At 62.7% G+C, this 229304-nt stretch carries 206 protein-coding genes and 3 pseudogenes (2 of these 209 only partly in view); 121 read left to right on the forward strand and 88 right to left on the reverse strand.

Features of this window, described 5'->3' with window-relative positions; genetic code table 11:
* Together A3AC_RS0101265 and A3AC_RS0101270 are read left to right on the forward strand one after the other, a co-directional pair.
* On the forward strand, positions 1 to 426 hold the 3' portion of the coding sequence (locus A3AC_RS0101265) for an alpha/beta fold hydrolase (RefSeq protein WP_025596660.1). 705 nt of this gene lie to the left of the window's left edge; only the last 426 of its 1131 coding nucleotides appear in the window; its start codon lies off the left edge, out of view; its stop codon occupies positions 424 to 426.
* Positions 427 to 1172: 746 nt separating this feature from the next.
* Positions 1173 to 3044, forward strand: coding sequence for a serine hydrolase domain-containing protein (locus A3AC_RS0101270; RefSeq protein ID WP_025596661.1), 1872 nt, complete (start codon positions 1173 to 1175; stop codon positions 3042 to 3044).
* A gap of 174 nt (positions 3045 to 3218) precedes the next feature.
* Here A3AC_RS0101270 and A3AC_RS0101275 read toward each other — a convergent pair whose 3' ends face one another.
* Genes A3AC_RS0101275 through A3AC_RS0101285 form a run of 3 tightly spaced genes read right to left on the reverse strand, consistent with a single transcriptional unit; the run spans position 3219 to position 4952 of the window.
* On the reverse strand, positions 3219 to 3815 hold the full coding sequence (locus A3AC_RS0101275) for an NADPH-dependent F420 reductase (RefSeq protein ID WP_025596662.1): 597 nt from the start codon (positions 3813 to 3815) through the stop codon (positions 3219 to 3221).
* The gene (locus A3AC_RS0101280) at positions 3812 to 4204 is read right to left on the reverse strand and encodes an SDR family NAD(P)-dependent oxidoreductase (RefSeq protein WP_025596663.1); all 393 of its coding nucleotides are present in this window, start codon (positions 4202 to 4204) and stop codon (positions 3812 to 3814) included. Before A3AC_RS0101280 ends, A3AC_RS0101275 begins: the two co-directional genes overlap by 4 nt.
* 13 nt (positions 4205 to 4217) lie before the next feature.
* Positions 4218 to 4952 (reverse strand): SDR family NAD(P)-dependent oxidoreductase, encoded by a 735-nt coding sequence (locus A3AC_RS0101285; protein ID WP_025596664.1) that lies wholly within the window; start codon positions 4950 to 4952, stop codon positions 4218 to 4220.
* A gap of 105 nt (positions 4953 to 5057) precedes the next feature.
* On the opposite strand from A3AC_RS0101285, the gene A3AC_RS28940 reads away from it, so the two are divergent.
* The 3 genes from A3AC_RS28940 (at position 5058) to A3AC_RS0101300 (ending at position 8150) form a co-directional block, all read left to right on the forward strand.
* Positions 5058 to 5957: a LysR family transcriptional regulator gene (locus tag A3AC_RS28940; RefSeq protein ID WP_035474432.1), complete on the forward strand. Its 900-nt coding sequence runs from the start codon at positions 5058 to 5060 to the stop codon at positions 5955 to 5957.
* Between the two features lie 171 nt (positions 5958 to 6128).
* Positions 6129 to 6818: a type 1 glutamine amidotransferase domain-containing protein gene (locus A3AC_RS0101295; protein ID WP_025596665.1), complete on the forward strand. Its 690-nt coding sequence runs from the start codon at positions 6129 to 6131 to the stop codon at positions 6816 to 6818.
* 390 nt (positions 6819 to 7208) lie between these two features.
* Positions 7209 to 8150, forward strand: coding sequence for a helix-turn-helix domain-containing protein (locus tag A3AC_RS0101300; RefSeq protein WP_025596666.1), 942 nt, complete (start codon positions 7209 to 7211; stop codon positions 8148 to 8150).
* A 243-nt stretch (positions 8151 to 8393) separates the two neighbouring features.
* Here A3AC_RS0101300 and A3AC_RS30840 read toward each other — a convergent pair whose 3' ends face one another.
* From A3AC_RS30840 to A3AC_RS0101330, 6 genes are all read right to left on the reverse strand, one after another.
* Positions 8394 to 8579, reverse strand: a complete 186-nt coding sequence (locus A3AC_RS30840; RefSeq protein ID WP_035474435.1) for a hypothetical protein — start codon at positions 8577 to 8579, stop codon at positions 8394 to 8396.
* Positions 8580 to 8645: 66 nt separating this feature from the next.
* On the reverse strand, positions 8646 to 10277 hold the full coding sequence (locus A3AC_RS0101310; protein WP_025596667.1) for an LVIVD repeat-containing protein: 1632 nt from the start codon (positions 10275 to 10277) through the stop codon (positions 8646 to 8648).
* Positions 10278 to 10319: 42 nt separating this feature from the next.
* Complete coding sequence (locus A3AC_RS0101315) at positions 10320 to 11822, reverse strand: hypothetical protein (RefSeq protein ID WP_025596668.1); 1503 nt, start codon at positions 11820 to 11822, stop codon at positions 10320 to 10322.
* A gap of 13 nt (positions 11823 to 11835) precedes the next feature.
* Positions 11836 to 13134 carry an LVIVD repeat-containing protein gene (locus tag A3AC_RS0101320; RefSeq protein ID WP_025596669.1) on the reverse strand — a complete coding sequence of 433 codons (1299 nt, stop codon included), beginning with the start codon at positions 13132 to 13134 and terminating at the stop codon, positions 11836 to 11838.
* Positions 13135 to 13400: 266 nt separating this feature from the next.
* On the reverse strand, positions 13401 to 13823 hold the full coding sequence (locus A3AC_RS0101325) for a hypothetical protein (protein WP_025596670.1): 423 nt from the start codon (positions 13821 to 13823) through the stop codon (positions 13401 to 13403).
* A 273-nt stretch (positions 13824 to 14096) separates the two neighbouring features.
* Positions 14097 to 15020 carry a LysR family transcriptional regulator gene (locus A3AC_RS0101330; RefSeq protein WP_025596671.1) on the reverse strand — a complete coding sequence of 308 codons (924 nt, stop codon included), beginning with the start codon at positions 15018 to 15020 and terminating at the stop codon, positions 14097 to 14099.
* Between the two features lie 131 nt (positions 15021 to 15151).
* On the opposite strand from A3AC_RS0101330, the gene A3AC_RS0101335 reads away from it, so the two are divergent.
* The 6 genes from A3AC_RS0101335 (at position 15152) to A3AC_RS0101360 (ending at position 19963) form a co-directional block, all read left to right on the forward strand.
* Entirely contained in the window at positions 15152 to 16051 is a 900-nt protein-coding gene (locus tag A3AC_RS0101335; RefSeq protein WP_025596672.1) for a class I SAM-dependent methyltransferase, read from the forward strand.
* Positions 16051 to 16881 carry a hypothetical protein gene (locus A3AC_RS0101340; protein ID WP_025596673.1) on the forward strand — a complete coding sequence of 277 codons (831 nt, stop codon included), beginning with the start codon at positions 16051 to 16053 and terminating at the stop codon, positions 16879 to 16881. Before A3AC_RS0101335 ends, A3AC_RS0101340 begins: the two co-directional genes overlap by 1 nt.
* A 49-nt stretch (positions 16882 to 16930) precedes the next feature.
* A complete protein-coding gene (locus A3AC_RS0101345) occupies positions 16931 to 17452 on the forward strand; it encodes a hypothetical protein (protein WP_025596674.1) in 522 nt (173 codons plus the stop codon).
* Between the two features lie 122 nt (positions 17453 to 17574).
* Positions 17575 to 17976, forward strand: coding sequence for a hypothetical protein (locus tag A3AC_RS0101350; RefSeq protein ID WP_035474440.1), 402 nt, complete (start codon positions 17575 to 17577; stop codon positions 17974 to 17976).
* Between the two features lie 201 nt (positions 17977 to 18177).
* Positions 18178 to 19194: an alcohol dehydrogenase gene (locus A3AC_RS0101355; RefSeq protein ID WP_025596676.1), complete on the forward strand. Its 1017-nt coding sequence runs from the start codon at positions 18178 to 18180 to the stop codon at positions 19192 to 19194.
* A gap of 460 nt (positions 19195 to 19654) precedes the next feature.
* Positions 19655 to 19963, forward strand: coding sequence for a hypothetical protein (locus tag A3AC_RS0101360; RefSeq protein WP_025596677.1), 309 nt, complete (start codon positions 19655 to 19657; stop codon positions 19961 to 19963).
* On the opposite strand, the pseudogene A3AC_RS0101365 reads toward A3AC_RS0101360, so the two are convergent.
* Positions 19960 to 20872 (reverse strand): annotated as a pseudogene (locus A3AC_RS0101365) (endonuclease/exonuclease/phosphatase family protein). The gene A3AC_RS0101360 and the pseudogene A3AC_RS0101365 overlap by 4 nt on opposite strands.
* Positions 20873 to 21088: 216 nt before the next feature.
* Between A3AC_RS0101365 and A3AC_RS0101370 the strand changes: the two are divergent.
* The 3 genes from A3AC_RS0101370 to A3AC_RS0101380 all read left to right on the forward strand — a co-directional run bounded on the left by A3AC_RS0101370 (position 21089) and on the right by A3AC_RS0101380 (position 22948).
* Positions 21089 to 21535, forward strand: coding sequence for an SRPBCC family protein (locus A3AC_RS0101370; RefSeq protein WP_025596679.1), 447 nt, complete (start codon positions 21089 to 21091; stop codon positions 21533 to 21535).
* A gap of 179 nt (positions 21536 to 21714) precedes the next feature.
* Positions 21715 to 22554, forward strand: a complete 840-nt coding sequence (locus A3AC_RS0101375) for a protein-L-isoaspartate(D-aspartate) O-methyltransferase (protein ID WP_025596680.1) — start codon at positions 21715 to 21717, stop codon at positions 22552 to 22554.
* Between the two features lie 58 nt (positions 22555 to 22612).
* Positions 22613 to 22948: a DUF190 domain-containing protein gene (locus A3AC_RS0101380; protein ID WP_025596681.1), complete on the forward strand. Its 336-nt coding sequence runs from the start codon at positions 22613 to 22615 to the stop codon at positions 22946 to 22948.
* A 74-nt stretch (positions 22949 to 23022) separates the two neighbouring features.
* Here the strand turns inward: A3AC_RS0101380 and A3AC_RS0101385 are convergent, their stop codons facing one another.
* Positions 23023 to 23433, reverse strand: coding sequence for an organic hydroperoxide resistance protein (locus A3AC_RS0101385; protein ID WP_025596682.1), 411 nt, complete (start codon positions 23431 to 23433; stop codon positions 23023 to 23025).
* A 342-nt stretch (positions 23434 to 23775) separates the two neighbouring features.
* Here A3AC_RS0101385 and A3AC_RS0101390 point away from each other — a divergent pair, with 342 nt between their 5' ends.
* The 4 genes from A3AC_RS0101390 to A3AC_RS0101405 are packed head-to-tail and all read left to right on the forward strand — an operon-like array spanning position 23776 to position 26354.
* On the forward strand, positions 23776 to 24147 hold the full coding sequence (locus tag A3AC_RS0101390) for a GFA family protein (RefSeq protein WP_025596683.1): 372 nt from the start codon (positions 23776 to 23778) through the stop codon (positions 24145 to 24147).
* The gene (locus A3AC_RS31145) at positions 24144 to 24266 is read left to right on the forward strand and encodes a hypothetical protein (RefSeq protein ID WP_006049555.1); all 123 of its coding nucleotides are present in this window, start codon (positions 24144 to 24146) and stop codon (positions 24264 to 24266) included. The genes A3AC_RS0101390 and A3AC_RS31145 overlap by 4 nt, the downstream gene beginning before the upstream one ends.
* 7 nt (positions 24267 to 24273) lie before the next feature.
* Positions 24274 to 25014, forward strand: coding sequence for a response regulator (locus tag A3AC_RS0101400; RefSeq protein ID WP_025596684.1), 741 nt, complete (start codon positions 24274 to 24276; stop codon positions 25012 to 25014).
* Complete coding sequence (locus A3AC_RS0101405; RefSeq protein WP_025596685.1) at positions 25011 to 26354, forward strand: ATP-binding protein; 1344 nt, start codon at positions 25011 to 25013, stop codon at positions 26352 to 26354. The genes A3AC_RS0101400 and A3AC_RS0101405 overlap by 4 nt, the downstream gene beginning before the upstream one ends.
* A 114-nt stretch (positions 26355 to 26468) precedes the next feature.
* On the opposite strand, the gene A3AC_RS0101410 is transcribed toward A3AC_RS0101405, so the two are convergent.
* Complete coding sequence (locus tag A3AC_RS0101410; protein ID WP_025596686.1) at positions 26469 to 27407, reverse strand: YihY/virulence factor BrkB family protein; 939 nt, start codon at positions 27405 to 27407, stop codon at positions 26469 to 26471.
* A gap of 202 nt (positions 27408 to 27609) precedes the next feature.
* Between A3AC_RS0101410 and A3AC_RS30310 the strand changes: the two are divergent.
* A pseudogene (locus tag A3AC_RS30310) lies at positions 27610 to 27822 on the forward strand (SDR family oxidoreductase); the annotation flags it as partial.
* A 76-nt stretch (positions 27823 to 27898) separates the two neighbouring features.
* Here the strand turns inward: A3AC_RS30310 and A3AC_RS0101420 are convergent.
* Positions 27899 to 28450, reverse strand: coding sequence for a thioredoxin family protein (locus A3AC_RS0101420; RefSeq protein WP_025596688.1), 552 nt, complete (start codon positions 28448 to 28450; stop codon positions 27899 to 27901).
* A gap of 397 nt (positions 28451 to 28847) precedes the next feature.
* On the opposite strand from A3AC_RS0101420, the gene A3AC_RS0101425 reads away from it, so the two are divergent.
* Both A3AC_RS0101425 and A3AC_RS0101430 read left to right on the forward strand, forming a co-directional pair.
* Complete coding sequence (locus A3AC_RS0101425) at positions 28848 to 30764, forward strand: cytochrome c biogenesis protein DipZ (protein ID WP_025596689.1); 1917 nt, start codon at positions 28848 to 28850, stop codon at positions 30762 to 30764.
* Between the two features lie 151 nt (positions 30765 to 30915).
* Positions 30916 to 31308, forward strand: a complete 393-nt coding sequence (locus A3AC_RS0101430) for a response regulator (protein ID WP_025596690.1) — start codon at positions 30916 to 30918, stop codon at positions 31306 to 31308.
* 41 nt (positions 31309 to 31349) lie between these two features.
* On the opposite strand, the gene A3AC_RS0101435 is transcribed toward A3AC_RS0101430, so the two are convergent.
* Entirely contained in the window at positions 31350 to 32117 is a 768-nt protein-coding gene (locus tag A3AC_RS0101435; RefSeq protein ID WP_025596691.1) for a DUF4410 domain-containing protein, read from the reverse strand.
* A gap of 746 nt (positions 32118 to 32863) precedes the next feature.
* On the opposite strand from A3AC_RS0101435, the gene A3AC_RS0101450 reads away from it, so the two are divergent.
* Entirely contained in the window at positions 32864 to 33301 is a 438-nt protein-coding gene (locus A3AC_RS0101450; protein ID WP_025596693.1) for a phasin family protein, read from the forward strand.
* Between the two features lie 518 nt (positions 33302 to 33819).
* On the forward strand, positions 33820 to 34269 hold the full coding sequence (locus A3AC_RS0101460; protein WP_025596695.1) for a DUF2844 domain-containing protein: 450 nt from the start codon (positions 33820 to 33822) through the stop codon (positions 34267 to 34269).
* A gap of 15 nt (positions 34270 to 34284) precedes the next feature.
* Here A3AC_RS0101460 and A3AC_RS30845 read toward each other — a convergent pair whose 3' ends face one another.
* Entirely contained in the window at positions 34285 to 34527 is a 243-nt protein-coding gene (locus A3AC_RS30845) for a hypothetical protein (protein ID WP_232231876.1), read from the reverse strand.
* On the opposite strand from A3AC_RS30845, the gene A3AC_RS0101465 reads away from it, so the two are divergent.
* The gene (locus tag A3AC_RS0101465) at positions 34508 to 35548 is read left to right on the forward strand and encodes a DUF3443 domain-containing protein (RefSeq protein WP_232231877.1); all 1041 of its coding nucleotides are present in this window, start codon (positions 34508 to 34510) and stop codon (positions 35546 to 35548) included. The genes A3AC_RS30845 and A3AC_RS0101465 overlap by 20 nt on opposite strands.
* Positions 35549 to 35551: 3 nt before the next feature.
* Here the strand turns inward: A3AC_RS0101465 and A3AC_RS0101470 are convergent, their stop codons facing one another.
* Entirely contained in the window at positions 35552 to 36658 is a 1107-nt protein-coding gene (locus A3AC_RS0101470) for a zinc-binding metallopeptidase family protein (protein ID WP_025596697.1), read from the reverse strand.
* 246 nt (positions 36659 to 36904) lie between these two features.
* On the opposite strand from A3AC_RS0101470, the gene A3AC_RS0101480 reads away from it, so the two are divergent.
* The 9 genes from A3AC_RS0101480 to A3AC_RS0101520 all read left to right on the forward strand — a co-directional run bounded on the left by A3AC_RS0101480 (position 36905) and on the right by A3AC_RS0101520 (position 49928).
* Positions 36905 to 40387, forward strand: coding sequence for a transglutaminase family protein (locus A3AC_RS0101480; RefSeq protein WP_025596698.1), 3483 nt, complete (start codon positions 36905 to 36907; stop codon positions 40385 to 40387).
* A gap of 32 nt (positions 40388 to 40419) precedes the next feature.
* Positions 40420 to 43134 carry a circularly permuted type 2 ATP-grasp protein gene (locus A3AC_RS0101485; protein ID WP_025596699.1) on the forward strand — a complete coding sequence of 905 codons (2715 nt, stop codon included), beginning with the start codon at positions 40420 to 40422 and terminating at the stop codon, positions 43132 to 43134.
* Positions 43131 to 44021: a transglutaminase family protein gene (locus A3AC_RS0101490; RefSeq protein WP_025596700.1), complete on the forward strand. Its 891-nt coding sequence runs from the start codon at positions 43131 to 43133 to the stop codon at positions 44019 to 44021. The genes A3AC_RS0101485 and A3AC_RS0101490 overlap by 4 nt, the downstream gene beginning before the upstream one ends.
* Before the next feature lie 73 nt (positions 44022 to 44094).
* Positions 44095 to 44517: a MarR family winged helix-turn-helix transcriptional regulator gene (locus A3AC_RS0101495; protein WP_025596701.1), complete on the forward strand. Its 423-nt coding sequence runs from the start codon at positions 44095 to 44097 to the stop codon at positions 44515 to 44517.
* Between the two features lie 87 nt (positions 44518 to 44604).
* Positions 44605 to 45024 carry a MarR family winged helix-turn-helix transcriptional regulator gene (locus A3AC_RS0101500; RefSeq protein WP_025596702.1) on the forward strand — a complete coding sequence of 140 codons (420 nt, stop codon included), beginning with the start codon at positions 44605 to 44607 and terminating at the stop codon, positions 45022 to 45024.
* A 92-nt stretch (positions 45025 to 45116) separates the two neighbouring features.
* Positions 45117 to 46217 (forward strand): HlyD family secretion protein, encoded by a 1101-nt coding sequence (locus A3AC_RS0101505; RefSeq protein WP_025596703.1) that lies wholly within the window; start codon positions 45117 to 45119, stop codon positions 46215 to 46217.
* 6 nt (positions 46218 to 46223) lie between these two features.
* Complete coding sequence (locus tag A3AC_RS0101510) at positions 46224 to 47795, forward strand: DHA2 family efflux MFS transporter permease subunit (RefSeq protein WP_025596704.1); 1572 nt, start codon at positions 46224 to 46226, stop codon at positions 47793 to 47795.
* Between the two features lie 10 nt (positions 47796 to 47805).
* Positions 47806 to 49239, forward strand: coding sequence for an efflux transporter outer membrane subunit (locus A3AC_RS0101515; protein WP_025596705.1), 1434 nt, complete (start codon positions 47806 to 47808; stop codon positions 49237 to 49239).
* A gap of 143 nt (positions 49240 to 49382) precedes the next feature.
* Positions 49383 to 49928, forward strand: coding sequence for a DUF488 domain-containing protein (locus A3AC_RS0101520; protein WP_025596706.1), 546 nt, complete (start codon positions 49383 to 49385; stop codon positions 49926 to 49928).
* A gap of 21 nt (positions 49929 to 49949) precedes the next feature.
* Here the strand turns inward: A3AC_RS0101520 and A3AC_RS0101525 are convergent, their stop codons facing one another.
* The 3 genes from A3AC_RS0101525 to A3AC_RS0101535 form a co-directional block, all read right to left on the reverse strand.
* Positions 49950 to 51749, reverse strand: coding sequence for a chloride channel protein (locus A3AC_RS0101525; protein ID WP_025596707.1), 1800 nt, complete (start codon positions 51747 to 51749; stop codon positions 49950 to 49952).
* 2 nt (positions 51750 to 51751) lie between these two features.
* The gene (locus A3AC_RS0101530) at positions 51752 to 52168 is read right to left on the reverse strand and encodes a MarR family winged helix-turn-helix transcriptional regulator (RefSeq protein ID WP_013590738.1); all 417 of its coding nucleotides are present in this window, start codon (positions 52166 to 52168) and stop codon (positions 51752 to 51754) included.
* 130 nt (positions 52169 to 52298) lie between these two features.
* A complete protein-coding gene (locus tag A3AC_RS0101535; protein ID WP_025596708.1) occupies positions 52299 to 53465 on the reverse strand; it encodes an HPP family protein in 1167 nt (388 codons plus the stop codon).
* Between the two features lie 138 nt (positions 53466 to 53603).
* Between A3AC_RS0101535 and A3AC_RS0101540 the strand changes: the two are divergent.
* Both A3AC_RS0101540 and A3AC_RS0101545 read left to right on the forward strand, forming a co-directional pair.
* Positions 53604 to 53912 (forward strand): annotated as a pseudogene (locus A3AC_RS0101540) (DUF1840 domain-containing protein); the annotation flags it as partial.
* A gap of 136 nt (positions 53913 to 54048) precedes the next feature.
* A complete protein-coding gene (locus A3AC_RS0101545) occupies positions 54049 to 54567 on the forward strand; it encodes a universal stress protein (RefSeq protein ID WP_025596710.1) in 519 nt (172 codons plus the stop codon).
* Between the two features lie 44 nt (positions 54568 to 54611).
* Here A3AC_RS0101545 and A3AC_RS0101550 read toward each other — a convergent pair whose 3' ends face one another.
* Positions 54612 to 55958 carry a class I SAM-dependent methyltransferase gene (locus A3AC_RS0101550; RefSeq protein ID WP_025596711.1) on the reverse strand — a complete coding sequence of 449 codons (1347 nt, stop codon included), beginning with the start codon at positions 55956 to 55958 and terminating at the stop codon, positions 54612 to 54614.
* 668 nt (positions 55959 to 56626) lie between these two features.
* Here A3AC_RS0101550 and A3AC_RS0101560 point away from each other — a divergent pair.
* The 11 genes from A3AC_RS0101560 (at position 56627) to A3AC_RS0101610 (ending at position 66314) form a co-directional block, all read left to right on the forward strand.
* Positions 56627 to 56947, forward strand: a complete 321-nt coding sequence (locus A3AC_RS0101560; protein ID WP_025596713.1) for a hypothetical protein — start codon at positions 56627 to 56629, stop codon at positions 56945 to 56947.
* 154 nt (positions 56948 to 57101) lie between these two features.
* Positions 57102 to 59264 carry a hybrid sensor histidine kinase/response regulator gene (locus A3AC_RS0101565; protein WP_025596714.1) on the forward strand — a complete coding sequence of 721 codons (2163 nt, stop codon included), beginning with the start codon at positions 57102 to 57104 and terminating at the stop codon, positions 59262 to 59264.
* Positions 59261 to 60886, forward strand: a complete 1626-nt coding sequence (locus tag A3AC_RS0101570) for a hybrid sensor histidine kinase/response regulator (RefSeq protein ID WP_025596715.1) — start codon at positions 59261 to 59263, stop codon at positions 60884 to 60886. The genes A3AC_RS0101565 and A3AC_RS0101570 overlap by 4 nt, the downstream gene beginning before the upstream one ends.
* A gap of 2 nt (positions 60887 to 60888) precedes the next feature.
* Positions 60889 to 61521 (forward strand): response regulator, encoded by a 633-nt coding sequence (locus A3AC_RS0101575; RefSeq protein WP_025596716.1) that lies wholly within the window; start codon positions 60889 to 60891, stop codon positions 61519 to 61521.
* 127 nt (positions 61522 to 61648) lie between these two features.
* Complete coding sequence (locus A3AC_RS0101580; RefSeq protein ID WP_025596717.1) at positions 61649 to 61894, forward strand: hypothetical protein; 246 nt, start codon at positions 61649 to 61651, stop codon at positions 61892 to 61894.
* Between the two features lie 29 nt (positions 61895 to 61923).
* A complete protein-coding gene (locus A3AC_RS0101585) occupies positions 61924 to 62133 on the forward strand; it encodes a hypothetical protein (RefSeq protein ID WP_025596718.1) in 210 nt (69 codons plus the stop codon).
* Between the two features lie 76 nt (positions 62134 to 62209).
* The gene (locus A3AC_RS0101590; RefSeq protein WP_025596719.1) at positions 62210 to 63487 is read left to right on the forward strand and encodes a NupC/NupG family nucleoside CNT transporter; all 1278 of its coding nucleotides are present in this window, start codon (positions 62210 to 62212) and stop codon (positions 63485 to 63487) included.
* 15 nt (positions 63488 to 63502) lie between these two features.
* Entirely contained in the window at positions 63503 to 63892 is a 390-nt protein-coding gene (locus A3AC_RS0101595; RefSeq protein WP_025596720.1) for a cytidine deaminase, read from the forward strand.
* Positions 63889 to 64854, forward strand: a complete 966-nt coding sequence (locus A3AC_RS0101600) for a nucleoside hydrolase (RefSeq protein WP_025596721.1) — start codon at positions 63889 to 63891, stop codon at positions 64852 to 64854. The genes A3AC_RS0101595 and A3AC_RS0101600 overlap by 4 nt, the downstream gene beginning before the upstream one ends.
* A gap of 175 nt (positions 64855 to 65029) precedes the next feature.
* The gene (gene panE, locus A3AC_RS0101605) at positions 65030 to 65965 is read left to right on the forward strand and encodes a 2-dehydropantoate 2-reductase (protein ID WP_025596722.1); all 936 of its coding nucleotides are present in this window, start codon (positions 65030 to 65032) and stop codon (positions 65963 to 65965) included.
* Between the two features lie 49 nt (positions 65966 to 66014).
* Positions 66015 to 66314, forward strand: coding sequence for a hypothetical protein (locus A3AC_RS0101610; RefSeq protein ID WP_025596723.1), 300 nt, complete (start codon positions 66015 to 66017; stop codon positions 66312 to 66314).
* An 85-nt stretch (positions 66315 to 66399) separates the two neighbouring features.
* On the opposite strand, the gene A3AC_RS0101615 is transcribed toward A3AC_RS0101610, so the two are convergent.
* Genes A3AC_RS0101615 through A3AC_RS0101645 form a run of 7 tightly spaced genes read right to left on the reverse strand, consistent with a single transcriptional unit; the run spans position 66400 to position 73262 of the window.
* Positions 66400 to 67446, reverse strand: coding sequence for an ABC transporter substrate-binding protein (locus tag A3AC_RS0101615; RefSeq protein ID WP_025596724.1), 1047 nt, complete (start codon positions 67444 to 67446; stop codon positions 66400 to 66402).
* 32 nt (positions 67447 to 67478) lie between these two features.
* Complete coding sequence (locus A3AC_RS0101620) at positions 67479 to 68618, reverse strand: NAD(P)/FAD-dependent oxidoreductase (RefSeq protein ID WP_025596725.1); 1140 nt, start codon at positions 68616 to 68618, stop codon at positions 67479 to 67481.
* On the reverse strand, positions 68611 to 70044 hold the full coding sequence (locus tag A3AC_RS0101625) for an FAD/NAD(P)-dependent oxidoreductase (RefSeq protein ID WP_025596726.1): 1434 nt from the start codon (positions 70042 to 70044) through the stop codon (positions 68611 to 68613). Before A3AC_RS0101625 ends, A3AC_RS0101620 begins: the two co-directional genes overlap by 8 nt.
* The gene (locus A3AC_RS0101630; protein ID WP_025596727.1) at positions 70041 to 70421 is read right to left on the reverse strand and encodes a (2Fe-2S)-binding protein; all 381 of its coding nucleotides are present in this window, start codon (positions 70419 to 70421) and stop codon (positions 70041 to 70043) included. Before A3AC_RS0101630 ends, A3AC_RS0101625 begins: the two co-directional genes overlap by 4 nt.
* 23 nt (positions 70422 to 70444) lie before the next feature.
* On the reverse strand, positions 70445 to 71239 hold the full coding sequence (locus A3AC_RS0101635) for an ABC transporter permease (RefSeq protein WP_025596728.1): 795 nt from the start codon (positions 71237 to 71239) through the stop codon (positions 70445 to 70447).
* 24 nt (positions 71240 to 71263) lie between these two features.
* The gene (locus A3AC_RS0101640; protein ID WP_025596729.1) at positions 71264 to 72178 is read right to left on the reverse strand and encodes an ABC transporter permease; all 915 of its coding nucleotides are present in this window, start codon (positions 72176 to 72178) and stop codon (positions 71264 to 71266) included.
* Positions 72171 to 73262, reverse strand: a complete 1092-nt coding sequence (locus A3AC_RS0101645) for an ABC transporter ATP-binding protein (protein ID WP_025596730.1) — start codon at positions 73260 to 73262, stop codon at positions 72171 to 72173. Before A3AC_RS0101645 ends, A3AC_RS0101640 begins: the two co-directional genes overlap by 8 nt.
* 276 nt (positions 73263 to 73538) lie before the next feature.
* Here A3AC_RS0101645 and A3AC_RS0101650 point away from each other — a divergent pair, with 276 nt between their 5' ends.
* Entirely contained in the window at positions 73539 to 74429 is an 891-nt protein-coding gene (locus A3AC_RS0101650) for an IclR family transcriptional regulator (RefSeq protein ID WP_025596731.1), read from the forward strand.
* 86 nt (positions 74430 to 74515) lie between these two features.
* Here the strand turns inward: A3AC_RS0101650 and A3AC_RS0101655 are convergent, their stop codons facing one another.
* The 7 genes from A3AC_RS0101655 to A3AC_RS0101685 form a co-directional block, all read right to left on the reverse strand.
* On the reverse strand, positions 74516 to 76108 hold the full coding sequence (locus tag A3AC_RS0101655; protein ID WP_025596732.1) for an OprD family outer membrane porin: 1593 nt from the start codon (positions 76106 to 76108) through the stop codon (positions 74516 to 74518).
* A gap of 153 nt (positions 76109 to 76261) precedes the next feature.
* Entirely contained in the window at positions 76262 to 77302 is a 1041-nt protein-coding gene (locus tag A3AC_RS0101660; RefSeq protein ID WP_025596733.1) for an ABC transporter ATP-binding protein, read from the reverse strand.
* Positions 77299 to 78300 (reverse strand): ABC transporter ATP-binding protein, encoded by a 1002-nt coding sequence (locus A3AC_RS0101665; RefSeq protein WP_025596734.1) that lies wholly within the window; start codon positions 78298 to 78300, stop codon positions 77299 to 77301. The genes A3AC_RS0101660 and A3AC_RS0101665 overlap by 4 nt, the downstream gene beginning before the upstream one ends.
* Position 78301: 1 nt before the next feature.
* The gene (locus A3AC_RS0101670; protein ID WP_025596735.1) at positions 78302 to 79216 is read right to left on the reverse strand and encodes an ABC transporter permease; all 915 of its coding nucleotides are present in this window, start codon (positions 79214 to 79216) and stop codon (positions 78302 to 78304) included.
* A gap of 2 nt (positions 79217 to 79218) precedes the next feature.
* Positions 79219 to 80157 carry an ABC transporter permease subunit gene (locus A3AC_RS0101675; RefSeq protein ID WP_025596736.1) on the reverse strand — a complete coding sequence of 313 codons (939 nt, stop codon included), beginning with the start codon at positions 80155 to 80157 and terminating at the stop codon, positions 79219 to 79221.
* A gap of 15 nt (positions 80158 to 80172) precedes the next feature.
* Positions 80173 to 81801 (reverse strand): peptide ABC transporter substrate-binding protein, encoded by a 1629-nt coding sequence (locus A3AC_RS0101680; protein WP_025596737.1) that lies wholly within the window; start codon positions 81799 to 81801, stop codon positions 80173 to 80175.
* A 169-nt stretch (positions 81802 to 81970) separates the two neighbouring features.
* Positions 81971 to 82543: a cupin domain-containing protein gene (locus tag A3AC_RS0101685; protein WP_025596738.1), complete on the reverse strand. Its 573-nt coding sequence runs from the start codon at positions 82541 to 82543 to the stop codon at positions 81971 to 81973.
* 391 nt (positions 82544 to 82934) lie between these two features.
* On the opposite strand from A3AC_RS0101685, the gene A3AC_RS0101695 reads away from it, so the two are divergent.
* The 7 genes from A3AC_RS0101695 to A3AC_RS0101725 all read left to right on the forward strand — a co-directional run bounded on the left by A3AC_RS0101695 (position 82935) and on the right by A3AC_RS0101725 (position 91553).
* Positions 82935 to 84479 carry a peptide MFS transporter gene (locus tag A3AC_RS0101695; RefSeq protein WP_025596739.1) on the forward strand — a complete coding sequence of 515 codons (1545 nt, stop codon included), beginning with the start codon at positions 82935 to 82937 and terminating at the stop codon, positions 84477 to 84479.
* Between the two features lie 94 nt (positions 84480 to 84573).
* On the forward strand, positions 84574 to 86049 hold the full coding sequence (gene pdxR / locus A3AC_RS0101700) for a MocR-like pyridoxine biosynthesis transcription factor PdxR (RefSeq protein WP_025596740.1): 1476 nt from the start codon (positions 84574 to 84576) through the stop codon (positions 86047 to 86049).
* Positions 86050 to 86364: 315 nt separating this feature from the next.
* On the forward strand, positions 86365 to 86817 hold the full coding sequence (locus A3AC_RS0101705; protein WP_025596741.1) for an HU family DNA-binding protein: 453 nt from the start codon (positions 86365 to 86367) through the stop codon (positions 86815 to 86817).
* A 363-nt stretch (positions 86818 to 87180) separates the two neighbouring features.
* On the forward strand, positions 87181 to 88590 hold the full coding sequence (locus A3AC_RS0101710; RefSeq protein ID WP_025596742.1) for a circularly permuted type 2 ATP-grasp protein: 1410 nt from the start codon (positions 87181 to 87183) through the stop codon (positions 88588 to 88590).
* A 140-nt stretch (positions 88591 to 88730) separates the two neighbouring features.
* Positions 88731 to 89681 (forward strand): alpha-E domain-containing protein, encoded by a 951-nt coding sequence (locus A3AC_RS0101715; protein WP_025596743.1) that lies wholly within the window; start codon positions 88731 to 88733, stop codon positions 89679 to 89681.
* A gap of 10 nt (positions 89682 to 89691) precedes the next feature.
* Entirely contained in the window at positions 89692 to 90492 is an 801-nt protein-coding gene (locus tag A3AC_RS0101720; RefSeq protein ID WP_025596744.1) for a transglutaminase family protein, read from the forward strand.
* Between the two features lie 188 nt (positions 90493 to 90680).
* A complete protein-coding gene (locus A3AC_RS0101725) occupies positions 90681 to 91553 on the forward strand; it encodes a proteasome-type protease (RefSeq protein WP_025596745.1) in 873 nt (290 codons plus the stop codon).
* A gap of 119 nt (positions 91554 to 91672) precedes the next feature.
* On the opposite strand, the gene A3AC_RS0101730 is transcribed toward A3AC_RS0101725, so the two are convergent.
* Complete coding sequence (locus A3AC_RS0101730) at positions 91673 to 92860, reverse strand: porin (RefSeq protein ID WP_025596746.1); 1188 nt, start codon at positions 92858 to 92860, stop codon at positions 91673 to 91675.
* 397 nt (positions 92861 to 93257) lie between these two features.
* Entirely contained in the window at positions 93258 to 94589 is a 1332-nt protein-coding gene (locus A3AC_RS0101735) for a YihY/virulence factor BrkB family protein (RefSeq protein ID WP_025596747.1), read from the reverse strand.
* Positions 94590 to 94783: 194 nt separating this feature from the next.
* On the opposite strand from A3AC_RS0101735, the gene A3AC_RS0101740 reads away from it, so the two are divergent.
* On the forward strand, positions 94784 to 95323 hold the full coding sequence (locus A3AC_RS0101740) for a YbaK/EbsC family protein (RefSeq protein WP_025596748.1): 540 nt from the start codon (positions 94784 to 94786) through the stop codon (positions 95321 to 95323).
* An 86-nt stretch (positions 95324 to 95409) separates the two neighbouring features.
* Here A3AC_RS0101740 and A3AC_RS0101745 read toward each other — a convergent pair whose 3' ends face one another.
* From A3AC_RS0101745 to A3AC_RS0101760, 4 genes are all read right to left on the reverse strand, one after another.
* Positions 95410 to 96000 (reverse strand): BPSL1445 family SYLF domain-containing lipoprotein, encoded by a 591-nt coding sequence (locus A3AC_RS0101745; protein ID WP_025596749.1) that lies wholly within the window; start codon positions 95998 to 96000, stop codon positions 95410 to 95412.
* A 202-nt stretch (positions 96001 to 96202) separates the two neighbouring features.
* On the reverse strand, positions 96203 to 97591 hold the full coding sequence (locus A3AC_RS0101750) for an FAD-binding oxidoreductase (protein ID WP_025596750.1): 1389 nt from the start codon (positions 97589 to 97591) through the stop codon (positions 96203 to 96205).
* A 338-nt stretch (positions 97592 to 97929) separates the two neighbouring features.
* Entirely contained in the window at positions 97930 to 98592 is a 663-nt protein-coding gene (gene pdeM / locus A3AC_RS0101755; protein ID WP_025596751.1) for a ligase-associated DNA damage response endonuclease PdeM, read from the reverse strand.
* Positions 98589 to 101264, reverse strand: coding sequence for a ligase-associated DNA damage response DEXH box helicase (locus A3AC_RS0101760; RefSeq protein WP_025596752.1), 2676 nt, complete (start codon positions 101262 to 101264; stop codon positions 98589 to 98591). Before A3AC_RS0101760 ends, pdeM begins: the two co-directional genes overlap by 4 nt.
* 212 nt (positions 101265 to 101476) lie before the next feature.
* Between A3AC_RS0101760 and A3AC_RS0101765 the strand changes: the two genes are divergently transcribed.
* The 3 genes from A3AC_RS0101765 (at position 101477) to A3AC_RS0101775 (ending at position 104078) form a co-directional block, all read left to right on the forward strand.
* Complete coding sequence (locus tag A3AC_RS0101765; protein WP_025596753.1) at positions 101477 to 102331, forward strand: carbon-nitrogen hydrolase family protein; 855 nt, start codon at positions 101477 to 101479, stop codon at positions 102329 to 102331.
* A 108-nt stretch (positions 102332 to 102439) separates the two neighbouring features.
* Positions 102440 to 102790, forward strand: coding sequence for an FKBP-type peptidyl-prolyl cis-trans isomerase (locus A3AC_RS0101770; protein ID WP_232231902.1), 351 nt, complete (start codon positions 102440 to 102442; stop codon positions 102788 to 102790).
* Between the two features lie 214 nt (positions 102791 to 103004).
* The gene (locus tag A3AC_RS0101775) at positions 103005 to 104078 is read left to right on the forward strand and encodes a DUF6765 family protein (RefSeq protein ID WP_025596755.1); all 1074 of its coding nucleotides are present in this window, start codon (positions 103005 to 103007) and stop codon (positions 104076 to 104078) included.
* Positions 104079 to 104218: 140 nt separating this feature from the next.
* Here the strand turns inward: A3AC_RS0101775 and A3AC_RS0101780 are convergent, their stop codons facing one another.
* A complete protein-coding gene (locus A3AC_RS0101780; protein ID WP_025596756.1) occupies positions 104219 to 104527 on the reverse strand; it encodes a hypothetical protein in 309 nt (102 codons plus the stop codon).
* Positions 104528 to 104777: 250 nt separating this feature from the next.
* Between A3AC_RS0101780 and A3AC_RS0101785 the strand changes: the two genes are divergently transcribed.
* From A3AC_RS0101785 to A3AC_RS0101795, 3 genes are all read left to right on the forward strand, one after another.
* Positions 104778 to 105116 (forward strand): hypothetical protein, encoded by a 339-nt coding sequence (locus tag A3AC_RS0101785; protein ID WP_025596757.1) that lies wholly within the window; start codon positions 104778 to 104780, stop codon positions 105114 to 105116.
* A 261-nt stretch (positions 105117 to 105377) separates the two neighbouring features.
* Complete coding sequence (locus A3AC_RS0101790) at positions 105378 to 106214, forward strand: H-NS family nucleoid-associated regulatory protein (RefSeq protein WP_025596758.1); 837 nt, start codon at positions 105378 to 105380, stop codon at positions 106212 to 106214.
* A gap of 21 nt (positions 106215 to 106235) precedes the next feature.
* Positions 106236 to 106721 (forward strand): hypothetical protein, encoded by a 486-nt coding sequence (locus tag A3AC_RS0101795; RefSeq protein ID WP_025596759.1) that lies wholly within the window; start codon positions 106236 to 106238, stop codon positions 106719 to 106721.
* 33 nt (positions 106722 to 106754) lie between these two features.
* Here the strand turns inward: A3AC_RS0101795 and A3AC_RS0101800 are convergent, their stop codons facing one another.
* From A3AC_RS0101800 to A3AC_RS0101810, 3 genes are read right to left on the reverse strand one after another with little or no spacing between them, the layout of a single operon-like run.
* On the reverse strand, positions 106755 to 107312 hold the full coding sequence (locus A3AC_RS0101800; RefSeq protein WP_035474653.1) for a hypothetical protein: 558 nt from the start codon (positions 107310 to 107312) through the stop codon (positions 106755 to 106757).
* A 54-nt stretch (positions 107313 to 107366) separates the two neighbouring features.
* A complete protein-coding gene (locus A3AC_RS0101805) occupies positions 107367 to 108014 on the reverse strand; it encodes a response regulator (protein WP_025596761.1) in 648 nt (215 codons plus the stop codon).
* Complete coding sequence (locus tag A3AC_RS0101810) at positions 108011 to 109432, reverse strand: cache domain-containing protein (protein ID WP_025596762.1); 1422 nt, start codon at positions 109430 to 109432, stop codon at positions 108011 to 108013. The genes A3AC_RS0101805 and A3AC_RS0101810 overlap by 4 nt, the downstream gene beginning before the upstream one ends.
* Positions 109433 to 109776: 344 nt before the next feature.
* Between A3AC_RS0101810 and A3AC_RS0101815 the strand changes: the two genes are divergently transcribed.
* Positions 109777 to 109974 (forward strand): DUF3311 domain-containing protein, encoded by a 198-nt coding sequence (locus A3AC_RS0101815; protein ID WP_025596763.1) that lies wholly within the window; start codon positions 109777 to 109779, stop codon positions 109972 to 109974.
* A complete protein-coding gene (gene mctP, locus A3AC_RS0101820; protein WP_025596764.1) occupies positions 109971 to 111452 on the forward strand; it encodes a monocarboxylate uptake permease MctP in 1482 nt (493 codons plus the stop codon). The genes A3AC_RS0101815 and mctP overlap by 4 nt, the downstream gene beginning before the upstream one ends.
* Before the next feature lie 101 nt (positions 111453 to 111553).
* Here the strand turns inward: mctP and A3AC_RS0101825 are convergent, their stop codons facing one another.
* Entirely contained in the window at positions 111554 to 112504 is a 951-nt protein-coding gene (locus tag A3AC_RS0101825) for a LysR substrate-binding domain-containing protein (protein WP_025596765.1), read from the reverse strand.
* Between the two features lie 255 nt (positions 112505 to 112759).
* On the opposite strand from A3AC_RS0101825, the gene A3AC_RS0101830 reads away from it, so the two are divergent.
* Positions 112760 to 114187, forward strand: coding sequence for a putative bifunctional diguanylate cyclase/phosphodiesterase (locus tag A3AC_RS0101830; protein ID WP_025596766.1), 1428 nt, complete (start codon positions 112760 to 112762; stop codon positions 114185 to 114187).
* A gap of 66 nt (positions 114188 to 114253) precedes the next feature.
* Entirely contained in the window at positions 114254 to 114574 is a 321-nt protein-coding gene (locus tag A3AC_RS0101835; RefSeq protein ID WP_232231878.1) for a hypothetical protein, read from the forward strand.
* A 31-nt stretch (positions 114575 to 114605) separates the two neighbouring features.
* Here the strand turns inward: A3AC_RS0101835 and A3AC_RS0101840 are convergent, their stop codons facing one another.
* Genes A3AC_RS0101840 through A3AC_RS0101850 form a run of 3 tightly spaced genes read right to left on the reverse strand, consistent with a single transcriptional unit; the run spans position 114606 to position 118692 of the window.
* Positions 114606 to 115847: an NAD(P)/FAD-dependent oxidoreductase gene (locus A3AC_RS0101840; protein ID WP_025596768.1), complete on the reverse strand. Its 1242-nt coding sequence runs from the start codon at positions 115845 to 115847 to the stop codon at positions 114606 to 114608.
* A 3-nt stretch (positions 115848 to 115850) separates the two neighbouring features.
* Positions 115851 to 117392, reverse strand: a complete 1542-nt coding sequence (locus A3AC_RS0101845; protein WP_156924561.1) for an amidase — start codon at positions 117390 to 117392, stop codon at positions 115851 to 115853.
* Between the two features lie 13 nt (positions 117393 to 117405).
* Positions 117406 to 118692, reverse strand: a complete 1287-nt coding sequence (locus tag A3AC_RS0101850; RefSeq protein WP_025596770.1) for an MFS transporter — start codon at positions 118690 to 118692, stop codon at positions 117406 to 117408.
* A gap of 105 nt (positions 118693 to 118797) precedes the next feature.
* Here A3AC_RS0101850 and A3AC_RS0101855 point away from each other — a divergent pair, with 105 nt between their 5' ends.
* From A3AC_RS0101855 to A3AC_RS0101890, 8 genes are all read left to right on the forward strand, one after another.
* Positions 118798 to 119445 carry a helix-turn-helix domain-containing protein gene (locus A3AC_RS0101855; RefSeq protein ID WP_025596771.1) on the forward strand — a complete coding sequence of 216 codons (648 nt, stop codon included), beginning with the start codon at positions 118798 to 118800 and terminating at the stop codon, positions 119443 to 119445.
* Positions 119446 to 119614: 169 nt separating this feature from the next.
* Positions 119615 to 120334 carry a DUF3348 domain-containing protein gene (locus A3AC_RS0101860; RefSeq protein WP_025596772.1) on the forward strand — a complete coding sequence of 240 codons (720 nt, stop codon included), beginning with the start codon at positions 119615 to 119617 and terminating at the stop codon, positions 120332 to 120334.
* Between the two features lie 10 nt (positions 120335 to 120344).
* Positions 120345 to 122615, forward strand: a complete 2271-nt coding sequence (locus A3AC_RS0101865) for a DUF802 domain-containing protein (protein ID WP_025596773.1) — start codon at positions 120345 to 120347, stop codon at positions 122613 to 122615.
* A gap of 5 nt (positions 122616 to 122620) precedes the next feature.
* Positions 122621 to 123271 carry an OmpA family protein gene (locus tag A3AC_RS0101870; RefSeq protein ID WP_025596774.1) on the forward strand — a complete coding sequence of 217 codons (651 nt, stop codon included), beginning with the start codon at positions 122621 to 122623 and terminating at the stop codon, positions 123269 to 123271.
* On the forward strand, positions 123264 to 123929 hold the full coding sequence (locus tag A3AC_RS0101875; RefSeq protein WP_025596775.1) for a DUF2894 domain-containing protein: 666 nt from the start codon (positions 123264 to 123266) through the stop codon (positions 123927 to 123929). Before A3AC_RS0101870 ends, A3AC_RS0101875 begins: the two co-directional genes overlap by 8 nt.
* Positions 123930 to 123987: 58 nt before the next feature.
* The gene (locus tag A3AC_RS0101880) at positions 123988 to 124662 is read left to right on the forward strand and encodes an HAD family hydrolase (RefSeq protein ID WP_025596776.1); all 675 of its coding nucleotides are present in this window, start codon (positions 123988 to 123990) and stop codon (positions 124660 to 124662) included.
* Positions 124663 to 124952: 290 nt separating this feature from the next.
* Positions 124953 to 125924, forward strand: a complete 972-nt coding sequence (locus A3AC_RS0101885; RefSeq protein ID WP_025596777.1) for a response regulator — start codon at positions 124953 to 124955, stop codon at positions 125922 to 125924.
* A gap of 23 nt (positions 125925 to 125947) precedes the next feature.
* A complete protein-coding gene (locus tag A3AC_RS0101890; protein WP_025596778.1) occupies positions 125948 to 127378 on the forward strand; it encodes a sensor histidine kinase in 1431 nt (476 codons plus the stop codon).
* 22 nt (positions 127379 to 127400) lie between these two features.
* On the opposite strand, the gene A3AC_RS0101895 is transcribed toward A3AC_RS0101890, so the two are convergent.
* From A3AC_RS0101895 to A3AC_RS0101920, 6 genes are all read right to left on the reverse strand, one after another.
* The gene (locus tag A3AC_RS0101895; RefSeq protein ID WP_025596779.1) at positions 127401 to 127898 is read right to left on the reverse strand and encodes an acyl-CoA thioesterase; all 498 of its coding nucleotides are present in this window, start codon (positions 127896 to 127898) and stop codon (positions 127401 to 127403) included.
* A 360-nt stretch (positions 127899 to 128258) separates the two neighbouring features.
* On the reverse strand, positions 128259 to 129206 hold the full coding sequence (locus tag A3AC_RS0101900) for an alpha/beta hydrolase (protein WP_025596780.1): 948 nt from the start codon (positions 129204 to 129206) through the stop codon (positions 128259 to 128261).
* Positions 129199 to 129708, reverse strand: coding sequence for a thioesterase family protein (locus A3AC_RS0101905; protein WP_025596781.1), 510 nt, complete (start codon positions 129706 to 129708; stop codon positions 129199 to 129201). Before A3AC_RS0101905 ends, A3AC_RS0101900 begins: the two co-directional genes overlap by 8 nt.
* 103 nt (positions 129709 to 129811) lie before the next feature.
* Positions 129812 to 130777 (reverse strand): L-carnitine dehydrogenase, encoded by a 966-nt coding sequence (locus tag A3AC_RS0101910; protein ID WP_025596782.1) that lies wholly within the window; start codon positions 130775 to 130777, stop codon positions 129812 to 129814.
* Positions 130778 to 130820: 43 nt separating this feature from the next.
* On the reverse strand, positions 130821 to 131750 hold the full coding sequence (locus tag A3AC_RS0101915; RefSeq protein WP_025596783.1) for a 3-keto-5-aminohexanoate cleavage protein: 930 nt from the start codon (positions 131748 to 131750) through the stop codon (positions 130821 to 130823).
* A 43-nt stretch (positions 131751 to 131793) separates the two neighbouring features.
* Positions 131794 to 132822 carry a choline ABC transporter substrate-binding protein gene (locus tag A3AC_RS0101920; protein ID WP_025596784.1) on the reverse strand — a complete coding sequence of 343 codons (1029 nt, stop codon included), beginning with the start codon at positions 132820 to 132822 and terminating at the stop codon, positions 131794 to 131796.
* 407 nt (positions 132823 to 133229) lie between these two features.
* Between A3AC_RS0101920 and A3AC_RS0101925 the strand changes: the two genes are divergently transcribed.
* Both A3AC_RS0101925 and A3AC_RS0101930 read left to right on the forward strand, forming a co-directional pair.
* Positions 133230 to 134282 (forward strand): GlxA family transcriptional regulator, encoded by a 1053-nt coding sequence (locus A3AC_RS0101925; RefSeq protein ID WP_025596785.1) that lies wholly within the window; start codon positions 133230 to 133232, stop codon positions 134280 to 134282.
* A gap of 112 nt (positions 134283 to 134394) precedes the next feature.
* A complete protein-coding gene (locus A3AC_RS0101930) occupies positions 134395 to 134718 on the forward strand; it encodes a DUF4148 domain-containing protein (protein WP_025596786.1) in 324 nt (107 codons plus the stop codon).
* A 114-nt stretch (positions 134719 to 134832) separates the two neighbouring features.
* Here A3AC_RS0101930 and gabD read toward each other — a convergent pair whose 3' ends face one another.
* From gabD to A3AC_RS0101945, 3 genes are all read right to left on the reverse strand, one after another.
* Positions 134833 to 136293 carry an NADP-dependent succinate-semialdehyde dehydrogenase gene (gene gabD, locus A3AC_RS0101935; protein WP_025596787.1) on the reverse strand — a complete coding sequence of 487 codons (1461 nt, stop codon included), beginning with the start codon at positions 136291 to 136293 and terminating at the stop codon, positions 134833 to 134835.
* A gap of 12 nt (positions 136294 to 136305) precedes the next feature.
* Positions 136306 to 137595 (reverse strand): 4-aminobutyrate--2-oxoglutarate transaminase, encoded by a 1290-nt coding sequence (locus A3AC_RS0101940; RefSeq protein ID WP_035474460.1) that lies wholly within the window; start codon positions 137593 to 137595, stop codon positions 136306 to 136308.
* Positions 137596 to 137750: 155 nt separating this feature from the next.
* Positions 137751 to 138587 (reverse strand): DMT family transporter, encoded by an 837-nt coding sequence (locus A3AC_RS0101945; RefSeq protein ID WP_025596789.1) that lies wholly within the window; start codon positions 138585 to 138587, stop codon positions 137751 to 137753.
* A 276-nt stretch (positions 138588 to 138863) separates the two neighbouring features.
* On the opposite strand from A3AC_RS0101945, the gene A3AC_RS0101950 reads away from it, so the two are divergent.
* From A3AC_RS0101950 to A3AC_RS0101970, 5 genes are all read left to right on the forward strand, one after another.
* The gene (locus A3AC_RS0101950) at positions 138864 to 139898 is read left to right on the forward strand and encodes a M14 family zinc carboxypeptidase (protein WP_025596790.1); all 1035 of its coding nucleotides are present in this window, start codon (positions 138864 to 138866) and stop codon (positions 139896 to 139898) included.
* A complete protein-coding gene (locus tag A3AC_RS0101955; protein WP_025596791.1) occupies positions 139895 to 140722 on the forward strand; it encodes an alpha/beta fold hydrolase in 828 nt (275 codons plus the stop codon). The genes A3AC_RS0101950 and A3AC_RS0101955 overlap by 4 nt, the downstream gene beginning before the upstream one ends.
* A 156-nt stretch (positions 140723 to 140878) precedes the next feature.
* Positions 140879 to 145732, forward strand: coding sequence for an NAD-glutamate dehydrogenase (locus tag A3AC_RS0101960; RefSeq protein ID WP_025596792.1), 4854 nt, complete (start codon positions 140879 to 140881; stop codon positions 145730 to 145732).
* A 155-nt stretch (positions 145733 to 145887) separates the two neighbouring features.
* Positions 145888 to 146793, forward strand: coding sequence for a cation diffusion facilitator family transporter (locus A3AC_RS0101965; protein WP_025596793.1), 906 nt, complete (start codon positions 145888 to 145890; stop codon positions 146791 to 146793).
* Positions 146794 to 146948: 155 nt separating this feature from the next.
* On the forward strand, positions 146949 to 148022 hold the full coding sequence (locus tag A3AC_RS0101970) for a purine-nucleoside phosphorylase (protein WP_025596794.1): 1074 nt from the start codon (positions 146949 to 146951) through the stop codon (positions 148020 to 148022).
* A gap of 227 nt (positions 148023 to 148249) precedes the next feature.
* Here A3AC_RS0101970 and A3AC_RS0101975 read toward each other — a convergent pair whose 3' ends face one another.
* Together A3AC_RS0101975 and A3AC_RS0101980 are read right to left on the reverse strand one after the other, a co-directional pair.
* Positions 148250 to 148564: a DUF4148 domain-containing protein gene (locus A3AC_RS0101975; RefSeq protein WP_025596795.1), complete on the reverse strand. Its 315-nt coding sequence runs from the start codon at positions 148562 to 148564 to the stop codon at positions 148250 to 148252.
* Positions 148565 to 148787: 223 nt separating this feature from the next.
* The gene (locus tag A3AC_RS0101980; protein ID WP_025596796.1) at positions 148788 to 149792 is read right to left on the reverse strand and encodes a LysR family transcriptional regulator; all 1005 of its coding nucleotides are present in this window, start codon (positions 149790 to 149792) and stop codon (positions 148788 to 148790) included.
* A 172-nt stretch (positions 149793 to 149964) separates the two neighbouring features.
* On the opposite strand from A3AC_RS0101980, the gene A3AC_RS0101985 reads away from it, so the two are divergent.
* The 10 genes from A3AC_RS0101985 to A3AC_RS0102030 all read left to right on the forward strand — a co-directional run bounded on the left by A3AC_RS0101985 (position 149965) and on the right by A3AC_RS0102030 (position 164082).
* Positions 149965 to 150819 carry an alpha/beta hydrolase gene (locus tag A3AC_RS0101985; protein ID WP_025596797.1) on the forward strand — a complete coding sequence of 285 codons (855 nt, stop codon included), beginning with the start codon at positions 149965 to 149967 and terminating at the stop codon, positions 150817 to 150819.
* Between the two features lie 83 nt (positions 150820 to 150902).
* Positions 150903 to 152111 carry an efflux RND transporter periplasmic adaptor subunit gene (locus A3AC_RS0101990; protein ID WP_025596798.1) on the forward strand — a complete coding sequence of 403 codons (1209 nt, stop codon included), beginning with the start codon at positions 150903 to 150905 and terminating at the stop codon, positions 152109 to 152111.
* 70 nt (positions 152112 to 152181) lie between these two features.
* Complete coding sequence (locus A3AC_RS0101995) at positions 152182 to 155367, forward strand: efflux RND transporter permease subunit (RefSeq protein WP_025596799.1); 3186 nt, start codon at positions 152182 to 152184, stop codon at positions 155365 to 155367.
* Positions 155368 to 155381: 14 nt separating this feature from the next.
* On the forward strand, positions 155382 to 156959 hold the full coding sequence (locus A3AC_RS0102000; protein ID WP_025596800.1) for an efflux transporter outer membrane subunit: 1578 nt from the start codon (positions 155382 to 155384) through the stop codon (positions 156957 to 156959).
* Between the two features lie 223 nt (positions 156960 to 157182).
* On the forward strand, positions 157183 to 158022 hold the full coding sequence (locus tag A3AC_RS0102005; protein WP_025596801.1) for a MetQ/NlpA family ABC transporter substrate-binding protein: 840 nt from the start codon (positions 157183 to 157185) through the stop codon (positions 158020 to 158022).
* Between the two features lie 41 nt (positions 158023 to 158063).
* Positions 158064 to 159467 (forward strand): LLM class flavin-dependent oxidoreductase, encoded by a 1404-nt coding sequence (locus A3AC_RS0102010; RefSeq protein WP_025596802.1) that lies wholly within the window; start codon positions 158064 to 158066, stop codon positions 159465 to 159467.
* A gap of 14 nt (positions 159468 to 159481) precedes the next feature.
* Positions 159482 to 160642 (forward strand): methionine ABC transporter ATP-binding protein, encoded by a 1161-nt coding sequence (locus A3AC_RS0102015; RefSeq protein WP_025596803.1) that lies wholly within the window; start codon positions 159482 to 159484, stop codon positions 160640 to 160642.
* The gene (locus A3AC_RS0102020; RefSeq protein WP_025596804.1) at positions 160635 to 161291 is read left to right on the forward strand and encodes a methionine ABC transporter permease; all 657 of its coding nucleotides are present in this window, start codon (positions 160635 to 160637) and stop codon (positions 161289 to 161291) included. The genes A3AC_RS0102015 and A3AC_RS0102020 overlap by 8 nt, the downstream gene beginning before the upstream one ends.
* Before the next feature lie 201 nt (positions 161292 to 161492).
* Entirely contained in the window at positions 161493 to 162695 is a 1203-nt protein-coding gene (locus A3AC_RS0102025) for an acyl-CoA dehydrogenase family protein (RefSeq protein WP_025596805.1), read from the forward strand.
* A gap of 58 nt (positions 162696 to 162753) precedes the next feature.
* Complete coding sequence (locus tag A3AC_RS0102030) at positions 162754 to 164082, forward strand: Nramp family divalent metal transporter (RefSeq protein WP_025596806.1); 1329 nt, start codon at positions 162754 to 162756, stop codon at positions 164080 to 164082.
* A gap of 179 nt (positions 164083 to 164261) precedes the next feature.
* Here A3AC_RS0102030 and flhC read toward each other — a convergent pair whose 3' ends face one another.
* From flhC to A3AC_RS0102050, 4 genes are all read right to left on the reverse strand, one after another.
* Complete coding sequence (gene flhC, locus A3AC_RS0102035) at positions 164262 to 164831, reverse strand: flagellar transcriptional regulator FlhC (RefSeq protein WP_013342731.1); 570 nt, start codon at positions 164829 to 164831, stop codon at positions 164262 to 164264.
* 14 nt (positions 164832 to 164845) lie between these two features.
* Positions 164846 to 165166: a flagellar transcriptional regulator FlhD gene (flhD, locus tag A3AC_RS0102040; protein ID WP_006052742.1), complete on the reverse strand. Its 321-nt coding sequence runs from the start codon at positions 165164 to 165166 to the stop codon at positions 164846 to 164848.
* A 524-nt stretch (positions 165167 to 165690) separates the two neighbouring features.
* Positions 165691 to 166917: a YeeE/YedE family protein gene (locus A3AC_RS0102045; protein WP_025596809.1), complete on the reverse strand. Its 1227-nt coding sequence runs from the start codon at positions 166915 to 166917 to the stop codon at positions 165691 to 165693.
* Positions 166918 to 167136: 219 nt separating this feature from the next.
* Entirely contained in the window at positions 167137 to 168021 is an 885-nt protein-coding gene (locus A3AC_RS0102050) for a helix-turn-helix domain-containing protein (RefSeq protein ID WP_232231879.1), read from the reverse strand.
* Positions 168022 to 168169: 148 nt separating this feature from the next.
* Between A3AC_RS0102050 and A3AC_RS0102055 the strand changes: the two genes are divergently transcribed.
* From A3AC_RS0102055 to A3AC_RS0102075, 5 genes are all read left to right on the forward strand, one after another.
* Positions 168170 to 168538, forward strand: coding sequence for a nuclear transport factor 2 family protein (locus A3AC_RS0102055; protein ID WP_025596813.1), 369 nt, complete (start codon positions 168170 to 168172; stop codon positions 168536 to 168538).
* 49 nt (positions 168539 to 168587) lie between these two features.
* A complete protein-coding gene (locus A3AC_RS28950) occupies positions 168588 to 168854 on the forward strand; it encodes a hypothetical protein (protein WP_035474465.1) in 267 nt (88 codons plus the stop codon).
* Positions 168855 to 168954: 100 nt separating this feature from the next.
* Positions 168955 to 169419 carry an RbsD/FucU family protein gene (locus tag A3AC_RS0102065; protein ID WP_025596817.1) on the forward strand — a complete coding sequence of 155 codons (465 nt, stop codon included), beginning with the start codon at positions 168955 to 168957 and terminating at the stop codon, positions 169417 to 169419.
* A gap of 158 nt (positions 169420 to 169577) precedes the next feature.
* Complete coding sequence (locus A3AC_RS0102070) at positions 169578 to 170009, forward strand: DoxX family protein (protein ID WP_025596819.1); 432 nt, start codon at positions 169578 to 169580, stop codon at positions 170007 to 170009.
* Positions 170010 to 170079: 70 nt separating this feature from the next.
* On the forward strand, positions 170080 to 170352 hold the full coding sequence (locus A3AC_RS0102075) for a hypothetical protein (protein ID WP_025596821.1): 273 nt from the start codon (positions 170080 to 170082) through the stop codon (positions 170350 to 170352).
* Between the two features lie 340 nt (positions 170353 to 170692).
* On the opposite strand, the gene A3AC_RS0102080 is transcribed toward A3AC_RS0102075, so the two are convergent.
* Together A3AC_RS0102080 and A3AC_RS0102085 are read right to left on the reverse strand one after the other, a co-directional pair.
* A complete protein-coding gene (locus tag A3AC_RS0102080) occupies positions 170693 to 172159 on the reverse strand; it encodes an MFS transporter (RefSeq protein ID WP_025596823.1) in 1467 nt (488 codons plus the stop codon).
* Positions 172160 to 172320: 161 nt separating this feature from the next.
* A complete protein-coding gene (locus A3AC_RS0102085) occupies positions 172321 to 173622 on the reverse strand; it encodes an MFS transporter (protein ID WP_025596825.1) in 1302 nt (433 codons plus the stop codon).
* Positions 173623 to 174014: 392 nt separating this feature from the next.
* Here A3AC_RS0102085 and A3AC_RS0102090 point away from each other — a divergent pair, with 392 nt between their 5' ends.
* Positions 174015 to 174734, forward strand: a complete 720-nt coding sequence (locus A3AC_RS0102090) for a response regulator transcription factor (protein ID WP_025596827.1) — start codon at positions 174015 to 174017, stop codon at positions 174732 to 174734.
* 15 nt (positions 174735 to 174749) lie between these two features.
* Here the strand turns inward: A3AC_RS0102090 and A3AC_RS0102095 are convergent, their stop codons facing one another.
* Complete coding sequence (locus A3AC_RS0102095) at positions 174750 to 175655, reverse strand: dihydrodipicolinate synthase family protein (protein WP_025596829.1); 906 nt, start codon at positions 175653 to 175655, stop codon at positions 174750 to 174752.
* Between the two features lie 379 nt (positions 175656 to 176034).
* On the opposite strand from A3AC_RS0102095, the gene A3AC_RS0102105 reads away from it, so the two are divergent.
* The 6 genes from A3AC_RS0102105 to A3AC_RS0102135 all read left to right on the forward strand — a co-directional run bounded on the left by A3AC_RS0102105 (position 176035) and on the right by A3AC_RS0102135 (position 181359).
* The gene (locus tag A3AC_RS0102105; protein WP_025596831.1) at positions 176035 to 176991 is read left to right on the forward strand and encodes a 4-hydroxyproline epimerase; all 957 of its coding nucleotides are present in this window, start codon (positions 176035 to 176037) and stop codon (positions 176989 to 176991) included.
* Entirely contained in the window at positions 176988 to 178115 is a 1128-nt protein-coding gene (locus A3AC_RS0102110) for an NAD(P)/FAD-dependent oxidoreductase (RefSeq protein ID WP_025596833.1), read from the forward strand. Before A3AC_RS0102105 ends, A3AC_RS0102110 begins: the two co-directional genes overlap by 4 nt.
* Positions 178108 to 178383, forward strand: a complete 276-nt coding sequence (locus A3AC_RS0102115) for a 2Fe-2S iron-sulfur cluster-binding protein (protein WP_025596835.1) — start codon at positions 178108 to 178110, stop codon at positions 178381 to 178383. Before A3AC_RS0102110 ends, A3AC_RS0102115 begins: the two co-directional genes overlap by 8 nt.
* A gap of 426 nt (positions 178384 to 178809) precedes the next feature.
* Entirely contained in the window at positions 178810 to 180090 is a 1281-nt protein-coding gene (locus A3AC_RS0102125) for an FAD-dependent oxidoreductase (protein WP_025596839.1), read from the forward strand.
* A gap of 161 nt (positions 180091 to 180251) precedes the next feature.
* Positions 180252 to 181019: an AraC family transcriptional regulator gene (locus tag A3AC_RS0102130; protein WP_025596841.1), complete on the forward strand. Its 768-nt coding sequence runs from the start codon at positions 180252 to 180254 to the stop codon at positions 181017 to 181019.
* Positions 181020 to 181029: 10 nt separating this feature from the next.
* Positions 181030 to 181359 carry a hypothetical protein gene (locus A3AC_RS0102135; RefSeq protein WP_025596843.1) on the forward strand — a complete coding sequence of 110 codons (330 nt, stop codon included), beginning with the start codon at positions 181030 to 181032 and terminating at the stop codon, positions 181357 to 181359.
* A 7-nt stretch (positions 181360 to 181366) separates the two neighbouring features.
* On the opposite strand, the gene A3AC_RS0102140 is transcribed toward A3AC_RS0102135, so the two are convergent.
* From A3AC_RS0102140 to A3AC_RS0102150, 3 genes are all read right to left on the reverse strand, one after another.
* Complete coding sequence (locus A3AC_RS0102140) at positions 181367 to 181627, reverse strand: hypothetical protein (RefSeq protein WP_025596845.1); 261 nt, start codon at positions 181625 to 181627, stop codon at positions 181367 to 181369.
* A gap of 153 nt (positions 181628 to 181780) precedes the next feature.
* A complete protein-coding gene (locus tag A3AC_RS0102145; protein ID WP_025596847.1) occupies positions 181781 to 182113 on the reverse strand; it encodes a hypothetical protein in 333 nt (110 codons plus the stop codon).
* A 237-nt stretch (positions 182114 to 182350) separates the two neighbouring features.
* The gene (locus tag A3AC_RS0102150) at positions 182351 to 184234 is read right to left on the reverse strand and encodes a bifunctional sugar phosphate isomerase/epimerase/4-hydroxyphenylpyruvate dioxygenase family protein (RefSeq protein WP_025596849.1); all 1884 of its coding nucleotides are present in this window, start codon (positions 184232 to 184234) and stop codon (positions 182351 to 182353) included.
* A gap of 408 nt (positions 184235 to 184642) precedes the next feature.
* On the opposite strand from A3AC_RS0102150, the gene aroQ reads away from it, so the two are divergent.
* Genes aroQ through A3AC_RS0102165 form a run of 3 tightly spaced genes read left to right on the forward strand, consistent with a single transcriptional unit; the run spans position 184643 to position 187435 of the window.
* Positions 184643 to 185098, forward strand: coding sequence for a type II 3-dehydroquinate dehydratase (gene aroQ / locus A3AC_RS0102155; protein ID WP_025596850.1), 456 nt, complete (start codon positions 184643 to 184645; stop codon positions 185096 to 185098).
* An 8-nt stretch (positions 185099 to 185106) separates the two neighbouring features.
* A complete protein-coding gene (locus tag A3AC_RS0102160) occupies positions 185107 to 185997 on the forward strand; it encodes a shikimate dehydrogenase (protein WP_442856446.1) in 891 nt (296 codons plus the stop codon).
* A gap of 58 nt (positions 185998 to 186055) precedes the next feature.
* On the forward strand, positions 186056 to 187435 hold the full coding sequence (locus A3AC_RS0102165; RefSeq protein WP_025596854.1) for an MFS transporter: 1380 nt from the start codon (positions 186056 to 186058) through the stop codon (positions 187433 to 187435).
* Positions 187436 to 187534: 99 nt separating this feature from the next.
* Here A3AC_RS0102165 and A3AC_RS0102170 read toward each other — a convergent pair whose 3' ends face one another.
* The 3 genes from A3AC_RS0102170 to A3AC_RS0102180 form a co-directional block, all read right to left on the reverse strand.
* Entirely contained in the window at positions 187535 to 188260 is a 726-nt protein-coding gene (locus A3AC_RS0102170; RefSeq protein WP_025596856.1) for a TetR family transcriptional regulator, read from the reverse strand.
* 161 nt (positions 188261 to 188421) lie between these two features.
* A complete protein-coding gene (locus tag A3AC_RS0102175) occupies positions 188422 to 189711 on the reverse strand; it encodes an NAD(P)/FAD-dependent oxidoreductase (protein ID WP_025596858.1) in 1290 nt (429 codons plus the stop codon).
* Between the two features lie 58 nt (positions 189712 to 189769).
* The gene (locus A3AC_RS0102180) at positions 189770 to 190702 is read right to left on the reverse strand and encodes a dihydrodipicolinate synthase family protein (RefSeq protein WP_025596860.1); all 933 of its coding nucleotides are present in this window, start codon (positions 190700 to 190702) and stop codon (positions 189770 to 189772) included.
* A 129-nt stretch (positions 190703 to 190831) separates the two neighbouring features.
* Here A3AC_RS0102180 and A3AC_RS0102185 point away from each other — a divergent pair, with 129 nt between their 5' ends.
* The gene (locus A3AC_RS0102185) at positions 190832 to 191845 is read left to right on the forward strand and encodes a LysR family transcriptional regulator (RefSeq protein WP_025596862.1); all 1014 of its coding nucleotides are present in this window, start codon (positions 190832 to 190834) and stop codon (positions 191843 to 191845) included.
* Positions 191846 to 192036: 191 nt separating this feature from the next.
* The gene (locus tag A3AC_RS0102190; protein ID WP_025596864.1) at positions 192037 to 195123 is read left to right on the forward strand and encodes a transglycosylase domain-containing protein; all 3087 of its coding nucleotides are present in this window, start codon (positions 192037 to 192039) and stop codon (positions 195121 to 195123) included.
* Between the two features lie 16 nt (positions 195124 to 195139).
* Here A3AC_RS0102190 and A3AC_RS0102195 read toward each other — a convergent pair whose 3' ends face one another.
* The 5 genes from A3AC_RS0102195 to A3AC_RS0102215 all read right to left on the reverse strand — a co-directional run bounded on the left by A3AC_RS0102195 (position 195140) and on the right by A3AC_RS0102215 (position 200783).
* Entirely contained in the window at positions 195140 to 196366 is a 1227-nt protein-coding gene (locus A3AC_RS0102195) for an ROK family transcriptional regulator (protein ID WP_025596866.1), read from the reverse strand.
* Positions 196367 to 196395: 29 nt separating this feature from the next.
* Positions 196396 to 197193, reverse strand: coding sequence for an ATP-binding cassette domain-containing protein (locus tag A3AC_RS0102200; RefSeq protein ID WP_025596868.1), 798 nt, complete (start codon positions 197191 to 197193; stop codon positions 196396 to 196398).
* 90 nt (positions 197194 to 197283) lie between these two features.
* Complete coding sequence (locus A3AC_RS0102205; protein WP_025596870.1) at positions 197284 to 198270, reverse strand: ABC transporter permease; 987 nt, start codon at positions 198268 to 198270, stop codon at positions 197284 to 197286.
* A gap of 87 nt (positions 198271 to 198357) precedes the next feature.
* A complete protein-coding gene (locus A3AC_RS0102210) occupies positions 198358 to 199362 on the reverse strand; it encodes a sugar ABC transporter substrate-binding protein (protein ID WP_025596872.1) in 1005 nt (334 codons plus the stop codon).
* A 389-nt stretch (positions 199363 to 199751) separates the two neighbouring features.
* A complete protein-coding gene (locus A3AC_RS0102215; RefSeq protein ID WP_025596874.1) occupies positions 199752 to 200783 on the reverse strand; it encodes a LacI family DNA-binding transcriptional regulator in 1032 nt (343 codons plus the stop codon).
* A 190-nt stretch (positions 200784 to 200973) separates the two neighbouring features.
* On the opposite strand from A3AC_RS0102215, the gene A3AC_RS0102220 reads away from it, so the two are divergent.
* From A3AC_RS0102220 to A3AC_RS0102255, 8 genes are all read left to right on the forward strand, one after another.
* A complete protein-coding gene (locus A3AC_RS0102220) occupies positions 200974 to 202125 on the forward strand; it encodes an ABC transporter ATP-binding protein (RefSeq protein WP_025596876.1) in 1152 nt (383 codons plus the stop codon).
* A gap of 11 nt (positions 202126 to 202136) precedes the next feature.
* The gene (locus A3AC_RS0102225; RefSeq protein WP_025596878.1) at positions 202137 to 204134 is read left to right on the forward strand and encodes a beta-galactosidase; all 1998 of its coding nucleotides are present in this window, start codon (positions 202137 to 202139) and stop codon (positions 204132 to 204134) included.
* Positions 204135 to 204210: 76 nt separating this feature from the next.
* Entirely contained in the window at positions 204211 to 205464 is a 1254-nt protein-coding gene (locus tag A3AC_RS0102230; RefSeq protein ID WP_025596879.1) for an ABC transporter substrate-binding protein, read from the forward strand.
* A 141-nt stretch (positions 205465 to 205605) separates the two neighbouring features.
* Positions 205606 to 206586, forward strand: coding sequence for a carbohydrate ABC transporter permease (locus A3AC_RS0102235; RefSeq protein WP_025596880.1), 981 nt, complete (start codon positions 205606 to 205608; stop codon positions 206584 to 206586).
* Between the two features lie 9 nt (positions 206587 to 206595).
* A complete protein-coding gene (locus A3AC_RS0102240) occupies positions 206596 to 207447 on the forward strand; it encodes a carbohydrate ABC transporter permease (protein ID WP_025596882.1) in 852 nt (283 codons plus the stop codon).
* Between the two features lie 247 nt (positions 207448 to 207694).
* On the forward strand, positions 207695 to 208930 hold the full coding sequence (locus tag A3AC_RS0102245; protein WP_025596884.1) for a Crp/Fnr family transcriptional regulator: 1236 nt from the start codon (positions 207695 to 207697) through the stop codon (positions 208928 to 208930).
* 81 nt (positions 208931 to 209011) lie between these two features.
* Positions 209012 to 209776 (forward strand): flagellar motor protein, encoded by a 765-nt coding sequence (locus A3AC_RS0102250; protein ID WP_025596886.1) that lies wholly within the window; start codon positions 209012 to 209014, stop codon positions 209774 to 209776.
* A gap of 43 nt (positions 209777 to 209819) precedes the next feature.
* Positions 209820 to 210512 (forward strand): OmpA family protein, encoded by a 693-nt coding sequence (locus A3AC_RS0102255; RefSeq protein WP_025596888.1) that lies wholly within the window; start codon positions 209820 to 209822, stop codon positions 210510 to 210512.
* Positions 210513 to 210522: 10 nt separating this feature from the next.
* Here A3AC_RS0102255 and A3AC_RS0102260 read toward each other — a convergent pair whose 3' ends face one another.
* The 4 genes from A3AC_RS0102260 to A3AC_RS0102280 form a co-directional block, all read right to left on the reverse strand.
* Entirely contained in the window at positions 210523 to 212196 is a 1674-nt protein-coding gene (locus A3AC_RS0102260; RefSeq protein WP_025596890.1) for an FAD-dependent oxidoreductase, read from the reverse strand.
* 266 nt (positions 212197 to 212462) lie between these two features.
* A complete protein-coding gene (locus A3AC_RS0102270; RefSeq protein WP_025596892.1) occupies positions 212463 to 213050 on the reverse strand; it encodes a hypothetical protein in 588 nt (195 codons plus the stop codon).
* Between the two features lie 46 nt (positions 213051 to 213096).
* Positions 213097 to 213681 (reverse strand): glutathione binding-like protein, encoded by a 585-nt coding sequence (locus A3AC_RS0102275; RefSeq protein ID WP_025596894.1) that lies wholly within the window; start codon positions 213679 to 213681, stop codon positions 213097 to 213099.
* A 164-nt stretch (positions 213682 to 213845) separates the two neighbouring features.
* The gene (locus A3AC_RS0102280) at positions 213846 to 215681 is read right to left on the reverse strand and encodes a thiamine pyrophosphate-requiring protein (RefSeq protein ID WP_025596896.1); all 1836 of its coding nucleotides are present in this window, start codon (positions 215679 to 215681) and stop codon (positions 213846 to 213848) included.
* A 177-nt stretch (positions 215682 to 215858) separates the two neighbouring features.
* Here A3AC_RS0102280 and A3AC_RS0102285 point away from each other — a divergent pair, with 177 nt between their 5' ends.
* From A3AC_RS0102285 to A3AC_RS0102300, 4 genes are all read left to right on the forward strand, one after another.
* A complete protein-coding gene (locus A3AC_RS0102285) occupies positions 215859 to 216857 on the forward strand; it encodes an SDR family oxidoreductase (protein ID WP_025596898.1) in 999 nt (332 codons plus the stop codon).
* A 96-nt stretch (positions 216858 to 216953) separates the two neighbouring features.
* On the forward strand, positions 216954 to 217595 hold the full coding sequence (locus A3AC_RS0102290; RefSeq protein WP_025596900.1) for a DsbA family oxidoreductase: 642 nt from the start codon (positions 216954 to 216956) through the stop codon (positions 217593 to 217595).
* A gap of 80 nt (positions 217596 to 217675) precedes the next feature.
* The gene (locus tag A3AC_RS0102295) at positions 217676 to 219592 is read left to right on the forward strand and encodes an SMP-30/gluconolactonase/LRE family protein (RefSeq protein ID WP_025596902.1); all 1917 of its coding nucleotides are present in this window, start codon (positions 217676 to 217678) and stop codon (positions 219590 to 219592) included.
* Positions 219593 to 219672: 80 nt separating this feature from the next.
* The gene (locus A3AC_RS0102300) at positions 219673 to 220005 is read left to right on the forward strand and encodes a DUF2322 family protein (RefSeq protein ID WP_025596904.1); all 333 of its coding nucleotides are present in this window, start codon (positions 219673 to 219675) and stop codon (positions 220003 to 220005) included.
* Positions 220006 to 220114: 109 nt separating this feature from the next.
* Here the strand turns inward: A3AC_RS0102300 and A3AC_RS0102305 are convergent, their stop codons facing one another.
* From A3AC_RS0102305 to A3AC_RS0102315, 3 genes are all read right to left on the reverse strand, one after another.
* On the reverse strand, positions 220115 to 221626 hold the full coding sequence (locus tag A3AC_RS0102305; RefSeq protein ID WP_025596906.1) for a PepSY-associated TM helix domain-containing protein: 1512 nt from the start codon (positions 221624 to 221626) through the stop codon (positions 220115 to 220117).
* Positions 221627 to 221683: 57 nt separating this feature from the next.
* Positions 221684 to 223999, reverse strand: a complete 2316-nt coding sequence (locus A3AC_RS0102310; protein WP_025596909.1) for a TonB-dependent receptor — start codon at positions 223997 to 223999, stop codon at positions 221684 to 221686.
* Positions 224000 to 224102: 103 nt separating this feature from the next.
* A complete protein-coding gene (locus A3AC_RS0102315; protein ID WP_025596911.1) occupies positions 224103 to 224540 on the reverse strand; it encodes a DUF2946 domain-containing protein in 438 nt (145 codons plus the stop codon).
* A gap of 211 nt (positions 224541 to 224751) precedes the next feature.
* On the opposite strand from A3AC_RS0102315, the gene A3AC_RS0102320 reads away from it, so the two are divergent.
* Complete coding sequence (locus tag A3AC_RS0102320) at positions 224752 to 226902, forward strand: tetratricopeptide repeat protein (protein WP_025596913.1); 2151 nt, start codon at positions 224752 to 224754, stop codon at positions 226900 to 226902.
* 26 nt (positions 226903 to 226928) lie between these two features.
* Here the strand turns inward: A3AC_RS0102320 and A3AC_RS0102325 are convergent, their stop codons facing one another.
* The 4 genes from A3AC_RS0102325 to A3AC_RS0102340 form a co-directional block, all read right to left on the reverse strand.
* Positions 226929 to 227345, reverse strand: coding sequence for a DUF1801 domain-containing protein (locus A3AC_RS0102325; protein WP_025596915.1), 417 nt, complete (start codon positions 227343 to 227345; stop codon positions 226929 to 226931).
* Positions 227346 to 227368: 23 nt separating this feature from the next.
* Positions 227369 to 227896 (reverse strand): SRPBCC family protein, encoded by a 528-nt coding sequence (locus A3AC_RS0102330; protein ID WP_025596917.1) that lies wholly within the window; start codon positions 227894 to 227896, stop codon positions 227369 to 227371.
* Positions 227893 to 228228: an ArsR/SmtB family transcription factor gene (locus A3AC_RS0102335; RefSeq protein WP_025596919.1), complete on the reverse strand. Its 336-nt coding sequence runs from the start codon at positions 228226 to 228228 to the stop codon at positions 227893 to 227895. Before A3AC_RS0102335 ends, A3AC_RS0102330 begins: the two co-directional genes overlap by 4 nt.
* A gap of 81 nt (positions 228229 to 228309) precedes the next feature.
* Positions 228310 to 229209, reverse strand: coding sequence for a LysR family transcriptional regulator (locus A3AC_RS0102340; protein WP_025596921.1), 900 nt, complete (start codon positions 229207 to 229209; stop codon positions 228310 to 228312).
* Between the two features lie 93 nt (positions 229210 to 229302).
* Between A3AC_RS0102340 and A3AC_RS0102345 the strand changes: the two genes are divergently transcribed.
* Positions 229303 to 229304 carry a 2-nt sliver of a nitrilase-related carbon-nitrogen hydrolase gene (locus tag A3AC_RS0102345; protein ID WP_025596922.1) on the forward strand. It continues 1024 nt past the right edge of the window, so only 2 of the gene's 1026 nt are visible here; its start codon straddles the right edge of the window (only 2 of its three bases are visible, at positions 229303 to 229304); the stop codon falls past the right edge of the window.

Here is a 229304-nt window from a genome sequence, read left to right on the forward strand (position 1 = left end):
GGCAAGACGATGCCCGAGACCGTCGCTCCGTTCCAACCTTCCTCTGCCGAGGTTTTCGCCTGTAAATGGCTCACCGAGCAGGAACTTGGGGTGTACACGGAGGAGTATGGGCGAACGGGGTTTCAGGGCGCCCTGCAGGCCTATCGCGTCTTTTCCGATCCTGACCTGAACGCTGAGTTGCGCCTGTTTTCTGGCAAGACGATCGATGTCCCGTCGCTCTTTATCGGCGGCAAGAGCGATTGGGGCACCTATTCGGCGCCGGGCGCGCTCGATCTTATGAGGACGAAGGCGGCGACGCGAATGGGTGACATCGAGCTTATCGACGGCGCCGGTCACTGGATCCAACAGGAGCAGCCGGTTCGGCTCAGCGAACTCCTGCTCGCCTTCACCAGGGAGGCGGGTGGGGCCGACCACACCCGCGGTTAGTAGGGGAATGCCTGTCGTAGCTCCTGAATATGTTGCCCGGCTTCCAGATCACCGTTCCGTCAGGTCCGTCACGTTTCAGTGGTGCGCTCGGGTTGGGTGGTCCGGGTCTGGCGTTGATCTTCCAGGCGAGCTGTCCTCGATCGGAGAGTGACGCATCGTTCCCGATGTTCAACGACGTCTTGATGACGATGAGTTGAGCTAGATGACTCAACGACCGAGAGACGTTCTGAACCGGACACCTGTTTCGCTTCGGGCCCAAGGACCGCTCCGGGTCGCGTACGGCCGATTGCATCGGGCAGCGGCCGGGCCATGAAGCGCGGTTCGTCTGTCGCGTCGCTTAAACCTTCGATGATAACTCCGGCCCAGCAAACGGCTATTCGATTGCCAGACGGAACGGTGCTTTATCAGCCTTTCACGTAATCAGGGTAGACACAGGGCGCAGAAGTACTTCCAACCGCTTGCAGCGTTGGCAGATTCGCACAAGGCGGGTTGTTATCGGCGCTATTGCCGCTTGACGACCGCGTGTCTGGTTCTCGGTGTGCGCACTCTGGAGCCAAAGCTTCATGGCATCTCGACATGCCGCTACTCGCGCCCGCACCGCACAGCTATGATCTCGCACAGGGTAGCGCATTGAAATCGCCGTCCCACTGCGCCGGATCGCGACGATTATCTTTACCGCTTTGGCAGCGCCGTGTTGAAACCAAGCCGCTTCTTGCAGGTGTTGGAACTCAAGAGAGGAGAATGCCATGGCCAGGTGCAAACGCCAGCTCGAAGCTCTTTTCAGCGCAAGGCGGCGACAGTTTCTCGGCTATACCGGCGCCGGATTACTCGCGACAGTGCTGCCCGGTTGCGGCAACGACGACGTCCATTCGACGCCTTATCAGCAGACGATTGCGCTCGGTCAACAGATGATCCAGCAGGCAGTGAGTGATCCGTCGAGTCCGGTCGCGGCGATCTCGGTTGCGATGGTCAAGGGCAATACGGTGGTGTGGCAGGAGGCGTTCGGGCTGGCGTCGGTGCCGGGGCAGATCAAGGCAACGCCGCAGACGCGCTTTAACATCGGCTCGGTCAGTAAGCTGTTCCCGGCTCTGGCGGCGGCGATCCTCGTCGATCGCGGACTGATTGCGCTCGATACGCCGATCGTCAAATATCTACCGACATTCACGATGCTCTCGCCGGAATACGCGCAGATCACCACGCGTCATCTGCTGTCGCATGCGTCCGGTTTGCCCGGCACGAACGGGCGCAACCTGTTCACATTTGAGCCAGTCGCCGGCTACGCCGCCGACACGCAAGCCGAGCTCGCCAACTCGCACCTGAAGCATCTGCCCGGTGAATTGGCCGTCTATTGCAACGACGGCTTCACGATGGTCGAGCAGATCGTGCTTGCCGTGACGGGCCAAAGCTTCGTGGACTTTGTCCAGTCGCAGATTCTCGCGCCGCTCAAGATGACGCACTCCAGCTATCTGACGAGCGTGCCTTCCAGCGGATCGTTCTCGCTGCCGTACGTGAACGGCACGCAGCACCAGGAGTTCGTCAATGCGTACGCTACCGGCGGACTGAGTTCGACACCCGCTGACATGATGAATCTCGCGCAGATGATCTACGGCGGTGGCATGTTCGAAGGACAGCGCATCGTCTCGGCTGCGGGCATCGCGGAGATGGGCATAGACCAGACGAGAAGTCTGACGATCAACCCATCGCCCGAGTGGCGCTGGGGTCTCGGCTGGGACTCCGTGGTACAGCCGGCGCTGAACGCAGCGGGCGTGCCCGGCTGGGAGAAGGACGGCGGCACTGCGTTCTACTCGACCGAATTCTTCGTTGTGCCCAACTCGCAGCTAGCGCTGCTGATCACCGGCAATGCGGGATACAACGCTCGCGCGATTGCGGAAACGCTGGTGCTGTCCGCGTTGAAGGAAGACGGCACGATCTCGTCGCTGCCAGCGAAGATCAGTACCACGGCGCCGCCGGTTGCATCGGGACCGGGCATTGCAAACGGCGCGGGCGTCTACGGCAATTCCGATTCGCCGTATCAGGTGCTCGCCAACGCGGACGGTAGTTTACAGATCAACCAGTGGGACGCTCATACGCGAGGCTGGGCGCAGATTGGCGCATACCGGTATCGCAGCGACGGCTGGTGGTGGAGCGATACCGACACGGCAGCGTCATATCGCTTTGCAGTCGTATCGGGCAACGACAGCGAAGGAAATGCGTTCAACTATCGCTATCTGATGAAGCGTGTCGTGCCGGGCGCAGGCTACGCGTATCTGACGCTGCCGGTCGGTCAGCAACTCGCAGCGCTCGCGCCGCTCGACAGCGCGTGGCAGCAACGCCTCGGCACGCAATGGACATTGACGAACGATTCGCCGAGCGCCGTGCCGATTGCCGTTCTCGGCAATCCGCCGGCGTTTTTCGCGACACTCGCCGAACTTCCGGGCTACGTGCTGTACGGCAACGAAGATCTTCGCTATGAACTCTTCGTGCCGGTGAGCGATACGCTCGGCGGCATGTCGGTCAAGGTGCCGGGAAATTTTGGTCGCGACCTGTACGACATCCGTTTCGCGTCGGCGAGTGCGACGACACTGACCATCGGCAGTTCTATCTACGCGCGGACCTGACGGCGCTCAGTCCTCGATTAAGCCTTCCTCTAGCATTCGGGCGACGACGGCATCGTCGGTCGGGATACGGCGATGACGCCGCATTCCTCCACCTTGCCGTTCGGACGTTCAGATGTCGGTTGTGCCCGGCAATCGGCCATTCGACTCAGCGAAATGTCCGGAAACCGTTGCTCATCAGTCGAACCTGATCACGTCCTTGAAGATCAGTTGCCCCCAGCTTTTTCCGCGCGCGTGCACAAGCAATCCACCTTCCGGGAGCCCGCCAAGCTGGATCGGTGCGAAACCGAGCTTTTCCGCAAGCGCACCAATCTCCGCCGCGGCGTCGTCATCGTCGCTCGCCAGGAACACGACTCTCCTGCCACCGTGTGCGGCCGGGTCCCGGTCAAGGACGGCAGCGACCAGATGGTTGAAACCTTTCACCAGCCTGGCTCCGGTGAACGTCTTCGCGACGAAGGCTGAGGATGGGAGACCGTCCAGTTCCTCAAGCGGGGCCTGCGTGTTCATCGCATCGATGATGATCTTTCCCTTCCAGCCGGGCAGCGCCTTTGCGACCTCCGGGTGTGACTCGAAGCGGACAGCCAAAAAGATGATGTCCGCCTTGACAGCTTCCGCCAGGGTTTTGGGAATGATCGTGGGTCCGATCGCGGCCGCATCGGATGCAAAGCTCGCCGGGGCGCGAGTGGTTGCAACGGACACCTCAATGCCGCTGCGGGCAAAGGCCTTGGCCAGCGCCTGGCCGATTTTGCCGAAGCCGATGATTGCGTAGCTCATAAGATTCTCCTTGGCGCGCGGGCGTAGACCGCCATCAGGGTGTCCCAACTGTCGGGCGTCGCGTCCTTGAAGCCAACCCATCCGGAATTGCCGGCGTTGTTGACGAGAATGTCGAGGGCCCTGCTTCCGTTGCGCCGGATGAATTCGTCGTCGGGCTTGTCGAACAAAGCAGGAATGGTTGCGGGGTCAACGAGATCCGCATGGATCGCGAACGCGGTGCCTCCCGCTTTCCCGATGGCCGCGACCGCCTCGTCCGCGCTGGATTTTCTGGCGTTGTAGTTCGGCGCGACCGTCGCACCGTCCTTTGCAAGACGTTCGGCGATGGCGCTGCCAATGCCCCGCGATGCCCCGGTAACGAGAGCTGTTTTGCCCTTTAGTGATTGTGTCATTTGATTTTTCTCCTCAGAGTTGCGCCAGGCCGCCATCAACGGCGACTTCGCTGGCGGTCATGAAGCTGCTGTCTGACGACGCAAGAAAGGCGGCCACCGCTCCGATCTCCGCCGGATCGGCCATGCGCTGGAGCGGAGTCATCGCGGCGAAGGCCTTCTGGCCTTCCTCGCCCAGCGCTTCCTTGGCGAGTTCGGTCGCCGTCGCCCCGGGCGACAACACGTTGACGCGGATGCCAGTGCCCTTCAGGTCTTCCGCCCAGGTCCGGGCAAGGTTGCGTACTGCCGCCTTGCTCGCGCTATAGGCAGTGAATCCTGGGGCACCCGTGGTACCGGCGCTCGATCCGGTCAGGATGATCGAACCGCCCGGGCCCATCAGCGGCAGCGCTTTCTGGACCGTGAAGATCGTGCCCTTCACATTGGTGTCGAAGGTTTCGTCAATGTGCTCGGCGGTGATCTGGCCGAGCGGAAGCGGGCTTCCCGCCCCGGCGTTGGCGAAGACGATGTCGAGAGTTCCGCGCTCAGCTTTCACCGCCGCGTAAAGTCGGTCCAGGTCGGCTAGATCCGAGACCGAGCCGTTCACCGCGCGGACATTGGATCCGAGGGCGGCCACAGCGGCGTCGAGCGCTTCCTGCCGGCGGCCGAAGATAAAGACGAAAGCGCCTTCCTCGATAAAGCGCTTTGCCGCAGCGAGGCCAATGCCGGTAGCGCCACCGGTGATCACCGCGGTCTTCCCATTCAGTCTGTTCATGTCATGCATCCTTCGAAACAAAAGCGACAAACAGATTCTGAATCCCTTGATTGATGAAGCCAATTGACTGAATATCTATAAGTGCCATCTACTTTCTAGATATATATGCTCGACAACGTCACCATCAATCAACTTCGGGCGTTCGTCGCCGTGTGTGACCAGGGAAGCTTTTCAGGAGCGGCACGGGAGTTGAGGCGTGCACAGTCGGCGATCAGTCACGCAATCAACGCGCTGGAGAGTGCCTTCGATGTGGTGCTGTTCGAGCGCAATACTCGCAAAGCGACGCTTACGGCGGCGGGCCGCAGCCTCCTGCCTGATGCGCGTGGCGTAATCTCACGCACTGAGGAAATGAAGATGCGTGCGGTTGCGATTGCTGAGGCTGGCGTCCCACAGGTCTCGATTGCCGTGGATACCTATTTTCCGCGTGCGCATTTGATTGAATGCCTGCGCACTGTGCAGGCGGACTTTCCAACGGTTGCAATCAATCTGCGCATGACGACTATGCAGGGCGGCGAGCGTTTGGTTCTCGAAGGCGCGTGCGCATTGGCGGTGACGATCACGGACGTCCCAGAGCTGAGCCCAGGCACCATAGAAAGGCAGCATTTGTGTGAAGCGCAGATGGTGACCGTCTGTGCGCCATCGCATCCGCTGGCTGCAATCGCGGGGCCGATTCCGCGGGAGGAATTTGGCCGGCACATCCAGCTCGTCGTAACCGACAATCAGCCCGATGCAGAAAAGACACAACAGGGCGTCGCAAGTGAACGCCAGTGGCGCGTGAATGACCTCGGGGCGAAGCACGATCTGCTCAGGGGAAGCTTGTGCTGGGGGCACATGCCGCATCATATGGTTGCGGAAGACCTTGCGAATGGAACACTTGTCGAACTTCAACGGCGCGCATGGCACATGCGCCCCCTCACGTTCATGGTCTCGCATCGGCGCGGGTACTCGTTTTCCAGGTGCGAGACACGGCTGGTCGAGCTCCTCGGCAATCATATGCCTTCTTAAAAGGTGGGAAGACCAAGACCATCGTAACGCGCGATCGTTGATATCCGTCCGCTGCAGTCGCAGCATCCAGCCGCTCGATCAGAACAACCTTGACCCTCGAGTTCACCTGAAGGTTATCGTGCAGTCTGCACCGCGATTTTCCACGCGAAAAATATAGAGAGATGACCCATCATGACCAGACGGATACTCCTCGTCGTCAGTAATGTCGCGCATTACGCTGATCAGTCGGAACCGACCGGGCTGTGGCTGTCGGAGCTTAGTCATGCGTGGCATATCTTTGCGCAGAAGGGATATGTGCAGCAACTGGTGAGTCCGAAGGGCGGTCTGTCACCGCTTGAACCGAGGTCGCTCAAATGGCCGCTCGCCGACGCGTCCGTCGAGGAATGGCTCGAGGACAGTGGCCGTCAGCAGTTACTTGCAAACACCGCCGCGCCCGACGAAATCAATCCGGCCGATTTCGATGCCATCTATTACACCGGCGGCCACGCAGTGATGTGGGACTTTCCCGACGACGCAGCCTTGCAGCGGATTACGCGAGAAGTTTACGAGCGTGACGGAATCGTCTCGTCGGTCTGCCACGGCTACTGCGGATTGCTCAACACCAGGCTATCGGATGGCAATCTGCTGGTTGCGGGGCGTCGTTTGACGGGCTACTCATGGGTTGAGGAAGTGTTGGCTGGCGTCGCCAAAAAGGTACCGTACAACGCCGAGGAAGAAATGATCCGCCGCGGCGCGCTCTACGAGAAGGCGCTCATCCCGTTCGTTTCCAAAGTCGTGACCGATGGACGCCTCGTGACCGGCCAGAATCCGCAGTCAGCGAAGGCGACTGCCAGGCAGGTCGCGGCAATGCTCGGAGACTGAGGGAAGCGAGGTCTAGCGAAGCCCAGGGGCCTAAGGACCTTCTGGCGCAATGTGTCGCGCATCGGGCCGTGCTGCCAGTTCGCCATATCGGACCTGGCGATCCCGGTTCGCTCGGAAAGCTCGCCAATTTTCATTTCAGTAGATAGACGCTTTCGTCGTATCGTGTCCCAGTCTGCCAGCAGCAGCGCTCGATCGCGGCCTGGGCGAGCCGTGACTTCGGCGGCCCCGATGGTCAGTGTTGACTGTGACGTGCGGGAACGGTGGGATATCGATCGCCCATCGGCACGCGGGTAAGACTCGAGTAAGAATGGACGCCTAAAGTCGATCGATAACTGAAGCGGCAGACGCCGTTTTCCGGAGAACCCCTAACGAACAGACAGAGGAGGAGGCGTGACTAGCCAGCCGGCGATGAGCGACGTGTGCGCGATCACTCCCGACGGCAGCCGGGTGCGTTGGCAGCCGCCTGCGAAGTGGAGACGGCGCTTGATCGCGTCGTCGCTGTGCGCCGTTTCGGTGGAGCACTGTGTCGCCGGTGCATCGGAAGTCCCCGATCTGGAGGCAACCGGCACCATCCTGGCGATGTACCTGCGAGTGCCGACGGATCTGGAGCTTCGAATGGACGGCAGCGGCTGGGCGTCCAGGCGGCTTCGAACGCCGTTGATCTACGTTCCGGCTGGATTTTCATTTTCCAGCCGATGGGCCAATGAGGCCGAGTGGGTCACGGTCCACTTCGAATCATCCTGGCTGGCCCGATCCGGTGCGCTCACGGTGACGGGCGAGCAATGCGTCTCGATCGCCCCCCGGTTCGACGTGAGCGACGAACTGCTCACGCAGATTGTCAGAAGCCTCCATGAAGATGCGCTCGCCGGCATGCCGCTCGGGCCGATGTACGCGGAATCCCTGGGAGCCGCGGCCTTGCGTCGGATGGTGTACCTGGAATCGCGTCGGCGGCCGCGGGAATACGCGCACACGGTCATGATGCAAAAGGCTGCAGAGTACATTCAGGACAACTTCCAGGAGGAGTTGACGCTCCTGACAGTGGCCAATGCGGTGGACTATCCGGGTGACCTGTATTCGTTCATCCGAAGCTTCAAGAAGGCCCACGGGCTGACGCCGCACCAGTACATCATCGAGAGCCGCTTGCAGGCAGCGCGCAACCTGATCACCAGCGGGCAATGCGACATTACGGAAGCCGCGCTCAACTGCGGTTTTTCGACGGCGAGTCATTTCTCGGCGACGTTCCGCAAGCGTTGGGGCGTGTCGCCCTCCGAGTTCAGGCTCGAATCCACGGTCCTCATGCGAGAGGAAGCGAGAGAATCCACAGGCCGCTGATCGTCAGCGCAATCGTCAGAACGAGCAGTGGCAGTTGGTTGACGATGGCGCTTTCGGCGAGCTCCTGGCTCCTGATGGCAATCGCATGGGTGATATACCCGCTGAGGATCGCTCGACTGACCGGTCTTGCGCGTCAGCCGGAACCTTGCGCTGGCTCGGGTAGTGCCGAGCCTGAGCATCCATGGCATCGGGCGGGAAACGCGACAGACACGCGTACTGCAAAGGCGAGGTCATGTACTCGATCTACCCCGCATCGATGCGCTGATCGGCGAGCGCAATGGCCTCGGCTTCGCGTGCGGCGAATCCGGCTTGCTTTGCGAGCCAGAGCGTGAGTCCGAAGTGCACGTCGGACTCGTAACCGGAACATGTCACTGGGCTGGCGAGTGCGGCTAGCAATACCAGCGTGGTAATGCTCAAGCGTTGCTGCATGAAGGGTTCCGTGTCGACCTTGTGGGGTTGCCCTCGAGCGAGGCTCGAGGGAGTGGTTCCTGCATGTTAATTGCCCGTCTCGGTCGCCTTCGTGCTTTGCGGGAATGGCCAGGTGCCGTTCTCGAATGCGAGGACCAGCAGGCCGTTGTCCTGACACGCGGTGGTCAGCAGGTGCCGGTCAAAGTCGAAGTCGAGGCGCGAACTGCACCAGTCCGGGCCGCCTGCGCGGTACTGACCGAACATGAGATGCGCGGAACCCGCGCCGGGAGATTTCGCGGAAGCCGGGTTGTAGTACGCGATTTCCCTAGGCCTGGAGGGGTTGCGGATATCGAACACGCGCACGCCCGAATTGAAGTAGCTGCAAGCCAGTGCGGTGGCGTTCTCGCGGTTGTCCACGCTGCAGTAGTGAGAACCATACGTAAAGGTAGCCAGGCCGAGGATGTCGGGGATGACCTTGCTGCAGTTCCCGACCGCGTGCGTCTCCAGCCGCAGCTCTGATACGAGCGTGGGCGAAGCTTCGTTCGACATGTCATAGATATGAGCCAGAGGGAACGGCGTCATGCCCGCATTGCAGGCGGCCTTGACGCTGGTCGCTCCGGGGTCTTGCAGACCGCCGGATCCACCTTCATCCACTTCCACGAGATAGGGCTTGCCCGCTACCGAAAATGAGATCGCGTGTTGAGCGAAGCTGCCATCTCGAACCGGCACCGTCGAAATCCGACGCATCTGCGCATTGGGGCGCCGGCTTTGCACCTCACTCGTATCGACAACGAAGAATCCGTTGTCTCCGGTTGCGTTGGGATTGTTCAGCGGCGGCTCTCCCATCCCGCTCGCGGCGCCGCCGTTTCCGCCCCCGACGAAGTAAGCGCGGGTGCCGTCGCGGCTAACAGAGAGACCGTGGGAATAGGTGCCGAATCCGAGGTCGGCCATGCTGATCGCGGAAATCATCTTCGGTCGCGTCGGCACTGTGAGATCGACGGCGTAGTACGCTTTGGCAGCGCTACCGCCGATGTAGTACGTAAAGCCATCCGGCGAAAAACCACCTTCGTGGCCCAGTGCCTTGCTGGCGGGGACGATGCCGCCGTCTGCCCCCGTGCCGACCGGAACGCTGGCAAGCAGTTGTGGCGACGTGCAGTCCGAAGCAATGTCGTACAGATCGATCTCGGGGCCGCCGCCGCCATTCACACCGTTGTCTGCGGCCAGGATGCCCCGCGCGATGTTCACGCGCAGCGATTCCCATGGGTCCATCATCGACGTGGAGGTTAATGAGCTCGTCCGCACAGGCTGTGCAGGGTTGGTAATGTTGATCACCGGCACCCCCGGGTTCACGCGCGGCGGCGCCTCCGGATTGTTGAACATCGGGCTGCCCATCGTCGAGTGATAGAAGCAGGTCTGGCCTTTCTTATCGGTGTAGGTGGCAGAAGACCACGACGCGCCTTCCCCCTGAACCTGGCTGACGAGTTTCAGATTGCAACTGAAGCCGCCAAAACCGGACTGACGAAGCGCAGCGGGCACCTGACCTTGCAGCGCGGTCTCCGGCGTATCGCCCATGCTGCAGCTTTGAACCTTGGGAACAACGTAGTCCGAAACCGATACGCTCGGTGCGGCTGCGACCGTTTCATCTGACCCGCCGCCGCAACCGGCGAGTGCGAGCGAACTCAGCGATATGGCGATCGCCGCTCGATTCAATAGCCTCATCTTTGTCTCCGTTTATATTCAACAAGAACATGTAGAACTCTTTCATCGAACAACGGCCATTCCACCGCCCGCGAACGGTGCCGACAAAAGCCAGAGTCCGAACGTGGTGTAGAGCAGCATTACGACAAGTGTTGGGAATTGGCTGAAGGCCGCAGTCTTTCCAGTGCCGAAGAGTTGCAGGGCGATGCGGTGCGCGAAAAGAATGCCGACCACATGGCCGGCCAGGATCGCGGCAACCTGGATGTGCCAGACCACGTCCGCTGAGAGCATCCACGCCGAAGGGTGGTGATAAGCGGTTCCGAAGAGGTTCCAGCCGCTTCCGAGAGGGTCCGACAGAAGCCTCACGATATCCGGCCCTTGCGAGACGACCAACGTGAAGTAGTGCGCGACGTTGTATCCGACCGCAACGGGAATGAGCGCCGGAGAGAAGGCGTGCGACAGCACGGCCGATGAAATGTTCGTGCGCAGCATGGCCTTGCCGCATAGGCAAGCCAGCCAGAGCACCAATGCAAACGGCAATGGAGACAGTAGCAGCGCGATGTACTGCAACACGTGGTAGCCCGACTGCAGGAGCGGAAAGGACCTGGTGATGTCCGGGCCCACCCAGGGCGTGAGCAGCCGGTAGATGTGCACCCAGTAGATATCGACAAACACACGCGTGTCACGGAAGCCATCAAAGGCCGTTGACGACAGCAGAAACAGGATGCACAACATGAGCCCGGTCGGAGGGGCGCGCAGTACGCCGCCATGTGCGCGCGGCACCATGATCGGGTTGATGATTTTCAGCTCGCGCTTTGACGGGCGCAGCACGGAAAGCGACCCGACGATGTTGAAGAGGACCGCAAAAGCCTCAAAGCTTGCAAACCAGACGCGCGAGCCGAGGGCGAAGGCTCCAAGCAGATTGATCAGGGTGTAGGCAAGCAGCGCGATGCCGAGTTCGCGAGGGCTGCCTGTTCCAAACAGCTCGATACAGATCAGCCCATACAGGAAAGCGAACGCGACGTAGTAACCGCGTGAATCGGCGTGTCGCGTCGTCCGGTGGGAGACCTGCGGGATGCGCAGGATTTGCGCAGTGGTCCGCCACGGATTGATGACGGCATAGAGATCCCCGAAGCCTGCGCACAGGTACTGGAAGCCAGGCACGAACAGTATCCAGAACAGCGTCATGCTCACATTCGCGCTGGCGACCTGTGAGCCGACCACGCCACTCGCGGCGCAGACGAGCAGTGCTGCCACCCACGCGGCGCGAAGCCAATCAGGACCAGAGCGAGCAATTCGCTGATTGCCGGGCGCGCGATTGCCCGGCTGCCACTCGAACAGCACGCCGAGCCAACGTCCGTCCTGGCCGATGACGATGGCAACCGCAAATGACGCCACCAAGGCCGCGACGCAGGCGTACAAGTACAGCCAGAGCGGCAACGGCAGCGTATAAGTTGCGCCGAAGGCATGGGCATAGACCGCCGACGGCATAGCGCCGGCGAGGGCGACGAAGCTGTTCTTTTCGTAAGTACCCAGAAGGCGCCGCTGTGGATAGTGATGGGACATTGCCGCGACCGGATCAATGTACCGCCAACCCGTTTGGACCGGCAGACGCGGTGATATGCGCGACGTAAAACCCCCCGTTCACCCCTGCAAACCAGACGTTTCCGAAGCTCGTGTCGTAGTGCACATCGCTCATCAGATACTCGCTCTTCGTGGCGCACATCAGGCCGCAAAAGACGTTGTTGGGATGCGCCGGTGGGTTGTAGTAGGCAAACTCCCTAATGTGCAACGGATCGCGAATGTCGAGCAGACGCAAGCCGGAGCCGTACCACGTGACAAACAGGGTGGTGGCATCCGATACGTTGTCGACGCCGGTGTAGTGGCCCCAGTACGTGATGTTGTCATTGCTAACAGCGGCGGCGTTTTTCGGGTCGCTGGCCTCGGTCGTATAGGTGGCGGCGACCGTCATGTGCGCGGGGTCGCTCACGGGAATGACGTGGTACTGCACACCTTGGCATTCAGCGCCAGCGAAGATGTACGGCGTGGCCTTGATGTTCGCAAATTGAACCGTGTGGCCTTGCGAGTCGCCGCAGTCCGTCCAGTCCACTTTTCCGAGCAGCTTGAATGACGCGTTGGTCAAGCGGTTCTGGATTGCCGACACGTCGAACGCGCGGACTCCTGTGTGTTTGACCGGCTCGTTCGCGAAGCTGGCGACGGTGCCCCAGTAGAGCGTCTTGCCGTCCGCGCTGATGTCGCCATCGTGCCAGGCCTCGGCACCCGTGTTGTCCGGATCGTCGTTCCAGTTCCAGGTGGCGATGACCTTCGGGGCCGAGGGCACCGAGAGATCAACGGCCGCAAGCGTGGCTTGCGATGCTGATGCGGACGAAGCCTTGATCGTCGAAATGTACGCAGTTTTGCCGTCCGGAGAGATCTTCAGGCCGTGCATGCCGCCCGGAAATAAATCGCGCGTACTCAGCGTCGCAACGCGAACGGGGTTGCGGCAGTCTTGCGAGAGGTCGTAGACGTCCAGCGCGTCCGCGGCGACGGCTTCCACGCTCGGGTTGCTGGTGCCGAACAGGCTGGTGTACAGCGGCGCCGTGCGCGAGGTGGCAAACGCCACCATGACGCCGGTGGCCGCGCCGACTTCCAGTCCTTCCCAGCTATTGCGCCCCGTCGGGCTCGAGACGATCTTGACGAGGGACGGCTTCGCCGGATCGCTGACATCCAGCACTGCCAGACCTTCGAGCGGGTGGTCGCCCGCCGAGCCGTTGTCGACGTAGGCGCAGTCCCTGTACCAGGCCAGTTGCATGTTGGCGCCCCGGTCCATCAGCGTGGACTGGCCGACGAGCGTCATGCCTTTGCGATAGCCGACCATTGATCGGCCGCTGTTTTGATCGGCGAGGGGCACTTGGCCCTGGAGCCCGGTTTCCGGCAAATCGTTTGCAGCCAGGGTTGCGCGAGCAAAGTTGTCTCCGCCGCTGCAGGCCGCAAGGCTCGCAGCAATGGTGGAGGCCGCCAATAGGGCCGCGGCCAGCGCTCGATAACGTCGCATGGAATGTCTCCCAGGAGTCGTCGCTCCATTTATTTGTCGAAGGAAAAGCGCTTGTCTGTCTCTAATCTTCGCGGTGATTCGGTCCTTCGCTAGCGCGGATAGATCTCGAGCGTGGCGACTTCGAGTTGATCGCCGGATCCGCTGTGGAAATGCAGCGAGAAGCGACCCGTGATGCCAACCGGAACGATGTCGAGCGACTGTTGGGTGCCGGATGCGCATGCGGCGAAGGCACCTGGAATTTCATGCACCATCAGGACACCGGGCTCGTTCGATTGCACGCTGATATGGGCCGGTACACCTTCGCGAATCGCAATGACCGGTCGTTCCCACGGCGCCTGGCTTCGGTCTACGTAGACCGAGAATTGTTGCTGGTCCGGGACCGGTGAAGAGGCCCACGACAGATGTCGCACCACGCCGTAAGCGAGGGCCAGCGCAGTCGCGGTGGAGATCAACGCCAGGTATCGGTGCCGTTGCCTGGGCTTCTTTTGCTCGGGATGCGGGGCTAGTTCCATGCGTGCTTGCGCCACTCCTGTGGCTCTCTGATTCGACCCGCAACGGGGCGCGGGTATCGGCACGATGGATCTTAGTGAGCGCTGTCGCGCGGAGATATCTGCTTATTGCGCACTGTCGGGAAATTGCATACTGACTAACCCCGACTTGCGGCGCAGCCATGCACGCAACAGCGCTAACTGGTCTTGCGCCAGGGGGAAACCGTGGTTTCCTTCATGCCGTCACAGAGGGGATTTCCGCTGGTCTTTTCGAGCGGATGCCAGTGAAACAGGACTTCACAAACGAGGCTCTGCCTGGCGGCTCTTCACATGATCGATGAAGGCGCGCAGCTTCGGCATAATCTGCCGGCGGCCCGGATAGTAGAGGCACACGCCCGGTATCACCGGCGCGAACGGCTTGAGCACTTCTATCAGTTTTCCAGTTCTCAATCCCTCAGCGACCATCGGCTCAGGTAGCTGGGCGAGACCTATACCTTCGACTGCCGCGCCCAGCATGGTCAGAAAATCGTGGGCGATGAAAGGGCCGCTTACGGCGATCTCGATCGCAGCGCCCTCCTGGTTGAACGACCATAGCGCGAGCGCGCCGCTGGATTTGCGCCATCGCAAGCACGCGTGTTCGCGTAGATCGTCCGTTTGCTCGGGGCGCCTGCGCCCTGCAAAGTAGGCCGGGCTGCCGACAACGATCAGACGAAACGGCGGCGTCAACGGCACCGCGACCATGTCGACGTCGACGAACTGGCCTAGTCGGATACCGGCGTCGAACCCTTCAGTTGCAAGATCGACCAGTTCGTTGCTTGCGGCGATCTCCACTTCGACGTCGGGATAAGCCTGGCAGAACGATGCGATCAGGGGTTCCAGCAGGATTGGCACCACCGCGCGCGGCACCGAGAGACGCAACAACCCGGTGGGACGCTGGCCGAGGCCACGCGCGACCTCGCTGGCGGCGACCAGCTCCTCGAAGGCGGGCTTGGCGCGCGAAAGAAACTGTTCGCCGGCTTCGCTCAAGCCGACGCTACGCGTGGTGCGTATGAACAGCGCTGCGCCAACCCGCTCTTCCAGTACGCGCACTGCCTGGCTGATGGCCGACGGCGTCACGCCGAGTTCCGCGGCTGCCCGGCGAAAACTGCGATGCCGGGCAACGCTCAGGAACGCCTCCACGCCATCAAGTGCGCCTTGCCTGACTGTGAAGTTCTGCTTCATGGCCCGTCAACATTGTGATGAATAGTCGCTCGCGAAAGTCGATGGTACACCTATGCCTGTAGGCCAGGAGTCGCGCAGATGTCGACTCGCAAGTCCTGGACAGTCTGCTAGCACCGTGGAGGAACCCTGCAATGAACGATGCACTTGATGGCGTGCGCGATCACTATCGCGCGACCGGCCTGACCGAGCGGCTGAAGGTGGCGCTCGCTGTCCTCGGGCCCGAGGATCAGCCGCTCATACCCCAGCAACTAGGCGCCCTCGACCAGTTTCACACCCGTGGCCTGGCTGCCACCGGGGAGCTTGCCCGATTGGCTCAGATCACCGCGGAAATGTCGGTGCTGGACATCGGTTCGGGCGTTGGCGGGCCGGCCCGATTTCTGGCTTCGACCTATGGCTGCCGTGTGACGGGCATAGACCTCAGCGAGCCGTTCGTGGAAGCCGCACGCTATCTCACGCAGCGCACAGGGCAGAGCGAACGCGTGTCGTTCCGTACCGGAAGCGCGCTGGAGCTTGCTTTCGACGACGGCCATTTCGACGCCGTATTACTGCAGCACGTGGCGATGAACATCGCCGACCGCTCACGGCTGTACCGCGAGATCCGACGCGTGCTCAAGCCGGGCGGCAGATTCGCGACGTACGACGTCGTCGTGAGCGGCGCGAAAACCGGCGGTGCAAATGGCGGTGCAAGCGGCGGCGCAAACGGCGCCGAACCGCATTACCCCGTTCCCTGGGCGCGAACGCCGACAACAAGCTTTCTCCTGACGGCCGATGCAACGCGCGAGGCGATCGAACAGGCCGGTTTCGGCACGTTGGTATGGCAAGACGACACCGAGACCGCCAAGGCCTGGTTTGCCGAGTTGCGTGCGTCGGGGCCGCCGCCGTCGCCGAACCTCGGCGTGGTGATGGGGCCGGACTTCGTCCAGCTAACCACCAACCTTGGGCGAAATCTGCTGGAAGGCAGACTCGGCATTATTACAGCGGTGTTCGAGGCCGCATCCGCGAAGACTGCGAATCACGAGGAGAACCGCTGATGAGCGCCGTCCCCATCCCCATTGATAATGTCCCGCCAGGTGCCGCGTGGCGCAGCCTGCTTTGGATCACCCCGTTGGTGGCGCTGTGGATCGTGTTGATCTACTGGCAGCCGATCATCCAGACAAGCGGCGTTCCCACCACAGCGCATCAGTTGGCGGCCCATGGGCTGATCGCAGTTGGTTTGTGGCTCGGGCTCGAACGCGCGGACCTGACGCCGGGGCAACGCCGTATGACATGGCTGGCGGTCATGATCCCGGACACACTTTGGTTTGCTGTCGCCTGGAGCGCGGCGATCAATGGCGCCTTCCTGGCGGGCACTTCACTGTTGCCGCTGTTGCCGTTGACCATCTTCGTGCCGGTGATGACCGGCGCGCCGCTGCTGCTGTTGTCGAAGCGGGTGGGGCGGGTGCTGGATGCGATGCCGGTCAACTGGCTTATCGCTCTTCAGATTTACCGGGTGTTCGGCAGTTGGGCGCTCTCTGCCTGGCTGCACGGGTTACTGCCAGGCGCGTTCGCGTTGCCGGCGGGAATCGGCGATGTGTTGACAGGCGTGTTCGCCGTGCCGGTGGCAATCGCCGTGGCGAGCGGTGCGGCCTGGGGACGCAAGGCGGCGATTGCCTGGAACATCTTCGGCCTCGCCGACTTCGCCGTCGCTATTACCTTGGGGATGATCACCTCGCCTGGCCCGCTCCAGTTGATCGTTCCGAGCATGCCGAGCATCGGCGCCGGCACTTATCCAGAGGTGCTGACGCCGGCGTTCGTGGTGCCGGGCTCCATCCTGCTGCACGTGCTGTCGCTGCGTCAACTGATGCGGCGACGTGCCGGCTGACTACTATCACGGCCTTCAATGGGCCAGACAGCATCTGACAGGAGGCAACATGTCACCGGAGCTTCTCTTCCAATTGCAGCTCGTGCTGGGGTATGCCGCGTGGCTGCTTGTCTTTCGCGTGTATGTCTGGTCCAGGCTCAGGTCGATGGACCCATTTGAAGCGCAACGCGCCATCGCCGCTTTGCATAGCTTCCGTTTCTTCGGGCTGGTCTTTATTCTGCCGGGCGTCGTTAGTCCCGACCTGCCCGCGGGCTTTGCTGTGTTCGCCGCATACGGGGACCTAGCAACGGGCGTGCTGGCGATGCTGGCACTCCTCAGCGCACGGGTTCGCCCACTCTTCTGGTTGTTCGTCGTAGCCTTCAATCTTGTGGGGGTGATCGACCTCATCGTCGACTATTACCACGCTATCCAGTTCGATCTTCCTGCGCGCGCGGCAGCACTGGGCGCCATGTACGCGATTCCGATCCTCTACGTGCCCGTGCTGATGATCACGCATGTTGCCGCTTTCTTTTTCCTGCTGCGGCCTCAGTCAAAAGCGGCTCGAAGCTACTTGTCTTTGCGTAAGTCATGAGGGTGGGTGCGCCGCGGTCACTCGTTCACGCGACTATCGTTGACGCGGTCACGCTGACCGGCTATGCCACCAAACCGCCTAAAATAACACTACGACGCATTGAGCTTCCCCGGAGGCCAATCATGAAATCCCGCCGACGCTTCATGTTCGCAGCCTGTCTTTTCGCGACCCTCGAATTGCTCGCATACGGCTCGCCTGTAACGGACGCGAATCGCCCGATCGGGCCATCCGATCGTCCATCGAGCACCATCACCGTCGTGACAGCCACCTACGGCCGCAACTGCGGCCAGGAGGACGGCAACGCGACGCTCGATCTCGGGCGTCGATGCGATGGCCGCACCGCCTGCACGTACATGCTGACCGGCGACATTGCCAGTGCCGGCATCCGCTCGTGCCGTAGCGACCTCGTGGCGCAGTGGCGCTGCGGCGACGGCCAAACGCACGCCGCGGCGCTCAGCGCCGCAGCCGCGCCCGGCGATCAGCTGCTGCTCAGCTGCCGTGAATTTCCCGGCGCGGGTAAATGAGAAAAACGCTTCTGCCCACGCTATAAGCAGGTTGGATTCCACCTCGATTTCCACTATGGTCAATGAGTTCGCGCGCTCACGCCGGCGCAGGTGGCCACGCGTCGCGCGAGGAAAGCTCTGAACGTCGATCTGCCGCCGCATGCTGTCTGACACTCGCCGTCCCGGAGCGCGATCTCATCCACGAGTAGCGAGGTGAAATCCATGTCCAGAATGAAGGCCGTACAGGTTAATGCAGCAGGAGGGCCGTTGACGGTGGTCGAGCGGGAAATTCCGCAGCCGGGCGACGGCCACGTTCGCATCAAGGTGCAGGCGTGCGGAATCTGTCACAGCGATTCGCTGACCAAGGAGGGACTGTGGCCCGGTCTGCAATTTCCGCGAGTTCCGGGACACGAGATTGCCGGCGTGATCGATGCGCTCGGCGCGGGCATCGAGGGGTGGGCAGTCGGGCAGCGCGTGGGCGTCGGCTGGCATGGCGGCCATTGCGGGCGGTGCGCGCGTTGCCGTCAGGGCGACTTCGTCCTCTGCGAAAAGGCGCAAGTGCCGGGCATCAGCTACGACGGCGGCTATGCGGAGTTCGTCGTCGCGCCGGTCGAGGCGTTGGCCAGCATTCCCGACGATCTGTCGGACACCGATGCAGCGCCGCTACTGTGCGCGGGCATCACCACGTATAACGCGTTGCGCAACAGCGGCGCGCGCGCAGGCGATGTCGTAGCCATACTCGGTATTGGCGGGCTCGGGCACCTCGGCGTGCAGTTCGCGCGGCAAATGGGCTTCCGCACGGTTGCGATTGCCCGCGGGCAGGACAAAGCCTCGCTGGCGAAGGAGCTGGGCGCTCATCACTACATCGACAGCCGGGCACAGAATGTTGCCGAGGAACTGCAGAAGCTCGGCGGCGCGCGCGTCATTCTCGCGACAGTGACGAGCGGCAAGGCCATGAGCGCGGCGGTCGGCGGGCTCGGGTTGAACGGCAAGATGATCATGGTCGGCATTTCGGAAGAGCCTGTCGAGGTTCCGATTGCGCAGTTCATCATGGGACGCAATTCGATCCAGGGCTGGCCGTCGGGTACGTCCGCCGATTCGCAGGACACGCTAGCGTTCAGCGCGCTCTCCGGCGTCAAGCCGATGATCGAAGAGTTTCCACTGGATCGCGCGGCCGAAGCGTATGAACGGATGATGAGCGGCGACGCCCGGTTTCGCGTCGTGCTGAAAATGGGCTGACGAAGCTTCCCCAGAGCGCCGCCGCATCCACGCCTCATCCACGCCGCATCCGCGCTGAAATACGGAACAGATTCACGCGCCGGCGTGGTGATCTGACATTGGCATCGCGACCGAGGTGCTGCCAGACCCGAGCGTCAGAGCCTGGGAACAAAATCCTGGCGGCGCACGCCCCACGGCAATCGCGGGTTTGACGAGCGAGGCAACCACCCGGCATGCCACGAGCCGCCCGGCCAGCCGCGAAAAATTAAAGATCGCGCCGACGCTGCCGTAATCCCGGCTACCTGGTAGCTGATCCCTACCATGTGTGTTTGAATCAGTACTTGGCCAACACCGGTCCATCGGTGTTGGCTTTTTTATTGCGCCCGCGAAAGCCCCGGCAGGGCTGCCGCTTGCCCCGCTCGACGCCTTGGACGATCATGCTAGGATGGTCAGTCAGCGCCAGGCTGCTAGGGGAAATATCATGGCTACGTTTGGTATCGACGCTGTGCGCATCAACCCTTCGAACGACCGGATCACGCATGTGCGCTGGGCGGCTGTCGACCCGGCCACGCGCAACTGGTTGTCGCCGACTTCGATTGTCGAAGTCGCGCAGGTGGTGGCCGCGATCCGTCGCGGCGACGCGGTGTGGTCGCTTTTCACGCTCGGCGGCACGCGCTTTCTGGGGCCGAAAATCGTGGCGGTTTCCCACACCAACGGGCACGACGGAATCGACACCGACGTCCCCGACGGCCACATCGAAAAATGCATTGACGACCTGCCGCGCATCTAGCGCGCTGACTCTGCTTTCGTCGTACCTTGCCGCCGCCTAGCGCAGTTCGAGCCACATCGGCTGATGGTCCGACGACCGGCTGTGCGGGTCCACCTCGCAGCTCACCACGCGCGGCTCCAGGTCTTCGGTGACGAGGATAAAGTCGCACGCAAACGGCCCGTCGGGCCATTGCTCATGGTCGTACAAGCCGACGGTCGCGGCGCGCGCGCTGTTGCCGTGCGCGCGGCTCCAGGCGTCGGCGAACGCGGGTGCGCCCGCAATCGGTTCGAGCATCTTGCGATAGGCGGAGCTTTCGAACGCGCTGTTGAAGTCGCCGCAGACGATTGCGCTCATTGGACGCCCGGTGTCGGCAAACGGGCTGTCCTGCTTTTCCGCTGGCGCCGGGCGGCGCGCGTGGTCGCATGCCTCCTGGTGCAGTTCGCGCAGCCGCTCGACCTGCGCGAGCCGCTGCCTTTCCGAATAAAACTCCAGGTGCGTGCTGATGATGCGTAACGGCCCGACGTCCGTGTCGATCACGGCTTCGAGCGCGACGCGAAGCATCGACGGCTTGGCCGGATCGGCGGGCCAGGGCAGCGAGTGGCGCAGCACCTGCCTGACCGGCAGGCGCGTGACGATCGCGTTGCCGAACTGGCGCCGCCGGGTACCCGCGCCGATGGGCGGAAGGTCCGACCCGACCGCATCGATCACGGTCATGTCGGGCAGCAGGGCGGCGAGTTCGGCGAACTGGTCGGCGCCCGGACTGCCCGCGAGGCCTCCCGCCGCGCCAGGCTCATGAAAGCCGCGAGTGACTTCCTGCATGCACATGATGTCGAAATCGCACAGCGCACGCGCTTCGTGCACGATGCGGGCAAGATCGACGCGGCCATCCACGCCGCGTCCCCACTGAATGTTCCAGTCGACGAGCCGCATGAGATCCTCCTGCAAGTGCTGTCCTGCTAGTCTATCGCCGGGACGCGGCTCACGCCAAAAGCAGCCGGCGCCGGCCGCGAACGACTGCGGCGACCCGCAGCGCACAAGCGCCGGCACCCTCGGCACTGACAAATTCTCCCGTGCGGCGTGTCGATTTCGCACCCGTCGCATCGTCGTAGCAGTGTGTCCCACTTCTCAACCGAAAGGCGGCTTACCATGACTACTGGAACCATCAAACTCCACCGCGTTTTGCGCGCCCCTGCCGAGCGTGTCTACCGGGCGTTCCTCGAACCGGACGCGCTCGCGAAATGGCTGCCTCCGTATGGCTTCACTTGCCAGGTCCACCATTTCGAGGCCCGCGTGGGCGGCACTTACAAGATGTCGTTTCGCAACTTCGGCAGCGGCAACAGCCACTCGTTCGGAGGCGAATACGTCGAACTCGTGCCGTTCGAGAAAATCCGCTACACGGACCGCTTCGACGACCCGAACCTGCCCGGCGAAATGTCCGCGACCATCACGTTCCGCGAGGTGTCGTGCGGGACCGAGGTGTCGATTCTCCAGGAAGGCGTGCCCGAGGTGATTCCCGTGGAGATGTGCTACCTCGGCTGGCAGGAATCGCTGATGCAGCTGGCCAAGCTCGTCGAACCCGAGATTCCGGACTGAGCCGCTTCGAGGGCAGCGTCGGCGGTCCCGCGGCGCCTGCGGCTCCCCGTTTTGTCCGGCTCGATCTGGGCGTAGACTGAACGGAGCCCTCGCGTTCGCCGGCCATCGTGTCGATGCCTGCTGTCCGGCGCTCTGCTGCAACGCGGCACGCGGGCGCCGGCTGCAAGACGGAGGTGGCGATGACCGATTTCAACGAGGCCCGCGAGCGCATGGTGGAGCGGCAAATCGTCCGCCGCGGCATTTGCGATTCGAGGGTGCTGGCCGCGATGCGCAGCGTGCCCCGCGAGGCATTCGTGCCCGACTACCTTCGCGATCTCGCATACGAAGACAGGCCGCTGCCCATCGGCAACGAGCAGACCATCTCGCAGCCCGCCATCGTCGCGACGATGATCGAGGCTGCGGATCTTTCTCCCCACGACGTGGTGCTCGACGTCGGCACCGGCTCCGGCTATGCCGCCGCGGTCGCGGCCGCGCTTGCCGCGCATGTCCATTCGATCGAGCGCCACGCGGAACTGGTCGTCATGGCGCGGGAGATTCTCGCGCGGCTGGATATTCGCAATGTCACCGTCTATCTCGGCGACGGCACTGCGGGCCTCGCGGAACACGCGCCTTACGACGCGATCATCGCCGCGGCGGGTGGGCCGCATATTCCCGAAGTCTGGCGCAAACAGCTCGCCATCGGCGGGCGGATCGTGATGCCGGTCGGCCGTGACCGGCATTATCAGAGGCTTATCAAACTGGTTCGCTGCGGCGAAGACGAATATCAAAGCTGCTCGCTCGGCGAAGTGAGCTTCGTGCCGCTCGTCGGTGCGGACGCGTGGCCCGCGCCGGACGCGGCACGGCGCGGCGGTGGGAATGGTGGCGGCGGCGGTGGAGCCAGTGGAGGCAGTGGTGGTGGAGGCAGCGGAGATAGTGGCGGCAGCGGAAGCAATGGCGTTGGCGGCGCTGAACGCGGCGGTCCGCGCCCGATGAGCGCCGCTGAGGCTGCTAGCCGTCATTGCCTGCTGGCAGTGGCTTGAGTCGCGTCGCGGGCGCGACACTGACCGACAACATGCTCCGCTCCAAGGGGACATCGACATGAACGGCTACCAGATCACCTTCTTCACCCAGCACGATCGCCGCCATCGCGGCAAGCCGCTGGCCGACTGGCTCGTCCATCTGGCCGGCGAACTCGGGCTGCGCGGCGCGACTGTGATACCGGCGAGCGAAGGAATCGGTCACCACCACCGTGTGCATTCCGCGCATTTTTTCGAACTGGCGGATCAGCCGTTGTCGATTGTGATGGCGGTGACGAGCGAAGAAGCCCGCAGGCTATTCGAGCGCTTGCGCGCCGAGGGCGTGCACCTGTTTTACGTGAAGACGGCCGTGGAATTCGGCGTAATCGGCGATGACGACCCAAGCGTGGCGCAATAACGTGGCTCACGTGCAGCCGTGAGCCACGTCGCGCGATAAAGCCGCGGCGTGCGGCCGCCCCACCGCGGCGGGCTTCAGACCACCGTGATCGTCACGTCGATATTGCCGCGGGTCGCCTTCGAATACGGACATGTCTGGTGTGCCATCTCCGTCAGTTTCTGCGCAGTGTCCCGCTCGATGCCGGGCAGGCTGACGTTGAGCCGCGCGCGCAGGAAATAGCCGCTATCGTTCATCGCCAGATCGATTTCGGTGTCGACGGCCGTGTCGGCTGGCAGCGCGAGTCGCAGGTTCTTCGCGGCGATACCCATCGCGCCGATGAAGCACGCGGACCATCCCGCGGCGAGCATCTGCTCCGGATTCGTGCCGGTCGCCGATGCGCCCGGCGAGCCGAGCCTGACGTCGAGCCTGCCGTCGGAGCTGCGCGCGGCGCCGTCGCGTCCGCCGGTGGTGTGGGTCTTGCCGGTGTAAAGCACTTTGTCTGACATGTCGTTCTCCATAAGAGGGAAGCAGAAGCAATCCGTCCGGATGTGGCCTAGGCGCTGCCCCGAATCCGTCGTTGACGAGATTAGAAGCGCGGCGGGTATCTGGCTTGTGTCGGCGAAGCGGGGTATTGCAATGCTGTGTATCCCGCGAGGCCTCATATACAAGGCGATACAAATCCGCGCCGGGCGCCGCCGATTGGCGAACGTGTGCCGCGAAAGCGCGAGCGCGTGCCGCGACGCGCCGGTGCAATGTTTTGTGTCAGAAGGAGGTCCGGATACATTGCGACATAAATCCCGGTGGGCCGCGCGCTATAAAGCAGGCGTTGCCAGTCACCGGAGATCGAGATGCACACCGAAACGCTGAAGGGAAGCTGCCACTGCAAAGCCGTCAGATTTGAAGTCACGACGCCGGTTGCGCCCGCGGCGCGCTGCAATTGCAGCCTGTGCCGCCGCAAGGGCGCGCTGATGAGCCCGCCGTTCGAGAAAGACCAGTTGACGATCACGCAAGGCGAGGACGCGCTCACGCTTTATCAGTTCAACACACGCGTCGCGAAGCATTTCTTCTGCAAGCACTGCGGTATCTATCCGTTTCATCAAACGCGCAAGGACGCGAAGCTCTGGCGCGTCAATATCGGTTGCCTGGAAGGGATCGATCCGTATACGCTGGATGCCGGTCTTTCCGACGGCGCCACTCTTTCCGTCGTGGAGGACGCATGAAACGGCTGCTGGCAATCATCGCGTTTATCGCGGGAGGCGTTGCGGCGGAATGGGCGCATCCGGTCCAGTGTTCGATGCTGTGCGCGAGCCGGGTGCAGGTGAAACGTCAAAAGAGATGATCCATTCATGGACACGATCGATCACGTACTGATCGTCGACGACGATCGCGGCATTCGCGAGCTGATCGCCGGCTACCTGGAAAAGAACGGCATGCGCGTTTCGCTCGCGGCCAACGGGCGGCAAATGCGCGCCGCGCTGGAGCAGGGCGCGCCTGACCTGATCGTGCTCGATCTGATGATGCCCGGTGAAGACGGGCTCGTGCTGTGCCGCGAACTGCGCGCGGGCAAGTTCCGCACCGTGCCGGTGCTGATGCTGACCGCGCGCAACGAAGAAGCGGACCGCATTCTCGGCCTCGAAATGGGCGCCGACGACTATCTGCCCAAACCCTTTGCGGTGCGCGAACTGCTCGCGCGCATTCGCGCCGTGCTGCGCCGCGCGCGCATGCTGCCGCCCGGCATGCAGGTGACGGAGAGCGCGCAAATGCTCGGCTTCGGCGACTGGCGGCTCGACACCACGGCGCGCCATCTGCTCGACCCGGAAGGCACGATGGTTGCGCTTAGCGGCGCCGAATACCGCTTGCTGCGCGTGTTTCTCGACCATCCGCAGCGCGTGCTGACGCGCGATCAACTGCTCAATCTCACGCAAGGCCGTCAGGCGGATCCGTTCGACCGCTCGATCGACCTGATGGTGAGCCGGCTGCGTCAGCGTTTGCGCGACGTCGCGCGCGAACCGCGTTACATCAAGACACTGCGCAGCGAAGGCTATGTGTTTTCCGCCGCCGTGCAGGTAATCGAGGATCAGCAATGAAGCTGCTTTCGTCACTGCGCTGGCCGCGCACGCTGTTCGCCCGCTTGACGGTGATTCTGTTTGTCGGGCTCGCGTCCGCGCAGGCGTTGTCGTTCTGGCTCACCATGACCGAACGCGACCAGACCATGACGAACGTGATGATGGGATACATCGAGCGCGAGGTCGTGAGTTCGGTTGCGCTGCTCGATCACCTGCCGGCGAACGAACGCGCTCAGTGGCTGCCGCGTCTTGCGCGGCGCAGCTACGAGTTCGTGCTGGGACCCGGCGTGAGCGGCGGCCCCGTGGATGCGGATCTGTCGGCGCGCGTCGCGCGTTCCATTGCGGATGGCATCGGCACGAACTACCCGCTCACGGTCAATGCGGTGCCCGGCGACCGCGAACGCCTGCAGGTCCATCTGAACTTGCACGACGGCACGCCGCTCACCATCGACATGCGTCCGATGTCCGGCGCGCCGCTCTCGCAATGGCTGCCGCTCGTCCTGCTGGCGCAGCTTGTCGTGTTGCTGGGCTGCTGCTGGTTCGCAGTGCGCACGGCCACGCGCCCGCTGCATCAACTGGCGGTCGCCGCGGATGCGCTCGGCCCCGACCTCAAGGCCGGGCGCCTCAGCGAAAGCGGGCCTTCGGAAATCGCGCGCGCGGCCCGCGCGTTCAACGCGATGCAGGAACGCATTGCGATGTACGTGACCGAGCGCATGCAGATTCTCGCGGCCATTTCGCACGATCTGCAAACGCCGATCACGCGCATGCGTCTGCGCGTCGACATGATGGACGGCGACCCCGAAAGCGCGAAGCTGCGTCAGGACTTGCAGGAAATGGAAGCGCTCGTGAAAGAAGGCGTCACCTATGCGCGCACGTTGCACGGCGCGACTGAAACGCCGCGACGCATCGATCCGGATGCGCTGTTCGACAGTCTCGTGTGCGATTACGTGGATGCCGATCAGGCCGTGTCGTTGCAGGGCCGCTTCGGCACGCCGCTGATGACGCGTCCGCAGGCGCTGCGGCGCATCGTCGGCAATCTGGTGGATAACGCGCTGAAGTTCGGCGGCGCGGCGGAGATCGAGATCGCCGTGTCGTCGGACAGGCAGGCCACGATCTCGGTGCTGGACCGCGGCCCCGGCATTCCTCCCGATTCGCTCGAAGATGTGTTCCAGCCGTTCTACAGGCTCGAAGGTTCGCGCAACCGGCAAACCGGCGGGACAGGTCTTGGCCTTGCGATCGCGCGCCAACTCGCGCTTGCGATGGATGCAACGCTCGAACTGCGCAACCGTGCCGGCGGCGGGCTGGAGGCGAGGCTCACGCTGCGCAATCTGGTGCAGGCGGCGCCGGCTACGGTGGAGTAGAACACGGGTCGCAACATCGCCAATGCACGCCGCTGCGGTTCGGCGCGAGTTCCGGCCACGGCGGACCAGCCGGGTACATAAAACGCGTTATCCTCGCGCATGACGCTTGCGCACTCAACCGCGCGAGCGTGCCGTGCCTACGGATAACGGCCGGTCCTTCTGCTCGTCCTTCACCTCATTGCGTCCCGCGAGTTCGGCTGTCGTTTCTGCGCCGAACAGGAACACTGCCGCCGAAAAATACAGCCACATCATCAGCACGGCAAGTGAGCCGGCGGCGCCGAACGAACTGGCGGTTCCCGCATGCGTGAGGTAAAGCCCGAACAGGTGACGGCCCACGGAAAACAATATCGCCGCGGTCATTCCGCCAACCGCGGCATGCCCCAAACTTACTTTCGCATCGGACATCCATCTGAGAAGGGCCGTGAAGGCCGCGCCCAGCACGATCAATCCAAGTACCGTTTGCAGCACAGCCGTCACGATGACGAGCGGCGAATCGCCGAATATCGCGTGGCCCGCGTAGGTGATCGCGGTATCGAGCACGAGCGACACGACGAGCAGAAAGCCGAGGCCGAGCACCATGCCGAACGACACGAGCCGCGTGCGCACGAGCCATGTAATGCTGCTCTTGCTTTTGACGTTTTTCTCCGCTTGGAGCACCACGTCCAGCGCCGTGTTGAGCGACGTAAACGTCGCGGAAGCGCCGACGATCAACAGCACGACCGACACTACGGCGGCAATTCCGCTGCCGCTCGCGCGATGCGCGTGTTCAACGATGGCCTGCATGGCCTCGGCGGCCTCCTTGCCGAGAATGCCGCGCATCTGATCGAACAGGCGTCCGCGCGCCGCGTCTTCACCGAAAAACCAGCCCGCGACCGCGAGCACCATCAGGAGTGTCGGCGCAAGCGAGAAAGCCGAGTAGAAGCCGACACTCGCGGCCATCATCGGGCAGCGGTCCGACATGAAGCGCTTGCCCGCGTTGACGACCACTGCGAAAACGTTGCTCAACCGTGCGTGTTTCTTCGGCGCCCGTCCGGGCGATGAGACCTTGTTCATAACCGCCTCGCCATTGAACGTGATGATGCGCCGCGGCCCGTTCGGGCAGCCGATGGTCGAGCCGGCCGGCGTGGCCGCAGCGCTGGATTTGCTCTGCGCATGCCCCGTGCCTGGAAGGCGTGCGCCGCAGCAGAGGGCGTTCGGCGCGTGCGTCGCTACCGTTCGCGCGGATGTGTGGTCGCCGCTACTGCGGCCAGCGTGTTTCCACGCGACGTCACCCGCGATTGCCGAAATGGAGAAGCGCTCGAGCGGGCATATCGTCACGATTACCACGAGTCTCACCGATCATGCGTTCAGCGGCGTGCCTTCGGTGTTGGCCTCGCTGACCAAGGGCGGTCTGAATGCAGCGACGATGTCCATCGCGATCGAGTATGCCAAGGCCGGTATTCGCGCGAACGCGGTATCGCCCGGGCTCTACCACCTGGTTTGATCTGGATTGCCGCATGCTCGCCGGCGCGCATAGCGGCGTGAACACTTGATGCGGCGCTGCGTCAACCCGGTTGCGCGAGCAGTTCGCGAATCTTCGCTTCCGTTTGCGCGTAATCGCCTTCGCCGAAATGGCTGTACACGACGTGCCCTTGCTTGTCGAACAGATATACGGCGGGCCAGTACTGGTTGTTGAACGCGTTCCACGTCGCGTATTCATTGTCGAGCGCGACCGGATAGCGGATGTCGAACTTCCTGACTGCTGCGCTGACATTGCCGGCGTTGCGTTCGAACGGGTACTCCGGCGTGTGGACGCCGATAACTTGCAATCCCTGATTGCCGTACTGCTTGTACCAGTTCTTTACGTACGGCAGCGTGTTCACGCAGTTGATGCACGAATAAGTCCAGAAGTCGACCAGCACCACCTTGCCGCGCAGTTCAGGCAGCGCGAGCGGCGGGCTGTTGATCCATGAGTCGATGCCGGTTATCTGCGGCGCGGCCGGCGTATTGCGTTCGGCGGCGCTGATCGTGCCGCCGCGTGTGCCAACGAGGCTCGCGACCAACGCGAGCGCGACGAAGGAGCCGATGGTGGCGAGGGCTTTGAGTCGGTTGGGCATGATTGAATCGTCCTTTGGGTGAGACGCGTGGTGTGCGCGAAGGTGAATCGGCAGGCGTGACGTCATTGGACGCCGCCGACGTATCTGCCATGTGTCGTTTCGCGCCTGTCTATGCAACGTTGCGTGTCCGCGCCGCGCGCCGATACGTTGCGATACAAACCCATTCGCGCGGGCGTCGGCGCACGCCTCTTGCCGGACGACTCTTTCTTTTGTGTCGCACTGTATCTACGCAGCCGTCGATACATGAGCTTGCACAAGGCCGCCTTCGCCGACACAAGCCCGATACGTGCCGGCGGTTCAATGCAGTCATGCGATATCAGCAACCCGACCGACGCTGACCATGCAGTCCATGCAGCCGGTTCGGGCCGATCAGGTCATTGAACGAAAGGACATCGTTATGCTGCTCATACTCCTCGCCTTCGCCGGCGGCATGCTTACCATCCTCAGTCCGTGCATTCTTCCGGTCGTGCCGCTCGTGTTCGCGCGCGTCGATCAGTCGTTCGTGCGCCACGGTTTGCCGCTTCTTGCCGGCATGGCGCTGACGTTCGCCGCTGTCGCGAGCCTCGCCGTCGCCGGCGGCGCGTGGGTCGCGCATGTCAATGAATACGGCCGCTGGATCGCGCTCGTGTTTTTCGGCCTGTTCGGCGCGGCACTGCTGTTTCCGTCGATAGCAGAGCGGCTCACCCATCCGCTCGTGAGCGCCGGCAATCGTCTGGATGGCGCGGTGCGCCGCGACGGCGGCGAGCCCCGGGTGCTGTCGTCCGTCGGGCTGGGCGTCGCGACCGGCTTGCTGTGGGCGCCTTGCGCGGGCCCCATTCTCGGTCTGGTGATGACCGGCGTGATCCTGCATCGGCCGGGCGGCGCGAGCATATTGCCGTTGCTCGCGTTCGCGGCTGGCGCGGCGGTTTCGCTTGCAATCGTTCTTGCGATCGGCGGGCGGCTCGTCGCGGTACTGCGGCGCTCGTATGGCGTGAGCGAGCGCGTGCGTCAGGTGGTCGGCGCCGCGGTGGTGCTGTCGGCAGGCGCAATCGCGCTTGGCGTCGATACACGGGCGTTGGCCTTGTTGCCCTCGCTAAATACGTCGGGCATTGAAAATAAGCTGGTGCAGCGCTGGTCGCCGCATGGGGCGGCGCAGCGCGCGGAATCGCAGCGGGCGGATCCGGAACGCGCGGATTCACAGCGCGCCGATTTGCAGCGCGCAAATTCACAACGCACAGATTCGCAGCGCGTCGATCCCCAGCGCATCGAACCGCGCCCGCGGACCGCAAACCCGCTCCTGAAAGTCAGCGCGAGAGCAGAGCACCCTGGCGTGGCGAAACCGATCCCGATTGCCGCGCCACTCTCCCTGCCCGTGGAAGGCGCTCTGCCGTCGCTGTCGGGCGCCGTCGACTGGCTGAATTCGCCGCCCCTGAAAACCAGCGACCTGCGCGGCAAAGTCGTGATCGTCAATTTCTGGACTTACTCGTGCATCAACTGCCTGCGCACGCTGCCGTATCTGAAGGCGTGGTCGAGCCGGTATCGCGATCAGGGTCTCGTCGTGATAGGTGTCCACGCGCCGGAGTTCGCGTTCGAGCACAACATCGCCAACGTGAAGCGGGCGGCCGCCGATCTGCATATCGACTATCCGGTTGCCGTCGACAACAACCTCGCCGTGTGGCGGGCCTTCGACAATCAGTACTGGCCGGCGTTTTATATCGTCGATGCGCATGGCGACATCCGCTATCACCATTTCGGCGAAGGTGGATACGACAAGTCCGAAGAGGTCATCCGTCAATTGCTGGCTGACGCCGGTCACTCGACACTGCCCGCGACCGCGGGCGCCGCGAAGGCTTCGGGCATCGAAGCGGCCGCCGACCCGCGCGACTTGCGCTCAGGCGAGACTTACGTCGGCTATCGTCAGGCAGAGGGTTTCGCTTCGCCGCAAACGCTGGCGCCGGACGTGCTCCGCGCTTACAGCAGCCCCGCGCGACTGCGGACGGGAAGCTGGAGCCTCGACGGCGAGTGGAATGTGGCCGGCGAGCGCGCGCAATCGGGGCATAACGGCGCGAAGATCGCCTACCGCTTTCATGCGCGCGATCTGCATCTCGTGCTGGGACCGATGACGGACGGCAAGCCGGTGCGTTTCCGGGTGACGATCGACGGTAAAGCGCCGGGCGCGTCGCATGGCGCGGACACGGATGCGAACGGCGTGGGGGTGGTCGATAAAGAGCGGCTCTATCAGCTCGTGCGGCAAAGCGGCGCCGTGGAGGACCGCACGTTCGAAATCCAGTTTCTGGATGCGGGCGTGAGTGCGTACGCGTTCACATTTGGCTAGCCGAGAGCGGCGAACCCTGAGCGACCAGCGCAAATGTCGGCGCCTCACGCGCGGCGCCGTGGTATGTGACTTGCTACACCGCGGGAGTTTTTTCTCATGCAAATCGTCATACATGTCCCGAACAACGTGTCAAAGGTGGAGCGCTCGCCAGGTGAGGGTTTTGCACGAGGTGCCGCGTGTCCTCGTGGTCGATGACAACGAGGGTGCGGCAGAAGCGCTCGCTACCTATCTGTCGTACGAAGGTGTGGAAGCGCGCGCGGCCAACGGTTGTAACGAAGCACTCAACTGTGTAAAAGATTGGGTACCCGACGTGGTCGTGCTGGACATCATGATGCCGGGGCGCGATGGCTACGATACGGCAAGCGCGCTGCGCAGCTATTTGCCCACACCGAGTCTCGGCATCGTCGCCTTCACATCGCTCGACGAGCAGCACGTGCGCGAAACCGGCCGCGGCCGCCACAATTTCGACGGCTACTGCCAGAAGGGCACCGCGCCCAATATTCTGCTCGCGTTGATGCGCAATCTCTGGCGCGACACAAACTGAACTCGTGCGGGCCGCCTCGCGCGGCACCTGCACGCCGGCCATCATCCCTTGATGTGCTCGCTCGAGAGCCAGCCGCCGCTCACGCCGATCTGCGCGACCTGCTTCGCCACTGCGTCGGCGAGGCGCGTCGCGTCGGCGGAAACACCGGCATTTTTGCTTTCCGACGCCGCGTGCAAACCGCCGCCCACGGCCGCCGATGTCGCGATATGTCCCACCGCCGCGCCTACGCCGGCCGTCTCCGCCATGCCAGGCGTCTTGCCGCTGTCGCCGCTTGCGGTGAAGCTTTGCACGAGCCGCGGTGCGCCGCCTGCGGGCTTGTAGAAGATCTGCACCGAACTGCTGACCTCGCTCTTGCCGGCGCCGAGGCCGATCAGCACGCGACGGCGGCGGTTGCCCGCGTCGATCGTATCGAAGCTGCCTTGCACCATCAGCACGTTCTGGTCGGCAGGCGCGGGTATGTCCGTGCGGATCGCGCGCAGACCCATCGACTGCAATTCGTGGACGATCTCATTGGCCACCTGCTCGCGCACTTGTGCGGCGTCGTCGGCCTGCTTCTGCGCCGCTGACGAACCGTCCATCTGCGTCTTCAGTTTCTGCAGCATGCCGCCGTCGAGCTTCACCTCGCCGGCATGCGTGTCGAACGTGTACACGTAGATGTTGTCCGGACGCACGGTCGGCTGTGCGACAGCCGCGCTCGTGGTGGCGATGCTGCCGCCGGCGCAGCCGGTGAGCAACGCGGCTGCGCTGACCATCGCGATGCAGACAAAACGGGCGGAGTGGTTTTTGATGAGCTTGATCGAAGTGAGCATGATGCGTCCTGTAGCCGGCAGGCGGTGCCGTAGTGTTCGAGCCTGTCTTGCGATGACCGGCAACCGGAGGATCGTGGTCATCGGCGACAGGTGTCGCACGTGAAGCGTTCGTGATCTCATGCGTGCTGTTTCGCACGCACCGGCAGCGAAACGAAGTATGGGCGAGGCGACTCCCCGACTCCATCGAACAATTATTTCGAACCATGTCACGCGCCGAACGGGCGTTTCAGGACAACGGAAATGCTGACTGAAGAAGAGGGATCACGCGTGCGATCGCGTGTGGCGCGCCATGCTGGTGCGATCAGTGCAAAGCAAGCGTGATGATGCAGCAGAGCACCAACACGAGCAAAGCGGCGGCCACGGCCACGTCGACTGGATAGCGCATGCATCACCCGCACTGAGGTTTCAACAGTGATTATCGTAATCACCAGAAGGAAGACGAAAAAGCGGCCAGTAAGCGGCAATGTGGGAGACCCAACGCTGTGCGGCGAACGTCGGCACCGCACCGGTTTGCCGCATGTTTTTCATGAGTCCGCCAGCTTGCCGGGATTGCGCGGCGAGCGGGAACGGCGTGTGCGCTGGCGCATTGACGCCGGATGGCGCATGATGGGCGCACTGTGCCGTCCGACCGCAGCATCGCGTAAAGCGGCTGCGAGGCGCGGCGCAAAGGAAGCGCCGGTGCCTGCATCGCGTGAATCATGTGTCGCAGCGCCGCCCGCGTCGTTCAACCTAAAGGAGGATTTCGCATGGACCGACCTGATACCGCCAATCCGTTTGGCGATTTCACCAAAATGCTGGAGCAGTTCAAGCTGCCCGGCTTCGACGTGCCCGCCATCATGGAAGCGCGGCGCAAGGACGTTGAAGCACTGGTTCAGGCGAATCAGACCGCGTTCCAGGGCATGCAGTCGCTCGCGCAGAAGCAGGCCGAGATGTTGCGCGCCACGCTTGCCGAATTGCAGTCGCTGACTGGTCAGCTATCGGCGAGCGGCGCCGCGCCTTCGGCGAAAACGGCCGAGTTGATCCAGCAAAGCTTGCACAAGTCCCTCGCGGATATGCAGCAGCTCGCGCAGGCGGCGTATCAGACGCAAGCGGAGTCGTACGCGGTGATCGCAAAACGCGTCGAAGAAAACGTGCAGGAATTGCGCTCGCTTTTGCAGCAGCAACAACAGCAACAAAAGACGTAATCTCGTGTGGTCGTGAAATGCTTGCGTGCGTCTGATGCGGTACGCACGCCAGAGCCGCGAAGGGTCGTCGAGATTCGCCGATCCATTCGCGGCTTTTTCATGCGTCGCGCCGTTCAAGCGGCCTTCAAGTTCAGCGCGCGCTTACATCGCCCGCTTTAATGCGTGCGTCATGCGTTTTTCTCTTCGGTTCAATCCTGCTTTCGCGCAGCCGTTTGCTTCAAACGCGGCAGCGCTCCCCAACTCGCCGCCAGGCACTGCCGGTGGCGCGCCTTTGCGCCAGCGTCAAACGCCGGGAAACAGAGGCTTTTTGCCGACCCGTTCAAATCGCCGCGCAAACGACCGGCGCGCGACACCGCCGCCGCTAAAGTTTCGCGCCGCCACTCCGTAGATGCATTCACGCAACCGAGCGGCGTGAACGCAGCCTGCACCGCCTGCCCGACCTGCGCTTTTAGTTTCGCGTTCGTGACGGCTATAGCGTGTCGCGAGCGTTTCACCTCGAAGGAATTCTCTTGAAACCGATGCTCTTAATCGGCATTGCTTGCGCAATGCTCGGGGCCGGCTGCGCGCTGCCGCTGGCCGCTCATGCCGCGCTAGGCCAGAACGCAAACAGTGTCGACAGCGACGGCGCGCGCATGCATGCAGTTGCAAGAACCGCCTCCACGCAGAACGCGTATTCGGTGCATCTGATCACGCTGCCTTCTGGAACGCTCGTGCGGGAATACGTGGCGGCCAACGGAACGGTGTTCGGCGTCGCGTGGGAAGGGCCGACCTTGCCCGATCTCAAGAGCGTGCTGGGCGCGTGGTTCGATGCTTACCTTGCTGCCGGCGCAGCGAGGCGGAACACGCCGCTCGCCGTCCTGGGCGCCGACCTGGTGGTGTACTCGGGCGGACACCTGCGCGCCTTCTCCGGTTATGCGTATCTGCCGCAAGCGCTGCCCGCGGGCGTCAGCCCCGCTGTCATTCAATAGGGGAGCCGCCATGCGTCATACCTCCATGCTTGTTTCGATGTCGTGCGCCTTGCTCTTCGCGTTGCTCGTGAGCGCCTGCGGCGGCGGAGGCGGCGGCTCCGGTGGCACCACGGCCTCGAATGCGTCGACCAGTTCATCCGCCGGTCCGAGCGTGACGAATACGACGCCCACACCGCAAGCGCTCGCCGCCAATGCAGTGCGCGTGAGCGTCGACTCGGGCGTGAGCAACGTGCCGAACATGCCGTTCGTCAGTCTCACGATCTGCGCGCCGGGTACTGCGCAATGCCAGACCATCGACCACGTGCTCGTCGACACCGGCTCATGGGGCGTGCGCGTGTTCGCGTCGCAATTGCCCGCGTCCATGACGCTTCCCCAGCAGAAGGACGCGTCGGGCAATCTCGTCGCCGAATGCATGCAGTTTTTCAACGGCTTCACATGGGGCGCAGTGAAGCTCGCCGATCTGCAGATTGCCGGCGAAAAGGCCGCCTCGTTGCCGATCCAGGTGATCGATCCGAACTACGCTTCGGTGCCCTCCGATTGCGCGAGCGTCGGCGTTGCACGCAATACGCCGGCCATGCTTCAGGCCAACGGCATTCTCGGCATCGGCGTGTTCAAGCATGACTGTGGCGCGAACTGTGTGGCGCAGGCATTGCCCGGCACTTACTACGGTTGCAGCGGCACCGCCTGCACGTCAATCGCTTTGGCCGAAGCGCTTCAGGTGGCCAATCCGATTCCCTACTTCGCGACCGACAACAACGGCTCGCTGCTGAGCCTGCCCGCGGTGGCGGGCGGCGCGCAGTCGGTGAGCGGGCAGCTGGTGTTCGGCATCGGCACGCAGAGCAACAACACGCTCGGCAGCGCGCAGGTGATAGGCGTGAGTCCGTCGAACGGAACCTTCACGACCGTGCATGACGGCACCACGTATTCGCGCAGCATTCTGGACAGTGGCTCGACGGGTCTCTTCTTCCCGAGCAGTGCGCTGCCGGTTTGCGCGAGTCCCAACAATGCATACTACTGCCCGGCTTCGACCGCACAGTTGAGCGCGATGATAGAGGGCGTGAACGGCGCGACGAGCGCCGTGACATTCAGCGTGGCCAATGCGAATGTCGTCGCGCAGACCTATGCAAACGACTCCGCATTGCCTTTACTGGCTGGGCCCGCTTTCGTCACTTCGTCGATTTTCGATTGGGGCTTGCCGTTCTTCTACGGGCGCACCGTGTACGCCGCCATCGAGCAGCAGCCGACGCCGAGCGGCGCCGGCCCATACGTCGCGTATTGAAGCTCAGGCCGGCTTCGCAGCGCGCTTCGCGTCTTGCGATACCGGCGCTTTATTTCCTGCCTCCGCAATCACGCGATGCACGAAGCGCAGCTTGTCCACCACGGGCGCGGCCAATGTGAACGGATAGCCGTCCGGCATGCCGAGGCTGCGATTGAGGCTGTTCAATGCATACGTGAGCGGAAACCAGCGCTTCATCAGATTATCGAAGCTCGCGTCCTCGACGGGCGTGCGGTCGGTCAGCGTAGGTGCGTCCGGATCATCCGGCAGCAGGGCGACCCCGTACGAGGTCGACGTATCGAGCACGTCGACGATCAGCATGTAGTGCGCCCACGTCTCCGCCCAATCTTCCCAAGGGTGCATGGTTGCATATGCGCTGATGCAGGACGCCTGCCAGTCGGCGGGCGCGCCGTCGCGGTAGTAGGCCTCGAGCGCTTCGCCGTAGTCGGCGCGCTCGTCGCCGAACAGCTTGCGGAATGGCTCGAGCCAGCGCGGGTTCTTTTCCACCAGTCGGCTGAAGTAGTAGTGGCCGGTTTCGTGGCGGAAGTGGCCAAGCAACGTGCGGTACGGTTCGCCCATCGCAGTGCGGACTTTCTCGCGATGCGCGTCGTCGGCCTCCGCGATGTTGAGCGTGATGAGCCCGTTGTCGTGACCTGTCATCACACGCGAACCGTCGCCGCCGTCCTCGAGAAACTCGAATGCGAGACCGTGTTCAGGGTCTTCGATGCGCGATTTGACTTGGAGCCCCAACTCGCCCAGCGTATAAAGCAGGCGCCGCTTGGCCACTTCGAGGCGATACCAGTACAGCCGGTTATCCGGCGCGCTGAGATTCGGAATGGTGTGAGTCAGCTGGCAGGCGCGGCACAACGTATCCGGCGAATCGGCGGAAATCATCCAGTTGCAGACGTTTTCGACTGCGTAGTTGTGGCATTGCTTGTAGAGCGCGCCGTCGGCTTGTGGATGCAGGCTGCGCCAGCGCCCTTCGCCCGCGTCTTCAAAAGCGCTGATTTCACGCAGTTCCGGCAAGTAGCCGAGCAATGCCTCACAGCGTTCGCAGCGAACGTTTTCGAAGAACACGAGTTGCGAGCAGCGGTTGCAGTGGAACGTTTTCATGGACAGGGCCCGAGGCGGCGAGTGGCAGAAGGAAGCCTGGACCTGCGCAATGTTTATGCCGCAATTGCCAGACGTCACCGGTTTAACGCACAGTATGGGCATGATCGTGCATCGGGGTTGCCTCGCTTTGGTGCATCGCCTGCGCTGATGGCACACGCTTGCAGGACCGTGGCGGCATGCGGGGCTCAGATCAACGGCATAAACCTTGCTTTTTCGCGGGCTGCCAACTTAGACCAGGAGTCCGGTGTGTCCATCCGCGTCGCGTTGAACCACGTCACACATTACCGTTATGACAGGCTGGTCGCGCTGTCGCCCCAGGTGGTGCGGCTCAAGCCCGCGCCGCATTGCCGGACTCCGATTGTTTCATATTCGATGCGGGTGGAACCGGCTCAACACTTCATCAACTGGCAGCAGGATGCGTTCGCCAACTATCAGGCGCGCCTCGTGTTTCCTGAGAAGACGCGTGAGTTCAAGGTGACCGTCGATCTGGTCGCCGAGATGGCGGTCTACAACCCGTTCGACTTCTTTCTCGAGCCGTCCGCCGAACAGTTTCCGTTCGACTATGCGCCGGACCTGGCGCTCGAGCTCGCGCCTTATCGCGTGAAGCGTGCCATGGCGCCGCGCTTCGCGGAGTTCGTCAACAGCATTGACCGCACGCCCACGGGCACCGCGGACTTTCTCGTCGCGTTGAATCAGCGGTTGCAACGCGAGATCCGTTATCTGATCCGGATGGAGCCCGGCGTGCAGACGCCCGAACAAACGCTCGCGAGCGGCGCCGGGTCGTGTCGCGATTCGGGCTGGCTGCTGGTCGAGACGTTGCGCCAGCTTGGCCTCGCGGCGCGCTTCGTGTCGGGTTATCTGCTGCAGCTCGCACCCGACATCAAAGCGATCGACGGCCCGAGCGGCACCGAGGTCGACTTCACCGACCTGCACGCGTGGTGCGAAGTCTATCTGCCGGGCGCGGGCTGGATCGGTCTAGACCCGACCTCCGGCCTGCTTGCCGGCGAGGGCCACATTCCCGTTGCCTGCACGCCCGAACCAGGCAGCGCCGCGCCGATCTCAGGCGCCGTGGACGAGTCCGAAGTGGAGTTCAGCCACACCATGTCGATCACGCGCGTGCTGGAAACGCCGCGCGTCACGAAGCCATACAGTGAAAAGGTATGGAGCGATGTGCTCGCGATGGGCGCAGAGGTCGACCGGCAACTCGCGGAGATGGACGTGCGCCTGACGATGGGCGGCGAGCCGACCTTCGTGTCCGTGCGCGACCGCGACGCCGCCGAATGGAACACCGACGCGCTCGGCCCGACCAAACGCGGCTATGCCGTCGCGCTGATGGACAAGCTGCGTTCGCGCTACGGCGCGAATGGCTTCCTGCATATCGGTCAAGGCAAGTGGTATCCGGGCGAGCAGTTGCCGCGCTGGGCGATGTCGCTGTACTGGCGCGCCGACGGCGAGCCGTGCTGGCAGAACCCCGCGCTTTTCGCCGACGAGCGCGAACCCGGCACTTACACGGCCGCCGACGCCCAACGCTTCCTCCAACATCTGGCCGCGAAGCTCGCGCTCGACGAAGACTGCATCCAACCCGGTTTCGAAGACGTGTGGTACTACCTGTGGCGCGAGCGCCGTCTGCCGGTCAACGTCGATCCGTTCGACGCGCGTCTGGACGACGAACTCGAGCGCGTGCGTTTGCGCCGGGTGTTCGATGCAGGCCTTGGCGGCGTGACCGGCTATGTGCTGCCGCTCGCGCGCGAGCGCGACGTGCCGCATGAGTCGCCGCAATGGGTGACGGGCCGCTGGTTCTTCCGCGACGAACGCATGTACCTGATTCCCGGCGATTCGCCGATGGGTTACCGGCTGCCGCTCGACTCCCTGCCATGGGTGTCGAAGACAGACTATCCGTATCAGCACGCGCACGATCCGTTTGCGCCGCCGGTGCCTTTGCGCCCGGCCGCGCAGCTGCGCATGCAGTACGACGGCGAGCGGCGCGACATGACAGACGCCGATGCGCGGCGGGCGGCGGCGCTGTCGTCGTCGGCGGGGGATTTGTTGAGCGGCATGCCGGGCAGCGCGGTGCTCGCGTACGCGCCGCAGCGCGGTGAAGCACAGGCCGATGCGGCCCCGGCACGCGGCAAGTCCGCGAAGGAAACCTTGCGCACCGCCATCTGCGTCGAGGCGCGCGATCCGAAACGCGCGGCCGGTCCGAAAGCGGAAGCCGATGCATTGGGCAGCGGACGTGCGCTGCTGCACGTGTTCATGCCGCCGCTCACGGAGCTCGACGACTACCTCGACCTGCTTGCAGCCGTCGAAGCGACAGCCGCCGAACTGCGCATGCAGGTCGTGCTGGAAGGCTATCCGCCGCCGCGCGATGCGCGCCTGAAGATGCTGCAGGTCACACCCGACCCCGGCGTGATCGAGGTGAACATTCATCCGGCGGCGAGCTGGGATGAACTGGTCGATCACACCGGGTATCTGTACGAGTCGGCGGCGCAGAGCTATCTGAGCAGCGAAAAGTTCATGACCGACGGTCGCCATACCGGCACCGGCGGCGGAAATCACCTCGTGCTTGGCGGCGCGACGCCCGCCGACAGTCCGTTCCTGCGTCGGCCCGATCTGCTCGCGAGCCTGATCGCGTACTGGCATAACCATCCGTCGCTGTCGTATCTGTTTTCCGGGCTCTTTATTGGACCGACGAGCCAGGCGCCGCGCGTCGACGAAGCCCGCAACGATCAGGTCTACGAACTGGAAGTAGCGTTTCGTGAACTGCAGCGGCAGATCGATCTGCTCGGCGGCCGCGACAGCGCGAACCTGCCCGCGTGGATGATCGACCGCTCGCTGCGCAACATTCTGATCGACGTAACCGGCAATACGCACCGCGCCGAGTTTTGCATCGACAAGCTGTATTCGCCCGACGGCCCGACCGGGCGACTCGGCCTGCTCGAACTGCGCGGTTTCGAAATGCCGCCGCATGCGCGCATGAGCCTCGTGCAGCAGTTGCTGCTGCGAGCGCTGGTTGCGCGTTTTTGGCGCACGCCGTACACACAGCGGCTCACGCGCTGGGGCACGGAACTGCACGACCGCTTCCTGCTCAGCACCTTCGTCAAGATGGATTTCGACGACGTGCTCGGCGAACTGAACCGCGAAGGCTTTGCGTTCGACAGTGCGTGGTTTGCGCCGCACTTCGAATTCCGCTTCCCGCTGGTTGGCGAGACGACGGTGAGCGGCGTGTCGCTGAGCATCCGCAATGCGCTGGAACCGTGGCACGTAATGGGCGAGGAGGGCGCGGCGGGCGGCACTGTGCGTTATGTGGATTCGTCGGTCGAGCGGCTCGAAGTGCGCGCGCTCGGCCTGAACGAAAACCGTCATCTGCTGACGGTCAACGGCGTGCCTGTGCCGTTGCAGCCGACCGGCCGCGTCAGCGAATATGTCGCGGGCGTGCGCTTTCGCGCGTGGTCGCAGCCGTCGGCGCTGCATCCGACGATCGGCGTGGATGCGCCTCTGACTTTCGATCTGATCGATACATGGAACGGCCGCTCCATCGGCGGATGCCAGTATCATGTCGCACATCCAGGCGGGCGCAACTATCAAACGTTCCCGGTGAACGCTTACGAGGCGGAAAGCCGGCGGCGCGCGCGCTTCCTTGCGTCGGGCCATACGCCCGGGCCACTTGCGGTGCAAACGCCGCAGCGCAGCCTCGAATTTCCGTTCACACTCGACCTGCGCTACTGGTAACGCCGCCCATCTTTCCTGACAACGATACGACCTTGGCTTTTCAATCGACTTTTCCCTTCGAAACGTCCGCGGCCCATGCGGACGCTTCGTCCCTGTTGCGGCTCGTGCCCGCACACGAGGGACACTGGGACGAGTTGCGCGACGCGTCCGGCGCGTTGCGCGAGCCGTGGCGGCAGTTTTTCGAGCGGCTAGGCGAAGACGGCATCGCGCGGCTCGAAGGTCATCGTGCTTCGGTTGCGCAGCAGATCCGCGACAACGACATCAGCTACAACGTCTACGCGGACAACGGCGAGCCGCGCGCGTGGGCGCTCGATCTGCTGCCGTTCCTGATCAGCGAGGCGGAGTGGGCGCACATCGAGCGCGGCGTCACGCAGCGCGCGCATCTGCTTAATGCGATCGTCGCGGACATCTATGGGCCGCAGACGCTGCTGCAGCGCGGACAGTTGCCTCCCGCGCTGGTGTTCGGCCACCCCGGGTATCTGCGGTCCGTGACGGGCTACGCGGCGCCTGGCGGCCAGTTCCTGCAGGTGGTCGCGGTCGATCTCTCGCGCGCGCCCAACGGCGAATGGACGGTGATGGCGCATCGCACGGAAGCGCCCTCGGGCTTGGGCTATGCGCTTGAAAACCGGCTGATCGTGTCGTCGCTGTTTGCCGATCCGTTCCGCTCGATGCATGTGAGCCGTCTCGCGCCCAGCTATTCGCAACTTATCTCCACGCTCGTGCAGGCGGCGCGCGCGACCATGCGCGATGTCTCGCCGCGCACCGACGCTTCGCCGCACATCGCGTTGCTCACACCTGGGCCCTTCAGCGAGACCTATTTCGAGCACGTGTTTCTCGCGCGTTACCTGGGCGTGACGCTGGTCGAGGGCAAAGACCTCACGGTGCGCGGCGACATGCTTTATCTGAAGACGCTCGCCGGTCTGGAGCGCGTGCACGTCGTGCTGCGCCGCCTGGACGACGCGTTCTGCGATCCCGTCGAGTTGCGAGCCGATTCGACCATCGGCGTACCCGGCCTGTTGCAGGTGATGCGCGCGGGCAACGTGATCGTGTCGAATGTGCCGGGGGCCGGTTTCGTGGAATCGCCGGCGTTGCACGGTTTCCTGCCGGGCATTGCCGAAATGCTGTTCGACGAAGACCTCGTTCTGCCGAGCGTCGCGACCTGGTGGTGCGGCGAACGGGCCGCGCGCGAGCACGCTTTCGCGCATCTCGACGAAGCCTTTATCGTGCCGACGTGGCCGCTCGCCGCGCGCGACGCGGCAATCGGCATCGAGCAGGGCAGGCAGCGGCTCGACGTGTGGCGCGAGCGGATCGAGGCTGCGCCCGGCACGTACACGATCCAGCAGGCGCAGCGTTTCTCGTGCACGCCGCGTTACGAGGAGGGCACCATCGGCACGCGTCCGTCGGTCCTGCGCGCGTATGCAATCGCGGATGTCAACGGCGGCTGGCATGTCATGCCCGGCGGCTTCACGCGAATGGCGGCCGAACGGAAGGCGACGGTCTCCATGCAATACGGTGGTAGCAGTGTGGATACGTGGGTGCTGTCGAGTCAGCCGACTTCGACCTTCACGCTGCTGCCATCGCCGATGCAGCCCGCGGACCTCGCGCGCAAGCATCGCACGGTGTCGAGCCGCGCTGCGGAAAATCTTTTCTGGGCCGGACGTTATGGCGAACGCGCGGAAAACAATGTGCGGCTGTTGCGCTTCATACTTGGATCGCTTGAAGGCAACGATGCGGAAGCCATGTTCCCGACGCTCGTCGAACTTGCGTTGCATTGCGGGCTAGTGCAGCCCGGCGACATGTTCGCGCCGCATACGCCGCAAGCATTCGAGCGCGCGCTCGTCGCGAATCTCAGCGAAAGCACGGGCGCGGCGAGCATCGGGCAGAACCTGAGTTGCCAGGCGCGTTCGAACGGTGAGGTGCGCGGGCGGTTGTCGAACGATCATTGGCGCACCATTCTCGCCGCGCGCAATGACTTCCGCGATGCACTGCAGACGTTGATGCCGGTTATGGGTCCGAACGCTTATAGCGGTTCAGGCGGCGCGGCGCAGCAGGCGCAAGCGCAGACGCAGGGCCAGGGCGAGGGCCAGGGCCAGGGCCAGGCGCAGATGCAGATGCAGGCACAAACCAACGGCACCAGCTCCGGCGCAGGCCGTTACGACCGTGTCACGCTGATGAACGCGCTCGAACGGTTGTCGGTGCAGTTGTCGGCGATCAGCGGCGCGCAAGGCGACCGCATGACTCGCGACGAAGCATGGCGGCTGCTTTTCGCGGGGCGGCATATCGAACGCGTGTCCGCCATGTGCGCGTTTTTGCGCATCGTCGCCGACAAAGGCCAGCTCGCGACGCCCGCCGGTTTCGATCTGCTGCTGCAATTGTTCGACAGTACGCTCACGTATCGCGCGCTTTATCCGGGGCGTTTTGAAGTGCCGGCTCTGCTCGACCTGCTCGTGATCGAGCCGACCAACCCGCGCGGCATCTACGGCGTCTATGAGCGTTTGCGCAAGAAGCTCGACGAGATCGCGACGGCTGCGGGCAGCACGCGGCACCGGCCATTTGCGGAATTGATGCCGCCGGCTGCTTCGCTGCCCGCGCTCGCGTCGCTATGCGAGGTCGATTCGAATCGCGTCTACGCCGCTCTGATTGCTGTTTGCGATCAGGTTGGCGGTTTTGCCGGCGCCGCCGCGCATGAGATCAGCGCGCGCTATTTCAGTCACGCAAGCACGGTTGCATCGCAGGTGTGGTCATGAAAAATGCAAGCACCGTGCTGTCCGTTTCGCATCGCACTACGTATCATTACTCGACGTATGTGGAGACCGCGCAGCACCTCGCCACTATCCGGCCTATCGTCTGCGCCTGGCAGCGGGTTGTCTCGCACGACGAACGCATCGAGCCGCAGCCCTCGTATCTCAATAGCCGCATCGACGCATTCGGCAACGACGTCCTCTATTTCGCGCTCGACGCGCCGCACGAGCGTCTGCAACTGGTCAGCGAAACGACAGTGGCGCTGACGCCGCGTTGGACCGACCTCGATCCGCAGACAACGCCCGCCTGGGAAGAAGTGGCCTACGCGCTCGAATTCCGCGTGGGCGGGCAGTTCCGCGCCGAGGCGGAGTTCTGCTTTGCATCGCCGAATATCGCGCCGGGGCCGTCGCTGCGCGCCTATGCGTTGCCGAGCTTTCCTCCGGGCAAGCCCGTAGCCGCGGGCGCGATCGACCTGATGCACCGGATTCACGCGGACTTTGCGTACAAGCCGTCCGCGACGATGTTCGATACACCGGCGGAGCGCGCGTTCGAACTGAAGAGCGGCGTGTGCCAGGACTTCGCGCAGGTGATGATCGGCTGCTTGCGCTCGCTGGGTTTGCCGGCGCGCTATGTGAGCGGCTATCTCCGTAACGATCCGCCGCCGGGACAGCCGCGGCTGATCGGCGCGGATGCTTCGCATGCGTGGGTGTCCGTGCATTGCCCGGGCAGCGGCTGGATCGACCTCGATCCGACCAACGACGTACTCGCCGACACGGACCACGTCACGCTTGCAATCGGGCGCGATTACAGCGACGTGTCGCTGTTGCGGGGAATGATTCTGGGCGGCGGCGCGCATCGCGTGGAAGTCGGCGTGACAGTGCTGGCGCTGTAGCGCGGCGCGTGTCAGGATTTTTCGAAGCACAAAGTCCTTGACTCTGTGCGTATGCACATATAGACTGCGTAGCATGAACCGCCCACTCTCCTACGACGAATGCAATTGCTTTGCGCTGCGCCAGGCGGCGCGGCACATCACGCAGCTGTACGAGCGCCATCTTGGCGCGGTCGGGCTGACAGCGGCGCAGTTTACGATTCTCGCCAAGCTCGCTCGCACGCCTCATCTACCGATCCTGGACCTTGCAGAGTCCATGGTGATGGAGCGCACTACGCTTGTGCGTGCAATGAAGCCATTGCAGCGCGACGGCCTGGTGGTCGCCGAATCGGCGGAGCATGACAGCCGGACGTATCTGTTCAGCCTGACGAAGAAGGGCGAAAAAACCGTCGACAAGGCGGCAATTGCGTGGCGCGCGGCGCAAGAAGAGTTCGAAAAGAAGTTCGGTCATGGGCGCGCCAAGGCGCTGCGCGCCGAGCTGTTCAGCATTACTGGTTAGCGCACAAAAAGTTCGCTGGGTGCATTCGTCCCTGCGAGTTTTTTTGCGCGACATATGTGTATATACACTGAATGAGAAGACCTGACCATGGAAGATTCGTTCGACGACGACTGCTTTGCAATCCGCCAGGCCGCGCGCTACGTTTCGCAGATCTACGACCGCCATCTGGCAAACGTGGGTTTGACGATCACGCAGTTCTCCTTGCTGGGCCGGCTCCAGCGCATGGGCCCGATGACCATGAAGCAATTGGCTGAGCTCATGCACATGCAGCGCACCACGCTGGTCCGCATGATCCAGCCGCTGCGCCGCAATGGTCTGGTGTTAAGCGAGGCGCATCGCGCGGACGCGCGCGCGCTGTCCATCAGCCTCACAACCGAAGGCGCGGCTCGTCTCGAAGCAGGGTGGAAGCATTGGCGCGCCGCGCAAGCGGAGGTCGAGCACAGCTTCGGCGCGCAACGCGCGCGAGCGCTGCGCGGTGAACTCTTTGCGATGACGAGCCACATCTAACGCGGGCGGACAGCAGAAAAACCGAACTAACAGGCGCATCAGCAGGCGCTATTTTTTTTAACTCAATCAGTGCATAAGCACACATAGTCACCATGTCCACTACACCTTCGACTGTCGCGCCGGCAGGCGCCGCGCAGGCCGGCAAGCCGGCCACGCGCATTCCGTGGATGCTGCTCGCGATCATCACGGTGCTTGCCGTACTCGCGCTCGCCGCCTCGTACTGGTTTTTCGTGGGCCGCTTCGTCGAATCGACGGACGATGCGTACGTGGGTGGCGACGTCACCGTCATGGCTCCGAAAGTGAATGGCTTTGTAGCCGACGTGCTAGTGCAGGACAACCAGTTCGTGCACGCGGGCCAGGTACTGGTCAGGCTCGATGCACGCGACTACGAGGCGCGGCTCGCGCAGGCCAGTGCCGAAGTACGCAGCGCGCAGGCCGCCGTGACCGAGCTGGAGGCGAAGAAATCCCTGCAGCTTGCCACGATCAACGAACAGGCCGCGGAAGTCCGCGCGTCCGGTGCGGAACTCACGCGCAGCGCAGCGGATCAGGCGCGCTATCGCGAACTCGTGAAGGACGACGCGGTGTCCAATCAGGTTGTGGAGCGCGCCAACGCAGATCTGACCAAGGCGCACGCCGCCGTGGATCACAGCAGCGCCGCGTTGGTCGCCGCGCAGCGTCAGCTTGCCGTGCTGGATGCGCAGACCGGCGACGCGCAGGCGCGCGTCGCTACCGCACAGGCGGCGCAGCGCGTCGCGGCACTCAACGTTGAGTACGCCACGATTCGCTCTCCGATTGACGGCTATGTCGGCAACCGCACCGCCCGAGTCGGATTGCTCGCGAATACCGGCGTCTCGCTGCTGACGGTGATACCGGCGAGCGGCTTGTGGATCGACGCCAACTTCAAGGAAGACCAGTTGAAGAAGATGCGCGTGGGCGACACAGTGGACATAGACCTCGATGCATCCACTCAGCACCTGCACGGCGTGGTGGAGAGCCTTGCGCCCGCAACCGGCGCGACGTTCAGCGTGCTGCCTGCCGAGAACGCGACCGGCAACTTCACGAAGATCGTGCAGCGTGTGCCCGTGCGCGTACGGCTGAATGTGCCGAAGGACATGCAACGCGTGCTGCGCCCGGGCCTCTCCGCGACGGTGAAAGTGCACGTCGATGCGTCCGGTACACCGGCTCGCGGATAAACCATCATGACTGACGTTCACGCCAATCCCGCCGATCAGCCGACGCGCACCAAAGTCTTCGCATTTACGCTGATGTGCGTCGGCTTTTTCATGGCCACGCTCGATATCCAGATCGTCGCGTCGTCGCTGAAGGACATCGGCGGTGGTTTGTCCGCGAGTCAGGACGAGCTCTCGTGGGTGCAAACCTCGTATCTGATCGCCGAAATCCTCGTGATTCCAATGTCGGGCTGGCTCACGCGCGTGTTCTCCACGCGCTGGCTGTTCGCGTTCTCGGCGCTCGGCTTCACTGTGACCAGCATGTTGTGCGGCCTCGCATGGGACATCAATTCGATGATCCTGTTTCGCGGCCTCCAAGGCGCGCTTGGCGCCGCGATGATTCCGACGGTCTTTACCACCGCATTCGTGCTATTTCCGGGCAAGCAGCGCCTGATTGCGTCAACCACCATCGGCGCGCTGGCGTCGCTCGCGCCGACGGTAGGGCCGGTAATCGGCGGCTGGATCACATCGCAATGGTCGTGGCACTGGCTGTTCTATCTGAACCTCGCACCAGGGCTTGCCGTCGCACTGATGGTGCCGAAGTACGTGCACATCGATAAGGTCGATCTCTCGCTGCTTAAGAAAGGCGATTACATAGGTATCCTCTTGATGTCAGGCTTTCTCGGCTGCCTCGAATACGTACTGGAAGAAGGCCCGCGCAAGAACTGGTTCGGCGACGACGTCATCATTCTGTGCACCTGGATCTCGGCGATCTGCGGCTTTCTTTTCATCGTGCATGCGTTCACGGCGAAGGAGCCGATTGTCGATTTGCGCGCGCTCGCCATTCGCAACTTCGGCATTGGCAGTCTGCTTTCGTTTATCACCGGTATCGGAATTTTCTGCACGGTGTTCCTCACGCCGCTCTTTCTGTCGCGCGTACGGGGCTTCGACTCGTTGCAAATTGGCCTCGCGTTGTTGTCGGTGGGCTGTTTCCAGTTGCTCGCGCTTGTTGCGTATTCGACGCTTGCGCGCTTTATCGATATGCGCCTGCTGATGGTTTTCGGACTCGTGCTGTTCGGCGTGGGTTGTTATCTGTACGTGCCGCTCACTCACGAATGGGGCTGGCAGGAACTGCTGATTCCACAGGCGCTGCGCGGCATCGGCCAGCAGTTCTGCATTCCCCCTATCGTCACCATGGCGCTCGGTTCGTTGCCGCCGTCGCGGCTTCGCTCGGCAAGCGGCCTTTTTAACCTGATGCGCAATCTGGGCGGTGCGATTGGCATTGCAGTGAGCAGCACGATGCTCAACGACCGGCTCAATCTGCATTACGAGCGTCTCGACGAACATTTGACCGCGGGCCGCCCCGCAGTCGAAGCGCTTTTGCAACAGCAGGCCGCGCACTTCGCGGCGGTCGGGGGAAATGCGCTGGATGCTGCGAATGCGGGACTCGCCGCATTGCATGGCGTATTGATGCGCGAGGCGCTTGTGCTGACTTTCTCCGACACCTTGCTCGCCGTGTCGTTGTGCTTTGTCGTCGGCTTGTTGAGCGTGCTCTTCTCACGCCCGTTCGGCAATAGCGCGCCGCCGCCCGACGCCCATTGAGGACTTCAAGATGAAAACGATCGCTATCAGGTTGCTCGCAAGCGCTGCATGGTTGACGCTGGCCGCATGCGCGGTGCAGCCCGCTACGCATGCGGATTTACCGCAAACGGTCGGCGCGCTTGCGCCTGATGCATGGAGCGTGGATGCGCCGCAAGACAGCGTGAACGCGAACGCATGGTGGGATCAATTCGGCGATCCTGTGATGCATCGCCTGGTCGAGTCGGTGTTGACCGGCAATCTGGACGTGCAGGCCGCTGTGGAGCGCGTCAAGCAGGCGCAAGATCTCGTCACCCAGAATCGCGCAGCATTGCTGCCGGAACTGAATGCCGGCGCCAACGCATCGTATTCCCGCCAGAACACGCCGCCGCCGCTAGGCTATGTGCGTCAGGCCGGTGCTGGACTGACAGCAAGCTGGGCGCCGGATGTATTCGGTGGCGAACGTCTGGCCGTTCTGGCTGCGCAGGCGCAACTGTCGGGCAGGCAGTCCGCGTTGAACGAAGTGCGCCTCGCGCTTGCCACCAATGCAGCGGCCGCCTATATCGATCTACGCTGGGCACAGGCGCAATTGCAGATTCTTCACGACAACGAGCAGATTCGCGCCCGCGCGCTGAAGCTCACGCAACAGCGTCTGCATTACGGCCTCTCGTCGCAACTCGACGTGGCGCGCGCGCAGAACCAGTTGCAGGACTTGCGGGCGCAGATTCCACGCGTGCAGACCCTCGTTCAGCACGAACTCAGTTTGATCGCGGTGTACTCGGGACGCACGCCGGAAAGTGTGGACACTCTGCTGCTAGCGGATGCAAGCGACGTGCCGGTGCCCGCCCAGCGCGTGCCGCAAACGCTGCCCTCTGAAGCGCTGTTGCGGCGTCCCGATGTGCGCACAGCCTATGCGGCGGTCGAGCAGCGCGCGGCGGAAGTGGGAGTCTCAAAGGCTGAGCGCTATCCAAAGTTCAGGCTCAATCTTGCCGATGGCATTCTGGCGTCGTCGTACCTTGGCTTGCCCACGCTGACTGACAATCTGTTCAGCGCCGCATTGAGCGCGACGAGTCCGATCTTCAACGCAGGCCGCATCAGTGCAAATGTCGATGCAAGCGAGAGCCGCATGCGCGAATCGCAACTGGGCCTGCGGCAGACGATGTTGCAGGCGTTAAAGGAGATTGAAGACAGTCGCAGCGAACTCGTGAACGGCGCGACGCAAGTGCAGCGGCTTGGCGGGTCGCTGGATGCATCGGACCATGCTCTGCGCCTGTCGAGCGAACTGTACAAAGGCGGCGCATCGAGTTTTCTCGACGTGCTGGCCGCGCAGGAGGCCTACTTGCGCGACGCGGAATCGTTGAATCAGGCAAAGCGCCAGCATGCGCTGGCCGCCGTGGCGTTGTATCGCGCGCTCGGCGGCGGCTGGGACGTGCCCGAAGGCGTGACGGCGGTCTCCGCCAGCAACTGAGGCTCCGCGCGATGCAATGGAGCCGCGCGCGGGACTCTGTGCGGGTACGCGAAATGCGTGTGGAGAGTACAGCGAGCGAGGCGCTCAGTCACCCCTTGCTGGCGATAGAATCCGCTGCATACCCCGGAGTCGACGAGGTCACCATGGCGCGGCCATTTTTCACGATCGGGCATTCCACACGCACGCTTTCTGAATTCATCGATCTGCTAAAAAATTCGGATGTCGAATTATTAGCGGACGTACGCAGCATTCCGCGTTCGCGAACCAACCCTCAGTTCAACCGCGATACGCTGCCGGACTCGCTCGCGCCGGCACATATCGACTATATCCATCTGGCGGAACTCGGTGGGCGGCGCAGCCGCCGCAAAGACGAGGGGTCATCGGTGAACGGATACTGGACGCATCCCGCGTTCCGCAACTACGCCGATTACGCAATGACAGAGGATTTTCAGAAGGGGCTTGCGGAGCTGCGCGAACTGGGCCATCGCCGCCGTTGCGCGATCATGTGCTCGGAAGCCGTGTGGTGGCGTTGTCACCGGCGCATCATTACCGATTACCTGCTAACGCGCGGGGAAACGGTGTGTCACATCATGGACGCCCATCACGTCACTATGGCTACCGTCACGCCGGCTGCCAAGGCGCAGCCGGATGGCGTGGTGGTCTATCCCGCCGAATCCGCTTCGCCCTGAGGCGGATCCGGTTCAGTATGACTAGCCCGCTTTTCCGACGGGAGCGAACCGGCGCCTGCTGCGCGCCGGCGTCAGACGACGGAACCGCTCTTTCTTGTGTTCTTCTTCGAAGTAGCTGAGCGACGGCTTGACGAGATCGCTGCGCGAGACAATGCCGATAAGACGCATCGATCTGGTATCGGCGACAACGGGCAGGCGCTCGAGACCGTGCACCGCAAGTCTCGTTGCGACAAGGCGACATGTTTCGGATGGCAAAGCAAATGCCAGTGAGCGCTGCTCGAAGACCTTCGCCACGCTCATGGCAGGCTGCGATTCGGGGTTCTCGTCGCGGAACTGTTCGAGCAATGTGCGATCCGCCACGCCAATCACCACGCCTTCGCGCACGACAGGGTACGCGCGCCGCGTCTGCTTTGCGCCGAAGAATTGGTCGAGCGCCGCGCCGACTGTCATGTCGGCCTCTATCGAGTCGACCGAGGCGGTCATCACTTCATCCACGTGATGACGCTCCAGCGGATCCACACCATATTCGCGGTAGATGTGATAGCCGCGCCGGGCGATCTTTTCTGTCATGATCGAGCGGCGCATGGTCACCGTAGCAAAGCCGTGAGCGACCAGCGTGGCGGTGAGCAGCGGCAACAGCGCGTTGCTGTCATGCGTGAGGCCGAATGCGAACACGATTGCGGTCAACGGCGCGCCAAGCGTGGCTCCGAGCGTGGCGGCCATGCACACGAGCGGCCATAATGCGGGCTCATTGCCGGGCAGCCAGTGCGACAGCACCGTGCCGAGTCCCGCGCCGAGCATGAGCAACGGGGCGAGCACGCCTCCGGAAGTGCCGGACCCGAGTGCCACGACCCACATCACGGCTTTCACCGCGAGCAGCACGATCGCAATCTGCAATGCAATATGCTGATGCAGCAGATCGCCGATCACGTCATAGCCCACGCCGAGCGCGCGCGGTTCGAGCCATCCGCCGATTCCAACTACGACGCCACCGAGAGCGGGCCACCACATCCAGTGAACCGGCAGCTTGCCGAACAGATCTTCAGTCTTGTAGAGCGAAGCGGACAGTCCCGACGCAAGCACGCCGGACAAAAGCCCTGCAATCAGGCAGGAAAATAGCGACCAGACATCGGGCGCGGCTGTTTGGAGCGGAAACAGCGGACCAGTGCCGAAGAACGCCGCGCGAGCAAAGCCGGCTACCGCGCACGCCACCGCTACAGGCAGGAAACTGCGGGGCCGCCATTCGAACAGCAACAATTCGACCGCCAGCAGCACGGCCGCAAGAGGCGTGCCGAACACGGCCGTCATGCCCGCGGCGGCACCGGCCACGAGCAGCGTCTTGCGTTCCGCCGACGTGACCTTGAAGCACTGCGCGATCAGGGACCCGAGCGCGCCGCCTGTCATGATGATTGGCCCCTCTGCGCCGAACGGGCCGCCACTGCCGATCACGATGCCCGACGACAGCGGCTTGAGCACCGCCACTTTCGGCGACATCTTGCTCTTGCCGAAAAGAATCGCCTCGATGGCCTCGGGAATGCCGTGGCCGCGAATCTTTTCCGAGCCGAAGCGCGCCATCAATCCGACGATCAACCCGCCGACTATCGGCACACCGATTATCCACACGCCCAGGTTGTTATGCGCGGGCGAACGTTCCGCGAACGACAGCGAGCCGAAGAAGAACAGGTTCGTGAACAGATGAATCAGGTTCAGCAGCACGAACGCTGCGAGCGTACTGACCGCGCCGATGCATGCAGCCAGCGCGAAAATGCCCGGCAACCGTGCATTCGCGGAAAAGTCCCGCTTGTGGGAGTCCATGGTCATAGTTAGTCGAGATCGATCTGAGGAACCTGGAATGCGCCTTTCAGCGATTTGAGCTCGGCGCGATGCAGCTCCGCGAGTCTTGCGAGCACCCGTTCGCCGGCTTTTTCAATGTGTACTTCAACCTGGCGGCGGTCCGTTTCGCTGGTCTGGCGGCGTACGAGATTGAGCGCCTCGCAGCGCGATACGAGGGCGACCACGCCATGATGCTGAGCCTGGAGCCGCTCCGCCAGCTCGCCCACCGTGGCCCAGTCGCGCTCTGGATATCCCTTGATATGCAGCAGCAGCAGATATTGCAGCGGCGTGATGCCTTCGCTCTGTGCGGCCTGTTCAGAGAACCGTTCGAAGCGCCGCATCTGATAGCGGAACTCCGAAAGTTGCTCAAAATCGGCTTTGCGCAGCCCGCGAGCCCGTTCTTTCATTGTTCGTCAGCCAACGTGATAAACGAAAATTGTATCACAAAATGATGTAATTTGGCCGGTGCGCATTCAAATGCGGTGTCGACCGCTGCTGTCTGATTCTTCAGCGCTCACGCGCGAGGCACAGCGGCGCTCACGCGGCCTGCTGCGCCTTCGCCACAGTCTGCCGATAGAGCCCGGAAATCAGATCGACCTGCGTAATCATGCCGACTACATGCCCGGTTGTGTCCAGTACGGGAATATGGTGGTGGCCGTAGTTCGCGAACATCGGCACGAGGTCGGTGATCGGCGCGTTCGCCTTGACGGTGCACACGTCGGTGGTCATCACGTTGCTGACGGTGGGCGCGCGCGATGCGTCGCCGCGCAGCCAGCCGTCGAAATAAGTCATGAACGGTGCGAACTGGCCAAAGATTCTTTTATCGACCAGGTCGGCACGCGTCACGATGCCGACCAAAGTGCGGTTCGCGTCGATGACGGGCAGCGCCTTGACCTTGTTGCGCTTGAGAAGCGCCCACGCCGCGACTGCACGCGTAGTGGCCGATACCGACACGACATGCCGCGACATGATGTTCTCGCAGGTCAGCTCGTTGAAGCTGCGCGAGAACGCCTGTAGCTGCGTTTCGCGCAGCAGGGATTCGAGGTCGTCCGGATCGATGTCGAGCATTTCGCTGCGGCGCTTGAGCACCGCTTCCAGATCGGCGCGTGTGAAGCCGGCACGCGAGTCCGCTTCGGCCGCATTGCCCGCCGCGCCGCGCGCCGCGCGGGCCGAATGCGGATAGCGGTGGCCGGTCGCCGCGTGATAGACGATGGCGGCGGCAAGCAGCGCGGCGGACTGTACCGCGATCGGCTCGAGCACGAAGCGGTAGCCGAGAGCATGAATCGCGGGGCCGCCTAACACGGCAGTCAGCGCGACCGCGCCCGACGGCGGGTGCACACAGCGAAGCGCGAACATGCCGCAGATCGCGAGCGCAACCGCCATGGCGGCCGCAAGTGTCGGATCGGCAATCACATTGGCGCAGGTCACGCCGATGGTCGCGGAGACCAGATTCCCGCCGATGATCGACCAGGGCTGCGCGAGCGGACTTGCCGGTACTGCGAACAGCAACACGGCAGATGCGCCCATGGGTGCAACCAGCAGAGGAATGCTCGTGCCGGGCCCGAGCAGCACATACATCGAGCCGCCGGTGAAGGCAATGCCGAGCAGCGCCCCGAGACATGAACGCGCGCGCTCCTGCCATTGCACTGTGACTGGTACGGGAATAAAGCTGGACAACCAGCGCAGGACAAGGGAGCGGGACAAGGTTTGAAAAAGAGGGAGCGAGTGGATTGTGCTGGACTGCGACGATACCGGGGAACTCGAGCGAACGCGAATACTGTCTGGTCATAATTATATTTCAATATGATATAAAAGTCCGACACGCCGACGGCGCGGGGCCGTTCGTTTCAATCCACTGCATCACCGGATGTCGTGATGCTTCGCGATCTCGCCCAATATCTTCTGGGCCTCATTGGTAAGCGTCTTGGCGAGCGCGGCGTGATCATGCACGACGAACTGCCCGCTGCAATCGACCGCCTCGAATCGGCAATCACGGAAGACGCCAGCGCCGAACTCGCGCTCGAAGCCTTGCATTGTTCGCCGGGTAATCGACGCGAGCAGAGCAATGGCCTTTCGCAACGCGCTTGGCCGTTTCTGGACATGTTGCGCGAAGCAAGAAAGGGCGGCGCGGACATCATTTGGGGACTGTAGTCCGCGCAGCAGTTGCCGACCGGCGTACGTCACTTATCGCAAAGCGACATATACTGAATTGCGCGGAGCGGATTTATCTTCCTGCATGTCTGCATTGCACTTTGCGCACGACCGCGCAATAGATCGGGAGAGCGACATGTCGGCCTTCAACCGCATTCTTCTCTGTTATGACGGGACCCGCGAAGGACAGCACGCGCTTGCGGACGGTGCCCGTCTCGCGCAGCAACTGGCAGCGCAAGTGCATGTGCTTTCGGTCGTCAACAATTCCGCGTGGGTGCAAGGTGCGGATATCACGTCTGCAATACCGGTGGATATGATCAGCGACTCGGTCAAAAGCGTGCTCGACGAAGGGCTCAGAAAGCTTGCCGCTAAGGGCGTTCACGCGACAGGACACTTTGCGATTGGCGATCCGCTGGATCAGATCCCGCACTTCGCCAGGGAACTCAACGTCGATCTGATCGTGGTGGGGCATCATCGTGCAGGCAGGCTCGCGCGGTGGTGGGGTGGCAGGACCGATGGCCTGTTGCTAGACAGAGTCAGTTGCAGCGTGCTCGTCACGATGGGGCCGGAAATCGAATCGCAAGCGGAATCGGGCATAGGCGCAAGCGGGGCCGCGGATCCCGGCAAAACTGCACCACAAACCGGGCATTCATGACCCATGCACGCCAGCGTGCTCGAAAAGATAGAAGCGAACCCGTTTTAACTGATGTGCTGTCCGCCGTTCGCGTGTTCGACGTCGTTGACCTGATCGATCGCAGCATTGCGGGCGTACATGTAGGCGCGATTGTACGGATAGTCGCTCCGGGCCCATGGCGTGCGGCCTGTCGAACCGTCATCCGTCGTTACCGACTCTGCTGGGCGCGAAGCGAGAATCTGGAACAGCGAGGTCCACCCGTGCTCGAATCCCATTGCGGACCCGGCAAGATATAGCCGGTACGCGCGAATGACTTTTTCCGCGTCATTGCCGAGAATGCGGCGAGCTTCGTCCAGACGCGCCTCCAGCGCATCGACCCAATGCCATAGCGTGCGCGCGTAATGCGGGCGCAGGCATTCCGCGTCCACAGGTTCGAGATTGCCGCGTGTCATGGCATCCATCATCACGCTCACGTGCACGAGTTGACCACCTGGAAAAATGTATCTGTCGATGAACTCGCCCATGCCGCCGCCCACTTCCCCGTTTTCCACGCCGCCCGCCGTAATGCTGTGATTCATCATGAGACCGCCGGGTCTCAGCAGCCGCCGCATCTTCGCAAAGTAAGCCGGCAGGTTCGGTCGGCCGACATGCTCGCACATGCCGACCGAAGCGATCTTGTCGAAAGGCGCGGATTCGTCGACGTCGCGATAGTCCTGGAGCAGCATTCTGACGCGTCCCTGCAGTCCTTTTTCGTCGATGAGCCGGTTGACGTACGCGTGCTGGTTCCTCGACAACGTGATGCCGGTCGCGCTCACACCGTAGTGTTCGGCGGCCCACAGCAACAACGCGCCCCAGCCTGCTCCGACGTCGAGAAAGCGCTCGCCGGAGCGCAGCATCAACTTCTTGCAGATGTGATCCAGCTTTGCCTGCTGGGCTTCGGCGAGCGACATGTCCGGCGAAGAGAAGTAGGCGCACGAGTACACGCGCAACGGGTCGAGCCACAGCGCGTAGAAATCGTCGGAGATATCGTAATGATGCTGGATTTGCGCGGCGTCTTTCGCGCGGCTATGATGCGTGCGCTCCCAGATCGCGCGGCGCGTGCGGCTTACGCGGCCGAGCAGCCAGCCGTGCGATTCGTGAGTAGGATCGCCGCGCAGCAAAGCGGGTGCGGCCGCCATGAGATCGTGCAGATTGCCTTCGATTTCCAGCCGGCCTTCCACATAGTCTTCCGCGAGCCGCCCGATAGCGCCCTGCCGCAGATGCAGCAGCGCCCGCATGTCGCGGATCTCGAACGAGAGGCGCGGCTCTCGTGCGCCAATGCGCTGACCGTCGGGCAGGGCGACGGAGCACGGCACCGGCATGCCGGCGATCTGCTGTTCCGCGGGCGAACGCAAAAGGCTCCAGAGCGTCATGGCGTCGATTCCTTGCAAAAACGTCGGTGCTTCTGCTAAGCATCATTCATGCCGCAACAAACGATTGTTCGACGACTACGGCAACCAGGCCGCGTAGTTCAATCGTTAGGCGGTGCAACAACATTTAGCTATCCGGATCTTTACCGACGCTCGTCAGAGGCGTCGGGCAGGCATTGGAGTGAACAATGGACGAGCTTGCAATGCAGCCAGAACATGCTTTTCAGCCTGCCTTTTCCCCAATTGCAAAGCTTTCATTGCAGTGACACGATGCTTACATATGCCGGGCGCCAACGGGGACGTTCCGGCGCATTTCATCAGACGTCGATACATCATGCAGCGCAGGACATCCGTACATTCAGAACGCGCTGATGCAAGCCAGGTTGCGCGAGCGCACAGTGATCGAAGTGGATAACCGGTACCTGTCCGCGGCGGACCGAAAGATTCGGAAAGAGTACTGGATGCAGTGGCCGGTTGCGGCGCCGAGTCGTCAGAGCGGACAGGTTGAGATCGCAATGAGAAGCGTGCATGCGAGTGCGGTCGCCGGGGTCAGGATTTCCTTACCCTTGAATCGGGATACCCCTGGCGGAATCTCCGCGCTGCCTGACTGTTGCGCCTCGACCTTCGTTTTATGATGGGCGGGTCAAAATGGACTAACCGGATGAGCAGAAATGATTCCGTATCTGTCGCAGCGCGAAAACGAAGTGGAGCATATCAATTCGATCTGCTTCCGGCTATTCGATATCTGGTGCGAACGGCGCTGCGTGACGCCGCTGGGGTATCTGATGCATTGCTGGCCGCTAGTCGACAGCGGTCCGAAAGCGATCCGGCGGGTGGGCGAAACGCTGCGGGAATTGCGCAAGTCGCATCACACGGAACTGGATAGCGACGCCGAGGCAATGCTTCGGGAACTCGCCGATTGTGTGGACGACCTGCTGCTGCGCGTTGTGCCTGAACCGGCAGCGGTGGTGGGCATCCGGTTGTCGTTGTAACTCACATGCCCCACGTGGGGCACGCAAACTGGCAACGCTCTCGCATGGCGTCATAACCTGGCATCGGCCGTTTCTTTAGCGCGCGTGCCGAAAAACTGCAGTCGCCGCATGAGCTTGCAACCGGAACTGACATCACCATGCTTGCGGGGGCAATATGGCTGTCAACCTCAAGGGAGAGTGGCGGTATCCGCTCAGGCGGTTGCGGCACAGTGTCGTGCTCCGGCTTCTGGCAATCACGATTCTGTTTAGTTGCGTGCTCACCTTGTTGTTGACCGCGCTGCAGATAGAGCGCGACTATAGCGCGGGCATCGCGCTGATCGAGAATCGTCTCGCGGACATCGACAAAAGCTACCGCGATGGCCTCGGCGAAGCACTGTGGCGCCTCGACGATGCACAACTGCGGCTGGAACTCGGCCGCATTGTGCGCCTTGCGGATGTCAGCGCGGCTCGGGTGCGCCAGTCGGGCAGCGGCACCACATCTTTGATCGTGTCCGCCGGCAAGCCGGCAAGCGGCCCGGCCATAGCGCGCGAGTACCCGCTCGTGCATCGCGTGCTGGGCAAGGAGCAACGCATAGGCACGCTGTACGTGCAGGCGACGTTGACGGATCTCTACGACGATCTCACCCACACGGCGCTGCTGATTCTCGTCACTCAGGCCGCCAACATCTTCCTCGTTTCCCTTTTTATCTTCTACATTCTGACGCGGCTCGTCACGCGTCATCTGATGGTGCTCGCGCGTACTGTCGAAGACTACGACTTTCGCGAGCCGGCCGAACCGTTGAAGCTAAACCGGCGCGCGCCGCGCGAGCCCGACGAACTCGAGCGCGTGGTTACGGCTTTCAATTCGATGGCCGCGCGGCTGCATCGTGCGTACCTCGACGAGCGCGAAGCGGCTGCGGAGCGCGAAGCGCGCCGCTCGGCGGAAGCGGCGAACCGCGCGAAAGGCGAGTTCCTCGCGAACATGAGCCACGAATTGCGCACGCCCCTGAACGCCATTCTCGGTTATGCGCAGATCTTGCGGCGTGATACAAGCCTGAGCGAACACCATCGCGAAGGCGTCGGCGTGATTCAACGCAGCGGCGAACATCTGCTTGCACTGATTGGCGACGCACTGGATTTCGCGCGTATCGAAGCCGGCCGTTTGCGCATCGAAATGGACGATGTGCCGCTCGCCGGCATGCTCGACGCCATCCGCGAGATTATTGAAGTGAAGGTGGCGCAACAGCACGTCGAGTTTATCTGGCGTGTTGCGCCCGATGTACCCGACGCCGTGCGCGCGGACGAACGGCGCTTGCGTCAGGTGCTGCTCAATCTGCTTGTGAACGCATTCAACTTTACGGATCAGGGCAGCGTGAGCCTGCTGATCGAAATGAGCGCGGCAGGCAAGGTCTGTTTCGAAGTGCGCGATACCGGCATCGGCATGGATGCGGATAAACTTCAGACTATATTCGAGCCCTTCGAACAGATCACGCATACGGATCGAGGCACTGGCGGCACTGGGCTCGGCCTAACGATCAGTCAGCAGTTTCTTCGCGCAATGGGCAGCGAAATTCATTTGCAGAGCCAGCCTGGCCGCGGCAGTGTATTCTGGTTCGAGCTGGACGCCGCGGCGGGCGCGCCGCCTGCCGCGCCCGCGGCAGCCCCCGAGCCGCGCATGGCCACGGGCTACAAGGGAGCGCGCCGCAAGGTGCTCGTAATCGACGACGTCGCGATGAACCGCGCGGTGATGGTCGAGTTTCTGGGCCGGCTCGGCTTTGAGATTGCCGAGGCGACAGGCGGCCGGCAAGGGCTCGCCAAAATCCTGAGCGAGCGCCCGGCGTTGATCGTGACCGACATCGTGATGGCGGATATGGACGGACTCGAAGCAACTCGCAGATTGCGGCAGATTCCGGGCTTTGCGGAGGTGCCGGTGATTGCGACCTCCGCGAGCCCGTCGGGCGTCGACGAACAGCGCAGCCTGCAGGCCGGCGCCAATGCGTTTCTCCCCAAGCCGATCGACTTCGATAATCTGCTCTCGCAGCTCGCGCGTTTGCTGGACCTCGAATGGACCTACGCGCACGCGGACGATGCACAACACGCGCCGGAGCCGTCCAACGGACCGCTCATCACCGTGCCCGACAAGGAACTGCAGCAATTGCATCTGCTCGCGCGTCTAGGCGACATGCAGGAAATCGCGCTGTGGGCGGAGCGCGTCGCGAAGCACAATCCGCATTATCAGGCGTTCACCACGCGGATCCTTTCTCTCGCGAAAGGCTATCAGTCGAAGGCGCTGCTGCATCTCGTCGAGGAGCAACTCGAAGGCAGGACGGTCCGATGAACGAGATGTCCCTGCCCAACGACGAGTCGCCCACCGTATTGATCGCGGACGACAACCCCGCGAATCTCGCTGTCGTTGTGGAGAGCCTGGTGGCGCGCGGCTTCAGGGTGCTCGTCGCGCTCGACGGCCCCGAGGCGATCCAGCGCGCGCAATTCTCCCAGCCGGATCTGATTCTGCTCGACGTGAGAATGCCTGGCATCGACGGTTTCGAAACCTGCCGGCGCCTCAAATCCGATGAGCGTACCCGCAATATCGCGGTGATTTTCATGACCTCGCTCACCGGCAGCGAGGACATGGTGGAAGGTTTCTCGGCGGGCGGTGTCGATTATCTGACCAAGCCAGTTCATGTCGACGAAATGATGGCGCGCATCAGCACCCATCTTGCGTTAAGAGGCATGCACCAGAAGCTGATGGCGCAGAACCGCCAGTTGCAGGAGGAAGTACTGGTGCGTCAGCGGGCCGAAGCCGCATTGTCGCGCGTGCGCGATGGGCTCGAGGCAAGCGTCGCGCAGCGCACCGACGAACTCGCGCGGGCGAATGCGACGCTGCAGTCGCAGATCGAGGAACGCCGACGCGCGGAAGCGCGGCTTCTTGCCAGCGAGTTCCGCTTTCGCACGATCGTCGAGACGAGCCCGGTGCCGCTTTGCATCACGTCGATGCCGGAAGGGCAGGTTCTGTACACGAACAAGCCGTTGCGCGAACTGTTCGGTGTCGACTACGTGACCACGCATGTTGCCAATATCGGCGAATTGTATGCGGACCCCGCGGATCGCGACCGGCTTGTCGAGCAGTTGCGTCATGAGGGAAGTTTTCGCAACACCGAGGTGAAGTTCAGGCGCCCGGACGGCACGGTGTTCTGGGCCATTGCAACCGCGCGTGTCGCAACATACGACGATGCACCCGCGATCTTCGTCGGGCTGAACGACATTACGGAGCGCAAGCGCATCGAGCAGGAACTGGTGGAGTCGCGCGAGCAATTGCGGGAATTGTCGGCGTATATGGAAGCCATTCGCGAGGAGGAGAGAAAGCGCATCGCGATGGAAATCCACGACGAATTGGGCCAGCTTCTCACGGCATTGAAGATGGATGTGTCGCTGCTCAAAATGCGTCTTCCCGGCGATCAGGAGGTGGCAAAGCGGGCCGACGATATGCGCGAGCTGGTCGAAAAAACCATCTGGATGGTGCGCAATGTCGCGAGTCATTTGCGGCCCGCTGCGCTCAACTACGGTATCGTCTCGGCGCTCGAATGGCTCGTCGACGATTTCGGGCGGCGCAGCGGGCTTGCCTGCCAGTTCCGGCTGAACGGCAGCGAGCCGGTGCTTTCCGATGCACATGCAACCGCGATGTTCCGCATCGTGCAGGCTTCGCTGACCAATGTCGCGCGCCACGCCTGCGCGACGCGCGCGGACGTCACGCTGACGAGCACGCCGACGGCACTGGACCTGCATGTCAGCGACGACGGTTGCGGTTTCGATCAGGAAGCCGCGCGCAGGGACTATTCATACGGACTGCTGGGCATGAGCGAGCGGGCGCGTCTGATTGGCGGCACCTTGCTGATCGACAGCGCGCCTGGCACCGGCACCTCGGTTTCGATCCATATACCGCTTCAGGACGGGCTTTAAACATGATCAGACTTTTGATTGCCGACGATCACCCACTGGTGCGCGGAGGTCTGAAGCAGATAATCGAAACGACGCCCGACATCGTGGTGGCGGGCGAAGCAGCCCAAGGCTCGGAAGTCATGGAAAAACTGCGCACATGTCAGGTCGATCTGCTGTCGCTCGACATGACAATGCCGGGCATTAGCGGCGTGGATCTGATCCGGCGCGTGCGCGCCGAGCGTCCGTCGCTGCCGGTGCTCGTGCTGAGCATCCATAACGAGGCACAGGTCGTCTCGCGCGCGTTACGTGCGGGCGCGACCGGTTACGTGACGAAAGACAGCAACCCCGACGTGCTGCTTGCGGCGATTCGCAAGCTCGCGGAAGGCGGCCGCTTCATCGACCCGAAACTGGTCGAAGGAATCGTCTTCGAAACGTATTCAGGCGATGCACCGCCGCACGAAATTCTCTCGGACCGCGAGTTTCAGGTGCTGCAAATGCTCGCGCTCGGCAAAAGCCTGAATGAAATCGCCGACGCCTTTGCGCTCAGCGCCAAAACGATCAGCACGCACAAGATGCGGCTCATGCAGAAGCTCGGACTTGCCAATAATGCGGACCTGATTCGCTACGCGATCAGGCACGGACTCGTCGCCGAATAGGCAATGTTGACGCGTCAGGAAAACCTGAATCGCAAAACAGGCATTCCTGAACCTACATTCCGCCGCTGCCGATGGAGGCTTTGCCGCAGCCCTCCTACGATGCGTTATGGGAACCGGCGGAGGGTCTATGGCGGCGTCAGGGCGATCATTGCGCGAACTTGTCGAAAAGTGGCTCGACGCGACCGGCGCAGCGTCGGCACGCATCCAGTTGCAGGCGTCTGCGCGCCGAGGCATTGGGCGCTGTATCTGTGTCGAGGCGCAGCGCGAAACAGGTGTGCTCACGCTGTTTTTCTTCCGGCACGGCGACGGCTTCTGGCAGGTGTTTCCGCCGGACGAGCGGCCTGCCATGAGGGTAATCACAATGGCCGTCTAGGCGGCAAGCTGCGTGACGGAGACAGGATCATGACCCAGGAAGAATGGGGTTTGGTGTCGCCGGAAGTACTGGCGCTGCGCATGTGGATGAGCGTGTGGTACGACCATGCGGTGGTGTCCGGTTTCATTCGCGCGCCATTCGAATTGAAGGACGCCGACGCTGAGCGGCTCGAAGGCTATTTCAGTCTCGGACTGACGCCGCAGGAAGGTGCTGTCGTGTTTTTTTCCAAATCACACTAATTCGGTCTTCAAACCTTTCTTTCGCACGGCCGTTTGGTTTAGCATCGGTGCCACTTTCATATGAAGAACATGAGACATGGCACTTATCGCTCGCAACCTGCTCGGCATTGCCGTACTGCTTTTAATCGCCTTTATCTTTTCGACGAATCGGCGCGCCATTCGCTTACGGACTGTAAGTAGCGCACTGCTCGCGCAGATCTGTATTGGCGCTTTCATTCTGTTCGTGCCGCTTGGCAAGACGATTCTCGCAGCCGCGGCGGCCGGCGTGAACAATGTGCTCGGCTATGGGAATGCCGGCATTGAATTCCTGTTCGGCGGACTCGTGCAGGCGAAGATGTTTCAGGTCTTCGGCAATGGCGGCTTTGTCTTTGCGGTGCGCGTGCTGCCGGCCATTATCTTCGTCACCGCGCTGATTTCCGTGCTGTACTACCTCGGCGTGATGCGCTGGATCGTGATCGTGCTCGGCACGGTTTTCCAGAAGCTGCTCGGCGTGTCGAAGCTCGAATCGTTTTCCGCCGTCACGACCATCTTTCTCGGGCAAAGCGAAATGCCGGCGGTGGTCAAACCGTTTACACGCGACATGACGGGCGCCGAACTATTCGCGGTGATGTCGAGCGGCATGGCCGCAGTCGCGGGCTCGGTGCTTGCAGGTTATGCGGGCCTCGGCGTGCGAATCGAATATCTGCTCGCGGCGTCTTTCATGGCAGTGCCCGGCGGACTGCTGTTCGCAAAGATCATTCATCCGTCGACGGAAGCAAGCCGTGTCCATCTCGACAATCTCAACTTCGACGAAAAGCGTCCCGCAAATGTGATCGAAGCCGCGAGTTCGGGCGCCACCGTGGGGCTCAGAATCGCGGTGATGGTGGGCGCAATGCTGATCGCGTTCGTCGGGCTTATTGCGTTGCTCAACGGACTGGTGGCTGGAATAGGCGGCTGGTTCGGCCGCCCGGATCTGTCCATGCAAGCCATTCTCGGCATGGTGTTTGCGCCGCTGGCGTGGCTGATCGGCGTGCCATGGAGCGAGGCCGCGATTGCCGGTAATTTCCTTGGGCAAAAGATCATTCTCAACGAGTTCGTTGCATACGCATCGTTGTCGCCGTATCTGAAGGACGCCGCGAGCGTGAGCGCGGCGGGCCTGCAGGCGCTGGATCCGCGCACCCTTGCTATCCTTTCGTTTGCGTTATGCGGCTTTGCGAATTTCGCGTCGATTGCCGTACTAACGGGCGGCTTTAGCGCCGTCGCGCCGGAACGCCGCGCCGAAGTCGCGCGTTACGGCTTGCGTGTGGTGCTCGCGGCAACGCTCTCTAACCTGATGAGCGCGACTATCGCGGGCATGTTCATTACGCTCAATTGATTCGAGGATATCTGCATGAACATGGAACAACTGCTGCAGCGCGCGGGCGCTGCGCGAGAAAAAGCCTACGCGCCCTATTCGAAATTCAAGGTCGGCGCGGCTCTGCTCACTAAAGACGGACACGTGTTCGACGGTTGCAACGTCGAGAACGCGTCGTATGGTTTGTGCAATTGCGCCGAACGTACGGCGTTTTTCAGCGCGATCGCAGCGGGCTACCAGCGCGATCAGTTTGCCGCGCTGGCGGTGATCGGCGACACGGAAGGACCCATTGCGCCATGCGGCGCGTGCCGCCAGGTGATCATCGAACTGGGCGGCCCCGCATTGCCGGTCCGTCTTGGCAACCTGCGCGGCGCGGTGCGCGATACGACCGCGCGCGAACAACTGCCGGACGCGTTCTTTCTATGAGCATGCACAAGGTGATTTACGACACCGACCCCGGTGTCGACGATGCAATGGCGCTCGTGTTCCAGGCACGGCATCCGGATATCGAACTGCTCGGACTGACGAGTGTATTCGGCAACGCGACAATCGAAACGACCACGCATAATGCGCGCTTTCTCGCGGGCCGATTTGCGCCGGGCGTGCCGGTAGCGCGGGGCGCCGCCGCGCCGCTCAGGCGTGCCGCGCCGCAGCCGCTCGCATGGATTCATGGCGACAACGGGCTCGGCAACATGCTGCTGGACGATTCACCCGCTGCGCCGCTGGATTCCCGGCCCGCGCACCGGTTCATTATCGACACGGTGCACGCGCATCCCGGCGAAGTCACGTTGCTGGCAGTCGGCCCGTTGACCAATCTCGCGCTGGCGCTCGCCGACGATCCGCACATCGCGCCGCTCGTGAAGCAGGTGGTGATCATGGGCGGTGCGTTCGGCACCGACGGCGTACTCGGCAACGTCACGCCCGCAGCGGAGGCCAATATTCTCGGCGACCCCGATGCCGCAGACATCGTATTCGGCGCGCGCTGGCCGGTGGCTATCGTCGGGCTGGACGTTACGCAGCGCACCATCATGAGCCAGGATTACCTCGCGTCAATCCGCGATCGCGGCGGCGCGGCCGGCCAGTTCGTGTGGGACGTGTCGCGGCATTACGAGGCGTTCCATCAGAAAAGCGCGCAGCTGAAGGGCATTTACGTGCACGACTCGTCGGCAGTGGCGTATGTGCTGGCACCGCATCTGTACAACACGCGCAGCGGTCCTGTGCGTGTGTTGACCGAGGGGATCGCCGTCGGCCAGACCATACAGAAGCCCTCCACGATGCCCGTGCCCGCACCCGCCTGGGACGAGAGGCCCGCCTGCAAGGTATGTGTCGGCGTCGACGTGCCAGGCATGCTCGCGCTGTACGAAGAGACACTTTGCGCAAGGCCGTGAGCGCTGAGTGCCCAGGTGACCGAGTACCCAACGACGTCGCCGTCAAGCGCCACGCATCGCGAACTAGCCCAGCGTCATGCGGCAAGCCGGCACCCCGCTTGCATGCTTGTCCGATGCATTGCTCCAATCTTTGCTACATTGCTTCGAGCGACGACATTCACCCGAGAGGCCAAAGATGCGAATTCTGGTTGTAGGAGCGGGCGCCGTGGGCGGCTATTTCGGTGGACGGCTCGCGGCGGCGGGACAGGACGTGACCTTTCTCGTGCGTGCGGGCCGGGCCGACAAACTTCAGCGTGACGGACTGGTGATCAATAGCCCGCGCGGCGACCTCGCGCTGCGTGACGTCAAGACGATCCTGGCCGGCGTGAGCGCCGAGCCGTTCGACATCGTGCTGCTGAGCTGCAAGGCATACAGTCTTGACGACGCAATCGATTCATTTGCACCGCTCGTCGGCGAATCCACACTGATTCTGCCGATGCTCAACGGCATGCGTCATATCGACGTGCTCACGCAAAAGTTCGGCGAAACGCGCGTGCTCGGCGGCCAATGCGTGATAGCCGCGACGCTCAACGCCGGGCAGCAGATCGTGCATCTGAACGACATGCACACGGTAACGTTCGGCGAACTGGCAGGTGGCGTCTCCGAGCGCGTGCAGGCAATTGCCGACGCAATGGCCGGTGCGAATTTCGACGTGGTCGTCAGCGAGAACATCCTGTTGCGCATGTGGGAAAAGTGGGTGTTCCTCGCCACGCTCGCGGCCAGCACGTGTTTGATGCGCGGCTCCATCGGCGACATTCTTGCGGCGCCCGACGGCAAGCGCGTGATCGAAACCCTGTTGCGCGAAGCCCGCGCGGCTGCGGAAGAGAGCGGCTTCACAATGGCGCCGGATTTCGATGTGCGCGCTACGCAAACGCTGTTTACGCCGTCGCCGCTCACAGCGTCCATGTTGCGCGACGTGGAAAACCACTCGCACACCGAAGCGGATCACATTCTCGGCGATCTGATCTCACGCGGCGGCGAGGCGCAAAAGAGCGAGCAAGGTTTATCGTTATTGCGCATCGCCTATAGCCATCTGAAGACATATGAAGCGAGGCAAACGCGTACGTCCTGAAGTAACAGGCGATGAGTTGTGAGTCGTAGCTTCAAGACCGGAGGTCAACATGCCGGCTCCAATCGGATCAGTGCCCGCGCTCAGCGCCGCGTCGGCCACTATCTTTTCGATCGGTATCGCGTTTCTCGGCTATTGGGGAATGTATGAGCCGACGGGCTGGCGCGCGGTGGATGTCGTCGTGTTCATCCTTGCGCTGATAGGCTTCGGCTGCCTGGGGCTGGTGCCGTGGATGGCCACGACGCCCGTCGAGCCCGAAACCAGCGACGCGAAGATACGCCTGGCGCGGCACCTGTTTCTAGCGGGCGTAGCGTCCATCTGGCTGGCAGTGGCCGTATCGGTCATCTTCTGAGCAGCCACCGCCGCCCAAAAAACGCGCGTCTTGTTGCGACAACCAGGCGCGCGTTTTCGTTCTTATTCAGCGCGAAAGCCCGGGTTCAGCGTTCGATCTGCCGGTTCCAGCGCGTATCCCACTGCGCGCGATGTGCATTGATCGTATCCCAGTCGACCACCGTGACTTTGCGCACGAGGTCTTCCAGATTGCCGAGGCTTTGCTGCATTGCCGGCGTCATCTTCGCGAGACGGTTGGTCGGGATCTGCTTGCCGGCTTCGGCGGCTTTCGTCTGCGCCGGCGCCGACAGCAGGAACTGCGCGAGCTTCTGCGCGAGTTGCGGGTCGGGGCTGTTGTTGACCACGCACAGATCGACCAGCAGCAGCACCGGACCTTCTTTCGGATTCACATAGCCGACCGGAATGCCCTTGTCAGACAGATCGCCGACGGCAGTGGGCGTCAACGGAAAGAGACCCGCTTCGCCGGTCTGCACCATTTCCGAAATCTTCGCCGAGTTGGGCACGTATTCGACGACGTTCGGGCCGACCGTGCTCGCCCATTTCGTGAAGCCAGGTTCGACGTTCTGCTCGCTGCCGCCCATCAAACGGTTGATGGCGAGAAAGCCGTGCAGACCAAATGTGCTGCTCGACGCGGACTGGAACACGACCTTGCCCTTGTACCTGGGATCGGCGAAATCCATCCATGAAGTGGGCGGCGCCCAGCCTTTCTCCGCAAACAGCTTCTTGTTGTACGCAATGCCGGTCATGCCGAGCTGCACGCCTGCGCCCATGTCGTCTTTCATGCGCGCGAACGGGTAGAGCTCCTTGAGGACCGGCGAGTCGTCGAGCTTCTTGCATACGCCCATGCTCACAGCGCGCGCCATCACGCCGTCGTCGAGAAAGACCACATGAATTTGCGGGTTCGCCTTGTTCGCGAGCAGCTTCGCGAGAATATCCGACGACGTGCCCGGCACGACTACTACTTTGACATTGTTCGCTTTCTCGAAGTCGGGCAGGACCTGGCTCGTATAAGCCTTCTCCATCGGCCCGCCATTCATGCCAATGTAGATCGTCTTTGTCTGCGACCAAGCGGGTGCGGCGGCACCGAATGCACACAATGCGGCGAGTGCCGCGATCGTCCTGAACAGTTTCATTGTTGATCTCCTGCTTTGGTAAATGTGGGTTTTCAGGCGTGGTTCGAGGCGACAGATGAAGCAGCAAGCTGCGCGAAGCGGCCAATCGAAAAAGCGTCTAGAGGCGTGGCCGTGGCGCCGTCGATGACGAGATCGGCAAGCACTTCGCCGACACCGGGCGCGAGCAGAAAGCCCCCGCCCGAAAAACCGAATGCATGCAGAAGACGCGGCACCGCGCGGCTCGGCCCGATGACTGGATTGTTGTCGGGCGTCTCGCCCTCCACGCCGCTCCATGTGCGGATCAGCAGCGCCTCGCGCAACGGCGGCAGCAAAGCGCACGCGTCGCGCATCACGGCCCGCGTGGTTTCCGTCGACGGCCGGCCGTACTCGCCGTCGCCACTGCCGCGTCCGCCGCCGATCACGCAATTGCCGCGTGCAACTTGCCGCGCGTAGATGCCGCCGCCATACACGCCCAGGTTGTGCGTGATGAAAAGCGGTAGCGGCTCGGTGACCCATATGTTCGGATAGATCGGCTTCATCGGCACGGTTTCGCCGAAATAGCCTGCAACCGCATTCGCCCATGCACCGGCGCAATTGATGAGCCAGTCCGCGCTGACGTGCGTATCGCCGGCGCGCATCTGAAAGCGCCTTCCGTCGTGATGAATGTTGCCAAGTTCGGTTTGTTCGCGCACGTCCGCGCCGGCTGCACGCGCGGCGCGCGCAAACGCCGGCGAAACGAGACGCGGATTCGCGTGACCGTCGCTTGCACACAACGAGCCGCCGATAGCCGCCGTGCCAAGCCACGGATAGCGCCCGCGAAACGACTCGCCACTCAGCAACTGCGTTTGCAGTCCGTAATCGCGCGCCATGTCGGCCCATCGCTCCAGCGCGGCCAGATCGCTTTCGCTGCGCGCAAGGCGCAAATGTCCGGACACGGTGAATTCGCCGTCTATGCCGATCAACTCCGGCAAGCGGTCCCAGATGCGCCGAGCGCGCATGGCGAGCAGCATCTGCTCGACCGGGCGGCCCTGGCAACGCACGCCGCCGTAATTCACGCCGCTTGCCTGGGCGCCGCAAAAACGCCGCTCGAAAAGACCCACGCGCAAGCCGCGCTTCGCAAGCGCGAGCGCCGCCGAAGAACCGACGAGCCCGCCGCCTGCAATCGCCACGTCGTAGTGCACGGTGTCATTCATCGCGCGCCTCTTCGGGAATTTCCGCTACGTCGTCCGCATACAGCGCAGGCGAGAGCGGAATCGGCTTGACCGGCGGCTGGCTGCGCAAGCGGCCCACGGCTTCGAGGGGATGGCCCGTTTCCTCGGCAAGCAGTCGCAGCGCCGCTTCGCCGCACATGCGGCCCTGGCAGCGTCCCATGCCGACGCGAGTGAGTGCCTTCAGGCGATTGATTTCGTCTGCCTCGCCGTCGCGGATGCAGCGCCGTAGCGTACCCGCGTCGATCTCTTCGCAGCGGCATACGGTCATGTCGTCGGGCCATTGCGCGGCGCAGTTTTCGGGCGGCGCGAAAGCTGTTTCGATGCCTGCGCGAAACACGGCGATACGTTGCAACCCACTTTCGAGCGATGCCGCTTGAGGCATGCCGCGCCCGCGCGGATGGCGGATGCCGAGATCGTCCAGCAAGGCTAGCGCGGCGCGTCGTCCGGCGAGTTCGGCGGCGTCCGCGCCGGCGATACCGGCGCCGTCGCCGGCCAGATAGATGCCGCGCACGGAACTGCGTCCGCCTGAGTCCAGTTCGGGTAGCCAGCAACGGTTGAGCGCGTCGAAGCGGAAGCGGCAGCCCGCCAGATCGGCGAGCTGCGTTTCGGGCTTCAGGCCAAAACTGATTCCAACCGCGTCGCAAAGAATCATTTCGGATGTCGAACTATATGAAGATGCGCGCCACTGGATACTCTCGACGTTTTGCTCACCCTGAATGCCGACTAGCGTCACGCCACGCTCGATGCGTACGCCATGCGCCTTCAACCACCCGACGTAATAAAGCCCTTTTGCGAACGTCGACGGAATGCGCGCAAGCCTGGGCGCAGCCGCGACCTGCCGGGAGAAAGGGCTCGTGTCGAGTACTGCGGCCACCCGCGCGCCGGCTTTCGCATACTGATAGGCGACGAGATACAGCAGCGGCCCCGTGCCCGCGAACACGACCTGCCGGCCGATCGCACAGCCTTGCGCTTTCAGCGCAACCTGGGCGGCACCGAGGGTATAGACGCCGGGTAAAGTCCAGCCGGGCAACGGCAGCACGCGGTCGGTTGCGCCGCTCGCGATGACCAGACGCGAGAACGGCACGCTGATCTCCCGGCCCGCCGCAAGCGTATCGAGACGGCCCGCTTCGCAGGCCCATGCCAGCGTGTCGGGGCGATAGTCGATGTGCGGCAGCAGCGTTGCCATCGTCGTATGCAGTGCGTCGGCCTTGCGCGCTTCGAAACCGTACAGCGCTTTTTTGGAGCGCTCGAACCCGCCGTTGGCCGGTGGCTGCCGATAGATCTGGCCACCCCAGCGAGCGTTTTCGTCGATTACGATAGGGCGCACGCCTGCCGCGACGAGCGTTTCGGCGGCGCGCACGCCGGCCGGTCCCGCGCCGACAATCACTACGCGGCTAGCGTCACTCATTGCGTGTCTCCGCTGGCGGCGACCTTCACGCTCGCGGATTGAAGCGTCGCAACACGGCTGCGCGTGAGCACGCGCATTCCGTCGGTGACGGGCGTCGAACAGGCTCGCACACGCTTGCCGTCTTCGGTGCGCATCCAGCAGTCCTGGCACGCGCCGATCAGACAGAAGCCGGCGCGCGGCGCGCCGCTGAATTCGCTGTCGCGCACGCGGCGCTGATGCATCAATACGGCGGTCAGCAAGGTATCGCCCTGCAACGCGGAGACTTCATGGCCATCGATAAAAAAGCGCAGCGATTCGCGCCGCGTTTCGGCAATGCGCACGAATTGCGCCTCGCGCGCGGGCTGCGAAGCTTGAGACGACGGCAAGTTGGACGGCATGAGAACGTGGAAAGAAGAAGACATCAGTGCTGACCGATCAGAATGCGGTTGAGGCCGTACACGCGATCGAGCAGCAGCATCGCCCCCGCGGTAATGAAGATCACGAGTGCGGAGACTGAAGCCATCATCGGGTCGATGGATTCGGTTGCGTACATGTACATGCGCACCGGCAATGTGACCGTTTGCGGCGAGGTGACAAAGATCGACATCGTCAGTTCGTCGAAGCTATTGATGAACGCGAGCAGCCAGCCGCCGGTGATGCCGGGCAGAATCATCGGCAGCGTGATGCGGCGGAACGTGGTCCACGGGTCCGCGCCGAGCGAATGCGCCGCATGCTCGACGCTGCGATCCAGGCCGCTGACCGAGGCCAGCACGAGCCGCATCACGAATGGCGTGATGATGATCATGTGCGCGACGATCAGCCACGAGAATGAACCCGTTGCGCCGATCATTGCAAAGAAGCGCAGCAACGCGATGCCGAGCACGAGGCCGGGAATCACGAGCGGCGAGAGCAGCAGGCCGTTCAGAAAGGCGCGGCCCGGAAAGCGTGCGCGACCAATGGCAAGCGCGGCGGGCAGCGCGACGATCAGCGAGAGCGTGGCAGATGCAAACGCAAGCTTCAGGCTGTTGACGAACGCCGCAATGAAGTCGGGGTAATTGAGGATCGCCCGAAACCAGCGTAGCGATACGCCGTGTGTCGGCAACGTGAGCGTCTCGTCGGGCGTGAACGCAACCAGCACGACGATCACGAGCGGCGCGAGCACGAACGCAATGACGAGCGTGTGGAAGATCAGCGCAACAGGACCATTCTTTCTCATATGTTTTCGCGCCAAGCCGTTGTATCAGCCCAGGCTTCTGGTGTACCTGCGCTCCAGAACCCGGTAGTAAGTGAGCATCACGATCAGATTCGCGACCAGCAACAGCAGCGCGATGGTCGCGCCGAGCGGCCAGTTCAGCGAGCCGAGGAATTCGTCGTAGACGGCCGTCGCGGCAACTTTCAGGCGGCGCCCGCCGAGCAGCCCCGGAATCGCAAATGCGCTTGCCGAGAGGCCGAACACCATCAGGCTGCCGGACAGAATGCCCGGCGTGAGTTGCGGCAGGACGATGCGGCGCAGTGTTGTCGCGGGCGAAGCCATCAGCGACAGCGCGGCGTTTTCCGTTTGCGGATCGAGCTTCTGCAATGCGGTCCATACGGGAATCACCATGAACGGCAGCATCACGTGCACGAGGGCAATGACAATCGCGAAGGTGGTGTACTCGAGCTTGTACGGCCCGAGGCCGAACAGTGCGAACACCTGATTCACGAGCCCGTTACTGTTGAGCAGCATGCTCCAGCCAAACGCGCGGACCACGACGGAAACGAGCAGCGGCGCGAGGATCACCAGGAGAAACATCGACCGATACGGATCGCGCATACGCGACAACACGTACGCTTCGGGCGTGCCGATCACCACGCACAGCAGCGTGACGAGAAACGCAATGCCGAACGTGCGCAGAAAAATCGTGTGGAAGTACGAGGAGCCGAGCACTTCCGCGTAATTGCCGAACTGGAACGCGGCGAGCGGACCGCTTGCCGGATCGAAGCGATAGAAACTCAGCACCAGTGTCATCAAAAGCGGTACGAGCACCAGTGCGACGAACAGGAGGAACGCGGGCAGGCACATCAGCCACAGCGGCACGAATGCGCGCCACGGCGCACGCCGCGCGCCGGCCGATTCGGCCTTGCCGTTTTCCGTTGCGGGCAGCGTGCTATCCATGATGCGCGTCCCGTTGCATGAAGCGGATCGCTTCGCTGTTCCAGTCCACGCCGACGGCCGCGCCTTCGGGCAGCGGCTCGTTGCCTTCGTTCTGACAACACACGAGCACTTCGCCGAGCCGGCTATCGAGCCGATAGAGCCACTGGCTGCCGAGGAAGAAGCGGCTCGTCACGGTGGCGGGCACACGTCCCGCGTCGGGCGCGCACAGGCGCAGTTTTTCCGGGCGGATGCACAGCGTTACCGCATCGCCTATGCCGAGCATGCGCTCGCGCGTCGGCAGTTGCGCGGTGCGGCCGGTTTCGCACAGATCGTGTCCGAGGTCGACGCGGATCGCGTCGCCGTCGCGCGCTATCACCTTGCCGGGCAGCATGTTCGCCTTGCCGATGAACTGCGAGACGAAGCGATTCTCCGGCCGCTCGTAGGCTTCGTAGGGCGTATCGATCTGCGTGATGCGGCCCGCTTCCATTACGACCACGCGATCGCTGATGGAGAGCGCTTCAGACTGGTCGTGCGTGACCATGATGGTCGTCGTGCCGATCTTGCGTTGAATGCCGCGCAGCTCGAACTGCATGTCCTCGCGCAGCTTCGCGTCGAGATTCGACATCGGTTCATCGAGCAGCAGCACCGGCGGCGCAATCACGATGGCGCGAGCAATCGCGACGCGCTGCCGCTGACCGCCCGACAGTTCCCGTGGAAAACGATGAGCCAGCTGATCGAGCCGCACGAGGGACAGCGCCTCGCGCACGCGCTCCTTGCGCTCGGCCTTGTCGACGTTGCGCATTTCCAGCCCGAAGCCGACGTTGTCCGCCACGCTCATATGCGGGAACAGTGCATAGCTCTGGAACACCACGCCGAGGCCGCGCTTGTTCGGCTTCATGTGTGTGATGTCGCGGCCGTCGAGCGTGATGCGTCCGCGTGTCGTTTCGAGGAAGCCGGCGATCATCTGCAACGTCGTCGTCTTGCCGCAACCGGACGGCCCGAGCAGCGAGACGAACTCGCCTTTTTCCACCGACAGGTTGACGTCCGCCACGGCCTGAAGCTCGCCGAACGATTTGGCTACATCTGTGAGTGTGAGGAACGACATGGTGTGGCCTTGGGATGCCTCGATGGAGCCGACTCTAGCCAGCCAAATTAAGAGGCGTCAATTACGAATTCCGTTTGGCGGTATATCTTTCGGAAAAATTCCGTTTAATGGAATGAAGGCGCAGGGCTTGAGCGAAAGGCTTCCGTCGCATGACCTCCGGATAATCCCTTATTTTTTCCTTCACTGCCCTAGGCAGACCGAAAGTCGTGCATGATTCGACTGCCGGAGAAAGCTTTGAAGAACTTCCGCTCAGTGAAATAAATGCGAGCCTGAACGATGAATGCTGCCGCCAAACGAGATATCGACACTCATGCCGCCCAAGCGGACGCAGCGCCTGGCACCGGCATGCTGGAACGCGCATTTGCCGTGATTCGCGCGTTATCCGAAGCACAGCCCGAAGGGAGCCGCGTTACGCGGCTCGCGAAAGCGGTTGGTCTCACGCAGGGCACGGTGCATCGCATCCTGCATGCGTTGATCGCCGAGGGCATCGTCGAACAGGACGAGAACTCCAGGCTTTACCGGCTCAGCGTGAACTTCTTCGCGCTCGCGGCACAAGCGGGCAACCCGAGCGGCATGCGCACGTTGTGCCGTCCCGCGTTGCTGAGGCTTTGCGCGAGTCTTGGCGACACGATCTTTCTGCTCGTCAAAAGCAGTTTCGACGCAGTGTGCCTCGACATCTGCGAAGGGCCGTTTCCAATTCGCTCGTTCACCGGCGACATTGGCGGACGCGTCGCGCTCGGTGTGGGACAGGGGAGTCTCGCGATTCTCGCGTTCCTGCCCGAGGCGGAGCGGGAGGAAATCATCCGCTTTAACGTGCCGCGTATTCGCGGCTATGGCGTGCTGGATGAAGTGTATTTGCGCACGGAGATCGAACGCGTGCGGCAGCTGGGTTACGCGGGCCGCAATAGCGGCGTGCTCGACGGCATGGCGGGCGTAGCGGTGCCGATTCTCGACCGCACTGGCGTGGCGGTTGCCGCATTGAGCGTGGGGACGCTGGCCGCGCGTTTGAGCGACGACCGCTTGCCGATGGTGGTGGAGTTGCTGCGCCGTCAGGCAGAGGCGATCGGCCCGCAAACGAATCCGTTCGATGTCGCGTTGCGCCGGCCCATGCACGGCCTCTCGCGCGCAATGACTAGCGTGCGCATTGCGGGCGCGGAGCAGGAGTAAAGCATGCGCGCCGCGCCGGCGCGCCCGGCGTCACGTGCACACATGCGCAACGTGACGCCGTGCTTCGCATCGCAAATGCGCGGTGCTCAGAACACCTTTACAGGCACATTCACGACCAGACGGTACTCCATGTTGTTGCCGTCCGAGTAGTAATTGCTGCCGTTATGCCACATCGCGATGAACGTGATTTTCGTGTCCTTGAAGCGGCCGCTTTGCAGCGTATAGCTCGGAATGAAGCCGAACTCGTGATGATGGCCGTGCACCGGCTGACCGTTCTTCCAGTAGAGATCATGCAGCGCGGCGCTCGGCGACGCATTTTCCGCCGCTTCCGCCGATGCATCGGCACCCCAGCCATACGCGCCCCACAACATCGCTTTGAGTCCCGGCACGCCCGCGTATTTTCCGTCGAACGTATAGCGCAACTGCAGCGATTGCTCGTGCGGCGCGTTGTAATCGACGTCCATCGAGTTGGTCAGATAGATGCCGTTGGTCTCGTTCACGTAGTCGAAGAACTGGTCGCCGAGTATCTGCTGATAGCCGAGCAGCAGCGCATGCGGCCCGTGTTGCGCGGACACGGACAGGCTATACGCATTGCTGTTGATATGCCCTTGACGCGAGGCGCCGGTGTCGTGCGTCGAGTAGATGTTGGCGAGCCCGCTCCACTTGATGGTGGTCGGATCGCCGAACGACTGCGAGACGGAACCGTAGTACTGACGCCAGACGTCGTCGGCCTGATCGACATAGAGCGACATCTCGCCGTTCTTCGCATAGTGCCAGGTGCCGCCCAGATACGTCAGCCGGTCGATGCGCGTGCCGCCGTAGGAGGTGGTCAGATTGCTCAGGTTTGTATGACCGCGTGCGTCGACCTTGGTGAAGCTGCCGGCCTCGAGCGTGGTGTGAGCAAGATCGTTGCTGACGAGCGAGACGCCGAGAAAAGTAGGCGGCAGCGCGCGGTTGTCGTGCGGTTCGAGAAACGGATTCGTTACGTCCTGCAGACCATATTTGACGACCGTTTCCGATATGCGCCCCTTGATGTCGTACATGCCTGGGTACGCCCACGCGAGTTGCTGCGAGCCACCGCCGCTCTTGCCCACATGCACCATGTTGCCTGCGCCGTTGCCGCCGTCGAGCTTCAGCGCGCCGAACAGCGACGCATCCACGCCGAAGCCGACCAGCCCTTGCGTGAAGCCCGATTCATAGTTGACCTGTGCGCCTTGCACCCACGCATGACGATAAGTGGTGTTCGGCGCCTGAAAGTAGTCGGCGTAGTTGCGGAACTGCAGATTCAAATGGCTATCGGCGATAAAGCCCTTGCTCGCCGCCTGGCTGGACGGCGGCGTGGGCGGCGTGACGATTTGCGAGGCCTCGGCGTTGACGATGGCATTCGTCGTATCGGGCTGATCGTTGCGAATCTGCCCGCCCTGATCCGCACGGCGCTTGTTCGCGGGCTCAGCCTGCGTCACCTGTGCCTGGGATGCCTGGGGTGCCTGAGATGCTTGCGGCGGCGGCAACGTTTGCGCGGCGGGCGCAGCGTTGCTCACGCCGGGCGCGGGCTGCGTCGTACTGTCGTCGGCGTAGGCGCTCGCGGCGACAGCCAGCGCGGGGAGGGTGAAAGCACAGTAGATCGCGGTAGTGACTCCGGACTTTTTCGACCGGGTTCCTGTTGAGTTATTTTTCATTGAAGGTGTCTCGACAAATGTGATGAAACTTTGGCCGGCGCTTAGCCAGTCCACGCTAATCGCCCGTCATGCGGATCGCAGGACGAGCGAATCCAACGGCGCGGCGAGACCGCCGCGCCGGGAATGAGGTCGCTGTCTTACAGGCTGTTGGCGTTAGCCGTCGCCGACGCGAATGCACGCCACGCGCGTTGCACTAGCACCGTGCTTTGTCGGCTGCGGAATCTGCGCTGCGCACGCGTCGAGCGCATCGGGGCAGCGCGTGCGAAATGCGCAGCCGGAAGGCGGATTCAGCGGCGACGCAATCTCGCCGCGCAACAGCACATGGCGTCGCGCGCGCTCCACGGCCGGGTCGGGCACCGGCACGGCGGAAAGCAACGCGCGCGTGTACGGATGACGCGGCGTGCCATACACATCGCGCTTGTCGCCGAACTCCATCACGCGTCCGAGATACATGACGAGCACGCGGTGGCTGATGGCCTTGACCACCGCGAGGTCGTGCGCGACGAAAAGAAGCGACAGCGACAACTCGCGTTGCAGATCGCGCAGCAGATTGACGATCTGCGCCTGGATGGAAACGTCGAGCGCGGATACGGGTTCGTCGCAGATCACCAGTTGCGGCTCGCCGATCAACGCGCGCGCAATGCCGACGCGCTGACATTGGCCACCCGAAAACTCGTGCGGATAGCGGCGTAGATGCTGCGCGTTCAGGCCCACGCGTTCAAGCATGGTCAGCACGCGGCGTTGTACGTCCGCACGCGCGAGATTTTTGCCTTGTGCGACCAGCGGCTCGGCGACGATCTGTTCGATCGTCATGCGCGGATCGAGCGACGCGAGCGGGTCCTGGAAAATCATCTGCACGTCGCGGCGCAGGCGCGCCGTATCGCGTCGCGGCATCTTCGCGTCGCCTCGCGATGGTGCCAGCACCGTTTCATTGCCGAGCCAGCGGACGCTGCCGCTCGCCACCGGCGCGAGTCCGATGATCGCGCGCGCGAGCGTGGACTTGCCGCAGCCCGATTCGCCGACAAGGCCCACGGTCTCGCCGCGCCGCACGCTGAACGACACGCCGTCCACGGCACGCAGCATGTTGTTGCCCGACCACGGATAGCCGCCGCGCGGCACGGCGAATTGCACCTTGAGTTGCTCGACCGAAAGCAGCGTGCCGGCTTCGTCGCTTGCAAGGGAAGTCGTGTTCATACGTGTTGTGCCTCCAGAATTTCGCCCACCGGACGGTGGCAGGCCCGCCTCGCTTCCGGGTCGTTGGCGGTTGCGACGAGCGCCGGGCCCGACTCGCGGCATGCGTCGATGCAATACGCGCAGCGCGGCGCGAATGCGCAACCCGCGCCGACTTCGCCGGGCAGCGGCGGATTGCCGGGAATGGTTTGCAACGGACGGTCGTCGTCGCTGTCATCGGTCAGGCGCGGCAATGCATTGAGCAGCCCAAGCGTGTACGGATGCGTCGGCGCGGCAAAGAGCGTTGCGGCGCTTGCCTGTTCGACAGTCTGGCCGGCGTACATCACCATTACGTCGTCGCAGAGGCCGGCGACCACGCCCATGTCGTGCGTGATCAGGATGATCGCGGTGCCCCGCTCGCGATTCAGCTCGCGCAGCAACTCGATGATCTGGGCCTGCACGGTGACGTCGAGCGCGGTGGTGGGCTCGTCGGCGATCAGGATTTCGGGCCCGGAAAGCAGCGCCATTGCGATCATCACGCGTTGCCGCATGCCGCCGGAAAACTCGTGCGGATACATGCCGACGCGGCGCGCGGCGTCGGGAATGCGCACGGACTCGAGTGCTTCGATTGCGCGGCGGCGCGCTTCGCGGCGCGACATCTTGCGATGCAATTGCAGCGTCTCCGTCATCTGCCGCTCGATTGTCAGGAACGGATTCAGCGAGGTCATCGGGTCCTGGAAGATCATGCCGATGCGGTCGCCGCGGATTCTGTTGAGCGCAGCTTCGTTCATGGCGAGCAGGTTGTCGCCGCGATAGCGCGCTTCGCCCGACACCTTGCCGTTGCCCGCGAGCAGGCCGAGCAAAGCCATCACCGTCTGGCTCTTGCCCGAGCCCGATTCGCCGACAATGCCAAGCGTGCGGCCGGCTTCGAGCGAGAACGACACACGTTGCACCGCGTCGACGGGCTTACCTTCGCGGCGCGTGAAGCGCACGCTGAGATCTTTGACTTCTAGTAGCGGCATGTTAGCGGTCCTTAGGATCGAATGCGTCGCGCAGACCGTCGCCGACGAAATTCACGCAGTAGAGGGTCACGCACAGCATCACCGCCGGGCACAGCAAAAGCCAGGGCATGGACTCGAGCTTCTGCGCGCCGTCCTGGATCAACACGCCCCAGCTCGTCATCGGTTCCTGTACGCCGAGGCCGAGGAACGACAGCACCGACTCGGTAAGCACGATGTTCGGCACGGTCACGCTCGCGTACACGACCACCACGCCAAACAGGTTCGGCACGATATGTCGCGCGATGATCCAGCGCGAACTCACGCCGATTGCGCGCGCTGCGTCGATGAATTCGCGCGTGCGCAGCGACAGCGTCTGACCGCGCACCACGCGCGCCATGTCGAGCCACGAAAACGCGCTGATGGTGAGCACGACGAGATAGAATGCGCGACCGAACATCGTCATCATCAGAATGGCGATCAGCATGTAGGGGATCGCGTACATCATGTCGACGATGCGCGTCATCACCGCGTCGACGCGTCCGCCCAGATAACCGGCGGTTGCGCCATACGCGACACCGATCAGCCCCGACACCAGCGTGCCGAGCAGGCCGACTTCGAGGGACACACGCCCGCCTTGCAGCGTGCGCGCGAGCAGGTCGCGGCCGAGTTCGTCGGTGCCGAACCAGTGCATGTTTTGCAGGGTCGGCGGCAGACTGGTTGCGGACCAGTCGCTGTCTATCGGACCATTGGGCAGCAGCCACGGACCGGCGACACATGCCACGACGATCAGCAGCAGCACGACGCAGCCGGCGAAAGCCGCGCGGTTGCGCAGGAAACGCGCGGCGGCACTGGCGAGCGGACCGCGCGAACGCGGGGCGCCGGCAATGGCGGCAAGCGGGTCGCAAGGCGCGGTAGTCGATTGAAATGAGCGGGCCATGGTCAGTACCGGATGCGCGGGTCGAGCCACGCATACACGAGGTCGACCAGCAGATTGAAAAGCACGGCCACGGCGGTTGTCAGCACGACGAGGCCGAGCACGAGCGTGTAGTCGCGATTGATCGCGCCGTTGACCACGAGTTGCCCGAGGCCTGGCAACGCGAATACCGACTCTGTCACGACAGCGGCGGTAATCGACGAGATGCAGATCGAACCGAGCAGCGACACGACAGGCATGAGTGCAGGCTTGAGCGCATGACGCAACACGATGGTGCGGCCCGGCAGCCCCTTCGCGCGTGCTGTGCGGATGAAGTTGCCGGACAGCACTTCGATCATGCTGCCGCGCATGACGCGCGCAATCGCGGCAACGTTGATGAAGGTGAGCAGCACGATCGGCAGCACGCGGTACCGCCATTCGCCTTCGCCCCAGCCGCCGGCGGGTAGCCAGCCGTGTCCTTCGGATGTCTTGAGCAGGATCGCGAAGACCCACACGAGCACGGGCCCGAGCACGAAGGGCGGCACCACGTTGCCAATGTTTCCGAGCACCATCACCGCGTGATCGACGAAACGGTCGCGGCGCACTGCTGCGAGCGTGCCCAGCGTGACGCCGATCACGACAGCGATCGGCACCGACACGCCGCCCACACCCAGGCTGACCGGCAGCGCTTTCCAGACGAGGTCGTTGACCGACCAGTCGGCGTAGCGGAACGACGGCCCGAGATCGCCGCGCAGCAGCGAACCCAGGTAGTGGAGATACTGCAGCCACAACGGTTCGTCGAGGTGATACTTCGCGTTCAGGTTCGCGAGCACGGCCGCCGACAGTTGCTTCTCGGTGTCGAACGGCCCGCCCGGCGTGAGATGCAGCAGCAGATAGCAGGCGGTGATCACGGCGAGGATCGTCGGGACCGCCCACAGCGTGCGGCGCAGCGTATAGGCCAGCATGTCGATGCTCCGCGCTTAGTGCTTGATCAGATACATGTCCTGCGTGGCGCGCTGGTCGACATAGTTGGTCGACGTGTAGCCGCCTACATAGGGCTTGACGAGCCGCACCGCCGAGTACTGAAAGAGCGGCACCATCGGGTAGTCGTTCATCGCCAGGTCATGCGCCTTGGTCAGCAGCGCGGCGCGCTTCGCGTCGTCGAGCTGCTGGTTGGCTTCTTCGACGATCTTGTCCACTTGCGGATTGCAGTAGCGCTGATCGTTCTGCACGCTGTTGCAGCGGATCAGGTCGAAATACGACATCGCGTCGTTGTAGTCGACGAACCAGCCGTCGCGCGACGCCTGCACCTTGCCGTCGTGGCGCTGCTTGAGCAGCACTTTGTATTCGACGTTTTCGAGCTTCGTGTTGACGCCCAGCTTGGTGCGCCATTCCGACGTCGCGAAGAGCGCGACCTTCTTGTGCAGATCGTTCGTGTTGTAGGTGAGGGTGAACGTGAGCGGCTTCGCGTCGGAATAGCCGGCGCTTTTCAGCAGGTTGCGCGCATAGTCGACGCGTTTGGCCATCGGCCAGCTCGCCCAATCGGGCTTGAAGAGATCTGCGCCCTGCGTGCCTTTGGAAATCAGGCCGTACATAGGCAGCTCGCCGTCGGCGGTGAGGCGCTGCGTGAGCAGATCGCGGTCGAGCACCATCGAAAGCGCCTGGCGCACGCGCTTGTCCTTGAAGAGCGGATCTTCGTTGTTCAGGCTGTAGTAGTACGTAGCGATCTGCAGGCCGGTTTTCAGCTCGTTGCCGAACTGCTTGCTCACCTGCGCGTAGATGCCCGACGGAATCGAATACGTGTAGTCGAACTGTCCGGCCTGATACATGCGCATCGCGGTTTCGTCATTTTCGATCGGCAGATAGGTTACTTTCGTGATCACGACCTTGCTTGCGTTCCAGTACGTCTTGCTCTTCGTGCCGACGAGACGGTTGCCCGGCTGCCAGTCGGCCAGCATGTAAGGACCATTGCCGACGAAATTGCCGGGCCGCGTCCAGTCGCCGCCGAACTTCGTCACCACGTCGCGGTTGACCGGCACCATGGTCGGCATGGCCGCCAGTTGCGGGAAGAAGGCGGCGGGTACCTCGGTGGTGACTTCGAGCGTGTAGGGATCGGCGGCGCGAACGCCCAGGCTCGAGAGCGGCGCCTTGCCCGCGAGAATCGCCTTCACGTTCTTCACGAATTCCACCAGCACCGTGTATTTGGAGCCGGTCTTCGGATCGAGCACGCGCTGCCAGGCGTACACGAAATCGTTTGCGGTGACGGGCTGTCCGTTGCTCCACCGCGCGTCGTGGCGCAGCTTGAAGATCCACGTGTCGGGGCCGCTACGCGTCCACGACTGGGCGACGCCCGGCACCACGGCGCCGGCCGCGTCGATGCGCGTGAGGCCTTCGAACATATCGAGCGCAATGGTGTTGCCGGTCCACGATTCGATGTGCGCGGGATCGAGCGACTCGGTTTCCGCAGGCACTTGCCGGGTGATTTCCTGGCTCGCGGCGAGCGTGACGCCGGCCGGCACTGTGACGGCGAATGTCGACGTAGCAAGGGACGAGGTAAGGGTAAGGACGAGCGCACTCAGCGCCGTCGCGTAAGCAAACGGGGTTTTCATCGGTTCAGATCGCAGGAAAGGTCGAGAGAAGAACGCGCGGCGCCAAGGCGCCTTGCTATCTGCTTTATGTGGCCCTGGGCGGGCCTTGTTGTTTGTCAGACATGCAGGAATCCTTACATTTAGTAATGCAGGCTGTCCTGCCGGATGAACCGGAAAGTAGCCCGCTTCCTTAAAACAGTCTCGGTGTCCCCACCCAGACGACCACCGACTCCACGCGCGCGGTGTTCACCCAGCTGTGTGGCACCGTGGATTCGTAATGCGCGCTGTCTCCCGCACGCAGTACGAAGGTCTTGCCTTCCAGCGTCAACGACACTTCGCCGTCGATCACATACATAAACTCTTCACCGGCATGCGTCGTGACTTCCGAACGTTTTTGCCCCGGCGGCATCTTCACGAGGATCGCCTCGAGCTGACGGCCGCCCGTCACGTTCGTCAATCGCGCGAACAGGTTGGCCGAGTCCGCGAAACCGAAGAACTTCAACTGATCGCCGCGGCTCACCGAGCGTTCTTCGCTAGGTGTGTCCACGAAATACTGCACCGTTACTCCGAGCGCGTGAGCGATGCCGGCCAGCGACGTGATGGAGGGCGATGCCAGGCCTCGTTCCACCTGCGACAGAAACGGCTTGGAAATTCCCGCCGCGGTCGCCGTGTCGTCCAGCGTGCGCTTCAGGCGTTGCCGCAGCGCGCGGATCTTGCTGCCTACTTCGAGTGCCGTATTGCTCTTATGAGTTGTCGTGACCATAGCAGGAGGAAATTAGCCCGTCAAAATTTGTTTGATATAAGCAAATATGGTTTGATGACGCCTTGCCGGAGGCCGCGGGCCATGACCCCGGCTTCAAACCCACCGCACTTTTCGAGACAACTCGCTATGTTGCCAGAAGCTACAAGCCGCTCCGCCAATCCGACCGGCGGAGCGAAAACGCCCCGCCTCCATTCGGACAAGGGCGCAAAAAGATTAAGCGGCGTCCCAATCTATGCGCATTGAGTATCAGGGCGGCAAACGCATGACGCGCAAGGCGATGCCGCGCCCACGAGTCGCGCTGCTTACCGACGCCCGGCCCTTTTCGCGATCCGGTGGTTCGCGGCGCGCGGCAGTCTCGCCGTCGCTCAATTGATTGAACAAGAGGTAAATGATGGATTCATCGCAACGCACTGGCGTGCAGGTCTCGCAGACACGCTCCTTTTCAACCGTCTTCCTGATCGAAATGTGGGAGCGCTTCGGCTATTACGGGATGGCGGCGCTGCTGGTGCTGTTCATGATCGACAAGCTGCATTTCGCTGACAGCCACGCCACGCTCACATGGGGCGCGTTTACCGCGCTCGTGTATGCATCGCCGTCGATTGGCGGCTGGATCGGCGACAAGATTCTCGGCACGCGCCGTACGATGATCTTCGGCGCGATCGTGCTGGCCGCCGGCTATCTGATGCTCGCGCTGCCTGACGACCGGCTCGCGTTCATGTACGCGTCGCTCGGGGTGATCGTCGTCGGCAATGGTCTTTTCAAGGCGAACGCGGCCAATCTCGTGCGACGCATCTACGAAGGCGACGACGCGCGCATCGACAGCGCGTTCACGATCTACTACATGGCGGTCAATCTCGGCTCAACCGCTTCCATGCTGGCGACGCCGTGGATCAAGGACCATTGGGGCTGGCACACCGCCTTCGCCGTGTGCTGTGCGGGGATGCTGCTTTCGGTGGCGAATTACTTCGTGATGTTCCGCACGCTCGCGCATATCGGTTCGGCGCCGGACGCCGCGCCGGTGCACTGGCGGCGTGTTGGCGCGGTCGCGCTCGGCGGCATCGCGCTTGGCGCGGCCACCATGTTTGTGCTGCAACACAAGGCCATCGCGGTGGCCTGCGTGTATGCGGCGGGCGTCGCGATTCTGGGGATTTTCGGCTACATGCTCCTGAAGTGCGAACGCTCGGAGCGCGCAGGTCTCGTGGCCGCGTTGATTCTCACGGCTCAGGTGATCCTGTTTTTCGTGTTCTACGTGCAGATGTCGACCTCGCTCACGCTGTTCGCGCTGCGCAATGTCGATCCGCGCTTCACGCTGTTCGGCGAGACGCTCTTCACCTGGAGCGCGGCGCAATTTCAGGCGCTCAATCCGATCTGGATCATGCTGCTGAGCCCGCTGCTCGCGCTGCTTTATACGCGACTCGCGAAGACCGGCAACGACGTGCCGGTCGCGGTGAAATACGCGTTCGGCTTTGCGGTCGTGGCGGCAGGCTTTTTCGTCTACGCGGCGAGCGGCCGCCATGCGGTGAATGGGCGCGTGTCGTCATGGTTCATGGTCGGCGGCTATGGCTTGTATTCGCTCGGCGAACTGCTGGTGAGCGGCCTCGGCCTCGCGATGATCGCGCGCTACGTGCCCGTGCGCATGAGCGGCTTCATGATGGGCGCGTACTTCGTGGCAACCGGCGTGTCGCAGTATCTGGGCAGCGTGGTCGCGAATTTTGCGCAGATGCCGGCGGGCGACATGGATCCGCTCGAATCGTTGCCGCTTTATACAAAGCTCTTTACCGGGCTGGGTTGGCTCGCCGCCGCCGGTGCGGTGGTCGCCGTGCTGCTGTTGCCGTTGATGCGCAAGCTCTCGCGCGAGCATTCGCGATGCAACGTCGAGGCGCGTGATGCCGCGAACCACGCGGCCGCGCAACGCGGCGCGGTGGCACAGCAGTAGGCGGTAGTCCGGAACGCGGCGACGCGTCGACCTGGCGGTCGCGATTGGCCTCGCGGAAGTATCATGGCGTGGACATAACCGGTAGCCAGTCAGAATGGAAATTCACATCGCCGTCGAAGGTCATCACGACCTGTCCGGACAGATTTATCGGCAACTGCGAGCGGGCATACTCGAAGGTCGCCTTGCCGGCGGCACGCGCCTGCCGTCCACGCGCGATCTCGCGACGCAACTGGGCGTCTCGCGCAAGACCACGCTCGACGTTTTCGAGCGGCTTCTTTCCGAGGGATATCTCACCGCGCGGGCCGGTTCGGGCACATTCGTGGCCGACGGTCTCGAGCGCTTGCCGGCCGAGCGCTCGCCTCATGCGCGTGCGGCAGAGTCGTCGCACGAACGCGCGAAGGCGAGGAAAGACGCCGCGCGGGCGCAACCGCTATGGGAACAGATGCCTGACAGCTTGCCGTTGTCGCGGCCTTCGGTTGCGTCGCCATACGATTTCGTCGGCGGAGCAACCGACAAGACCCTGTTCCCGTTCGACGCCTGGCGCCGCTGCGTGAATCACGCGCTGCGCGCGCAGGCGCGCGGCAGCGGCACGTATCGCGACGCGGCAGGCGAGCAGGAACTGCGGCTCGCGATTTCGCGCTACCTGGCGTTCAATCGGGCAGTGTCCAGCAACTGGGAAGAGGTGATCGTCACACAAGGCGCGCAGCACGCGCTCGATCTGCTCGCACGCATCACGCTCGGTCCCGGTGAAGTCGCGGCTATCGAAGATCCCGGTTACCCGCCCGCGCATGCATGCTTTACGGCAACCGGCGCGCGGGTCGCGCATGTGCCGGTCGACCGCGAGGGTTTGATCGTCGGCAAGCTGCCGGACAACGCGCGGCTCGTTTACGTGACGCCGTCACATCAGTTTCCGCTCGGCATGCCGATGAGCCTCGAGCGCCGCGTCGAACTGCTGGAATGGGCGCAAAAGCGCGGCGCCGTGATCATAGAAGACGACTACGACTGCGAGTACCGTTTCGAAGGCCGGCCTATGGAGCCGCTGAAAAGCCTCGACCGCGCGGGACTCGTCGCTTACGTGGGCACATTTTCGAAGACCATTTTCCCCGAGCTGCGAGTCGGCTATGTGGTGCCGCCCGCCTCGCTATTCAGGCCGCTTTTCAAGGCGCGGCAGATTGCTGACTGGCACGGCTGCACGCTCACGCAAACCGCGCTTGCCTCGTTCATGCTGAACGGCGATTTCGCCAAGCACCTGCGGCGCATGCACAAGACGTACGCGGCACGGCGTGCGACGCTGCTCGCGCACCTGCAAGGCGACCTCGCGCCGTGGTTGGAGCCGATCGTGCCCACGGCCGGCATCCACCTCGCGGCGCGGTTGAGGGCGCCGCTGACGGAGCAGGCGGTGATGGCGGCCGCGCGCGAGGCGTCGATCGGTCTGTATGGGCTCGCGCCGTTCTATCAGCGCGTCAAACCGCAGGCCGGTCTGACCTTCGGCTACGGAAACATTGCCGAGCAACATATCGACGCCGCCTTGAAGAAGTTGGCGGACATCCTTCCGCGTGTCGCTTCATAGGCCCGCAAAAGCGTTAAAAATGTTCCGGCAATGTCGGCGTGCGCACTGACCGCCGCTCAGAATGTGCCGCTATACATGGGCTGAAACCGCTTGTAACGCACTTTACGGATTGGTCTCACAAGCTCCGCAGAAGCAGTTTAGCCCCTGAAACAAGGCTCAAAATGTGTTCGGCAGTCAGCGCCACGCAACAAACCTGCGCTGTTATACATAAAAGAGTCGCGCAAATCGCATTAGCGCTTGTAGAATCCGGCCTTGAAGCGTGCACATACGGTGTGCGCTTCGTGCAATTCACTGACCACAACAGGTAGGAGAAACATGCCGACTTCCGCAAAAAAGGTGGCCAAGAAGGCTGCTGCCCCGGTACCGACCAAGAAGGTTGCTGCAAAGAAAGTCCCTGCGAAGAAAGCTCCCGCAGCTAAGAAGGTCGCCGTGAAGGCGTCCAGCGCACCGTCGCCGATCAAGGACACCTTCACGAAGGCCTCGCTGGCTGCACACGTTGCTGAACGCGCTGCGGTCGAACCGAAGGCTGCCAAGGCTGTCCTGGCCGCGCTCGAAGACACGATCCTCGGCGCTGTGCATAAGAAGGGCGCTGGCGAATTCACGCTGTCGGGTCTTCTGAAGATCGTTGTGCAAGCCGTGCCGGCCAAGAAAAAGCGCTTCGGCAAAGACCCGTTCACGGGCGAAGAGCGCTGGTTCCCGGCCAAGCCGGCTAGCGTGCGCATCAAGGCACGCGCGCTGAAGAAGCTGAAGGACGCTGCAGCAGGCTAAGCGCGCTTCATGCGTCGCTCGAAGCGGTTGAGCTTCGAGCCTCGCTTTGCAAGTGGCCTGAGTCCCCGCGGATGCAAATCCGCGGGGATTTTTTTCGCCCGGTTTCTGCACTAGTCTCACGCGCCTTCCGCCCGAACATTCGAAGCGGTGCATCGCCCATGCAGCGCATGCACTGTACTAGCGCATCATGTGCCGCCGCAGTACGATGACAGCGAAGCGCCACGCTCCGTGATGCGCGCTTCACGTGCATGTCTGCCGGTTTGGCGCGCTAAAGCTCGATGGCATAGCGCTTGCTTGATCGAAGTCGAACACCGAATGCGCAGCGCATTCGCCTTCTATCCGACAACAAGAGCGGGGCGTGACATGCGATGCTATGACGAGATGCGTCATCATGACGATGCCGTGCGGCCACATTACGCGCGGTTCGAGCGGTGGCTCTCGAAGCAGGGTAACGAAGCGATCGCACGCAAGCGTGCGGAAGCGGACCTGCTGTTTCGCCGGGTCGGCATCACGTTCGCGGTGAACGGCGACCTCTCCGGCACCGAGCGGTTGATTCCCTTCGATCTGATTCCACGCATCATCCCCCGCGGCGAATGGCAGACGCTCGAAGCCGGCTTGCGCCAGCGCGTGCAGGCGCTCAATCTGTTTATCCACGACGTGTATCACGATCGCAAGATCGTGCGCGCCGGCATCGTGCCCGCCGAGCAGGTTTATACCAACGCGCAATACCGGCCGGAAATGCAGGGCGTGAATGTGCCGCTCGGTGTTTACGCGCATATTGCCGGCGTCGACGTGGTGCGCGCGGGCGACGACGGCCAGTTCTACGTGCTCGAAGACAACCTGCGGGTGCCCTCGGGTGTGTCCTATATGCTCGAAAACCGCAAGATGATGATGCGGCTATTCCCTGAGCTCTTCGTGCAGAACCGCATAGCGCCGGTCGCGCATTACCCCGATCTTCTGCTCGATACGTTGCGCTCGGTGGCGCCCGAAGGCGTCGACGATCCCGTGGTGGTCGTGCTGACGCCGGGCATGTACAACTCCGCGTATTTCGAGCACACGTTCCTTGCGCAGCAGATGGGCGTCGAACTGGTTGAAGGCAAGGACCTGTTCGTCGACGACAATTACGTCTTCATGCGCACGACGCAGGGACCCAAACGCGTGGATGTGATTTATCGCCGCGTCGACGACGATTTCCTCGATCCGCTCGCGTTTCGCAACGATTCGGCGCTGGGCGTGCCGGGGCTGCTTACCGCCTATCGCGCTGGACGTGTGGCGCTCGCGAACGCAATGGGCACAGGCATCGCCGACGACAAATCGATCTACCCGTATGTGCCCGACATGATCGAGTTCTACCTGGGCGAGAAGCCGATTCTCAACAATGTGCCCACGTTCCAGTGCCGCAAGCCGGACGATCTCGCCTACACGCTCGCGCATCTGCCGGAACTCGTCGTCAAGGAAGTGCATGGCGCGGGCGGCTACGGCATGCTCGTCGGGCCCGCTTCGACGAAGGCCGAAATCGAAGCCTTCCGCGAGCGTCTGATCGCGCGGCCTGCGGGCTATATCGCTCAACCGACGCTGGCGCTTTCCGCTTGTCCCACGTTCGTCGAAGCCGGCATCGCGCCGCGCCATATCGATCTGCGTCCGTTCGTGCTGTCGGGCAAAACCGTCACGATGGTCGCGGGCGGACTGACGCGCGTGGCGTTGCAGGAAGGCTCGCTCGTCGTCAATTCGTCTCAGGGAGGCGGGACCAAAGATACGTGGATGGTCGACTGACGCGGTTGCCGCGCGGCTGCTGATAGCCGCGCCTGCAACCCAGCGCGCCGGGGCAATCATTAAAGCCGCCGGCGCATACGGATAACCAGCGCGGGTTTCTTTTTCTACAGGTCTCGCGTCATCAGATACGGAATGCCGTCATGCTAAGCCGCACTGCCGATCACCTCTTCTGGATGGCCCGCTACATGGAGCGTGCGGAGAACACCGCGCGCATGCTCGATATCAACCTGAAGGCGCTTTTGCTGCCGCAGACGCCGGAGCAGGAGGCGCGCGCGCAACGTTCGGTGCTGCGCATCTCCGAACTCGAATCCACTTTCGCACAGCGCTATGACGAGCCCACACGCGAACACGTGCTCGACTTCATGGTGGCGGACGCGACCAATCCGTCGAGCATTCACTCGTGTCTGCATGCGGCGCGCGAAAACGCGCGTGCTGTTCGCGGCACATTGACGACCGAATGGTGGGAGACCATCAACGATACGTGGCTCGAGTTCAACGAGCGCATTTCGTCTGGCCAGGCGGCGGCCAATCCCGGCGCGCTGTTCGAATGGGTGAAGTTTCGCTCGCACCTGTCGCGCGGCGTGACGATCGGCACCGCGTTGCAGGACGACGCGTTTTTCTTCACGCAGCTCGGCACGTTTCTGGAGCGCGCCGACAACACGGCGCGCATTCTCGACGTGCGCTTTGCCGACGTGGAGCCGAATTCACGCGACGCCGCGCGTCAACTCGAGGACTTCTATTACTGGACGTCAATTCTGAGCTCGGTGTCGGCGCTCGAAATCTACCGCAAGGTGTACCGCGATGTCGTCACGCCGGCCCGCGTGGTCGAATTGATGATTCTGAACCAGCAGATGCCGCGCTCGCTTCTGGCTTCGCTCGAAGGCGTCTGCGCGAACCTGGCGATGCTGCGCACGTCGGGCTCGAATCAGTGCGAACGGTTCGCCGGCAAGCTGCGCGCCGAACTCCTGTATGCCGACATCCGGCAGATTTTCGAAGCCGGTCTGCACGCGTATCTGACGCAGTTCCTCGCTCGCGTGTTCGAGCTCGGCAATCTCGTCGCGCGTACCTATCTCATGCTGCCAGTCGCCTGACGGAGTTTTTATGTACCTGACGATCCGCCACGAGACGTCCTATCGTTATGAAGCGACTGTCCATTACTCGATCCAGCAACTGCGGCTCACTCCTGCAAGCGATGCCTCGCAGGTTGTGCGGCGCTGGAGCATCGACGCGCCGGGCAAGCTCGACGCGACCTTCGACGCCTACGGCAACGCGCTGCATACACTCGTCATCAACAAGCCGCACCGGGAAATCCGCCTCTACGTAGCCGGCGAAATCGACACGATTGCGCTGAAAGACGGCCGCCTTCCCGACGACGCCGGTCCGATTCCGCTAGAGCATTTCACCTGCGCGACCCGTCTGACCGAAGCGGATGCCGCGATCCGGGAACTGGCCGCATCGGTGCCCGAACTCGCCAGCGCGTCGAGTCTGATCGCGCTGTCCGAGCGCATCGTCGAGAAGGTCAGGTACAACCCCGGCATTACCGAAGTGACCAGCACGGCGGCGCAGGCGCTCGCGCTCGGCAATGGCGTGTGCCAGGACCATGCGCATCTGATGCTCGCCTGCTGCCGGGCGCGCGGCGTGCCGGCGCGCTACGTGAGCGGCTACATCGAACCGGGCGACGTGCCGCACGCGGCGAGCCACGCGTGGGTGGACGTGTGGCTCGACGGCACGGGCTGGGTCTCGGTCGACGTCACGCATGCCGCTTTCGCGAGCGAGATCTACTGCAGACTGGCCGTTGCGCGCGATTACGAGGCCGCGGCGCCGGTGCGCGGGCGGCGGATCGGCGGCATGGAAGAGCAGCTGAACGTGTCGGTCAGCGTCAGCGCGCAGATGGCGCAGTAGCTCGCGCAGCAGATAGCGCAAAGGTTGCAGCCGGCGGCGCGCTTGCGGCGCCCGCTGTGGCCTTGCGCTGGCGCATGCATGCGGCACCATCAAGAACTATCCCGCAGCGGCCGTAATACGGTAAAGAGGCGTATCCGCGCCGCATTACAATAGCGCCGTTCAGTTGTTTCTTGCGGGAACCCTTCCCTATGACTTACTGCGTAGCGATGACCGTCGACGAAGGTCTCGTGTTTCTGTCGGACACACGGACCAATGCGGGCGTCGATCACATCAGCACCGCGCGCAAGATGTCGGTGTTCGAGCAGCCGGGCGAGCGCATGCTCGTGCTGCTGGGCGCGGGCAACCTGTCGCTCACGCAAGCCGTGCTGCACGAACTGTCCGAGCCCGGCGATGCGTCGCAGCCCACGCTGTGGAGCGCGCCCACCATGGCGGACGCAGCCCGCGTGATCGGCAGCGCGGTCCGCTCGGTGCATCAGCGCGAGGCGGCGGCGCTGCAGGAATTCGGCGTCGACTTCAATTGCAGCTTCATTCTTGGCGGGCAGATTGCGGGCAACCGGCCGCGTCTGTTCATGATCTATGCGGCGGGCAACTTCATCGAGGCGTCGGCGGTCAACCCGTACTTCCAGATAGGCGAGGCCAAGTACGGCAAGCCGATTATCGACCGGGTGCTGACGCCGTCCACGCCGCTCGACGAAGCCGCAAAATGCGCGCTGATTTCAATGGACTCGACGCTGCGCTCGAATCTGTCGGTCGGGCTGCCGCTGGATCTGCTGGTCTACGAGAAGGACTCGTTGCGCGTCACACGTTTCGTTTCGATCGATCACGACAATGCTTACTTCGAGATGATTCATCGCACGTGGGGAGAGCGGCTGCGCCAGGTGTTCGGCGAGATCCCCGATCCCGACTGGCAGGAGTCGCCTCATGTGCCGACGCTGCACGGCGAGCGCGCGCTGGTGCTGCATCGCGCGCCGGTGGGCGCGGACGGCGTCGAACATGAAGTCGATGTCAAGCCGGCGCAGACTCTGGCGCAGGCGGAGAAGGGCAAGGCGCAGCGGCGGTAGGGTCTGCGCGTTTTCCGCTCTTCACGCTGCAAAAGCGAGGGACGAAAAAAAACCAGCCACCGGCTCGCGCCCGTGGCTGGTTTCGAACTGCTTGAGCTTCAGCAGTCCATCAAGTCCAATTAGAACTTGTGGCGGATACCCAGGCTGACCACTTCTTGCGAGCTGGAAGCCGAGTTGTAGCCGTACGAACCGACTGCTGCGCCTGCGCGGACGAGTGCGCCGCCCGAAGTGCGCTGATCGCCGCTCGCGTGCTGGTATGCACCGACCAGGTAGATGTCCGTGCGCTTCGACAGGTTGTAGTCGCCGCCCAGGGAAACCTGATGATACGTTGCGCTCGCGTCGCCGCTAGCCTTCGTGTAGATGTAGCCCACACCGACCAGCAGTGCCGGCGTTGCCTGGTAGCCCAGGTATGCGCCGCCGACGTGGTACTTCTCGGTCGATCCGAAGCCCGATTGCGCGTCCGGCTTGTATTGTGCGTTGCTGTAACGCAGGTTGGCCGTGAACGGGCCTGCCACGTATTGAACAGCAACCGAAGCAATGCCGATCGACTTTGCTGCGACGTATGCGCCGTTGATCTGGTTGTCGAACGTACCGTCCGACGTACTGCCGTTCCAGCCGGCCGTCGGCGGCGTGCCAGCTGTGCGGCTAGCCAGCGTGTTGCCGTTGGTCATGCGCAGGTAGCCGGCTGCGACACTGAACGGACCCGTTGCATATGTTGCCGCGCCCGACCACGTTTGGCCCGAACCGGTTGCACCTGCCACGCCGCCGAATGCATACATGCCTTCGAACTGCAGGCCGCCCCACACCGGCGAGGTGTACTTGATGGCGCTGTTCGTACGCGACGAGTTGTCGTTGTTGTCCACGTCGCCCGGCGTCGTGAACGTCGAACCGAAGTAGTTGTCTGCCGTCAGCGGCTGGACCAGGTCGACGACCGGGTCATACTGGCGACCCAACGTGACCGTACCCCACTGGTCGCCGGTCAGGCCGACATACGCCTGACGACCGAACATGCGGCCGCCCTGGTTCAGACGGCCGCTGTTCGGATCAAAGCCGTTTTCCAACTGGAAAATCGCCTTCAGACCGCCGCCCAGATCTTCCGTGCCCTTCAAGCCCCAACGGCTGCCTTGCAGGTTGCCAGCAACCAGGCCGACCTGGTTCTTGTTGGCGCCCGTCGCGTCCACGGTGTTGTGCGCGAACTGGATCGATTCATCGATCAAGCCATACAGGGTCACGCTGCTTTGAGCGTGTGCGACGCCGGTAGCGCCCAGAAGCGCCAGCGAGAGGGTAGACAGTGCGATTCGTTTCATCCATTTCTCCACGCAGATGATTGGTTTACTTGTTGCGGAAAGGAGAATAGCTCACGCGTCAATCGGTAAGAACTGGAAAAAAAAGAGTGTCGCCAAAAACCTACATTCGCCGCTAAGCCTTGTATTTAAAGCGGATTGAGGATTGTTTCCTTTTTTGCAATATTGATTCGTTGCATTCGCATTATTGTTGTTTTGTTGACTGTAAACGTTTCAGCTTACGCGAACTTGGCATTTATTTGTAATTGAACTGTAATGTAGTCGTCTAATGCAGGAGCCTTCAGCTGGCCGATATCTGAACGGCGCGATGACGATTGGCCGAAAAGCGGACTAGACAGGCATCGGCGATTGTGATCCATGCGCACCAAGAAGGTGCGGCGCTGTGCCGCGCGAGGCCGCGCTATTTCGGCGCGGCGTCGTGCTCGCGGGTATGCCGGGCGAGGCTGGCCGCCGCGAGGCCCGCAGCCGCCGCGAGCGCGACGGATTTCCATGGGTGCTCGCGCACGTAACGGTCGGCCGCCACCGCTTTGCGGCTTGCGCCCAGCAGCGTGACCGCAGCGAGATGGGTCGCCTGGGTTTCCGCCGCGATCATCGAGCGTCCAACTTTGGCCGCCGTCGCCGCTACGGATGCTTTTTTGCGTGCCGGTGTTCGCCGCAGCGCGAAGACGGGTAACACACCGCCGCGCTCTCTGGAAAACGCGGCGCCCATGCCGGAAGCTTGCGCGTCGTCGTCCGCCTGGACCCCTCTTTCGTCCGAATGCAATGCCACATTCGCCGGAACGGTAGACGCCGCCAGCACCGACGCAAGCTTCGCGCGGCTTCCGGGCGGCGAATCCGCCTGCATGCCCCAACCGCCGCGAGGATCGTTGAGCCGCCCGCGCGCCGCCGAAAATTCCGCGCCGAGCAACAGCACCGCGGCGGAGAAGTACAGCCACATCAGCAGCACCGCGAGCGAGCCCGCCGCGCCGAACGAACTCGCCATGCCGGCGTGTGCGAGATACAGCGCAAACAGTTTTTTGCCTGCCGAAAACAGCACGGCCGCGACCACCCCGCCGACCAGCGCATCGCGCCACCGCACCCTTGCGTCGGGCAGAAACTTGAGCAGCCCGGCAAATGCAAACGCGAGCACCAGCAAGCCGACGCCGAGCTGCAGCAGATTGCCGATCACCACATAAGGTGAGTCGCCCCACAGCCACTTGCCGATAAAGGTGATCACCGTATCGAGCACAAGCGAAACGATCAGCAGAAATGCGACGCCGAGCACGAGCCCGAACGAAATCAGCCGCACGCGCACGAGCGCGATGACGCTCGAGGTGCGCGGACCGGTGTACGGCCACACGACGTTGAGCGCGCTGTTGAGCGACGAGAAAGTGGCCGACGCGCCTATCGCCAGCATCGCGAACGAGATGATGGCCGCGACGCCGCCCGCGCTGCCGCTGTGATGCGCGTTCTCGACGATCGTCTGCACGCCTGCCGCGGCCTGGTCGCCGAGCAGTCCGTGGATGTGGTCGAACAGTTCGCCGCGCGCGGCCTCGGCGCCGAAGAACCAGCCGGCCACCGCGATCACCATGACGAGTGTCGGCGCGAGAGAAAAGGCAGCGTAGAACGCGATGCTGGCCGCCATCGCCGTGCAACGGTCTTCGGAAAACTGCTTGAGTGCTCCGATCGCCCAGTTCGCCTGCGTGCGCGCCACGTGCTGAAGGTTTTCGGCGGAAAGCGTGTCCATGTCCATGGTCGAAGTCTCGATGAGTATGGGCGCCGGTCGGCGTGCGCGAGCCGCTCGGCCGGCCACACGCAGCCTTCGTATTGCTGTCGTTCGCAAACCCTGTGCCTGTGACTATAGCAAGCGTGCCGCATGCCCGCCCGTGCGCCGACGCTTGTGTGCCGCTAGAATGCGATGGCCTTCCTCATCGTCTTATAACAGCCATGCATTCGCACGAAGCCTTGAAGCAGTTGGACGTGATTCCCGCCGAACAACTCGCCGCGTCTTTGCCGGCGCATGTGCTCGCGCAATTGCCGCAACAGGGCGTCACGGTGTTTTCCGTCGCCGACGACGCGTCGGACACCGCCGCCTTCAGCGCGCGCTATGGCTTCGGTCTCGAGGACTGCGCGAACACAATCGTGGTGCGCTACAGGAAGGACGGTGCCGAGCACTACGCGGCGCTCGTTTCGCTCGGTTCGTTGCGGCTCGACATCAACGGTGCGGTAAAGGCGGCGCTTGGCGCACAGCGGCTGTCGTTCGCGAAGCGTGAGCTCGCGGTCGAATTGAGCGCAATGGAGTTTGGTGGCATTACGGCTTTCGGCTTGCCGGATGACTGGCGCATTCTTGTCGACGCGGCGGTGATGGAGCGCGCGCAGATCGTTATGGGTGCCGGCATTCGTGCGGCCAAGCTGCTGCTTGCGCCGGATGTGTTGCGTCAGTGGCCGCGTTGCGAAGTCGCGCAGATGACGCTCGCGGTGGAATGACGAGCGCAATGCGCGTCCGCGGCTGAGGATGTGTGAGTCAAAGACACCACGCGGCCCGCGCAGCGGCCGCGTGGCTTACGCAACGATCAGATAATGAGGCGCGAAACCTTCGTGCCTTCCAGCGACACCCCGGCCATCAGCCCGCCGTTGGTCAGAACGAATGCTTCGACTGGGCTCGTTGCCGTGGACGTATCGATCGCGCCGTTTGCGCCGACCTTGAGCAGGGCGACGGTCGCGTCCGCGCCCGCTGCCCAGCCCTGGCTATTAAGGAATTTGTCGAGTGCTTCCTGCGTCATGAACAGGAAGATAAGCGCCTTCGACTGTGCGCCGATCTGCAAGCCGAACGAGCCTGCCACGGTGCTGTAGTAGCCGGTCGTGCGACCGCCCACGCGCAGCGCGCCTTCGCCGTACTGGCCGCCTACCCAGAAGCCCGCCGCAATCACTGACGGGAACACCAGCACGCCGCGCGCTTTGGCCACGAGTTCGCGCGAGCCGCCGACATTCGCGTACAGACGTGAAAGCGTAGAGTCGATCCCCGCGTTGATCGTATCGCGCTTGCTGGCGTTGGCTGACGCCGACGCGTTCGAAGACGGGGACGTGGTGGTGCAACCGGCGAGGCCCAGACCTGCGGTTGCGAAAGCCGCGCCGGCCGTCGTGATGAATTGTCGTCTGCGCATGATGATTGTCCTTTTACGTTATCGAGGCGGTTTTTCTTTATCGATTAAAGGTAATGCTGTGACGCCGGCCAATATGACCGGTGTCAATGATAAAGCAGCATGTGCCGTGCCTGCTCCCATGCCGCCCGCGCAGAGAGCGGCATGAATGCGTGGGCGAGGGAACCCTCGCGGGCGAGCCGCGCGAATTCCTCGCTGTGCTTGCTTACATTGATGGACGAATGTTCTGGTTATGACGGAACAGGTTCTGCGGATCGTAGCGGCTCTTCACCGCGACGAGCCGTTCGTAGTTCGGGCCGTAAGCATCGGCGACGCGGCCGCCTTCTTCCTGCGTCATGAAGTTCACGTAGACGCTGCCGAGCGAAAAGGGCGCTGCCGCGCCGAAAAATGCGCGAGCCCAGGCGATGCAGCGGTCGTCGTCGGCGGGATCGTCCCAGCGTCCGTGCACGTTCATCGCGTAGTGCGTATCGCGGCTCGAATAGGCGGTTGCATTCACAGGCACGCGCTGTGTTTGGCCGCCGATCTGCCCGAAGAAAATCTCGCACTGCGGAGAAGGCAGGTTTTCAATCGACTGAAGCAGCGCGTCGATCAGGCCATCGTCGATGTCGGCGAGGTTGTGCGACTTCCAGTAATTGCGCGATCCCGGCGCGAGCAGCGGGTCGAACGCCTGTTGCCACATCACGTAGGGCATTTCGCCGAGATGTTCGCCGACCGGCGTGCCGAACGTCTTCACTTGCGCCACCATCGAAGGACCGTTCGCGCTCGGCCCGGTATAGCAGCTCGCGAAGATGATCACCGGCTGGCCGTGCACGTCGGCGGGCAAAAACGGCAGCGGCGGCGCGAGCCGCAGAACCGCCCACACGCTCAGATCGTCCGGCATCTGAGCGGCCGCCGCCCGGTATTTGACGAGTGCGTCCCTTGCCTGAGCGAACGGAAAAACCACGAGCCCGCCATATACCATCGGCCCCACCGGATGCAGCGCGAATTCGAACGACGTCACCACGCCGAAGTTGCCGCCGCCGCCGCGAATCGCCCAGAACAGATCTTCATTCGCTTCGGCGCTGGCGCGAAGCAGTTCGCCTTCGGCGGTGACGACGTCCGCGGAAATCAGATTGTCTACCGTCATGCCGTATTTGCGGCTGAGCCAGCCGAAGCCGCCGCCCAGCGTCAGGCCCGCGACGCCGGTGGTCGAATTGATGCCGAGCGGCGTGGCGAGCCCGAAGGCTTGCGCTTCATGATCGAAGTCGGCCAGCGTCGCGCCGGGCTCGACGTACGCGCGTCTCGCCACGGGGTCGATCCGCACCGATTTCATCCGCGAAAAGTCCATCACGAGGCCGTCTTCGCACAATGCGCTGCCGGCAATGTTATGACCGCCGCCGCGCAGCGCGAGCGGCAGATTGTTAGCGCGCGCAAAGGCGACGCCGCGACGCACGTCGGCGACACCGGCGCAGCGCAGAATCATCGCCGGACGGCAGTCGATCATTGCATTCCAGATGCTGCGTGCTTCGTTGAAGCCCGCATCTTCGGGAAGCACGAGCTGTCCACGTATGGCGGTTTTGAGTTCGTCGATGGCGCTGCTCGACACTTGAGCCATGGCTTGTCTCCAAGGGTGTTATGAGGGCGCTGTTCGAGCGCCGTTGACTGACCGAAGCAGACCGGAAGGAAATTGACAGACTGATTCAGCGTCCAGTAAACGAAGCGGCTCGATGGAGTCAAACACACGTAAACCCGCGTGCGCCTCGCTGTTTCCTGCGGACCTTGCGCGGCGGGCTTTTGCGGGCGTGAGCCGCGCCGTTCGCGGCGTTGGCGGGGCGAATGGTGCATGTGCTTGCGGAAAAGTTCGTGTGCGAAAGTGTTGGCTAGTCGCCAATGCGGGCGTTTCGCCGCGACAGGTATGACAAAAGCTGTCCGACTGCACGCTGCATGTTTGCTCTAGTTCGGCACTTCGATGACCTTGTCGTGGGCCACGACGAAAACTCTTTCGCCACTTGCGCGGCCGTCGTCGCGCGCGCCGCCGGTAAAGCTACCGAATGCCGGCAGCACGCCACATTGCGCACCGAAACGAAAACACGGCACGCGTACAGAGTCGTTGCGCGTCGCTATTCGATAGACCGGATGCAGATGTCCGGCGAGTGCGTAGACACCCTGGACCGTCTGCGGGTGGTGACACAGCGCCCACGGTCCAATGCGCAATGGCTCCTGCACATAGTCGACGTTGAGGGTGCCGGGCAAAGCGCCAGCATGCCGGTCATGATTGCCCTCGACGAGCACGATCCGCAAACGCTCGTAGCGGGCGCGCCAGATGTGCAACGCGTTCAGCGTTTCATCGGCGTGCGCCTCGCGTGCATGCAGCAGATCGCCGAGAAAGACGAGCGTGTCCGGTTCGAACGTGGCCATCAGTATGTCCAGACGCATCAGATTGTCGGCAGTGGAACCGACAGGCACCGGCACGCCGCGTGCGCGGAATACCGCGTCCTTGCCGAAATGCGCATCCGCGACGAAAAGGCAGCGCAGCGTGGGATCGAAAGCCGCGCGCAAGCTCGACAGCACAAGAGGATGACCTGCGATTTCAACTGCCAATGAAGCGGGCTTCATGCGGGGGCCGCCTTTTCGAGTTCCGCGAGCATCCGCTCGACGCGATCGGCGAGCTTTTCCGTGCTGACTTTCTCGCGCAGGCGTCCGACGATGAGCGGAAACGCAAACGGCGTCGGCTTTTTCGGGTGCGTGAGAACAAGGCGGCTCGCGTTCATCCGTTCGAGCGCGGTACGAATGCGTTTGGCGTCCAGTTCCTGCAGCAGTACTTCCGCATCTGCCTGATCGAGTAACAGATTGCCGCTGTCGTGATTGCGGAATATCTCGTAGAAAAGGCCACTAGAAGCCTGCAATTGCCGCGCGCTTTTCTGCTGGCCTGGGTGTCCCTGAAACACGAGTCCCGATACGCGCGCAATTTCCCGGAAGCGGCGCCTTGACAGCTCTGACGAATTGAGGCTCGCAAGTATGTCGTGATCCAGTTCTTCCACGCGGAGTAAGCCGCTCTCCAGTTCCGCAGCCCAGTCAAATGGTTGCGCAGACAACAGCTCGAAACCATAGTCATTCATTGAAATGGAGAAAGTACCTGGCTTCTCCCGCGCGATTCTCCATGCAAGCAATGCGCCGAGACCGATATGCGCGGTGCGCCCCGCGAACGGATAACAGAAGAAGTGATGCCCTTCGCGCGATTTGAGTACTTCCGCGACCAGCACGCCGGGCTCGGGCAACGCCGACCATTTCTGCTGCAACTCGAGCAGCGGCCGGACCGCTCGCATTTCCGGCTCGTCATAAATTCCACCGGCGGCGCGCGCGAGCATGGTCAACGTTGCGTCCGCCAGTTCTGACGAGAGCGGCATGCGGCTGCCTGCCCATTGCGGCATCGCGCCGCGTGACGACGTCGCCCGTTTAACCCAGGCAGTCATGTCCTGCACGCGAATCAGTTCGAGCGCGCGTCCGCCGAATGTAAAGACATCGCCCGGTTTGAGCCGCGAAATAAACGACTCCTCGATTGCACCTATGCGGCCACCCGCCACATACGCGACATTCAGCGTGCCGTTTGCGACTATCGTGCCGACGTTGTTGCGATGCCGGCGCACCAGGTCTTCGCGCGGCACGCGGTACAGGCCGTCGTGTTCGCGCACCACGCGGTGATAGTCGGGATACGCGCGCAACGCGGCACCGCCGCCTTCCACAAAGCCCAATGCCCAGTCGAATTCACTTTGCGTCAGATACCGGTAGGCGTAGGCACTGCGAACTTCGTCGTACAGCTCGCGCGGCTCGAAGCCGCCGCCAATCGCTACGGTCACCAGATGCTGGACCAGAACGTCGAAGGGCTTCTCGGGCGTTTCGCGGCCTTCTATCTGGCGCTTTTCGACCGCCTCGCGCGCTGCCGCCGCTTCGACGAGTTCGAGCGCATGCGTCGGCACGATCGTCACGCGTGAAGGCCGGCCGGGCGCGTGGCCTGAGCGGCCCGCGCGCTGCATCAAACGCGCGACGCCTTTGGGCGAGCCGATCTGGAACACACGTTCAACTGGCAGGAAGTCGACCCCGAGATCCAGACTCGATGTGCACACAACGACCTTGAGCAGACCGTTCTTCAGGCCGCGCTCGACCCACTCGCGCACTTCCTGGTCGAGCGAACCGTGATGCAGGGCAATTGCTCCGGCCCATTCGGGCCGCGCTTCGAGCAGCGCCTGATACCAGACTTCGCATTGCGAGCGCGTGTTGGTGAATACGAGCGATGTTTGCGCCTCGCCGATTGCATCGGCCACTGCCTCGACCTGGCGCATGCCCATGTGACCGCCCCACGGAAAGCGCTCGATGGTTTCGGGAATAACCGTATCGACAATCAATGCTTTCGGCAGCTTGCCGTGCACGCTGACGCGCGGTGTCCTGACCGGTGCGAGCAGTACATCGGCCGCGAAAGGAAGATTGCCGAGCGTCGCCGACAAACCCCACACCTGCAAGTCGGGCCGCCAATGCGCGAGCCGCGCGAGCGCCAACTGCGTCTGCGTGCCGCGCTTGTTGCCGAGCAATTCGTGCCATTCGTCGACGACAACGAGCCTCACATGCGAGAGCACTTCACGTGCGTCCGGCCTTGTGAGGATGAGCGACAGACTTTCGGGCGTGGTGATCAGCGCAGACGGCATGCGCCGGTTTTGCCGCGCGCGTTCGGCAGTGGAGGTGTCGCCGGTTCGCAAGCCCACGGTCCATGGCACGGCCAGTTCGATGGCCGAGCTTTGCAATGCGCGTGCCGTGTCGGCCGCGAGCGCGCGCATCGGCGTGACCCAGAGAACGGTGAGCGGTTCTGGCTGCATGGGCGGGACGCGCTTGCGCGTGAGCGCCGATTTTGACGTGACCGTGGACGTGCCCGGCGCTCCTCGCGTGAACGCTGCAAGCGCGCCAAACCACACCGCCCACGTCTTGCCCGCGCCCGTAGTGGCATGCAACAAGCCACTCGCGCCTCTTTCCATTTCGCGCCACACTTCATGCTGAAAAGCGAACGGCTGCCAGCGGCGCGCTTGGAACCACTCGTCAAGCTTTGCAGCGAAAGGGCGGCGCGCCGCATTTTCGTCGATGGCAAAGGGCAGCGGCTCGAAAGCGGGCTCGCGGGCATCGAGCCGCGCCTGCTGCTCGCGGCTGCGCGGAATGCGTCGCGGCCGCGGGGCGTGGCGCCGCTGTTGCGCGGCCGACGGCAACGCAACGTCCCGTTCATCAGGGTCAAGCGGTTCGTTCATTGAAAGCGCTCGTTAGCATCGGGTTCGCGGACGGCAATTCTTCAGTACATCTTCTACATGGACTGCACTCCCGAAGCGTGGGTTCACCAGAATTGCACTGACACACCGCAGTAGGCCGTGTTCAAATGCCGAGCTTTGGGCGCGCCTTGGCCTGATGCCATCGGCTATCGCCTCGGCGCATAACCCGCGGTTCGATTCATAACGGAGTTTACGTGGATAACAAATTCGCAGCGTTGCCTCGAGTGCCCTTGCAAATCGCGACCGCGCAGGCGCAGCCGGTTTGCGGGGATACGGCGGCGAACATCGCGAAGACGGTCGAATTGACCGCTCTTGCCGCTGAGCGCGGCGCAAAACTGGTGGTTTTTCCCGAGAAATTCCTGAGCGGCTATGAACCCGGCCTGATTGCCGGCGACCCGGCGAGATACGCGTTCGAGCCTTTAGATGCCCGCCTCGATCCGCTTCGCGAGACGTGCCGCCGGCACGCCATTGCGGCAGTCGTCGGCGCGGCCACGCGCGGCGCGCAGGGCCTGCATATTTCGTCGCTCGTAGTTGACTGCCGCGGCGAGGACGCGGCGCCGTATCACAAGCAATACCTATATAGAAGCGAAGCGCAGATCTACCGGCCAGGCACGCAAGACTGCATGCTCGAACTGAACGGATGGCGGCTCGCGCTCGGCGTGTGCTACGACTCGGGCTTTCCCGAGCACGCACGCACTGCCGCAATGAACGGTGCGCACGCTTATCTGGTGAGCGGGCTCTTCAGCGTCAAGTCCGGCTATCACCAGTCGCGCATCTGGTTCCCCGCACGCGCGTTCGACAATACGCTGTATGTGTTGCTGTCGAATCACGTCGGGACGACCGGCGGCTGGGACACATGTGGCGCGAGCGCGATCTGGAGTCCGTATGGCGACGTGATCGCGCAAGCCAGCCGCGAACGCGAGGAAGTGATCACCGCGTCGCTCGACCCCGCGGCGCTCGCCGATGTCCGCGAACGGGAAACGGCGCTCGCAGATTTCGTCGCGCGTGGCGAGGCCGCGGCTGGCGTTTCCGTGCAGCGGCTCGATTGACGGCCCGCGACGAGCGGTGCGCTAGAATGAGCTGTCCTACCCATCTGGAGACTCGTTTTGAAATCTATCGTTGCTCTGCTGGCCGCTACTGTACTTTCCTCGACGGCAATGGCTGCCGCTTCCTCTACGGAGAAGCTGCCTTCGGGCGTGGTGGTCGAGCATCTAGTGCAAGGCACCGGCGCACAGCCGGCGGCCACGGATGTCGTCAAGGTCAACTATCGCGGCACGCTTGCGAACGGCACTGAATTCGACGCGTCCGCGAAACACGGCGGCCCGGCAACGTTTCCGCTTAACCGCGTGATTCCGTGCTGGACCCAGGGCGTGCAGACCATGAAAGTGGGCGGCAAGGCCAAACTGACCTGCCCGGCCGCCACCGCTTACGGCAGCCGCGCCGTGGGCACGATTCCGCCGAACAGCGACTTGACGTTCGAAGTCGAGCTGGTCGACATCGTCAAATAAGGCGCCCCGACATGCACTGAAAGCAACCCCGCTACGATGTAACGCAGCGGGGTTTTTTTATGGACATGGCGCCCTGCGCCAGCCGGATGGAAGATGGAATAAAACGGAAGAGCACAGCGTACGGCAATAAACAACGACGTCTTTTTCAACTCGCCGCCCACCCCGCTCGTTTACGAATGTTGTTGTCATTCATCGTGCATGAGGAGCGTCTGTCATGAATATCGACTTCCATTACGGCGTGATCTATATCGTCGCGCGGGTGGGCGGAATGACGGAGCGTGAGGCGCTGACCGTCGCCCACGCGTGCCAGTATGTCGACGACGCGACAACGCCGGGCATTCTGCGGTTCCAGGGCGGGGAAACGTTCGAACGCTTTGCCACTGCGCACAAGACGTTCGACTACGCGAATACCCAGAGCGACCAGAACCGGCTCGTGTGGGCGCCGTTTCATTTTCTGCCTGCGGGACAGGGCGCGACGCTCGAAGAAAAAGCCGTATGCCGGGCCAACAGCGCGGTCGCGCGCGAGGTGGTGCGGCGCGCCATCCGCGAGCGCGGCACGGATACAGGTTTGCACCGTCTCGGCGTGACGCTGCATACGTATGTGGATACCTGGGCGCACCAGGGGTTCGCTGGCATAGAAAGTCCGGGCAACCGCGTTCACTCTCTCGAGGCGCAAGACATCACGCGCACGGGCTGGCTCGCGAATCTCACACTCGCGATGCAGCACCTGATCCAGCACGTCGAGGAAGACGTGATCACGCTCGCACTGCCTGTGGGTCATGGGGCCGCCTTGCACTATCCGGATCAGCCGTGGGCAAAGTGGCATTACATCGACGGCAGGAATATGTTCATACAGAGACACAATCTGCCTGAATTCGTCGAGGCCGCAGACATGGCGTGCCGCGCAGTGCGCGGCTATGTGGCCGGCCGCGAAGATTTCGAAAACGAAGAGGGAATGCCGGAAAACGTGAAAGCGGCGCTCACCGACTTGCTCGATACCAACCGGATCATGGACGACAACGAGCGCTTGCGCGCGATTTGCGAGTTCGTCAGAGAAGGCGGTATTCCCGGCCTGAAAGAAGCCATTCCGGACTATGTGCCGAAAGGAGTGGGCTCATGGAAGTACAAAGCCACTGGTCTTCGCGCGGAAGATGACTCCGGCGAGAGACCTGTATGGACCGAGGCGTTCGAGAAGAGCGATTACCGGCTCTTTCATGACGCGGTAAAACAGCACCGTTTCGTGACGACTCAGGAAGTTCTGCCGGCGTACGGCCTGCGAATTGCGTGACACTGTTGCGCGGGCAAGCGTGGCGCGGGTCCGGCCAGTACTTGCCGAGATAACGGGCCGCCATGTGGGCGGCTCCTTTATTGGCCGAACTTTCAGGTGAAAGTACTCATCGCTCTAGCGCTCGAACCGCCAGCGCCGCTTCAATATCCCCAGCGCGCATGCTCGCGCCATTGCTGTTCGCGCCAATGTTCGCGGCGCCATTCGTGCTCCCGCCATTCGCGTCGCGCGCGCCACGCGTCGCGCTCGTCGTACTCGCGATAACCGCCATAAGCTACTGCAACCGGAGCCGGGCCGTAGGCCACCGGAGGGGCGACATAGACGGGCGGCGGCGGTGCATATACCCCGACCGGAATGCCCACGCCGACGGCCAGGTTCACTTCTGCCGAAGCAACCGACGATACCGCCAGAACTGCCAGACCGAGTGCCGCGCCAACGATCTTCTTGTTCATTTCCCTTCTCCTTGCACTTTATGTGCGGTGCCAAAGCTTTTGTCCCGATGGACGGCTGAAGTGTAGAAGGGCGCCTGCGACACAGGTGAAACAGCATTGCGAGATCGGTAACGCACGGTTACCGGCCAACGCGGCGTTAAAAAATGAACTGGAAAGCTTTGAATCTCCGAATGCTTGCCTATAGTAGAAGCGGCTATTGCCGCAACGCACAGTGGCCGCCTTTTCTCTATATAGGTGACGGGGAACCGCCATGACGCCATCGAATGCTGCGATCTATCAGGCCCAGACTTGCACGCCCGAGTCGTTGCGAACGCTGGCAGTCTACCTGGAACTGGCGCTCGACAAGGGCGAAAGCGTGGTTCTGATGAGAATCGGCACATACGTGCGCAGCGTTTACGTTGGCGATCCGTCGGGTTCTCTGGAAGATCTGCGCGACGAGGGCGTGATCGAAGCCGAGCAGGCCGACGAGATCCTCGCGCTGACCAGAATAGGCCTTAACCGGATTACTGCCGACGACCAGCAATACCGCTTCTTGCGCGGCGTCCGATACATTGCCGATCGTCAGGTCGTTGTTTTCACGCCGACCTGAGCGAGCCTGCAACAATTGGAAAGACATAAGAGAAGGCGAATAAGCAGAAAAGAAGCGGCGCGCAATACAGCGGACATAAATGAGGAAGAGGCAGAGAACGAAGGCATGTAAAAGGCGTCTATGGATGGCATGAAAAAAGAAAAAGTTCGTACTCCAGCATGCGTTGTGCAAACGAATTGGGGTTTTTCCGGCCAGCCGGCTATGCCTTTCTTACGCTATTCATGGCATAGTTCGACCGATTACCACATAAGGAGCAATCCAATGCCCACGTTAGAGCAGATTCAGGCAAAGCTTAAGAAGCTTCAGGCGCAAGCTGACGCCCTTATTGCAAGAAAGGCACAAATCGCAATTGACCAGATTCGCGAATTGATGCTCAAGCATGGCTTGACCACCGCGGATATCGAAGCACAGGCAAAAGCGCGGCGCGCAGCCAATGGTCTTGATGGCCATGCAGGAATCGGCAAGGCAAAGGTCGGGGCGGCCGGGCAGAAGATAGCGAAGTATCGGGATCCGAAAACCGGCGCAACGTGGACTGGGCACGGCCGCGCGCCCGGTTGGATTGCCGCTGCGAAAGACCGCAGCGTGTTTCTGATTGACGGTGCAAGCCAGTCGAAGCCGTCCGCAAGCATTGTCGCGACTCGCGCGAAAGGCAAAGGCCAGCCAAAAGGCGCACAACCGCCGAAGTACCGCAACCCCACCACCGGCGCGACGTGGAGCGGACGCGGCCCGGCTCCGGCCTGGCTTGCATCGGTGAAAGATCGCAGCAAATTTCTGATCGACGGCAGCGCAACGTCGGCGGCGGGCAAGGCGGGTACCGTGAAATCGTCGGCAGCAAGTGGCGCGGTCAGCAAGAAGGCTGCTGCGAAGAAAGTGGTGGCGAAAAAGGCCAAGGCTGGCAAGCAATCCGTTGCGGCTGGAAAGGCCGCGGTGAAAACCGCTGCGAGGAAAGCCGTAGTGCGAAAAGTCACTGCAAAAAAGGCTGCTAGAAAAGCGGCAACCAAAGCCGCAACGAAAGCGCCGGGCCGCAAGAAGGCCGTAGCTACAGAATCGGCAGCGAGCACAGCAGCACCGCTAGCCTCGGCCGCGGCGAGCGCGTAAGCGTACGGAATAGCGAAGTACATGACGAGCGCGCTCGAATCATCCCGGCAGGAAGATCAGGTTCTCCTGCTGGAGTCGGTTCCTCATCCGGCAGCCGACGCTGCCGAACCATTCATTGTCGCGAGCGACCGCCGGGTGATTCTCGCTTATCCGATAGCGGAGTCCGACTTCGAGCGGTTCGGTCCATTCGATCCCGACGACGATCCCTTCTGCGCAGTGCTATTTCCCGACGCCGTATTTCATCGGCTAGGCCCGCCGGGAGAGCGCGACCTCGAGATTCATCCACTTGCGTCGCAAGGTTTGGCTGCTTATTCGGCGCATGAAGTGATTCATTCTTCGCTCGTGGATGAACTCTCCGCAGTGTCATCGCCCCAACCGGGCCGGCGCCATTTCGTCGTCACCTTTCTGGAATCGACGTTCGAGTGTGTTGCCTCGGACTACACCGTGGTGGGCGTATATGGCGCGGCCGAAATAGCGAGCCGCGAGGCATTCGCATTGGTACGTTAGCCCTATTCGCTGTTGGACTCTCGTTGCCGTGCGCTAGTTACCCGGATCGAGTACCGGCCGATCCGGGTCCTCGCGCGTTTTATAGGGCAGTTGGGCGGCACGAGGGTTCGTTGTCGTGTCGTCGATCACGCGTTCCACGTCGGCCGTTTTGGCGAGTTCGGCGAGGAACGTCTGTTTGTCGAAGCCTGGCGCAATACAGCCCTGTACGTAGATGAACCGGCGTTGCAGCGTAAGCCACAATGTCGACCGTTCGCGCCACTGAGTGGCGGCGTTGATAATGGCGAGACGCCGCTGCACGGCTTCGGCGATTTCCTTGTCGTACAGGTAAGCGTTCGATAAGCGGCAGCGGCCTTCTATCCAGCAACTGTTGCCGCGTTCAATGCGGTAATGGCTGTCGGCGAGCCACTCCTGTTCGGTTTCGAGTGGACCGAGAGGCACCGGGCACCCCTCTATCGCTTTGGAGATCTGGAAGAAGGGATCGTGTCCGCGATTGATCCGCTGTTCTTCACCGTGAGCCGCCGATAAAGCGAAAGCCAGCGACAGACATAAACATAAAGCGACGCTTTCTAATGTACTCGCTCTCGCCCGCATGAAGCGTGTCACCATTATTGTCTCCACTCGTTGCGCAGCGAGACATTCTTTGCATTAGCGACTCGTGCGCCGGTTTTCAACAGCAAACTTGATCAACTCGGCCTGACCTTCAATGTCCAGCTTTCGCTTCAGGTTCAGGCGATGTGTCTCCACTGTACGCACCGACAGATCGTTGCGTTGCGCGATCTGCTTGCTCGACAAACCCTCTGCGAGCGCATCGAGAATATCGCGTTCGCGCGGCGTGAGCCGTTCAACTGGCGACTGCATGGCCGACGCCTGAATCAGTCGCGCGCCGAGTCCGGCGCTGAAATACGTCTTGCCGTCGAGCACAGCGCTAATCGCCTGAATGATTTCGGTCGCCGGCGAGTCCTTCAATACATAACCGCTGGCGCCCGCGCGCACTGCCTGCGTGACGTATTCGAGGTTGTCGTGCATCGAGAGCATCAGCACGCGGATGGCGGGAAAGCGCTCATGAAACATGCCGGCTAGAGCGATACCGTTCATACCGTTCATGCCGACGTCCATCAGCACGAGGTGCGGTTCGTGACTCGCGGCGAGCGCGAGCGCCTCTTGCGCATTACCTGCTTCGCCGACCACTTCGAGGTCGCGCACGGCTTCGAGCCGCGCACGCAAGCCGTCGCGAACGAGTGGATGATCGTCGACCAGAATCAGCCGGGCAGTTGCATGCGATGTGTCGTTCATAAAGAGGTTTCCTGCAGACTCTGCTTATCGAGCTCCGGTGCACCAGGATCAAGCGGCACGCGCGCGGTGACGAGCGTGTGGCCAGGCTGCGAGCTGAGCGCAAGCGTGCCGCCGAGCGCTTCCACGCGCTCGCGCATGTTGCGTAAGCCCACGCCCGAACGGCGGCCGACAAAGGCATGCGTGACGTCGAAACCAGAGCCATTATCGGCGATGGTGAGCGTGACTGCATCGTTCGAAACTTCCAGCGCGAGCGCCGCATTCGTCGCATGCGCATGCCGCACGATGTTCGTCAACGCTTCCTGCGCGATACGGAACAACACGGTGTTCACGGCATCCGTCAACGAGGCGGCGTGAGTATGCGTGATCTGTGTGAAGCCGATTTCAATGCCCGACTGTTCGCTGAGTTCGCGCGTGAGTTGTTCGATTGCGGCCGCGACACCCAGGTCGTCGAGCATCGACGGACGCAGTGCATGAGAAATGCGCCGTATTTCACGCAGCGTATCGCCGAGCCGCGTGAGGCTGGTCGAGAGGGCGGCTTCGGCGGCGGGCACGCGGGTTTCGCTGCGCTCGAAACGGGCGAGCGCCGATTCGAGCAGCAGTTTCACCGACACCATCATCTGGCTGATGCCGTCGTGCAATTCACGCGAAAGCCGCGCGCGTTCGTTCTCCTGCGATTCGACGACCTGCTGCGCGAGCCGCTTCAGTTTTGCGTCCGCGCTGCGATATTCGGTGATGTTGAGTACGAGCGCGCAAAGCGCAATTGCGGCGAGCCCGGCAAGTGCGATTGCGTCGATCCACATCATCGTGCGATCGATGTTTCGCGCCGCCCGTTCGTCGATATGCGCGAGCGTGGTGTCCACGTCGTCCAGATAGATGCCTGTGCCGATCATCCAGCCCCAGCGTTCGAGCGGCACCACGTAGCCGAGCTTGGACGCGACCTTGCCCGTCGACGGACGATGCCACAGATAGCGCACATAGCCGCCGCCTTGCGAGGCAGCAGCGAGCAGCTTCTGGATGGTCGGCACGCCTTGCGGATCGCGCAGCTCCGACAGATCGCGCCCGACCAGATCCGGCTCGCGCGGATGCATCAGCGAGCGGCCGTGCGTGTCATAGACGAAGAAATAGCCGTCCTTGCCGAAGTCCATCTTCTCGAGGGTGTTGAGCGCGCGCGTGCGGCGCAGCGCGTCGTCGCGGGCGTTGTCCTCGTCTTCTTCGTAAAGCGGTGCGATCGCGGATGTAGCCAGCTCGACGTAATGCTTGAGTTCGATTTCCTTGCTGGCCATGTACGCGGCCTGAGTGGTCGCGTGCTGCGCTTGCGCGAGCGCGGTTGCTTCGCGACGCACGCCTATTTCGATGCTGGCGATAGCCGCGAGGAAGGGCACGATAGCCAGCAGAACGATCTTGGCTTTGAGTTTCATCGTTGAAAAAAACGCCTGTCGGCTACGTAGTAATACGTAGCCCGCTTACGTAGTTGCGCGCTTGTGAGGACGCGTACGAAGGCGAATACTACATCCCCGCGGCGTAGTGCGTCTTGCGGACGCTTTCGCCGTGCTGCCGGCGCAACCAGCTGCGCCATTCGTATGACGTGCTCGGGCGTGGTTAATGCTCACCCTCGTCGTGCGCCGGCAACGCGCAAACAGCAGGTTCCGGTTTCGGCAGCGTCGTTGAGTGGGTACTCCACGCAGATGCCCGGTTCCGGTTTTCCGCGCGCGGGACTACGAGTCCTGAAACGCGGTGTCAATAATAGATCTAGGAGAAGTACATGGAGACCTCCCCACCGGCCGGCCGGTCATGGCTGTGGCTCATTCTTTTGCTCCCGTATATCGCGCTGTTATGGCTGCCGTTCTATAACGACACGCGTCCGTCGTTCGCCGGTTTTCCGTTCTTTTACTGGTATCAGTTCCTGTGGGTGCCGTTGACCTCGCTACTGATTTACGTCGTGTACCGAGGTGTCAAATGAGCGACCTGAACCCCGTCAACCCGGTGGCGATGACCGTCTTCATCGCATTCTTCGTTCTTGTGACAGTGATCGGCTTCTTTGCCGCTCGCTGGAAACGCGGCGATCTCACGCAATTGCACGAATGGGGTCTGGGCGGCCGGCAGTTCGGCACCATCATCTCCTGGTTCCTGGTAGGCGGCGACTTCTACACCGCGTACACGGTGATCGCAGTGCCTGCGCTCGTCTATTCGGTCGGCGCCTATGGCTTCTTTGCGCTGCCGTACACGATCATCGTTTACCCGTTCGTGTTCGCCGTCATGCCGAAGCTGTGGAAAGTCGCGCATGCGAAACACCACATCACGGCAGCGGACTACGTGCACGGCGAGTACGGCGGCAAATGGTTTCCGGCTGCGGTCGCGCTGACCGGCATCGTCGCGACCATGCCGTACATCGCGCTGCAACTGGTCGGCATGCAAGTGGTGATCAAGGGACTCGGCGTGACCGGTGAATTGCCGTTGATCGTCGCCTTCGTAATTCTCGCGCTGTATACATATGCGAGCGGCCTGCGTGCCCCGGCGATGATCGCGTTTGTGAAGGACATCATGATCTACATCGTCGTGATCGCGGCGGTGTGGCTGATTCCGGCCAAGCTCGGCGGCTATGCGCACGTGTTCGACGCAGCGGATACCTACTTCAAGGCCAAGGGCGGCGCGACCGGCATCATCCTCAAGCCGACGCAATTCACCGCGTATGCATCGCTCGCGTTGGGTTCGGCGCTCGCGGCCTTCATGTATCCGCATACGATGACCGCGGTGCTGTCTTCTTCGTCGGCGAATACGGTGCGAAAGAATGCGATTTTCCTGCCGGCCTATACGCTGCTGCTCGGCTTGATCGCGTTGCTCGGCTATATGGCGATTGCAGCGGGCGTACATGTGAAGTCGGCTTCGGACATGGTGCCGGCGCTCTTCAACACGCTGTTCCCGTCGTGGTTCGTCGGTTTTGCGGCGGCAGCCATTGCGATCAGCGCACTGGTTCCGGCCGCGATCATGTCGATTGGCGCGGCCAATCTGTTCACGCGTAATTTGTGGCGTCCGCTGGTTTCACCAAACATCACGCCTGAAGCGGAAGCAGCGAACGCGAAGATCGTCTCGCTCGTCGTGAAGTTCGGCGCACTGCTCTTTATCGTGTTCCTGCCGACACAATACGCAATCGACCTGCAACTGCTCGGCGGTGTGTGGATCCTGCAGATCTTCCCGGCAATCGTCTTCTCGCTGTACACACGTCGCCTGAATACGCCTGGGCTCTTCAGCGGCTGGCTCGTCGGCATCGTGCTCGGCACTTCGCTTGCGATTTCTCAAGGGCTCAAGCCCGTGCTTGCACTGCATCTCGGCGATGCTGTCTATCCGGTGTACATCGGCCTGATCGCACTCGCGGTGAACGTTATCGTGGCGTTTGTCGTCTCTGCGGTGTCGCCGCGTCGAGTGGCGGTTACCGCCTGATTGCCCGGTCCCGACCGAGCGTTACTCACGCCGCGAGCCTTTACGCTCGCGGCGTTTTTCATTTTCAGCAGCGCAAGCGCACGCTCAGTGCAGCTCGCGCACTACACCAGTACTTCCACCGATTGCATGGCCCGGCGAATGTCCGACGTCCGGTCCCACGATTCGTCGCGGATCGTCTCGATCAGGCAGTCGATAAAGCATCGCGACGCGGCATCGGCAGGCTCGCCTGTGCGCATGATGATGCCGACCGTGGAGTCCTCCAGTTCTTCCCGTAGCGGGATCGCGCACAAACCGTCACGCGCCGCGCACAGCTCGACGAGCGGCCACGGAAAAATGCTCACCATGTCCGTGCGCTTGAGCAGCGCGAGCGCAACAGTGAGCGAGTGCAAAAAGTGGATGCTGCGCGGCACGGGTAAGCCATAGCGCGCGAACATCTGATAGGACGCCTGGCCCTCGGTTTCAGGATCGAGCGCCACAAGCCAGTCGTCGTCGAGCAATTGCGCGAGAGAACGCGATTCGGCATGCGGATGACCTTGCCGGGCCACGACCGCGCGGCTCGTTGCAAAGAGCGGGTGATAGTTGAAGTCGCCAGTGGTTGCGCCGGGCACTTGCCGGCCCACGTAAATGTCGAGACTGCCGTCGCGTAGACGCGGTGTCGCGATGGCCAGCAGGCCCTCGAACAATTCCAGCTGTATAGCGGGCATTCTGGCGCGAAAGCGCACCACGGCTTCGGGCAGAAACGTCAGCGCGACCCACGCGGTCACGGCAATGGAAAGACGGCCGCTGGGTTCGCCGCGCATCGCGTCCATGGCCTGATTCGCGCGCGTCATCTGAGCGGCGACGAGCCGCGCATGTGCAAGCAGGGTTTGCCCGCATGGAGTGAGCGTCACACCCGACGAGGTACGCACGACTAGCTGCATGCGCACGGTTTCTTCCAGTTGCTGAATGTTTTGCGTGACGGCGGCGGGCGACGAAGCGAGCATGCGCGCGGCACCTCTGACGCTGCCCGCATCGGCAATCGCGATCAGGACACGCAGTTGATGGATTTTCATATTGGTTGCCCAGCGGTTTGTGGCATGCGGCGAAGCGTTTGTCGTTGCTTTACGCGTTCACCAACGTGGCCCATTCTCAAGCGGCCTATGCCGGCATATTGTGGAGGCACGGCTACAGCGTCGGGGTGCCTGTTCTTCCCTCGCGCAACGAGGGCTTTTACGTCCGTAGTCCTGAAGGTTTTTTAAAAGGTATCTGAGTACATAAACCGGGCTGTCAGCCGGTTCACGTGTAACGCTTAGCATAGGAGTGTAACGATGACTGAGCAAGTTCCCGTGCTGTGGGCAACTCACTCCGATATCCGGTTGAGTCCCATTTGCGGTGACGCGTCGTTCAGAGGCGCGGCTGCGCGAACGCACGCTCATGGCCACCCTGCGCATTGGTCGTTCATCGACTCGCTCACCGGCGTCTATAACCGTGCCTACGCGACTGGACGCGCTCAGCAGTGGCTCAGATCCGCGCGGGCCGCGCGTGTTGCGATGCTGATCGTCAACGTGGACGGCTTCAGCAGGATCAACGACATTGCCGATTACGATCTCGGCGACCGTCTGTTGCGCAGTGTCGCGCAGCGGCTCGCTAGCTCAGTGGCGGCGAACGATCTGCTTGCACGCATCGGCGGCGACGAGTTCGTGATTGTTACAGATGGTCACCGCGAGGTGCCGACGCTGCCCGCGTTCGCGCAACAGATACTCGCGTTGTTCGCGGAGCCGTTTGTGATTGCGGGGCGTGGGTATCGCGTGAGTGCGTCGGGGGGCGTGGCGCTTTGCGGCGGCCAGGTGCGCGACGCGGCTCTGCTGATGCGCGATGCCGGCGCCGCCATGCGCCGCGCGAAAGCGCAGGGCCCCGGCAGTTTGCAGTTCTTCACGGGCGACATGAAAGAAGCTGCGCAACGCCGCTTTGAGATCGAGGATCTGCTGCGCGATGCGCTCGATGCCGGCGAATTCAAGCTTGCCTATCAGCCAGTCGTGAACGCCACGTCACGTGAGACAGTGGGCGTCGAGGCGTTGCTGCGCTGGACCAGCGCAGAGCTTGGCGACGTCTCCCCGGCCGAATTCATCCCCATCGCGGAACAGGCGGGGTTGATGGGAAGCATTGGCGACTGGGTATTGGAGCAGGCGTGCGCGCAGGTCGCGGACTGGCGCTGGAGCATCGCGCCGGGCGTCACTGTTTCCGTGAACATTTCGCCCGTGCAGTTCAACGAGCGGCTTGTGCAACATGTCGCTGCGTGTCTCGCGAACACCGGGCTCGAACCTTCCGCTCTGCAACTCGAGATTACCGAAGGCATGCTGATGCCGGACGATCCAACTCTATGCGCGACGATGTCCGCGCTGACGAAGCTGGGCGTGAGGCTCGCCATCGACGACTTCGGTACTGGTTATGCGTGCATGTCGTACCTGAAGCGTTTTTCGCTGCATGGCCTGAAGATCGACCGCTCGTTTGTGGCGGGCTTGCCGGACGACAGAGACTGCGCGGCCATTGCGCATGCGGTCGTGAAGATGGCCCACGCATGCGGCATGTCCGTCACTGCGGAGGGCGTGGAGACGGAAGAGCAGGCCTTGCTGCTGCATGAGATCGGCTGCGATTCCCTGCAAGGGTATCTGTTCGGCCGCCCCGGCAGCGCTGCCGATTGCGCCGGCAAACTGACGGGCGCCAGCCGCTTCGCAAGAAGGCGTCTGCCACGATAAGCGGACCGTAGTGGAAGTGGCGTTTTCGGCCACGACTTCTAGAATGATTTCATTAGGACGACGAGCTTGAACGCCGCCGGGTCGGGCGGTGTTGTGTTAGTGAGGAGAGAGACCATGTGTGATGCAGAAGTCGCCGCTGTGCTGTTGAACCGTTGCACGGCTCAGCCATTCGGTAACGATGAACCGTCCTATCTCGGCATATTGCGTGAAGGCAATCTGTCGTTCAAACACGAAATTGGCTTTGTGGGTATGCGCGATCTTCCGGACCCCGAAGCATGCCGTACCGAATCGATTATTTTTGAGGACGGCTCGCGCGCATTGCGTATCAGTGCGGCCGACGGCGATACCGGCTGGACGCAATGGACCGCCTTGCAACCGTTGCACTGAAAGAAGCGGCGCGCGCCGCTCCTGTTTGCCGCTAGAACCTGTCCACCCTGAAGGGCCGCGCGTCCACCAGCGTTTCTTCGCCCGTCATCATTTCGGCGATCAGGCGGCCTGTCACGGGCCCTAGCGTGAGTCCGTGGTGCGCGTGGCCGAATGCGAACCACAAGCCCTGATGTTTTTCAGCGCGTCCGATAACCGGCATCATATCCGGCGTGCAAGGCCGTGCGCCCATCCACGGTTGATCGTCGAGGCGTTTGTCGAGCGGAAACAGCGTGCGTGCAATCGGTTCGACGGCGGCGAGTTGCGTCGGCGTTTTCGGTGCATCGAGGAGCGCAATTTCGGCGCCGGTCGTCAGGCGGATGCCGCGTGCCATTGGCGCGAGCAGATAGCCGCGTTCGGCGTCGAGCACCGGGTGATTAAGACGCGCGCCCGCCCGCGGCGCATAGTGCATGTGATAGCCGCGCTTGACGCCAAGCGGCAGGCGATAACCGAGCTGCGAACTCAGGACGCCGGACCACGGCCCCAACGCGACGACCGCCGACGAAGCCGCAATCGTACCCGCGTTGGTGGTGACCTCCCAGCCGTTGCGCAGCGTATTAGCGTCGCCGGTAAAGAACCGTCCGCCGAGGCTCTCGAAGTATTTGGCGTAGGCCGTGACGAGTGCATTCGGATCGCTTACAGAATCCGCTTGCGGATAGCGCAAAGCACCCAGCAACGTTTTGTCGAGATCAGGCTCGATCTGCTGGAGGCGGGCGGCGTCGAGCGTTTCGAACTCCACGCCGTATTCGCGCCGCCATTGTTCCGCGTGCCCGAATTCCGCGTCTTGAGCCGCATGGCTGCGAAACACCTTGATCCAGCCGGTGGGACGCAGCAATGCACTCGCGCCTGCAGCCGCGGCCAGCGCGCGGTGCTCGCTCACGCACTGTTCGATCAGCGTCGAATACGACCTCGCAATCGCCGCGTGTTTCGCGGGCTCCGAGTTGCGCCAGTAACGCCACAGGAACGGCGCCGCATGAAATAGCGCATCCGCGTGGTAGCGAACGTCGAGCGACTGGTTGAGCGCATAGCGAAGCAATGCGCCCAGTCCGCGCGGAAATGCGTACGGATAAACGCCTTCCCGCTGAATCAACCCTGCATTGCCGAACGAAGTCTCATTGCCCGGCGGTTTGCGGTCCACGAGCGCAACCTGCCGGCCGCGCTTCTGCAAATGCACGGCCACGCACACGCCGACAATGCCGGCGCCCAACACGACCGTATCGAATCTGGTTGTTGTCATCGGTTAGACCGAGGAGAGGCTCGAGCCATTGGAGCCGGAGTTGGTGAAAAGAGGAGGCGAGGTCACGATGGATTTTAACGACGCATCCGGCTTCGTGAGCTTCGACAGATCGGGCCGCGGACGACGCAACACAGGCGATTGTGCGAAGACCTGCTCCATTGCATGCGCGACGGCGAGTGTCTTGCGATCGGCATGAAACGGCCCGACGATCTGCAAGCCGAACGGCATGCCCGCGTGATCGAGACCGCACGGCAGCGACACGGCCGGGTGCGTAGTGAGCGTGACGACGTAGGTGAGCGCGAGCCAGCGGTAATAGTTGTCCTGCTCGCGCCCGTCGATTTGCGCGGCGTACAGCTGCTGCCAGGGAAACGGCGTCACCGGCGTGGTTGGCGAGACAATCACGTCGTACTGCCGGAACGCGGCCTGGAAGCGTTTGAAGATGCGCGTCTGCTCGGCTTGCGCCCATGCGCTGTCCGCGAGGCTCATGCTCGCGCCGAGCTCGTAGTTGGCGCGCGTGTTCGGGCCGAGCTGATTCGGGTCGCGTGTATAGGCGTCGTGCAGACCGGCGACGAAACTCTCCGCGCGAATCACATCGAAGCAGCGATGCACGTCGCCGAGATCGAAGCGGACTTCCTCGCACGAACGGAAAGACGGCGCGATCAGCGCGATGCGCTCGCGGAATAGTTTACGAATCGACGCATCCACGTCGCAACTGCCGAAGTCTTCGGTCCAGCCCACTCGCAATGTGCCGAGGTCGATGTCGGCAGGCACGGCAAAGCTGAGCGGATCGACGGCAAAACTGAGCGGATCGCCAGCGGAAATGCCCGCTGTAGCGGCGAGCTGCAGGCACGCCTCCGCAACGGTGCGGCCCATCGGCCCGACCACTGAAATCGGCGACCAGCCCACGAGCTTGCGCGAATTCGGCACGAGTCCGGGCGTCGGACGAAAGCCCACTACGCCGCATTTGGAAGCGGGAATGCGCAGCGAGCCGCCTGTGTCAGAGCCGGTGCATACCGGCAGCATGTCGCACGCGAGCGCAGCGGCGGAGCCTCCCGACGACCCTCCCGCATTCAACAAGGTATTGAAAGGATTGCCGGTTGCGCCCCACACCGGATTGCGCGTGTTCGCTCCCGCGCCGAGTTCCGGCACGTTGGTCTTCGCGGTGACGATCGCCCCGGCGGCCCGCAGGCGCTCGACGAGCACCACGTCTTGCGTTGGCACGTTGCCGCGCGACATGGGCGAACCATAAGTAGTCAGGAGTCCGGCGGTATTTTCGAGGTCCTTCACGCCGAGCGGCAGGCCATGCAAGAGGCCCAACGGCTCGCCGTCGAGCACCTGTTTCTCGGCGCGCTTTGCGGCCGCTCGCGCGGTGGGAAAATCCGTTGCGGTGATCGCATTGACCGCCGGATTCACGGCCTCGATTCGCGAGATGCACGCTTCGAGCAATTCGACGGGCGAGATTTCTTTCGCACCGATCATGCGGCGCAATTCGACCGCGCTGCGGCCGGGCAAGCCGTTGTCCCGATTCACATTGTCCTGCATCATTGCGTCCTCTTCTTCAGGCGAGTGCTTCGCCGGTGCGGTCCTTCAGCCAGATTACCGGCACGAGCGAAATCGCGCACGCAGCGGCGACGTACCAGGCCGGCGCAAGCGGATTGCCGGTGCGCGCGACCAGCCAGCTTGCAATAAACGGCGAGAAGCCGCCGAAAAACGATGCACTTACCACATAGGTCAATGCGATCCCCGTTGCGCGCACATGCCTCGGGAACAGTTCCGGAATCATCACCAGCACCGGCACGATCTGCCCGGAGACGAACACCGCGAGCAGCGCGGAGACGATGCAAAGCGCGGTCATCGACGGATGCGCGCTCAGGAATGCAAACGCCGGATAAACGAGCAACAGCATGACGACGCGCGAAATCACCAGCACGCGCTTGCGGGTGTAGCGATCCGCCAGCATGCCGGCAAGCGGCGCCGCGACAAACAGCGCGAGCGAACTGACGATACCCGAGATGACCGCCGACGTCGACGAAAGATGCAGCGCGCGCACTGCATGGCTCGGCAGAAAAAACGCGGTGATGTACACCGACACCGAGCCGCCCAATTCGGCGAAGGTGCCGAGAATGGTCAGCTTGAGATGAGTCGTCAGCGCAGCCTTCAGCGCGCCGCGCGGCGCCGCTTCGCCCGGCTTGCGCGAGGTCAGCGTTTCTTCCAGGCGTCGGCGGATCAGCATGCCGGCAGGCGCGGCGACGATCCCGAGCATGAACGGAATGCGCCAGCCCCATTCGAGCACCGCCTGCTTAGGCAGCAACACGTTGACGAGCGTCGCGACCAGCGCGCCGAGAACGAGACCCGCTGCGGTCGCCGCGAAATTCCAGCTCGCGAAGAAGGCGCGGGTGTTGTCGGTTGCGTATTCGACCAGCAGCGTGGTGCCCGGCCCGAATTCGCCGCCCGCCGCGAAACCCTGGATCAGACGCGCGACGAGCACAATCAGCGGCGCGGCGAGCCCCGCGACCGCGTAAGTGGGCGCGCACGCGATCATCGCGCAACTGAGCGCCATCAGCATGATGGTGAGGACCATCGCGTTCTTGCGGCCCGCGCGGTCCGCGTACGCGCCGATCACCACGCCGCCCAGCGGCCGCACGACGAAGCCCACGCCGAACACGCCGATGGAAAGCAAAAACTGGTTGACGGGGGACGCGCCCGGAAAGAACAACTGCCCGATCTGGATCGCGAAGAAGCTGTAGATCGTGAAGTCGTAGAATTCGAGCGCTGTGCCGATGGTCGTGGCAGTGATGACGCGGGTCTTCGTCAAGCCGGACTTACTGAGCGCAAGGGTAGACACGATACGGGCCCCACAAGATGGTGGAATCGACGTGAGTTATCATATACGAGAAAAAAATAATTTCTCGGATACGAGAAATTTTTCTGGCAAGTGGAATCAGGTGAGATGGCCAAAGCCGTAGTGGAACAACCCAAGGCACCCGCGCGCGAGGCGCCGCCCGCGCTCGATCACAAGCTCGTGGGCGGGCATTTGCGGCAGGCGCGCAAGGCACGCGGGCTCACGCTGGCCGAGCTGTCGGAACGCTCGGGCATTGCTGTATCGACGATCTCGAAGGCCGAGCGCGGCGACATCGCGCTCACCTACGACAAGTTCGCGGCGCTCGCGCATTCGTTGGAGCTCGAGTTCGACGCGATCTTTGGCCGGCGCCGCAAGACCGCCGGCGGCGCGATGAAGCCTTCGTTCACCGCGGCCGGCAAGCAGCAGGTGTACGACACGCCGAACTACGAGTACGGCATGCTCGCGAACAATCTGACCGGCAAACGCATGATGCCGATGCGCGCGCACATCCACGCGCGCGCCGTGTCGGATTTCCCTGAGTACATCCGGCATTCAGGCGAGGAGTTCGTCTTTCTGCTCGCCGGCAAACTCGAATTGCGCTTCGAGAACGGCAAGTCGTTCAGGCTGACGCCGGGCGACAGTCTCTATTTCGACAGTTCGGTCGGGCATATCTATCTGAGCGTCGGTGATGAAGATGCCGATGCGCTCGTGTGCTGCGTCGATACCGGCCAGCATCGGCCGCGTGGGGCGATTTGAGCTGCGAGCTTATGAGTGCCGGGGGCGTGCGGTAGCCGGCGAGGCGCCAGGTCGCAGAAAACGCCCATACATCCACGCCAGGATGTCCGCGTCACACGACGTTCTTATAGGGACCGAAGCCGTCGTCCGCGTCAGCGTGTAAACTGCTGACTTTTTTGCATCCGGTGGTATGTTGCAAGCCCCCCAGCGCACAGCACTCAGCGGCCCCGCGCTCGTTCGCCTGCTGGCGCGTTTCGCCCAAGTCGACGTTCCCGAACCGCGGCAATCGCTATCCGACCGGCTGAGCCAGTGGCTCGGCTGGACGGACGCGATCGCGCTGTCCTCGGCGCTCACAGGCGCGCCGCCCGCCGTGCCCGCTAGCGCGCGGACGTTCGGCAGCGCGGAAGAGGCGGAATGTGCGCGCGTGCGGACATCGTTCGTCAATACGATTGCCGGCGACAGCGCGTTCGCGAACGCGAAGCGCCGTGGTTCCGCCTATGCCGGGCCGCCCGCCGCGCCTGTGGACTACGCGCTGTTTCGCCAGCGCTATCAGGCCATGCAGCAATCGATGGAAACGGGTGTCGGCAATCTGCGCGGCCGGCTGCGTGCGCTGCTCGCCGCTACGACTCCCGCGATGGGCCGTCTCGCGGTGCTGGACGCCGTCATGGAGCGTGCGCTCGCCGAACGCGAGCGCAGCCTGCTGGCTAATCTGCCGATGCTGCTCGCCGGCCACTTCGAGCGGCTGCGCGATGCGGGGCAGCAGGCAGAGGCTGCGGAGTCGATGGCTCCCGGCACGCCCGGCGCCTGGCTCGACGTATTCCGCAAGGACATGCAGAGCGTGTTGCTTGCCGAGCTGGATATTCGTTTACAACCGGTCGAAGGGTTGCTCGCCGCCCTTCGTACTCGCTAACTGGGACACTATGTCCAGATATCGTATTGATCTCGTTGTGTTCGCGGCAGGTCTCGCCGCGGTGTGCGGCATTGCCGTCGGCTATGTCGGTTCCAACTGGCTCGCGCTGGCAGTCACGCTGCTGATCGGCGCGTTTTATCTCGCGGGCGCGCTGGAATTGCGGCGCTATGGCGCGGCGACGGCAACACTCGCAAGCGCGCTGGACGGCCTGTCCGAGCCGCCGCCGCGGCTTGGCGCGTGGCTCGAGCAGTTGCATCCGGGCCTGCGCAATGCGGCGCGGCTGCGCATCGAAGGCGAGCGCGTCGCGTTGCCGGGCCCCGCGCTCACGCCTTATCTGGTTGGCTTGCTGGTGCTGCTCGGTATGCTGGGCACACTGCTCGGCATGGTGGTGACATTGCGCGGCACGGGGCTCGCGCTCGACAGCGCGACCGATCTCGCTGCGATTCGGGCTTCGCTGGCCGCGCCGGTCAAGGGTCTCGGCTTTGCGTTTGGCACCTCGATCGCGGGCGTAGCGAGTTCGGCGATGCTCGGTCTGCTGTCCGCGTTGTGCCGCCGCGAGCGGCTGGAAGCGGCACAGCGGCTCGACGCGAAGATCGCGACTACGTTGCGTATCTATTCGCAGGCACATCAGCGCGACGAGAGCTTCCGCCTCCTGCAGCGGCAAGCGGAGCTGATGCCGACGCTCGTCGACCGTCTGCAAACGATGATGGCCGCGATGGAGCAGCACAGCCTCGCGTTCAACGAACGCCAACTGGCGAGCCAGGAGGCGTTTCACAGCAAGGCGCAGGTTGCGTACGCGCGTCTCGCGGCATCCGTCGAGCAGTCGTTGAAGCAAAGCGTCGCGGACAGTACGCGGGCTGCCGGGCAGGCGCTCGAACCTGTCATGCAGGCGACCATGGCGGGCCTCGCGCGCGAGAGCGCGGCCTTGCACGAGAGCGTTTCGCAGGCGGTGCAGCGGCAACTGGACGGTTTGTCGAACGGTTTCGAGTCGGCTACGACGAAGGTCGCCGGCATCTGGAACGAGGCGCTCGCCGGGCAGCAGCGTTCCAACCAGGAAATGACCCGGCAATTGCACGCGTCGCTGGAGCGCTTCACGCAGACTTTCGACGAGCGTTCCAGCGGACTCGTCGACGGTGTGTCTGCGCGCCTCGAAGCCGCGGCGGGCCAGGTCTCCGACGCATGGAAGGAGGCGCTGTCGCATCAGCAGCGCACCGGCGAGACCATGGCGGCGCGGCACGAGCAGGCGTTGGCTGCGGCAGCGGCGACGTTTGAACAGCACTCCGCGTCGTTGCTGCGGACCGTCGGCGAGTCGCATGCGGATTTGCAGACGGTCATGGCTTCGCGAGACGAAGAGCGCCTGGCGGCGTGGACCGCGAAGCTGGACTTGCTGGTGGCGACGCTCGGCAAGGAATGGCAACAGGCGGGCGAGCACAACGAACAACGTCTTGCAGCGTGGACCGCGCAGCTGGACCTGATGGCGACTACGCTGCGCGACACATGGCAACAAGCGGGCGACCACAACGAAGCGCGCCTCGCCGCATGGACCGCGAAACTCGATTCGCTGGCCGCGACCCTTGGCAGCGAATGGCAGCAGGCGGGCGAACACACGGCGAGCCGTCAGCAGCAGATCTGCGACACGCTCGAGCAGACCGCGCGCGACATCTCGGCGCAAACGCAGGCGCATGCCAGCGAGACCATCGCTGAAATTTCGCGGCTCGTGCAGGCGGCGTCCGAGGCGCCGAAGGCGGCTGCCGAAGTGGTTGCGGAATTGCGTCAGAAGCTGTCGGACAGCATGGTGCGCGATACGGCGATGTTGCAGGAGCGCAGCCGCTTGCTGGAAACGCTGGAGACGCTGCTGGACGCGGTCAACCATGCATCCACGGAGCAACGCGCCGCGGTGGACGCGCTGGTCGCGACATCGGCGGATCTGCTGGAGCGCGTCGGCACGCGGTTCACAGAAAAAGTCGAGGCCGAGGCAGACAGGATCGGCACCATCGCCGCGCAGATCACCGGCGGCGCCGTGGAAGTGGCGAGCCTTGGCGAAGCGTTCGGCGCGGCCGTGCAGCTGTTCGGCGAATCGAACGACAAGCTCGTCGCGCATCTGGAAAGAATCGAAGCGGCGCTCGACAAATCGCTCGCGCGCAGTGACGAGCAGCTTGCCTACTACGTCGCGCAGGCACGCGAGGTGGTCGATCTGAGCGTGATGTCGCAAAAGCAGATTGTCGAAGATCTGCAGCAGCTCGCGGCGCAGCGCACAGCGGACGGAGTCCAGGCGGCATGAGCGGCATGAGCGAGGACATCGACGGCGGCGTCGAGCCGGGCACGCCGATCTGGGCGGCGTTCGGCGACCTGATGTCCGTGCTGCTCGGCGCGTTCATGCTGATTCTGGTGGCGGTCATCGGCGTGCAGCTCGAGCTGTCGAACAAGCTCGAGCAGGAGGTCAAGCAGCGTCAGCTGGAAACGCAACGCCGCAAGACACTCGAACAGGCGCTGGCGGGCCCGCTCGCGGCCGGCCGCGTGACGCTCGTCAACGGACGCATCGGCATCAGCGGCAACGTGCTGTTTGCGCTCAACTCCGACCAGTTGCAGCCGCAAGGGCGCGATTTGTTGAAGAGTCTCGCCGGCCCGTTGTCCGCGTATCTGCGCGCGAACGACGAGATGCTGATGGTGAGCGGCTTCACCGACGACCAGCGCTTGCGCGAAGGCAATCGTCGTTTCGCGGACAACTGGGAACTATCGGCGCAGCGGGCGCTGACCGTGACGCGCGCGTTGATCGACGCGGGCGTGCCGGTGTCGTCGGTATTCGCTGCGGCTTTCGGCTCGGGCCAGCCGGTCAGTTCGAATGCCGACGAGCAAGGGCGCGCGCGCAACCGCCGCGTGGAAATCGCGCCTGTTCCGCGGCTCTCGACGGCCGCGGCGGGCAAGTCCCATGAGTGATATTGCGAGCGGTCACGTGACAGAAGCAGCCGGCACGCCGCAGGCACCGCGCACGATCCTCGACGCCTGGCGCGAGCGCGGCGCGGACCGTCTCGATCCGCTGCGGTTCCGTTTCATCGACGCCCTTGAGCGGCGCGCCGCCGCGCACAGCGGCGAGGCGCGACGTGTGCTGGACGCGAAGCTTGCCGCGCTGCTCGAAGCCTATGCGCGGGAAGTCGAACGCAACGAACGCGAGACGGGCACAGCAACTGCGGCCGCTCGCGCCGCCTCCCGGAACGAGCCGGCATCCAGCGCGCTCGGCGGAATCGTCGCCGAATTGCACGGCGCAGCGCGGCACCCCGAACGGGCTCAGGCCGCATACCCCGAACTCCCCGAGCTCGACTATTTCCGGCAAACATGGGCGAGGGTCCGCGCCGACAGGCAGGTGCGGCAGTCGTTGCAACCGGCGCCCGGGAACGCCGGTCCGCTCAATTCGAGCAGTCTCGTGCACCGCTCGCTGTCGCTGATGCGCGAGCTGTCGCCGGGCTATCTGAAACAGTTTCTGTCGTATGTCGACGCATTGTCGTGGATGGAGCAATTGAGCGGCAACGCGCCCGCCAGCAAGGATCCGCCGCGCGCCGCGACGGCCGGCAAGGGCGCGCGCGGCAAGTCGCGCTGATGCCTCGCGGCGCTCGACGTGGCATATTGGCGGGCGTAGCCATCGTAAGGAGCCCACCATGCGTATCCAGACCTCATTTCTGTTCGATCTCGACGGCACGCTCGTCGACAGCGTCTACCAACACGTGCTGGCCTGGAAAGAAGCGCTCGACAGCGAAGGCATTTCGCTGTCGGTGTGGCGAATCCATCGAAAGATCGGCATGAGCGGCGGCCTCTTCACCAACCAGCTTCTGCGCGAGACGCACGGCGATATCAGCGCCGAGCGCAGCGAGCGTTTGCGGCAGGCGCATGCGGCGGCGTACAAAAGGTTGCGCGCGCAAGTATGTCCGCTGCCGGGCGCGCGCGAACTGCTCGACGCGCTCACGCAAGCCGGCACGCCATGGGCCGTGGCCACCAGCGGCCGCATGGAAACCGCGGCGGTCAATCTCGAAGCGCTCGGCGTCGATCCGGCGAAAGCCGTCGTCGTGACGCGCGACGACGTCAAATACGCGAAGCCCGACCCCGACCTTTTCATCGCGGCAGCCGAACGTCTTGGCGTGGAGATCGAGCACTCGGTGGTAGTCGGCGACAGCATCTGGGACATGCTCGCGGCGCGGCGCTGCCGCGCGCTCGGCGTGGGCCTGCTGTCGGGCGGTTACGGCACGGAAGAGCTCGAGCGCGCCGGCGCGCTACGGGTCTACGACGATCCCGCGGCTCTGCTGGACCATCTCGACGAAGTGGCCGCGCGGCCGTAGTCGACGGTATCGCGGCAGCGCGCGGCTGCAACGCAAGGCAGCGGCCGCCGTTTGCTGTGTCCGCATCGCCCGGTCGTTTGATTCAGGCCGCATATGCCGCTGCAAATGCGCTTAACTTTGTACTGTTAAAGCCACGAGCCCTGTACTATACCGTTCAACGGAGACCGGCCCGGCAACTGCGATAGAAGCACCGGCCACAGCACGCCGGCCTGTTCCACGTGAGCGCATGCGGCGACTGGCGAGCCTGTCACGCTGATCCGCTGCGGCGGTCTGACGAACCACGTGAAAATATGAACAAGTTTATTCGACCACCCGTCTCCTATCCGACCACGGTTGTTTTCGTAGACGACAACGACAACTACCTCGACGCACTGCGCCGGTTCTTTCCGGATGTTTCCACCAACCTGTTTTTCTCGCGCCCGCAAACGGCGCTTGCGTTCATTCGCCAGCACGCGCGCGAAAATTCTCTGGAGTTCGCGCCGGCTTCCGCGTGTTTGAGCGAAACGGGTTTTGAGCGCTTTGTCGAAACGTCGCCGCAGCGGGACGTGCTGGCGCGCAATTCGCGTTTCGCCGAAGTGGCCGCCGTCGTGGTCGATTACGACATGCCTGGCGTAAGCGGCGTCGAGTTTCTGTCGTCCATATCCAATCTGCATTGCGCGAAAATTCTGCTGACAGGCGTCGCCGACGAAACCGTCGCCGTCAAGGCATTCAACGCGGGCATTGTCGATCTGTATCTGCGCAAGACCGACGCCGATTCGGCGAACCGGCTCGTTCACTTCCTGAAGGACGCAAAGAGCCGCTACTGCTCGGAGGCAGGCTGGCTCGCGCTGGGCGAGAACGGCATCACCTATTGCGATCCGCGCACGCATAGGGTGATCGACGAAGTGGTGAAGGACAAGGGCATCGTCGAGTATTACTGGCGGCCCGAACAGAACGCCATTCTGATGTTCGATCGCGAGGGACGGGCGAGCGTCTTCGTCGCGTGGGCCGAGCACGACTGGATCGCGCAAGGCGAGATCGTAGCGGACGAAAGCGGCCCCGCCGAGTTGCTCAGGCAGATGGCGGTGCGCGACGTCATGCCGCTCTTCTGGCCGCATCTCGCGTATCGCTCGAACGTCGAATTCAGAATGCTGAAGCCGCAACCCATTCCCGGCTGGGGCGACGCGTTTTATTGCTGGAGCCGGATCGAGTCGCCGGAAGTGGCCGAAGCCGGCATCAAGCCGCTGACGTTCGCCCAATGGCGGAGTGACCGGGCACGCTAACGTCTGCCGGCACGTCGAGCCACATGTACGCCATTCCAACCGCCTTCGTGTCGGCCATGTTCGTGGTGTTCGGCCTTTACGTGGTCATCACGCAAGGCGTCACCAGGCTGTCGGCGCCGTTCCTGCTGATGTGCTCGGCCACCTTCGCATGGCAGGGCACCTGGACATTGCTGTTCCAGACGGAAGACCCGCGCATCGCGGGCTTGCTGGTGCGCGCCGGTTATCTGTTCATTCTTTTTCTTCCCACCACGTTCTATCACTTCGTGACGGAAGTGGCGGCGCGGCGTCGCGAGCGGCCGGTGTTGCTGGCCTCGTATGGCTTGTGTTTCGTGCTCGCGGTGCTGCTGCCCGGCAATGAGGTGGTGTCGGGCTATCGGCATTACTTCTTCGGCTACTATCCGCTCGCCGGTCCGTTGCATCCGCTGCATGTCCTGCAGACGGTATTGCTCGCGGCGCGCAGCGCGCAGCTTCTGCTCGGCGCGCGCAAGCAGGCGGGCGGCCAGGCGCGGCGGCGCCTGGACCTGTGTCTCGCGGCGCTGGCTCTTTATTCTTTTGCCGCCGTCGACTACGCGGTCAACTACGGCTATCCGTTCTATCCGCCCGGCGTGCTGTTTATCGCGTTGAGCCTCGGGCTGCTGGCCATCACCATCGTCCGCTATGACCTGATTCATCCGTATGCGCTGGCAGCCACCATCGCGCACGAAATCGCGACGCCGCTCGCCACCATCGGCATGCACGCGGACGAAATTGCGAGCGTGTGGAGTCATGTGTTCAAAGGCTATCGCCTCGCCGTCGCGCACGGTCTTTACGAAGACCACGAACATTCCGCGCAGTCCGAGCGCATCAGCCAGCTTGCCACGGCAATCAGGCGCGAAGTGTCGGGCACGAGCGCGATGGTCGAAATGGCGCTGGCTTCCTTCACGCTCGACCGCCTCGACCGCAGCCGTTTCAGCGCGCACTCCGTGCAGCAGTGCGTGAGCTCGGCGCTGGAGCGTTATCCGTTTCGCGCCGGCGAACGCGAGCGCATCACGGTTGTGCCGATCGACGCGAGGCTGCGCTTTTCCGGCTCGGACACAGTGGTCGTCTTCGTGCTGTTCAATCTGCTGAAAAACGCGCTGCATGCGATTCACGTGAGCGGCGAAGGGCAGATCGCGATCAGCGCGCTGGAGGATCAGGATTTCTGCGTTCTGCAATTCCGCGACACAGGTCCGGGCATTGCGCCGGACGTCCTGCCGCATATCTTCGACGCGTTCTTTTCGACCAAGCGCCACGGCAGCGGCGCCGGCATGGGGCTCGCCTTTTGCCGCCGCGCGGCCGAGCTGCTCGGCGGCAGTATCGAATGCACGTCGGTGCGCGGCACCCACACTACCTTTACCGTGCGCCTGCCGCTGCCGGGCTCGGCAGCGGACAGGGCGTTGCCCAGTCTGCCGGCGCGCGAGGCACGCCGGCGTTAAGGCCCGGTTGGTGTGCTGCGGCCTAATCCGTCAGCGCGGACAACGGCAGCTCATATTCCTTCACACGCTCGACTATGCCATCGGGAAAGCGCCGGATCTTGCGGTCGCGGCCGGCGTACAGAATCTGCTGATAGCCTTGCGACACCTTGCGTCCGTCGACGCAAAAGCGGAACAGCAGATACGCCGAGCATTGCCTCACCTGCACGGTGTTCAGATAGCAGTCCACGCGCTGGAACGGAAAAGTTTCATGCACATATTCCTGATGCGCGCGTTTGGTGACGAACATGCCGTCCGATCCCAGCAGATCGTCATGAATGCATTCGTGGAACCACCGCTCGCGGCACACGCCTTGCCATTCGAAGTAGCGCGCGAAATAGGTGTTCATGAACGCATTCGAGTCTTTTAGATAGATGTCGAACGAATGAACAAAGGTTTTCGGGGAATCGGTCGTCAGCGGGCTCTCCGAAAGATGAGCGTTACCGCGATTCAGCGCTTGGGGGATGACTTCTCGCATCAACATACGATTTTCCTTTTACAGGAACGGCTGCTGGTGGCAGCCACACATGCCTGCCGACAAGGCGGGCACATCCCATTCTCTTGGGGAAATGGGCGATGTGGCTATTGGCGTGCGATAAGAGCCGTGTAATTCGGTCGCGGCTCGCGCAATGGGACTCGTTGGCGGGGCATCTGGCCGACGACAGTGTTGACGCAGCGATTCTTTTGTTCAGTGGGTCAGCCAACAGAACACATGGAAGGGCGCGGTTGAATGCGGGAAGGGCTGTGAGGGGCAAGCAAAATCGCTATGCGCGGTTCAGGCCTTTTCCCGCCGATTGATGAGCGGTTTTATTAATAGCGCATAACTCGAGGCGGATATTGCCGGTCATGCGGTGCCGGCCTGTGCGGACAGAAAGCGGCACACTTCGGCGTGCATGGCTTGCACGCCGGGGCTCGAATCGATTGCGCGCCAGCAGCCATGCACGAGTCCCGCGCCGATCCACAGCCGCGCCTGTCCGCCGGCCGCCTGCATGCGTTCGACGAACACGCGGGCGTCGTCCCGGAGCGGGTCATGTTTGGCGCCGATTGCGAGCGTGGGCGGCAGCCTGTCGTAACGCTCGGCGTCGAGCGGCACGGTCCAGTCCGCACGCGGCGCGGTTTCGCCCCAGTACATGCCGCGAAACGCGTGGACGTCGGTGAGCGTCAGCAAGGGCGCGTGCGCTTCGGTATCGCGTGCGGGCGGCTGTGGGTCCGTGCCGAGCATCGGATAGATCAGCGCAACGCCGCCTATGCCGTCGATGCCTTCGTCGCGCAAACGCATCGCCACGCTGGCCGCGAGCGTCGCGCCCGCGCTGTCTCCGGCGAGTTGTAGCGTGCTGCCGGCGGGCAGGTCGAAGGGCAGCCGGCCTTGCAAGGCGGCGCGTGTGACTTCCAGGCAATCGTCGTGCGCGGCGGGCGCGCGATGTTCGGGCGCGAGCCGATAGTCGACGGCGATCACCTCGAGGCCGGTATCGCCGGCAATGCGCGCTGTAATCAACTGATGGCTGTCCAGCGATCCAAGCACGAAGCCGCCGCCATGAAAATACAGCACGATGCCGCGCGGCATGCCGTCCGCTTTGGCGCGGTTGCGATAAAGGCGCAACGCAATCGAATGGCCAGCGGCGGCCTGAAATTGCGCATCTTCCGTGACGATTTGCGGTGGCAACGGCGGAGTGAGCGCCGCTGCATAGCGATCGTAAATGTCGCGCTGCTCGCGCGGCGTCAAAGAGGTGCTATGTCCTGGATAGATCGCAGCGGCGCGCGCAATGAACGCCGCCATTTGCGGTTCAAGCATGTTGGCTCCGGCCGCGTTGCGCCGCTTTCGGCAGACCGATCATCCGGCCCGCGTATGCGGCGGCCGGCAGAGCGGCCTGCGCGTCGGCCAGTTCCTTGACGCGCGCGGCGACGTCTGCATCGAACGCGACGGAGCGCGGCCCGCTGGTGTCGACGTGCAGCAGCATCTGCTCGCCGGCAGCCACCGGTGTCTCGTCCTCGTCAGCGAACATCTCCAGGTACAGATGCAGGCGCTTCGTGTCATGTGCGAGCACGCGCATATCTACTCGCACGCGCGTGCCCTGCTTGATCTCATGCAGATAGCTGATGTGCGCTTCGAGCGTGTAGATCGAGCGGCCACGTTCCTTGCGCACGGCGTCGGGCAAACCGATGATATCGATCAGTTCGTCGGTCGCGAAGCTGAAGATCAGCATATAGAACGCGTCGCGCAAATGGCCGTTGTAGTCGACCCATTCCGCGCGCACCGTGTCGCGATAGCAGGGCAGGGAAGCGGTTTGGGGCATGGTGCGAGGTCTCCTGGTTCGTGTGCGGCGCGTGATCGGGTGGTGCGCCGCGCCCGCTGCGCCCGCTGCGGGGCGCGGCTGCGCTGGCTCTGAGCCTTCGCGTTCAATCCGCGGGCTGCAGTCCATGCCGCGCCTTGGCTTCGCCGATGGCCGCGAGCACGCTCGTGATGCAATCGTCGCGATAGCGCTCCAGCGCTTTGATCGAGCGCGGGCCGACCTGTTCGGCGGTGCCGTCGACAACGCGGTCGATCAGCTCATCCGTCAGCTTCGGCGCTACCAGTTTAGTCCACGGCAACTCCAGCGCGGGGCCGAATTGCTGCATGAAATGGCGCATGCCGGCCTCGCCGCCGGCGAGCGTGTAGGTGAGGAAAGTGCCCATGAACGACCAGCGGATGCCCGCGCCGAAGCGGATTGCGTCGTCGATCTCGCCGGTGGTCGCCACACCTTCGTTGACCAGATGCAGCGCCTCGCGCCACAGCGCTTCAAGCAGCCGGTCCGCGATAAAGCCTGGCACTTCCTTGCGCACTCGCAGCGGGCGCATGGAAAGCGAGCGATAAACATGCAGCGCGGCGTCGATGGTTTCTGCCGCCGTGCGCTCGCCGCCGAGCACTTCGACGAGCGGCAGCAGATAAACCGGATTGAACGGATGCCCGACGATGCAACGCTGCGGATTCACCGCCCGCGCATAGAAGTCGCTCGGCAACAGGCCCGAAGTCGACGAAGCGATGATCGCGTCCGGCTTCGCAGCGCGGCTGATCTGCTCGTGCAACGCGAGCTTCAACTCTTCGCGCTCGGGCGCGCTTTCCTGAATGAAGTCGGCTTGCGCGACGCAGGCTTCGATCGTGTCGACGAAGCGCAGCCTTTCTTGCGACGCGCCTTGCGCGAGGCCGACGCGCTCGAGCGCAGGCCATGCATTCGCCACGTTCTCGCGCAACTGCTTTTCCGCGCCGGGCGCCGGGTCCCACGCGATCACATCGAGGCCGTGAGCGAGCGCGCGCGCCACCCAGCCGCTGCCGATCACGCCCGCGCCGATTGCGGCAAATGTTTTGATATCGACGATCACTGCCATTGCTGACGTTTCCTTGTTTGCCTATGAGTTGTTTGCAGCGTGCTCACGCGTACTGGCCGGCCACGCGCCGTTCGAGTTGCCGTTCGCCGCGCGCGGGCAGGCCGAGCTTGCGTCGTCCTTCGGCAGGCGTCAGCGCGCGTGCGCCGAGGCGTTCGATGATTTCCACCGCGCGCTGCACCAGCGTCCCGTTGGTTGCGTGCACACCTTTATCGAGCCAGATGTTGTCTTCGAGTCCGACGCGCACGTGCCCGCCGAGCAGCATGGCCTGCGCGACCATCGGCATCTGCATGCGGCCGATGCCGAAGCCGGCCCATTGCGCGCCGGCGGGCAGGTTGTCCGCCATCGCTTTCATCGTCGTGGTATCGGCGGGCGCGCCCCACGGAATGCCGAGGCACAGCTGGAACAGCGGCGGCGCGTCGAGCAGCCCTTCCTTGAGCAACTGCTTGGCGAACCACAAGTGACCCGTATCGAATATCTCCAGTTCGGGCTTCACGCCCAGTTCCTGAATTCGCGCCGCGCCCGCGCGCAGCTGAGCAGGCGTCGACACGTAGATGTAGTCGCCGTCGCCGAAATTGAGCGTGCCGCAATCGAGCGTGCAGATTTCGGGCAGCAGTTCCTCGACGTGCGCAAGGCGCGTCAGGCCGCCCACCAGGTCCGTGTTTGCGCCAAAGCGCATGGGATCTTCGCCGGGGCCGATTTCCAGATCGCCGCCCATGCCCGCGGTCAGATTGATGATGACGTCCGTGCCCGACGAGCGGATTCTGTCGACCACCTCGCGATACAGCTGCGGATCGCGGCTGCCGCGCCCGGTCTTCGGGTCGCGCACATGGCAATGCGCGACTGTGGCGCCGGCCTTCGCCGCTTCGATGGCGGCGTCTGCGATCTGCTTCGGCGTGACGGGAATGGCTGGGTGCTTGCCGACGGTATCGCCGGCGCCAGTGACCGCGCAGGTCACGATGACTTCATGGTTCATGCGTGCAAATTCCTGTAGTTGTTCAGTGCGCAACTCGTGACATTCAAAGCCCGAGGTAAGCCTTGACCGCGGGCAAGCCGTCCTTGCCGTCGTAGGTCTTGACGCCGGCGAGCCATGCGTCCAGTACCTGCGGGTTTTTCTTCAGATAAGCCTTGGCGGCATCGGCGGGCTTCTCCTTGTTCATTACCGACTGCATCACCACGTTTTCGAGCTGCGTGGAAAAGCGCAGGTTGCTCACTAGCTTTCCCGCGTTCGGGCAACGCGTCAGATAGTCGGGGGAGGTCAGCGTGTACACGCGCGCTTCGCCGTCGTTCGGACCGAACACGCCGTCGCTGCCGGACAGATATTTCATGTCGATCTGAATGTTCATCGGATGCGGTTCCCAGCCGAGAAACACCACCCACTTCTTGTCGCGGATCGCGCGTTCCACTGAAACCAGCATGCCCGCTTCGCTCGATTCGATCAGCTTGAAGCCGCCGAGGCCGAACTTATTGGTGGCGATCATCTTCTGGATGGCCGCATTGGCGCTGCTGCCGGGCTCGATGCCGTAGATCTTGCCGTCGAGCTGATCGCGATGTTTGGCGATGTCGGCGAAGGTTTTGAGGCCCGCGTCATACGCATAGCTCGGTACCGCGAAGGTGGCCTTCGCGCCGGTCAGGTTCGGCGGTTGCAGCACATTGATGGATTTCGATTCGACGAACGGCGCGATCGCTTTCTCCTGCACGGGCCACCAGTAGCCGAGCGATACGTCGAGTTGTTTGCTCTTCAGGCCGGCAAACGAGATGGGCACCGAAGCGACGGTCGTCACCGGCTGATAGCCGAGCCCTTCAAAGACGGTGGAGGCGAGTGCGGTCGTCGACGTGATGTCTGTCCAGCCGATGTCCGCGAAGCGCACGGCGCGGCAGGCGGCGGGGTCCTGCGCGAACGCGGGCAGCGCGGTGACGGCGGTGACAGCGGTGACGCATGCGGCCGCGACCCATGCGAGCCGGGCACGTTGACCACGTTGACCACGTTGGACACCTGGGCGATGCCGGACAATTTGCGCAAGCAGCGTTTTGATACGTGACTTCATGACCTTCCCCTATTGACGCCTATGCACGTCTGGTAGCGTTTTCGAAAGGAGCCGCTCCGATGCTCGAATGCAAAGCGCGGCCCGCCGGCAAGTGATGCATGAGGTGCTACATGAACCGATCAACCATGCGTATGGAATGGCACTAACGTTAATGCCCCATATTGCTGCCAAAGCGACCGTCAGCGACCCCTTCTTGCTTCCACGCGACAACGAGGGAAAACCAGCAGGGGCAGGCACGGCCCCCTCAGCGCGCGCGCGTTCGGGTCATTGCAACGCAGCATTCGCCTGCGGGAATTTTGGCGCGCCTTGTCCGCTTGCTGCGCGCTTGCTACGCTCGCCGGGAACCGCGCGTTCGCGTTCGCATGCGCGGTCCACCTGGGTGCTGCTTTTTTCTGGATTCACGCGACATGCCTGAAGAAATATCGTTCCTCCTGCTGCCGGGCTATTCGGCGATCGGCTTCATGTCGGCCGTCGAGCCGTTGCGTGTGGCGAACCGCTTTCGCGGCGAGCTGTATCGCTGGCGCATCTTCAGTCTGGACGGCGCGCCGGTCGCGGCCACCAACGGCATTTCGATTAACGCCGACGCGGCAATCGGCGACCTGGACGAGGCAGGCCACGTGGGCGAAGCGGGCGAGGGCGGCACGGCAGGCGGCGCCACGACGCTCTTCGTCGTCGCAGGCTTCGAGCCGCTCGCGTGCTACACGCGCGAACTCGGCGAGCGGTTGAAGCGTCTCGCGCGCGCGGGTGCAACGCTCGGCGGCATCGACACCGGCAGCTTCGTGCTCGCGGAAGCGGGGCTCTTCGGCAGCACGGACAATGTGACCGTGCATTGGGAGGCGCTGTCGGCGTTTCGCGAGCGTTACCCTTCGCTGGATGCCAGTCAGGAACTCTTCGAGATCGGCGCGCGGCGCATCACCTGCGCGGGCGGCACCGCGTCGATCGACATGATGCTCGACCTGATCGGCCGCGAGCACGGCGCCGCGCTCGCGTCGGCGGTGTCGGAGCAGTTCGTGGTGAGCCGCATCCGCCAGCGTTCGGACCATCAGCGCATGGAGATTGCCGCGCGCTACGGCGTGCACAATCGCAAGCTGATTCAGGTGATCGGCGTGATGGAGCAGCACATGGAAGAGCCGCTCACGCCCGATCGGCTCGCCCAGGAAATCGGCGTCACGCGCCGGCAACTGGAACGGCTCTTCTGCGCGTCGCTGAAGGACACGCCCACGCACTTCTATCTGCAACTACGGCTTGGCCGCGCGCGCGAGCTGCTGCAACAGACCGATATGTCGATCACGTCGATTTGCGTGGCCTGCGGCTTCGAGTCGCCGTCGCACTTTTCGCGAACCTATCGCGCCCGGTTCGGCACAAGTCCGAGAAGCGACCGGCAGCCGAGCGGCGGGTTGGTGCCGTCCAAAGCACAAATCAACGCGCGTGCAGGCGAATTAGCGCGCGCGCCGCAATAGTGAATTCACGAATTAGGGGTTTACCCTAGGTCGGCGGCCTCCTAGACTGTGGTCATCTGCTGAAGACAAACGCCTTCAGCGCCTGACAAAACAATCTCTGGAGGTAGTTATCATGAAATCGCTGATTGAAGCCGCTGTTATCGCTGCTCTTATTTCGGCACCGCTCGCGGCTTTCGCGCAGTCGAACCAGCCGCTCACGCGCGCTCAGGTTCGCGCCGAGCTGATTCAACTGGAGAAGGCCGGCTACAACCCGGTCGCCTCGAACGACTACGATTATCCGGCCAACATCCAGGCCGCTGAAGCGCGCGTCGCCGCGCAGAACGGCACGGCTCAGACGAGCGGTTACGGTTCGGCGACCAAAGGTTCGTCGCAAGTAGGCCGCCGCGCTGAGACTACGTCGAGCTCGTATTCGGCTCCGGTGTATGTTGGCCAGTAAGTGATCGCGGCGCGGCGCTGGTCGCGACGCCCTGAGCACAACAAGCGCTGTGAGCGCGATAAGCGTCATAAGCGCAAAAGAAAAACGGCACGCCGAGGCGTGCCGTTTTCACATTCAGATTCCACCCACGCACATGTACTTGATGACGACGTAGTCGTCGATTCCATAGTGCGAGCCTTCGCGCCCCAGGCCGGATTGCTTGACGCCGCCAAACGGCGCGACTTCGTTCGAGATCAGTCCGGTGTTGATGCCCACCATGCCGTACTCGAGCGCTTCGGCGACGCGCCATACGCGCCCGATGTCGCGGCTATAGAAGTACGACGCGAGACCGAACTCCGTGTCGTTCGCAAGCTGGATCACTTCCTCGTCCGATGAAAAGCGGAACAGCGGCGCGAGCGGGCCGAAGGTTTCGTCGCGCGCGACCTTCATGTCGGGCGTGACGTCCGCGAGCACCGTGGGCTGGAAGAAGCCGTGACCGAGCGCGTGACGCTTGCCGCCCGTGAGCACGCGCGCGCCCTTGGCTAGCGCGTCCTCGATATGCGATTCGACCTTGAGCACGGCAGCTTCGTTTATCAACGGACCTTGCGTGACGCCGGCTTCGGTGCCGCGTCCCACTTTCAGTTGTTCGACGGCGGCGCGCAGTTTTTCGGCAAACGCGTCGTAGACCTTGTCGTGCACGTAGAAGCGGTTCGTGCAAACGCAGGTCTGGCCGCTGTTGCGATACTTCGACGCAATCGCGCCGGCCACGGCGGCGTCGAGATCGGCGTCGTCGAAAACGATGAACGGCGCGTTGCCGCCCAGTTCCAGCGACACCTTCTTCACAGTCGGCGCGCACTGCGCCATCAAGAGACGCCCAACCGGCGTCGAGCCCGTGAACGACAGCTTGCGCACGATCGGGTTGCCGGTCATTTCCGCGCCGATCGCTTTCGGCTCACCAGTCACCACATTGAACACGCCGCGCGGCACGCCCGCGCGTTCGGCCAGCACGGCGAGCGCGAGCGCGGAGAGCGGCGTGGCTTCAGCCGGTTTGACGATGATCGGACAGCCCGCCGCGAGCGCCGGACCGACCTTGCGGGTGATCATCGCAGCCGGGAAATTCCATGGCGTGATGGCCGCGCATACGCCGACCGGCTCCTTCGTCACGACAATGCGCTTGTCGCTCGCGGGCGTCGGAATCGTGTCGCCGTTCACGCGCTTGCCTTCTTCCGCAAACCATTCGAGGAACGACGCCGCGTACTGAATCTCGCCCTTCGCTTCGGCAAGCGGCTTGCCCTGCTCGGTGGTCAGGATCAGCGCGAGATCGTCGGCATTCTCCAGCATCAGGTCGTGCCACTTGCGCAGGATCGCCGCGCGTTGTTTGGCGGTGCTCGCGCGCCATGCGGGCGAGGCGGCGTTCGCTGCGCCGATGGCGCGGCGCGTTTCCGCCGTGCCCATGCGCGGCACTGTGGCAATGGGCTCGCCCGTTGCCGGGTTCACGACTTCGAAGCTCGCGCCGTCGTCCGCGCCTTGCCATTCGCCCGCGATGTACGCGGCGGTTTTCAGCAGAGCCGGGTCTTTCAGAGTCAGCGTGGTCATGTATCGTGTTCCTCAGGCGGCGACAGCAACGCTGTCCTTGATCACGTCTTCGAGAATGGCGAGCGCCTCGTCGAACACGGCGTCCTGGATCGTCAACGGGAACAGGAAGCGCACCACGTTCGAATAGACGCCGCACACGAGCAGCAGCAGGCCGCGCTCGAGCGCGCGCGCCTGCACGCGTTTCGTGAACTCGGCGTCCGGCTCTGTGCTGCCCGGCTTGCAGAACTCGACGGCCACCATGCCGCCGGGGCCGCGCACCTCGGCGATTTGCGGTGCATCTTTTTGCAGGTCGATCAGTTTGGCTTTCACGCGGTTGCCCAGAACAGTGGCGCGCTCGCAAAGCTTTTCTTCGTCGATGATGTCGAGCACCGCGTGCGCGGCGGCCAGCGCGAGCGGATTGCCGGCATACGTGCCGCCCAGCCCGCCGGGCGCCGCGGCGTCCATCACGTCGGCGCGTCCGATCACGCCCGACAGCGGCATGCCGCCCGCGAGGCTCTTGGCGACCGTCATCAGATCGGGCACCACGTCGTAGTGATGCATCGCGAACAGTTTGCCGGTGCGGGCAAAGCCGGTTTGCACTTCGTCCGCGATCAGCAGAATGCCGTGCTCGTTGCACAGCTTGCGCAGCGCGCGCACGAACTCGGCCGGCGCGGGATAGAAGCCGCCTTCGCCCTGAACCGGTTCGAAGATGATTGCGGCCACGCGTTTCGGGTCGATGTCGGCCTTGAAGAGGAATTCGATCGCCTTAAGCGAATCGGCAGTGGTAACGCCGTGCAGCGGATTCGGGAACGGCGCATGGAACACGTCGGACGGGAACGGGCCGAAGCCGAGCTTGTAGGGAGCGACCTTGCCGGTGAGCGCCATGCCCATCAGCGTGCGGCCGTGAAAGCCGCCGGTGAAGGCAATCACGCCCGGACGGCCAGTTGCGGCGCGCGCAATCTTGATCGCGTTTTCGACAGCCTCGGCGCCGGTCGTGAAAAAAGCGGTCTTCTTCGGATGATCGCCGGGCGCGCGCTGGTTCAGCTTTTCCGCGAGTTCCACGTAGGACGCGTAAGGCACGATCTGATACGCCGTGTGCGTGAAATGATCCAACTGGTTGCGGATCGCCGCCACGATCTTCGGATGACGATGACCGGTATTGCACACCGCGATGCCCGCGGCGAAGTCGATAAAGCGGCGGCCTTCCACATCCCACAGCTCGGCGTTCTGGGCGCGCTCCGCATAAAAATCGCACATCACCCCTACGCCGCGCGGCGTGGCTGCGTCCTTGCGGCTCTTCAATTCTGCGTTGTTCAGGTTCATCGCGTGGCTCCTCGCTGTCGGCGGACGCCGCGCGCAAGGCGCGGCACATGCAGCGACTATAGTTAGATTTGGCTCTGAGCTTCAGAGCCATTTCTATAAAAATGTAGGAGCCATTTGAGCGGGCGAGCGGCTCGCAAGCATGGCGAGCGCCTGCATCAGATGCGGATCAGCACCGCGCCCAGCGTGACGAGCGCGCACGCGACGACACGCCGCGCAGTCAGCTTCTCGTGCATGAAAAGCCAGCCGATCAGCACCGCGAAGATCGCGCTCAACTCGCGCAGCGCGGAAACCATCGCGATAGGCAGATAACGGTAGGCCTCGATAATCAGGCAATAGGCGATGAGCGCGAGCGCGCCCGACGCAATGCCCTTCATCACCACGGGGCCGCCGACGAACAGCCCTTTCGCACCACCGCGCCAATGCCACGCGAGCAGAAACTGCGGCACGTTCCAGAGCAGGTAGACCCACATGATGTAGCTTAGACCGTTGCCCGCGACGCGCGCGCCGATGCCGTCGACAACCGAATACGTCGCGATGAAAAAACCCGTCAGGAGCGCGAACGGTACGCTTTCGCCGGAGAAGCGCATGCCGCGGCGAAACGCGAGCGAGACGATGCCGGTCGACACCAGCGCGACGCCGCTTGCGGCGAGCGGTTTCAGCGATTCATGCGCGAATACCAGAGCGCCGACGAATACCAGCATGGGCGACAGGCCGCGGGCAATCGGATAGATCTGTCCGAAGTCGCCGCTTCGGTAAGCGCGGATCAATGCGAGCAGATAGCCGAACTCCAGCATCACCGACGCGAAGATATACGGCCACGCGGCAGGCGCAGGCATGGGCAGCACGAGCACGCCGACCGTGCTCACGGCAATGTAGGGAATCGCCATCATGCCGAGCAGCCAGACGCGGTCTTGCGACAGATGCAGCGACGCGTTCCACGTCGCGTGCAGCAGCGCTGACAACAGGACCAGCAGGACGACGGGCGTTTGCATCGAAGGCGAGGGGCCGAAGGTTGGCTGGCCTGACAGCCGGCCGCAAGCCCGTGATTATTCCAGCAGAACGCATGGATCATTGATTGGGCGACTAAAGCGAAGGGGCTTTATGGGGCGAAAGGGGGAAATTTGTGGCGGCTGAAATGACAGGTGAATGACACAGGCATGACGGCGTTTTCATCGGCGCGGCCGTCATACAGGGTGACTGGGAGCCAGGCTATATTGCGTCATCCGCCACGCTGTCCTCGACATCCAGCACTACTCGCGACGCCCCACATGCAGCCTTTGAGCTTTCTTCCCGACAGCTTTGCGGAGTACGAAGATCTCAAGACGATCCTCGATCAGGGCAGCGCGAGTTTCGCCATCCGCACCGTCTGCGAGACGACGGTGCGTGGCCGGCGCTTTGGCGTGCATACCGCGAGCATCGGCTCGACCGACCCGCAGGCGCCGGCCATCGGCTTCTTCGGCGGCATTCATGGTCTTGAGCGGATCGGCTCGCAACTCGTGCTCGATTACATGCGTGCGCTGCTCGCGCGGCTCGAATGGGACGAACTGCTGGTCCGTCAACTGCAATCAATACGGCTTGTCTTCATGCCGATCGTCAATCCCGGCGGGATGTGGGCGGCCACGCGCGCCAATCCCAACGGCGTCGACCTGATGCGCAATGCGCCGCAAAATGCCGACGAGCGGGTGCCGCTGCTCGCCGGCGGACAGCGCGTCGGCGCGTGGCTGCCGTGGTATCGCGGGCGCCGCGGCAGTCCGATGGAAGCCGAAGCGGCCGCGCTGCTCGAAGTGGTCGAAACCGAGCTTGCTACGCGGCCTTTGAGCATCGCGCTCGATTGCCATTCGGGCTACGGCTGGACCGACAGCATCTGGTTTCCGTACGCGCGCACGCGCAAGCTGATGCCGCATCTGCCGGAAATGTACGTGCTCAAGACCATGTTCGAGCGTTCGCATCCGCATCATGGCTACACGTTCGAGCCGCAAAGTCATCAATACCTGCTGCACGGCGATCTGTGGGACTGCGCGTATGACCGCGCGCCAGCCGCCAACGTCTTTCTGCCAATGACGCTCGAACTTGGCTCGTGGCTGTGGATCAAGAAGAACCCGCGCCAGTTGTTCTCGCGCCAGGGCTTCTTCAATCCTGTGAAGGCGCATCGCACCGCGCGCGTGTTGCGACGCCATGCGAACCTGCTGGATTTTCTCGCGCGTGCGGCTTTTTCATCGCAGCGCTGGCTGCCGCAAGGCAATCGCCGGGAGCAATTGCTGCAAAGCGCGATCGATCACTGGTATAGGCCGAACACCGTATGAGTACGTGGATTCTGCTGCGCGGGCTGACACGCGAGGCACGTCATTGGGGCCGCTTGCCCGACGCCTTACGCGAAGCCACGGGCGCCTCGCGTTTGCTGTTGCCCGACTTGCCGGGTAACGGTGCGCTCGCGCATTCGCGCGCGCCCGCCACCGTTGCCGCGATGGTCGAATCCGTACGTATTGCTGCTTTGCAAGGAGGCGCGCTGAACCACGGCACGAGCGAGCCATTCAACATACTGGCGATGTCGCTCGGCGGCATGGTCGCAACCGCGTGGGCTCAACGGTATCCCGAGGAAATCGCGCGGCTTGTGCTCATCAATACGAGCATGCGTCCGTTCAGCCGGGTATATGAGCGCTTGCGTCCGTCCGCATGGCCAGGTCTTTTGAGAGTCGCGAGCCATTGGCACGACGCGGCGCGCGCGGAGCGCGGCATTCATCGCTTGACGTGCAATGACACCGGCACGCTCGAAGCCGATCTCGACTCATGGAGCACCATTCGCCGCAGCGCGCCGGTGAACCGAGGCAATGCGTGGCGGCAACTATGGGCGGCGGCGCGCTTTACCGCGGGCGCGGCCAAGCCGGCTTGCCCGCTGCTGCTGCTTTCCTCGCGCGACGACCGGCTCGTCAATCCTGTCTGTTCCGCGAAGCTCGCCGCGGCGTGGGGCGTGCCGCATCGTGTGCATGCATGGGCCGGTCACGATTTGCCGCACGACGATCCAGCGTGGGTCGCGCAACAGGTGCGTGCATGGCTCGCGCAGGAGAGCGCTGCAAGCGCCGGCAGTGCTCTCTGCGCCCCCAGCGCCGGGAGCGCAACTGGGCGCTAGCAGCTACTCGCGCGCTTGCGGCGTGAGCGTGGGCAGCGGGTATAACCTAACTCGCGGCATCGGTCGCATGGCGGCATGCAGGTGCATAATCCTTCTTCAGACGATGCATCCGATCCGGGCGATCCTCGCCATTGCCGCCAGCCGGGGGAGTTCATCATGCAAGCAAAGAACGAAGAAGCCGTCACGCACTTGCTGAACGATGTCGTCGAGTTTGCACGAGGGCGCTTGCCCGAGCCGGCGTTTCACATCGTCGAGCCTTTTCTGCGGCACTACTACGATTTCGTCGACGCCGACGATCTGCAAAGCCGCTCCATCGCCGATCTATACGGTGCCGCGCTCGCGCACTGGCAGACCGCGCAGCGCTTCGTGCCCGGCAAGGAAAGGCTGCGCGTCTATAACCCGATTCTCGAGCAGCACGGCTGGCACTCGGATCACACGGTGATCGAGATCGTCAACGACGACATGCCGTTTCTGGTCGATTCCGTTTCGATGGCGGTGAACCGCCAGGGCCTCGCGCTGCATTCGGTCGTGCATCCGGTGTTTCGCATCTGGCGCGGTCCTGACGGCGACATCGCACGCGTGACGCAAGGCGCTGAAGAAGCCGCCGACACGCGCTCGCAACTGGCCTCGTTCATTCATTTCGAGGTGGACCGTTGCGGCGACGCGGCAAAGCTCGACGCGCTGCGCGACGACATCGCGAAAGTACTGCTCGACGTGCGCGCCGCGGTCGAGGACTGGCCGAAGATAGTGGAACTCGCGCGTGTCACGATCAAAGGCATGAAGGCGGGCGAGAGCGGTGCCGATGCGATGGAAGCGCGTGCGTTCCTCGAATGGATGGTGGCCGATCATTTCACCTTTCTCGGCCAGCGCGACTATGAACTGGTGCAACAGGGCGCGGGCTACGGCTTGCGCGCGGTGCCGGGCTCGGGGCTCGGCATTCTGCGCGACGGACTGCGCGCCGCGGCTGGCGGCGCGGTGACCTCGGAAGTAACGCCGTTGCCGCCGGCCGCCGCCGAGATCATTTCGAGCGCCTCGCCGATCTTTCTGACCAAGGCCAACTCGCGCGCGACCGTGCATCGCCCGGGTTATCTGGACTACGTCGGCATCAAGTTGACGGGCGCGGACGGCAAGGTGGTCGGCGAGCGGCGCTTTATCGGCCTGTACACGTCGACTGCATACTTTTTGTCGGCTGCCGAGATTCCCATCGTCCGGCGCAAATGCGCGAACATCGTGAGAAGGGCCGGTTTCCTGCCGAAAGGTCATCTGGCGAAATCGCTCGTGACGGTGCTCGAAACTTATCCGCGTGACGAGCTTTTTCAGGCCGACGAAAGCCAGCTCTACGATATCGCGCTCGGCGTGCTGCGTTTGCAGGAGCATCAGCGCACGCGTCTCTTCGTGCGGCGCGACCGCTTCGACCGTTTCGTGTCGTGCCTTGTATTCGTGCCGCGCGACAAGTACAACACCGATTTGCGGCAGCGTATCGCCAATCTGCTGGCGGACGCATTTAACGGAGCGAGCGTCGAGTTCACGCCGTTGCTTTCGGAGTCGACGCTGGCACGGATTCATTTCGTTGTCCATGCGAAAGCGGGCGGCATGCCCGATGTCGATACGCGCGAACTCGAAGCGCGCCTCGTGCAGGTCGCGCGCCGCTGGCAGGACGATCTCGCCGATGCGTTGCTCGACGCGTTCGGCGAGGAGCAGGGCAACCGACTGCTGCAACACTATGCCGATTCGTTTCCTGCCGGCTATCGCGACGACTATGCCGCGCGCACGGCGGTGCGTGATATCGAACTGATCGAGCGCGTGCAGGGCAGCGAGCGGCTCGCGATGAACCTCTATCGACCGATCGAAGCCGGGCCGCGCGCGTTCCGCTTCAAGGTGTATCGCGCGGGCATGCCGATCGCGTTGTCGCGCAGCTTGCCGATGCTCGAACATCTCGGCGTGCGAGTCGATGAAGAGCGGCCGTACCTGATCGAAGCGCACGGCGCGACGCCTGCATGGATCCACGACTTCGGGCTCGAACTTGCCGACGATGCTGAGTTCGACATCGAACGCGTGAAGGATCTCTTCGAAGACGCGTTTGCGCAGGTGTGGACCGGCGCAATAGAAAGCGACGACTTCAACCGCCTGGTTCTGCGCGCGCAGTTGAGCGCGCGGGAAGTGACGATACTGCGTGCGTATGCGAAGTATCTGCGTCAGGTAGGCTCCACGTTCAGCGACGCGTACATCGAGCGCGCGGTCACGGGCAACCCCGCGATTGCGCGCATGCTGGTCGAGCTGTTTGTCGCGCGCTTCGATCCGAGGCTTGCAGGCACGCGCGAAACGCGCGTCGACAGCCTGCTGAAGACGATAGACGGCGCGCTCGACCAGGTGCCCAATCTCGACGAAGATCGGATACTGCGGCAATTTCTCGGCGTCATCAAAGCCACGCAGCGCACCAACTATTACCTATTCGATGCCGAGGGCAAGCCGAAATCCTATCTGTCGTTCAAGTTCAATCCCGCACAAGTGCCCGGCTTGCCCGAGCCGAAGCCGATGTTCGAAATATGGGTCTACTCGCCGCGCGTGGAGGGCGTGCATTTGCGCGGCGGACGCGTGGCGCGCGGAGGCTTGCGCTGGTCGGACCGTCGCGAGGATTTCCGCACTGAAGTGCTCGGCCTGATGAAGGCGCAGATGGTGAAGAACGTCGTGATCGTGCCGGTCGGCTCGAAGGGCGGCTTCGTCGTGAAGAACCCGCCGCCGCAAAGCGAGCGCGACGCGTGGATGCGCGAAGGCATTGCCTGCTATCAGACCTTCCTGCGCGGCCTGCTCGATCTGACCGACAACCTCGCGGGCACGACCGTCGTTCCGCCGCGCGACGTGGTGCGCCACGATCCCGACGACCCGTATCTCGTGGTGGCCGCCGACAAAGGCACGGCCACGTTCTCCGACTACGCGAACGCGATTTCTCAGGAGTACGGCTTCTGGCTCGACGACGCGTTTGCGTCCGGCGGCTCGGTCGGTTACGACCACAAGAAGATGGCGATCACCGCGCGCGGCGCGTGGGAGTCGGTGAAGCGGCACTTCCGCGAAATGGGCGTCGATACGCAAACGATGGATTTCACGGTGGTCGGCATCGGCGATATGTCCGGCGACGTGTTCGGCAACGGCATGCTGCTCTCGCCGCATATCAGACTGGTCGCGGCGTTCGACCATCGGCATATTTTTCTGGACCCGAATCCCGATCCGGCAACCAGTCTTGCAGAGCGTGGCCGGCTCTTTCTTCTCGACCGTTCCAGTTGGGCCGACTACGACCCTTCGCTCATTTCCGCCGGCGGCGGCGTGTTTCCGCGCACCGCCAAGACCATTCCGCTGTCGCCAGCGGTGCAGTCGGTGCTCGGTATCAGCGCGGCTGCACTGTCGCCCGCCGAACTGATGCGCGCAATTTTGCAGGCGCCCGTCGATCTGCTTTATAACGGCGGCATCGGCACCTATGTTAAGGCGACGCGCGAAACGCATCTGCAAGTGGGCGACCGCGCGAACGACGCGATCCGCGTGAATGGCGCCGATCTGCGCTGCAAAGTGGTCGCGGAAGGCGGCAACCTCGGGCTCACGCAACTCGGGCGCATCGAATTCGCGCAGCGCGGCGGGCGCATCAATACGGATGCAATAGACAACTCCGCGGGTGTCGACTGCTCGGACCACGAGGTCAACATCAAGATCCTTCTCGGACTGGTGGTCGCCGACGGCGAGATGACCGACAAACAGCGCAATGCGCTGCTCGCGGAAATGACCGACGAAGTCGGCCTGCTCGTGCTGAAGGACAACTATTACCAGACACAGGCGCTCTCCATTGCGGGCCGTTACGGCGTCGAATTGCTCGACGCGGAAACGCGCCTCATGCGCTACCTCGAACGCGCGGGGCGCCTGAATCGCACCATCGAATTCTTGCCGAGCGACGAAGAAGTAGCCGAGCGGCAGGCCGCGAAGCAGGGGCTCACCACGCCAGAGCGCGCGGTGCTGCTCGCGTACAGCAAAATGTGGCTGTACGACGCGCTGCTCGATTCGTCGGTGCCGGAAGATCCGCTCGTCAGTGACATGTTGATCGAGTATTTTCCGAAGCCTTTGCGCCAGCGTTTCAGCGAGCCAATGCAGCGCCACCCACTGCGCCGCGAAATTCTTGCGACGCATTTGACGAATGCGCTGGTGAACCGCGTCGGCTGCGAGTTCGTGCACCGGCTGATGGAAGAGACTGACGCGCGGCCGGGCGACATTGTGCGCGCGTGCATCATGGCGCGCGACGTATTCGATCTCGACGACGTGTGGCGCAGCATCGACGCGCTCGACAACCGCGTCGCCGACGATGTGCAGGCGCGCATGTTCGTCGAAGTCGCGCGGCTTGTCGAACGTTCGGCATTGTGGTTCTTGCGGCATCTGTCGTCGCCGGCAGTAAACAGCGACGATGTGACGGAGCTGCTCGTGCGTTGCCGGGACGCCGCGCAGCGTCTCGCGCCGCAATGGCCCGCGCTGTTGCCGGCCACGGACCTCGAGGCGCTGTCCGAGCGTCAGCGCGTGCTGGTGGATGCGGGCGTCGACAGCGACCTCGCGGTGCGCATAGCAAGCGGCGAGATTTCCGCGGCGCTGCTCGACATCGCGGAGGTCGCGTCGACGTGCGAGCGCAAGCTCGAACTCGTGGCGGGCGTCTACTTCGCGCTCGGCACGCTGCTCAACTACCACTGGATCAGCGAACGCGCGGCCGCATTGCCTGCTCCGTCGCACTGGGACATGCTGGCGCGGGCATCCGCATTGGCCGAACTCGCGCGCCTGAAACGCGCACTCACGATGAGCGCGCTAACCGGCGCCGACGACGCATCCGCGCCGGACGCGCTGGTGCATGCATGGCGCGAGAAGCGGGCCGCGCAACTCGAGCGCTATGCGCGGCTGCTGGCGGACTTGCGGGCTACGGGTGGCGCAAGTCTGTCGATGCTGCTGGTGATCGTGCGGGAAATGGCGGCGCTCGAAAGGGCGTGAGCGTCGGGCGCGTAAGGGTGTAAAGAGAGGCAGCCGAGCCGGACACGCGACGTGATGAGTCGCCGCGCTGTTGGACCATGCTGCCTCGCATGGCCATAATACGGAATCCCGGCACGTGAACGCCCTTTGCAATTACACTAACGCCCTCCACGACGATGAAAGAAGAATCGCCGAAAGCCATTATTTACGCGCTCGCCGCCAACTTTGGCATTGCCGTGTGCAAGTTTGCCGCCGCTTCGTTCACTGGCTCCGGTTCGATGTTTGCCGAAGCCATTCACTCCACCGCCGACTGCGGTAATCAATTGCTCCTGCTGTTCGGGCTGCGTCAGGCGCGTCGGCCGGCGAGCCCATTGCACCCGATGGGCGGCGGCCGCGAGATCAATTTCTATTCGCTGCTGGTTGCGTTACTGCTGTTTTTCGTGGGCGGCGCGTTTTCCGTGTATGAAGGTGTGCATCGGCTGATTGCGCGCGAGCCTTTGCAGTATGCGTATGTGGCGCTGGTGGTGCTGGGCGTTTCGGTGGTGCTCGAGGCGTTTTCGCTGTGGGGCGCGCTCAAGGAAATCCGTCGCGTGTATCCCGACAAAAGCATGTGGCGCTGGTTCAGGGAAACGCGCGAGTCGGAATTGCTGGTGGTCGCAGGCGAAGATATTGCGGCCCTGATGGGGCTCGCCATGGCCTTCGTTGCCGTGCTGCTGACGCTCGTGACCGGCAATCCGGTCTACGACGCATTGGGTTCGATCGCCGTCGGCCTGCTGCTGATGGTGATTGCAGGACTGGTGGCGCGCGAGGTGAAGTCGATGATCGTCGGCGAATCGGCGAGCCCCGAAGTGCGCCGCGCCATCGAGGCGCATTTGCGCGCACGCGGCGAAATTCGCAGCATCATCAATATGATTACGCTGCAATGGGGACGCCATGTGGTGGTGGCGGTGCAGGCTGAAATGATCGATTACGCAAGCGGCCGGGCGATGGTCGACGCGATCAACGTGATCGAGGCCGACTTGCAGGCTGCCTTTCCGCAAGTGCGCTGGGTGTTTTTCGAACCGGACGTCCCACGCGTTTGATTTTCTTTCTTTTGGTGCATGCGCTTTGCGCAAAGCTTCGCGCGAGTGGCGCACTCGCTGCTGATCTGGTGGACAATAATTTCGTCGCATCTATACTTCTTTCGGCTTGAAGCGGCACTCTCCCCAACTGCATGACAGGCAAAAGGAAGATCACGATGCTGACTCGCACATTTGGCGCGCTTTCCGTCATTGCACTCGCGGCATGCGCAGCCTTCAGTTCCGGACCCGCCAGCGCGGACGACAGCAGCGCTTTCTCGAATGAAGACGGTGCTTCCCGAGGGCGGCCCGTCAAGGTGATGATCATCTCGATGTTCGGTCCGGAGGGCCAGGTGTGGCTCGATAAGCTCGGCCCGTGGCGCGATATTCCAGTGGACGGCTTGTCGCCCGACTACCCGGCAGTGCATTGCAACCGCCATGACGTGTGCGTCATGACCACCGGCATGGGACACACGAATGCCGCTGCGTCCATCATGGCGTTGACCTTCTCGCCGCGTTTCGATTTGCGGCACACCTACTTCATGGTGGCGGGCATTGCCGGCATCGACCCTCAACAGGGCACGGTCGGTTCGGCGGCGTGGGCCAAATATCTTGTGGACTTCGGCATTCAATGGGAGATAGACGGGCGCGAAATTCCGGCCGGCTGGAATACCGGCTATCTCGGCATCAATACGAAAAGCCCTTCGGAGAAGCCGCCGCTCGATTACCGGACGGAAGTATTCCAGCTCAATACGCAGCTTGCCGATACGGCGTTCGCTTTGTCACGCAACGTAGTGCTCTCAGACAATACGCAGGCGCAGGCCGCGCGCGCCAAATATTCTTACGCGCCGGCTAACCGTCCGCCCACCGTCATTCAATGCGATACGCTCGCCGGCGACACATGGTGGTCGGGCACGCTGCTAGGGCAACGAGCTCGCGACTGGACGAAAATCCTGACCGATGGAAAGGGCGTCTATTGCACGACGCAGCAGGAAGACAATGCGACCTATGAAGCACTCAAGCGCGCTGCTTCCGTGCACAAAGTCGATCTGAACCGCGTGGCCGTATTGCGTGCGGGCTCCGATTTCGACCGTCCTTATGATGGACAGACGAGCGCCGACAATCTGCTGAACTACGCCGCGCAAGGCGGCTTTACGATTGCGCTGGAAAACCTGTATCGCTCGGGCAATCCGCTCGTGCAGGATATCGTCACGCACTGGGGCGAATGGCGCGAAGGCATACCGAAGCGCTAAACGACTCATTGCAACAAGGGCCGCTTCACGCGGCCCTTGTTGCAATAGCGCAGTGCATTACCGTTGCGGCGCGCGATACGGTGTCCATACTGCCGCGTCCGTATCCCAATGGTCGAGTTCCGATGGTGTCATCATGTACTCCTTTTCGATATGCTTAGAACTATTGCAGCGAGCCGTGATTCATTCCGGATCGCTAACTATCGCAGGCGTTTGTCTTTACCACAGACTTATTGGCCCTTGGCGACGCGCGTGACATCACCATTCGCGCCTTCCTGCAGTGCGATGCGTGCAGCCTGGGTCTGGCCGATCAGCCCTTTATTTGGATACGTCGTGCGATTGAGCGAAGGCAGTGAGCCGTCACGATACGCAGCGACCAGTTCTGCCTGTACTTCAGCGCGCGTTTTTACGGTCGAGGTGGCGGCGGACGTCGCGGCGGGTTGAGTCTGATAACTGCCGGCGTGGCCAATGCCATTGCTCTGTGCGAAAACCGGCGCGCTGGCGAACAACGAGAGAGCAAGACCTGCGAGAAGATTGCGTTTCATGATTCACTCCTGTCGATTCATTTGCAGCACGAGAGCGCTGCGGACAGGGTGAAATGTAGACTTCGAGCGCGCGTCGATAAATTGCGCTTTCGCGAAATGAATTGTCGCGATTCCAGAACAATCGCCTGAAGAGCCTTATAAGCACAGGCACAAAGAACAACCGCGGCATTAGCGCCGCGGTTGGAATTCACTGTTTCACTTTCTGCACTTCAATTGAACTGACTCACGCGACCCATTCGGAAATTACCGGAGTGTCGAGTGCGGGAGAGAACTCCCGTTCTTCAAGCGTGCGCTTCGAGCAAGTGGCGTCGAGTGTGCCTCGGCCGCTCAGGAGTGGGCAGCGGTCGAATACTTCTGCAATCCAGTCTACGAAAACACGGACTTTAGGCGACAGATGCCGACTGTGCGGATAGACTGCCGAAATAGGCATCGGCAAAGGCTTCAGTTCGGGCAGCACCTCGACGAGTTGGCCCGAACGCAGATGCGGCAGCACCATGAATAGCGCCGGCTGAATCAGGCCAAAACCTTCCAGCCCGCAGGTCACGTAGGCATCGGCGTCGTTGACCGAGACGATGCTCTTCATCTTTACTTCAACCTCTTTACCATCAACCATGAATGCCCAATCGAGCGTGCGTCCGGTGCGGCTCGAGAAGTAATTGACTGCTTTGTGATTTTCCAGGTCCTCTAGCGAAGTCGGCATGCCGGCACGCTCAATGTACGTCGGAGCCGCGCACGTTACACCCTCGAAGAGACCAATACGCCGCGCCACCAACGAGGAATCCTGCAGCGCGCCGACGCGCACCACGCAATCCACGCCTTCCTGCAGCAGGTCGACGGGTCGATCCGACAAGCCGAGTTGCAGGTCGATGTCCGGATAGCGCTTGTGGAATTCACATAGCTGAGGAATCACCAGCAAGCGGCCAATCGAGCCAGGCATGTCGATGCGCAGCTTGCCGTGCGGCTTTTTATTGCCGCTCTGGAAACTGGCCTCGGTCTCTTCCACGTCCGCGAGGATGCGCACGCAGCGTTCGTAGTACGCCGCGCCGTCCGGCGTGAGCGACAGCCGGCGCGTCGTGCGGTGCATGAGCCGAGTGCCGAGGAACGCTTCGAGGTTCTGAATGATCGTGGTAACCGAGGCGCGCGGCAGGTCGAGCGTTTCCGCCGCGCGGGTAAAACTGTTTGTGTCGACGACACGCGTGAACACTTGCATGGCCTGAAGCCGGTCCATTGCAAACCTCCAGAAGGAGCAGGCGTACTGAGCAGGATTCGAATCCACCGGGCAATCGATTTGATTGTTCAGAGGACCCGAATTGTGTTGCCGGATTATAGGCATTTATTTACGAGTCTGCCGAACCCACAATTCGCACCATCGAAGTTCTTTGCGCATTGCGCGGCTCGACATGGATGCATTCAAACCGCCGTACTCATTTGCACCCGCCGGAATTGAGCCGGCCGAGGCGGACAGCACGGCACTGGAAGTGACTGACGTACAGATAGAAGGACACGCGCAGGACATCACATTGCGTTTGTACCGGCAGCCGAAGAAAGCCGCACTGCCAGTATTGCTTTACTTTCACGGCGGCGGCTTTACGAAGGGGTCGATCGGGCAGGCCGATTTTGCGTCGCGTTATTTCGCGGAACATTTACCTGCATTAGTGGTGTCGGTCGGCTATTCGCTCGCGCCGGAGTTTCCATTCCCCGCCGCGCCCGAAGACGCACACCGCGCGGCACTGTGGGTGCAGACGCGGGCGCGTGCATTTGGCGGCAATAGCAGAAAAGTTGGCGTGGCGGGTCATGACGCGGGCGGCCAGTTGGCCAATTGCCTCGCTTTCATCGCGCGCGATCGCGGCGACGTGCAGATTGCCGCGCAGGCTTTGTTCGGGCCGATGTTGGACCCGAGTCTCACGCGCCTTGGCGATGAAAAGCGCCTCGGCTCGGACATCACGGCAAGAGAATGCGCGGCCTGCTACCGCGCATACCTGCCTCAGGCGTCGCAACGCATGCATCCGTATGCGGCGCCGCTCGAGTCGTCGCGGCTCGCGGGCTTGCCGGCCACGCTGATCGCGACGGCGCAAAACGACGTGCTGCACGTCGAGGCGGAGAAATACGCGAGCAGTCTGATCGACGCGGGTGTGCTGACCCAGGTGGTCCGCTATCCGGCAGTCTCGCATGCGGCGCTGGCCGATCATCCGCCCGCGTTGCAGGAGGCGGTGAGATTTTTTCAGTGGCGCTTCGATGCGCGCGCCTATCGGTGAAAACAGCGGCTGAAACCAGCGGCTGAAACCAGCGCTGAAACAGAAACAGGCAGAACTTTAATCAACGATACCGGGAGCTACACATGACCATTCTTCCTCTTTCCCGCCGCCGTGTGGCGGTTGCCGCGCTTGCCGTGATCGTCCTTGCCGGACTGGGCACCTTCGGCGCGATTCGTGTGGACGCGAGTTCACCTGCCGCGCCGACCATCGTGCCGGAAGTCGATGTCGCCACGGTGGTGCAAAAGACGATTACCGACTGGCAAAGCTATTCGGGCCGGCTCGAAGCAGTAGAAAAAGTGGACGTCCGTTCGCAGGTGCCTGGCACCATCGTGTCGGTGAACTTCAAGGACGGCGCGCTCGTGAAGAAAGGCGACACGCTGTTCGTGATCGACCCGCGTCCGTATGCGGCGGAAGTGGACCGTGCAGAGGCGCAGCTCGCGGCGGCGCAGGCACGCACGGGCTATACGCAAAGCGATTGGGAACGCGCGCAACGCCTGATCGCCGACAACGCCATCGCCAAGCGCGATTACGACGAGAAGCAGAACGCCGCGCGCGAAGCGAGTGCGAACCTGAAGGCCGCGCAAGCCGCGCTCGAAACCGCGCGCATCAATCTCGGCTACACCAGGATCGTCGCGCCGGTGTCGGGCCGCGTGTCGCGCGCGGAAATTACGGTGGGCAACGTGGTGTCGGCGGGTGCAAGCTCGGCGCCGCTCACCACGCTCGTGTCGGTTTCGCCGATCTACGCATCGTTCGACGCCGACGAACAGACGTACCTGCAATACCTGCGTCGTGCAAAAGACGGCAGCAAGGTACCCGTCGAACTCGGTCTTGCCGATGAAAGCGGCTACTCGCGCACCGGCACGATTGAGTCGGTGGACAACCGCCTCGATACGTCGTCGGGCACGATCCGGGTACGCGCGCGTTTCGATAACCAGGACGGCACGCTGATCCCAGGCCTTTATGCACGCGTAAAAGTGGGCGGCAGCGAACCGCATCCGGCGCTGCTGATCGACGACGCTGCCGTGGGCACCGATCAGGACAAGAAGTTCGTGCTGGTGGTGGACCAGAACAATCACGTCGCGTATCGCGAGATTGCAGTGGGCGACATGCAGGGCAATCTGCGCGTCGTGAAGGGCGGCCTGAAGGCGGGCGACCGGATCGTGGTCAACGGCGTTCAGCGCGTGCGGCCGGGCGATGCGGTGCGCGCGCACATGGTGCCCATGACGACCGACCAGGACCCGAACAGCGCGCCGCTCGCACAGGCGCGCGCGAAAGCGGACAAGAACTCGTGAGCGTCGCGGCCGCGGCATCGAACGCGCGGCGCATGCTCCAACCGCTTGCTCCAAACATCAAGAGCTTCCAATGAACATATCCAAATTCTTCATCGACAGGCCGATCTTCGCGGGCGTGCTATCGGTATTGGTTCTGCTGGCGGGCGTGATTTCGCTCTTCAAGCTGCCGATTTCCGAGTACCCGGAAGTGGTGCCGCCGTCGGTCGTGGTCCACGCGCAGTATCCGGGCGCGAATCCGAAAGTGATCGCGGAAGCCGTCGCTTCGCCGCTCGAAGAGCAGATCAACGGCGTCGAGAACATGCTGTACATGCAGTCGCAGGCAAATAGCGACGGCAATCTCACGCTGACGGTGACGTTCAAGCTCGGCACCAACCCGGACCTCGCCACGCAGCTCGTGCAGAACCGCGTGAACCAGGCGCTGCCGCGTCTGCCGGAAGACGTGCAACGGCTCGGCGTGACGACCATCAAGAGCTCGCCTACGCTCACCATGGTGGTTCACCTGATTTCGCCGAACGACCGTTACGACATGACGTATCTGCGCAATTACGCGCTCCTGAACGTGAAGGATCGCCTCGCGCGAATTCAGGGCGTGGGCGAGGTGCAGTTGTGGGGCTCGGGCGACTACGCAATGCGCGTATGGCTCGATCCGCAGAAAGTCGCGCAGCGCGGCCTGACGGCGACCGAAGTGGTCAACGCGATACGCGAGCAGAACATTCAGGTGGCGGCCGGCGTGATCGGCGCGTCGCCTTCGGTGCCGGGCACGCAATTGCAGTTGTCGGTGAATGCGCGCGGCCGTCTGAAGACGGAGGGCGAATTCGGCGACATCATTGTGAAGACTGCGCCCGATGGCGGCGTAACCTATCTGCGCGACATCGCGCGCATCGAACTGGCGGCGTCGGAATACGGGCTGCGTTCGCTGCTCGACAACAAGCCGGCGGTTGCGCTCGCAATCAATCAGGCGCCGGGCGCGAACTCGCTTGCGATTTCGGACGAAGTGCGTTCCGCAATGAAGGAACTCGCGCAAGACATGCCGGCGGGCGTCGAATACAAGATCGTCTACGACCCGACGCAGTTCGTGCGTTCGAGTATCGAGGCGGTGGTGCATACGCTGCTCGAAGCCATCGCGCTGGTGGTGATCGTCGTGATCGTGTTCCTGCAGACGTGGCGCGCGTCGATCATTCCGTTGATTGCCGTGCCTGTGTCGATTGTCGGCACCTTCTCGCTGCTGCTTGCATTCGGCTTCTCGATCAATGCGCTGTCGCTGTTCGGCATGGTGCTCGCCATCGGGATCGTGGTGGACGATGCGATCGTCGTGGTGGAGAACGTCGAACGGAACATCGAAAACGGACTCAGCGCGCGTGATGCAACCTATAAGGCGATGCAGGAAGTGAGCGGGCCGATTATCGCCATCGCGCTCACGCTCGTTGCCGTGTTCGTGCCGCTCGCCTTCATGACGGGCCTCACGGGCCAGTTCTACAAGCAGTTCGCGATGACCATCGCGATCTCCACGGTGATCTCCGCGTTTAACTCGCTGACGTTGTCGCCGGCATTGTCCGCGATGCTGCTGCGCAGCCACGGCGCGAAGGAAGACTTCCTGACGCGTGTGATGAACCGCGTGCTAGGCCGCTTTTTCAAGGGCTTTAACAAGGTGTTTCATCGTGGCTCCGAGGGTTATAGCCGCGGCGTGACGGGCGTATTGCGCCGTAAAGGCGCGATGCTCGCGGTGTACGCGATCCTGGTTGGCGCAACGGTGCTGATCGCGCGTATCGTGCCGGGCGGCTTCGTGCCCGCGCAGGACAAGGAGTACCTGATCGCATTCGCGCAATTGCCGAACGGCGCGTCGCTCGATCGTACGGAAAAAGTAATCCGCGACATGAGCGCAATCGCGCTCAAGCAGAAGGGCGTGGAAAGCGCGGTGGCGTTTCCCGGTTTGTCGGTGAACGGCTTCACTAATAGTTCGAGCGCGGGCATTGTGTTCGTCACGCTCAAGCCGTTCAAGGAGCGCGGCGACAGGAAGCTGTCGGCGGGCGCGATTGCGGGCGCGTTGAATCAGCAGTACGGCGCGATCAAGGACTCGTTCGTCGCCGTGTTCCCGCCGCCGCCGGTGCTCGGTCTGGGTACGCTCGGCGGCTTCAAGATGCAGCTCGAGGATCACGGCGCGCTCGGTTATGCGGAATTGAACAAGGCAGCGGAGGCCTTCGTGAAGAAGGCGGCACAAACGCCCGAGCTTGGCCCGACCTTCTCGAGCTATCAGATCAACGTGCCGCAACTGAACGTGGACCTCGACCGTGTGAAGGCGAAGCAGCTCGGCGTGCCGGTCACGGACGTGTTCAACACGATGCAGATCTATCTGGGCTCGCTGTATGTGAATGACTTCAACCGCTTTGGCCGCGTGTATCAGGTGCGGGTGCAAGCGGACGCGCCGTTCCGTCAACGCGCCGACGACATCCTGCAACTGAAGACGCGCAACTCAGCGGGCGACATGGTGCCGTTGTCGTCGCTAGTCACGGTCACGCCGACGTATGGTCCGGAAATGGTGGTGCGTTACAACGGCTATACGGCTGCGGACATCAACGGTGGGCCGGCACCCGGGTTCTCGTCGGGCCAGGCACAGGCCGCGGCTGAACGCGTGGCGGCGGAAGTTCTGCCGCGCGGCGTGAAGCTCGAGTGGACCGACCTGACGTATCAGCAGATTCTCGCGGGCAATGCAGGTCTGTGGGTATTCCCGATCAGCGTGCTGCTCGTGTTCCTCGTGCTCGCCGCGCTGTATGAAAGCCTGACGCTGCCGCTCGCGGTGATCCTGATCGTGCCGATGAGCGTGTTGTCCGCGCTGACCGGCGTGTGGCTCACCGGCGGCGACAACAACATCTTCACGCAGATCGGCTTGATGGTGCTGGTGGGCTTGTCGGCGAAGAACGCGATTCTGATCGTGGAATTCGCTCGCGAACTCGAACACGACGGACACACACCGCTCTCGGCGGCGATTGAAGCGAGCCGCTTGCGTCTGCGGCCGATTCTGATGACCTCCATCGCGTTCATCATGGGTGTCGTGCCGCTGGTGTTGTCGACTGGAGCCGGTTCGGAAATGCGTCATGCAATGGGTGTCGCGGTGTTCTTCGGCATGCTCGGCGTGACGCTGTTCGGGCTCATGCTGACACCGGTGTTCTATGTGGTGCTGCGTACGTTGGCCGGCGGGACGATTCATGTCGCGCAGAAAGACTCGCCGCGCATTGGTGCGCCGGTCACGGACGCCTGAGGAGAGAAAGAACAATGAAACGCTTTGAGATTTTGAGTGGATGGGGCCGTGCGGCAGCGAGCGGTTTGCTGCTCGCGCTGCTCGCAGCCTGTTCGGTGGAGCCCACCTACAAGCGTCCCGAAGTCGATACGCCGGCTGCCTTCAAGGAAGCGCCGGTCGCCGCTTCGGGAACATCCGCCGCATCCGCGCAGGACACGGGCACGTGGAAAACAGCGCAACCCGCCGATGATGCGCATCGCGGCGAATGGTGGAAGATTTTCGGCGACCCGCAACTCGATGCACTCGAAGAGCAGGCGGCCGCCGCAAATCAGGATCTGAAGGCCGCAGCGGCGCGCGTGCAGCAGGCGCGTGCGGTGACGCGGGCAGCGAAGTCGGACTGGTTCCCGAAGTTCGACGCGGGCTTCGGCCCGACGCGCGAGCGCGCGTCCGCGGCGTCGCAATTGCAGCCTGACAGCGTGGGCGGCACGACGGGCACGATCTGGCGCGCACAGGTTGGCGCATCGTATGAGGCGGATCTGTTCGGGCGTGTCGGCTCGAATGTGAACGCCTCGCGCGCGGACGAGCAGCAAAGCGAAGCGCTGTTCCGCTCGGTGCAGTTGTCGCTGCAGGCCGACGTTGCGCAAAACTATTTCCAGTTGCGCGAACTCGATGCCGACCAGGACCTGTATCGCCGCACGGTAGCGTTGCGTGAAGACACGCTCAAGCTCGTCGAGCGCCGCTTCAAGGAAGGCGACATCAGCGAGCTCGACGTGTCGCGCGCACGCAATGAACTCGCGAGCGCACGCGCCGATGCGGTGGGCGTCGCGCGTCAGCGTGCAGCGTCGGAACATAGTCTTGCGATTCTGCTTGGCAAGCCGCCGGCGGAATTCTCGTTCGCGGAAGCGCCGCTTGCTCCGGTCACGGTGCGCGTGCCGCCTGGCTTGCCTTCGGCGCTGCTGGAACGCAGGCCGGACGTGTCCGCGGCCGAGCGCGCCATGGCGGCGGCGAACGCACGCGTGGGTCTCGCGAAGTCGGCGTTCTTCCCGAAGCTCGATATCACCGGTGCATTCGGCTATGAGTCGGCGACCCTCGGCGATCTGTTCATGTGGTCGAGCCGCGCGTTCATTCTCGGACCGCTCGCGGGTACCGCGCTGACAGTGCCGATCTTCGACGGCGGCCGGCGCAAGGCCAATCTCGCGCAGGCTCGCGCGCGCTACGATGAAGACGTCGCGCAGTATCGTCAGCAAGTGCTCGTGGCGTTCCGCGAAGTGGAAGACAACCTGGCCGATCTGCGTCTGCTCGACGATCAGATGCGCGAGCAGAACAATGCCGTGCAGGCGTCGCAGCGCGCCGCGCGTCTGTCGCGTACCCAGTACACGGAGGGCGCGGTCAGCTATCTGGACGTGATAGACGGCGAGCGGCAAGTGCTCAGCACGCAACTGCAGGCGAGCCACTTGCAGGGCACGCAAGCGGTGGCGACAGTGAACCTGATTCGCGCGCTCGGCGGCGGCTGGGGTGATGCGACGGCATCCGGCACAGCGGTGGGGTCGGCTGCTCCGGCGGCAATGCCTGCTTCTGCCGCAGTGGCCGGAGAACAAGTGGCGAAACGCTAAACGCCAGGCTCGTCTGCCGCGGCATTGAGTGTTGAAACAAAACCGGACTGCGCCGTAAGCGCGCGGTCCGGTTTTTTTATGCACAAATCGTTTTTCGCGCTTTCCTTTCGAAAATCCCTTCGTAGACCCGCACGCATCGTGGCCACTATGATGGTTCGCACCTTGGCGCAGGCTGCCGGTCAGGCTCGCCGCCAACCCATCACATCGTCAACAAGAGTCCACCATGCGTATTTTCCTTTCCGACACGCGGCGCTTTTTCCTTGCGCCGACGCTCGCGCTTCTCAGCGCATTCGGTCTTGCACTCGCTGTGCCCGTCGCGGCCGCGTTTGCGGCGGATGCGACGACGCTGAAGATCGGCACCGCCACCAGCCCGCAAATCGAGGCTCTCAAAGTCGCAGTGCGCGAGGCGAAAGAACAGGGGCTCGACGTCAAAGTGATTGAATTCACCGACTGGAACACGCCGAACGCGGCGCTTGCGAACAAGGACATCGACGTCAACTACTTCCAGCACATTCCGTTTCTCGAGAATGCGAAAAAGCAGGGCGGTTATAACTTTGTTGCGATTGCCCCAGGCACGATCATGAAGATCGGCCTGTATTCGAAGAAAATCAAACGTTTCGACGAACTGAAAGACGGCGCAACGGTGGCAATCGCGAACGACCCCGTCAACGGCGGACGCGGTTTGTTGCTCCTGCAACGAGCGGGGTTGATCAAACTCACGCCGGGCATCGACTATCGCGCCACTACGCTCGACATTACCTCGAACCCGAAGCATCTGAAGATCATTCAGCTCGAGGCATCGCAACTGGCCCGTTCACTTGACGACGTGGACCTTGCACAGGGTTACCCGAGCTTCATCAAACTCGCCGGCACGACGGACCCGAACAGCGCACTGCTGTTCGACGGTCTCGAGAACAGGAACTACGCGATTCAATGGGTCGTGCGTCCGGAGAGCGCGAACGATCCGCGTATTCGCAAGTTCATTTCGATCTATCAGCATTCGCCGGCCGTGCGCGCCGCGCTCGACAAGGCATTCGGCAACCTGTACGCGGTCGCCTGGTAAGCGGCGCCTTTCATACTGAAGAGAACGACAGGAGTCGCGCGATGCAGAAGAAAAAGATCTTGCTGAACGCATTCAACATGAATGCGGTGGGCCACATCAACCACGGTTTGTGGACGCATCCGCGAGACCGGTCTGCTCATTACACGGATCTCGACTACTGGACGAGTCTTGCGCAAACGCTCGAACGCGGCAAGTTCGACGGCATTTTTCTCGCGGACATCGTGGGCGTGTACGACGTTTATCAGGGCGGCCCCGACACGCCGTTGCGCGAAGCCGTGCAGATTCCAATCAACGATCCGGCGCTGATCGTACCGGCCATGGCGCACGTCACGCGGCATATCGGCTTTGGCGTCACGTCGAATCTCACTTACGAGCCGCCGTATCTGTTCGCGCGCCGTATGTCGACGCTCGATCACCTCACTAAGGGCCGCGTCGGCTGGAACATTGTGACGGGTTATCTGGACAGCGCCGCGCGCGGCATGGGCCTCGCGCAGCAGATCAGTCATGACGACCGTTACGACCGCGCCGACGACTATATGGATGTGGTCTACAAGTTGTGGGAGCAAAGCTGGGAAGACGACGCAGTGGTACGCGACCGCGACGCGCGCATCTTTTCGCAGCCGGGCAAGGTGCATCGCGTGAAGCATGACGGCCCGTACTATTCGATCGACGCGATTCACCTGAGCGAGCCTTCGCCGCAACGCACGCCGGTCTTGTATCAGGCCGGGTCGTCGAGCCGCGGTGTGGATTTTGCGGCACGTCATGCGGAATGTGTGTTTGTCGGTGGACAGAACAGGCAGTTGACGCGTTCTATTGTCGACGACATTCGCGCACGGGCCGTGAGCTATGGGCGTGCGCGAGACGACATCAAGGTCTTCGCGGGCATCACCGTCGTGGTCGGCGAAACGGAGCGCGCCGCGCAGGAGAAATTCGCAGAGTACCGGCGTTATGCCAGCGCGGAAGGCGGTATCGCGCATTTTTCGAGTTCGACAGGTATCGACTTTTCGCAGTACGCGCTGGACGAGCCGATCTCGTATGTGAAGACCGACTCGATGCAATCCGCGGTCGAGGCCATTTCCAAAAAGAGCGTGAGCGGCGTGTGGACAAAGCGCAAGGTACTGGAACAGATGACGCTGGGCGGTCGCGCGAAACCCGTGGTCGGCTCGCCGCAACAGATCGCGGACGAACTGGTTTCGTGGATCGATGAAGCGGGCGTGGACGGATTCAATCTGACTCGCACAGTCATGCCGGAATCGTTCGAGGACTTCGTGGACCTCGTCGTGCCCGAGTTGCAAAACCGCGGCGTCTATAAGGAAGATTACGACCCTGCCCCGACTTTGCGCGAGAAGCTGTTCGGCGGCGGCCGCGCGCGTTTGCCGGAGGTACATGCCGGCGCACAGCATCGCCGCCCGCAAAGCGGCGTCAAGCAAACCGTGGAAGCCTGACAGGGAGCGAAACCATGGCCACTCTTTTCGACGTACCGCAGTTCATTGAAGACGCGCCGTCGCTTGCAGCCGATCGTCGTTCGAATGCAGCGCCGACGCAGGCAGTCGTGGTATTCGACAACGTAGCGAAAGTGTTTGCGGACAAGCGCGGTGCTTCGACTACGGCTCTCGCGGACGTCACGTTGAACGTCGCGCGCGGCGAGGTCTTCGGCATTATCGGCCGCAGCGGCGCGGGCAAGTCCACGCTGCTGCGGCTCGTGAATGGCCTCGAAAAACCGAGCTCAGGAGCAGTGCGGGTGAACGGCGTGAATGTCGGCGAACTCGATGAACGTGGACTCGTCACGCTGCGCCGGCGCATCGGCATGGTGTTTCAGCACTTCAATCTGTTGTCCGCAAAGACAGTGCGCGAGAACATTGCGTTGCCGCTGAAGATTGCCGGCGTGCCGAAAGCGGCGATCGACAAAAAGGTCGACGCGCTGCTCGAACTCGTCGGACTTACGGCAAAGCGCGACGCTTATCCAGCGAGCTTGTCGGGCGGACAGAAACAGCGCGTGGGCATTGCGCGTGCGCTCGTTACGGACCCCGACATTCTGCTGTGCGACGAGGCTACGTCCGCACTCGATCCCGAAACGACGCAGGCGATTCTCGCCTTGCTGCGCGACATCAACCGGCGGCTGAATCTGACCGTCGTCTTGATCACACATGAAATGCAGGTGATTCGTGAGGTGTGCGATACGGTCGCCGTGATCGAACGTGGCCGCGTAGTCGAAACGGGACCGGTGTGGCGCGTGTTCGGCGCTCCGCAGCACGACGCGACGCGAGCGCTGCTGCGCACGCTGGTGCACGATTTGCCGGCGGATCTTGCCGAGCGCGTGAAGCCGCTCGCCGATATCGCGCAAGCCGACGCCCGGATTCTGCTCGACGTGCGCTTCACTGGCGACGATGCACACGACCCCGATCTCGCGGGCCTCGCGTCCGCGCTGAGCATCGAGGGCAGCAGCGTGAGTTTCGTGCATGGCGGCATCGACAGGATTCAGGGCCATGCGCAAGGCCGCCTTATCGTGTCCGCACAGATGCGTGCTAGCGGACGCGCCGCGCTGCATGCGCAGATTGCCGCATTGCTCGAACGCGCGCGCGGCCACGCGAATCATGTCGAGGTGCTGGGCTATGTCTGATCTCTGGCTTTCCGAACTGGTCGGCGCGATACGCGATACGCTGGTAATGGTCGGCGTATCCGCAGTGATCGCGGCGCTCGTCGGCATTCCGCTGGCGCTCGTGCTGGTCACCACCACGCGCGGTGGCATCTTCGAAAAACGTGCGGTGAACAGCACGCTCGGCGCGCTGGTCAATGCGTTTCGCTCGACGCCGTTCATCATTCTGCTCGTCGCGCTGCTGCCGCTCACGCGTTTCCTGATCGGCACGACCATTGGCGTATGGGCGGCCGTCGTGCCGCTCAGCATCGCCGCCATTCCGTTTCTTGCACGCGTGGCCGAAGTCAGTTTGCGTGAAGTGGACCGCGGCCTGATCGAAGCAGCGCAGGCAATGGGCGCGCAGCGCCGGCATATTGTCTGGCATGTGCTGTTGCCCGAGGCGCTGCCGGGCATTGTCGGCGGCTTCACGATCACAGTGGTGGCGATGATCGGCTCTTCTGCGATGGCGGGTGCGGTCGGCGCCGGCGGCCTGGGCGATCTCGCGATCCGCTACGGTTATCAGCGCTTCGACACGACGGTGATGGTCACGGTGATCGTACTGCTCATCGCAATCGTCACTACCGTGCAACTGGTGGGCGACCGCTTCGTGCGGCGGCTCGCGCAGCGCGCCTGATGTGCGACGCGGCAGGCCATGTGCGCTGATCCGACGTCGGCCGCCAAGGCGCGCTTTCGCATGACGAATAGCGCCGCTCCTATCGGTTGATGGCGTCACCGCCTATCATGAAACCTGCTGACGACGCGTGCGCGATTTTCGCCGCGCTCGTCCGGTCTGCTCTGGTTGTTCGTCCTCGAAACGTCATCACGTGGATACAGCATGAACGATTCTGGTCACGCCGGCGCGCTGCACACGCGCGAGGCGTCCGCCGTGCCGGCGGCGCGCGATCTCGCCGGCTTGCTTGAAGCATTGCATGAAAGCGCCGCCCAACGCGATCTGGCCGGCGGCCACGCCGCGCAGGAAAAACAGTGGATTGCCGACGCCGGTTTGCTCACGCTTGCCGTGCCGCGCGAATTCGGCGGCGAAGGCGCGTCGTGGCCGGACATCTACGAGATCATTCGCAAGATCGCGCGAGTCGACAGCGCGCTCGCGCATCTGCTCGGCTTCACGTTTTTGCAGGAAGTGAGCATCTATGTGTGGGGCAATGACGCGCAGCGTGAGCGCTACCTGAGCGGCACAGTGAAAGAGCGCTGGTGGTGGGGCAATGCGGTGAATCCGCTGGATACGCGGCTCGTTGCAACCGCAACTGACGACGGCGGTTATCTTCTGAACGGCGAGAAGGGCTTTTGCTCAGGCACGCGCGGCTCGGAAATGATGACCGTTTCCGCGCAGGACCCACTGTCCGGCACCACCATATTTGCAGCGGTGCCGACCGCGCGCGAGGGCATCATCGTCAATGAGGACTGGAATCCGATCGGCCAGCGGCAGACCGACAGCGGCAGCGTTTCTTTCACGCGGGTCAGAGTGGAACCGGACGAAGTGCTGCAACGCGCCGATACACCGTACGCGAGTTTGCGCACGCTCGTCTCGCAGCAGGTGATGACGAACCTGTTCGTCGGCATTGCTCAAGGCGCGCTGGAGGAAGCGCGTGCGTATGTCACGCAGAACGGCAAACCGTGGCTGACCTCGGGCGTGACCAGGGCCACCGACGATCCGTATCTGATCCAGCGCTTCGGCGAAATGCGCATCCAGGCGGTGAGCGCCGAGGCGTTGGCGGTACGCGCGGCACAGGCGCTCGATGCCGCGTGGCGCGAAGGCCCGTCGCTTTCCGCCGAGGCGCGTGCGCATGTGGCGCTCGCCACTTCGGAAGCGAAAATCGTCGCGCACCGCGCGGCGCTCGACGTCAGCGAAAAACTGTTCGATGCCTGCGGCGCGCGTGCAACGCACGGGCCGCTCGCACTCGACCGCTTCTGGCGCAACGCACGCGTGCACACGCTGCACGATCCGCTCGACTATCGCGTACGCGACGTCGGCCGTTATGCACTGAGCGGAACATTGCCGGAGGTTTCTTTGTACACTTGAGGCGGTCCGCGGCGCAGCCAGTCTGCGCTGTTTCATCCATCCTCAAGAGACTCACGGATTGCAGTTCAAACTACCGACCACCGCAACCGCGCCTTTTTGCCCGTCCGAGGTGCAAGGCTCGGTCGCCGTCTCGCAAGGCGCGCCTTTCTGGAAAAAGATCCTGCAGTTCGCGGGTCCAGGCCTGCTGGTTTCGATCGGCTATATGGACCCGGGCAACTGGGCGACCGACATTGAAGCCGGCTCGCGTTACGGCTACAGCCTGCTGTTCGTGGTCATGCTCTCGAGTCTCGCGGCAATGGCGCTGCAATGTCTGAGCATGCGTCTTGGCATCGTCACGGGTCGCGATCTGGCCGAGTTGTCCAAAGCGCGCTATTCGCCGGCCGTCGCGCGATTTCAATGGCTGCTGGCCGAGTTGTCGATCATCGCGTGCGATCTCGCGGAAGTGCTCGGCGGCGCGCTCGCCTTCCACCTGCTCTTCAAGTGCTCGCTCACTACGGGCGTGCTGCTCACGGCATTCGACACGCTCATCGTACTGGGCCTCAAGGGCAAGAACTTCCGCGATCTCGAAGCAATCATGCTCGGGCTGATCGCGACCATCGGCGTTGGTTATATCGTCGAGCTCGCGCTGGTGAAGCCGCATTGGCCGTCGGTGGCGCAAGGGCTGATTCCGTCGTGGCAGGCGCTGAATTCCCGCGAGCCGATGTATCTCGCGATCGGCATTCTCGGCGCGACTGTTATGCCGCATAACCTGTATCTGCATTCGTCGATCGTGCAGACGCGCGCTGTCAAACGGGATTCCGCGAGCATTGGCTCCGCAATCGGCATGTCGCGCATCGACACCATTGTTTCGTTGCTGCTCGCGCTGATGATCAACATGGCGATCCTGATTCTCGCGGCCGCCGCCTTCCATGCGACCGGTCATGACCAGGTCACCGAAATCGAAGACGCCTACAGGCTGCTCGCGCCGATTGTCGGCACCGGCTTCGCGGCAGTGCTGTTCGCGATTACGCTGCTTGCATCGGGGCAAAGTTCGACCTTCACCGGCACTGTGGCGGGGCAGGTCATCATGGAGGGCTTCCTGAACCTGAAGATTCCCTGCTGGCAGCGGCGCTTCATCACGCGCGCGCTCGCGTTGATTCCCGCGTTGGTCGGCGTGCAGATGCTCGGCAACGGGGCGGTCGGCAAGCTGCTCGTCGCGAGCCAGGTGGTATTGAGCCTGCAATTGCCGTTCGCGCTTTATCCGCTGATCCGCATGACGGGCGACCGTTCGCTGATGGGCGAGTTCGCGAATACGCTTGTCACGCAAATCGTCGCGTGGTCGCTGTTTGCGGTGATTACCGCGGCGAATCTCTGGCTGGTGTTTCAGACGGTGGGACTGGTGGACTGACACTGGTTGCCGTCGCGCGGTCGATTGCAACGTGCCGCCTGAAACAACCAAGCAGCGTCACGCAACACAGGATCAAACAAAAAAGTCCGCGCAGAAATCGTTCTGAGCGGACTTTTCTTTGAGGCTTCGGTACGAATCGGGGGACCAGCCGTCATCGCGAGTGAGGCGAGTCGCCTCTATCAGGCGGCTTCGGCGACCTGGGTTGCTTCGATTGCTTCCTGGCGAGCGGCCGCGGCCTTCTTCGTCTTGCCGGCGCGCGAAGGCGGCTGACATGCGCCGCACACGACGTTGTGCTGCAGATCGTGCTTGTGCGCGACGAACTTGCCGGTGCAACGGCAGCACTTCGTCAACTGCAGAATGTCGGCGTCGAAGAAACGCACCAGTGTCCAGGCGCGCGTCAAGTCCAGCACCGGTTCGGTTTCGCTGTGCTTGCAGTGCTCCAGATACAGCCGATATCCCTTCGTGAGCGCGTCGAGATGCGAGCAGCGCGCTTCGTTCTTCAGGAACAGGTACGTGTTATAGAACAGCGACGCGTGAATGTTCGCAAGCCACGTCATGTACCAGTCCGCCGAAAACGGCAGCATGCCCTTGGGCGGCGATACGCCCTTCACCTCGCGATACAGGCGGATCATGCGATCGCGCGAGAGCGTCAACTCGCTCTCCAGCACCTGCATGCGCGCGCCCAGTTCGATCAGCGCGATGGCGCGAAAAACTTCTTGTGCGTCTTCCGTCAGGCTACGCTTTTGCATCGCGGTCACCTCGATCAGGCAAATTGCTCGGCGGGCTGGCCTGCAAGCAGGATGGCCGCGTGAGTCGGTGCAACTGCGGTGTGCTTCGTCGTTTGCGTCAACGCCGACAACATCGAGTGGTCGTTGAAGCGGAAGAAACACAAAAGCTGATCGGAAGAGGCCAGCTTGACGATCTGCGCGAGCGACAGCCCGGCAAGCAGATCAGCCAGTTCCGACGACAAGCCGAGGCGGAACATGCCGACCGGTTTGTCCTCACGCAACATGCGTTGCGCGAGCATGATGTACGACAGGTTAATCTCGCGGATTGAGTCCAGCGTCTCGCTGCTACGGTCCATTTTCTCTGTTTCCGAAGCCCCGAATTACTAAGTCGGCTTTTCGCCGTTATGTCTCTTGTGCCTCGCCGAAAACGTTGTCCTTCGGCTACGGGTCACCCCTTACAGATGGCGACCATTTGATACATCGCGTTACATTTCGTAACAGCTTGGGACGAATTGTATGAAGGGTAAAACAAGAAATCAATCCCTTCTCGAAAAAATATATCGAAAAGATGCATCAAATTTCGGTAACAATTTCACAGGCCTGTAATAGAGCATGCTACGTGGGTTTTCGGCCACGTAGGGGCCTCGTTTGGTCCATGAAAACCCTTGTGGGTGGGCGCCTCGGCGTCTCGTCCGCGCAACAGCCATTGGTTGTGCACACAACCGGTAAATAAGACTGAATGAACGAGAAAGGGAAACCCCAATGTCTGTCGTGTAATTAATACCGCATTCTTTTCGCGCTTTGGGGACAAATCGGAGTTGTAACTGGGTGAAGTGGACCCAGTTACAAACAGAGGTACTTTGTAACTTATGGGTAAGGATCAGCAGCCGGTGCTGCGCACGCGCTCGACCTCCAGCCCGAAGGCGGGCCGCAGACGCGTGCCGAGCACGTTTCCAGCAAAAGCGGCGACGAGCCACAGCCAGCCGTGGAGGCTTCCCGAGATAATGCCGCTGAAGTAGGCGCCGATGTTACAACCGTAGGCGAGGCGCGCCCCGTAGCCGAGCATCAGGCCGCCGACCACCGCCGCGATGAGCGAGCGCCCCGGCACCTTCCAGACCGGCGCGTAACGCCCGGCGAGTGCCGCGGCGGCCATTGCGCCGAGGATGATGCCTACGTCCATCACCGTGGTGACGTCATGTGTAACAGGCGCTGCGAGCGCGCCCGCGTTTGCTCGGGTCGCCCAGTACGGCCAGTTGGCGACGTCCACGCCTAGCGCGGCAAAGAGCTTGGCGCCCCACAACGCGAACGCGGACGTGACGCCCCACGGGCGGCCCGACAGCGCGAGCGTCGCGAAATTGAGCAGCACGAGCGCGATCGCGCCGACAAAGAGCGGCCACGGCCCTTGCAGCCACGGCGAGGCGCGCGGCGCTCGCGTGGGCTCGTTGACGAGGCGTCCGTGCCGGCGCCGTTCGACGAATACGGTCAGCGCCGCGATGGCCGCGAAAATGGCCAGATTCAGTGCAATCGCGGCGCCCGCGCCGAGCGTATTGACCATCGACAGCGGCTTCAACGACGGTAGTGCGGTCCAGAACGGCATGTGCGCGGTCGCCACGACCGAGCCGGTTACAAATGCCGCGAGCGTCACGATCATCCGCGTACTGCCGCCGCCGACCGTGTAGAGCGTGCCCGACGCGCAACCGCCGCCGAGCTGCATGCCGACGCCGAACATGAAAGCCCCGACCAGCACGGAGGTGCCGGCGGGTGCCACCAATCCGACGACCGGATGCCCGAACAGGCTGCCCGAGGCCAGCGTCGGGAAGAACAGGACGACGCCTATGGCGAGCATCAGCATTTGCGCGCGAAGCCCGGCGCCGCGGCCGTCGGCGATAAATACGCGCCAGGCCGACGTGAAGCCGAACGCCGCGTGATAAAGCGACATGCCGAGCAGCGCGCCGACTATATACAGCGCGGCCTGACGGCCGCTGACCGCTTGCGCCAGGTAGACGGCGCCCAGCGCGATGAGTAGAAGCGCCGCGGCAAGCGGTTTCCAGTTGAGATCGAAGCGGCGGAGCGGGCGGCGGGAGAGGGAGGTCGAGAGGTCGGACATGATGAATGGGCGGACGGGCCGCGCGTGGTGATGGCTTGCGGGTGTTGTTTCGCGATGGGGCTGGGCGCTGGGGCAAACGCTCACGCCAGGCGCTCAGGCTTGGCCTTCAGTCGAGGCCTTCAGTCGAGGCCCTCAGCCCAAGCCCTCAACCGAGGCGAATAAGCGATGTGAATCAAAAAAGATAGCACGTAGCGCCTGATCGCGCAGACGAGCACGCCCTCAGGCGCCGCCAGCTGTCTGTTCGACGGCGGCCCCGTCCGCGCGCTGCTTCCCCGCGGAATCCCGCAAGACTGCCGCAGTTTCCGGATCAGCCGGAAAGAACGCTTCAATCGCGAGTTCGGACAGCGTCACGTCCACCGGCGTACCGAACACCGTCGTCGTGCTCAAAAGCGACAGTACGCCGAGCGGCGTGCGCAGCCGCAGTGGTACCGCGATCTGGTTGAGCGGGCTGTCGCCGGCGTCCGGTGCTTCGGCGCCGGCCGGGGGCGGGTAGGCGGCCAGTTCGTCGCGCAAGGCGCTGAGCGTGTCGTCAGCGCTTACGTCGATTTGCCGTTGCAGCCGCGCAAGTACATGTTCGCGCCACGCGTGCCAGTTGACGATCGACGAAGCGATGCCATCCGGATGCAGGCTCAGGCGCAACGCGTTGACGGGCGGCTTCAGCAAATCGGGACTGGCGCCCGCCAGCAGCGGCGTGAGCGCATTGTTGGTGGCGACGATCGTCCAGTGACGGTCGATGGCAAGTGCGGGATACGGCTCGTGGCCCTTCAACACGAGTTCGACGGCCTCGCGCGCGGCGCTCAGTTGCGGATCCGACAGCGGACGCTCGCGAAACAGCGGCGCGTAACCTGCTGCGACCAGCAGCGCGTTGCGTGCGCGCAGCGGCACGTCGAGGCGCTCGGCGAGATGCATCACCATTTCGCGGCTCGGCATCGCGCGGCCGGATTCGACAAAGCTCAGATGCCGCGTCGAAATGTCGGCTTCGGCGGCGAGCAGCAATTGACTCATGCGTCGACGCTGGCGCCATTCGCGCAGCAGATCGCCGACGCTGCGGCTAGCCGTGGATGGCGCGGCAGGAGCGCCTTGCGTAAGAGAAAGTGTGTTCATGCCGCCGATGATAGCCAAAGCGCCGCGGCAATCCATTACCTGTGACGTAATCGACTCACGTCGCGCAAACCGTGAATCTTCACTCCGAGCCCGCCGCACCCGACCCGTGTGCCGAGCGTAGCGCTCATTCAAGTCAAAGGAGCAGGAGATGAACGCGCATACCAATCTGATCGACCGTTATTTCGACGCATGGAACGAGACCGACGGCGCGCGCCGCCGCGAGTTGATCGCATCGACCTGGGCAAGCGACGCCGACTACCGCGATCCGCTGATGACCGGCTCGGGCCACGACGGTATCGACGCGATGATCCGCGCGGTGCAGGAGCGCTTTGCCGGCCACACGTTTCGACGCTCAACCGACGTCGACGGTTTCGGCAACCGCCTGCGCTTTTCATGGGAACTGGTGACGCCAGCCGGCGAGGCGATCGTCAAGGGATCCGACTTCGGCATGGTCGACGCGCACGGTCGTCTGCAGACGGTGACCGGCTTCCTGGATCAGGTGCCCGCAGGGGCTTGAGGCTCACCGCCGGCACCATCGCCACCGACAACCTTTCACGGAGGCCATCATGCCCGAACCCGTTGGCGTCACGGCTCATTCGCCTGTGCGCGGATTCGCGCGATTCGCACACGCCCTCGACGCGCTCTGCGGCGCAATCGCCAGCTTTGCGCTTCTGGCCGGCGCGCGCGCGTTCATGTTCACCGCGTTGCTCGGCTGGCGCGAACCGGTGCTGGGCGGCACCGGGCTGATGCTGCTCGCGGTGATCGGCTGGTTGCGGTGGCGCTGTCGCGCCAACCTGCGGCGCGTGTCCAGCGGGTCTTGCGCGGCACATTGAATCTCGCCGAAGCGCGCGGCGTTGCTTGCTACAATCGTTTGCCATGTTGCGTTCAAGGCAATCGATTCGAATAACCGCAAGCAACTTGCATGGAGACACAGTGCTAAAAAATCTCGATCCCCTGCTCAACGCCGACATCCTGCATGCACTACGCTCCATGGGTCATGGCGACGAACTCGTGATTTGCGACGCCAATTTTCCCGGCGACTCCGTCGCGCATTCCACAGTGCTCGGCAAGCTGCTTCGTATGGACGGCGCCAGCGCGCCGCGTGCGGTCCGCGCCGTGCTCTCGGTCATGCCGCTGGATACGTTCATCGAACAACCGGCGTCGCGCATGGAAGTGGTTGGCGAGCCGCATACCATTCCCGCGGTGCAGCGCGAGGCGCAGATCGAGGTGAATGCCGCTGAAGGCCGCGAGGTGTCGTTTGCGTCCATTGAGCGCTTCGCGTTTTACGAGCGCGCGCGCAACGCCTACTGCGTGATTGCGACGGGCGAAGAGCGCGGTTACGGCTGCTTCGTGTTCACAAAGGGCGTTCTCCTCGCGCCGGACGCGCCGCGTTCGTAGTCTGACGCCCCCGCATTGCGTCAGCGAGCGTCATCCGGGGGCGATCAGGCGCTTGCCCGCCTTGGAAAGCGCCGGCAATCCACATATGCTCGGAGGCAGATCCGGGAACTGCGGCGTTGCGGCCGGGTCTGCTGCTTATTCATCTATAGGAGCACCTCATGACGCGTCCCGTCGATTCCGGCGTTATTCTCATCGCGCGTATTGCGCTCGCCGTTCTGTTCCTGTGGGGCGGTGTGATGAAACTGCTGGGCTATGCGGGTTTTGTCGGCTATCTGCATTCGAAGGGCGTACCGTTCGTACAGATCGCCGCGCCCATCGGCGTGGTGGTCGAGGCATTGGGCGGCCTGCTGCTGGTGGTCGGCTTCAAGACGCGGCCGCTCGCGCTCATCATGGCGGTATACACGGTGGCCGCCGCCGTGCTGGGCCACGATTTCTGGAACGTGACCGAGGCCGCGTTGCAGCGCGACATGGTGATCCATTTCTGGAAAAACATCGGTATAGCCGGTGGTTTTCTGCTGCTGTTCGTGACCGGCGCGGGGCGCATCAGTATCGACGGCGCCCGCGCGCCGCGCGGCGGGCTAGGCCTCTGAGCGCGGCTTGGCCGACGAGCCCGCCGGTTTTGCCTCGCTGTCGTATTCGGCTGCAATCAAGGGAGCACATATGATTCAAAGTTTCGAGCAATCCATTGGCGGCAAGGTGCTGCAGTTGTGCGCGAGTCTTGGCGAGGGGCCCACGCCGCATCGCGTGATAATCAGCCTCGCGGATTCCGCGAAAACGCTGGTGGTTCTGGATGCCTCCGGGTTCCTCGGCACGATCAAGGCCGAAATCGAGGAGCCGGAAAAACTGATCGCGGATGCCATCGCCAAGGCGCAAAACGAAGGGCTGATCGAAGCCGCGATCAATACCGGCACGATTCAGGAGGCGGCGCTGTAGCGCGTTGGCGCCTTCACATGCCAGGCGCGTGGCGGTCCGGATTTGCCGCTTGACCTACCGTTGACGACCCCGTGGCCTTGAGCCGCCGGGGTCTTTTTTTGCGCGGGTCGCAAGGGGACGGACGGCACGGCGAGGCGGATAAGGACCCGGGCGGCAGACGCGCGGCACGCGGACCGCAGGCGGCAATTGCGCGACCGGCAGAGGCGTAACCGGCCAACCGCAACCCGCACAAGCCACAGCCGGCAACCGGCGAGCTACAAGCGGCGAGCTACAACCGGCAAGCTACAACCGGCGAGCTACAACCGGCGAGCTACAACCGGCAAGCTACAACCGGCCCATCTCACCGCGAATTGCCCACCCCAACAGAATCCGCTTCGCGCCTGGCCGGCGTCGACGAATGCGGCTGCGGATGCACGAGGCAACTCATCACCCCGCCGAACACCAGCAGACCGACCGAGATCGCGGTCGCCGCCTGCATGCCCGCGACAATCTGCGTCGGCGCCGAACCGCTGGCGAGCGCGCCGAATGCTGCCACGCCCACGGCGCCGCCCGCCTGACGCGCGGTATTCAACACCGCCGAGGCCGTGCCCGCCAGCCGCGCTTCCGCCGATGCAAGCACGGCAGTCGTCATGGCCGGGACGGCGAGCCCCATGCCGGACGGAATCATCAGGAACGGCAGCAGCAAGCCGATCAGCGGCGTGTTTGCATCGACGAAATGCAGCAGGCCGTAGCCGAGCCCGGCGGTGACCGCGCCGGCGATCATCGGCACGCGCACGCCGAAGCGTCCGACTACCCAGCCGCTCGCCACATTCGAAATGAGAAACCCGCCCGTCAACGGCAGAAACGCGAGGCCTGCCTGCAACGGCGTGTAGCCGCGCGCCCGCTGCAGGTACAGGCTCAGCACGAACACCATCCCGTAATAGGTCATGTTCACGCAGATGCCGAACAGCACGGCCGCGCTGAAACTGCGCTTGCTAAAGAGCGAGAGCGGCAGCATCGGCGCGCGCGCCCGAGCTTCGACCGCGACGAACGCGCCGCCCGCGAGCGCCGCCAGCACGAAGCCGCCCGTGACGAGCGGATGACTCAGTCCGAGCGGCCGCCATTCGATCACTGCGGCGACAAACGCGGTCAATGCGATTACCGCGAGCGACTGGCCGGTCAGATCGATGCTGCGCGGGTTTGCGTCGGTCTTCACGGCGTCCGGCGAGGCGGGGCGAGCGCCTTGCGGGCGCGGTATGCACACTAGCGTCGCCAGAAAGCCGGCTGCGCAAATCGGCAGATTGACGAGGAAAATGCTGCGCCAGCCGAAGGCCGCGATCAGCAGGCCGCCCGCCACCGGGCCGGCCGCGATGGAGATCGCGCCAGAGGCGGTCCACAGTCCGACCGCGCGGGCGCGAAGTTTCGGATCGTGTCCATACGACTGATTGAGCAGCGCCAGCGAATTCGGCAGCATCGCGGCCGCGCCGACGCCTTGCAGCGCGCGCGCCGCGACGAGCATGGGCGCGTCGAGCGCGAGCCCGCAGGCGAGCGAGGCCAGCGCAAACAGTACGATGCCCGCCGCATACAGCCGGCGCGTGCCGAAGCGGTCGCCCAGCGCGCCGGCCGACAGCATCAGCACCGCGAAGGCGAGCGTGTAGGCGTCGACGACCCATTGCAGGCCCGCGACATTCGCGTGCAGATTCGCGCCGATCTCCGGCAACGCGATGTTGACGATGGTCACGTCCAGCTGCGTGACGACGAAGCCCACGCTGACAGTCGCGAGCACGCGGCCGAGGGCGGGCGAAACGGATGTTTTCAAGGAGTTCATGCTGAACATCGTAGGCCGATACGGCGCGCGATGTTTCGGGGCGGCGTGAAGTGTCGATGTCGGACGAAAGGCGGGCGGCAGCGGCCCGCGCCGGCACAAATGAAAACCAAAACGGCGCGCCCGAAGGCGCGCCGTCCGCGTCACGACCCGCAAGCGCCGGATCAGCGCTTTTTCGGCGCGTCCTTGATGAACAGCGTGGTCAGTGCGCCCAGCACGCATATCGCGCCGACGTACAGCGGCGCGGCCATCGGGTTGGATTTCATCATCAGCGATACGGCAATCGGGGTGAGTCCGCCGAACACCGCATACGCGACGTTGTACGAAAACGAGATGCCTGAGAAACGCACGACCGGCGGGAAGGCTTTGACCATGACGAACGGAATCGCGCCGATCACGCCGACGAAAAGGCCCGCTGCGCCGTACAGCGGCACGAGCGCGGACGTGTCGACGGCGAGTTGCCGGAACATCTCGTAGTAGATCACCGCCAGCGCGAGGCCGCCGATGAAAATCGTGCGCCCCGCGCCGACGCGGCCGGCAATCGAGCCGGCCATCACGCAGCCGATCGTCAGGCACAGCGTCGCCACGCAGTTTGCGAGCAGCGCGGTGGCCGGCGCGACATGAAACTGCTTTTGCAGCAGCGTCGGCGTCATCAGGATCACGACGACGATGGCGGCGGACAGCATCCACGTGAGCAGCATCGACACGATCACCGCGCGGCCGTGATCGCGCAGTACGGCCTTGAGCGGCACCTCGGCGGCAATTGCCTTGCGCTGCTTGAGTTCGGCGAACACGGGCGTTTCATGCAGCCAGCGGCGCAGGTAAACCGAGAACATGCCGAACACGCCGCCGATCAGAAACGGAATTCGCCACGCGTAATCGGCGATTTCCGCGGGCGCGAAATTGCGATTCACCGCCGAAGCGATCAGCGAGCCGAGCAGGATGCCCGCCGTGAGGCCGGCCGTCAGCGTGCCGCACGCGTAGCCGACGTGCCGCTCGGGCACGTGCTCGGAGACGAACACCCACGCGCCGGGCACTTCGCCGCCGACCGCCGCGCCTTGCATCACGCGAAACAACAGCAGGAGAACCGGCGCCATCACGCCGATGCTGGCGTAGGTGGGCAAAAGGCCCATCATCAGCGTCGGCACGGACATGAGCAGCACGGAAAGCGTGAACATGCGCTTGCGGCCAAACAGGTCGCCGAAGTGCGCCATGATGATGCCGCCGAGCGGCCGCGCCAGATAACCCGCGGCGAAGATGCCGAAGGTCTGCACCTGCCGCAGCCAGTCGGGCATCGCGGCCGGGAAGAACAACTGGCCGATTGCCGGCGCAAAAAACACGAAGATAATGAAGTCGTAGAACTCGAGCGCGCCGCCCAGTGCCGCGAGGCCGAGCGTTTTATAGTCGCTGCGCCCAAGCGGGCGTGGGGTGACAGCCTGCGCTCCACCCAGATTTGTCGCTTGCATTGCTATGTCGTTGTCTTGAATGGGAAAACCACGTGTGGCGTGGAAAAACGGCGGTCGTCGGCGAGAAGTGTGGAAACGGCTGGGTAGAGCGCGGGACACCGGCGCGCCGGCCCGGGTAGGGCGGCGCGATGACGAAAGAAGCCAGCGTGCGATTTTACAGGATCGAAGCGAGCTGTTTCGGGAAGTGCTTAATTAGATTGGGAAAGTTCCCCCGAGGCCGCGCTTGGGTCCTCCCGGACAACGGCGCGCGGGGGCAGGCGTAGGCCGTTGTAGTCCGTTGGCCGTTTGTCGAACGGATTCGTCTGAGCAGTCGCTAAATTAGGATTGATCCTATGGGATAGGGACGGTGGGCCTTCGAGAATCGCGTCCACGCCATTGTTAAGAGCTATCCCATGCGTATTGCCATACTCCAACGCGATCCCGTCGTGCGTCTGTCGATCGAAAAAGTCCTGACGGCTGCCGGCCATACCTGCGCGGGCTACGACGACGGCCTGACCATGTCGAAAGCGCTGGCCCGATCCACGGTTGATCTGCTGGTGCTGGACTGGCACGGCACCCGTCTGTCCGGCACCGAGGTGCTGAGAACGGCGCGCGCGGTCGGCGGCGACCGCGTGCCGGTGATCTTCGTGTCGCGCGAGACGTCGGAGGAGAGCACGGTACGCGCGTTCGTCAACGGCGCCGACGACTACGTCGCGCTGCCGCTGCGCCCGGCGGAGTTTCGCGAACGCGTGTCGGCCCTGCTGCGGCGCGCCTATCCGGAGCGCTTCGGCACCGCGAGCTTCGACGTGGGCCCGTACCGCTTTGACACGCATCGCCAGATCGTGATGCTGCGCGGCCAGCCGGTCGCATTGTCCGGCACGCAGTACCGGCTGGCTTCACTGTTCTTTTCGAACATCGGCCGCGTGATGTCGCGCGACCACATCTTCGCGATGGTGTGGGGGCGCGAATTCCGCGAGTTCACCCGCACCATCGACAGCCATGTGTCGCGGCTGCGTCTGCTGCTCGAAATCGAGCCGCAAAACGAGTTTCGCCTGCAGCCGGTATATAAGAGCGGCTACAAGCTGCTGCATCTGCGTCACGACGATTCCGTGCATGCACAGCAGGCGGCCTGAAGCCTTCGCGCGCGCTCAGAGGCGCGGCAATTCCGGCCGCGTTTCGAGCGACCTGCGGATCAAGGCCTCAACAGCCGCGCGCTCATCGCCCACTAGCGGCAGGCGCGGCGGGCGCACCGGCTCCGTGCCGAGTCCCACCATCGTTTCGGCGAGCTTGATGTTCTGAACCAGCTTCGGCGATACGTCCAGCGCGAGCAACGGCGCGAACCAGCGGTAGATCGCCCGCGCTTCTTCCAGCCGTCCGGCTTTCAGCAGCCTGTAGATCGCCACCGTCTCATGCGGAAACGCGCACACGAGACCGGCCACCCAGCCATGTGCGCCCATCAGCATGGCTTCCATCGCGAGGTTGTCGACGCCGCACAGAATCGCGAAGCGGTCGCCGACCGCGTTGATCAGATCGGTCACGCGCCGCACGTCGCCGCACGATTCCTTGATCGCGACGATCTTCTGCTCGTCGGCGATCTCCGCGAACATCTCGGGCGTCATGTCCACGCCGTACGCAAGCGGATTGTTGTAGATCATGAGCGGCAACGCGCTCGCGTCGGCGACGCTGCGAAAATGCTGCAGCGTCTCGCGCCGGTCCGACAGGTAGCGCAGGCCCGGCAGCACCATGAAACCGGCGGCGCCGCGGCGGCTGCCGGCTTCGGCCTGGCGGCAGGCGTCGAGCGTGCTGTTTTCTGCGATCGTCAGAAGCACCGGCACGCGGCCGCGCGACGCTTCTACGGCGATGTCGAGCACCTGCAGCTTTTCGTCGAGTGAGAGCGTGGATGCTTCGCCGAGCGACCCGCATACGATGATGCCGTCCACGCCCGCGTCGATCTGCGCTTCGATATTCCTGGCGGTCCACGCGCGGTCTATGCTGAAATCCGCGTTGAACTTGGTGGTGACCGCCGGCAATACGCCTTTCCAGATATGCGCCACGACTGCTCTCCCGAATGTGATGAGTAAAGCGCAGTGTAAGCAGCGAAAATGCCGCCGTCTTGCGCGAATCGCGCGCGGTGGGTGACGATTTCGGCACAATGCCGATGAGGTCCGCCGCGCCGGACTTCCCGCCGCTTCTGGTTACCGGACCGCTGCAACTGCGCGGCTAGTGCCGTGCAGATCGGCTGTAAGTCCAGTGCAGCGTATTGCAGGACCCGCAGCCGCCCATGCTCGCGAACTCCTGACGCGAGGCGTCGTCATCGCCGAACACAATATCGCGGGCCCTGGCAACACGCCGCTTAGCAATTCGCCGCCTATGCCGGAATCGTCACAATCCACGCGCAGGCGCACCAAGACTCGGGCGTGCGCCGTTCCTACCATGTGCGTCATGAAAACGCTCAATATCATCGACTCCCACACCGGCGGTGAACCGACCCGCCTCGTCGTGTCCGGCGGCCCGGATCTCGGCGGCGGAACGCTCGCGCAACGGCTCGAGGTTTTTCGCAGCCAGTTTGACGACTGGCGTGCCGGCATCGTCACCGAACCGCGCGGCTCAGACGTGGTGGTCGGCGCGCTGCTTTGCGAGCCCGACGACCCGTCCTGCGCGGCCGGCGTGATCTTTTTCAACAACGTCGGCTATCTGGGCATGTGCGGGCACGGCACGATCGGCCTCGTGGTATCGCTTGCGCATATGGAACGGATCGGGCCGGGGCGTCATTGGATCGAGACGCCCGTCGGTGTCGTGGAAGCCACGCTCAACGAAGATGGCAGCGTGGCGGTGCGCAATGTGCCGGCGTACCGCTATCGCAAGGCCGTCGAAGTGGACGTGCCCGGTCATGGCGTTCTGACGGGCGATATCGGCTGGGGTGGCAACTGGTTCTTTCTTGTCGCGGAGCATGGCCATGCGCTCGAGGCGGCGCGCATTCCTGAGTTGACGGCCTTCAGCGCCGCGATTCGCGACGCGCTCATCGAGCAACGCATCACCGGCGCGGACGGCGCGCTGATCGACCATATCGAACTGTTCGGGCCGGGCTCGCGCGATGGCGTTGACAGCCGCAGTTTCGTGCTCTGTCCGGGCAACGCGTACGACCGCTCGCCGTGCGGCACGGGCACTAGCGCCAAGGTGGCGTGCCTCGCGGCGGACGGCAAGCTCGCCGAAAACGCGCGGTGGCGGCAGGAGAGCATTATCGGCAGCGTGTTCGAGGCGAGCTATCGGCATGCGGGCGACGGCGTCCGCGTGATTCCGACCATCACCGGACATGCGCATGTCACGGCGGAAGGACGCCTCTGCTTCGACGAGCGCGATCCGTTCGCATGGGGCATCCGCACGGCATGACGGCGGATGCCTTGATCGTCGGCGCGGGCATCGTGGGCGCGGCGTGCGCGGCCGAACTCGCCGCGCTCGGCATGCGCGTCGAGGTGCTCGACGCGCAAGGTATCGGCGGTGGCGCGACCGCGGCCGGCATGGGCCATATCGTCGTGATGAACGACTCGCCCGCGGAACTGGCGCTCTCGCTCTATTCGCGCGAGCTCTGGCTGGAACTCGCGCCCCAGCTGCGCGCGCGTGATGCGTTCTCGCGCTGCGGCACGCTGTGGCTGGCCGCCGACGACGAAGAATGGCAAGCCGCCCGCGCCATGCATGCCGCTTATCAGGCGCACGGCGTTGCGGCGCAACTGCTCGACGCGCCTGCGCTGCGCGAAGCTGAGCCGGCGGCGGCTGCGTCGCTTGTCGGCGGATTGCGCATCGAGCACGACAGTATCGTGTACGCACCGGCCGCTGCCGACTGGCTGCTGACTCAATCGCCCGCGTGCACAAATATCAGCGTGCGGCTCGGCGCGCCAGTCGTTTCCGTCGACGCGGGCAGCGCGACGTTGGCAAACGGCGAGCGGTGCAGCGCGGCGCGCGTGATCGTCGCGAACGGCATGGGCGCCCGCGAGCTGATACCGGCGCTGCCGCTGCAGCCGAAGAAAGGCCACCTGCTGATCACCGACCGCTATCCCGAACTGATCCATCATCAACTGCTTGAGCTCGGGTATATCAGGAGCGCGCACCATGCGAGCGGCACATCCGTCGCGTTCAATGCGCAACCGCGCACCACGGGACAAGTGCTGATCGGCTCGTCGCGCCAGTTCGACACCACAGACCCCGCCGTCGAAATGCCTGTGCTCGCGCACATGCTGAAGCGCGCGGCGCATTATCTGCCGATGCTGCCGCAACTCAACGGCATTCGCGCATGGACCGGTTTTCGGGCCGCTTCGCCGGATGGCTTGCCGCTGATCGGTCCGGCCGGCGATCGTGCTCCCGGCGTGTGGCTTGCCGTCGGTCACGAGGGTTTGGGCGTGACGACCTCGCTTGCGACGGCGAAGCTGCTTGCCGCGCAAATCGTCGGCAATGCAGCGGCGATTTCTGTCGAACCTTATCTGCCGGGCCGGTTCGCGCACGAGGTGACGCATGAGTGAGAGCGGCAGGGCGCGCATTCGCGTGAGCATCGACGGCGTCGCTATCGAAGTGGACGCCGGCACGACGGTCGCGGCCGCGCTGGTTCTCGCGGGCGCCTCGAGCGGCACGCGCGTGTCCGTGCGCGGCGAGCCGCGTGCCGCGTTCTGCGGCATGGGCGTTTGTCAGGAATGTCGCGTGACGATAGACGGCCGCGCGCATGCGCTGGCGTGCCAGACGCTTTGCCGCGACGGCCAGAGGGTGCGCACGCAGAAGGCGCAGACGCGATGAGGTGCGAGTTTGGGAGTGTGTCCACGCAGGCTGGTCAGCCGTGCTCGGCGTGGGCGCGCGCGACGCGTGGAGTCTTGATGCCTTTCCCACGACGCGCGACGCACGGAGTCTCGGCGGGCTCGCCAACGCCGACGCACGGCGGCTCGGCGGGCTCGCCAACGCCGACGCACGGCGGCTCGGCGGGCTCGGCACCCGCAACGCACGGAGTCTCAAAGGCCTGGCCACGCACGACGCACGAAGTTTCAACGGCCTCGCCAGCCGCGGCGCACGAAGTCTCAACGGCCTGGCCACGCACGCCGCACGGAATCTCAACGGCCTCGCCACCCCCAACGCACGCACTCGCGAGGCTCACCGCTCCCCCGCGACTCCGCCCCCGTGCCTCTGCGTCGAGCCGCACGTCATGCAACAAGTAAAGCCGGACCCATCGTGACCCAGCACTTCGACGTCATCGTAATAGGCGCCGGCCCGGCCGGCCTGCATGCCGCGCTTGCGTCGGCGCGCGAAGGCGCGAGCGTCGCGCTGCTCGACGACAACCCGCGCGCCGGCGGCCAGATCTGGCGTCAAGGTCCGCGCGGCTTGCAGCAGGCGCCGCTACGAACTGTGCTTGCCGAGTTGAACCTCCGCGGCAACGTCAGCCGTTTTCCGTCGACGCGCGTCGTCGCTCCGCTTGCGCCGCGCGGGCTGCTGGTTGAATCGGCAGAACAGGGCGGCGTGTGCATCACGTACACGCGGCTGATTCTCGCGACCGGCGCGCGCGAGCGCTTGCTGCCGTTTGCCGGCTGGACCTTGCCTGGCGTGACCGGCGCGGGTGCGCTTCAGGCGCTGATCAAGGGCGGCATGCCGGTGCGCGGCGAGCGGGTTGTGATTGCGGGCAGCGGTCCATTGCTGATCGCCGCACTGGCCACCGCGCGCGCCGCTGGCGCGCGGGTTCTCGCGGTGGTCGAGCAGGCGCCGGCCGCGCATGTCGCGCGCTTTGGCGCGTCGCTGCTGCGTGAACCGGCGAAGTTGCGGCAGGCCATCAGCATGACGCGCGGTTTCGCCGGCGTGCAGTACTGGACCAGCAGCATGGTCGAGGCGGCGCGCGGCGAGGGCCGCGTCCAACAGGTCACGATTCTGCGCGGCGAGCACCGTGTCACGCTCGATTGCGAGCGCGTCGCGTGCGGCTTCGGGCTTGTGCCGAACGTCACGCTTGCACAAGCTCTCGGCTGTGCGATCGACGAAAAGGGCGGCATTGTGGTCGATGGCGCGCAGCACACGTCCGTCGACGGGGTATTCGCGGCCGGCGAGTGCACCGGTGTGGGCGGCGCGGAACTGGCTGCGGTCGAAGGCGAACTCGCCGGCCTGGCGGCGAGCGGCGCAACGCGGGATTGCAGCGCACTGCACGCCCAACGGGCGCGCTGGCGGCGCTTCGCGGCTAGCGTCGAAACGGCTTTCGCGTTGCAGCCGGCCGCGCGCACGCCGCCCGCCGACGACACGCTGCTGTGCCGTTGCGAGGACGTCAGCGTCGGCGAAGTGCGCGTGTTCAACAGCTGGCGGGACGCGAAGCTGCATACCCGCTGCGGAATGGGCGCCTGCCAGGGGAAAGTGTGCGGGACCGCTGCGAACGTGTACTTCGGCTGGCCTCCGGCGGCGCCGCGTCCGCCGTTCAGTCCCGCGCAGATCGGCACGCTGATGGCAGCGGGCGCCCAGCGGCCGAGGGCCGAATAACGCGCGCGAATCGTCGCCAAGGTGCGCTTATTGGCGGCGAATGTGGGCTTTATAATCGACGGCGCATGCACCGCGAATCAAACGACCACACAGCCAGGCGCCGACGCATGCAGCGCTTGCGCATGCTCTCATAAACGGCTCGGACCCACGGGACCCGCACGATGAACACGCTGGCTCATCCGTTCTCACCTGAGGAAACAACGTTGTCCGGCATGCTGTCGCACTTCAGGCAGCTGGAGCCGGTGTTCGACGCGCTGCCCGACGTCGTGTTCTTCGTGAAGGACGCCGACGCGCGCTACGCGCTCGTGAACCGCACGCTCGCTTCGCGCTGCGGTTTCAAGGAGAAGGCAGCGCTCCTCGGCAAGACGGCCGAGGACGTGTTCCCGCGCCGCTTCGGCCGCATTTATACGGCACAGGACGAAGGCGTCATTCACGTCGGCAATCAGATGATCGATCAGCTCGAATTGCACCTTTATCCGGGACGTCAGCCGGGCTGGTGTCTGACGAGCAAGCAGCCGCTGCGCGACGCGGCGGGAAAGGTTATCGGGCTGGCCGGCATCTCACGCGATCTGAGAGCGGACGAAAGTAGCCATCCCGCCTACAGCAGGCTCGCGGCGGTGGTGCAGTTCATCCAGGAAAACTACGTGCAGCCGTTGAACCTGAAGCAGCTGGCCGTAATGGCGGATATGTCGGTCGCGCAGCTCGAGCGCTATTTCCACAAGGTGTTTCATCTGACGCCGCGCCAGGTGTTGCTGAAAACGCGGCTCGATGCCGCCACCGCGCTGCTGCTTTCGCACGACAAGGTCACCGACGTCGCCGCGCTATGCGGCTATACCGATCACAGCGCGTTCACGCGGCAATTCAAGGCGACTGTCGGCGTCACGCCGACCGAATACCGGATGCTGCTGCACGGCACGTCAACAAACTGAACCTTGGCTTATGGTTCGCCGCAAGCATCACTATTACGTGTACGTCGTCGCGCTCGACGACAAGGTCTGGAACGAGGCGCGCTTTCGTCGCGCAAATCCTGACTACCGGTTCGACAAGCCGTGCGTGTATGTGGGGATGACCGGGCTCGATCCCGATCTGCGCTTTGACCGGCACAAGGCCGGCATTCAGGCGAATCGCTACGTGCGCGACTACGGCTTGCGCCTCTTGCCTGAACTGTACGAGGTGTTCAATCCCATGCCGTATCGCGGCGCACAGGACATGGAAGTGGAATTGGCGATTGGACTACGCGAAGCGGGATACGGCGTATGGCAGGCGTAAGCGTGCGTTATTTGACGCCCAGCCCGCGCAGCACGGCATTGCCTTCGGGCGTCAAGCGGATGCGCGAGCCGCCTGCTTCGTTCGAAATGGTTTCGATCAGACCGGCTTCGTGGAGTTGCGGAATCTCGGGTTTGGCGGAGGCGTCGATCGGCGCGTGCAGAAGGAGCAGCAGCGTCGCCAGTTCGTGATGGCTCAGCAGACGGCGCAGGATGGTCGGACGCCTCGCCGGCGCAGCGTTGTCGTTGGTATTCTGTTCGGGCTGGTTCATGTGCGCACCTCGTGCGTTAGTGTCCGAGGCATGATGGGGACGAAGTCTTAAACGATTCTTAAGAAGCATTGTCCTGTAACACCGTGACACGAAGATGGCACTCACACGCCTTACCAACCGTTAACAGCGGGCTTCCGGCGACACTCGACGGGTTCACGGCGCGCAGGTTTTCGCGGCCGTTTCGATCCACAGATTGTTGACATGTCGCTTGCCCGCATAGAAGCGGTAAGTGGTCGCTCCATTGTCGCTGCGCACCTTGATCACGTTTGAATCGCCGAAGTCCAGCATCTGGCCCTGCGGAATCGACGTGGATTTGAACGCGGCATTGTGGTTGGAGGCCAGTTGCGTCAGGCAGGCGATGACGTCGTTGACCGAGCGCTGCGTCGTAGTGTCCGTGACCGGCTCGCCGGCGTCCGGGTTCTTCTGAAAGTAGGCGCAAGCGCTGAGAAAGAGGGGAACTGACAGGACTACGGCAAACTTCTTCATATCTCTCCTGGCGTTTCATGCGGCGGGCGGTGGGTGTGGGCGAACCCGAGGCAGCGTTAGCGTGTTGCGGCCGCACACAGCCACCGCGGACACCGCCGCAGACATAACTGGCGGCACAGCCGCGCGGCGCGGACCGCGAATCAGGCGTCATTATATCGGGCGAAGCCTCGCCCCCAGCCGATGGCGCATGCTGCGTGCCCGGGTGGCCAGCTTATCGCGGCCGCTTCTTTCCGCTGCTTATCTCCGCCGCTGCGCCTGCGCCGCGAGCCGCACGGCAGCATTGCCCGCGCCGTAGCCGTCATAGCCGCCGCGCCGCTCGACGATCTCCATGAAAAAGCGCTGATCGAGCTGTTCCGTATAAGCGTGGAAAAACTCCCCGCCGCGCTCGTCGCGGTCATAGAGGATGTTGTGCTCGCGCAGCGCTTCGAGCGTCTCATCCGGCAGCGCATAACGGGCGGCGAGATCGTCGTAGTAATTACGTGGGATCCGCAGCACCGGCAAGCCGTCGGCGACGAATTCGGGAATCGCGCTGAAAATGTCGCCCGTACTGAACGCCACGTGGTTCAGACCCGAGCCGTGATAGGTGTGCAGCGCTTCCGCCACCGCCGTATGGTGATCCACGGATGCGTTCAGCACCACGCGCACCGAACCGTCGCGGCTGCGCAGCGCGCGGCTGCGCACGAGACCATACGGATCGGGCACGAGCACGCCGGGCTCGGCCTGAAAGCCGAACGCCGTGCGCAGAAACAGCACCCATGTATCGAGCGAATTCGCCGGCACCGCGAGGCACACGTGATCGATGCGGCTGAGCGGGCCGACTTCCGCCGGCCCGTTGATGTCCGTGAGCACGAAATCGGCTTCGAACAGCGTGGGCTGGTCGGGAGTTTCGTCGACGAAATAATTCAGGCTGCCGTCCGGCGCCTGCACCGCGGGCAGCACGCGTTCGTTCGGGCCGACCTGACCGGAGAACGGCGCATAGCCGAAGCCGGCGGCGCGCTCGAACGCCTGCTTCGCGTCGTCGACGCGAAACGCCGATGCGCACAGCGACAAACCGTGCTGCTGGAAGAACGCATTGGCGAACGAATCAGGCTCAGCGTTCAGCACGATCGAAGCGGCGCCATGCTGATACAGCGTCACATCTTTCGAACGATGCTGGCCTGCCTGGCGAAAGCGCAGCTTGCCGAGCCAATCCGCGAGATGCGCGCGGGTGGTGTGGTCCACGGCGAATTCCAGGAACTGATAGCCGACGTGCGCGGGCGCCGCCGGCGACTCGTAAAGCTCGCCCACCGGTTGCCGCCCGCTTTCCAGCAACGCTCGCGTCTGCTCCTCGAGAAACAGCAGCGAACGATGCCCGTCCGCGGCGGTAATCGTGGTGGGCGCGGCGCGAAAACCGTCGTTGAAAATTTCCAGCGAAAGCGGGCCGTTGTAGCCCGCTTTGACGACCTGAGCCGTGAAGTTCACGACGTCGAAATCGCCCTGGCCCGGAAAGCAGCGGTAATGGCGGCTCCATTCGAGCACGTCCATGGCAAGCCTGGGCGCGTCGGCGATCTGCACGAACGCAATGCGCTCGCCCGGAATATCCGCGATGCCCTCGACGCTGTCGTTAAGCGACAGCGTGTGGAAGCTGTCGAGCACGAGTCCGAGATTAGGGTGGTTCACCGCGTTCACGAGCTTCCACGCGTGCCGGTAGGTCTTGACATGCCTGCCCCACGCGAGCGCCTCATAACCGGCGATCACGCCGGCCGCCTCGGCCACCAGCGCGAGCGCGCCGAGCTGCTCGGTCATCAGCGCGTCGTCGCAGATGGTGTCTGGCGACACATTGCTGCACACCAGAATGCGGTCTGTGCCGAGTTCGTGCATCACGTCGAACTTGCGTTTCGCCCGGTCGAGATTGCGTGCGAGGCGCTCGGCGCTCACGCCGTCGAAGTCGCGAAACGGCTGAAACAGCATGATTTTCAGGCCGAGGTCTTCCGCGATGCGCCGCACGTCGGCGGGTGAGCCGTCGAAATACAGCAGGTCGTTTTCGAAGATCTCGACGCCCTCGAAGCCGGCCGCCTGAATCGCGGTCAGCTTCTCGACGAGGGTGCCGCTGATCGACACGGTGGCGATGGAACGTTGCATGAACGGCTCCTGCAAAAACAGTCGGACGGCTGCCGGGAACGCGCATCGTAGGTGCGCCGGCTTTCCCGCAGACATTGTTGCGATGCGAAAAATGGGCTAGTTCGTTACTTGTTCAGCAAGACGTGAGCCAGAATTGCCCATAGTAAGCGCATTTTTCGACAGCATATACAAACTAACTAGATGGTACAAATTCGTATAAACCCCGAATGACGCGGACGGCTCATGCGCGCACACTTCGCCCTATGTTGAGAAGCGTTGCGGGTCCGTGGCCGGGCGCTTCATGTTCCACTTTTGCAACTACGGTGCAGGGGAGCGGAGCGAGTGCTGTGCATGAGACGGAGCAGTGCGCTGGAGCGCGAACTTCGGATCGAAGGCTAAAGCGCTGATTCCGGTCCACAGGAGACGATCATGAGTTTCGCGTCAGTACTGGTCCTCAATGGGCCGAACCTCAACCTGCTCGGCACACGCGAGCCGGCCATCTACGGCTCCGAGACGCTGGACGACGTGGCCCGGCTTTGCCGCGACGCAGGCGAGCGTCTCGATTTGTCGGTCGATTTCTGTCAGTCGAACGCCGAGCACCAACTGATCGACTGGCTGCACGCGGCGCGCACGAAGGCCGATGGCATCGTCATCAATCCCGCTGCGTACACTCACACGTCGGTGGCGATTGCCGACGCGCTGGCAGCAATCGAAAAGCCCGTCATCGAAGTGCATATTTCAAACGTGCATCGGCGCGAGGCGTTCCGGCATCACTCGTATGTCTCGGCGGTGGCGGAGGCGATCATTGTGGGTTGCGGTACGCAAGGCTACGTGCTCGCGCTCGAGCGGATGGCCACCATCCTCAAGAATAGGGCGGCCAAATGAACACGCCAATGAATGCACAAACAAGTGCGCAGGCCAGCGCCAATTCGTATCTGGTCGGTCTGATCGGCTCGGGCATTGGCGGATCGCTGAGCCCCGCGATGCACGAGGAAGAAGGCAGCCAGCTCGGCTTGCATTATGTGTACCGCCGCATCGATCTCGAAGCGCTGAAGCTCGACGTTTCAGCACTGCCTGACCTGCTGCTTGCCGCCGAACGCATGGGCTTCAACGGTTTGAACATCACGTATCCGTGCAAGCAGGCGGTCATTCCTCTGCTCGACGAATTGTCCGACGATGCCCGCGCGCTCGGTGCGGTCAACACCGTGCTTTTCAAGGACGGCAAGCGCATCGGCCACAACACGGACTGGTCCGGCTTCGCCCGCGCTTTTCAACGCGGCTTGCCCGACGTGTCGCTCGAACGCGTCGTGCAACTGGGCGCGGGTGGCGCGGGCGCAGCGGTCGCGCATGCGGCGCTCGCCATGGGCGCGCAAACGCTGACCCTGTTCGACGTCGACGCGGCTCGTGCCGCATCGCTCGCGGCGGAACTGCAAAAGCGCTTTGCCGACCGCACAGTCACTGCGGGCGCCTCGTCCGACGCAGCGCTCGGCGAAACGCTCGCCGCCGCCAACGGCCTGATCCACGCGACGCCCACCGGCATGGCCAAGCTGCCCGGACTGCCGCTGCCTGCCGAATTGCTGCATCGCGGTCTGTGGGTTGCGGATATCGTCTATTTCCCGATTCGCACCGCGTTGTTGCAGGCGGCCGAAGCGCTCGGGTGCCGCACGCTGACGGGCGGCGGCATGGCGGTGTATCAGGCAGTCGACGCCATGCGCATCTTCACCGGATGCGAGCCCGATGCCGAGCGCGTCTACACCCATTTTCAGTCGTTGCTGGAACGCTAACCGGTTGCGCACGCCGGTAAATGACGGACACCTAACCAGTTAGAGGAGACGAGAACCCATGCCGCAACCGATTCAATCCAGTCCAGCCGACGCAAAGAGTCAGGCCGGTGCGCATACGACCATGAGGGCCACTACGGCGCGCCGCTCCAATGCCCGTTATCAGATACTCGGGCTGCTCGCCGTCGGCACCATGATCAACTATCTGGACCGTACGGTGCTCGGCATTGCCGCGCCGCAATTGACCAAGGAACTTGGCATCAACGCCGCGCTGATGGGCCTGCTGTTCTCGGTGTTCTCGTGGAGCTACGTCGCTTCGCAAATTCCGGGGGGCCTTTTTCTGGACCGCTTCGGCAGCAAGCTGACCTATTTCCTGTCGATGACGTTCTGGTCGCTTTGCACGCTCGCGCAAGGGCTCGTGCACGGCGTTGCCGGGCTGTTCGTGTTCCGTCTCGGTCTCGGCGTCTCCGAAGCGCCGTGCTTCCCGACGAATAGCCGCGTCGTGGCCACGTGGTTCCCGCAGAGCGAACGCGCGATGGCGACGGGCACCTACACCGTCGGCGAATATATCGGGCTCGCTTTCTTCAGCCCTTTTCTGTTCATGCTGATGGGCGCATTCGGCTGGCGTTCGCTGTTCTATGTCGTGGGCGGTGTGGGTATTGCGTTCGGTCTGGTCTGGTGGTCGATGTATCGCGAACCGCGCGATCATCCGTCGGCGAATCAGGCCGAGCTCGACTATATCGAGGCAGGCGGTGGCCTCACGCAGCGGCACACTGCCGCCGCCGCAAGCAACGCAACAGCGCCTGCGAAAAGCGGTTTCGAATGGCGCACCATTGGCCGCCTGCTCAAGCATCGTCAACTGACGGGCATCTGTCTCGGCCAGTTCGCCGGCAACTCGACGCTCGTGTTCTTTCTCACGTGGTTCCCGACCTACCTCGCCACGGAACGTCATATGGGCTGGCTGAAGATCGGCTTCTTCGCGATCATGCCGTTCATCGCGGCGTCGGTCGGCGTGATGTTCGGCGGGCTCTTTTCCGACTGGCTGCTGCGCCGCGGCAAGTCAGCGAACGTCGCGCGCAAGCTGCCTATCATTGCCGGTCTGCTGCTGGCGTCGACCATCATTCTCGCCAACTACGTAGAAAGCAATGTCGCCGTGATTGCGATCCTTTCGGTAGCGTTTTTTGCGCAGGGCATGGCGGCGCTTGGCTGGACGCTGGTGTCGGATATTGCGCCTGAAGGGCTGCTCGGCGTCACCGGCGGCATCTTCAACTTCGCCGCGAATCTGGCCGGCATCGTGACGCCGCTCGTGGTCGGCTTCATCGTGGCCGCGACGGGATCGTTTGTCGGCGCGCTGGTGTTTATCGGCGTCGTGGCGCTGATTGGCGCACTGTCGTACATCTTCATTGTCGGCGACATCAAGCGGATCGTGCTGGTGGATTGAGCGCGGGCGCTGGTGCCAGTGCAAATGCCAGGACAATAAAAAGCGGGACGTGGCGCAGGCCACGTCCCGTTTCGCATTGGCAAGCGCGCGTGATGCGCCTCAGTCTTCCTTGCGTACGAAACGCAAGACAGCATCCACGATCATCGCGCGATGACGCGCGCGCAATCGCGGATGCGACGGATCGCGGCCAAACGCCGTGCCGAACGTATGACGATTGCCGACGCGATGAAAGCACAGCGAACTGATCAGCAGATGCAGGTCGATCGCGTCGACGTCGCTACGGAATTGGCCCGCCGCCACGCCGCGTGCCAGCAGGTCTTCAATCGTGTGAATGACGGTGACGTTGCGGCCTTTGAAACTCTTGACCTGCTCGACGTACTTCGCGCCGTTGATGTTCTCGATTGTCACGAGGCGCACAAAGTCCCGCTGGCGGTCGTGATAGTCGAACGTGAATTCGACGAGCGCGCGCATGCCTTCAACAGGATCGAGCTCGCTCACATGCAGGTCCTGCTCGAGCGCGCGAATGTCGCCATATACTTTTTCGAGCACCGCCTGATACAGGCCTTCCTTGCTGCCGAAGTAGTAGTACAGCATGCGCTTGGTGGTATTCGTGCGCTCCGCGATTGCGTCGACTCGCGCACCCGTCAGTCCCATTGCGGAGAACTCCTGCGTCGCGACGTCGAGGATGTTGCGCCTGGTCTGCTCAGGGTCGTACTTGCGGCGGGCGTCGGTACGTCGGGCGTCGCTGCGTCGCGCGTCCTTAGGCGGCGCGTCGGACAGGATGCCGTTGGTATCGGATTCGGCGGCCTTGCTTCCCTTTTTCATTGTGTATTCGAGCTATTCGAGCGGCGGTGACGGCGCATTCTAGCATGCGTAAAACAGGCTTCCGCGCGTGTTTCGGCGCGTTTCTGCACGTTTCGACGCGTCGCGTCCTGCGTCGATGTTTCTCACGATGCAGCCCGAAGCCAGCTCATGTGCACGCCGTTTCAAGCGGAGCTGCGAACCCGCCGGCGACGCGCTGCGAACGCATCGCGCGTTTGCATTGCGGTGTAGGTCAACTGTGCTGCCGCGAGACCGAGCGCACCGTAGGCGGGCGTGAGGCCGAATGCGGCGAACGCTTCGGGCACCGGGCGCTCGCCCGCAATGGCCGCGGCCAGCAATTCCCCCGCGACAGTAGTGGGCGCCATGCCATGTCCGCCGAAACCGACGGCATGCCAGACGCCGTCCACGCTGCGGCCGATTTGCGGCATCTTGTGACGCGCGTAGCTCATCAGGCCGCCCCACGCATAATCGACGCGCACGTCGTGCAGTTGCGGATACACCTTCAGCAGATCGCGCCGCAGTAAGCCCGCGATAATCTCCGGCGCGCGGTCGCGTACCGAGATGCGACCGCCCCATAGAATGCGTGTGTCGGGCAAAGGCCGGTAGTAGTCAAACGCGAAGCGGGTGTCGTAGACGGCCGCACGCGTGCCGATCGCACTCTGCAGACGCGCGCCGAGCGGCTCGGTCGCCATCACGTAGGTGGCAATGGGCAGCACCGCGCGTTCAACTTTCGCGTACACGTTGCGCGCATAACCGCCGCCTGCCATCACCACATGCCGCGCGTCGACGGCGCCTTGCGGCGTATGCACGATAAAGCCTGCGCCGTCGCGCTGCAAACGCACCACAGGCGACTGCTCGTGAATCTGTACGCCTGCATTGGCCGCTGCGTGCGCGACGCCGAGCACGTATTTCAGCGGATGAAAGTGAAACGCGTTGCGCTCGAAAAGGCCGCCGTGATAACGGCGCGTCTTCAATTGCGAGGCAAGCTGCTCTGCGGTCAGCGGTTCCCAATCGACGCCGAACGAATCACGCATCAGGCGACGCTGCATGTCGAGTCGTGTCGGCTCGTCGAACCAGTTCGCGAGAATCACGCCAGCGTCGGTCGCGTCGCAATCCATGCGATAGCGTGCGATGCGCGCGCGCATCAGATCCATCGCGTCGATGGTGAGCGTGTACAGCTCGCGCGCGCGAGCCGCGCCCAGCGTTCGGACCAGATCGGCACAATCGAGGCTGTAGCCGCCGAACACAAAGCCGCCGTTGCGCCCGGATGCGCCGAAACCGACTTGCCGGGCTTCGAGCACGGCCGCATTCCGGACGCCGCGCTCGGCAAGCCCCAGTGCCGTAGAAAGTCCCGCAAGCCCGCCGCCAACGATGCAAACGTCAACACTTTGCCGGCCGGCAAGCGGCGCGTAAGCAGACGGGCGAGCGACAGTGGCTTCGTAAAAGTTTTCCATGGCGGCTAGCGTAGCGGCAATCGCCGGTCCGCGTCCAGCCGCTTGCCGTCGCCGCGCTTTATTTGCCCCAGCGCAGCACCAGCGGATCGAGCCGCCGCGCGATCTTCAGCAATCCTTCGCGCGTGGCGGGATGCATCGCCGGCAGCGGATGACGCACCGCGTCCGAGCGGATCACGCCGCCTTCCTTCATCAACGCCTTGCACGATGCGAGACCGCCCTGGCGGTTTTCGTAGTTGATGAGCGGCAGCCACTGCTCATAGTGCGCGGCGGCCGCTTCGGTGTCGCCGGCCGCATAGGCGTCGACGATCAGGCGGATGCCGTCCGCATAGCCGCCGCCCGTCATCGAACCCGTTGCGCCCGCATCGAGATCGGCCATCAGCGTAATGGCTTCCTCGCCGTCCCACGGTCCCACGATCGCGTCGCCGCCCAACTGGATGAGTTCGCGCAGCTTGTTTGCTGCTTGCGGCACTTCGATCTTGAAGTACGACACATGTTCGATTTCAAGGGCCATGCGCGCGAGAAACGGCGCCGACAGCGGCGTGCCGCTGACCGGCGCGTCCTGGATCATGATCGGAATGCCGATCGCATCGGACACGGTGCGGTAGAACTCCTCGATGCCACGCTCGCCGATGCGGATCGTGGCGCCATGGTAAGGCGGCATGATCATGACCATTGCAGCACCGGCCTCTTGCGCGCGGCGGCTGCGCTCAGCACATTGATAAGAACTGAAATGCGTCGTCGTGACGATCACGGGCACGCGGCCTGCCACGTGCTTGAGCACGACGTCCATCAACGTGTTGCGTTCTTCGTCGGAAAGCGCGAACTGCTCCGAGAAGTTCGCCAGAATGCACAGACCGTTCGAGCCTGCATCGATCATGAAGTCGATGCAGCGCTTCTGGCCTTCCAGGTCCAACTGGCCGGCTTCGTCGAAAATGGTGGGGGCAACGGGAAACACGCCCCGCAGCGCGGCGGCATTAGTAGCTTGGCTCATGATTCAGGCGCTTTTCAGATGTGGTAGGGGTTAAGAACGTCTCCACTGCCGACTATACGGCGCGAAGGCAGGCGGGTATATTGAATTGTTTCCATCCTGTGATCGCTTTTACGACTCACCGCCGCCTTCATGAAAAACACGTTGAACGTTCTGCTGGGCAAACTGCGCATGAAGCAGCTGCAACTGCTGATCGCGCTAGACGATCAGAAGTCGCTGCACAAGGCGGCGGGCCTCATGTCGATGACGCAATCGGCCGCCAGCAAGGCGTTGCAGGAACTCGAATCGATGTTCGAAGCGCCGCTTTTCGAGCGCTCGAAAAGCGGCATGATTCCGAACCAACTGGGACATTGCGTGATCCGCCATGCACGCCTCGTCACGACGGACCTCACCGCGCTATGTCAGGACGTGGCTGAAATACGCTCGGGACGCGGCGGGCGGCTTGCAATCGGCGCGATCATGGGCGCAATTCCGCAGTGTGTGATTCCCGCCGTCAATCGGCTGCATGCGGGATATCCGAACCTGTCTATCGAAGTGGTGGAGGACACGAGCGCGCGCATGCTCGGGCAACTCGACGACGGCCGTCTCGATCTCGTGATTGGCCGCGCGGCCGTGGCCGCCGATCCGTCGAAATACCAGTATCGTCCGCTCGCGGATGAGCCGCTATCGGTGGTGGTGGGCTATGGCCACCCGCCGTTGCCGAGGAAGGAGGTGAAGCTGGCTGATCTCGCGGATCATCGTTGGGTGATGTATCCGTCGCATATGCCGTTGCACGCGCTGCTCGAACGCGAGATGGATCTGGCAGGGCTCGCAATGCCCGATAACCCAATTTCCACGGCATCCACCTTTGTGACGGTCGCGCTCCTGCAAAGTAGTGCGGAGCTCGTGTCGTTGTTGCCGACTGCCATAGCCGAAGTGTTTATTCGGCAAAAAATGCTGCGCCTCGTACCGGTCAAGCTGAAGTCGCCCTCGCAGACTTTCGGCGTCGTGACGCGCAAGGGTGGCGTGCTGTCGCCGCCCGCCGAGCGCCTGGTGGAATTGCTGCGGCAGCACACAAAGACGCAGGACGAGGCACGCCCCACAAAGCCGAAGCCCACGCAGAAACGCAAAGCCGCGCCTGCGCCCATAAAGCGAAAAGCTGCCTGAACCAGCAGTTTTTCAGGCGCGTCGCAGACGTCAAATATCGCACGGCAATTCGCACTTTGCTATGTCCTCGCGACGGGTGTTGTAGCGGCGACACTGGGGTTTAACCGAACCAATTGCGTGTCTGCGTCCGCGCTACACTCATTAAAGGGTGTCGGATTTACGAGGGTGATACCCGTCCGGGGAGAGCAGTTATGAATCGGCCATCGGTTCGGTTTCCGCTACGCGCCACCAGCACCACCTCGGTGCGCAAATGGTTCAAATGGACGCTGGCGGCGGCGTTGTTGGTGGGCTTGGCGTGGCTGGTGCGCCTGTGTCAGCTCGAAATAGAAACGTCCCGGCTGCAGGCGCACTATCTGTCCGAACTTACGCGCGACGTCGGCTTCACCCTGGACGACGGCCCCAGTCATTCCATCCGTTTTCCCGAAGCCGATAAAGGCCCCTACGACACGCGCCTCGGTTATGCGCTGCTGCCGTCCATCCAGCAGCGCCTCTTGCAACGCGGTTTCGAAATCACTGCGCAGGCGCGCGATTCGGAACGCATGCTTTCCCTCGCCGATAGAAGTCTGTTCCTGCCTTACGCGGAGAAAGACCAGGCCGGCTTGCAGCTCTTCGACGGTACGGGTGCGCCGCTATTCAGCGCGAGCTTTCCAGGCCGCGCATACCGCAGCTTCGAGGCGATTCCGCCTGTCATCATCAACTCGCTGCTCTTTATCGAAGACCGCTATCTGCTCGATCCCAATCAGCCGAACCGCAATCCGGCGATCGACTGGGGGCGTTTCAGCCGCGCGCTAGTCGACCAGGGCGCGCGCGTCTTCAATCATCATCAGGCGACGCCCGGCGGCAGCACGCTCGCCACGCAGATCGAGAAATTCCGCCACTCGGCAGGCGGGCGCACTGCAACGCCGCCGGAAAAGCTGAGGCAGATCGCGTCGGCTTCGGTGCGTGCCTATCTGGACGGGCCCCAAACCATGCCCGCGCGCCAGCAGATCGTCGTGCGTTACCTGAATTCGGTGCCGCTTGCCGCGCAACCCGGCATCGGCGAGATCAACGGCATGGGCGACGGTCTCGCCGCCTGGTACGGGCGCGATTTCGCGGACGTGAACCGCATACTCACCGCGCCCTCTACCGAGCAGAACCTCCCCGAACAGGGCGAGGCCTTCCGCCAGGTACTTTCGCTGATGATCGCCCAGCGCGCGCCGTCGTATTTCCTGCATCGCGGCTACCCTGAGCTCGAGCGATTGACCGACAGCTATTTGCGCCTGCTTGCGAACGGCGGCGTGATTTCGGCCGCGCTGCGCGACGCCGCGCTTTCGGCGAACGTGCAGTTGCACCGCGCGGCGAAACCCGTTGAAAACGCCGGCTCGTTCGTGTCGCGCAAGGCCGTCACATCGATGCGCTCGAATCTGCTGGCGGCCCTCGGCATTCCCAGCTTCTACGAACTCGACCGGCTCGATCTGCAAGCCACGGGTACGCTCAATAATGCCGTGCAACAGGCGGTGAGCGAACGGCTTGCCGCTGCCGCCACCCGCGAGGGCGCGAAGGCCGCGGGCCTCGTCGGTTATGAAATGCTGCGCGCTTCCGACGACCCGTCGAAAATCGCCTACAGCTTTACGCTGTTCGAGCGGCGCGACGGCGCCAATCTCGTACGCGTGCAAACGGACAGCGTAAACCAGCCGTTTGACATCAATTCCGGCGCACGGCTCAATCTCGGTTCCACTGCAAAACTGCGCACCATGGTGACGTATCTGCAGATCGTGTCGCAACTGCATGACCGTTATGCGGCTCGCAGCGCTGCTGAGCTGAAAGCCGTCAAGCCCGATCCGAGCGACCAGTTGACACGCTGGGCACTCGACTATCTGTCCCACACGCAGGACCGCTCGTTGCAGCCTATGCTGGACGCAGCCGTGGAACGCAAATATTCGGCAAGTCCAGGCGAAACGTTCTACACGGGTGGCGGCGCGCAGACCTTCAACAACTTCGAAGCGGACGACAACAGCCGCATTCTCACGGTGCACCGCGCATTCCAGCATTCGGTGAATCTTGTGTTCGTGCGGCTGATGCGCGACATCGTTCACTATGAGATGGTGCAGACCACCGGACCTTCTTCGCAGTGGCTGAGCGATCCGGCGATCCGCAAGATGTATTTGACGCGTTTCGCCGATCAGGAAAGCCGCGTGTACATGAATCGTTTCTACACGAAGTATCAGGGCAAGACGCGCGAGCAGGCGCTCGCGCTATTGCTGCTCGGCGTGCGTAAATCTCCGCCGAAAGTGGCCACCGTATTGCGCAGTGTCGCGCCGGACGAATCGAATGCATGGTTCAACCAGAAGATGCGAGCCGCACTGAAAAATACACCGGCGGCCTCCGTGCTCGACGACGAGGACCTCGCGAAGCTCTACGCGAAATACGGCATCGACCGCTTCAATCTGAACGATCGCGGCTACATCGCGAGCGTGCATCCATTGGAACTATGGGCGCTCAATTATCTGCGCGAGCATCCGAAGGCCACGCTCAACGAAATTCAGAACGCAAGCAAGGACGTGCGCCTGCAAAGCTATTCGTGGCTCTTCAAGACGCGTTATCACGCGACGCAGGATCGTCGCATCAAACGCATGGTCGAATTGCGCGCCTACGAGGCAATCGGCAAATCGTGGCAGGCGCTCGGCTATCCGTTCGCGACGCTGACGCCTTCGTATGCGGCAGCCATTGGCGCGTCGGGCGACAGGCCTGCTGCGCTCGCGCAACTGATCGGCCTGATTGCAAACGACGGCAACAAGGTGCCGACCGAAAGTCTCACGCAGCTGGACTTTGCGAAAGACACGCCCTACGAAACGCATTTCCGGCGCGCGGCGGTCGCGCCGCAACAGCAACTCGCGCCGGAAATCGCCGCAACGGTGAAAGGCATGTTGCGCGACGTCGTGACGGGCGGCACCGCGCGGCGTCTCGCGCCAGGCATGACGTTTCCGGACGGCCGTACGCTGCAGGTGTACGGCAAAACCGGCACAGGCGATCAGCGGTTTAACGTATTCGCCAAGGGCGCGCGGCTCATCGAGTCGCGCAAGGTGAACCGCAGCGCGACGTTCGTGTTCGCTTTCGGCGATCGCTTTTACGGCACGCTGACCGCGTGGGTACACGAACCGTATGCCGCGCGCTACGAGTTCACAAGCGCGCTGTCCGTGCAATTGCTGAAGTCGATGGCGCCTGCGTTGCAGCCGTTATTGGACTCTGTGCCTGCGAAGACCGCTTCTGTCGCCGCTACAAAAGTCGCGGCGCAATAAAGGCAGTCACGCTTCATCAATAGGCGGGCTCGGTTGCCGGCTTGAGAAAGAGTTCATGCACGGGTGCGAAGTGCGCGTACAGCGGCAGAATCGCGCCGCCCATCGCGCGCGCATCGGCGCCAATGGCACCTTCCAATAGTTGCGGGCGCACCATTCCTTCCCACTCGAACCGGTCGAGCACGCGCTCCGTGCGGCGAATGATTTCGCGCACCATTTGCCGGTCGAGTTCACCGTCGATCACGACCGCTTCGAGGTCGAGCAGCGCGGCGGCATTGGTGAGCGCGCTGGCAATCGCCGGGCAGGCGCTGTCTAGCCATTCCTCGGTATGCCGCCACATGTCCGGCGACAACGCGCGATGGTCGTGCGCGGCCGCGGCGGGTTTGCCTGCTTCGCTCAACAGACGTTCGAGCACGAAGCCGGATGCCGCATGCAGCAACTGCCGAGCAGGCTTGCGTGCGCTGTTCTCGCGCAGCGGAATCGAGCCGACTGCGCCGGCGTTGTCGTGCGGCCCGCCATGCAGGCGCCCGTCGATCACGAGTCCGCCGCCGATAAAAGTGCCCACGAACAGATACAGAAAATTGTGGATGCCGCGCCCCTGACCCATCACGAGTTCGGCGGCACAGGCGGCCGTGGTGTCCTTTGCGAATTCCACCGGCAGACCCGTCATTGTCGCGATGCGCGAGCGCAAGTCGATTTCGTGCCATGCATCGAGCGCGTCGGGCGGCGCGCCGAGAAAGTCGCGCCAGCCACCGAGCCACAGCGGCGCGGCCACCCCGACGCCGACTACCTTGCCCGCATTCGCGCCGAGCGTCTGATTCACGCGTGCCAGCCTGCTTTCCAGCGCGGGAAACAGCGTGCGCGGATCGGGATATGGGTACTCGAATACATCGCGGCAGACCACGCGGCCGGCGAAATCCATTGCCAGCACATCGAGACTGCGCCGTCCCACCTTGATGCCGATCGTGTACGCACCGTCCGCGCGCAACGCGATCGGCACCGACGGCTGGCCGATTCTGCCGCGCACGCGAGCCTGCTTTTCCAGGAGACCGTCTTCGATCAGACGACCGACGATCATCGACACTGTCTGCATCGAAAGACGTGTGAGGCGGCCCACGTCGGCCTTCGGCAGCGGCCCATGCAAACGGATCGCCTGTAGCACGATGCGTTCGTTGAACTGTCGCATGCCGACCTGGTTGGAGCCGACCGTGCGTTTGAGGGACGGGCGGATGCCGGTGGTATCCATGATCGCGGGCCCTCAGCGGAGTGACTGCATCATGCAATCGCCTTGACGTCGGCTTCTTTGGCGCCCGTCATGATCGCCACGGCGTCCGACATATGCACGTCTTTCGTCTTGACGAGCGCGGCGCGCCGTCCGAGCCGCTGAATGTGAATGCGATCCGCGACCTCGAATACATGGGGCATGTTGTGGCTGATGAGAATCACCGGCAGCCCCCGGTCGCGCACACGGCGAATCAGTTCGAGCACCATGTTTCCTTCTTTCACGCCGAGCGCGGCGGTAGGCTCGTCGAGAATCACGACATGCCGCGCGAATGCCGCGCTGCGCGCCACTGCAACGCCCTGGCGCTGACCGCCCGAAAGCGTTTCGACTGACTGGCGCATAGAGCGAATGCCGATCTGCAGGTCCTTCATATGCGCGGTCGCTTCTTCGAGCATGCGGCGTTTGTCGATCATCTTGAAGATTGAACCGCGCCAGCCCGGCTTCAGCAATTCCCGCGCGAGAAACAGATTTTCCGCGATGCTCATGGCCGGCGCGACCGCGAGTTCCTGGTACACGGTTTCGATGCCCTGAGCGCGTGCATCCAGCGGGCTGCGGAATCTGACGGGCTTGCCGTCGAGCAGAATCTCGCCTTCGTCCGGCACCGTCGCGCCGGAAAGCGCCTTGATCAACGACGATTTGCCTGCACCGTTGTCACCGATCACAGCGAGAATTTCGCCGGGCAACACCTCGAAATCACAGCCGTCGAGCGCGGTCACATTGCCATAACGTTTGACGAGCCCACGTGCCTGCAGGACGGGCAGCGGGGCAGAAGCGGAAGTAGTTGTCGACATGACGGGCTCCTGTCAGCCTGAGTGGGCGCGTGGGGTGTAGTGCCTGCGCACTCACTCGGGCGGCATGCAAAGATAATTGCGGTCCAGTGCTCAACCGCGGCGATGAGAGAGTTTGTCCGCGGCCACCGCGAGAATCACCAGCATGCCGGTGATCAAAACCTGGTAGACCGAAGAAACGCCGATCAAGGTCAGGCCGTTGCGGAACACGCCGACAATCAGCGCGCCGAGCAGCGTGCCGGAAATCGAGCCGCGTCCGCCGAAGAGACTCGTGCCGCCCAGCACGACCGCAGTAATGCTGTCGAGGTTCTCCGTTTGGCCCGCTTGCGGGTCGCCCACGCCGGTACGCGATACCGAGAGCAGCGCAGCAATGCCGTAGATCGCGCCCGCCAGCGTGTAGACCGTGAGCAGGATCTTCTGCGACGACAAGCCCATCAGGCGCGCGGCCTCGGCGTTATTGCCGAGCGCATACAGGTGCCGCCCGGGAACCGTGTCGCGCAGAACGAACCACGTGGCCAGATACATCAGCAAGGTGAGGACGGTGCCGTAGGTGACATCGGCGGGGCCCAGTTTGAACGTGTTGCCGAAGAACATGATTGCCTCCGGCAGATTCGACACGCTTTCCGCGTTCGAATAGATCTGCGTGAGCGCAAACGCAATGTTCAGCGTGCCAAGCGTGACGATGAACGCGGGAAGCTTGATGCGCGTGATGAGCACGCCATTCAGTACGCCGAATAATGTGCTCGCGCCGATGCCGCAGAGAATCGCGACGGCCGGCGGCAGCCCCAGCGTGACGGCGAACTTGGTCATGATGATGGAGCCGAACGCCATCACCATGCCGCACGACAGGTCGATGCCGCCCGTCAGTACGATCAGCGTCTGACCGATGGCGATGACCGCGACCACCATCGTCTGTTGCAGGATCAGCGAAAGGTTCTGGAACGACAGAAAGCGGCTGCTCTGCGAAATGAAGAATGCGCATGCCAGCACGAGCGCAATGAGCGGCCCGACTTCGGCGAGCGACGGCAGGCGGTCGAAGAAATGGCGCGGATGGCCCGCGGGCGCGGATGGAGTCGACATGATGATGTCCTCGAAACATGAGCGCGGCTGTGTGCCACGCGGCGAATCACGCGGCGGCCCGGTACGCGGGCCGCCGTGCAGTGCTCGTTACTTGTTGCCCCAGCAGTTGTCGAGGCCGAATTTGGTGTCCTTGCTGTCGATGCCGGACATCGGCTTGTCGGTGATCAGCGTCACGCCCGTGTCCTGATAGCCCGAAACCTTCTTGCCGGTCTTTGCGTAATCGACGCCGGCCGTCACGCCGAGCGAGGCCATTTTCAACGGATACTGCTGCGAGGTTGCGGCAATCGAGCCGGCCTTCACGTTGCGCACGCCTTCACAGCCGCCGTCGATGGAAACGATCATCACGCCCTTGTCCTTGCCCGCAGCTTTCAGCGCACGGTACGCACCCGCAGCCGCCGGTTCGTTGATCGTGTACACGACGTTGATGTCCGGTGCTTTCTGCAGGCAGTTTTCCATCGCTGTCTGGCCTTTCGCCTGATCGCCGCGCGTGTCCTGACTGCATACGATGGACGGATCGCCTTCCTTCACGCCGAAGCCTTCGAGAAAGCCGTTATGGCGCAGCACGCCTACTGAAACGCCGGGCGCGAGGTCGAGCGTGGCGATCTTTGCGGGCTTGCCGTTCAGCGCAGCTTTCGCGTATTTGCCGATCAACACGCCGGCCTTGAAATTGTCGGTGGCGAAGAGGGCGTCGGTTGCGTCCTGTGGATCGGTCGGCGTATCGAGCGCGACCACCATCACACCGGCCGCGCGCGCTTTCTTGATGCTCGGCACGATTGCTTTGGTGTCGCTAGGTGTGATCAGAATTGCTTTCGCGCCGGCCGTCATCATGTTTTCGATCGCGGTCACCTGACTTGCGTTATCGCCGTCGAACCTGCCGGCAGCGGTCACCAGCTTTGCACCGTCTTTCGACGCGGCCGCTTCGGCGCCTTGCTTCATCTTCACGAAGAACGGGTTCGTGTCGGTCTTCGTGATGAGGCCCACGACGGGCTGGTCGGCGGCCTGGCTCGCGCTCGCACACCAGACCGCCGACGCTGCAACGCACATAGAGACGATTTTCCTGACGACAGGAAGCCTGCGGGAATTCAGATTCATGGAACGCTCCTCCGGTTATTGGCAATGACGCTTTGATGGTGGCGGTTGCACACGCGAACGCTGCGCGGTCGCAACCTGGTTGGGGGCCTGATTCGAGCAGGTGAGCCACGATCGAAGTTCGCTGCTTAAATCACTTTGGTTGATTTAGTACAGCAGGCGCGAGTGGACCCGTCAAGGAATCTTATCGACGAGGTGTGTCTGCCAAAACCCCATGAGAGCGCGCAAAGCGTTATGGGGCGGGGCTCTTGAGCGGTGACGCAATGCAGCGTGGCGCGGACCGGATTGGGGAAAGTCCTGGCTGCGATAAAGGTCAGTTGAAAGTCAGGCGGCATACAACGAGCGCGATGACACCACGTCCGCGCCCGATTTGCAGCCGTACCGCCGAATCTTTAACCTGCGCGCGGCGTGCCCGTCGACGCCCGCATCACAAGTTTCGGTGCCGACGAAACGCGCATTGGCACTTTGGTCTTGCCGCGTCCCGCCTGTCCATACGACGACTCGATCAGCTCGCGCAGCAGCGACACGGCGAGGCCGGCCACTTCCACGGTCGGTACGGCGACCGTGGTCAACGCAGGCCGCGATTCGCGCGCCAGTTGAATATCGGTGATGCCGATCACTGACAGATCCGTTGGCACGGCGAGGCCGAGGTCCGCGGCTGCATGCATTGCGCCCAGCGCCGGCAGATCGTTGGTCGCGAAGATTGCGGTGATTTGCGGATCGGCTTCGAGCAATGCACGCGCCGCCGTATAGCCGCCTTGGACCGTATCCGCTGCATGTTTGACGCGATTCTTGCGCACGCCTGCCGCGCGCAGCGCGTCGACGAAACCTTCATAGCGCGCCGCATGAATGCCGGAAACCTTGCTGCCGACAATGGCCCCGATCCGCCGATGTCCGAGCTCGAGCAGATGCTGACCGGCAAGCTCGCCGGCCAGACGAAAATCCACGGCGACGCATGGCAAGCCCGGCGGCTCGTTTGGCCGCTCCCACATGCACAAAACCACGGGCGTGCCGCGCGATTCGATCACGTGAAGATCGGCGAACTGCAGGTTCGCGTTCGTCACCAGCACGCCTTCGGAGAGCGTGCCGGCAATCTGGTCCAGGTACGCGCGGCCGGTCACAGGATCATCGTTAGTATTGCAGATGATGACGAAGTGGCCGCTCGTGCGCGCCGCACGTTCGACGGCGAGCGCGAACTCCGGATAGAACGGATTCGCGATGCTCGACACCATTAGTGCGAGTGTGGGCGCGCGGCCTTCGGCCAGCGCGCGAGCGGCGAGATGCGGCCGGTAGCCGAGGGCATCGACGGACGCGAGCACGCGTTGCCGTGTCGTCTCGCCGACGCGGCCGCGATTGCGCAACACGTTGGATACAGTGGCGGGCGTGACGCCCGCATGGCGCGCGACTTCGCTAAGTGTAGGCATGTCTCTTCATTATTTGGGATGGTTACCCGGCATTTGCATCAAAGCACAAGGCACGGCACCATCTGTCGCACAGACAAACGACATGGAGACAGGCAAGGACGGACGATCGCATTGCGATCGATTTTTTCGGCCTTGCTGATTAAGCGCTTAATCTCCGTCGTCGAGCCGATTAAATCACGGAGTCGATGCGATGGCGAGCATTTCGTTAAGAGGCGTGCAGAAAGCGTATGGCGACGGCGCGCCGGTGATTCGCGACGTCGATCTGGAAATCGGCGAAAACGAATTCTGCGTATTTCTCGGACCTTCCGGCTGCGGCAAGTCCACCTTGCTGCGTATGATCGCAGGCCTGGAGGACGTGACCGATGGCGACCTGTTCATCGGCGGAAACATCATGAACGACGTGCCCGCCGCGCAGCGCGGCGTCGCGATGGTGTTTCAGAGCTACGCGCTCTTTCCGCATATGACCGTGTTCGAGAACATGGCATTCGGATTGAAGCTCGCTAAAACCCCCAAGGAAGAAATCGAGCGCAAGGTGCGTGAAGCCGCGCGCATTCTGCAACTGGAAGCGCTGCTGGAACGCAAGCCGAAAGCGTTGTCGGGCGGTCAGCGTCAACGCGTTGCAATTGGCCGCGCGATCGTCCGCGAGCCGGGCGTGTTTCTATTCGATGAACCTCTTTCCAATCTCGACGCAACTCTGCGCGGCCAGACTCGCATTGAAATTGCGCGGCTGCATAAGCAGTTTGCGAAGGCGAGTGTGGTGTATGTCACGCACGATCAGATAGAAGCGATGACGCTCGCGGACAAGATCGTGTTGCTGCATGCAGGCAAGGACACAGAGCGCTACGGCAGCATCGCGCAGATCGGCGCGCCGCTCGAGTTGTATCACCGTCCAAAGAGCCGCTTTGTTGCCGGCTTCATCGGTTCTCCGCGCATGAACTTTTTGCCGGGACATGTTGCTTCTGTCGACGCGCAAGGAGTGGTCGTCACACTCGAGGCTACGCAGGAAACCGTGCGCGTGCCCGTGGATGGCGCGGCGCTCCAGATCTCTCAAACCGTAACGCTCGGCGTGCGTCCAGAGCACCTTGAATTCATCGACAGGTCAGCTTCACATGACGACGCGGTTCTGACGCGCACCGTCTCGCTCGTCGAGCAACTCGGCGAACACAGTTATGTGCATCTCGATCAACCCGGCGGCGCAGCGCTGATCGCAAAAGCGCCGGGAAATACGCGTCTCGCGCCCGGAGATCGAGCGCATTTGCGCGTGCCACGCCACGCAACGCATTTGTTTACCGAAGACGGCTTTGCCGCCGCTTCGCTCGAATCCGTCGAACACTACGCATAAAGGACATTCGGATGCGCCTTGGAGTCTGCTACTACCCGGAACACTGGCCCGAGTCGATGTGGGAAGACGACGCGCGCCGGATGAAAGCACTCGGCATCGAACAGGTGCGAATCGCCGAGTTTGCATGGAGCCGCATTGAACCGACGCCTGGCGAATACGATTGGGCGTGGCTCGATCGCGCGGTCGAGGTACTCGGCGCAGCAGGTTTGCAGGTGGTGATGTGCACGCCGACGGCTACGCCGCCCAAGTGGCTGATCGACCGTGATCCGGACATCTTGCCGGTTGGTGCCGATGGCCGCCCCCGCGCGTTCGGGTCGCGGCGCCACTATGACTTTTCGTCGCCTTCGTATTTCGCGGCCTCGCAGAAGATCTGCACCGCGATTGCCGAGCGTTACGGCAAGCATCCCGCAGTTGCATACTGGCAGACCGATAACGAGTTCGGTTGCCATCACACTGTGGTCAGTTATTCGGCGGCAGCAGTCACCCGTTTTCGCGAGTGGCTGAGGGCGCGTTATAAAACGGTCGACGCATTGAACCGCGCGTGGGGCACCGTATTCTGGAGCATGGAGTACCGCAGTTTCGACGAGATCGACGCGCCGGTTGCAACGGTGACCGAAGCGCACCCTTCGCATCGGCTCGACTACCGGCGCTTCGCGTCTGATGAAGTCGCGCGTTATAACCGCATGCAGGTCGAGATCATTCGCGCGCATTCGCCTGGGCGGCCCGTCGCGCACAACTTCATGCAACTGTTCACCGAGTTCGATCACTACAAGGTTGCCGCCGATCTCGACGTCGCCGCGTGGGACAGCTATCCGCTCGGCGCGCTCGAAGAGCAATGGTTCGCGCCCGAAGTGAAAGCGCGCTGGCTGCGCACCGGTCATCCTGACTTTGCGTCGTTCAATCATGACGTGTACCGCGGTATGTCGAAGCTGCCTTTCTGGGTCATGGAGCAGCAACCGGGTCCGGTGAACTGGGCGATGTGGAATCCCGCACCGCTCCCTGGCATGGTGCGTTTGTGGAGTTGGGAGGCGTTCGCCCACGGCGCGGGCTGCGTATCGTACTTCCGCTGGCGTCAGGCGCCGTTCGCGCAGGAACAGATGCATGCAGGTCTGAATACGCCGGATAACCGGCTCGACGTGGGCGGCAGCGAGGCGGCGAAAGTGGCCAAAGACATTCGCGCAGTACTTGCGGCGAACGCGGACGCCGAAGCCGCGATTCGTTCGAAAGTCGCGCTCGTCTACGACTACGAAGCGAAGTGGCTCTTCGAAATTCATCCGCAGGGTGCGGACTTTCACTATCCGCGCTTTGCATTCGAGTACTACTCCGCATTGCGTGCGTTAGGTCTCGATGTCGATGTCGTGCCGGTCGACGCATCGCTCGACGGCTACAGCATGATTGTGGTGCCGCCGCTTCCCGTGGTGCCAGCAGATCTGGCCGCGCGTCTTGCAGGCTCTGGCGCGCAAGTGATACTCGGGCCGCGCACTGGTTCGAAGACGCAGGACTTGCAGATCCCCGCGAATCTTCCGCCTGGCGCGCTCGCGGACGTGTTGCCGCTGCGAGTGTGGCGCGTCGAATCGATGCGGCCGAACGTAACCGAACCCGTTCGTCCTGAAGGGGCGCACGAGGTCGGCGCGGAGGTTGGCGTCGCGCGTCATTGGCGCGATTTCATCGAATGCAATGACGTGCATTCGTTTGACGTGCTCGCGCGTTTCGCTGACGGCCACCCCGCGTATGTACGAAGCGGCGCGTTTCATTACTTCGCAAGTCTGTTTGACGAAGCGCTCACCGTTCGGTTTTTTGCGCAGATCGCGCAGCAGGCGGGCATCGAAACGATTTCACCCGGTGAAGGTGTTCGCATCAGCCGGCGCGGCGCACTGACCTACGTGTTCAACTACGGCGATTGCATACATACGATTGCCGATGTTGCAGACGACACTTTTGTAATCGGTTCGCGTGCAGTCGAACCGCAGGGCGTAGCAGTGTATCGATCCAGCCGACCGGTCAAGTAACGGGACGATTTGCAAGCCGGCATTCCAGGCAGTAACGACAACGACGCAAAATCAAGGAATAAAGGAGACACGTAGCATGAAAATGAAACCACGCAAGGTTCTGCTGACACTCGCGCTCGCTGCGGCCGCACTCGGAACGTCCGTTTCCAGCACCGCACAGGCCGGCACGCTGACTGCCAACATCGCGTTCAAGGGCGCGAGCCAGCGCGCGGTGTGGCAATCGGTGGTGGACGACTTCAAGAAGGCTCATCCCGGTATCGACGTGAAAGTGTCGTTTATCGACGAAGAAGCCTACAAAGTGCAACTACCCGGCTGGCTGTCGACGGTCGCGCCTGACATCGTCAACTGGCATGACGGTGAACGCATGGCCTATTACGCGCAGCGCGGCCTTTTCGAAGACCTGAGCGGCGATTGGGCGAAGAACGGCTGGAACGAAATGTATGCGTCGACGAAAGAAGCGTCGTCGTATAAGGGCAAGCAATATGCGGCGCCCACGGTGTACTACTCGTGGGGCATGTTCTATCGCAAGGATCTGTTCCAGAAGGCCGGCATTTCAGGCGAGCCGAAAACGTGGGACCAGTTTCTTGACGACTGCAAGAAGCTGAAAGCAGCCGGCATCACGCCGATTGCCGTGGCGGGCCGCGATGCATGGACGCTCGCCGGCTGGTTTGACTATCTGGACCTGCGTTTGAACGGCAACGCATTTCATCAGAAGCTGATGGCGGGCGAAATTCCGTACACGGACGCGCGCGTGAAGAAGGTTTACACGGCGTGGAAGCAGTTGATCGACGCCGGCTATTTCATCGACAACTCGCTCTCCTACGATCTGGATGCAGTGCAGCCGTTCCTGTTCCAGGGCAAGGCCGCGATGATGCTGATGGGCACGTTCATCACCGCGGGCTTTCCGACGAACGTGAAGCCTCAAATGGGCTACTTCCAGTTCCCGATTATCGACGCCAACGTGCCGACTGCCGAAGACGGTCCGGTCGAATCGCTGCATATTCCGTCGAAAGCGAAGAACAAGGCAGACGCGCATACGTTCCTCGCATTTGTCGAGACACCGGAAATTGGCGCGAAGCTGGCTACGGGTCTGGGTTCGCTGTCGGCGAACAGCAAGTCTCCCGAGCCGGAAGACCCTATTTCGAAGATCGGCTTTCAGATTCTCGCGAATACCAAGGGCGGCATTGCGCAGTTCTACGATCGTGACATGACGAAGGAAATGGCCGATGAAGGCATGAAGGGAATGCAGCAGTTCATTTCCGATCCGTCGAAACTCGACAGCGTGCTCGCGCAACTCGAGCAGACGCGCAAGCGGATCTACAAGAAGTAGCGAAGGGTGGCGGCCGCGAGGCCGCTTACTGGTGTATCCGGCCAGAGCGGGTGGCTCCGGCCGACAGCTCTGCATGGGGCCCGAGTACGCGCTGAAGCGCTAACTTAGGCCGACAGCTTTGCATGGGACCGGAGGATCATCTTGTCGCATTCCGTCACCCGCCATACTGTAGGCGGACCCGTTGAGCCAGGCGCTTCCGGATTGCCGGCGTCGGGCAGCGCGTCGAGTGCCCACGCGCACAACGCGCGCGCGCGTGGGCGCCGTCCTTCGCCGACGGCGCGGCGCCAGCGGCGTGCTGCGTTTCTGTTTCTCGCGCCGGCTTGCGTGATGGTGGCCATTTACGTGATCTGGCCGATCCTCTCGACCATACGTCTTAGCTTCTTCAACTGGGACGGCATGACAGAGCCGACCTTTGTCGGCCTCGCCAATTACATCGAGCTGTTCAATGCGCAGACGTTCTATACGGCGCTGAAAAACAACCTCGTCTGGCTGCTGCTATTCCTGCTCGCTCCGCCGATGGGACTCGCCGTCGCGCTCTACCTGAACCAGGCGGTGGCCGGCATTCGCATCGTCAAATCGCTGTTTTTTGCGCCATTCGTATTGTCGGGCGTGGTAGTGGGGCTGATCTTCTCGTGGTTCTACGATCCGACTTTCGGCCTGCTCGCGATGATTCTCGGTCACGGCGTGCCGGTCCTCGGCGATCCACGCTATGCGACTTTCGGCATCGTATTCGCCGCACTGTGGCCGCAAACCGCCTATTGCATGATTCTTTATCTGACCGGCCTGACATCGCTCAATGCCGAGCAGATAGAGGCCGCACGCATGGAGGGCGCACGCGGCTGGTCTATGCTGTGGCACGTAATACTTCCGCAATTACGGCCCACCACGTTCATGGCGATCGTCGTCACGATCATTGGCGCATTGCGCAGCTTCGACCTGATTTCGGTGATGACAGGCGGCGGCCCGTTCGAAAGCTCGACGGTGCTTGCCTATTACATGTACGACCAGGCAATCAAGTACTACCGCATCGGTTATTCGGCGGCAGTCGCTGTCGTGCTGTTCGGCATCATGCTGGTGTACATCGTGTATCACTTGCGCCGGATGCTGCGCGCGGAGCAATAAGGAGCGACCATGTTTCCCATTCCAATCGACAAATGGAAACCGGCCACGCGCCGCGTCTACAAACTGACTCTGCCGATCGCATTGCTGATCTGGCTTCTGCCGATGATCGCCGTGCTCGTTACATCCGTGCGCTCCACGGAAGAACTCAGCGAAGGCAACTATTGGGGCTGGCCGAAGCACTTCGCGTTATTCGACAACTATCGCGAGGCGCTCACCACTTCGCCGATGCTGCATTACTTCTGGAACAGCGTGCTCATTACCGTGCCCGCGGTGGTCGGTTCGATTGCACTCGCTGCAATGGCAGGTTTCGCGCTCGCAATCTATCGTTTCAGGGGCAATTCCTCGTTGTTTGCGACTTTTGTTGCGGGCAACTTCGTGCCGGTGCAGGTGTTGATGATTCCAGTACGCGACCTGTCGCTGCAACTGGGCGTATTCAATTCCGTCAGCGCATTGATCCTCTTTCACATTTCGTTTCAGACCGGATTTTGCGCGCTGTTCCTGCGCAACTTCATCAAGCAGCTGCCGTTCGAACTGGTCGAGGCGGCGCGGATTGAAGGCGCGAACGAATGGACCGTGTTCTTCAGGATCGTGCTTCCGTTGATACGGCCCGCGCTTGCGGCATTGGCAATCCTCGTTTTCACCTTTGTCTGGAATGACTACTTCTGGGCGCTCTGTTTGACGCAGGGCGATGACGCCGCGCCGATCACGGTCGGCGTCGCCGCATTGAAGGGCCAGTGGACGACCGCGTGGAATCTGGTTTCCGCCGGCTCGATTCTCGCAGCGCTGCCTTCCGTGGCAATGTTCTTCGCGATGCAGAAGCACTTTGTCGCCGGCCTCACGTTCGGCGCGACGAAGGGTTGAAGCGACCGACGCCTCTTTGCGCGAGAGCCGTCGGCAAAAGAACCCACGGCACGAACCCACGGCACGCCAACTGGCGCTGAACCTCGCGAGCGCCACTCGCAAACGTTTGCGTCATTTCTATCACGTTTGCCCTAATTAAAGATTGGGACGGGCTTGTCGTTATCCAGTGAAATAAGTCAGACCGTCGAACTGACTCGTGCTTGAAGAAAAGCATGCGCTGGACCAAAGCTCATCGGGGGTACCAATCTTGAACCAACAACGCTCGCCATGGACGCGCACTGCGGCTCCGGGGGAAGTCATCTATTCGGAAGGCTTCGTAGCCGACGCCGTCATCTACGTCATTGCAGATGGCAAAGTCGAAATCTCGACTCAGTGCGATGAAAAAAAGGTCATTCTGGCCACGCTCGGCAAGGGCGAATTCTTCGGCGAAGCGGCGTTGTTGCCGCCCGAGCCGCGAGCGCACACCGCAAAGGCGCTGAGCTTCTGTCAATTGACGGCTATCGCCGGCGGTATTGTGGAAGAAGAATTGGAACGTGTGTCGCCGCTCCTGCGCCACATCGTGCGCACGATGATTCGGCGCGTCAAGAAGAAAGACGACATTCTTGCGACGAATACGCACGCCGATTTCCTCCCCGGTGTGCTTTCTTACGCGCATGTTCTGTCGTTGATGGCGGGCGCCGAAACCAACGACCGCTTCGATGCGCGCGCACGCCGTCCTCAAAACGAGGAAGTCTCGATTCCGCTTTCCGAAGTCATCAAGAAATGCAACGCGATTGCAGGCCATTCGCGCCCGCATGTGATGGCCATGCTCAAGCGCATGGAGAAGCTCAACCTTGTGTCGATCGAATCGGGACGCTCCGAGCGGCTGAACAACACGGCGGGACGCTATTCGGCGAGCGAGGGCGCCGCAGGCCGCCAACTCGTCACATTCGATCCGGTGAAGATCACCGAGCGTGCTCAGCAGGTGGCGGACCATGACCTCGACGTTTCGATCAGCAGCGAACTCGAACTGATCGAGCTCGACGATCTTGAAGCGCTCATCGGCGTGGACAGGAAGGTGATTCTGAACAAGCTCTCGCACGCTGAGATCGCAGAGGACATTTTTGCTTTCCGCAAGTCGAAAGTACTTAACTACGTCGAGGAGAAAGGCCTCAGCTACTTCTCGCGCCGCAATGCGCGCGGTGCAGGCGAGCTGAAATCGATCGACGACCTCGAATTCGTCGATCAGCGAACCTTGTTCGAAGCGGTGAGCGCATTCGATACCTACGATCTCGCGAAGCTTCTTTCGGCGTCGGCTGGGCAGCCGATTGACGAGCGTCTGCAATCCGTCATGACCGAAGCGCGCAAGAAAGAAGTGTCGTGGGTGATGCGCCGCGAGATCAAGATCGATCCGGTCGAGATAGTAGAAATCGAGCAGCGCTTTATCGACACGGTTCGGGCGCTCAAGTCGCCCGTGGCGCACGCCGCACCGGCCGAGTCCTGATGCCCGTCGCGTTCGCTCCACAGAAGCGGACGCAACGTTTAACTGAAATTCGCAGGCTCGTGCAGCCGCTCGCGAGGACGTATGGATCTTTTGACGGTATTTGGCGTAGTGTTCGGCGTGGCGGCAATTGTCGCGGGGTTCTCGCTCGAAGGTGGCAACTTCACGTCACTGTTTCAGCTGGAAGCATTTGTCATCGTGCTTGGCGGCACGTTAGGCGCGGTGATGATCCAGAACACATGGGCACGGTTTTACGACGGTGTGAAGCTGCTGCGTTTTGCTTTCGTGAAGGCGCGGCAAGTGGATCGCGAGAGCCTGTCGGTTCTGCTCGAATGGGGCGATCAGGCGAAACTGAACGGCATGCTGGTCTTTGAATCGATCGACGCTAACGGCATTAGTCCATTCGCCAAGCGAGGCCTCGAGCTGCTCGCGAATGGCGTGACCACCGCGGTGCTCGAAGATGCGTTGCAGCGCGAAGTCGACGCTTATGAGCGCAATTGCATGGCGGCCGCGCGCATCTGGCAACAGGCGGGCGGCTATGCGCCGACCTTCGGCATTCTCGGCGCGGTGCTCGGCCTGATTCAGGTGACGGGGCATATGCTGGAACCGTCGCAACTGGGGCAGGGCATTGCGGTTGCGTTCGTGGCCACGCTGTATGGCCTCGCGGTTGCCAACCTCGTGTTTCTGCCGCTATTTGGCAAGATCCGCGCGCAGGTGGACAGCGAATTGCGTTTCAGGCGCCTGTATCTGGACGGCTTGCTCGCCATCTCGCGCAAGGAATCGCCGCACACCATCGAAACGCGTCTCGCGGGCGACGTACGCGAGCGCTCTGCCGAGCTGCTCGGCTAGTCGCAGAAAGAAGCCGGGCACAACTGATAGCGGATACGCGTGTATGAGCACAACCTCAGGTAGCAAGCGTCTCACAACAGACAAGAGCGGACACCATGACGGGCACGATGGCGGCGAGCAGTCGGACCGCTGGCTGATCTCGTACGCCGATCTGATCACCACGCTAATGGTGCTGTTTCTCGCGCTCTATGTGTTGCAGCTCGCGAAAAACAGCGAGTTGCAGATCAAGACGCTGCAGCATCGTCCGGTGAAGGAGGCTGTGGACGTACAGCCGCCGCTCAATACACCCAATGCGAGAGAAGCCGCGAAAAAGCAGCTTCTCTCATTGCTCGCGCCCTTGCAGGACAATCGCCAGATCACGATTGCGCACACGCCTCAGGGCGTGGAAATCGCCATCAACGCAAGAGTACTGTTCAATTCTGGCGATGCGCGCCTCCTGCCGCAATCGTACGGCGTGCTGGACCAGATTGCGACGGTACTGCGGGACCGCGCGAAAAATAACATTCTCGTGGAAGGGCACACCGACAGTTTGCCGATAGCCACAGCGAAGTACGAATCCAACTGGGAACTGTCGTCCGCGCGCGCGGGGGCTGTGGTGCGGTTCTTCGCCGATAAGGGCATCGAAGCGCACCGCATGGCGGCAATCGGCCGTGCCGACAATTTCCCGCTGATCATCGGCAACGACGCGGCGGCCAACGCCGCTAATCGGCGGGTAACGATACTCGTCGAATATTGAGTATCGGGCGTTAGACGTCCAGCGCAAGGTACTGGTGAAGAGACTGGATCGCGGCCGCACCTTCCCCGACGGCCGCCGCCACTCTCTTTACTGAGCCGCTACGCACGTCGCCCACTGCGAAAACGCCTGGCCGGCTCGTTTCGAGGAAATGTGCGGGGCGCTCAGACGTCCACTTGTGAGCGACATCCGGCCCGGTCAGCACGAAGCCGTTTCTGTCGAGTTCGACACAGTCGCCAAGCCAGCCGGTATTCGGCTCTGCGCCGAGAAACAGGAACACGTGCCGAATAGGCTTCTCTTCGATTTTTCCGTGCTGGTTCCACCGAACCGACTCGAGATGCGCTTCGCCGTTTAGCGCGACGATTTGTGTTCGCACATGAACCGTGATGTTAGGCGCTGCCTCGATGCGACGAATCAGGTAGTTCGACATGCTCGCGGCCAGTCCCTCGCCGCGAATCACAATGTGCACACGGCGCGCGAATCCGGAGAGAAAAACCGCTGCCTGTCCCGCCGAATTGCCTCCGCCGACAATGGCGAGTTCTTCGTTGCCGCAGAACGCGGCTTCCATATACGTGGCACTGTAGTAGATGCCGCGGCCCTGGAAATATTCGAGACGCGCGAGCTCCGGCTTGCGATAACGCGCGCCCGTTGCGATCACCACTGCCCGGCCATAAACATGCTCGTCGTGACTGAGGCGGATATGAAACGGCTGCCCCTTGTCGCATTCAATACCGAGCGCCTCGATTGGCACATCCACTTCCGCGCCGAATTTCCGGCATTGCGAAAGCCCGCGTCCGGCAAGTGCCTGGCCGGAGATGCCCGTGGGAAATCCAAAGTAGTTTTCTATTTTCGAGCTGGTGCCGGCCTGACCGCCAGGCGCCTTGGTGTCGAGAACCGCGACTCTCAACCCTTCGGATGCGGCATATACAGCTGCGGCAAGGCCAGCTGGGCCCGCGCCGACCACCACCACGTCGAACCGTTCGCCATTCAGCCGGTCGGGACTCAAGCCGATTGCGTCCGCAACGGCGCGATTCGTTGGACGCTTCAGCACGACTCCCTGCAACGTGACGAGTACCGGAAGATCTTCTTCCGTGGCGCCGTAGCGCTCGAGGAGTACCTTTGCTTCCTCATGCTCGGCAATGTCGAAATACGCCGACGGTTGCGCGTTGCGGCTCAGGAAGTGCCGCAATACCAGTGTCGGAAAAGAGGCGGAACTGCCAATCACGACCACGCCGCCGCTCTGATCCTGAATGTAGGCGACGCGGCGCAGAATGTACGCGCGCATGATCGTCTCGCTCAATTCGGCTTCGGCTATGACGAGCGCGCGTAGCGATTCCTCGTCGATCACGATCACTTCGCAATCGCTCGTTGCGCGCGCGGACGCCACTGCGCCGCGCCCCGCAAGCGTGCCAACTTCGCCCGTGAAGCTGCCCGGACCGTGAGTGCCGAGAACATGCAGATTGTCGCCGCTGCCTCGTGTTGCCTCGATGGTGCCCGAGACGATGGCGTACATCGGAATATGGCGATCGCCTTCGCTAAACAATACGTCGCCGGTGCTGAGCTTGCGCCGCTCGCCGTATCGCTCGAGTACCGCGAACTGCGCGTCGCTCAGCCTTGGAAAGATCTGGTGGTGACGGCTGCCGCCCGCCAGCAGATCTTCACGCTTGCCGGAAGTTTTATCGCTCATGAAAGGTCCGATTGGAAAGACGTATGGTGCAGCGTGTCGCTATGCTGCCGGATTGGCATGTGGATGCGAACAATCGCAGCATGGGGAAGGCTGCTGACAGCCGCTATGGCTGAGATTGTGCGCCAGAGTCCGCTCGGCAGTAAAGAGTGGGTGACGCAGGGTTGAAGTCGCGGGAAATGGCGCGGTAGCGGCAGTAGTCGACTTCACTTCATTTTGCCGCAAACGAAAATCCGATCGGGCTATGGGCGAGCCAACGGAATTGAGATTCAAGGCGAGCTGCGGCCGCTCGCATTCGTCGATGCAAAACCGCGCCGGCGCGCGCGCAGTCCGCGCCATAGTTCTTCCAGGTAAGGCAGCAGCTCGAAAACGACAATCAGCGCGAACAGCGTGACAATATAGATGACAGGCAACGGCTCGCTCTTCGCAATCAGTTCGAACCGTGCGGGTTGGCTGCCAAGACCGAACAGCGCCTGAAATTGCGGCCAATGACGCGAGACAACCAGCAGTATCGCCATCAGTGGCACCAGTTCGAGAAAGCTGTGGACGTGCTGTTCGAACGGCGTCACCTTGCGCCCGCCGACCGCATAGCTGACGTCCCACAGCGCAGTCGCTTCGTGAGCGAAGAACGCGACGATCATCAACAGAATGATGCCCGCGTCGATCTCCAGAAAGATCGCGGCAAGCAGCGGCAGTCCCACTTCGGCGAACATCAACAGATGAATCACCGATTCCTTTGCGCCGGTCGTGGATTCGATATGAGTGGCGCGATGGCAGAGCCAATCCGCGAAGCCGGCTGCAAGCCACACAGGCAACACGAAGTACATCAGGATGCTGAGGGTGGGATCGGTCGACATCGCTTTTCCGGCGAAACGCAGGCTCGGCAAACCCGAGCCCGTTGCTTCATTCGATCCCTTCGTGTTTAAGCGCCAGTTGCACCGCTGACCGCGCACGCATGCGTTGCTCGAAATCCGCCAGCTTCTGCGGGACCTCGATCTTGACTTTGTGCGCCCATAAAAGCATGGTGAACAGATAGGCGTCCGCGACACTGGCCTCTGCGCCGAACAGATAGTCGCCTTTAAGCATGTTCGAAATGAGCTGAAAGCGCTGGCCAATTTTCTCCCGCGCGGCGTTGGCTTCCTGATCCGATGTCGGCTTGAATACGCGGCCGAACTGCTTGTGAATTTCGGTGGAAATAAATGCCAGCATTTCGAGCAACCGTGTTGTGCCAAGCTCGCCCGACGGTCCGAGGGAGGGCTTGCGCTGCGCAACCCACGAAAGGATCGCGACGTTTTCGGTGAGCCGCTGGCCGTCGTCTAATTCGAGTGTCGGCACGTAGCTTTTCGGGTTGATGTCGTCGAACTTCTCACCACTCTCCGTTGTTTTGGTCTTGAGGTCGACGCGCACGCGGTCGAATTGCAGATCGGCTTCGTGCATTGCAATATGGTCGGCGAGACTGCAGGCACCAGGCGAGTAGTACAGCTTCATGATGCGCCCCTCCTTCAGAGAACAGTTGGCAACTCATACCACGCAGCATCCGGCATGCCTCGCCGTTGCGACGCTCGCTGGTCGCCCGGGAATCGGGAAAGCGGCCGTCCGCGGATTCGCGAGCCGCCCGCTAGTCACCGTCGCGAGTTTCATCCCGGCGCGCGTTACTTGTTGTGATGGCCGGGAAGCACAGCGCCAAGAACCTGCTTCGCGGTCTGCACGATCACATTGCCTTCATCGGGATCGCCCTTCAGCAATGTCGATGCAAACGCCTTGGCCTGGGCCAGCGTGATATGCGGCGGCAGCGGCGCAATGTTCGGGTCTGCCTTCACTTCGATCACGACCGGACGATCCGCGGCGAGCGCTGCGTCCCAGGCCGCGCCCATCTGCTCGGCGTCGTCGACGTAAATGCCTTTGAGGCCAATCAATTCCGCGAACTTGTGATAGGGCACGGAAGGAATGTCCTGTGATGCCTCGAACTTCGGGTCGCCTTCCATCACGCGCTGCTCCCACGTGACCTGGTTCAGGTCCTGGTTATTCAGCACCATGCAGATCCAGCGCGGATCGGCCCAGCCTTGCCAGTACTTCGATACGGTGATGAGCTCGGCCATGTTGTTCATCTGCATGGCGCCATCGCCGACGAGAGCGATGACAGGCCGCTCGGGGTAAGCGAACTTCGCCGCGATTGCATACGGCACCGCCGCGCCCATCGAAGCGAGTCCGCCCGACAGCGAGCACATCATGCCGCGCTTGACCTTCAGATCGCGTGCATACCAGTTTGCACAGGATCCCGAATCACTTGTTACGACGGCGTTCGAAGGAATGCGCGGCGACAGTTCGCACACCGTGCGTTGTGGATTGACCGCGTCGTTGCCGGGCTCGTGCGCGCGTTTGTCGAGGGTCTTCCACCAGTCGGCGGTCCAGCCTTCAATCGTCTTGCGCCACGCGCGGTCCTGCTTGTGTTCGAGCAAAGGTAGCAGCGCACGCAGCGTCTCCGCACTATCGCCGACGAGGTTCACCTCCATTGGATAACGCAGGCTCAGCATGTCGGCTTTCAGGTCGATCTGCACGCCGCGCGCCGCGCCTTCTTTCGGCAGAAACTCTGAATACGGGAAGCCGGAGCCGATCATCAGCAACGTGTCGCACTCGGTCATCAGGTCGTAACTGGGCTTGGTGCCGAGCAGGCCGATCGAGCCAGTGACCCAAGGCAGATCGTCAGGCAGAACGGCTTTGCCGAGCAGCGCCTTGGCTACGCCCGCACCGAGCTTTTCGGCAACGGCGATTACTTCGTCGGTTGCATGCAGCGCGCCCGCGCCGACGAGAATCGCGACCTTCCTGCCCGCGTTGAGCACGTCGGCCGCCTGCTGAAGATCTTCGACCTGCGGAACGAGCCGGGGCGCGTGATAGCCCACACCCGAGTGTAACGTGCCATGCTTGCGCGCCGGCGGCTCATAGGGCAGGTCTTGCAGGTCGTTCGGCAGCACGAGCGCAGTCACCTTGCGCTCGGAAAGTGCGGTACGTATTGCGCGATCCACCAGATGGCGCACTTGCGCGGGCACCGAGGCCTGTGCGACGAACGCCCCCGCCACGTCCTTGAAGAGCGAGACGAGATCGACTTCCTGCTGATAGTGGCCGCCTAGCGCTGCGCGCGCCTGCTGACCCGCAATCGCAAGCACAGGCATGTGATCCATGCGAGCGTCGTACAGTCCAGTGACCAGGTGCGATGCACCAGGCCCCGAGGTCGCGATACAGACCCCGAGTTCACCGGTGAATTTGGCATGCGCGGATGCCATGAAGGCCGCCATTTCCTCATGACGAACCTGAATGAATTCGATCGGCCCTGGCTGATCTGTCGTCTTATGATGCTTTTTTGCTTCGGCCTGTGCACGATTCAACGCGCCGAACACGCCGTTGATGCCGTCGCCGGGGTAGCCGAAGATCCGGCGCACACCCCACGCCTGGAGTCGCTCGACGAGGAAGTCACCGACAGTAGTGGACATGGACAACTCCTCATAATTGAGATCGTCATACAGGAAACGTTGCAAAACACGTTCCGCATTCTTTCAAGGGAAAGAATGAATCGCAGGGACGCCGGGGCGACGCTAGAGACGTGGGCGCGTTTTTTGCTCATCCGCTGTGCGCAAGGACGACTGCGCACGCCGTGCAAAGGATTCGCTATGAATAAGGTAGTCGTGGTGACAGGGGCGGGCGCGGGAGCGGGGCGAGCCACTGCTGCGGAATTCGCGCGGCATGGCTATGACGTTGCATTGCTTTCACGTGACAGCGCGCGGCTCGAGCGCGCTGCTGCGGAACTCGAGAGCCGATATGGCGTGCGTGCGCTGGCCCTTCCAACCGATGTGGCCGACGCCGACTGCGTGGAAGAGGCGGCAACGCGTACAGAAGCCGAACTCGGACCTATCGACGTGTGGGTCAACGTTGCAATGGCCACCGTCTTCGCGCCGGTGTCCAGACTGACCGCGCAGGAAATCGAACGAGGCACGCGAGTGACGTATCTCGGCCAGGTGCACGGCACGATGGCCGCGCTTTCGCGCATGCGTGTGCGCAATCGCGGCACCATCGTCAATGTGGGGTCTGCGCTCGGCTATCGTTCCGTGCCGCTGCAATCCATCTATTGCGGCGCGAAATTCGCGGTTCGCGGCTTTACGGACGCGCTGCGGTCCGAGATCATTCACGACGGCCTGAAAGTGCATTTGACGATGGTCGATCTGCCTGCACTGAATACGCCACAGTTCGACTGGGCGCTCAACAAGATGGGAAGGAAAGCCAAACCTGTCGCGCCGATCTTCCAGCCGGAAGTGGCCGCGCGCGCAATCTATTTCGCCGCAACGCATAAGCGTCGCGAGATATGGGTCGGTTTTCCGACGGTCAAGGCGATTCTTGCAAACTTCCTCGCGCCGGCGCTGCTCGACAGATATCTGGCGAAGGCGGGCTACGAAGGGCAGCTCACCGACGAGCCGCTTACTCCCGATGCTCCGAGCAATTTGTTCGAACCGGTACCCGGCGATTACAACGCACACGGACGCTTTGACCGGGAGTCGAAACCGATGAGTCTGGAGATGTGTGCGGTTCGACACCGGGGCGTTCTATGCGCATTGGCTGGCATAGGGATCGCCGGCGGTATCGGTCTTCTGATCAGGAAGAGCCGCCGCGCATAAAGTAGGGCAGTGTGAAGCAACGGTCGTGTCGAGTGTCAGGCGGGAGTAACAGGGATAGGTGACAATACGGCTATTCATACAGTCTTCAGGAAAACCATGTCGCAACCGCTCACCATCGATTTCGTCTCCGACATTGCATGCCCCTGGTGTGCAATCGGCCTTTCGTCGCTGCAACTGGCGTTGTCGCGTCTCGGAGACGCAGTGGACGCGCAGATCGTCGTGCATCCGTTCGAACTGAATCCGCAGATGGGGCCCGAGGGCGAAGCGATCGTCGACTATCTGGGCAAGAAGTATGGACGCACGCCCGAGCAGATCGAGCAAACGCAGGCAATGATCCGCGAGCGCGGCGCAAGCGTGGGCTTCAACTTCGGCCCGCGCACCTATGTCTATAACACCTTCGATGCACACCGCCTGTTGCATTGGGCCGGTCTCGAAGGCAAGCAGTTGCCGCTCAAGCTCGCGTTGCTGCGTGCCTATCATTCCGACGGTCGCGACCCGAGCAATCATGACGTGCTCGTCGAAACAGCGCAATCTGTGGGACTCGACGCGGACGCGGCGCGCAAGGTGCTGCAAAACGGCGACTATGCCGACGAAGTTCGAGCGGAAGAACATGAATATCAGTCGCATGGCATCCAGTCCGTGCCGGCGACCATCTTCAATCGCCGCTATCTGGTGAGCGGCGGGCAACCTGTCGATACCTTCGAGCAGGTCATTCAGCAGATTCTGGCCGAAGCATAAGCCGGCAATTTCGTATCTGAACGCGTGCACGACCAGGCGCGTTGTGACTTTGACGAAGTACTGCCGGAGGACTCCCGTTCATGCTTGCAAAAAGAATTCACGCCGCGTTGCTCGGCTTCGCATTGATGGCGCTTGCCTGCGTGTGCCATGCCCAATACACGACCGACTGGCTCGCCAATACGTATGGCACGCTTGCCACGCACGTGGGCAACGGCGCACGTTCAATGTGGGTCGCGCCAGAAGGCGTGATTTATACCTCCTCGCTGTGGGACGAAAACGAAGGCGGGGTCGCCATCTATCAGAACGGTCAGAGCCTCGGTTCGATCGGCACACACGCCGATTTTCAGGGCAGCGCGATCACCGGCAACGCGACCTCGATTTTCACCGCCTTGCAATACAACAGGTCGTTCGGCAGCGGCTCCGTTGGGCGCTACAACCGCGCGAACAAAGCGCTTGAACTTCGCATTCCGGTTAGCGTGTGGACCGGCATAACTCACGCGGATGTCATCACCGGGCTGGCCACGGCGGGCACGCTGCTTTATGTCAGCGACTTTTACGGCAACCGCGTGCGCGTCTATACGACTGACGGCGTGTGGCAGCAGGATTTTGCGGTATCCGGCCCCGGCGCGCTTGCACTCGATAGCGCGGGCAATCTTTGGGTCGCGCGCAAGAGTGCCGGCGTTATCGCTGAGTTCAGCGCGGGTGGCGCGCCTCTGAACACGATCCAGATGCCCGCTGCGTCGCGGCCCTCGGCGTTGTATTTCGATGCGGCGACGGGACGCCTGATGGTCGGCGACGAAGGTCCCGACATGAACATCAAGATCTACAACGTGGCGGGCACGCCTACGTTGGCCGGAACCTTCGGCATTCAGGGCGGTTATCTGGACACAACCACTGGAATCAAAGGTCAGGTGGGCGACAAGCGCTTCACGCGCGTGGCGGGCATCGGCAAGGACGCAGCGGGCAATCTGTATGTACTCAACAATCCGTGGGGCGGCGGCTGGGATCTTGGCCGCAATGGCCCGACCGATCTGCATGCATACGACAGCGCCGGCAATCTGAAATGGAAGTTGCAGGCGCTGAACTTCGAAGCGGTTGCCGCGCCGGATCCTTTGACAGACGGTGCGTATTTCTACAGCGGCGCGCATATCTACACAGGCAGTGCGGGCGGCACCTTCGTTGCGAATACCGTCGACCCGTTCACTTATCCGTCCGACCCGCGGCTAAATATGAACGACATGCAGCGCGGCCAGCATTTCGGACAGCTCGTTACGGTAGGCGGAAATCGGATCCTCGTCGCGTCGGGTCAGAATCCGGATACCTTCAACTTCTACCATTTCAATGCGGCGAGCGGCTACATTGCGATACCGGACGCGTCGCTGCCCGGACCCCCGTTCAACACGACCGTGAAGGTGACGGGGGGCTTCTGCATTGATAGCCGCGGCGATGTGTGGGCCGGTCTCGACAGAACCAATAATATTTACCACTACCCGCTCACGGGTTTCGACGGAAACGGAAAACCGTTGTGGGGGCCTGCCGTCACGATCAAGATTCCGATGAGTATCCGGCCGCTCACGCGCATCATCTATCTGCCCGAGAGCGATACGATGATTCTTGCGCAAGGCGTGGCAGGCAGTTGGGACTGGACAGCGATGCAGTCGCGCATCGAGGTGTATCACGGCTGGAGCGCCGGCAATACCACGCGGCCGCAACCTGTGATCAATCTCACCAGTGCGAATCCGAAGTCGATTACGGCAGCGGGCAATTATCTGTTCGTGGGCTACGTGCATACCGTCCCGAACATCGACGCGTTCAATCTGAACACCGGCAATCTCGACGCGACGCTCATCAACAATAGTCCCGGCACGGTGGATGTCGGCAACGACGTCGATTCAATGTACGGGCTGCGAGCGTTTCTGCGCGCGAGCGGTGAATACGTGATCACAAAAGACAACTACAACGGATCGAGCATCATCGTGCATCGCTGGACGCCGTAAGTAGCGTGGGACTGTCTTGCGCAGGGCCATCGGATAAGATACGGCCCTCGTAGCAACTTCCCGCTTAAAGGAGTGGTTCAGTGATTCAACCGAGCAATGTATTCAAGGAGAACCTTGCGCAAATGCCCGCCATCGACGGCATTGCGCGTATCGATCTGATTGACGCGCAGGGCGCGGTGGTGGCAAGCATCGAAAACAAGCCGGGCAAACAGGGCTCGCTTGCGGTGTACAACTATCTGCAGCAGACGTTTGGTGCGCTCGACGCCAAAGCGGCCGAGCACGGCCTCGCAGTGTTCGGCGAACATACGGCCGACGCGCGCAACCGGCCCGGTGCTCATCCGAACGTCGACCATCTTCTTGTGATTGCTGCGGGCGCGCCGGCTTTGCGTATCGACGTGATGGCGGCGAGTTGATTTGTGTTTGAGCGGTGCGCGAGCCGCGCTTGAAGAACTCCCGGCGCGCGAGCCGCGCACGGAGAGATTCCCGGCACGCGGCCCGCGCGCCTCGCTATTCCGCCTCCTCCTACCGTGCTGCGCGCTCGCGTTGCGCGGCACGGCCAAATATCGCACGGTCGCCGAGCCATACGGCGAGAAGCGTTGCGCCCATCAACGGAAACACCATGCCGAGTAGAACGAGGCCCGTTTTCCAGCCGCGCATGGGCGGTGCGGCTCTTTCTCGCGAAGGCGCGCCGAGCGAGCGCTCCGGTTTGCGCTTCCACCACATCACGCATCCAGTGACGGCCATGAACGCGAGGCCCAGCGAAATTGCGGCGCACAGAATCTGGTTTGCGGCGCCGAAATAGCGGCCCATATGCAATGACGTGCCGTATGAAACAGCTTTCGATACTGCGCCGTAATCGGCATAGCGGATGTCCTTCAGGATCGCGCCGCTGTATTGATCGATATAAATAGTGCGTTCGAGTTGCGGATCGTCCGGAAAATACGACACGGCGTATACCCCCGTCGTCGATGTCGGCAACGCGATGTTGTAGCCGCTCGTCACACCGAGCGATGCGGCTTGCGCGACAATGCGTCCGAGCGGCAGCGGGGCGGCCGTTTTGTCGTCGGTAGAAGCGGGCACCGGTGCGTTGCCGACTGCCCACGGCGTCTGCGGCAGCGGCAGGTCGTCCATTACCATGCCCGGCATGGAATCCATCTGCGCGGCCGGTGCCGAATGTGCTGCGTGCGCGGCGTATGTTGGATCCGCTGCGGCGGTGGTTTCTGTCTTTGCGCTTACTGGAGTGCCCGCACTCGCAGGCAGCACCGAGCGCAACGGCAGACCGCCCCACGTGCCCGGCGGCGCGCCAAGATTCGCGGCGGTGGCAAGCGCCTTGAACTGTTTGCCCCACGAGCCGGACCATGGAAGGCCCGTCAGCACGAATGCCAGCGCGCCGAGTGCAAGCCAGATGCCCATGACCGCGTGAACGTTTTTCCACAGCGGACGGCCTTTTACCGTGAGACGCGGCACCAGTGCATCGCGTACGCTCGCCGCTTCGCGTGGCCACCACAGCGCGACGCCGGTGCCGATCATCACAAGTGTCCAGCATGCGGCCAGCTCCATCAGCAATTCGCCCGGTTTGCCGAGCAACAGTTTTCGATGAAGCATGCGGTCCACCTGCATGAAACGATGCTCGACGCTCAACGTGCCGAGTACCGCTCCGCTATACGGATTCAGATAGACGCTCTCCTTTTCGCCATCCGCAAGACGGAAGACAAATTCCGTGCTGCGCTCGGGCGCGTTCGAGATTGCGGCCGTAACCGCCGTTGCTTTGGGCGGCATTGCCGCGCGCGCTCGCGCGAGCAGCGCGTCTTCTGTCATGCGCGGCGCCGTTTGTGCTTCGACGACCAGAAGCCGTGGATAAAGCAGCGGTTCGATCTGAGGTTGAAAACAGTACAACGTGCCTGTTATCGCCAGCACGATAAGAAACGGCATGACGAATAGTCCGGCATAGAAATGCCATCGCCAGAGGGTGCGATAGCCGCTCCTGGAATCCGCCGTGCCTGAGGCGGCATTGTGTCGAGCGAGGGTGGACATGAATCCTCCTGAAAACACAGTCAATGGGTTCTTGTGGTCAAGAGCCAGGTTGGCGCATCACATGCGCAACCTGGCTTCCACATAGAAAGTGCGTCCCGGATAAGGGTGATAGACGAAGTAGCGCGCATCGAAGATGTTGTCCACGCCAATGCCCACTTCGCTCAGCTTCGTCGGCCTATATGTGAACTTCGCGTCCGCCACCGTGTACGAGCTCGTGCCGCCGAATACGTCCGGATTCGTGTCGGTATTCGTGAGCGTGTTGTATTGGCGCCCTGAATATCGAGCAGCGAGCGTCACTGCCGCGCGCTCGTCGAAGCGATAGGTCGCCGCGACATTCACACGCCACAGCGGAATGCGATAAAAATATTTGCCGACGCTCGCGGGGTTCTGTGCGTTTGCAATGATCTTCGACTGCGTATAAGCCACGGTTGCAAGTAGATCCAGCCCGCGCAGCAACACGTTCTCGCCCGTATAGCTTGTTTCCACGCCCCGCGAGCGCACCTTGCCGATGTTCTGGAAGTTCGTCACGTTGGGAATAACGGTCGTATCCGTCTGGCTGAAGATCGTGTTCTTCACGTCGTCCTGAAACAGCGAGAAACGGAAGATGCCATTCCAGTGCGCCCATTCGGCAGTGAGTTCTTTAGAAAGATCGTCTTCCGGTTTCAGGTTCGGATTGTTGTTGATGATCGACGAGCCGTTTATTTGCCCCTGAAACAGCTCACTGACCGTCGGAAAGCGATACGCGCGGCCAATCGAAGCACGCAATGTCAGATCATCGCTCACGTCGAACGAGAGCGAAGCCTTCGGCGAAAAGTGCTGCTGACTCGCGTCACCGAGTGCAACGGTTTTGCCCGGCACCGCCTGCGAACCATCGTATGCACGCCAATCTTCGTAGCGCACGCCGTATACGAGTTTCCAGCGCGGCAGCAAGCGCCACGCGTCCTGCGCGTAGAGCGCCTGAGTCTGCGTTTTTCCAGCGAATGCATTGGTGAACGATGCTGCGGAGCCGTCGCGCCAGTTAGGCGTCGAGTAACTTTCGTTATCGAGGAAGTAGTTATCGTAGTGATAGCCGAAGGCGAGCGCGTGGTTCGCAAGACCTGCTTGCGTGGACGCTGGCGTGTAGGTGCTGCGCAAATCGAGCGTCTTCCAGCCGGTGCCGTCTCCGAACGTGACGGTGCCCGCGCCGTTGCCCGGCGCGCCGGAATTCGCGAGACGCGCCACGTTATTGCCGACGTCGTAATACGAAGCAACGGCCTCGCCATTCCAGCCCGTCGCGTTGCGCGTTTTCAGCGTTACGCCATACAGCCAGTTCTCGCTATGACCGAGACTCGGCGCGAATGCCGAGGCGGGAATCGTGTACTCGTAGCCGTCGATGGAAACCTTGCCGCTATACACCGGGTTGCCGTTCGCGTCGCGCAGGAAACTGGAGGTCTGGCTGTCATACCTTTGATGCCAGTAGCCCAGTGTGAAAGCACCTTGCAGTGTCGGCGTGAAGTCGTATTGCATCTTCAGCTTGAACTGGTCCTGCACGGTATGTTCAATACCTTCGCCGTTGATGCCGAGCACGGCCGTCGGCGTATTGGTCTGATTGTTGTAGAAGTACGCGCCTGTCACCGGCGTATCGCCGGCTTGTGCAGGCGTGCGCGATTTCGCGAGCGTCGCGAATTGCAGCGGCTGGCTGGTGTTCTCCAGATGGTTGACGCCGAGAAGAAACGAGAACTTGCCGATGCGGTTGCCTATGGAAGCACTCGCTTCGCTGCCGTTAAAGTTGCGATTTACTCCATAGAGACTGAAGTGCTGTGTGAATGCCTTGACGTCGGCCTCGGCTTCGAACTTCTTCGGCATACGCGTGCTGATCAGCACCGTCGCGCCAAGCGAATTGCCGGGATAGAGCGCGGAATACGGGCCATAAATCACATCGACTCGCTGAATTTCGTCGGGAGACACCATCGACCAGCGCGGCGGAAAAGAGTAACTGTTGCCAAGCAGATTGCTGAGCAGCAGTCCGTCTGCATAGACGAGGCCCCGCGCGCTTTGCGTATTGCTGGTGCCGCGCACCGCGATGATGGAGTTCAGATCGCCGATAAAACGCTTGCGCACCGCAAGGTTCGGCATGTACTTCAACACGTCTTCTGTGTTGACGACATTCCAGTTCGAGAACTGATCCCGCGTGACCGTTTCTACCGAGGCCGGCAGATCCGGTTCGACGGCGTGGATTGCGAGGCCTTCATTTGCAGCGCTATTTGCGCTGACGCTGACGGCGGGCAGCGTCGTGTCGGCGCTCGCGGTATCGGCGTGAACCGGCGCGGACGCGAACGCCGTCACGGCAGCAGGCACGAAGGCGGGCAGCCTTCGCCATGCGAAGATGAACATGAGAGTTTCCTTGATGCATTGAACGGACGATCGCGCGCACTGTCGACGAATGCGACAAACGCGGCTCAATATGGCCGGTGCGGGCGATCAGGAACAAAAGCGATCAGGAAACGACGGGCGGTGCTCTGGGGCGTCCGGAAGGGAACGCGCCGAGTGGTGTGAAGCGGGTGGAGAGAGTGGGCGGGGCGGTGCCTGTCATGACGGCGACAACCGGCGGCTCCGTCGCGGCAACCGTGGGCATGGCCACATGATGCTGCAACAGATGGCAGTAACCGCAAGCGCCGAACGCGTCCTCGTGGCTGAGATGCACGGCCGTCGCACCGGCGTGCCCTGCGTGGTCCACCTGGTTTGCCTGGGCCACCTGGTTCTCCTGGTCCATCAGGCCCGGCTGGACGGTTCGCAGCGCCGAGCACAGTGCCGCAATCGGCTCCTGCGCGCGGTTGGACACGAGCATCTGACTCACGACCGGCGCAAACACGACGAGCCACATGGCGATGAGGCCAAGCCAGGCTGTCAGACGGTTGTGCGAGCGAGGAGTCATGTCGATGAGCAGGGAAACGCGGGCGATTCTAGCACTGCCGGCCGTGCTTTTCTGCCTGATGCCGCGCATAGCAGCGGATTGAAGGCGGAAATCCGCTCATTTCCCGGCGTTACAACGGCACCGTTTCGCTTAATCTGCGTGGTACATGTCGGCTTTTCGCAACATGGGCGATCCAGCATGTGGACGCCGTACTGACAACGTTATCGGACTCATGACTCGCAAGCAGCCGCCCGCTTCATCAATCGCACAACTGAATCAGCAGGCGATCGCGCTCTACTCGACGGATGATTTTGCGGCAGCGCTGTCGACGGTCCTTCCCGCGCTCGGGCACGACGAAAGCACCTTGGACGATGCGGCGCTTCAGGCACTAGCCGACGCGTTGAATATCGCAGGGGCTTCGTCATGCCGTCTCGGTCAACTGGACGATGCGGAGCGCCACTGGCGCCGGTGCCTGCGCATGATGCCCGGCTACGCCGAGGTGTATGAAAGTTTCGGCGCATTGCTCAAAGCGCACGGCCGGCTCTCTGCGGCAAAGGCAATTTATCGGCAACTGATCGCACTGCAGCCCGACCACGCGGACGCTCACAATCAGCTAGGCGCGGTGCTGCATGCACAGGGTCATCATGAAGAGGCGGAGAAGTCGTATCGGCAGGCGCTCGCGCTTCGTCCGGAGCATGCAGAAGCGCACTACAACCACGGCGTCGTGCTGCAGGCGCTGCGGCGTCTGCATGAAGCGGAAGCGGCCTATCGCGAAACGCTGCGCCGATTGCCGGCGCACGCGGAAGCGCACAACAATCTGGGCAACGTATTGATGGATCTGGGCCGCGTTGCAGAAGCAGACGCTGCGTATCGCGACGCGCTCACCATCAGGCCGCAATACCCTGAAGCGTTGAATAACCTCGCGGGCGCTCTGAAGGCTGCCAACCGTCTGACCGAGGCCGAACTCGCCTGCCGGCTCGCGTTGACCATGCGCCCCGACTACGCGGAAGCGCACGTCAATCTGGGCGCGGCGCTGACGGATCTCGCGCGCCTGGCCGAGGCCGAAGCGGCATACCGGAAGGCCATTGCGCTTCGCGCCGATTACGCTGAGGCTCATTACAACCTTGGCATCACGCTCTTCAAGCTCGAACGCCTGGACGAGGCCGCTGCCGCTTATCGTGAAGCGGTTCGTTTGCGTCCCGACATTGCGCCCGCCTATAACAATCTCGGCTGCGTGCTACGTGTACTCGACAGTTTGCCCGAGGCCGTCGATGCCTTCAAAGAGGCGCTATCCGTTCAACCCGATCTCGCCGAAGCGCATTACAACCTCGGCTCCGCGCTTGCGCAACTGAGGCGTTTGCCCGAGGCGGAAAGCGCGTATCGTCGCGCGCTCGCCTTGCGCACCGATTACGGCGATGCGCGTTTCGGGCTCGCGGTATTGCTGCTCGGCATGGGGCGCTTCGAGGAAGGGTGGCGGCTTTACGAGTGCCGCTACGAGCACCCCGCGTTCGTGCATCGGCAGACTGCTCAGCGGCTTTCCTGTGCGCAATGGCAGGGCGACGCGCTGTCGGGGCGCTCGTTGCTGGTATGGCAGGAAGACGGCCTCGGCGACATGCTGCAATTCAGCCGCTATTTCGCGTTGTTGAAGGCACAGGGCGCTGCGCATATCGCGTTTGCCTGCGCGCCCGCGCTGCATAGGCTGATGGCTCGCGTCGACGGGGTCGACGCCGTGCTCGATCACGACACCGCAGCAGCCCGTGCGTCCACTTACGATTGCTGGACGAGCCTGCTGAGTGCGCCGCTGCATTTGCGCACGACGGTCGACACCATTCCGCGACCGGCCAGGCTCGCGGCCGAAGCGTCGCTCGTCGAAACATGGCGGCCCTTGCTCGACGCGCTGCCGCCGGGCCGCAAGATCGGTCTCGTGTGGAAGGGCAATGCGAAGCACCATAACGACGTCAACCGTTCCATCCCATCGCTCGCGACGCTTGCGCCGTTGTGGAGCGTGGCCGGGCTCAGCTTCGTGAGTCTGCAGAAAGGGCAGGGCGAAGACGAAGCGCGCAACCCACCCGCTACTCAGCCCTTGCTTCATGTCGGTTCGATGGTGGCCGACCTGGCCGACAGCGCCGCAATCGTCGCGCAACTCGATCTGGTGATTTGCGTGGACACGTCAATCGCACATCTCGCTGCGTCGCTCGGCAAGCCCTGCTGGGTAATGTTGCCGGAAAAAGATGTGGACTGGCGCTGGATGCACGAGCGCAGCGATTCGCCGTGGTATCCGCACACGCTGCGGCTATTTCGCCGCGAGCAAGGCGAAGACTGGGCGGCGACCGTGGAAAGAGTGAGGCTGGCGTGCATTGCGCGTTTCGCCGTGCATGCCTAGCCTCGGTCCGGCCGCGAACGCCGCTACTACCCGGCGCGCTTCGGCTTTGATTTCTTGCCGGACATATTGAGCGCGATTGCTGCTTGAATCAGGGCCTTGAATGCATCGGCGTCGAGTTCCTCGCCCTCGCGGATGTCGATTGCGCGCCTCGCATTGCCGTCGAGACTCGAGTTGAACAATTTGGCCGGATCCGCGAGCGATGCGCCTTTCAGGAACGTCAGCTTGACGACCGACTTGTACGACTCCCCCGTGCAGATGATTCCATCATGCGACCAGACGGGCGTGCCCATCCACTTCCATTCTTCGAGCACGTCCGGATCGGCCTCGTGGATCAGCTTGCGCGTTCTGCTGAGCGTCGCGCCGCGCCAGTCCGCCAGATCGGCGATTCTTTTGTCGATCAGTTCAGAGGCCGTTTGCGCCTCCGTCGAGGCCGACTTGTTCATATTGCTCTCCTAAGCTTTTCGGATTAGAGGCCGAATTGCTGCGCGTATTCGCTGTTCAGACGCGGCCATTCGAAATTCATTGCGTCGCCAGCGACGATACGCCCAAGCGGATCGCCCGCGAGCAAATGACCGAGCACGTCGAGACAGATGTGCCAGCCCGCTGCGCCCATCGAAATGAACTTGCGGTCTATGTTGTGCCACAGCGTGAGACGCGTGCCGTCGCCAAGCGGTTCGAGTTGCCAGCGAAGGTCGTTGTCGCCCCAGCGGTATTCGAGCAGGTTCGGCGCGTCGGCCCGCGTCACCTCGGTGTCCGAAACTTGCGGCGTGGGCATGCCGACCGTGGAGAGTTTGACCGGACCGACGGACGCAAGGCTGTGGTCCGCATCGAACGGCGCCCACTCACGCAGACTCGCCGGGTCGGTCAGCGCGTGCCAGACCCTTTCCGGAGGATGGTGCAACTCGCGCACCAGCACGAGCGTCCACCTGTCTGCGTCTTTCTGAACTTCTGCGCCGGCGGCGGGGCCGGGCCGGTATGAATCGCGACTGCTCATCGTTTCTTCTCCTTACGACGTGGTGCGGGATGAGTTTGATCGAGGTGACGCTCCAGAGCGTCAAGATGAACCGACCAGAAACGGCGGAATGGCGCGAGCCAGGCGTCGATTTCCATGAGCGGCTCCGGTTTGATGCGGTACACGCGCCGCTGTGCTTCGACGCGCGACTCCACGAAGCCGGCCTCGCGCAGCACTCGTAAATGCTTTGAAACGGAGGGCTGAGGGAGATTGAGCTGCTCTTCGATATCGCCCACGGACCGCTCGGAAGATGCAAGCAGACTGAGAATGGCGCGGCGGCTCGGCTCGGCGATGATGGCGAAGGTTGAGTCCATGATGCTTATATACTTCACGAGGAATATACGTGTCAAGGGGCGGATGCCGGTGTGACACCCTGACGATTCGTGCGCGCGGCCTCAGCTTCGCTTTCTGCTATTGAGCCGCCTGGTTTTCATTGCCGCCTGCACGAACGCGACGAAGCATTTCACAACGGCATCGTCGCGCGCGGTGTGCCAGGCGAGACCGACGCGCCAGCGGGAGCCGGGTCCACTTAAGGGCAGTACTCGTGCATCGCGCAGCAGGTATTGCACGCGCGAGGGCAGAAACGCCGCGCCGACGCCCGCGGCCACACTGGCGAGTACGGTCTGGATATCGTCGGTCTGCTGGATGACGTTGGGCACGAACCGGTGTGCAGCGCACCATCGGTCGACCTGTGCTGCGAGTCCCGGACCACGTCCGCGCGCGAGTGCAATGAAGCCCGGCTCGTTCAATTCGTTGAGGTCCGACGGAAGGCGCTTCCAGCGCGCATGCTGCGGAATGGCCAGACCGAGCGCTTCGTCGATCATGGGGAAGGCGCAGAGGCCCGCATCGGCCGGCAAACGCAAAAAGCCCACCTCGAGCTTGCCGGCAAGAAGCCGCCGCGTTTGCTCCGCCGACGAGAGATCGTTGAGCGTCACGCTGACATTCGGATAGCGCTTGCGGAAATCGGCGACCAGTTGCGGGACTTCTGTCAACGTGGAGAGCCCGAGGCCAATGCGCAAGAAACCGCGGGCGCCGCTGCTTGCTTCGCGGGCACGCGCGAGAATTTCGTCGGCATCGCGAACCAGCGCTTCTGCGTCTGCGAGAAAGGCCGCGCCGAAAGTCGTGAGTTCCGCACCGTGCCGGCCACGTTCGAAGAGGCGCGCCCCGAGGCTCGCTTCCAATGCCGCGATCTGCTTGCTCAGAGCCGGTTGGCTCACGCATAAGACATCTGCTGCCTGGCCGAAATGGCCCAGTTCCGTGACCGTCAGGAATGCCCGCAGGAGTTTGAGTTCCATTCTTAAACGTTATCGAATGCGCCGAAACTTTCATTTTACGTATCGATGGCGGGGCGGTCCAATGGTGCTGTTCTCATTTCATTGGGCAATAACAT

It is taken from the genome of Burkholderia sp. WSM2230 (assembly GCF_000472445.1).
Classification (GTDB): domain Bacteria; phylum Pseudomonadota; class Gammaproteobacteria; order Burkholderiales; family Burkholderiaceae; genus Paraburkholderia.

Coding starts and splice junctions, on each gene's coding strand:
- A3AC_RS0101270 (WP_025596661.1), top strand. CDS start 1,173: ATGGCCAGGTGCAAACGCCAGCTCGAAGCTCTTTTCAGCGCAAGGCGG.
- A3AC_RS0101275 (WP_025596662.1), bottom strand. CDS start 3,815: ATGAGCTACGCAATCATCGGCTTCGGCAAAATCGGCCAGGCGCTGGCC.
- A3AC_RS0101280 (WP_025596663.1), bottom strand. CDS start 4,204: ATGACACAATCACTAAAGGGCAAAACAGCTCTCGTTACCGGGGCATCG.
- A3AC_RS0101285 (WP_025596664.1), bottom strand. CDS start 4,952: ATGAACAGACTGAATGGGAAGACCGCGGTGATCACCGGTGGCGCTACC.
- A3AC_RS28940 (WP_035474432.1), top strand. CDS start 5,058: ATGCTCGACAACGTCACCATCAATCAACTTCGGGCGTTCGTCGCCGTG.
- A3AC_RS0101295 (WP_025596665.1), top strand. CDS start 6,129: ATGACCAGACGGATACTCCTCGTCGTCAGTAATGTCGCGCATTACGCT.
- A3AC_RS30840 (WP_035474435.1), bottom strand. CDS start 8,579: ATGCAGCAACGCTTGAGCATTACCACGCTGGTATTGCTAGCCGCACTC.
- A3AC_RS0101310 (WP_025596667.1), bottom strand. CDS start 10,277: ATGAGGCTATTGAATCGAGCGGCGATCGCCATATCGCTGAGTTCGCTC.
- A3AC_RS0101315 (WP_025596668.1), bottom strand. CDS start 11,822: ATGTCCCATCACTATCCACAGCGGCGCCTTCTGGGTACTTACGAAAAG.
- A3AC_RS0101320 (WP_025596669.1), bottom strand. CDS start 13,134: ATGGTCGGCTATCGCAAAGGCATGACGCTCGTCGGCCAGTCCACGCTG.
- A3AC_RS0101325 (WP_025596670.1), bottom strand. CDS start 13,823: ATGGAACTAGCCCCGCATCCCGAGCAAAAGAAGCCCAGGCAACGGCAC.
- A3AC_RS0101330 (WP_025596671.1), bottom strand. CDS start 15,020: ATGAAGCAGAACTTCACAGTCAGGCAAGGCGCACTTGATGGCGTGGAG.
- A3AC_RS0101335 (WP_025596672.1), top strand. CDS start 15,152: ATGAACGATGCACTTGATGGCGTGCGCGATCACTATCGCGCGACCGGC.
- A3AC_RS0101340 (WP_025596673.1), top strand. CDS start 16,051: ATGAGCGCCGTCCCCATCCCCATTGATAATGTCCCGCCAGGTGCCGCG.
- A3AC_RS0101345 (WP_025596674.1), top strand. CDS start 16,931: ATGTCACCGGAGCTTCTCTTCCAATTGCAGCTCGTGCTGGGGTATGCC.
- A3AC_RS0101350 (WP_035474440.1), top strand. CDS start 17,575: ATGAAATCCCGCCGACGCTTCATGTTCGCAGCCTGTCTTTTCGCGACC.
- A3AC_RS0101355 (WP_025596676.1), top strand. CDS start 18,178: ATGTCCAGAATGAAGGCCGTACAGGTTAATGCAGCAGGAGGGCCGTTG.
- A3AC_RS0101360 (WP_025596677.1), top strand. CDS start 19,655: ATGGCTACGTTTGGTATCGACGCTGTGCGCATCAACCCTTCGAACGAC.
- A3AC_RS0101370 (WP_025596679.1), top strand. CDS start 21,089: ATGACTACTGGAACCATCAAACTCCACCGCGTTTTGCGCGCCCCTGCC.
- A3AC_RS0101375 (WP_025596680.1), top strand. CDS start 21,715: ATGACCGATTTCAACGAGGCCCGCGAGCGCATGGTGGAGCGGCAAATC.
- A3AC_RS0101380 (WP_025596681.1), top strand. CDS start 22,613: ATGAACGGCTACCAGATCACCTTCTTCACCCAGCACGATCGCCGCCAT.
- A3AC_RS0101385 (WP_025596682.1), bottom strand. CDS start 23,433: ATGTCAGACAAAGTGCTTTACACCGGCAAGACCCACACCACCGGCGGA.
- A3AC_RS0101390 (WP_025596683.1), top strand. CDS start 23,776: ATGCACACCGAAACGCTGAAGGGAAGCTGCCACTGCAAAGCCGTCAGA.
- A3AC_RS31145 (WP_006049555.1), top strand. CDS start 24,144: ATGAAACGGCTGCTGGCAATCATCGCGTTTATCGCGGGAGGCGTTGCG.
- A3AC_RS0101400 (WP_025596684.1), top strand. CDS start 24,274: ATGGACACGATCGATCACGTACTGATCGTCGACGACGATCGCGGCATT.
- A3AC_RS0101405 (WP_025596685.1), top strand. CDS start 25,011: ATGAAGCTGCTTTCGTCACTGCGCTGGCCGCGCACGCTGTTCGCCCGC.
- A3AC_RS0101410 (WP_025596686.1), bottom strand. CDS start 27,407: ATGAACAAGGTCTCATCGCCCGGACGGGCGCCGAAGAAACACGCACGG.
- A3AC_RS0101420 (WP_025596688.1), bottom strand. CDS start 28,450: ATGCCCAACCGACTCAAAGCCCTCGCCACCATCGGCTCCTTCGTCGCG.
- A3AC_RS0101425 (WP_025596689.1), top strand. CDS start 28,848: ATGCTGCTCATACTCCTCGCCTTCGCCGGCGGCATGCTTACCATCCTC.
- A3AC_RS0101435 (WP_025596691.1), bottom strand. CDS start 32,117: ATGCTCACTTCGATCAAGCTCATCAAAAACCACTCCGCCCGTTTTGTC.
- A3AC_RS0101450 (WP_025596693.1), top strand. CDS start 32,864: ATGGACCGACCTGATACCGCCAATCCGTTTGGCGATTTCACCAAAATG.
- A3AC_RS0101460 (WP_025596695.1), top strand. CDS start 33,820: ATGCTCTTAATCGGCATTGCTTGCGCAATGCTCGGGGCCGGCTGCGCG.
- A3AC_RS0101465 (WP_232231877.1), top strand. CDS start 34,508: ATGCCGTTCGTCAGTCTCACGATCTGCGCGCCGGGTACTGCGCAATGC.
- A3AC_RS0101470 (WP_025596697.1), bottom strand. CDS start 36,658: ATGAAAACGTTCCACTGCAACCGCTGCTCGCAACTCGTGTTCTTCGAA.
- A3AC_RS0101490 (WP_025596700.1), top strand. CDS start 43,131: ATGAAAAATGCAAGCACCGTGCTGTCCGTTTCGCATCGCACTACGTAT.
- A3AC_RS0101495 (WP_025596701.1), top strand. CDS start 44,095: ATGAACCGCCCACTCTCCTACGACGAATGCAATTGCTTTGCGCTGCGC.
- A3AC_RS0101500 (WP_025596702.1), top strand. CDS start 44,605: ATGGAAGATTCGTTCGACGACGACTGCTTTGCAATCCGCCAGGCCGCG.
- A3AC_RS0101505 (WP_025596703.1), top strand. CDS start 45,117: ATGTCCACTACACCTTCGACTGTCGCGCCGGCAGGCGCCGCGCAGGCC.
- A3AC_RS0101510 (WP_025596704.1), top strand. CDS start 46,224: ATGACTGACGTTCACGCCAATCCCGCCGATCAGCCGACGCGCACCAAA.
- A3AC_RS0101515 (WP_025596705.1), top strand. CDS start 47,806: ATGAAAACGATCGCTATCAGGTTGCTCGCAAGCGCTGCATGGTTGACG.
- A3AC_RS0101520 (WP_025596706.1), top strand. CDS start 49,383: ATGGCGCGGCCATTTTTCACGATCGGGCATTCCACACGCACGCTTTCT.
- A3AC_RS0101525 (WP_025596707.1), bottom strand. CDS start 51,749: ATGACCATGGACTCCCACAAGCGGGACTTTTCCGCGAATGCACGGTTG.
- A3AC_RS0101530 (WP_013590738.1), bottom strand. CDS start 52,168: ATGAAAGAACGGGCTCGCGGGCTGCGCAAAGCCGATTTTGAGCAACTT.
- A3AC_RS0101545 (WP_025596710.1), top strand. CDS start 54,049: ATGTCGGCCTTCAACCGCATTCTTCTCTGTTATGACGGGACCCGCGAA.
- A3AC_RS0101550 (WP_025596711.1), bottom strand. CDS start 55,958: ATGACGCTCTGGAGCCTTTTGCGTTCGCCCGCGGAACAGCAGATCGCC.
- A3AC_RS0101560 (WP_025596713.1), top strand. CDS start 56,627: ATGATTCCGTATCTGTCGCAGCGCGAAAACGAAGTGGAGCATATCAAT.
- A3AC_RS0101565 (WP_025596714.1), top strand. CDS start 57,102: ATGGCTGTCAACCTCAAGGGAGAGTGGCGGTATCCGCTCAGGCGGTTG.
- A3AC_RS0101570 (WP_025596715.1), top strand. CDS start 59,261: ATGAACGAGATGTCCCTGCCCAACGACGAGTCGCCCACCGTATTGATC.
- A3AC_RS0101575 (WP_025596716.1), top strand. CDS start 60,889: ATGATCAGACTTTTGATTGCCGACGATCACCCACTGGTGCGCGGAGGT.
- A3AC_RS0101580 (WP_025596717.1), top strand. CDS start 61,649: ATGGCGGCGTCAGGGCGATCATTGCGCGAACTTGTCGAAAAGTGGCTC.
- A3AC_RS0101585 (WP_025596718.1), top strand. CDS start 61,924: ATGACCCAGGAAGAATGGGGTTTGGTGTCGCCGGAAGTACTGGCGCTG.
- A3AC_RS0101590 (WP_025596719.1), top strand. CDS start 62,210: ATGGCACTTATCGCTCGCAACCTGCTCGGCATTGCCGTACTGCTTTTA.
- A3AC_RS0101595 (WP_025596720.1), top strand. CDS start 63,503: ATGAACATGGAACAACTGCTGCAGCGCGCGGGCGCTGCGCGAGAAAAA.
- A3AC_RS0101600 (WP_025596721.1), top strand. CDS start 63,889: ATGAGCATGCACAAGGTGATTTACGACACCGACCCCGGTGTCGACGAT.
- panE (WP_025596722.1), top strand. CDS start 65,030: ATGCGAATTCTGGTTGTAGGAGCGGGCGCCGTGGGCGGCTATTTCGGT.
- A3AC_RS0101610 (WP_025596723.1), top strand. CDS start 66,015: ATGCCGGCTCCAATCGGATCAGTGCCCGCGCTCAGCGCCGCGTCGGCC.
- A3AC_RS0101615 (WP_025596724.1), bottom strand. CDS start 67,446: ATGAAACTGTTCAGGACGATCGCGGCACTCGCCGCATTGTGTGCATTC.
- A3AC_RS0101620 (WP_025596725.1), bottom strand. CDS start 68,618: ATGAATGACACCGTGCACTACGACGTGGCGATTGCAGGCGGCGGGCTC.
- A3AC_RS0101625 (WP_025596726.1), bottom strand. CDS start 70,044: ATGAGTGACGCTAGCCGCGTAGTGATTGTCGGCGCGGGACCGGCCGGC.
- A3AC_RS0101630 (WP_025596727.1), bottom strand. CDS start 70,421: ATGCCGTCCAACTTGCCGTCGTCTCAAGCTTCGCAGCCCGCGCGCGAG.
- A3AC_RS0101635 (WP_025596728.1), bottom strand. CDS start 71,239: ATGAGAAAGAATGGTCCTGTTGCGCTGATCTTCCACACGCTCGTCATT.
- A3AC_RS0101640 (WP_025596729.1), bottom strand. CDS start 72,178: ATGGATAGCACGCTGCCCGCAACGGAAAACGGCAAGGCCGAATCGGCC.
- A3AC_RS0101645 (WP_025596730.1), bottom strand. CDS start 73,262: ATGTCGTTCCTCACACTCACAGATGTAGCCAAATCGTTCGGCGAGCTT.
- A3AC_RS0101650 (WP_025596731.1), top strand. CDS start 73,539: ATGAATGCTGCCGCCAAACGAGATATCGACACTCATGCCGCCCAAGCG.
- A3AC_RS0101655 (WP_025596732.1), bottom strand. CDS start 76,108: ATGAAAAATAACTCAACAGGAACCCGGTCGAAAAAGTCCGGAGTCACT.
- A3AC_RS0101660 (WP_025596733.1), bottom strand. CDS start 77,302: ATGAACACGACTTCCCTTGCAAGCGACGAAGCCGGCACGCTGCTTTCG.
- A3AC_RS0101665 (WP_025596734.1), bottom strand. CDS start 78,300: ATGCCGCTACTAGAAGTCAAAGATCTCAGCGTGCGCTTCACGCGCCGC.
- A3AC_RS0101670 (WP_025596735.1), bottom strand. CDS start 79,216: ATGGCCCGCTCATTTCAATCGACTACCGCGCCTTGCGACCCGCTTGCC.
- A3AC_RS0101675 (WP_025596736.1), bottom strand. CDS start 80,157: ATGCTGGCCTATACGCTGCGCCGCACGCTGTGGGCGGTCCCGACGATC.
- A3AC_RS0101680 (WP_025596737.1), bottom strand. CDS start 81,801: ATGAAAACCCCGTTTGCTTACGCGACGGCGCTGAGTGCGCTCGTCCTT.
- A3AC_RS0101685 (WP_025596738.1), bottom strand. CDS start 82,543: ATGGTCACGACAACTCATAAGAGCAATACGGCACTCGAAGTAGGCAGC.
- A3AC_RS0101695 (WP_025596739.1), top strand. CDS start 82,935: ATGGATTCATCGCAACGCACTGGCGTGCAGGTCTCGCAGACACGCTCC.
- pdxR (WP_025596740.1), top strand. CDS start 84,574: ATGGAAATTCACATCGCCGTCGAAGGTCATCACGACCTGTCCGGACAG.
- A3AC_RS0101705 (WP_025596741.1), top strand. CDS start 86,365: ATGCCGACTTCCGCAAAAAAGGTGGCCAAGAAGGCTGCTGCCCCGGTA.
- A3AC_RS0101710 (WP_025596742.1), top strand. CDS start 87,181: ATGCGATGCTATGACGAGATGCGTCATCATGACGATGCCGTGCGGCCA.
- A3AC_RS0101715 (WP_025596743.1), top strand. CDS start 88,731: ATGCTAAGCCGCACTGCCGATCACCTCTTCTGGATGGCCCGCTACATG.
- A3AC_RS0101720 (WP_025596744.1), top strand. CDS start 89,692: ATGTACCTGACGATCCGCCACGAGACGTCCTATCGTTATGAAGCGACT.
- A3AC_RS0101725 (WP_025596745.1), top strand. CDS start 90,681: ATGACTTACTGCGTAGCGATGACCGTCGACGAAGGTCTCGTGTTTCTG.
- A3AC_RS0101730 (WP_025596746.1), bottom strand. CDS start 92,860: ATGAAACGAATCGCACTGTCTACCCTCTCGCTGGCGCTTCTGGGCGCT.
- A3AC_RS0101735 (WP_025596747.1), bottom strand. CDS start 94,589: ATGGACATGGACACGCTTTCCGCCGAAAACCTTCAGCACGTGGCGCGC.
- A3AC_RS0101740 (WP_025596748.1), top strand. CDS start 94,784: ATGCATTCGCACGAAGCCTTGAAGCAGTTGGACGTGATTCCCGCCGAA.
- A3AC_RS0101745 (WP_025596749.1), bottom strand. CDS start 96,000: ATGCGCAGACGACAATTCATCACGACGGCCGGCGCGGCTTTCGCAACC.
- A3AC_RS0101750 (WP_025596750.1), bottom strand. CDS start 97,591: ATGGCTCAAGTGTCGAGCAGCGCCATCGACGAACTCAAAACCGCCATA.
- pdeM (WP_025596751.1), bottom strand. CDS start 98,592: ATGAAGCCCGCTTCATTGGCAGTTGAAATCGCAGGTCATCCTCTTGTG.
- A3AC_RS0101760 (WP_025596752.1), bottom strand. CDS start 101,264: ATGAACGAACCGCTTGACCCTGATGAACGGGACGTTGCGTTGCCGTCG.
- A3AC_RS0101770 (WP_232231902.1), top strand. CDS start 102,440: ATGGCTGCCGCTTCCTCTACGGAGAAGCTGCCTTCGGGCGTGGTGGTC.
- A3AC_RS0101775 (WP_025596755.1), top strand. CDS start 103,005: ATGAATATCGACTTCCATTACGGCGTGATCTATATCGTCGCGCGGGTG.
- A3AC_RS0101780 (WP_025596756.1), bottom strand. CDS start 104,527: ATGAACAAGAAGATCGTTGGCGCGGCACTCGGTCTGGCAGTTCTGGCG.
- A3AC_RS0101785 (WP_025596757.1), top strand. CDS start 104,778: ATGACGCCATCGAATGCTGCGATCTATCAGGCCCAGACTTGCACGCCC.
- A3AC_RS0101790 (WP_025596758.1), top strand. CDS start 105,378: ATGCCCACGTTAGAGCAGATTCAGGCAAAGCTTAAGAAGCTTCAGGCG.
- A3AC_RS0101795 (WP_025596759.1), top strand. CDS start 106,236: ATGACGAGCGCGCTCGAATCATCCCGGCAGGAAGATCAGGTTCTCCTG.
- A3AC_RS0101800 (WP_035474653.1), bottom strand. CDS start 107,312: ATGCGGGCGAGAGCGAGTACATTAGAAAGCGTCGCTTTATGTTTATGT.
- A3AC_RS0101805 (WP_025596761.1), bottom strand. CDS start 108,014: ATGAACGACACATCGCATGCAACTGCCCGGCTGATTCTGGTCGACGAT.
- A3AC_RS0101810 (WP_025596762.1), bottom strand. CDS start 109,432: ATGAAACTCAAAGCCAAGATCGTTCTGCTGGCTATCGTGCCCTTCCTC.
- A3AC_RS0101815 (WP_025596763.1), top strand. CDS start 109,777: ATGGAGACCTCCCCACCGGCCGGCCGGTCATGGCTGTGGCTCATTCTT.
- mctP (WP_025596764.1), top strand. CDS start 109,971: ATGAGCGACCTGAACCCCGTCAACCCGGTGGCGATGACCGTCTTCATC.
- A3AC_RS0101825 (WP_025596765.1), bottom strand. CDS start 112,504: ATGAAAATCCATCAACTGCGTGTCCTGATCGCGATTGCCGATGCGGGC.
- A3AC_RS0101830 (WP_025596766.1), top strand. CDS start 112,760: ATGACTGAGCAAGTTCCCGTGCTGTGGGCAACTCACTCCGATATCCGG.
- A3AC_RS0101840 (WP_025596768.1), bottom strand. CDS start 115,847: ATGACAACAACCAGATTCGATACGGTCGTGTTGGGCGCCGGCATTGTC.
- A3AC_RS0101845 (WP_156924561.1), bottom strand. CDS start 117,392: ATGATGCAGGACAATGTGAATCGGGACAACGGCTTGCCCGGCCGCAGC.
- A3AC_RS0101855 (WP_025596771.1), top strand. CDS start 118,798: ATGGCCAAAGCCGTAGTGGAACAACCCAAGGCACCCGCGCGCGAGGCG.
- A3AC_RS0101860 (WP_025596772.1), top strand. CDS start 119,615: ATGTTGCAAGCCCCCCAGCGCACAGCACTCAGCGGCCCCGCGCTCGTT.
- A3AC_RS0101865 (WP_025596773.1), top strand. CDS start 120,345: ATGTCCAGATATCGTATTGATCTCGTTGTGTTCGCGGCAGGTCTCGCC.
- A3AC_RS0101870 (WP_025596774.1), top strand. CDS start 122,621: ATGAGCGAGGACATCGACGGCGGCGTCGAGCCGGGCACGCCGATCTGG.
- A3AC_RS0101875 (WP_025596775.1), top strand. CDS start 123,264: ATGAGTGATATTGCGAGCGGTCACGTGACAGAAGCAGCCGGCACGCCG.
- A3AC_RS0101880 (WP_025596776.1), top strand. CDS start 123,988: ATGCGTATCCAGACCTCATTTCTGTTCGATCTCGACGGCACGCTCGTC.
- A3AC_RS0101885 (WP_025596777.1), top strand. CDS start 124,953: ATGAACAAGTTTATTCGACCACCCGTCTCCTATCCGACCACGGTTGTT.
- A3AC_RS0101890 (WP_025596778.1), top strand. CDS start 125,948: ATGTACGCCATTCCAACCGCCTTCGTGTCGGCCATGTTCGTGGTGTTC.
- A3AC_RS0101895 (WP_025596779.1), bottom strand. CDS start 127,898: ATGTTGATGCGAGAAGTCATCCCCCAAGCGCTGAATCGCGGTAACGCT.
- A3AC_RS0101900 (WP_025596780.1), bottom strand. CDS start 129,206: ATGCTTGAACCGCAAATGGCGGCGTTCATTGCGCGCGCCGCTGCGATC.
- A3AC_RS0101905 (WP_025596781.1), bottom strand. CDS start 129,708: ATGCCCCAAACCGCTTCCCTGCCCTGCTATCGCGACACGGTGCGCGCG.
- A3AC_RS0101910 (WP_025596782.1), bottom strand. CDS start 130,777: ATGGCAGTGATCGTCGATATCAAAACATTTGCCGCAATCGGCGCGGGC.
- A3AC_RS0101915 (WP_025596783.1), bottom strand. CDS start 131,750: ATGAACCATGAAGTCATCGTGACCTGCGCGGTCACTGGCGCCGGCGAT.
- A3AC_RS0101920 (WP_025596784.1), bottom strand. CDS start 132,822: ATGAAGTCACGTATCAAAACGCTGCTTGCGCAAATTGTCCGGCATCGC.
- A3AC_RS0101925 (WP_025596785.1), top strand. CDS start 133,230: ATGCCTGAAGAAATATCGTTCCTCCTGCTGCCGGGCTATTCGGCGATC.
- A3AC_RS0101930 (WP_025596786.1), top strand. CDS start 134,395: ATGAAATCGCTGATTGAAGCCGCTGTTATCGCTGCTCTTATTTCGGCA.
- gabD (WP_025596787.1), bottom strand. CDS start 136,293: ATGACCACGCTGACTCTGAAAGACCCGGCTCTGCTGAAAACCGCCGCG.
- A3AC_RS0101940 (WP_035474460.1), bottom strand. CDS start 137,595: ATGAACCTGAACAACGCAGAATTGAAGAGCCGCAAGGACGCAGCCACG.
- A3AC_RS0101945 (WP_025596789.1), bottom strand. CDS start 138,587: ATGCAAACGCCCGTCGTCCTGCTGGTCCTGTTGTCAGCGCTGCTGCAC.
- A3AC_RS0101950 (WP_025596790.1), top strand. CDS start 138,864: ATGCAGCCTTTGAGCTTTCTTCCCGACAGCTTTGCGGAGTACGAAGAT.
- A3AC_RS0101955 (WP_025596791.1), top strand. CDS start 139,895: ATGAGTACGTGGATTCTGCTGCGCGGGCTGACACGCGAGGCACGTCAT.
- A3AC_RS0101960 (WP_025596792.1), top strand. CDS start 140,879: ATGCAAGCAAAGAACGAAGAAGCCGTCACGCACTTGCTGAACGATGTC.
- A3AC_RS0101965 (WP_025596793.1), top strand. CDS start 145,888: ATGAAAGAAGAATCGCCGAAAGCCATTATTTACGCGCTCGCCGCCAAC.
- A3AC_RS0101970 (WP_025596794.1), top strand. CDS start 146,949: ATGCTGACTCGCACATTTGGCGCGCTTTCCGTCATTGCACTCGCGGCA.
- A3AC_RS0101975 (WP_025596795.1), bottom strand. CDS start 148,564: ATGAAACGCAATCTTCTCGCAGGTCTTGCTCTCTCGTTGTTCGCCAGC.
- A3AC_RS0101980 (WP_025596796.1), bottom strand. CDS start 149,792: ATGGACCGGCTTCAGGCCATGCAAGTGTTCACGCGTGTCGTCGACACA.
- A3AC_RS0101985 (WP_025596797.1), top strand. CDS start 149,965: ATGGATGCATTCAAACCGCCGTACTCATTTGCACCCGCCGGAATTGAG.
- A3AC_RS0101990 (WP_025596798.1), top strand. CDS start 150,903: ATGACCATTCTTCCTCTTTCCCGCCGCCGTGTGGCGGTTGCCGCGCTT.
- A3AC_RS0101995 (WP_025596799.1), top strand. CDS start 152,182: ATGAACATATCCAAATTCTTCATCGACAGGCCGATCTTCGCGGGCGTG.
- A3AC_RS0102000 (WP_025596800.1), top strand. CDS start 155,382: ATGAAACGCTTTGAGATTTTGAGTGGATGGGGCCGTGCGGCAGCGAGC.
- A3AC_RS0102005 (WP_025596801.1), top strand. CDS start 157,183: ATGCGTATTTTCCTTTCCGACACGCGGCGCTTTTTCCTTGCGCCGACG.
- A3AC_RS0102010 (WP_025596802.1), top strand. CDS start 158,064: ATGCAGAAGAAAAAGATCTTGCTGAACGCATTCAACATGAATGCGGTG.
- A3AC_RS0102015 (WP_025596803.1), top strand. CDS start 159,482: ATGGCCACTCTTTTCGACGTACCGCAGTTCATTGAAGACGCGCCGTCG.
- A3AC_RS0102020 (WP_025596804.1), top strand. CDS start 160,635: ATGTCTGATCTCTGGCTTTCCGAACTGGTCGGCGCGATACGCGATACG.
- A3AC_RS0102025 (WP_025596805.1), top strand. CDS start 161,493: ATGAACGATTCTGGTCACGCCGGCGCGCTGCACACGCGCGAGGCGTCC.
- flhC (WP_013342731.1), bottom strand. CDS start 164,831: ATGCAAAAGCGTAGCCTGACGGAAGACGCACAAGAAGTTTTTCGCGCC.
- flhD (WP_006052742.1), bottom strand. CDS start 165,166: ATGGACCGTAGCAGCGAGACGCTGGACTCAATCCGCGAGATTAACCTG.
- A3AC_RS0102045 (WP_025596809.1), bottom strand. CDS start 166,917: ATGTCCGACCTCTCGACCTCCCTCTCCCGCCGCCCGCTCCGCCGCTTC.
- A3AC_RS0102050 (WP_232231879.1), bottom strand. CDS start 168,021: ATGAACACACTTTCTCTTACGCAAGGCGCTCCTGCCGCGCCATCCACG.
- A3AC_RS0102055 (WP_025596813.1), top strand. CDS start 168,170: ATGAACGCGCATACCAATCTGATCGACCGTTATTTCGACGCATGGAAC.
- A3AC_RS28950 (WP_035474465.1), top strand. CDS start 168,588: ATGCCCGAACCCGTTGGCGTCACGGCTCATTCGCCTGTGCGCGGATTC.
- A3AC_RS0102070 (WP_025596819.1), top strand. CDS start 169,578: ATGACGCGTCCCGTCGATTCCGGCGTTATTCTCATCGCGCGTATTGCG.
- A3AC_RS0102075 (WP_025596821.1), top strand. CDS start 170,080: ATGATTCAAAGTTTCGAGCAATCCATTGGCGGCAAGGTGCTGCAGTTG.
- A3AC_RS0102080 (WP_025596823.1), bottom strand. CDS start 172,159: ATGAACTCCTTGAAAACATCCGTTTCGCCCGCCCTCGGCCGCGTGCTC.
- A3AC_RS0102085 (WP_025596825.1), bottom strand. CDS start 173,622: ATGCAAGCGACAAATCTGGGTGGAGCGCAGGCTGTCACCCCACGCCCG.
- A3AC_RS0102090 (WP_025596827.1), top strand. CDS start 174,015: ATGCGTATTGCCATACTCCAACGCGATCCCGTCGTGCGTCTGTCGATC.
- A3AC_RS0102105 (WP_025596831.1), top strand. CDS start 176,035: ATGTGCGTCATGAAAACGCTCAATATCATCGACTCCCACACCGGCGGT.
- A3AC_RS0102110 (WP_025596833.1), top strand. CDS start 176,988: ATGACGGCGGATGCCTTGATCGTCGGCGCGGGCATCGTGGGCGCGGCG.
- A3AC_RS0102115 (WP_025596835.1), top strand. CDS start 178,108: ATGAGTGAGAGCGGCAGGGCGCGCATTCGCGTGAGCATCGACGGCGTC.
- A3AC_RS0102130 (WP_025596841.1), top strand. CDS start 180,252: ATGAACACGCTGGCTCATCCGTTCTCACCTGAGGAAACAACGTTGTCC.
- A3AC_RS0102135 (WP_025596843.1), top strand. CDS start 181,030: ATGGTTCGCCGCAAGCATCACTATTACGTGTACGTCGTCGCGCTCGAC.
- A3AC_RS0102140 (WP_025596845.1), bottom strand. CDS start 181,627: ATGAACCAGCCCGAACAGAATACCAACGACAACGCTGCGCCGGCGAGG.
- A3AC_RS0102145 (WP_025596847.1), bottom strand. CDS start 182,113: ATGAAGAAGTTTGCCGTAGTCCTGTCAGTTCCCCTCTTTCTCAGCGCT.
- A3AC_RS0102150 (WP_025596849.1), bottom strand. CDS start 184,234: ATGCAACGTTCCATCGCCACCGTGTCGATCAGCGGCACCCTCGTCGAG.
- aroQ (WP_025596850.1), top strand. CDS start 184,643: ATGAGTTTCGCGTCAGTACTGGTCCTCAATGGGCCGAACCTCAACCTG.
- A3AC_RS0102160 (WP_442856446.1), top strand. CDS start 185,107: ATGAATGCACAAACAAGTGCGCAGGCCAGCGCCAATTCGTATCTGGTC.
- A3AC_RS0102165 (WP_025596854.1), top strand. CDS start 186,056: ATGCCGCAACCGATTCAATCCAGTCCAGCCGACGCAAAGAGTCAGGCC.
- A3AC_RS0102170 (WP_025596856.1), bottom strand. CDS start 188,260: ATGAAAAAGGGAAGCAAGGCCGCCGAATCCGATACCAACGGCATCCTG.
- A3AC_RS0102175 (WP_025596858.1), bottom strand. CDS start 189,711: ATGGAAAACTTTTACGAAGCCACTGTCGCTCGCCCGTCTGCTTACGCG.
- A3AC_RS0102180 (WP_025596860.1), bottom strand. CDS start 190,702: ATGAGCCAAGCTACTAATGCCGCCGCGCTGCGGGGCGTGTTTCCCGTT.
- A3AC_RS0102185 (WP_025596862.1), top strand. CDS start 190,832: ATGAAAAACACGTTGAACGTTCTGCTGGGCAAACTGCGCATGAAGCAG.
- A3AC_RS0102190 (WP_025596864.1), top strand. CDS start 192,037: ATGAATCGGCCATCGGTTCGGTTTCCGCTACGCGCCACCAGCACCACC.
- A3AC_RS0102195 (WP_025596866.1), bottom strand. CDS start 196,366: ATGGATACCACCGGCATCCGCCCGTCCCTCAAACGCACGGTCGGCTCC.
- A3AC_RS0102200 (WP_025596868.1), bottom strand. CDS start 197,193: ATGTCGACAACTACTTCCGCTTCTGCCCCGCTGCCCGTCCTGCAGGCA.
- A3AC_RS0102205 (WP_025596870.1), bottom strand. CDS start 198,270: ATGTCGACTCCATCCGCGCCCGCGGGCCATCCGCGCCATTTCTTCGAC.
- A3AC_RS0102210 (WP_025596872.1), bottom strand. CDS start 199,362: ATGAATCTGAATTCCCGCAGGCTTCCTGTCGTCAGGAAAATCGTCTCT.
- A3AC_RS0102215 (WP_025596874.1), bottom strand. CDS start 200,783: ATGCCTACACTTAGCGAAGTCGCGCGCCATGCGGGCGTCACGCCCGCC.
- A3AC_RS0102220 (WP_025596876.1), top strand. CDS start 200,974: ATGGCGAGCATTTCGTTAAGAGGCGTGCAGAAAGCGTATGGCGACGGC.
- A3AC_RS0102225 (WP_025596878.1), top strand. CDS start 202,137: ATGCGCCTTGGAGTCTGCTACTACCCGGAACACTGGCCCGAGTCGATG.
- A3AC_RS0102230 (WP_025596879.1), top strand. CDS start 204,211: ATGAAAATGAAACCACGCAAGGTTCTGCTGACACTCGCGCTCGCTGCG.
- A3AC_RS0102240 (WP_025596882.1), top strand. CDS start 206,596: ATGTTTCCCATTCCAATCGACAAATGGAAACCGGCCACGCGCCGCGTC.
- A3AC_RS0102250 (WP_025596886.1), top strand. CDS start 209,012: ATGGATCTTTTGACGGTATTTGGCGTAGTGTTCGGCGTGGCGGCAATT.
- A3AC_RS0102255 (WP_025596888.1), top strand. CDS start 209,820: ATGAGCACAACCTCAGGTAGCAAGCGTCTCACAACAGACAAGAGCGGA.
- A3AC_RS0102260 (WP_025596890.1), bottom strand. CDS start 212,196: ATGAGCGATAAAACTTCCGGCAAGCGTGAAGATCTGCTGGCGGGCGGC.
- A3AC_RS0102270 (WP_025596892.1), bottom strand. CDS start 213,050: ATGTCGACCGATCCCACCCTCAGCATCCTGATGTACTTCGTGTTGCCT.
- A3AC_RS0102275 (WP_025596894.1), bottom strand. CDS start 213,681: ATGAAGCTGTACTACTCGCCTGGTGCCTGCAGTCTCGCCGACCATATT.
- A3AC_RS0102280 (WP_025596896.1), bottom strand. CDS start 215,681: ATGTCCACTACTGTCGGTGACTTCCTCGTCGAGCGACTCCAGGCGTGG.
- A3AC_RS0102285 (WP_025596898.1), top strand. CDS start 215,859: ATGAATAAGGTAGTCGTGGTGACAGGGGCGGGCGCGGGAGCGGGGCGA.
- A3AC_RS0102290 (WP_025596900.1), top strand. CDS start 216,954: ATGTCGCAACCGCTCACCATCGATTTCGTCTCCGACATTGCATGCCCC.
- A3AC_RS0102295 (WP_025596902.1), top strand. CDS start 217,676: ATGCTTGCAAAAAGAATTCACGCCGCGTTGCTCGGCTTCGCATTGATG.
- A3AC_RS0102305 (WP_025596906.1), bottom strand. CDS start 221,626: ATGTCCACCCTCGCTCGACACAATGCCGCCTCAGGCACGGCGGATTCC.
- A3AC_RS0102310 (WP_025596909.1), bottom strand. CDS start 223,999: ATGTTCATCTTCGCATGGCGAAGGCTGCCCGCCTTCGTGCCTGCTGCC.
- A3AC_RS0102315 (WP_025596911.1), bottom strand. CDS start 224,540: ATGACTCCTCGCTCGCACAACCGTCTGACAGCCTGGCTTGGCCTCATC.
- A3AC_RS0102320 (WP_025596913.1), top strand. CDS start 224,752: ATGACTCGCAAGCAGCCGCCCGCTTCATCAATCGCACAACTGAATCAG.
- A3AC_RS0102325 (WP_025596915.1), bottom strand. CDS start 227,345: ATGAACAAGTCGGCCTCGACGGAGGCGCAAACGGCCTCTGAACTGATC.
- A3AC_RS0102330 (WP_025596917.1), bottom strand. CDS start 227,896: ATGAGCAGTCGCGATTCATACCGGCCCGGCCCCGCCGCCGGCGCAGAA.
- A3AC_RS0102335 (WP_025596919.1), bottom strand. CDS start 228,228: ATGGACTCAACCTTCGCCATCATCGCCGAGCCGAGCCGCCGCGCCATT.
- A3AC_RS0102340 (WP_025596921.1), bottom strand. CDS start 229,209: ATGGAACTCAAACTCCTGCGGGCATTCCTGACGGTCACGGAACTGGGC.